The sequence below is a fragment of the Butyricimonas synergistica DSM 23225 genome, assembly GCF_000379665.1.
Classification (GTDB): domain Bacteria; phylum Bacteroidota; class Bacteroidia; order Bacteroidales; family Marinifilaceae; genus Butyricimonas; species Butyricimonas synergistica.
The window spans coordinates 634385-865070 of sequence record NZ_KB903359.1; the positions used below are offsets into that span (position 1 = coordinate 634385).

The 230686-nt window shown below is 46.1% G+C and carries 208 protein-coding genes, 4 tRNA genes, 3 pseudogenes and 1 riboswitch (2 of these 216 cut by a window edge); of the genes and pseudogenes, 90 read left to right on the forward strand and 125 right to left on the reverse strand.

Features of this window, described 5'->3' with window-relative positions:
• From A3CY_RS0102775 to A3CY_RS0102785, 3 genes are all read left to right on the forward strand, one after another.
• Positions 1-289: the end of a TonB-dependent receptor gene (locus A3CY_RS0102775; protein WP_026207230.1), read on the forward strand. The gene continues 1847 nt to the left of window position 1, outside the view; only the last 289 of its 2136 coding nucleotides appear in the window; its start codon lies off the left edge, out of view; it ends in the stop codon at positions 287-289.
• 26 nt (positions 290-315) lie between these two features.
• On the forward strand, positions 316-930 hold the full coding sequence (locus tag A3CY_RS0102780) for a hypothetical protein (RefSeq protein WP_026207231.1): 615 nt from the start codon (positions 316-318) through the stop codon (positions 928-930).
• Positions 931-1237: 307 nt separating this feature from the next.
• Positions 1238-1858 (forward strand): superoxide dismutase, encoded by a 621-nt coding sequence (locus tag A3CY_RS0102785; protein ID WP_051082700.1) that lies wholly within the window; start codon positions 1238-1240, stop codon positions 1856-1858.
• Between the two features lie 77 nt (positions 1859-1935).
• Here the strand turns inward: A3CY_RS0102785 and A3CY_RS0102790 are convergent, their stop codons facing one another.
• The 7 genes from A3CY_RS0102790 to A3CY_RS0102820 all read right to left on the reverse strand — a co-directional run bounded on the left by A3CY_RS0102790 (position 1936) and on the right by A3CY_RS0102820 (position 8809).
• Positions 1936-3066: an AAA family ATPase gene (locus A3CY_RS0102790; RefSeq protein ID WP_018336375.1), complete on the reverse strand. Its 1131-nt coding sequence runs from the start codon at positions 3064-3066 to the stop codon at positions 1936-1938.
• A gap of 126 nt (positions 3067-3192) precedes the next feature.
• Complete coding sequence (locus A3CY_RS0102795) at positions 3193-5364, reverse strand: S46 family peptidase (RefSeq protein WP_018336376.1); 2172 nt, start codon at positions 5362-5364, stop codon at positions 3193-3195.
• Positions 5365-5393: 29 nt separating this feature from the next.
• Positions 5394-5975, reverse strand: coding sequence for a Maf-like protein (locus tag A3CY_RS0102800; RefSeq protein WP_040371243.1), 582 nt, complete (start codon positions 5973-5975; stop codon positions 5394-5396).
• 2 nt (positions 5976-5977) lie between these two features.
• Positions 5978-6922 (reverse strand): geranylgeranylglycerol-phosphate geranylgeranyltransferase, encoded by a 945-nt coding sequence (locus A3CY_RS0102805; protein WP_018336378.1) that lies wholly within the window; start codon positions 6920-6922, stop codon positions 5978-5980.
• A gap of 16 nt (positions 6923-6938) precedes the next feature.
• The gene (locus tag A3CY_RS0102810) at positions 6939-7466 is read right to left on the reverse strand and encodes a KdsC family phosphatase (protein ID WP_018336379.1); all 528 of its coding nucleotides are present in this window, start codon (positions 7464-7466) and stop codon (positions 6939-6941) included.
• A gap of 21 nt (positions 7467-7487) precedes the next feature.
• The gene (locus tag A3CY_RS0102815; RefSeq protein ID WP_018336380.1) at positions 7488-8327 is read right to left on the reverse strand and encodes a Rossmann-like and DUF2520 domain-containing protein; all 840 of its coding nucleotides are present in this window, start codon (positions 8325-8327) and stop codon (positions 7488-7490) included.
• Between the two features lie 2 nt (positions 8328-8329).
• Positions 8330-8809 (reverse strand): hypothetical protein, encoded by a 480-nt coding sequence (locus A3CY_RS0102820; protein WP_018336381.1) that lies wholly within the window; start codon positions 8807-8809, stop codon positions 8330-8332.
• A gap of 154 nt (positions 8810-8963) precedes the next feature.
• Between A3CY_RS0102820 and A3CY_RS0102825 the strand changes: the two genes are divergently transcribed.
• The 5 genes from A3CY_RS0102825 (at position 8964) to A3CY_RS0102845 (ending at position 15073) form a co-directional block, all read left to right on the forward strand.
• Positions 8964-9752: an aminotransferase class IV gene (locus tag A3CY_RS0102825; protein WP_018336382.1), complete on the forward strand. Its 789-nt coding sequence runs from the start codon at positions 8964-8966 to the stop codon at positions 9750-9752.
• 109 nt (positions 9753-9861) lie between these two features.
• Complete coding sequence (locus A3CY_RS20065; RefSeq protein ID WP_018336383.1) at positions 9862-11235, forward strand: serine hydrolase domain-containing protein; 1374 nt, start codon at positions 9862-9864, stop codon at positions 11233-11235.
• Entirely contained in the window at positions 11232-12356 is a 1125-nt protein-coding gene (locus A3CY_RS20070; protein ID WP_018336384.1) for a glycerate kinase, read from the forward strand. The genes A3CY_RS20065 and A3CY_RS20070 overlap by 4 nt, the downstream gene beginning before the upstream one ends.
• 119 nt (positions 12357-12475) lie before the next feature.
• The gene (gene buk / locus A3CY_RS0102840; protein WP_018336385.1) at positions 12476-13549 is read left to right on the forward strand and encodes a butyrate kinase; all 1074 of its coding nucleotides are present in this window, start codon (positions 12476-12478) and stop codon (positions 13547-13549) included.
• Between the two features lie 132 nt (positions 13550-13681).
• Positions 13682-15073: a hypothetical protein gene (locus A3CY_RS0102845; protein WP_018336387.1), complete on the forward strand. Its 1392-nt coding sequence runs from the start codon at positions 13682-13684 to the stop codon at positions 15071-15073.
• 70 nt (positions 15074-15143) lie between these two features.
• Here A3CY_RS0102845 and A3CY_RS0102850 read toward each other — a convergent pair whose 3' ends face one another.
• From A3CY_RS0102850 to A3CY_RS0103035, 38 genes are all read right to left on the reverse strand, one after another.
• A complete protein-coding gene (locus A3CY_RS0102850) occupies positions 15144-16289 on the reverse strand; it encodes a M20 metallopeptidase family protein (RefSeq protein ID WP_018336388.1) in 1146 nt (381 codons plus the stop codon).
• An 88-nt stretch (positions 16290-16377) separates the two neighbouring features.
• The gene (xpt, locus tag A3CY_RS0102855; RefSeq protein ID WP_018336389.1) at positions 16378-16944 is read right to left on the reverse strand and encodes a xanthine phosphoribosyltransferase; all 567 of its coding nucleotides are present in this window, start codon (positions 16942-16944) and stop codon (positions 16378-16380) included.
• Between the two features lie 60 nt (positions 16945-17004).
• Positions 17005-18519 (reverse strand): outer membrane protein assembly factor BamB family protein, encoded by a 1515-nt coding sequence (locus tag A3CY_RS0102860; RefSeq protein WP_026207234.1) that lies wholly within the window; start codon positions 18517-18519, stop codon positions 17005-17007.
• Between the two features lie 139 nt (positions 18520-18658).
• Positions 18659-22354, reverse strand: a complete 3696-nt coding sequence (gene purL, locus A3CY_RS0102865) for a phosphoribosylformylglycinamidine synthase (RefSeq protein ID WP_018336391.1) — start codon at positions 22352-22354, stop codon at positions 18659-18661.
• Between the two features lie 93 nt (positions 22355-22447).
• Complete coding sequence (locus A3CY_RS0102870) at positions 22448-23086, reverse strand: DUF6266 family protein (RefSeq protein ID WP_018336392.1); 639 nt, start codon at positions 23084-23086, stop codon at positions 22448-22450.
• A 30-nt stretch (positions 23087-23116) separates the two neighbouring features.
• Positions 23117-23740, reverse strand: coding sequence for a DUF6266 family protein (locus A3CY_RS0102875; RefSeq protein ID WP_018336393.1), 624 nt, complete (start codon positions 23738-23740; stop codon positions 23117-23119).
• Positions 23741-23757: 17 nt separating this feature from the next.
• Complete coding sequence (locus tag A3CY_RS0102880; RefSeq protein WP_018336394.1) at positions 23758-24342, reverse strand: N-acetylmuramoyl-L-alanine amidase; 585 nt, start codon at positions 24340-24342, stop codon at positions 23758-23760.
• A gap of 32 nt (positions 24343-24374) precedes the next feature.
• Positions 24375-24746 carry a 3TM-type holin gene (locus A3CY_RS0102885; RefSeq protein ID WP_018336395.1) on the reverse strand — a complete coding sequence of 124 codons (372 nt, stop codon included), beginning with the start codon at positions 24744-24746 and terminating at the stop codon, positions 24375-24377.
• 147 nt (positions 24747-24893) lie between these two features.
• Complete coding sequence (locus A3CY_RS20075; RefSeq protein ID WP_018336396.1) at positions 24894-25268, reverse strand: LytR/AlgR family response regulator transcription factor; 375 nt, start codon at positions 25266-25268, stop codon at positions 24894-24896.
• Positions 25269-25467: 199 nt separating this feature from the next.
• On the reverse strand, positions 25468-26526 hold the full coding sequence (locus A3CY_RS0102895) for an MraY family glycosyltransferase (RefSeq protein WP_018336397.1): 1059 nt from the start codon (positions 26524-26526) through the stop codon (positions 25468-25470).
• A 51-nt stretch (positions 26527-26577) separates the two neighbouring features.
• Positions 26578-27789, reverse strand: a complete 1212-nt coding sequence (locus tag A3CY_RS0102900; protein ID WP_018336398.1) for a glycosyltransferase family 4 protein — start codon at positions 27787-27789, stop codon at positions 26578-26580.
• Positions 27790-28302: 513 nt separating this feature from the next.
• Complete coding sequence (locus A3CY_RS0102905) at positions 28303-29478, reverse strand: hypothetical protein (protein ID WP_018336399.1); 1176 nt, start codon at positions 29476-29478, stop codon at positions 28303-28305.
• On the reverse strand, positions 29475-30878 hold the full coding sequence (gene wzy, locus A3CY_RS0102910; protein ID WP_018336400.1) for an O-antigen polysaccharide polymerase Wzy: 1404 nt from the start codon (positions 30876-30878) through the stop codon (positions 29475-29477). The genes A3CY_RS0102905 and wzy overlap by 4 nt, the downstream gene beginning before the upstream one ends.
• The gene (locus tag A3CY_RS0102915) at positions 30875-32131 is read right to left on the reverse strand and encodes an oligosaccharide flippase family protein (RefSeq protein ID WP_018336401.1); all 1257 of its coding nucleotides are present in this window, start codon (positions 32129-32131) and stop codon (positions 30875-30877) included. Before A3CY_RS0102915 ends, wzy begins: the two co-directional genes overlap by 4 nt.
• A gap of 2 nt (positions 32132-32133) precedes the next feature.
• Positions 32134-33342 carry a glycosyltransferase family 4 protein gene (locus tag A3CY_RS21815; RefSeq protein WP_018336402.1) on the reverse strand — a complete coding sequence of 403 codons (1209 nt, stop codon included), beginning with the start codon at positions 33340-33342 and terminating at the stop codon, positions 32134-32136.
• Positions 33343-33364: 22 nt separating this feature from the next.
• Complete coding sequence (locus A3CY_RS0102925) at positions 33365-34405, reverse strand: nucleotidyltransferase family protein (RefSeq protein ID WP_026207235.1); 1041 nt, start codon at positions 34403-34405, stop codon at positions 33365-33367.
• Positions 34406-34464: 59 nt separating this feature from the next.
• Positions 34465-35568 (reverse strand): N-acetyl sugar amidotransferase, encoded by a 1104-nt coding sequence (locus tag A3CY_RS0102930; RefSeq protein ID WP_026207236.1) that lies wholly within the window; start codon positions 35566-35568, stop codon positions 34465-34467.
• A 28-nt stretch (positions 35569-35596) separates the two neighbouring features.
• Positions 35597-36322, reverse strand: a complete 726-nt coding sequence (locus A3CY_RS0102935; RefSeq protein WP_018336405.1) for an acylneuraminate cytidylyltransferase family protein — start codon at positions 36320-36322, stop codon at positions 35597-35599.
• 12 nt (positions 36323-36334) lie between these two features.
• Positions 36335-37282, reverse strand: coding sequence for a Gfo/Idh/MocA family oxidoreductase (locus A3CY_RS0102940; protein ID WP_026207237.1), 948 nt, complete (start codon positions 37280-37282; stop codon positions 36335-36337).
• Positions 37283-37333: 51 nt separating this feature from the next.
• Complete coding sequence (locus A3CY_RS0102945) at positions 37334-38311, reverse strand: Gfo/Idh/MocA family protein (protein ID WP_026207238.1); 978 nt, start codon at positions 38309-38311, stop codon at positions 37334-37336.
• Positions 38308-39465 (reverse strand): UDP-N-acetylglucosamine 2-epimerase, encoded by a 1158-nt coding sequence (gene neuC / locus A3CY_RS0102950; protein WP_018336408.1) that lies wholly within the window; start codon positions 39463-39465, stop codon positions 38308-38310. Before neuC ends, A3CY_RS0102945 begins: the two co-directional genes overlap by 4 nt.
• Entirely contained in the window at positions 39462-40469 is a 1008-nt protein-coding gene (gene neuB / locus A3CY_RS0102955) for an N-acetylneuraminate synthase (RefSeq protein ID WP_018336409.1), read from the reverse strand. Before neuB ends, neuC begins: the two co-directional genes overlap by 4 nt.
• Complete coding sequence (locus A3CY_RS0102960; RefSeq protein WP_018336410.1) at positions 40466-41107, reverse strand: acetyltransferase; 642 nt, start codon at positions 41105-41107, stop codon at positions 40466-40468. Before A3CY_RS0102960 ends, neuB begins: the two co-directional genes overlap by 4 nt.
• A gap of 1 nt (position 41108) precedes the next feature.
• Positions 41109-42323 (reverse strand): LegC family aminotransferase, encoded by a 1215-nt coding sequence (locus tag A3CY_RS0102965; protein ID WP_026207239.1) that lies wholly within the window; start codon positions 42321-42323, stop codon positions 41109-41111.
• A gap of 16 nt (positions 42324-42339) precedes the next feature.
• Entirely contained in the window at positions 42340-43548 is a 1209-nt protein-coding gene (locus tag A3CY_RS0102970) for a polysaccharide biosynthesis protein (RefSeq protein ID WP_018336412.1), read from the reverse strand.
• Positions 43549-43600: 52 nt separating this feature from the next.
• Entirely contained in the window at positions 43601-44782 is a 1182-nt protein-coding gene (locus A3CY_RS0102975; protein ID WP_018336413.1) for a UDP-N-acetyl glucosamine 2-epimerase, read from the reverse strand.
• Positions 44783-44796: 14 nt separating this feature from the next.
• Positions 44797-45999: a capsular polysaccharide biosynthesis protein CapF gene (locus A3CY_RS0102980; protein ID WP_018336414.1), complete on the reverse strand. Its 1203-nt coding sequence runs from the start codon at positions 45997-45999 to the stop codon at positions 44797-44799.
• Positions 46000-46048: 49 nt separating this feature from the next.
• Positions 46049-46372, reverse strand: coding sequence for a type II toxin-antitoxin system RelE/ParE family toxin (locus A3CY_RS0102985; RefSeq protein WP_018336415.1), 324 nt, complete (start codon positions 46370-46372; stop codon positions 46049-46051).
• Positions 46363-46593 carry a hypothetical protein gene (locus tag A3CY_RS0102990; protein ID WP_018336416.1) on the reverse strand — a complete coding sequence of 77 codons (231 nt, stop codon included), beginning with the start codon at positions 46591-46593 and terminating at the stop codon, positions 46363-46365. The genes A3CY_RS0102985 and A3CY_RS0102990 overlap by 10 nt, the downstream gene beginning before the upstream one ends.
• Positions 46594-46638: 45 nt before the next feature.
• The gene (locus A3CY_RS0102995; RefSeq protein ID WP_018336417.1) at positions 46639-47712 is read right to left on the reverse strand and encodes a polysaccharide biosynthesis protein; all 1074 of its coding nucleotides are present in this window, start codon (positions 47710-47712) and stop codon (positions 46639-46641) included.
• A 24-nt stretch (positions 47713-47736) separates the two neighbouring features.
• Positions 47737-48759, reverse strand: coding sequence for an NAD-dependent epimerase (locus A3CY_RS0103000; RefSeq protein WP_018336418.1), 1023 nt, complete (start codon positions 48757-48759; stop codon positions 47737-47739).
• Positions 48760-48774: 15 nt separating this feature from the next.
• Complete coding sequence (locus A3CY_RS0103005; RefSeq protein WP_018336419.1) at positions 48775-50007, reverse strand: nucleotide sugar dehydrogenase; 1233 nt, start codon at positions 50005-50007, stop codon at positions 48775-48777.
• Between the two features lie 42 nt (positions 50008-50049).
• Positions 50050-50790 carry a hypothetical protein gene (locus tag A3CY_RS0103010; RefSeq protein ID WP_018336420.1) on the reverse strand — a complete coding sequence of 247 codons (741 nt, stop codon included), beginning with the start codon at positions 50788-50790 and terminating at the stop codon, positions 50050-50052.
• Between the two features lie 62 nt (positions 50791-50852).
• Complete coding sequence (locus A3CY_RS0103015) at positions 50853-51374, reverse strand: UpxY family transcription antiterminator (protein WP_018336421.1); 522 nt, start codon at positions 51372-51374, stop codon at positions 50853-50855.
• A gap of 379 nt (positions 51375-51753) precedes the next feature.
• Positions 51754-52284 carry a hypothetical protein gene (locus tag A3CY_RS0103020; protein ID WP_018336422.1) on the reverse strand — a complete coding sequence of 177 codons (531 nt, stop codon included), beginning with the start codon at positions 52282-52284 and terminating at the stop codon, positions 51754-51756.
• The gene (locus A3CY_RS22375) at positions 52281-53279 is read right to left on the reverse strand and encodes an AAA family ATPase (RefSeq protein WP_018336423.1); all 999 of its coding nucleotides are present in this window, start codon (positions 53277-53279) and stop codon (positions 52281-52283) included. The genes A3CY_RS0103020 and A3CY_RS22375 overlap by 4 nt, the downstream gene beginning before the upstream one ends.
• Before the next feature lie 267 nt (positions 53280-53546).
• Complete coding sequence (locus tag A3CY_RS0103030; RefSeq protein WP_018336424.1) at positions 53547-54863, reverse strand: MATE family efflux transporter; 1317 nt, start codon at positions 54861-54863, stop codon at positions 53547-53549.
• Positions 54860-58309 (reverse strand): AAA family ATPase, encoded by a 3450-nt coding sequence (locus tag A3CY_RS0103035; RefSeq protein ID WP_018336425.1) that lies wholly within the window; start codon positions 58307-58309, stop codon positions 54860-54862. Before A3CY_RS0103035 ends, A3CY_RS0103030 begins: the two co-directional genes overlap by 4 nt.
• A gap of 124 nt (positions 58310-58433) precedes the next feature.
• On the opposite strand from A3CY_RS0103035, the gene A3CY_RS0103040 reads away from it, so the two are divergent.
• On the forward strand, positions 58434-58736 hold the full coding sequence (locus A3CY_RS0103040) for a Dabb family protein (RefSeq protein WP_018336426.1): 303 nt from the start codon (positions 58434-58436) through the stop codon (positions 58734-58736).
• Positions 58737-58793: 57 nt separating this feature from the next.
• On the opposite strand, the gene A3CY_RS0103045 is transcribed toward A3CY_RS0103040, so the two are convergent.
• The 3 genes from A3CY_RS0103045 to A3CY_RS0103055 all read right to left on the reverse strand — a co-directional run bounded on the left by A3CY_RS0103045 (position 58794) and on the right by A3CY_RS0103055 (position 59514).
• A tRNA-Gly gene (locus A3CY_RS0103045) sits at positions 58794-58866 on the reverse strand.
• Positions 58867-58878: 12 nt separating this feature from the next.
• A tRNA-Gly gene (locus A3CY_RS0103050) sits at positions 58879-58951 on the reverse strand.
• A 131-nt stretch (positions 58952-59082) separates the two neighbouring features.
• Positions 59083-59514, reverse strand: a complete 432-nt coding sequence (locus A3CY_RS0103055) for an Hsp20/alpha crystallin family protein (protein ID WP_026207241.1) — start codon at positions 59512-59514, stop codon at positions 59083-59085.
• Positions 59515-59724: 210 nt separating this feature from the next.
• Here A3CY_RS0103055 and A3CY_RS0103065 point away from each other — a divergent pair, with 210 nt between their 5' ends.
• The 3 genes and pseudogenes from A3CY_RS0103065 to A3CY_RS20085 form a co-directional block, all read left to right on the forward strand.
• On the forward strand, positions 59725-60237 hold the full coding sequence (locus A3CY_RS0103065) for a gamma carbonic anhydrase family protein (RefSeq protein WP_018336429.1): 513 nt from the start codon (positions 59725-59727) through the stop codon (positions 60235-60237).
• A 41-nt stretch (positions 60238-60278) separates the two neighbouring features.
• Positions 60279-60929 (forward strand): ribulose-phosphate 3-epimerase, encoded by a 651-nt coding sequence (gene rpe / locus A3CY_RS0103070; protein ID WP_026207242.1) that lies wholly within the window; start codon positions 60279-60281, stop codon positions 60927-60929.
• A gap of 17 nt (positions 60930-60946) precedes the next feature.
• A pseudogene (locus A3CY_RS20085) lies at positions 60947-61672 on the forward strand (cell division ATP-binding protein FtsE); the annotation flags it as partial.
• A 269-nt stretch (positions 61673-61941) separates the two neighbouring features.
• Here A3CY_RS20085 and A3CY_RS21820 read toward each other — a convergent pair.
• Positions 61942-62397 (reverse strand): SPOR domain-containing protein, encoded by a 456-nt coding sequence (locus A3CY_RS21820; RefSeq protein ID WP_018336432.1) that lies wholly within the window; start codon positions 62395-62397, stop codon positions 61942-61944.
• Positions 62398-62588: 191 nt separating this feature from the next.
• Here A3CY_RS21820 and A3CY_RS0103085 point away from each other — a divergent pair, with 191 nt between their 5' ends.
• The 4 genes from A3CY_RS0103085 (at position 62589) to A3CY_RS0103100 (ending at position 67987) form a co-directional block, all read left to right on the forward strand.
• Positions 62589-65138: a S9 family peptidase gene (locus tag A3CY_RS0103085; RefSeq protein ID WP_026207243.1), complete on the forward strand. Its 2550-nt coding sequence runs from the start codon at positions 62589-62591 to the stop codon at positions 65136-65138.
• A 1-nt stretch (position 65139) separates the two neighbouring features.
• Positions 65140-65607: a CYTH domain-containing protein gene (locus tag A3CY_RS0103090; RefSeq protein WP_018336434.1), complete on the forward strand. Its 468-nt coding sequence runs from the start codon at positions 65140-65142 to the stop codon at positions 65605-65607.
• Between the two features lie 107 nt (positions 65608-65714).
• On the forward strand, positions 65715-67745 hold the full coding sequence (locus A3CY_RS0103095; RefSeq protein ID WP_018336435.1) for a transketolase family protein: 2031 nt from the start codon (positions 65715-65717) through the stop codon (positions 67743-67745).
• A gap of 169 nt (positions 67746-67914) precedes the next feature.
• Positions 67915-67987: transfer RNA gene (locus tag A3CY_RS0103100), tRNA-Met, on the forward strand.
• 36 nt (positions 67988-68023) lie between these two features.
• On the opposite strand, the gene A3CY_RS0103105 is transcribed toward A3CY_RS0103100, so the two are convergent.
• Together A3CY_RS0103105 and A3CY_RS0103110 are read right to left on the reverse strand one after the other, a co-directional pair.
• Positions 68024-68554, reverse strand: coding sequence for a GNAT family N-acetyltransferase (locus A3CY_RS0103105; RefSeq protein WP_026207244.1), 531 nt, complete (start codon positions 68552-68554; stop codon positions 68024-68026).
• Positions 68555-68570: 16 nt separating this feature from the next.
• Positions 68571-68972 (reverse strand): EamA family transporter, encoded by a 402-nt coding sequence (locus A3CY_RS0103110; protein WP_240388113.1) that lies wholly within the window; start codon positions 68970-68972, stop codon positions 68571-68573.
• A gap of 247 nt (positions 68973-69219) precedes the next feature.
• Here A3CY_RS0103110 and A3CY_RS0103115 point away from each other — a divergent pair, with 247 nt between their 5' ends.
• Genes A3CY_RS0103115 through lpxA form a run of 4 tightly spaced genes read left to right on the forward strand, consistent with a single transcriptional unit; the run spans position 69220 to position 75781 of the window.
• Positions 69220-70398 (forward strand): efflux RND transporter periplasmic adaptor subunit, encoded by a 1179-nt coding sequence (locus tag A3CY_RS0103115; protein ID WP_051082670.1) that lies wholly within the window; start codon positions 69220-69222, stop codon positions 70396-70398.
• A gap of 27 nt (positions 70399-70425) precedes the next feature.
• Positions 70426-73593 (forward strand): efflux RND transporter permease subunit, encoded by a 3168-nt coding sequence (locus tag A3CY_RS0103120; RefSeq protein ID WP_018336439.1) that lies wholly within the window; start codon positions 70426-70428, stop codon positions 73591-73593.
• A 7-nt stretch (positions 73594-73600) separates the two neighbouring features.
• Entirely contained in the window at positions 73601-74983 is a 1383-nt protein-coding gene (locus A3CY_RS0103125; protein ID WP_018336440.1) for a TolC family protein, read from the forward strand.
• An 18-nt stretch (positions 74984-75001) separates the two neighbouring features.
• Positions 75002-75781, forward strand: coding sequence for an acyl-ACP--UDP-N-acetylglucosamine O-acyltransferase (gene lpxA / locus A3CY_RS0103130; protein ID WP_018336441.1), 780 nt, complete (start codon positions 75002-75004; stop codon positions 75779-75781).
• Between the two features lie 61 nt (positions 75782-75842).
• On the opposite strand, the gene A3CY_RS0103135 is transcribed toward lpxA, so the two are convergent.
• A tRNA-Met gene (locus A3CY_RS0103135) sits at positions 75843-75915 on the reverse strand.
• Between the two features lie 201 nt (positions 75916-76116).
• Here A3CY_RS0103135 and A3CY_RS0103140 point away from each other — a divergent pair.
• The gene (locus A3CY_RS0103140; RefSeq protein ID WP_018336442.1) at positions 76117-77505 is read left to right on the forward strand and encodes a DUF5723 family protein; all 1389 of its coding nucleotides are present in this window, start codon (positions 76117-76119) and stop codon (positions 77503-77505) included.
• A gap of 453 nt (positions 77506-77958) precedes the next feature.
• Here A3CY_RS0103140 and A3CY_RS0103150 read toward each other — a convergent pair whose 3' ends face one another.
• The 5 genes from A3CY_RS0103150 to A3CY_RS0103175 form a co-directional block, all read right to left on the reverse strand.
• Positions 77959-78492 carry a dihydrofolate reductase family protein gene (locus A3CY_RS0103150; RefSeq protein ID WP_018336443.1) on the reverse strand — a complete coding sequence of 178 codons (534 nt, stop codon included), beginning with the start codon at positions 78490-78492 and terminating at the stop codon, positions 77959-77961.
• Between the two features lie 219 nt (positions 78493-78711).
• On the reverse strand, positions 78712-81936 hold the full coding sequence (locus A3CY_RS0103160) for a UvrD-helicase domain-containing protein (protein WP_018336445.1): 3225 nt from the start codon (positions 81934-81936) through the stop codon (positions 78712-78714).
• A gap of 11 nt (positions 81937-81947) precedes the next feature.
• Positions 81948-83105 (reverse strand): iron-containing alcohol dehydrogenase, encoded by a 1158-nt coding sequence (locus A3CY_RS0103165; protein WP_018336446.1) that lies wholly within the window; start codon positions 83103-83105, stop codon positions 81948-81950.
• Between the two features lie 13 nt (positions 83106-83118).
• On the reverse strand, positions 83119-84102 hold the full coding sequence (locus A3CY_RS0103170; RefSeq protein ID WP_026207245.1) for a tetratricopeptide repeat protein: 984 nt from the start codon (positions 84100-84102) through the stop codon (positions 83119-83121).
• Positions 84103-84242: 140 nt separating this feature from the next.
• Positions 84243-85379 carry an ATP-binding protein gene (locus tag A3CY_RS0103175; RefSeq protein WP_026207246.1) on the reverse strand — a complete coding sequence of 379 codons (1137 nt, stop codon included), beginning with the start codon at positions 85377-85379 and terminating at the stop codon, positions 84243-84245.
• Positions 85380-85600: 221 nt separating this feature from the next.
• On the opposite strand from A3CY_RS0103175, the gene A3CY_RS22380 reads away from it, so the two are divergent.
• Together A3CY_RS22380 and A3CY_RS0103185 are read left to right on the forward strand one after the other, a co-directional pair.
• A complete protein-coding gene (locus A3CY_RS22380; protein WP_018336450.1) occupies positions 85601-85771 on the forward strand; it encodes a DUF3791 domain-containing protein in 171 nt (56 codons plus the stop codon).
• A gap of 87 nt (positions 85772-85858) precedes the next feature.
• A complete protein-coding gene (locus tag A3CY_RS0103185) occupies positions 85859-86083 on the forward strand; it encodes a hypothetical protein (RefSeq protein ID WP_018336451.1) in 225 nt (74 codons plus the stop codon).
• A gap of 267 nt (positions 86084-86350) precedes the next feature.
• Here A3CY_RS0103185 and A3CY_RS0103195 read toward each other — a convergent pair whose 3' ends face one another.
• Genes A3CY_RS0103195 through A3CY_RS23220 form a run of 5 tightly spaced genes read right to left on the reverse strand, consistent with a single transcriptional unit; the run spans position 86351 to position 90563 of the window.
• Positions 86351-87058: a hypothetical protein gene (locus A3CY_RS0103195; protein ID WP_018336453.1), complete on the reverse strand. Its 708-nt coding sequence runs from the start codon at positions 87056-87058 to the stop codon at positions 86351-86353.
• A 15-nt stretch (positions 87059-87073) separates the two neighbouring features.
• Positions 87074-87700 (reverse strand): hypothetical protein, encoded by a 627-nt coding sequence (locus A3CY_RS0103200; RefSeq protein WP_018336454.1) that lies wholly within the window; start codon positions 87698-87700, stop codon positions 87074-87076.
• 25 nt (positions 87701-87725) lie between these two features.
• A complete protein-coding gene (locus tag A3CY_RS0103205) occupies positions 87726-89105 on the reverse strand; it encodes a hypothetical protein (protein ID WP_026207247.1) in 1380 nt (459 codons plus the stop codon).
• 8 nt (positions 89106-89113) lie between these two features.
• On the reverse strand, positions 89114-89371 hold the full coding sequence (locus A3CY_RS0103210; RefSeq protein ID WP_026207248.1) for a hypothetical protein: 258 nt from the start codon (positions 89369-89371) through the stop codon (positions 89114-89116).
• 7 nt (positions 89372-89378) lie between these two features.
• Positions 89379-90563 carry an energy transducer TonB gene (locus A3CY_RS23220; RefSeq protein WP_018336457.1) on the reverse strand — a complete coding sequence of 395 codons (1185 nt, stop codon included), beginning with the start codon at positions 90561-90563 and terminating at the stop codon, positions 89379-89381.
• Between the two features lie 1086 nt (positions 90564-91649).
• Between A3CY_RS23220 and A3CY_RS0103220 the strand changes: the two genes are divergently transcribed.
• Together A3CY_RS0103220 and A3CY_RS0103225 are read left to right on the forward strand one after the other, a co-directional pair.
• A complete protein-coding gene (locus A3CY_RS0103220; protein WP_018336458.1) occupies positions 91650-92291 on the forward strand; it encodes a DUF6266 family protein in 642 nt (213 codons plus the stop codon).
• A 79-nt stretch (positions 92292-92370) separates the two neighbouring features.
• Positions 92371-93018, forward strand: coding sequence for a hypothetical protein (locus tag A3CY_RS0103225; protein WP_018336459.1), 648 nt, complete (start codon positions 92371-92373; stop codon positions 93016-93018).
• Between the two features lie 59 nt (positions 93019-93077).
• Here the strand turns inward: A3CY_RS0103225 and fabG are convergent, their stop codons facing one another.
• The gene (gene fabG / locus A3CY_RS0103230; protein ID WP_018336460.1) at positions 93078-93824 is read right to left on the reverse strand and encodes a 3-oxoacyl-[acyl-carrier-protein] reductase; all 747 of its coding nucleotides are present in this window, start codon (positions 93822-93824) and stop codon (positions 93078-93080) included.
• Positions 93825-94287: 463 nt separating this feature from the next.
• On the opposite strand from fabG, the gene A3CY_RS0103235 reads away from it, so the two are divergent.
• The 7 genes from A3CY_RS0103235 (at position 94288) to A3CY_RS0103265 (ending at position 100653) form a co-directional block, all read left to right on the forward strand.
• The gene (locus A3CY_RS0103235) at positions 94288-94740 is read left to right on the forward strand and encodes an alanyl-tRNA editing protein (RefSeq protein WP_018336461.1); all 453 of its coding nucleotides are present in this window, start codon (positions 94288-94290) and stop codon (positions 94738-94740) included.
• A gap of 153 nt (positions 94741-94893) precedes the next feature.
• Complete coding sequence (gene pta, locus A3CY_RS0103240; RefSeq protein ID WP_018336462.1) at positions 94894-95898, forward strand: phosphate acetyltransferase; 1005 nt, start codon at positions 94894-94896, stop codon at positions 95896-95898.
• Between the two features lie 48 nt (positions 95899-95946).
• Positions 95947-97146: an acetate/propionate family kinase gene (locus A3CY_RS0103245; RefSeq protein WP_026207249.1), complete on the forward strand. Its 1200-nt coding sequence runs from the start codon at positions 95947-95949 to the stop codon at positions 97144-97146.
• Between the two features lie 168 nt (positions 97147-97314).
• Complete coding sequence (locus A3CY_RS0103250; protein WP_018336464.1) at positions 97315-98736, forward strand: MFS transporter; 1422 nt, start codon at positions 97315-97317, stop codon at positions 98734-98736.
• Positions 98737-98819: 83 nt separating this feature from the next.
• On the forward strand, positions 98820-99410 hold the full coding sequence (locus tag A3CY_RS0103255; RefSeq protein WP_018336465.1) for a LemA family protein: 591 nt from the start codon (positions 98820-98822) through the stop codon (positions 99408-99410).
• 12 nt (positions 99411-99422) lie between these two features.
• Positions 99423-99860 (forward strand): TPM domain-containing protein, encoded by a 438-nt coding sequence (locus A3CY_RS0103260; protein ID WP_018336466.1) that lies wholly within the window; start codon positions 99423-99425, stop codon positions 99858-99860.
• A gap of 7 nt (positions 99861-99867) precedes the next feature.
• The gene (locus A3CY_RS0103265) at positions 99868-100653 is read left to right on the forward strand and encodes a TPM domain-containing protein (protein WP_018336467.1); all 786 of its coding nucleotides are present in this window, start codon (positions 99868-99870) and stop codon (positions 100651-100653) included.
• On the opposite strand, the gene A3CY_RS20105 is transcribed toward A3CY_RS0103265, so the two are convergent.
• The 4 genes from A3CY_RS20105 to A3CY_RS0103285 are packed head-to-tail and all read right to left on the reverse strand — an operon-like array spanning position 100618 to position 103704.
• A complete protein-coding gene (locus tag A3CY_RS20105) occupies positions 100618-101541 on the reverse strand; it encodes a FecR domain-containing protein (RefSeq protein WP_018336468.1) in 924 nt (307 codons plus the stop codon). The two genes, A3CY_RS0103265 and A3CY_RS20105, sit on opposite strands and share 36 nt — an antisense overlap.
• Positions 101542-101582: 41 nt before the next feature.
• Positions 101583-102110 carry an RNA polymerase sigma-70 factor gene (locus A3CY_RS0103275; RefSeq protein ID WP_018336469.1) on the reverse strand — a complete coding sequence of 176 codons (528 nt, stop codon included), beginning with the start codon at positions 102108-102110 and terminating at the stop codon, positions 101583-101585.
• Positions 102111-102164: 54 nt separating this feature from the next.
• Positions 102165-102629 (reverse strand): YqaA family protein, encoded by a 465-nt coding sequence (locus tag A3CY_RS0103280; protein WP_018336470.1) that lies wholly within the window; start codon positions 102627-102629, stop codon positions 102165-102167.
• 7 nt (positions 102630-102636) lie between these two features.
• Positions 102637-103704: a hypothetical protein gene (locus tag A3CY_RS0103285; RefSeq protein ID WP_018336471.1), complete on the reverse strand. Its 1068-nt coding sequence runs from the start codon at positions 103702-103704 to the stop codon at positions 102637-102639.
• Positions 103705-103798: 94 nt separating this feature from the next.
• Between A3CY_RS0103285 and A3CY_RS0103290 the strand changes: the two genes are divergently transcribed.
• Positions 103799-104929, forward strand: coding sequence for a M20 metallopeptidase family protein (locus A3CY_RS0103290; RefSeq protein ID WP_018336472.1), 1131 nt, complete (start codon positions 103799-103801; stop codon positions 104927-104929).
• On the opposite strand, the gene A3CY_RS0103295 is transcribed toward A3CY_RS0103290, so the two are convergent.
• The gene (locus A3CY_RS0103295) at positions 104905-106089 is read right to left on the reverse strand and encodes a clostripain-related cysteine peptidase (RefSeq protein WP_018336473.1); all 1185 of its coding nucleotides are present in this window, start codon (positions 106087-106089) and stop codon (positions 104905-104907) included. The two genes, A3CY_RS0103290 and A3CY_RS0103295, sit on opposite strands and share 25 nt — an antisense overlap.
• A gap of 139 nt (positions 106090-106228) precedes the next feature.
• On the reverse strand, positions 106229-106780 hold the full coding sequence (locus tag A3CY_RS0103300) for a Crp/Fnr family transcriptional regulator (protein WP_018336474.1): 552 nt from the start codon (positions 106778-106780) through the stop codon (positions 106229-106231).
• A gap of 132 nt (positions 106781-106912) precedes the next feature.
• Here A3CY_RS0103300 and A3CY_RS0103305 point away from each other — a divergent pair, with 132 nt between their 5' ends.
• The gene (locus A3CY_RS0103305) at positions 106913-107233 is read left to right on the forward strand and encodes a DMT family transporter (RefSeq protein WP_018336475.1); all 321 of its coding nucleotides are present in this window, start codon (positions 106913-106915) and stop codon (positions 107231-107233) included.
• Positions 107234-107238: 5 nt separating this feature from the next.
• Here A3CY_RS0103305 and A3CY_RS0103310 read toward each other — a convergent pair whose 3' ends face one another.
• The 11 genes from A3CY_RS0103310 to A3CY_RS0103360 all read right to left on the reverse strand — a co-directional run bounded on the left by A3CY_RS0103310 (position 107239) and on the right by A3CY_RS0103360 (position 120165).
• On the reverse strand, positions 107239-109047 hold the full coding sequence (locus A3CY_RS0103310; RefSeq protein WP_018336476.1) for a peptidase U32 family protein: 1809 nt from the start codon (positions 109045-109047) through the stop codon (positions 107239-107241).
• Positions 109044-109724, reverse strand: a complete 681-nt coding sequence (gene bioD / locus A3CY_RS0103315) for a dethiobiotin synthase (RefSeq protein WP_018336477.1) — start codon at positions 109722-109724, stop codon at positions 109044-109046. The genes A3CY_RS0103310 and bioD overlap by 4 nt, the downstream gene beginning before the upstream one ends.
• 7 nt (positions 109725-109731) lie before the next feature.
• A complete protein-coding gene (gene bioC, locus A3CY_RS20110; RefSeq protein WP_018336478.1) occupies positions 109732-110544 on the reverse strand; it encodes a malonyl-ACP O-methyltransferase BioC in 813 nt (270 codons plus the stop codon).
• Positions 110545-110548: 4 nt separating this feature from the next.
• A complete protein-coding gene (locus A3CY_RS20115) occupies positions 110549-111193 on the reverse strand; it encodes a DUF452 family protein (RefSeq protein ID WP_018336479.1) in 645 nt (214 codons plus the stop codon).
• Between the two features lie 20 nt (positions 111194-111213).
• Positions 111214-112371, reverse strand: a complete 1158-nt coding sequence (locus A3CY_RS0103330) for an aminotransferase class I/II-fold pyridoxal phosphate-dependent enzyme (protein ID WP_026207252.1) — start codon at positions 112369-112371, stop codon at positions 111214-111216.
• Between the two features lie 128 nt (positions 112372-112499).
• On the reverse strand, positions 112500-113783 hold the full coding sequence (bioA, locus tag A3CY_RS23225; protein WP_018336481.1) for an adenosylmethionine--8-amino-7-oxononanoate transaminase: 1284 nt from the start codon (positions 113781-113783) through the stop codon (positions 112500-112502).
• Positions 113784-113801: 18 nt separating this feature from the next.
• Entirely contained in the window at positions 113802-114770 is a 969-nt protein-coding gene (gene bioB, locus A3CY_RS23230; protein ID WP_018336482.1) for a biotin synthase BioB, read from the reverse strand.
• Between the two features lie 60 nt (positions 114771-114830).
• Positions 114831-115136, reverse strand: coding sequence for a hypothetical protein (locus A3CY_RS0103345; RefSeq protein ID WP_155828165.1), 306 nt, complete (start codon positions 115134-115136; stop codon positions 114831-114833).
• 497 nt (positions 115137-115633) lie between these two features.
• Positions 115634-119143: an nSTAND3 domain-containing NTPase gene (locus tag A3CY_RS0103350; RefSeq protein ID WP_018336484.1), complete on the reverse strand. Its 3510-nt coding sequence runs from the start codon at positions 119141-119143 to the stop codon at positions 115634-115636.
• 156 nt (positions 119144-119299) lie between these two features.
• Positions 119300-119824 (reverse strand): hypothetical protein, encoded by a 525-nt coding sequence (locus A3CY_RS0103355; protein WP_018336485.1) that lies wholly within the window; start codon positions 119822-119824, stop codon positions 119300-119302.
• A 26-nt stretch (positions 119825-119850) separates the two neighbouring features.
• A complete protein-coding gene (locus A3CY_RS0103360) occupies positions 119851-120165 on the reverse strand; it encodes a TIGR04076 family protein (RefSeq protein ID WP_026207255.1) in 315 nt (104 codons plus the stop codon).
• A 581-nt stretch (positions 120166-120746) separates the two neighbouring features.
• Between A3CY_RS0103360 and A3CY_RS0103370 the strand changes: the two genes are divergently transcribed.
• Positions 120747-121055 (forward strand): helix-turn-helix domain-containing protein, encoded by a 309-nt coding sequence (locus A3CY_RS0103370; protein ID WP_013612025.1) that lies wholly within the window; start codon positions 120747-120749, stop codon positions 121053-121055.
• 11 nt (positions 121056-121066) lie between these two features.
• On the forward strand, positions 121067-122557 hold the full coding sequence (locus tag A3CY_RS0103375) for a type II toxin-antitoxin system HipA family toxin (protein ID WP_026207256.1): 1491 nt from the start codon (positions 121067-121069) through the stop codon (positions 122555-122557).
• 236 nt (positions 122558-122793) lie between these two features.
• Here A3CY_RS0103375 and A3CY_RS0103380 read toward each other — a convergent pair whose 3' ends face one another.
• Both A3CY_RS0103380 and A3CY_RS0103385 read right to left on the reverse strand, forming a co-directional pair.
• Entirely contained in the window at positions 122794-123561 is a 768-nt protein-coding gene (locus A3CY_RS0103380; RefSeq protein WP_026207257.1) for a metallophosphoesterase, read from the reverse strand.
• A 1-nt stretch (position 123562) separates the two neighbouring features.
• Positions 123563-124186: a metallophosphoesterase gene (locus A3CY_RS0103385; protein ID WP_051082701.1), complete on the reverse strand. Its 624-nt coding sequence runs from the start codon at positions 124184-124186 to the stop codon at positions 123563-123565.
• Between the two features lie 512 nt (positions 124187-124698).
• Here A3CY_RS0103385 and A3CY_RS0103390 point away from each other — a divergent pair.
• The 13 genes and pseudogenes from A3CY_RS0103390 to A3CY_RS0103450 all read left to right on the forward strand — a co-directional run bounded on the left by A3CY_RS0103390 (position 124699) and on the right by A3CY_RS0103450 (position 140059).
• Positions 124699-126075 carry an ATP-binding protein gene (locus tag A3CY_RS0103390; protein ID WP_018336491.1) on the forward strand — a complete coding sequence of 459 codons (1377 nt, stop codon included), beginning with the start codon at positions 124699-124701 and terminating at the stop codon, positions 126073-126075.
• 67 nt (positions 126076-126142) lie between these two features.
• The gene (locus A3CY_RS0103395; RefSeq protein WP_040371432.1) at positions 126143-127270 is read left to right on the forward strand and encodes a DUF262 domain-containing protein; all 1128 of its coding nucleotides are present in this window, start codon (positions 126143-126145) and stop codon (positions 127268-127270) included.
• Positions 127267-128400 (forward strand): AAA family ATPase, encoded by a 1134-nt coding sequence (locus tag A3CY_RS0103400; RefSeq protein WP_018336493.1) that lies wholly within the window; start codon positions 127267-127269, stop codon positions 128398-128400. Before A3CY_RS0103395 ends, A3CY_RS0103400 begins: the two co-directional genes overlap by 4 nt.
• Before the next feature lies 1 nt (position 128401).
• Positions 128402-129235: a hypothetical protein gene (locus A3CY_RS0103405; RefSeq protein WP_018336494.1), complete on the forward strand. Its 834-nt coding sequence runs from the start codon at positions 128402-128404 to the stop codon at positions 129233-129235.
• 135 nt (positions 129236-129370) lie between these two features.
• Positions 129371-129652, forward strand: coding sequence for a helix-turn-helix domain-containing protein (locus A3CY_RS0103410; protein ID WP_018336495.1), 282 nt, complete (start codon positions 129371-129373; stop codon positions 129650-129652).
• A 23-nt stretch (positions 129653-129675) separates the two neighbouring features.
• Positions 129676-129891 (forward strand): annotated as a pseudogene (locus A3CY_RS0103415) (hypothetical protein); the annotation flags it as partial.
• A 106-nt stretch (positions 129892-129997) separates the two neighbouring features.
• Positions 129998-132073: a DUF2075 domain-containing protein gene (locus A3CY_RS0103420; RefSeq protein WP_018336497.1), complete on the forward strand. Its 2076-nt coding sequence runs from the start codon at positions 129998-130000 to the stop codon at positions 132071-132073.
• 18 nt (positions 132074-132091) lie between these two features.
• The gene (dcm, locus tag A3CY_RS22390; RefSeq protein WP_018336498.1) at positions 132092-133441 is read left to right on the forward strand and encodes a DNA (cytosine-5-)-methyltransferase; all 1350 of its coding nucleotides are present in this window, start codon (positions 132092-132094) and stop codon (positions 133439-133441) included.
• Entirely contained in the window at positions 133438-134988 is a 1551-nt protein-coding gene (locus A3CY_RS0103430) for an ATP-binding protein (protein ID WP_018336499.1), read from the forward strand. Before dcm ends, A3CY_RS0103430 begins: the two co-directional genes overlap by 4 nt.
• Before the next feature lies 1 nt (position 134989).
• Entirely contained in the window at positions 134990-137203 is a 2214-nt protein-coding gene (locus A3CY_RS0103435; protein ID WP_018336500.1) for a Z1 domain-containing protein, read from the forward strand.
• Positions 137196-138179 carry a PD-(D/E)XK motif protein gene (locus tag A3CY_RS0103440; protein WP_018336501.1) on the forward strand — a complete coding sequence of 328 codons (984 nt, stop codon included), beginning with the start codon at positions 137196-137198 and terminating at the stop codon, positions 138177-138179. Before A3CY_RS0103435 ends, A3CY_RS0103440 begins: the two co-directional genes overlap by 8 nt.
• Positions 138176-138973 (forward strand): hypothetical protein, encoded by a 798-nt coding sequence (locus A3CY_RS20125; RefSeq protein ID WP_018336502.1) that lies wholly within the window; start codon positions 138176-138178, stop codon positions 138971-138973. Before A3CY_RS0103440 ends, A3CY_RS20125 begins: the two co-directional genes overlap by 4 nt.
• 63 nt (positions 138974-139036) lie before the next feature.
• The gene (locus tag A3CY_RS0103450) at positions 139037-140059 is read left to right on the forward strand and encodes a virulence RhuM family protein (RefSeq protein WP_018336503.1); all 1023 of its coding nucleotides are present in this window, start codon (positions 139037-139039) and stop codon (positions 140057-140059) included.
• 720 nt (positions 140060-140779) lie between these two features.
• On the opposite strand, the gene A3CY_RS0103455 is transcribed toward A3CY_RS0103450, so the two are convergent.
• The 6 genes from A3CY_RS0103455 to mnmE all read right to left on the reverse strand — a co-directional run bounded on the left by A3CY_RS0103455 (position 140780) and on the right by mnmE (position 147723).
• Positions 140780-141853: an AAA family ATPase gene (locus A3CY_RS0103455; RefSeq protein ID WP_018336504.1), complete on the reverse strand. Its 1074-nt coding sequence runs from the start codon at positions 141851-141853 to the stop codon at positions 140780-140782.
• A gap of 2 nt (positions 141854-141855) precedes the next feature.
• Positions 141856-142230 (reverse strand): helix-turn-helix domain-containing protein, encoded by a 375-nt coding sequence (locus tag A3CY_RS0103460; protein WP_018336505.1) that lies wholly within the window; start codon positions 142228-142230, stop codon positions 141856-141858.
• Positions 142231-142330: 100 nt separating this feature from the next.
• Positions 142331-143089 (reverse strand): hypothetical protein, encoded by a 759-nt coding sequence (locus tag A3CY_RS0103465; protein WP_018336506.1) that lies wholly within the window; start codon positions 143087-143089, stop codon positions 142331-142333.
• A 166-nt stretch (positions 143090-143255) separates the two neighbouring features.
• Positions 143256-144374 (reverse strand): tyrosine-type recombinase/integrase, encoded by a 1119-nt coding sequence (locus A3CY_RS0103470; protein ID WP_026207261.1) that lies wholly within the window; start codon positions 144372-144374, stop codon positions 143256-143258.
• A 107-nt stretch (positions 144375-144481) separates the two neighbouring features.
• Positions 144482-145942, reverse strand: coding sequence for a helix-turn-helix domain-containing protein (locus A3CY_RS0103475; RefSeq protein WP_026207262.1), 1461 nt, complete (start codon positions 145940-145942; stop codon positions 144482-144484).
• A gap of 386 nt (positions 145943-146328) precedes the next feature.
• Positions 146329-147723 carry a tRNA uridine-5-carboxymethylaminomethyl(34) synthesis GTPase MnmE gene (mnmE, locus tag A3CY_RS0103480; RefSeq protein ID WP_018336509.1) on the reverse strand — a complete coding sequence of 465 codons (1395 nt, stop codon included), beginning with the start codon at positions 147721-147723 and terminating at the stop codon, positions 146329-146331.
• A 121-nt stretch (positions 147724-147844) separates the two neighbouring features.
• On the opposite strand from mnmE, the gene A3CY_RS0103485 reads away from it, so the two are divergent.
• The gene (locus A3CY_RS0103485; protein WP_026207263.1) at positions 147845-148342 is read left to right on the forward strand and encodes a YdcF family protein; all 498 of its coding nucleotides are present in this window, start codon (positions 147845-147847) and stop codon (positions 148340-148342) included.
• Positions 148343-148388: 46 nt separating this feature from the next.
• On the opposite strand, the gene A3CY_RS0103490 is transcribed toward A3CY_RS0103485, so the two are convergent.
• On the reverse strand, positions 148389-149297 hold the full coding sequence (locus A3CY_RS0103490; protein WP_018336511.1) for a DUF5996 family protein: 909 nt from the start codon (positions 149295-149297) through the stop codon (positions 148389-148391).
• A gap of 194 nt (positions 149298-149491) precedes the next feature.
• Here A3CY_RS0103490 and A3CY_RS0103495 point away from each other — a divergent pair, with 194 nt between their 5' ends.
• Genes A3CY_RS0103495 through A3CY_RS0103520 form a run of 6 tightly spaced genes read left to right on the forward strand, consistent with a single transcriptional unit; the run spans position 149492 to position 155162 of the window.
• Complete coding sequence (locus A3CY_RS0103495) at positions 149492-150628, forward strand: hypothetical protein (RefSeq protein WP_026207264.1); 1137 nt, start codon at positions 149492-149494, stop codon at positions 150626-150628.
• Positions 150629-150643: 15 nt separating this feature from the next.
• Positions 150644-151285: an ABC transporter permease gene (locus A3CY_RS0103500; protein WP_018336513.1), complete on the forward strand. Its 642-nt coding sequence runs from the start codon at positions 150644-150646 to the stop codon at positions 151283-151285.
• Positions 151282-152196, forward strand: a complete 915-nt coding sequence (locus A3CY_RS0103505; protein ID WP_026207265.1) for a glycine betaine ABC transporter substrate-binding protein — start codon at positions 151282-151284, stop codon at positions 152194-152196. Before A3CY_RS0103500 ends, A3CY_RS0103505 begins: the two co-directional genes overlap by 4 nt.
• Positions 152186-152926: an ATP-binding cassette domain-containing protein gene (locus tag A3CY_RS0103510; RefSeq protein WP_018336515.1), complete on the forward strand. Its 741-nt coding sequence runs from the start codon at positions 152186-152188 to the stop codon at positions 152924-152926. Before A3CY_RS0103505 ends, A3CY_RS0103510 begins: the two co-directional genes overlap by 11 nt.
• 36 nt (positions 152927-152962) lie before the next feature.
• Complete coding sequence (locus tag A3CY_RS0103515; RefSeq protein WP_018336516.1) at positions 152963-154654, forward strand: hypothetical protein; 1692 nt, start codon at positions 152963-152965, stop codon at positions 154652-154654.
• Positions 154655-154664: 10 nt separating this feature from the next.
• Complete coding sequence (locus A3CY_RS0103520) at positions 154665-155162, forward strand: GNAT family N-acetyltransferase (protein ID WP_018336517.1); 498 nt, start codon at positions 154665-154667, stop codon at positions 155160-155162.
• Here A3CY_RS0103520 and A3CY_RS0103525 read toward each other — a convergent pair.
• From A3CY_RS0103525 to A3CY_RS0103540, 4 genes are all read right to left on the reverse strand, one after another.
• The gene (locus tag A3CY_RS0103525; protein WP_018336518.1) at positions 155142-155441 is read right to left on the reverse strand and encodes a hypothetical protein; all 300 of its coding nucleotides are present in this window, start codon (positions 155439-155441) and stop codon (positions 155142-155144) included. The genes A3CY_RS0103520 and A3CY_RS0103525 overlap by 21 nt on opposite strands.
• Complete coding sequence (locus A3CY_RS0103530; protein ID WP_018336519.1) at positions 155410-155823, reverse strand: phage holin family protein; 414 nt, start codon at positions 155821-155823, stop codon at positions 155410-155412. Before A3CY_RS0103530 ends, A3CY_RS0103525 begins: the two co-directional genes overlap by 32 nt.
• Positions 155824-155828: 5 nt before the next feature.
• On the reverse strand, positions 155829-156101 hold the full coding sequence (locus A3CY_RS20130; protein ID WP_018336520.1) for a YtxH domain-containing protein: 273 nt from the start codon (positions 156099-156101) through the stop codon (positions 155829-155831).
• Between the two features lie 86 nt (positions 156102-156187).
• Positions 156188-156982: a nitroreductase family protein gene (locus A3CY_RS0103540; RefSeq protein ID WP_018336521.1), complete on the reverse strand. Its 795-nt coding sequence runs from the start codon at positions 156980-156982 to the stop codon at positions 156188-156190.
• Positions 156983-157221: 239 nt separating this feature from the next.
• Between A3CY_RS0103540 and A3CY_RS0103545 the strand changes: the two genes are divergently transcribed.
• Entirely contained in the window at positions 157222-157758 is a 537-nt protein-coding gene (locus A3CY_RS0103545) for an HD domain-containing protein (protein WP_026207266.1), read from the forward strand.
• A 46-nt stretch (positions 157759-157804) separates the two neighbouring features.
• Here the strand turns inward: A3CY_RS0103545 and A3CY_RS0103550 are convergent, their stop codons facing one another.
• Both A3CY_RS0103550 and A3CY_RS21830 read right to left on the reverse strand, forming a co-directional pair.
• On the reverse strand, positions 157805-158014 hold the full coding sequence (locus tag A3CY_RS0103550; RefSeq protein ID WP_018336524.1) for a hypothetical protein: 210 nt from the start codon (positions 158012-158014) through the stop codon (positions 157805-157807).
• A 3-nt stretch (positions 158015-158017) separates the two neighbouring features.
• A complete protein-coding gene (locus tag A3CY_RS21830; protein WP_018336525.1) occupies positions 158018-158869 on the reverse strand; it encodes a hypothetical protein in 852 nt (283 codons plus the stop codon).
• 370 nt (positions 158870-159239) lie between these two features.
• On the opposite strand from A3CY_RS21830, the gene A3CY_RS0103560 reads away from it, so the two are divergent.
• From A3CY_RS0103560 to A3CY_RS20145, 10 genes are all read left to right on the forward strand, one after another.
• Positions 159240-159905: a hypothetical protein gene (locus tag A3CY_RS0103560; protein ID WP_018336526.1), complete on the forward strand. Its 666-nt coding sequence runs from the start codon at positions 159240-159242 to the stop codon at positions 159903-159905.
• A 476-nt stretch (positions 159906-160381) separates the two neighbouring features.
• A complete protein-coding gene (locus tag A3CY_RS22835) occupies positions 160382-160531 on the forward strand; it encodes a hypothetical protein (protein ID WP_155828167.1) in 150 nt (49 codons plus the stop codon).
• Positions 160531-160878, forward strand: a complete 348-nt coding sequence (locus A3CY_RS0103570; protein WP_018336528.1) for a hypothetical protein — start codon at positions 160531-160533, stop codon at positions 160876-160878. Before A3CY_RS22835 ends, A3CY_RS0103570 begins: the two co-directional genes overlap by 1 nt.
• A 68-nt stretch (positions 160879-160946) precedes the next feature.
• On the forward strand, positions 160947-162350 hold the full coding sequence (locus A3CY_RS0103575) for an alanine/glycine:cation symporter family protein (RefSeq protein ID WP_018336529.1): 1404 nt from the start codon (positions 160947-160949) through the stop codon (positions 162348-162350).
• Positions 162351-162470: 120 nt separating this feature from the next.
• Positions 162471-163700 (forward strand): DEAD/DEAH box helicase, encoded by a 1230-nt coding sequence (locus A3CY_RS20140; protein WP_018336530.1) that lies wholly within the window; start codon positions 162471-162473, stop codon positions 163698-163700.
• 15 nt (positions 163701-163715) lie between these two features.
• Complete coding sequence (locus tag A3CY_RS0103585; protein ID WP_018336531.1) at positions 163716-165215, forward strand: potassium/proton antiporter; 1500 nt, start codon at positions 163716-163718, stop codon at positions 165213-165215.
• Between the two features lie 93 nt (positions 165216-165308).
• Positions 165309-165881, forward strand: a complete 573-nt coding sequence (gene rbr, locus A3CY_RS0103590; RefSeq protein WP_018336532.1) for a rubrerythrin — start codon at positions 165309-165311, stop codon at positions 165879-165881.
• 131 nt (positions 165882-166012) lie between these two features.
• A complete protein-coding gene (locus A3CY_RS0103595) occupies positions 166013-166390 on the forward strand; it encodes a RidA family protein (protein WP_018336533.1) in 378 nt (125 codons plus the stop codon).
• A gap of 87 nt (positions 166391-166477) precedes the next feature.
• The gene (locus A3CY_RS0103600) at positions 166478-167053 is read left to right on the forward strand and encodes a YdeI/OmpD-associated family protein (RefSeq protein ID WP_018336534.1); all 576 of its coding nucleotides are present in this window, start codon (positions 166478-166480) and stop codon (positions 167051-167053) included.
• 68 nt (positions 167054-167121) lie between these two features.
• Positions 167122-167517, forward strand: coding sequence for a DUF6146 family protein (locus A3CY_RS20145; protein WP_018336535.1), 396 nt, complete (start codon positions 167122-167124; stop codon positions 167515-167517).
• Here A3CY_RS20145 and A3CY_RS0103610 read toward each other — a convergent pair.
• The 4 genes from A3CY_RS0103610 to tamL form a co-directional block, all read right to left on the reverse strand.
• On the reverse strand, positions 167510-168220 hold the full coding sequence (locus A3CY_RS0103610; protein WP_026207267.1) for a nucleotidyltransferase family protein: 711 nt from the start codon (positions 168218-168220) through the stop codon (positions 167510-167512). The genes A3CY_RS20145 and A3CY_RS0103610 overlap by 8 nt on opposite strands.
• 7 nt (positions 168221-168227) lie before the next feature.
• Positions 168228-168878, reverse strand: coding sequence for a response regulator transcription factor (locus tag A3CY_RS0103615; RefSeq protein ID WP_018336537.1), 651 nt, complete (start codon positions 168876-168878; stop codon positions 168228-168230).
• Position 168879: 1 nt separating this feature from the next.
• On the reverse strand, positions 168880-169821 hold the full coding sequence (locus tag A3CY_RS0103620) for a sensor histidine kinase (RefSeq protein WP_231932402.1): 942 nt from the start codon (positions 169819-169821) through the stop codon (positions 168880-168882).
• A gap of 86 nt (positions 169822-169907) precedes the next feature.
• Positions 169908-172229, reverse strand: a complete 2322-nt coding sequence (gene tamL, locus A3CY_RS0103625) for a translocation and assembly module lipoprotein TamL (RefSeq protein WP_018336539.1) — start codon at positions 172227-172229, stop codon at positions 169908-169910.
• A 62-nt stretch (positions 172230-172291) separates the two neighbouring features.
• Between tamL and A3CY_RS0103630 the strand changes: the two genes are divergently transcribed.
• Both A3CY_RS0103630 and A3CY_RS0103635 read left to right on the forward strand, forming a co-directional pair.
• Positions 172292-173062 carry a TrmH family RNA methyltransferase gene (locus A3CY_RS0103630; protein ID WP_018336540.1) on the forward strand — a complete coding sequence of 257 codons (771 nt, stop codon included), beginning with the start codon at positions 172292-172294 and terminating at the stop codon, positions 173060-173062.
• Positions 173063-173097: 35 nt separating this feature from the next.
• Positions 173098-173640 carry a porin family protein gene (locus A3CY_RS0103635; protein WP_018336541.1) on the forward strand — a complete coding sequence of 181 codons (543 nt, stop codon included), beginning with the start codon at positions 173098-173100 and terminating at the stop codon, positions 173638-173640.
• 39 nt (positions 173641-173679) lie between these two features.
• Here A3CY_RS0103635 and A3CY_RS0103640 read toward each other — a convergent pair whose 3' ends face one another.
• The 8 genes and pseudogenes from A3CY_RS0103640 to A3CY_RS0103680 all read right to left on the reverse strand — a co-directional run bounded on the left by A3CY_RS0103640 (position 173680) and on the right by A3CY_RS0103680 (position 180681).
• Positions 173680-174924 carry an efflux RND transporter periplasmic adaptor subunit gene (locus A3CY_RS0103640; protein ID WP_018336542.1) on the reverse strand — a complete coding sequence of 415 codons (1245 nt, stop codon included), beginning with the start codon at positions 174922-174924 and terminating at the stop codon, positions 173680-173682.
• A 3-nt stretch (positions 174925-174927) separates the two neighbouring features.
• Positions 174928-176394, reverse strand: coding sequence for a TolC family protein (locus tag A3CY_RS0103645; RefSeq protein WP_051082671.1), 1467 nt, complete (start codon positions 176392-176394; stop codon positions 174928-174930).
• Between the two features lie 19 nt (positions 176395-176413).
• Positions 176414-177592: an ABC transporter permease gene (locus tag A3CY_RS0103650; protein ID WP_018336544.1), complete on the reverse strand. Its 1179-nt coding sequence runs from the start codon at positions 177590-177592 to the stop codon at positions 176414-176416.
• The gene (locus tag A3CY_RS0103655; RefSeq protein ID WP_018336545.1) at positions 177589-178812 is read right to left on the reverse strand and encodes an ABC transporter permease; all 1224 of its coding nucleotides are present in this window, start codon (positions 178810-178812) and stop codon (positions 177589-177591) included. Before A3CY_RS0103655 ends, A3CY_RS0103650 begins: the two co-directional genes overlap by 4 nt.
• Before the next feature lie 29 nt (positions 178813-178841).
• Positions 178842-179507: an ABC transporter ATP-binding protein gene (locus A3CY_RS0103660; protein ID WP_018336546.1), complete on the reverse strand. Its 666-nt coding sequence runs from the start codon at positions 179505-179507 to the stop codon at positions 178842-178844.
• Positions 179508-179618: 111 nt separating this feature from the next.
• Positions 179619-179948 (reverse strand): annotated as a pseudogene (locus A3CY_RS22645) (TonB-dependent receptor); the annotation flags it as partial.
• The gene (locus tag A3CY_RS22840) at positions 179945-180106 is read right to left on the reverse strand and encodes a hypothetical protein (protein WP_155828168.1); all 162 of its coding nucleotides are present in this window, start codon (positions 180104-180106) and stop codon (positions 179945-179947) included. The pseudogene A3CY_RS22645 and the gene A3CY_RS22840, both read right to left, overlap by 4 nt.
• Positions 180107-180288: 182 nt before the next feature.
• A complete protein-coding gene (locus tag A3CY_RS0103680) occupies positions 180289-180681 on the reverse strand; it encodes a VOC family protein (protein ID WP_026207269.1) in 393 nt (130 codons plus the stop codon).
• 243 nt (positions 180682-180924) lie between these two features.
• Between A3CY_RS0103680 and A3CY_RS0103685 the strand changes: the two genes are divergently transcribed.
• From A3CY_RS0103685 to uvrB, 13 genes are all read left to right on the forward strand, one after another.
• On the forward strand, positions 180925-182124 hold the full coding sequence (locus tag A3CY_RS0103685; protein WP_018336551.1) for a sensor histidine kinase: 1200 nt from the start codon (positions 180925-180927) through the stop codon (positions 182122-182124).
• Complete coding sequence (locus A3CY_RS0103690; RefSeq protein ID WP_018336552.1) at positions 182109-182795, forward strand: response regulator transcription factor; 687 nt, start codon at positions 182109-182111, stop codon at positions 182793-182795. Before A3CY_RS0103685 ends, A3CY_RS0103690 begins: the two co-directional genes overlap by 16 nt.
• 294 nt (positions 182796-183089) lie before the next feature.
• Positions 183090-183193, forward strand: a riboswitch (SAM riboswitch).
• Positions 183194-183547: 354 nt separating this feature from the next.
• Entirely contained in the window at positions 183548-184690 is a 1143-nt protein-coding gene (locus A3CY_RS0103695) for a homocysteine biosynthesis protein (RefSeq protein ID WP_018336553.1), read from the forward strand.
• Between the two features lie 43 nt (positions 184691-184733).
• Entirely contained in the window at positions 184734-185153 is a 420-nt protein-coding gene (locus A3CY_RS0103700) for an NIL domain-containing protein (protein WP_018336554.1), read from the forward strand.
• Between the two features lie 22 nt (positions 185154-185175).
• Positions 185176-185925, forward strand: a complete 750-nt coding sequence (locus A3CY_RS0103705; protein WP_018336555.1) for a UPF0280 family protein — start codon at positions 185176-185178, stop codon at positions 185923-185925.
• Positions 185926-185935: 10 nt separating this feature from the next.
• Positions 185936-189373 carry a methionine synthase gene (gene metH / locus A3CY_RS0103710; protein WP_018336556.1) on the forward strand — a complete coding sequence of 1146 codons (3438 nt, stop codon included), beginning with the start codon at positions 185936-185938 and terminating at the stop codon, positions 189371-189373.
• 46 nt (positions 189374-189419) lie between these two features.
• Positions 189420-190373, forward strand: a complete 954-nt coding sequence (metF, locus tag A3CY_RS0103715) for a methylenetetrahydrofolate reductase [NAD(P)H] (RefSeq protein WP_018336557.1) — start codon at positions 189420-189422, stop codon at positions 190371-190373.
• A 2-nt stretch (positions 190374-190375) separates the two neighbouring features.
• Positions 190376-191662 carry a Na+/H+ antiporter NhaC family protein gene (locus tag A3CY_RS0103720; protein ID WP_018336558.1) on the forward strand — a complete coding sequence of 429 codons (1287 nt, stop codon included), beginning with the start codon at positions 190376-190378 and terminating at the stop codon, positions 191660-191662.
• Positions 191663-191721: 59 nt separating this feature from the next.
• The gene (locus A3CY_RS0103725) at positions 191722-192471 is read left to right on the forward strand and encodes a sulfite exporter TauE/SafE family protein (RefSeq protein ID WP_018336559.1); all 750 of its coding nucleotides are present in this window, start codon (positions 191722-191724) and stop codon (positions 192469-192471) included.
• A gap of 237 nt (positions 192472-192708) precedes the next feature.
• Positions 192709-193566, forward strand: coding sequence for a helix-turn-helix domain-containing protein (locus A3CY_RS0103730; protein WP_081619421.1), 858 nt, complete (start codon positions 192709-192711; stop codon positions 193564-193566).
• A gap of 28 nt (positions 193567-193594) precedes the next feature.
• Positions 193595-194236: an NAD(P)-dependent oxidoreductase gene (locus A3CY_RS0103735; protein ID WP_018336561.1), complete on the forward strand. Its 642-nt coding sequence runs from the start codon at positions 193595-193597 to the stop codon at positions 194234-194236.
• A 146-nt stretch (positions 194237-194382) separates the two neighbouring features.
• Positions 194383-194760 (forward strand): thioesterase family protein, encoded by a 378-nt coding sequence (locus A3CY_RS0103740; protein ID WP_018336562.1) that lies wholly within the window; start codon positions 194383-194385, stop codon positions 194758-194760.
• A gap of 4 nt (positions 194761-194764) precedes the next feature.
• The gene (gene uvrB / locus A3CY_RS0103745; RefSeq protein ID WP_018336563.1) at positions 194765-196765 is read left to right on the forward strand and encodes an excinuclease ABC subunit UvrB; all 2001 of its coding nucleotides are present in this window, start codon (positions 194765-194767) and stop codon (positions 196763-196765) included.
• Positions 196766-196768: 3 nt separating this feature from the next.
• On the opposite strand, the gene A3CY_RS0103750 is transcribed toward uvrB, so the two are convergent.
• Both A3CY_RS0103750 and A3CY_RS0103755 read right to left on the reverse strand, forming a co-directional pair.
• Complete coding sequence (locus A3CY_RS0103750) at positions 196769-197188, reverse strand: PaaI family thioesterase (protein WP_018336564.1); 420 nt, start codon at positions 197186-197188, stop codon at positions 196769-196771.
• A 13-nt stretch (positions 197189-197201) separates the two neighbouring features.
• A complete protein-coding gene (locus A3CY_RS0103755; RefSeq protein WP_026207270.1) occupies positions 197202-197525 on the reverse strand; it encodes a DUF4491 family protein in 324 nt (107 codons plus the stop codon).
• A 109-nt stretch (positions 197526-197634) separates the two neighbouring features.
• On the opposite strand from A3CY_RS0103755, the gene bcp reads away from it, so the two are divergent.
• The 5 genes from bcp (at position 197635) to A3CY_RS0103775 (ending at position 204484) form a co-directional block, all read left to right on the forward strand.
• Positions 197635-198099 carry a thioredoxin-dependent thiol peroxidase gene (gene bcp / locus A3CY_RS0103760; RefSeq protein ID WP_018336566.1) on the forward strand — a complete coding sequence of 155 codons (465 nt, stop codon included), beginning with the start codon at positions 197635-197637 and terminating at the stop codon, positions 198097-198099.
• A gap of 36 nt (positions 198100-198135) precedes the next feature.
• Positions 198136-199158, forward strand: a complete 1023-nt coding sequence (gene recA, locus A3CY_RS0103765) for a recombinase RecA (protein WP_018336567.1) — start codon at positions 198136-198138, stop codon at positions 199156-199158.
• 45 nt (positions 199159-199203) lie between these two features.
• The gene (locus A3CY_RS22845) at positions 199204-199341 is read left to right on the forward strand and encodes a hypothetical protein (RefSeq protein ID WP_155828169.1); all 138 of its coding nucleotides are present in this window, start codon (positions 199204-199206) and stop codon (positions 199339-199341) included.
• A gap of 26 nt (positions 199342-199367) precedes the next feature.
• Positions 199368-201443 (forward strand): S9 family peptidase, encoded by a 2076-nt coding sequence (locus A3CY_RS0103770; protein ID WP_018336568.1) that lies wholly within the window; start codon positions 199368-199370, stop codon positions 201441-201443.
• 77 nt (positions 201444-201520) lie between these two features.
• A complete protein-coding gene (locus tag A3CY_RS0103775; protein ID WP_018336569.1) occupies positions 201521-204484 on the forward strand; it encodes a PEP/pyruvate-binding domain-containing protein in 2964 nt (987 codons plus the stop codon).
• A 10-nt stretch (positions 204485-204494) separates the two neighbouring features.
• Here A3CY_RS0103775 and A3CY_RS0103780 read toward each other — a convergent pair whose 3' ends face one another.
• Complete coding sequence (locus A3CY_RS0103780) at positions 204495-205196, reverse strand: hypothetical protein (protein WP_155828170.1); 702 nt, start codon at positions 205194-205196, stop codon at positions 204495-204497.
• 130 nt (positions 205197-205326) lie between these two features.
• Here A3CY_RS0103780 and A3CY_RS23415 point away from each other — a divergent pair, with 130 nt between their 5' ends.
• From A3CY_RS23415 to A3CY_RS0103790, 3 genes are all read left to right on the forward strand, one after another.
• The gene (locus tag A3CY_RS23415) at positions 205327-205458 is read left to right on the forward strand and encodes a hypothetical protein (protein ID WP_262483870.1); all 132 of its coding nucleotides are present in this window, start codon (positions 205327-205329) and stop codon (positions 205456-205458) included.
• Positions 205459-205592: 134 nt separating this feature from the next.
• Entirely contained in the window at positions 205593-206294 is a 702-nt protein-coding gene (locus A3CY_RS21835; RefSeq protein WP_018336571.1) for a hypothetical protein, read from the forward strand.
• 115 nt (positions 206295-206409) lie between these two features.
• Positions 206410-207639, forward strand: a complete 1230-nt coding sequence (locus A3CY_RS0103790) for a mechanosensitive ion channel family protein (protein WP_018336572.1) — start codon at positions 206410-206412, stop codon at positions 207637-207639.
• Positions 207640-207830: 191 nt separating this feature from the next.
• Here A3CY_RS0103790 and A3CY_RS21840 read toward each other — a convergent pair whose 3' ends face one another.
• The 15 genes from A3CY_RS21840 to A3CY_RS21850 all read right to left on the reverse strand — a co-directional run.
• A complete protein-coding gene (locus tag A3CY_RS21840) occupies positions 207831-208859 on the reverse strand; it encodes a YwqG family protein (RefSeq protein ID WP_018336573.1) in 1029 nt (342 codons plus the stop codon).
• Between the two features lie 48 nt (positions 208860-208907).
• Complete coding sequence (locus A3CY_RS0103800; RefSeq protein ID WP_240388115.1) at positions 208908-211577, reverse strand: DEAD/DEAH box helicase family protein; 2670 nt, start codon at positions 211575-211577, stop codon at positions 208908-208910.
• Positions 211578-211611: 34 nt separating this feature from the next.
• Positions 211612-212475, reverse strand: a complete 864-nt coding sequence (locus A3CY_RS23235) for a GNAT family N-acetyltransferase (protein WP_026207271.1) — start codon at positions 212473-212475, stop codon at positions 211612-211614.
• Positions 212475-213596 (reverse strand): VWA domain-containing protein, encoded by a 1122-nt coding sequence (locus A3CY_RS0103810; RefSeq protein WP_018336576.1) that lies wholly within the window; start codon positions 213594-213596, stop codon positions 212475-212477. Before A3CY_RS0103810 ends, A3CY_RS23235 begins: the two co-directional genes overlap by 1 nt.
• A gap of 30 nt (positions 213597-213626) precedes the next feature.
• On the reverse strand, positions 213627-215915 hold the full coding sequence (locus A3CY_RS0103815; RefSeq protein WP_018336577.1) for a DUF5682 family protein: 2289 nt from the start codon (positions 215913-215915) through the stop codon (positions 213627-213629).
• A gap of 16 nt (positions 215916-215931) precedes the next feature.
• Positions 215932-217011 (reverse strand): ATP-binding protein, encoded by a 1080-nt coding sequence (locus tag A3CY_RS0103820; RefSeq protein ID WP_018336578.1) that lies wholly within the window; start codon positions 217009-217011, stop codon positions 215932-215934.
• A gap of 30 nt (positions 217012-217041) precedes the next feature.
• The gene (locus A3CY_RS0103825; RefSeq protein WP_018336579.1) at positions 217042-218526 is read right to left on the reverse strand and encodes a DUF5691 domain-containing protein; all 1485 of its coding nucleotides are present in this window, start codon (positions 218524-218526) and stop codon (positions 217042-217044) included.
• The gene (locus A3CY_RS0103830; RefSeq protein ID WP_018336580.1) at positions 218510-219844 is read right to left on the reverse strand and encodes an SWIM zinc finger family protein; all 1335 of its coding nucleotides are present in this window, start codon (positions 219842-219844) and stop codon (positions 218510-218512) included. The genes A3CY_RS0103825 and A3CY_RS0103830 overlap by 17 nt, the downstream gene beginning before the upstream one ends.
• Positions 219845-219978: 134 nt before the next feature.
• On the reverse strand, positions 219979-221265 hold the full coding sequence (locus tag A3CY_RS21845) for a TlpA family protein disulfide reductase (protein WP_051082672.1): 1287 nt from the start codon (positions 221263-221265) through the stop codon (positions 219979-219981).
• Positions 221266-221352: 87 nt separating this feature from the next.
• Entirely contained in the window at positions 221353-222318 is a 966-nt protein-coding gene (locus A3CY_RS0103840; RefSeq protein ID WP_026207272.1) for a hypothetical protein, read from the reverse strand.
• An 11-nt stretch (positions 222319-222329) separates the two neighbouring features.
• Positions 222330-223898 (reverse strand): RagB/SusD family nutrient uptake outer membrane protein, encoded by a 1569-nt coding sequence (locus A3CY_RS0103845; protein WP_018336583.1) that lies wholly within the window; start codon positions 223896-223898, stop codon positions 222330-222332.
• 12 nt (positions 223899-223910) lie between these two features.
• The gene (locus A3CY_RS0103850) at positions 223911-227579 is read right to left on the reverse strand and encodes a SusC/RagA family TonB-linked outer membrane protein (RefSeq protein ID WP_018336584.1); all 3669 of its coding nucleotides are present in this window, start codon (positions 227577-227579) and stop codon (positions 223911-223913) included.
• An 89-nt stretch (positions 227580-227668) separates the two neighbouring features.
• Entirely contained in the window at positions 227669-228838 is a 1170-nt protein-coding gene (locus A3CY_RS0103855; RefSeq protein ID WP_018336585.1) for a FecR family protein, read from the reverse strand.
• A gap of 41 nt (positions 228839-228879) precedes the next feature.
• Positions 228880-229479 (reverse strand): RNA polymerase sigma-70 factor, encoded by a 600-nt coding sequence (locus A3CY_RS0103860; RefSeq protein ID WP_155828171.1) that lies wholly within the window; start codon positions 229477-229479, stop codon positions 228880-228882.
• A gap of 148 nt (positions 229480-229627) precedes the next feature.
• Positions 229628-230686, reverse strand: the 3' portion of a protein-coding gene (locus A3CY_RS21850) for a thioredoxin family protein (RefSeq protein ID WP_081619423.1). Its footprint extends 312 nt past the window's final position; 1059 of the gene's 1371 nt are visible here — the last part of the coding sequence; its start codon lies beyond the right edge, outside the window; its stop codon occupies positions 229628-229630.

Genomic DNA, 230686 nt, shown 5'->3' on the forward strand with positions numbered 1-230686 from the left:
ATCCTTGTTCAAGTCTTTCATGGCATCCACTTCCGTGACTGGTTTCGGAAAACAGTATTTTGATGAAGCAAATACCTTGAAACAGAATCCTTACTTCCTGTGGAACATGGATTTCGGTGTTTCCGGGAAATACATAGACTTTCACCTGTGGGGGAAAAATATCTTGAATAAAGCCTTTTTCTGCTACATGTTTAACAGTCCGGTAGGCAAAAATCTACCCGAATACCTGAATTCCGGTCAATCCGGAGCTCCTTCTCGATTCGGGGCATCAATAACTATTAAAATTTAAACGACAAATCTTTAATTAATCTAAGTATGAAAAACAAATTAATGTATCTAGTGGCTGTGTTATTTGCGGCGTGTGTAGGGTTCTCATCTTGTGGTGATGACGATGATGATGATATCCCCGTAGAATTTTCAGGAACCTGGAAGTTTGATAAAACTCATTTTGTTTTCGATTATTCTGAAGAAAATATTACAATTCCCAGCATGGATCCTATGACTCCTCAAGAAATAACTAATACGGTTATTCAATTGGGAAATGAAAAAATGGGAGAATATTTCACAGGAATTCGGTTTGATTCTAAAAAGGACCTTACAATCTTGATGAAAATAGATGGAGCAAATAAAGAGTTAAGTGCAACATACGTAGTACAAAAATCGAAGATTGATGTTACACTTAATAAAGATGAACTAAGTGTACTTGTAGGAAAGGATATACCAATGATGCCTGCTATTAGTTTAATATACGAGATGGGAACTACCGATCTAACTCTTTTTATTGATAAAACATATATTCAGACTCTATTGTCTATCGTAGATAACCTTGATTTAGATTTATCAATGCAGGAGCAATTAATTTTTACAGCTGCTAAAGCGATTTTGAATAAAACCACGACACTCGAAATTGGAGCAACTCTTAAGCGCTAATTAATACCTTTCCCCGGCACATCGGTGACCGGGGATTTTTTTTAATTTCTCAACGTACCGTATTGTTTTTATATACTTCTAAGTATTTCTCTCGAAATATTTATTATCTGTTTTTCGTCTTCTCACCCGCTGTTTTCTAGGCTTCTCTCCTATTTTCGTATTTATACCTCCCTAAAAATTTTTCCGAATAATGAAACTTTTTTTATAACTTATCGTTTCTATCTAATAGAATCACTAAATTTAAAAACAGTTTAATTTAAAACATAAGAATATGAAACCAGAAGAATTCAAAGATTTAGACGTGTTGATGTCATCTGATATAATTAATAAAAGAGGTGCAGACAATAAATTTCAATTACCGACCTTACCTTACAAAGAAAACGCTTTAGAACCCTATATCAGCGAGAGAACGATCCAATACCATTATGGTAAACATCTTGCTACCTACATCACGAACATGAACAATTTGATTGCCGGAACGGAATTTGAAAAAATGTGCCTGGAAGGTATCGTGGTCAAGTCCGAGGGCGGAATATTCAACAATGCCGCGCAGACTTACAACCATATATTCTATTTTGAAACCTTCCAACCGCACAATGTCGCAAAGACTACCCCTACCGGTAAAGTGAAAGAATTGATCGATAAATCTTTCGGTAGCTTCGATACTTTTAAAGAAGCTTTCGCGAAAGCAGCCACTACCTTATTCGGTTCAGGATGGGGATGGTTGGTTGTTGGCAAAGACGGGAAACTGGAAATCATGCAGACAAGCAATGCCGACACCCCATTGAAACATGGTAAGAAACCGATACTAACAATCGACGTTTGGGAACACGCTTATTACCTGGATACCCAAAACGCCCGCCCGAAATATATCGAGAACTACTGGAATATCATCAACTGGGACGTTGTCAACAAACGATTGGCATAATACGAATCTATAAAATAACAAGGTCGTAAAATTAATGATAAACATTGATTTTACGACCTTGTTATTTTATAGCCCGTTCAATAATTTGCGTTCAACCAAATGGCAAAAAATTTGTCATACACGGCATATGTCCCGTGCTCGGACGTGATAAAATCTTTTTCCAACAATCCTTTTAGTGCAGCTTGCACGGAACTCGGCGAGGTAAGTTTGTATTTTTTCACAAATGCCCCGGAAGTAATGTTAGTCGCTTTCCCCTCCTTGGAAATGGAAACAAGCAAGCCTTTTTGACGTTCGGGCAATCTGAAGAGAGTTTCCTCGTAGTTGTATCTGTAGCTGCTGATAATACTTTCCTGGGCTATCTCTATCATTTTCTCGCAACATTCCTCACCCTTCTCTGTCAACATGAAAAGAGTGTTGAACATCTTCTGGATATACCACGTGATTCCCTCGAAACGCCTATAAACGGTTTCCACGATTCCATCAGCGATCTTTTTACCCGCTTTCTCGAAATGGCAACGAACGAATGCTGTATATTTATCAATATCAATACATTCCAAATACATCATCGATACGCTTTGATAAAAAGGACGGGACGCACTCAAGAACATATTTCCCATTACGTGCCGTTGACTACCGGCAAAAATGAACCGGGCATTCGTGCAGTGTTGAACGTGCGTTCTCAATAAAGCTTCCACGTTATCTTCCGGGTAAGAAGCTATTTGCTGAAATTCATCAATAGCCACAATACACGGTTTACCTGCTGCTTTCAGATACTTGAAAATCTCGTCCAGCGTGACATCCGAGTCATGTATATCTCCTAACTGCACATTGAAAGAGGGATTACCCGAAACATCGAAAGAAATTCCTGTTTGCAATGTCTTCACGCAACGGATGAAAGTTTCCAGGGCTTTTCTGCCAAAGGGTTTCAATTGCTCTACGATTACTTTACTCAAGGAAAACACGAAATCCCGCAAAGACTTCGTGGCATATATATCCACGAAAAACGTGTAATATTCCTTGCTTATTTCATGCCGGGCAAAACAATGCATAATTAATCCGGTCTTCCCCATTCTTCGAGTCGAAATTAAAGCAAGATTGTTACCGTTAGCCACCTGTCTTACTAATTCCTCGCTTTCAAGCTCCCGATCGCAAAAATATTCCGCTGACACGTATCCTCCTGTCACGAACGGATTGTTTACTTGTACCATAAAACGTAATTTTATTCTCAATACGCAAAGATAATAATTATCTTATAATAATTGAATCCCATCTACACGAAAAAGAGGTCAGAATAACCTGACCTCTCGAATATAAAATACGATCTGAAATATATTCTAATGAATAATCTCCATCTCTTCTATCAAATGTTTTGCTCCCGCGTATTTGTCTATGATAAAAAGCACGTAACGGATATCAACCGCTATATTCCGGCAAATCTCGGGACTGTATTGCATATCTGACATCACCCCTTCCCACGCACGGTCGAAGTTCAGACCGATCAGATTGCCTTCCGCATCCAACACCGGACTACCGGAATTTCCGCCGGTCGTGTGGTTGGTAGCAATAAAGCATACCGGAACCTCCCCGTCCTGCGTGTACGGACCGAAATCACGGTTCTTGTATAGTTCCCGTAATTTCTGCGGAACATCATAGTCATATATATTCGGGTTATCTTTTTCCATAATTCCCTTCAATGTGGTGTAAGGCGTGTAATACACGGCGTCTAGTGCCTTGTAACCAGCCACCTTGCCGTAAGCGATGCGCAACGTGGAGTTGGCATCCGGATAAAAGATTTTGTCAGGCTGCATTTCCATCAGACCTGCCATCCACAGACGGTTCAGACTATTTATCTCCCTTTCGATGCGTCCTAACTCGGGACGGATTTTCTCCATGAACAAGTTTTGGATGCCTTCCATCATCATGTATATCGGGTCTTTCTCGATTTTCTTGATCGTTTTATCGTTCAAATTATTCACGAATGCCAACAGACGATCCTCGTGGGCAAATATCGATTTCTTGAACAGATCTGCCGCATACCGCTCGTAAGCGTTTCCTTTGGCATATTTCGGGGAAAGACGTACAACTTCCGGTATCCATTGATTATCCAAATCCTCGTTGTTATATAATTTAAGCATTTCAACCAGAATGCGTTCATCTGTTGCGACATCGTAATCTTTATAGAAAGATTGGATGTATTCTTTCACCCTTTGTTTAAAAATCTCTTTGTCGTTGGCTTGGTCGTAAACTTCCAGAATCTGTTTTATATTACGTGCTAACTCGATCACTTCCGCACCCCGCAACCCAGCCTCGGTAGCGTAAGCGGCTGCAAGAATATATTCCTGACGAGCATCATACAAATTCTTGTAACGGTCAACCAAGCCGATATATTCCGTTTTCCCGTTCGCTTGTGCCCATTGGTTGAAATTCCGCTCTAGGATTCGTTTGTTGTCAGCAGTGCTGAATCGCTCCAATCCCTTGATCTCTCCCTGCCATTTTTTCCAGGCGTTGGCAACATTGGCTGCTTTAGCCGCGTATTTGATACGTAATAATTCATCCGATTCCATAGCCGCATTAATCACGTCTAACTTTGCCGTTCGAATCTTGATCTTGTGCGGGTCTTCCACGCTAGCGATCTGATCGATAGCATAAGAAGTCAAATACTCGTTCGTCGTTCCGGGATAACCGAAAACCATGGTAAAATCACCTTCTTTTACCCCCCGGGCAGAAACCTTGAAGAATTTAGCCGGTTTGTAAGGGACGTTATTGGGTGAAACGGCAGCGGGTTCATTGTCCGGTCCAGCGTAAATACGAAGTACTGAAAAATCACCCGTGTGGCGAGGCCACGTCCAGTTATCCGTGTCACCCCCGAATTTACCGATAGCCGAGTTAGGCGCTCCGACCAAACGTACATCCCGGTAAATTTTGAAAACAGACATGAAATACTGATTCCCGTTAAAATAGGGTTTAATATTTGCTTGCAAATTCGTGCCTTTGACGGCTTCTGCTTCAAGCTTACGACTAACTTCCTTTATCTTTTTAGCACGCTCTTCCTCTGACATATTGCTATTTAAGGCGGCATTGATCTTCTCCGTCACGTCTTCCATACGCACAAGGATAGAAGCCGTCGTTCCGGGATTGGTCAATTCTTCCTTTTTCGAGTTCGCCCAAAAACCATCACGCAAGTAATTGTGTTCCAAACTAGAGTGAGCTTGTATCATACCGAAAGCACAATGGTGGTTCGTGATCATCAATCCCTCGTCACTCACGATTTCTCCCGTGCAAAAATGCTGAAAAGGCGATCCCTCTCTCCCGAGACCAACCACGGCATCTTTTAACGAAGCCTGGTTAATATCGTAGATGTCTTCCGCCGTTAACTTAAATCCGGCTTTCTGCATATCTTCAATGTTGTATTTCTTCAACAACATCGGTATCCACATCCCTTCATCCGCGAAACCCGGTAAGGCAATCAGTATGAAAGCCAAAAAACATAATGTAATTTTTCTCATTTACTGGTATTTTAGATAGTTATATATATTTAAAATTGTAACATTCGTAAAGTTTCGTACAGTTTCTGCACCGGAAGCCCCATAACATTATAAAAAGACCCCTCGATACGTTCGATACCGATGTAACCGATCCACTCTTGTATGCCATAAGCCCCGGCTTTGTCGAAAGGTTTATATACATCCACGTAATACTCTATTTCTTCGTCAGATAACTCTTTAAAAAATACATTTGTCAATGCCGAGAAAGATATCTGTTTTGTCTTTGTCGTTACGCTCACGCCTGTCACCACCAAATGGCGATTTCCCGACAATTCTTGCAGCATTCCGATTGCTTCTGCCCGGTTGGCGGGTTTCCCGAGTATTTTACCGTGGATACATACCACCGTGTCAGCAGTCACCAGCACTTCATCCGGTTGCAGTTCCTCCCGGAAAGCCTCTGCTTTCACTTTAGAGAGATATTCCGGCACTTTCTCCAAAGGCAAATCCTTCGGGTAGTCCTCCACTATTTTCTTCAATCTTACTTCAAAAGTAAGCCCTGCATCTTTCATCAGTTGCTGCCTGCGGGGAGATGCTGAAGCCAATATGAGTTTGTAATTTTTTATTGAATACATCTTTATGCTTGACAATTAAAGAAGTGATGCAAAAATAAGCTGATACCAATGCACAAGGCCATAATCAAACGAATCAACCTCAACTGGAATTTCATCTTGTCATTTTTCAGCACGGAATACCCGTACACGAGGTATGGAACGATCAGCCCGATCAGAAAATAAACCAACATAACGGCGGAAGATCTGAATTCCATGATAAAAAATACGACCAAAGAGATCAAACATACCGCTACCAACGTGATAATAACTTTACGAGCCACGGGAATACCGCATTTTACCGGGATGGTCATGATGCCTTCTGCCCGGTCGCCATTGACGCTGTACATATCCTTGTTTATCTCGTAAATCAACATATTCAAGAACAAAAAATAAGCGAAACAGGAAGTCCAGTAAAATACGTTGTTAAAATCCATTTGGGTTTTCACGATGACATCTGAATAAGCCTCGTTGAGCAAAGGAATTTCAAAGGTTGCCACCGTGAGGGGAATCAACCCCGCTAGAAAAGCCACGATCAAGTTACCCCACAAAAAGCGTTTCTTGAAACGGGAAGAATAGAACCACAAGATAGCTGAAATTACCAGAAACAGGAACACGATTTCGCTATGATGAACGTTGCGAGCCAGATAATAAGCAATACCGACGGCAACCATGTTCAACAGGGTATGAAGGGTAATTGCAGCACGACGACTGATCGTTTTCCCCACGATCACGGGTCTGCTACCGGAAATCCGGTCTGCCTTCGTGTCAAAATAGTCATTTATGACATAGGCAGCCGATACCAAACAACACACGGCAATGACCAAAAGTGAAAAATCACCCTCGGGCATTTGTAGATCAACCCCCTCTTTATCCAGCAAGGGAAGAATAACCAAAAATCGCATGGCATACATCGTGAATGCCGTGAAAGCGATTGTTCTTAACCGTATTAATCTGAATATTTCCAACATACGTTATCTTTTGTAACTACATACATTTCACGTGGCAATGGGTATCCATCCATTCTCCTTTGGCTTTCAATACCTGGGAAACGACGTCGCGCACGCAACCAAGTCCCCCGGGTGTATCCGAGATATACCGTGAAATAGCTTTGATTTCCTCGCAAGCGTCTGCCGGACACACTGGCATCCCCACGATGGTCATCACATTGTAGTCCGGTATATCATCTCCCATGTACATCACGTTCTCGGCATTCAAGCCGTATTTTTCCAGAAATTCGTTCAACGCTTCCACTTTGTTCGCCACGCCTAAATAGACTTCCTTAACTCCCAGCTTGTTGAAACGTTCTTTTACTCCTGGGGCATAACCGCCGGAAATAATACATACGGGGTATCCTTTCTTCACGCAATACATCATCGCGTAGCCGTCTTTCGTGCAGGATGTCCGCACCAAATCACCCTCCGGGGTTATATTCATCTCGTGACGAGAAAACACACCATCCACATCAAACGCGAAAGCTTCTACTTTTTTCAATTCCTCTTTGAACAGTTTCATGTTATATTGTTTTTATATTATCTACCATAATGTAGGCATATCATTAATCTCTGATGACGACGTCTTGGGCTCATCCGTACTCTCCTTCACCTGTGCTTCCTTGATTCCCTCCGACAGTAACGTGTATATTTTCAATAATTCCTTATCTTGCTTCAACATACTCTTGTGCATATTCATGATACTCTCGTCACCCCGTTTAGCGGGTCCGGTTTGGGCTTCCTCGGGTGTCAGAAGCATCACTTTATGCGCCGTTTCGAAAATCAAGGGGCGTAACATTGCGAATGATAATCCATTTTCTTCAAGCAATTTCCCTGCCACGCCATACAAGTAGTTCGGGAAATTACAAGCAAACACGGCGGCAAGGTGCAATTCTTTGCGTTGCTGTGAATTTATAGCATGAATCTTACTCGATAACTTCTCCGCTAATATTTTGATTCTACCTGAAACACTTGAAGAACAACCCTCTATGCACAAAGGTATCTCGTCGAAGTCCAAATCTCTTTTCTTGGAAAAAGTCTGCACCGGATAGATTACCCCGTAATGCTTCGAGAAAGGTTTCAATACATCCATCGGCAAGCTTCCGGAAGTATGTAACAAGAGTGCTTCCGATTTTATCCTAACCGTCTTCAATAAAGACGATAACGAATCGTCACTTACACAAAATATATAAATATCACCATCCGGGTATATCTCCCCGATTTCCGCCGTGTAGGATATACCTGTTTTTACACCTAACGCACGGGCGGACTCGATCGTGCGGCTATATATCTGGCATAGGTTCTCGCCCGCTTTCAACAAAGCTGAAGCCAAATGATGTGCCACATTTCCCGCACCGATCAATATAATTTTCTCCTGTTCCATAATTAATAAGCAATATTTTTAGGAGGTAAGACACCACTTTTCAAAGCTTCTAGCAAACGCTCGCTCGCCTTGCATATATCCTCGTGAAAATCCTCTGAAATCAATACTAATCTCCCGTTGATCATTTGTAAATGTTTGTATCCCATGCTATTCCCCGATTGGTTCAATAATATTAAATCACTCCCGGGAATAAAGGTATGAGTCATTTGGTTGCGTAGTTTATCATACAAGAAACAATTATCATTTAACATTCGATAACGTCCTCCGAACAATTTCTTCACGGCAAGGGAAAAACGTTTTGCCGATTGCCCTTTTGCTTTCATGGGTTTGTTGTCCAGAAAGCTTCCCAGTACTTCGACCGCCTGCCCCATGATGACAAATTGCATATATGATAGCCCGGCATTCTGCAATTTAGCGATCTCTTTTTCAACCACTTCACGTAAAAAATGCTCGATTCTTTCTATTTGTTCTTCTGTTTCCATACGTTAGTCAAAAGTAATGCGAATAATCGAAAGTTACAAATATTCACGGGGTGTTCCGAAAGGGAGATAAAAGTACATATTATTTTTATGAACTTTTCCGTCCGGATAATCGTTTTAAAGCATAAATTTGCGCTGCAATAAAAGGAGATAAATTATGATGCTATTTAACAACGAACCGATTGACAATAAAGAATATTCCGAGGAAATCTTGAACCACGGATTAAGTCTTTACGAGGTTTGCCGGGTCTTCCGGGGAAAAGTTATATTTCTGCATGACAATATTTTAAGACTTGACAATTCAATTAAAAAATCAGGCCTGAAGATCGATATTGCCGATTTGAATGTAGAAGGGAAATTGAATCGTCTGATAGACCTCGAACACATCAAGGAAGGTAATATAAAATACGTGTTGCACGTTTCCCCCTCGGGCATCGACGAGTATGTCTACCAGATCAAACACTCCTACCCGACGGAAGAAGCCTATCAACATGGAATAGAAACGGTTACTTGCCGTGCCATGCGGGAAAATGCCGAGGTGAAATACATCAATTCCGGTTTGCGGGAAATGACCAACAAGATCATGCAGGAACAAAGAGTTTACGAGGTGCTGCTTATCGATAAAGAGGAATATATCACGGAAGGTTCCCGTTCCAACGTGTTCTTCATCAAAGACAACACCCTGTACACAGCCCCGCTTCCCCACGTACTGCCCGGCACGAGCCGTAAACGTGTATTGACGATCTGCGAGGAAAACAGCATACCCGTTGAAGAAAAAAGAGTGGCTTACAAGGAATTATCCGCTTATGACGCCGCTTTTATCACGGGTACTTCCCCGCTCGTGTTGCCCATCCTGCATATCGACAAAATCACCTTCAACCCGCGCCATCCCTTGCTTGTGAAGGTCATGGAACGCTACTTCGATTTGTTAAGCAAGAATTTTTAAAACTGTTTTACATGGATTTGCTTTGATAAAAAATACATTTTTCTTAATATTGCAAGCGTAATGTTCTTTTCTTCTAGAATGTTACGCTTTGATTTTTTAATAGCATATAATGAAATACACGATAATACTTATATTACTACTTCTCGTACTTGTTATCATTCCCTGGAAATCTCACCCCGAGAAGTTTCAGGACGAGCAGGCTCCCCCTCAAGATACGCTGGTTACAGCCATTCATGATTTATTCACCAACGAATTTTCCGATTTAGACGAAACGAAACGTTTAGATCAAACCATTCAACGATTTATGAATCAATGGGAAATAAAAGGGGCATCATTGGCTATCATGAAAGACGGTAAATTGATTTACAGCAAAGGATACGGGTACGCCGATGAAGAAAACGGAATAAAAACAGACGTGAACCATATCTTCCGTATTGCTTCCGTTTCCAAGTTAATCACCGCGGCAGGCATCATGAAGCTGGTCGAGAACGGTAAATTATCATTGGATGACAAGGTGTTCGGGGAAGACGGCATATTGAACGACACGACGCTTTATTACCCGATCAAGGACAAGAGGACGAAGAATATTACCGTGGAGAATTTACTTCGCCACCAGGGAGGTTTTTCCGCCCGTTACGGCGACCCGATGTTCAAACCCGTGGACATCGCCAAGAAAATGGATGTTCCCGCGCCAGCTGATCTGAATACAATCATAAAATTCGTGTTATCCAGAAGGTTAGGATTCACTCCGGGTACAAGCACGAACTACTCTAACGTGGGTTACGGGATATTGACCAAGGTCATCGAACAGGTTGCCGGGGAAGAATACGAACGTTTCATTCAAGACAGCATATTGATTCCGGCAGGATGCTACGATATGCATCTGGCTCGAAACCTGTACGAAGAACGTTATCTGAATGAAGTGCGTTATTATGAACAAGCGGATGCCGATCTCATTCAGTCGTGTGACGGAAGGGATACTTTGCTCCCGCGCAGTAACGGGGGCAACAACATAGAAGCCCTTTACGGGGCTGGCGGATGGGTCGCCTCTCCTACCGAATTATTGTGCTTCCTGGCTTCCATTGACGGGGATGACACCTATCCGGACATTTTAAGTGGAAGCAGTGTCGAAACGATGGTCAGTTGCCCGGGCTTCTCCCTGCCTATCGGCTGGATGAAAGCGAACAACTGCGGGGATTGGTTACGTTCCGGTACGCTGGCGGGCACCAGTGCCATGCTTAAACGCCAGCATGATGGCTTTTCTTGGGCTTTTATCACGAACACGAGCAACTGGACAGGACCTCATTTCCCACAGAAAATCGAACGCATGATCTATCAAGCAATGAACCGGGTAAAAGAATGGCCGGACCGCAATTTGTTCGACCCGGCATATTGTAAAAACTACCACGACCAAAAGAAATTACTTGCCAACGAGGAAAGTCCAAAATTTGGTCCACCCACGCCAGACAACTTGAAGCTATGAATTTCTTGCATGGACGCCATGTCTTACTCGCACCCAACGCCTTCAAAGGGAGTTTAAGTGCTTTTGACTTCTGTAAAATAGTCGAGGCTGAATTCGAGAAATGCGGCTTGTCCACTCTATCGCTTCCCCTCGGAGATGGTGGAGATGGGACTGCCGAAATCATAGCCTGGTACATGAAAGCCATTCCAGTCGAAACTATCACCAAAGATGCGTTGGGAAGGGAACGCATGTCATTCTATTACAGGCATGAAGATACCGCAATCATAGAACTGGCGGCTGCCTGTGGCTTAAAACATTTGAAACGGGAGGAATACGACATTCTAAACACGAACACTGCCGGATTCGGGGTATTAATTAATCACGCAATTGCACACGGGGCAAAGGAATTAATCCTCTGCGTTGGGGGAAGTGCCAGCGTTGACGGTGGCACGGGAGCCCTTCGGGAAATGGGGTTGACAATTGTAAACGGGGATAGTTTGAATAATAATTATATTACAGATATTAAGGATATTAATATTGATTTTTTACAGGATAAGTTTAAGGATATTCACATCACGATCCTGTGTGATGTAGACAACCTGCTTTGTGGCGCTGAAGGGGCGGCAGCCGTGTTCGGACCACAAAAAGGAGCCTCCCCCAAGCAAGTTGTCATGCTAGACAAGCAATTGCATTATTTTGCGGACTTATTGCACATGAAAACAGGCAAAGAAGTACTTCACTTGAAACACGGGGGCGCAGCCGGAGGCATCACGGCAGCCATGTACGCCCTGTTGGACGCCGATCTTGTATCCGGTTCATCATATTGCCTCTCTCTCGCCCGTTTCCACGAACATTTAGCCGGGGCGGCAGTCGTCATCACCGGAGAGGGAAAAATTGACCTACAATCGCTCTACGGCAAGATTCCGGGTACCGTTGCTTCCCTTTGTAAACAACAAGGAGTACCTGTTTACGCCATCACCGGACTTTCGGACAAACAAGTAACCCCTTATTTTGACCAAATATTCACTTTAATCCACTACGCCCGTTCGGTGAACGACTCCATCACGAATGCTTCCCACTACTTAAAAATAGCGACACAGGCACTTATTGACACCCTGTACACCTCCGCTTATTCGGATTGATTCTCTATAATAAATAAATTATCACTTTTCCTTTGAGTTTTGCTTACAATTTATAAATTTTGCAGCCTCAAAACGTGCGAAAAAGAATAATTATTAATACAAAGATAACATTTAATACTATGTCATTTAAAATTCTCGCGATTAACCCGGGTTCTACATCCACGAAAATCGCTATCTTCGAGGACGAGAACGAGAAGTTTGTAAAGAACATTAAACATTCTGCAGAGGAGATTGCCAAATTCGACAACGTGGCTTCTCAATTCCAATTCCGTAAAGACATCATTCTTTCCGAGTTAAAGAGTGCCGGATTTGATATTAACGAAATCAACGCAATCGTTGGAAGAGGTGGTTTAGTTAAACCTATCGAATCAGGTGTGTACGAGGTAAATGAAGCATTGATTCATGACTTGAATAATCCTCCGATGGGTGAGCACGCTTCTAATTTAGGAGGTCTGATCGCAAACGATATCGCTAAATCGCTTGAAAATGGAGCAAAAGCATATATCGCCGATCCGGTTGTCGTTGATGAATTACAGGACGTGGCACGTATCAGCGGTCACCCTGCATTCAAGAGAGTTTCCATTTTTCACGCTTTAAATCAAAAAGCGATCGCCCGCACTTATGCCAAAGAGATCGGGAAAAAATACGAGGAAACAAACTTGATCGTGGCTCACTTGGGTGGCGGCGTTTCTGTCGGGGCACACTTGCAAGGACGGGTGATTGACGTGAACAACGCTTTAGACGGCGACGGTCCTTTCTCCCCCGAACGTTCGGGTTCGCTTCCCACGGGACAACTCGTGAAACTTTGCTTTAGCGGGACCAAAACGGAAGCAGAAATAAAGAAAATAATTAAAGGCGAGGGTGGTCTGGTAGCTCACTTGGGAACGAATGACGCTTACGAGGTAGAAATGAAAGCAAAGGAAGACCCGAAATATAAACTGATCCAAGACGCCATGTCTTACCAGGTAGGTAAAGCTATCGGGGCAATGGCTGCCGTGCTGAAAGGTAAAGTGGATGGTATCCTGTTGACAGGGGGTATCGCCTACAACCCCTTCCTCGTGGATTACGTGAAAGAAATGGTAGGTTTCATCGCTCCCGTGAAAGCTTACGGCGGCGAAGATGAAATGAGAGCCTTGGCAATGAACGGCTTGATGGTTCTTCGTGGTGAACTCACCGGGAAAATCTACAAATAAATAGTTTTAGGTTAGTATAAAATCGGAAGTCTGGGAGTCTATGGCTCTCGGACTTTCTTCATTTAAGCCTATAAAACCTATATTTATTCAAATTATTTGTAGTTTTGTAGCAATTAAAAAACTCAATAACAAATGAAAATATCGGCTTATTCACTTGGTGTGCTAGGTTTACTATTTGCTTTTATCCTCCCTAGCAACTGTATGGCGCAGGACGTGCCTTTGAAAAAACAGGATCTGAAAACAAAAGCAAAGATAACTGCCTTCTTTTCTGATTATCTCTCCGGTAAAGAGGATTCTTTTGAAAGCAAAACAACGATCAAACCCTCCGATACGAAAAAAATGCAGGCTCTCGTGTGGGCGGCTTGGAAAGAAGCAAACAATAATTTCAGGGAAGAGAAACTTATTAACCTTGAAAAACTGGAATTGGCAAAATCCGGCAAATGGACTCTTCCCAAGACCCTTGAACCCAATGCGATTATGCCTTATTACTGGGGAATCAAAGGGGATGCTATGCCTGAAGGCGGTTACCCGCTGTACTTGTACACGCACGGTTCAGGACACAAAGACAGTGAATGGCAAACCGGACTCTCTATATGTCAGAGATTCGATGATGCCCCCTCCGTGTATTTCATTCCTCAAATCCCCAACATGGGCGATTACTACCGTTGGTGGCAAAAGGCAAAACAATTTGCATGGGAAAAGATGTTGCGTCTGGCTTTTGTTTCCGGGAAAATCAACCCGAATAAAGTATATTTCTTCGGTATTTCGGAAGGCGGATATGGCAGCCAACGGCTTGCCTCGTTCTATGCCGACTATTTAGCCGGAGCCGGTCCTATGGCTGGAGGCGAACCTCTTAAAAATGCCCCCGTGGAAAATTGCAGGAACATCGCTTTTTCATTACGCACGGGAGCAAAAGATGTGGGTTTCTACCGGAATAAACTCACGCAATACACGAAAGATGAATTTGACCGGTTACAAAAATTGAACCCGGGAAGCTTCATTCATAAAATAGAACTCATCCCGGGTATGGGACACGGTATCGATTATCGCCCCACGACCCCGTGGTTAAAAGAATATACCCGCAACCCTTACCCGAAATTTGTAAGCTGGGAGAATTTCGAGATGGACGGATTATATCGTGACGGATTTTACAATCTAGTCGTAAAAGAGCGTTCCAACAATGATGATACCTCCCGCACTTACTACGAAATGAATATCCAAGATAACAGCATCACCCTTAAAGTTGATCTTGTCACGTACAAAGCAACGGAGATCGACCCGCAATGGGGTATTCAGTTGAAATTTGACAAGACTTATCAACCCGCCACGAAAGGTAAAGTAATCATTTATCTATGCGATGAATTGGTAAATCTGGATAAAGAAATCACCTTGACGGTCAACGGGAAAGAAGTTTTCAAAGGTAAAGTCAAACCGGAACTCAAGCATATTGTAAATAGCTGTGCAACATTCTTTGACCCGGCAAGACTATACCCGGCAGCCATAGAAATTGATCTGGCGCAATAAAGATTTTCCCATCGTTCATAAATCCCGGTTTATCTCACGATTGCCGGGATTTATTGTACCCTTCTCCCTGTTAAAATACCCGTAAACAGTTCTCCACCATCAAGGCGATCCCCGTTCTTATGGCATTCTCATCCGGTGACATCTTCGGATTATGCAACGGGGGCAGGCTTTCCTGTTCCGGTGGGCGAACTCCCAGTACCCAAAAGGCTCCGGGAATCTTTTCCAGATAGATAGCGAAATCCTCTCCCAGGGTAAGATGATTCATGGGAATCACATTCTCTTCCCCAAGAAGTTCCCGGGCATTCTGCTCGACAAATTTAGTCAATCGTTCGTCGTTCACGAGTACGGGCAAGCCATTCCAAGTCTTATCCATCGTGAAAGTACACCCGTATAAATCGCAAATCTCTTTGGACTTCTCCTCTATCAACTCGAATATCCGGTAACGCAAAACGTTATCGTGCGTCCGGACCGTCCCCAATACTTCCACCTTATCCGGAATCACGTTATTACACGTCCCGCCGTGCACGGAAGTGATTGAAATCACTGCGGGAATCAATGGATCACGGAATTTCGTGACCAACGTCTGGTAAAATTGTATCAAACAAGCCGTTGCCAGTATCGGGTCAGACCCCATGTGGGGCATTGCCGCATGAGTACCCTTTCCTTCCACGGAAAAAATAATGTTATCGGAAGAGGCAAAAAATGCCCCTGGTCGAATGCCTATTGTTCCTGTCGGGAGATTCGGGAAAACGTGTTGCCCGAATATAGCTTGTGGCACGGGATCTTTCAACAATTCAGGCAGCAGAAGACGAGCCCCTCCCGGTCGTTTTTCCTCGCTGGGCTGGAAAACCACTTTCACGACACCCTGCAATTCCCGCTCCCTTGATTTTAATACAATAGCTGCCCCTAACACCATAGCCATGTGCATATCGTGCCCGCAAGCGTGCATCATCCCCGGCTGGAGAGAACAATAAGGCAACCCGGTTTCTTCCGTCACTTTCAAGGCATCCATATCCGCCCGGATAGCCACGCACTTCTCCCCTTGCCCGATCATCGCGATAATACCGGTTCCAACTGTACAATATCGGATTTCGTACCTATCCAATACACTTACAATATAGCGTTGTGTTTCCACTTCCTGCATCGCGAACTCCGGATGCTGGTGGAAATAACGCCTAAACTCAACGGCTAACGGAAAAATTTCTTCTATACTCATATTAATTATTAAAATAACAACCTAAATAGATTGTTTTTATAGGGATGGCAGAACTCTCCTGTTTATTCATGCTCATGGCTAGCTCGGGTTATCGGATTTTAATCTGGCAGTTATCCAAACTGTCAATAATTGCCAACGACTCGATATGCACGCCTCGCTCCCGCAGCAAGTCCCCCCCATGTTGGAAAGCCTTCTCTATAATGAATCCCATGCCCGCGAGTTCAGCACCCGCCTGTTCTATCAAATCAATAATGCCATTCGCGGCATTCCCGTTCGCCAAAAAATCATCAATAAAAAGAACTCGATCCCCCTCTTTCAAAAAATCCCGGCTGATACAAACATTGTATTCTCTGTCCTTCGTGAAAGACCGGATGGTCGTGGAGATCATGTTTTCCATCGTCTTCGGTTGCTTTTTCTTCGCGAAGACCACCGGCAACTCCAAAAGATAGCCCACCATGATCGCCGGAGCAATACCACTCGCCTCTATCGTCATCACCTTGTTGAAATCCTTATTGGCAAAACGCCTCACGAACTCCACCCCGATGGATTTCATCAGAATCGGGTCCATCTGGTGATTAATAAAACTATCCACTTTCAAAATTCCCCCTTCAAAGCATTTGCCATCCTGTAATATCCTTCTTTTCAGTAATTCCATATATCGAATGATTATTGCACGTTTTCAACTACAGGGGCAAAAGTACAAAATTTTCCTCGTTTACCTTATGATACTTTCTAAATCTACAATCACAATCCGGTTATTTTGAGCGTCAAAAAGTTTATTCCCCACTCGTACAGTCTGTTTTCCCATCCGGAGATGCGCCACAAGTTCTCCCCGGAGATTGACAACTAATGTTTCATCCTCGTTTACCAGAAAATGATAATCTTGATAATCCATGTAACTAACCCAATATTGCCCCGCCTTCAATTTCTCGTAAGACTTCAAATCCGCGTTTATACACAATATCTCCTGCTTGTTCGTGTACACGTAAGTCTTGGTAGAATCAATTTCGAACAAACTTTTGTATAAAGCATTGTCTGGCACAAACACTTTGTCGCTGACCAAATACTTCATGGCATCTTTTTCCTGGTCATATTTAAAACTGAGGGACGAGATCTTCCGAATATCATCTATCGGAAACTGAAGCATATACTTTTCAAATAAAGTGTACAGTTTATCCCCTTTCAAGTGCACGTAATTTATTTTACCGAATTCCCGGGGATAAGCCGAGTACGCGTTTTGCAATCCCGTTTTCTTGTTAAACGAAGCGATATACGCCGCCCCCCACGCGGGATAAAGACTCCCGACCTTACCATAACCCAGGCTAACCATATACAACTTATCGCCATGACCGAATAATAGAGATTGTCCGGTCATTTTGCGAGGAACCCCTTGAAACCACAACACTTTTCCATCCTTGTCCAGACAAAACAGTCGATCGCACGAAGCCACGTAAATTTTGTGATCATCGACATATATATTCGACACAAGACTCTGCATCAATTCTTCTTTTCCCTTCTCGAATTTCAAATCTTTCATGAATATTTCGTGACGCCAGGTCTTTCCGTCCTTCACGTTAATCGAGTACAAGGCATCGGAAATCACGAGCAAAAGGGAATCATCCGTCCCGTTTATTTCCGTCCAACCGTATTTCGAGTACAAAGAATGCTCCCATAATACCTTTCCGGTTTTCACGTCCACTCCCTGCAACTTGGGATGTATCGTTTGTAGGGAAGCTGATTTATACCCTATTGCAACACCCCATTCTTCACTAGCGTGCGAGAAATGGTTTTTAAGTTCCCACAAAATTTTTCCGCTAGTACGATCATAACATTTTGTACGACCACTCACTTCAGACAAAAATATACTTCCAATAGGATTCAATTCCTCGTGCTCGTTATTCACTTTCTGGTACCACAATACTTTCTCGCTATCCGTATCCACGGCTAAAAGTACTCCCGCGTTCAACAGGTTACCCGATTTAGACAATCTGTCCAATTGCACGAAAAGCGAAGATTTCACCGTATCCGGGAACATATGGCGTACAATCCCGTCCAGTATAATTTCACGCCCCTCGATATTAGTTTGACGCTCATAATCCCGTCCCACAATGCGACTCCCTGTTTCTTCGGCATCTACTTTCCGGCGGGACTGTGCACCGACTTCCGGGACAATAGCCAGACCTATTCCTAACAACAGGAAAAAGCGAATCATGTGTAAGATTGCAACCATAAGCGAAGGTATTTGTATCTATATTCTACAAATATAGAATAATAATTTAAAGAAAAAAATAAAACAAGTCCGTAAAGTCGTATGGAATATTCCTTTGACTTTACGGACTTTATAGACCTTACAGATTTTATAGACTTAATTAACGTCCTTTCTGCTTTTCTACCCACAAACGTGCGTTCACGAATGCTTCGATCCAGGGACTAACCTCGTCATTTTCGCGCCCTTCTTGATAGTACGCCCAGTTCCAAGGTTGAAGAGAACGTTCCAAGTGAGGCATCATTGCCAAATGGCGCCCGTCCTTACTGCATATTGCGGCAGTGGCAAACGGCGAACCGTTCGGGTTAGCCGGGTACGTGTCATGTGAATAACGTACCGGGATATTGTATTCCTCCTGACCATAAGGCAAGTAGAATTTCCCTTCTCCATGAGCTACCCAGATTCCCAGACGAGTGCCAGCCAGTGTCTTCAACATCACGGAATCATTTTCCTCGATGTCCACGCTCAAGAATGCCGACTCGAATTTATGAGAATCATTATGCAACATCTTTGCCTTCTCCTTGTGCTCCGGATAAATCAAATCCAACTCTACCATCAATTGGCAACCGTTACAAATCCCCAAACTCAACGTGTCTTCACGCTTGTAGAATTTCTCCAGGGCAACACGTGCCTTCTCGTTATACTTGAATGCACCCGCCCAACCTTTTGCCGAACCAAGCACATCCGAATTGGAGAAACCTCCCACGAACACGATCAAATTCACGTCTTCCAATGTTTCCCGCCCGCTGACCAAGTCCGTCATGTGCACGTCCTTCACGTCGAAACCGGCAAGATGCATTGCCCAAGCCGTTTCCCGCTCGCACTGACATCCCTTTTCCCGGATAATAGCCGCCTTGATGCCCGAAGGCTTCGTGCGGTTGCGATCCAGCCCGTATTGTGCCAATTTTCCCGTGAACGACGGGGCAAACTTGTATTTCAATTCGTGATGTTTATAGTTCTTATATCTTTCAAGTGCCAATTCATTGCCACTCTGGCGACGATCCAACAGGTAAGAAGTCTTGAACCAAAGATCCCGCAATGATGCGATGTCGAGATTCAACGCGGTAGCATCTTTCTTGATATTCAATTTCCCGGCTTTACCCAAACGTCCCAAGAAATTATAAGCGACACCCGCTTCATCCAGAATAGCGGCAACTTTCTTACAATCCTTGATCTGTACCAATACACCCGGATTCTCGGCAAATAATATCTTCACGATATCCTTTTCCGCCAGATAAGAGAAATCAATATCCAATCCCAGGCGATTGTCGGCAAAACACATCTCAAGCAAGGCGGTTACCATACCTCCCGCTGAAATATCATGTCCGGCAAGCACGTATCCCTCGTTCACCAAACGCTGAACGGCAGTAAACGCGTTTCCGAAATAATCGGCATCCTTCACGTCCGGAGTTTCTTTACCCACCTTATTCAAGATCTGGGCAAAACTGGAGCCACCTAACTTCAATTTGTCAAACGAGAAATCGATATACACGATCTCCGTGTCTTTATCAGCTTTCAATACCGGAGAAACAATCTTCTTCACGTCGATCACTTCCCCCACGGTAGAAATAATCACCGTACCCGGGGCATACACCTTGTCTTTGCCATATTTCTGCGTCATAGAAAGCGAATCCTTGCCCGTCGGGATATTGATTCCCAATTCTATCGCGAAATCACTGGCAGCCTGCACGGCTTTATACAACCGGGCATCTTCCCCGGCATTCTTGCAAGGCCACATCCAGTTAGCCGACAGGGAAACTCCCCGCAAACCTTGTTCGATAGGTGCCCAAATCAAGTTGGTCAAAGCCTCCGCGATAGCCAGACGTGAACCGTTAGCCGGATTAGCCAAAGCGGCAACCGGAGCGTGACCGATAGAAGTTGCGATACCTCTCTCCCCGTGATAATCGAGTACCACGGCACCCAAATCGTTCAACGGCAACTGCAACGGTCCGGCACACTGTTGACGAGCCACCCTGCCCGACACGGAGCGGTCAACCTTATTCGTCAACCAGTCTTTACAAGCTACCGCCTCGATCTGCAACACTTGCTCGATATACTCTTCAACCTTATCGGCACTATATTCAATTTCTGCAAAATGTTCTTTTACACTCTTGTCCTCCATGATCGTCTTCGGAGGATTCCCGAACATATCGGTCATCTCCAGATCGATCGGCTTCTCCCCGGTCTTCCCGTCCTCGAACACGAAGCGGTGGTCTCCGGTGGTTTCCCCCACCACGTACATTGGCGCACGCTCACGGTCAGCAACCCGTTGTAAAGTTGCCACGTCCTCGGACTTCATCACGAGTCCCATGCGTTCTTGTGATTCGTTCCCCACGATCTCCTTGTCAGAAAGCGTCGGGTCGCCCACGGGCAATTTATCCAAATGGATCAAACCTCCCGTTTCTTCCACCAACTCGGACAAACAATTCAAGTGTCCCCCGGCACCATGGTCATGGATAGACACGATCGGGTTATTCTCGCTCTCCGCCATGGAACGGATCGCATTACATACCCGGCGTTGCATTTCCGGGTTGGAACGTTGTACGGCATTCAACTCGATAGCGTTGGCGTACACACCCGTGTCAACCGATGAAACGGCACCACCGCCCATACCGATACGGTAATTATCACCACCCAACAACACCACTTCTTCACCTGCTTCCGGAGTACGTTTCGTCGCCTGCTCTTTATTACCGAATCCAATACCCCCGGCTTGCATAATCACTTTATCGTAACCATACGTTTTCTCGTGTTCCTCGTGCTCGAAAGTCAGCACGGAACCCACGATCAACGGTTGCCCGAACTTGTTACCGAAATCAGAAGCTCCGTTAGAAGCCTTAATCAATATATCTTCCGGTGTCTGGTACAACCATTTCCGGGGATCAATCACTTGCTCCCACGGGCGATCGGCATCCAGACGGGGATATGAAGTCATGTAAACAGCCGTTCCCGCTAACGGAAGCGAAGCCTGTCCCCCGGCAATACGGTCGCGGATCTCACCTCCCGTACCTGTCGCGGCCCCGTTGAAAGGCTCTACCGTGGTTGGGAAATTATGCGTTTCCGCTTTCAACGAAATCACCGTGTCAATATCTTTCTGCGTGTAGAAATCCGGCTTATCTTGCGACACCGGGGCAAATTGCACGCTGGCAGGTCCCTCGATAAAAGCGCAGTTATCCTTGTAAGCCGATACAATCCGGTTCGGGTTCGTTTTGGACGTTTTCTTGATCATGGCAAACAGGCTTTCTTCCTGTTCCTCCCCGTCAATAATAAACCTGCCGTTAAAAATCTTGTGGCGGCAATGCTCCGAATTCACTTGCGAGAAACCGAACACCTCCGAATCCGTTAACCGGCGATTCAATTTCTTGCTCAAACCCTCAAGATAGGAAATCTCGTCCTCGTTCAACGCCAACCCTTCCTGTTTATTATATGCCCGGATATCCTCGATATACACTATCGGCTCCGGCTTCTTGTCAATCGTGAATGTATCTTGGTTCAACCCCTTGTAAAATGCTTGAAGCATCGGGTCAAAAGCAGCTTTCTCATCTTCAACGCGAGTAAATTCCTCGATTCTCAATATCCCGGAAATACCCATGTTCTGGGTAATCTCCACGGCATTCGTGCTCCAAGGGGTAATCATTTCCCGACGGGGTCCCACGAAAAAGTTATCCATCACATCATTCTCCACCTTCTTCGCCCCGCTGAACAACCATTCTAACTTACTTACGTCTAAAGGATTTTCCGCTTCTTTATAGTGTACGGCATACACTGTTGCATCTTTTTGATAGAATACTATAGCCATGCGTTTTATTTGTTTATTTTCAACTACACGTGTTCGCACCGCGAATATAATAAAAAATTCCCCGCCAGCCTCTCAACTGGCGGGGAAAAAACTCTATTCCGGTTGAACCACCACGCTATTCGATGCTTTCCGCTTATCTTTCGACAACATGAAAGCGTAAAACACGAGATTTTCTTTGCTCCACCCCTCGTCCATCGCGATCGACGTTGAACCGGCTTCCTGGCGGCTCCGGCAAGGTTCCACGATCATCGTCTTCCCGGTCTTCTCGTAGACCACCACGTGCAACACGTCTGTCGGGTTGGCTACCGCGTTCCATCGGGTTTGTGCCTCTTGCGAAACAATAACCTTGTGACTTTCCTCGTTCACGGTGACCGTCACCTTGCTGTTTTGTAAAGAACCCGCGGCACATTTGAGCTTCTCGTGGTCAACCGTCGGCACGTAATTCTCGTCCACCGTCACTGCCTCCATGTTATTTTGCACGAAGGCGTTATAGAACGTGCGTCCCCCCTTGCGTCCCGGGAAACCGAGTGCTGCAGCCGGGGCAAAATACCGCGAAGTTTCCTCCAGTGCCTTCAGCTTTGCCCGCTGAGTCAACTGCCCGGGAGTCTTCGGGTTACGCACCGTGCTTCTCTTTCCCCGGGCGATGCTATACCCGTTTGCCCCGGCGTACATCGTCACGTTAGCCACTGATTTTCTCACATCTCCTAACAAAAATGATTTAAATAAAGCCATAATACTAAATTTTAAAGGTTAAACATATACTCATAACGTAAAATGCAAATTCTCTGAAAAATCATCTCTTCCCGCCGCCCCGAAAAAACAATACAAATGTACCGTTTCCCTCTCTTCGCTCGCGAGTTCTATCACGGCGGCTTTATCCGCCCGTACAGCCCCGGTTTCTTCCGGTCCGGCAATCCGGAAATTCTTATCCTCCATCATCACCACGCACCACAATTCATCTTCCTTCCGTTCATCGCTCTGCATCTCTTCATTCTTCCACGTCAAGCGAACCTTATCCCCCTCCCGGTACGCTCGAAAATCATGGGGTAACCCCAAACTTCCCGAACTGAAACGCACCAGATCATACAGCAACGACGTCCCGTTAAACGCCCGGATATTAGCCTGCACGAAAAGATTATACGCCGAACGTTTCTTTCTCCGCCCCACCGCCTGCCACACGAGCGCCAACAACGTCTGCCGGACAACCCCGTAAAAAGTAACCGTACCCCGCATTCTCTCCCGGTAATACAATTGCAGCTCCGAACGACAATCCTTCACCTCTCCCGGGGCTCTCCTCGCGTAAAGATTATCCCCCACCTGGTAATAAATAACCTTCCCTATCCGTCCTGAAAAACGATTAAATATTCTAGAATAACAACGAGCCATATCGACCTCCTTTCCGGTTAATTAAATTTCAAACTCTTCTTCAACTCCTCGAAGGGAAATGCGGGTCCCGGATCCACCTTCCGTGAAGTGATATCCGAGTGCCTCACCAGGTATTTGATTTTGTACCTTTTTTGCAGCAACTTGCAAACCTCTTTCAAAATCTTGAACTGCCCCTCGGTAAACAAATGCCAGTACCTCGCTCTCCCTTCTATCTCGATCGTGTACACCTGGTTGGGAGAATATTCCCGCCCGAAACACGAGTAAAACCTGTCGCCCACCCGTTGTAACTCCCCGGCATTATCCAACTCTATACCGATGGAACAATCATTCAAGTTCACCCTGCCGGCATGATAACTCTTCCCCGCGTGCCACGCTTTCACGTCAAAAGGCAGCAACTGAAATATCTCCCCGTCCCTGCCAACCACCACGTGAGCCGATACTCCCGTGTCCGGCCTGCTCAAATAAAGGGCGGACGAAACGGCACTTGCACCTCCCGTGCCATGCAGCACGATCGTGTCCAATCGGGATAACTTCACGTTACATTTGCAACACTGCAAATACTTCACGTTATCTCCAAACAATAAATGGTCTACAATTTCCATAACACGCTAAAATTTAAAATAAAACACCTTTCTTACTTCCGTCTTCGGGTCAACAGGTTGCCGGTGATCGTCTCCCCGCTTCTCCCGATCACGTAGCCGCCTACCCCGATCTCCAGCAAATCCCAAAAGCGGGAACTGTCCGACAACATGGGTGACCCCGTGAACACGCCCAACACCACCAACAAGGTGAGTACCAGCATCACGATCGGGCGCCACGACCGTTGCAACCAGTTTCCCCGCGTCTCTTCGCCCACTGCCGCCGACTGTTCACGTACCAACTCGCTATTGTAACGATACACCAGAGATTGTATCTCTTCCTGTATCTTCTGCTTTTCTCTCGAGGACACCGACAACCGATTCACGATATCCCCGATCTCTCTAATCACGTTCTGTAATACTCCCATAATCTTTTGTAATTTTTAATTGTATCCCCAATATACATCTCGCTTCACCCCTTTGCCAACTAAATTATCTGAGTGAACCGGTTTATTATATGAATGACCGGAAAAATTATCTGAACAGGTCATCTCACAAGAACGATTAATAATTAACTATTCCTCTTCCCTCGTTTTCAAATCCCAAATAACAAAGCACCCGAACACCTCTTCCCGGTAAGGCTTGCTGATAGGGATTATTTTTTCTCCGATGCAAATCGTCTTCCCGATGAAACCATCCACCGCCCGAAGNTTCACGATATAACTTCGATGAACCCGCCGGAACATACTTTNCGGTAAGCGAAGTTCCACCNTTAAAAGAGAATAGGGAATTGATATCCGGGGCTTATCCCGACGGTAAATATAACAATAACAACCCGATGCCTCCACGTACAACACTTCCGAGTAGAAACACCTCTCCATACGTTCTCCCTGGCGTACAAAAAAACAATCTCCCACGAGACGTTGCGATTGATCATTCAATTTTTTCATAACTTTCCAATTTTATATCTCGCGAAATGACCTTTTCATGTACAGGGAAACAATACCCTTAAAAACGACCAGAGGCTGTGTCAAAAAACACAGCCTCTGGTCCAAATCACTAAATCGCCCAATTGTGAATCATAAATTGGTAAATCTCTCGATCGTGAATCATAAATTTACAAATTTATCTCGATTTACTCTTTTCCTACTACACATTCTTCAATGACTCTAGATACTCCTCATGCAAGTGGTAATACGTCCTTTTGAACAACACATACGCCACCGCCAGCAGCAGAAGCACACCAATCAGATACATCCAGTGACACAGCGCCGAATCTGGACACAAATAGATAAATCCCAAACTAACAATCAACTGTAAAAACATATAAATCAAACTAACCACCGGATGCGAAACCTTCAACTCATTCGCCATCAGCTGATACGCATGCTTGCGATGCGCCTGTCCCAAATTCTCGTGCAAAAGAATGCGATGACAGATAGTCAGGCATCCGTCCACACCATAGACCAGCAGGAATATAAGCCAAGTAATATCCTTGGTTCTTACGATAAGCATGCCTATCGAGAAAAGAAGAATGAAAGCCATCCCGACACTACCAACGTCCCCAGCAAAGCACTTCGCCTTACCACGAGGACGGAAATTGAAGAAAGCAAACACCATAACGCTCAGAAGCGCCACAACCAAGAACGAGTCGGCCATAAAACCGACCTTCCGATTCATCAGCAGAAGAGGCAGAAGCACTGCAAAAGAGTATACTGCCGTGATACCATTAATACCATCCATGAAATTGTAAATGTTAGTTGCCCCCACGCAAACAACTAGGGCAACAACAACAAACAGACCATTCACCCAAAGATTGCCGTCAGTAAAAAGCCCCTCTTCCCTTGTCACCAGAAACAACTGCAAGATAAGTAACCCCATCGCTATAAATTGAACCACAAGACGCAAAGTATCAGGCAGCGAACGGATGTCATCGACAAAAGAAATACCTGCGGCCAGTAATACGGCCAACAGGAACCACGGATAAACCTGGTGCAACTCTCCGAAACCACCGCACAAAGCGACAACAGCCCACACCAATATCCCCATTAAGAAGATGATTCCCCCACCTCGCAACACAATCGTCAAGTGGCTCGACCGCTCATTCGGTCTGTCAATGATATTAAACCTGTCGGCAATCCTGAAATATGCCAATTCCAACAAAAGCAAAATCACAAAGATGATTCCATAAGTAATACCAATATTCATATATCTAAGTTTTTTTACTAAAAACAACCACTCTTTATACACAAATAAAAATCAAAAACCCATAATCTCATCAAGCTTCCTGAGACACTTCTCCTTCTCGAAATACTCATTATAAAATTTCAGTCCATTAGCTCCCTTCTCAACCAGAAACTCTTTCTCTGTTGACGAAAGCTCAATCACAAGCTTTGCCAACCCCTCTGCATCTCCAGCTTTTACAATCCATCCGCATTCGGTTTGTTTTACAACCTCACCACCTTCACCATTCAAACACGCAATGATAGGTTTGCTGCTTGCCATATAACTGCTTATCTTGGCAGGAGCATACAGGTTGAACAGGGGCAAGTCCGTAAGCGAAACCAGCATCACATCAGCCTTCTCGAAAAACAAGGGCATTGTTTCAGAAGGGAATCTACCCAAAGTATGAACAGTATCCTCCAATCCATTCGCCTTCACGAAGTTCTGCACCCATTCCAACTTACGACCATCACCCACTATCACCCAATGAATGTCCTTGTGCTCCTTGGTCAGCAATGCAGCCTGCATGTTACACTCCATACCATGAGCCTCACCTACAGCACCGGCAAACATCACCACAAATCCTTCTGGCAGCTCTGGCATCTTGAAATCGGTCGGTGGATTTGTCGTACCATCGCTCCACTGCGGATAATAGATAATCTTATCCCTATAGTTGCCATACTTCAGAATGCTTTGGTCAAAACTCTTAGAACTCGTCAGTATTTTGTCCGAATGCTTATACTCTTTCTTTACAAACCAATCAAAGAATCCCAATACATACTTGTTGTTAATACCACTCACTGCAGTCAGACTTTTTGGCCACAAATCCAGCACCCAAGTATAGAGCGGCACCATCCTTAGCTTCTTATACAGGATAGCAGGAGCCGACATCATCACAGGCGATAGCTGTTGACAAAAAACAATGTCGTACTTATGGCAGATGGCATTCCCAAGCATATAGATACAGCCCACCACGAAATAACTGAAATAGTTCAGCATCAACATAATCTTGTTATCCTCACCACGAGGGAAAATAGGCAGATGCGTCACTTTAACACCTCGAATCACCTCACGACGTTTCTTAAATATTCCATATCCAGGGAAAAACTTACCCGCAGGATAATTAGGTGTACCAGTCACCACATGCACCTCATGCCCTTTCTCGGCAAAATGAAACGCCACATCATTGCCCCTAAATGTCTCTGGATAGAAGTACTGGCACACGAATAGTATTTTTTTATTTTTCATAATTTTGAAATATAATCATACGCCTGACGAAGACGAAGATTCACTTTCGCCTGAGTAGTAAGGAAATCGAAGAATTCTTTGTTTCTAAGTCTCTTTTTACCGCTCGTTTATCAGACTTTCGGTAAATACTCAATTTAGGGATATCTTAAAAGTGCCTTAAATGGAGATGACATACGACAGCCATCTCTACTCCTTATGTTACCACCGAAGTGGAGCAGGCTGTTTTAGTTTTCTGATTATTCTCTTGACGATATTATTATTCTTTCTCTCTATGATACAACTAGGCACTTGGGTGTATCACTTGAATATAAGACGGAATAGCCACTAACTAACATAGCATTACAGGTGTTTGTTCTGTTGATCAAGTTTCGTTTTTTCTTGGGTGAAGATGAGGTGGTTTCTGGAGCTAACATGTCAACAGACTGCATTTTCAGACTATATTTCCACCTGTATACGTACAGTAGGTGAAGAGAGCTCTGAAATCTCCTCGTGAGAGAAGGAAACAACTCTGTATTACTCTGCTACCGGATGACTATCATCTGAAAACGTCACATTTTGTTTTTTTATATCATATACTTGTTTCAGTGTTTTCTCAATATCGAAATTATTTTCCGAAACGAAAATTACTGGAATATCAAATCCTTGATACTCATAAGCTAAAGTTGATTCATACGAAATAACACAATCAACTTTTGGAAATATTGATTCCGTAATAAATTCAAATTTAAATTTGTTTTGTAAATCAACGTACAAACTAATATCTTTTATTAGAGGATGCTTTTTTACGAAAAGATACAGTGAAGAATCAGGAACTATTCTCTCAATTATGGATCTTTCAACATTAAAAAATAAAGGTCCTGTTACCAACAATATTTTGAATTCTGATTTTTCAAAAGTTGTCAATTGAATTGTAGGTTTCAAAAATAAAAGTTTTGGACTACAATCAAGCAAAAATTTGAAAGATGACAGATAAGAACTTTTGTTAATAGAATAAAAAACATCAACATTCTTCAACCTATTAAATGTATTAGGATATGCAATGTCAACACCATGTTGAATTAATACTCGGGTATTCACATTTAGGCTGTCAAATAATAAAGCCCATCGATCACTTTGGTTAGAAAAAAAGATTTTAGCGCTAGGAGGTAATTCATTCAAGCAATATCCAACCTCTAAATACTCAAACAATTTATGAAGTGGAGTCAACGTTTTTTTTCCAAAAATAACTTTGATACAACCGCACAGTGCATCTATAATAATATACCTATAATTGTGTCTTCGATACATAGACCTTATATCTATATATTTAATATTTTCATCAGGTAAATCATTTACCGATAAATTAGGACCAATTATCCACACACCATTTTTATAGTCAATATCACTACATCTAATCCTAGAAGACAGCAAATATGTGAATAGCAAAAAAATATTATCATATCTATTTTCATTTACCTGAGATTTACAAGTAAACAGACTATATATATATTTTCCCAAAAAAAGTATAATACAACAAAGAGCATAACCGGTCATAATAACCGGGGTCAATACTTTAATAGTCTTGACCAACATCTTTTTTCTTATTCCCAGCAATGAACAAAAATAATATGTGTAATCGTAACCTATTGCCTCAATATTTAAAACAATATTCTCGACTGATTTAAAATAGCAATTTAAAAAAGCGCTCATACTCTTCTAGTAAAAAACAATTTATAACTATACAAAATAACCATTACAACTATTGTAAACTTAATCATATAATAAATACTAGGCAGCAAAGAACCTCTTGGAGAAAGAAGAATGAGCGTAAAAAACTCAAACAAAAAGATCAAAGACAAATGAGACTTAAACATTCTATTTTCTACTAAATATATAAAGTATACTAGCATAAACGCTCCTAAAATAACACCGAATATACCAAATTCATACATTTCAGCCACAAAATTAGTACCTAAAGATGCACCCTGTAAATAATAGTCTGGATTCAAATAATACATAAGTTGATGTCCCAAACTTGATCTAACCTGCAAAGTTTCGTACGACTGTCCTGTAGCACCTAATAGACCTCCAATTAATTGGTCTAAAAAATAGGGATAATTATGTGGAATAGATGCACCATTATAAGTAAAGTATAATGCTAATATATTGAAACTTTGCGATTGCTGGAATAAAAATGTTGTGACAAGAAATATGAAAGAAAAAGACTCTACCTCATCACCAACCCTCGTGTAGGCAAGAATCTGAAAAATCAAAACTAGGGATATAGCTAAAACAACAAGCCTTTTAAAATTAGGACGATAGTCATAAACTCTATTGCGATACCATAGTATAAATAGAATTAATGCTGCAATATCTCCACGTTCACCCATTATTAATATCGGGATTTGAGCAACGAAATAGAGAAGAGCATATTTCAAAAATTGTTTCTTTTCGGGCAATGACGCTATGATTAGAAAAAAGCCTGCTTGAAAAACTAAATTACCTAATCTTACAAAAAGAGGAACACCCAAAGCTTCATTTGATCCCAACTGATATAACAACATTCTATTCTGAAACACAAGAGTTAGTTGTAAATAAGAATAATATATTGCAAAAGGAAGCATCAAAAACATTGCGATTCTACCTGCTTTGAAATATGTTTCTTCTTTTCCAAGCTTATACAAACCATGATTATTTAATGTTTTTTTTTCTTTACTTATTTCAATAAAAAATATATGACTAAATCCTAAATATACACAGTAAATAAGTAATATTTTCTGTATGATTTCCTCTTTAAAAACGACAGATGCCCATGGGGAAGAGTAATCTCTAAAATCATAATCTGACGAAACAGCTGACGCCAGCAAACCACCTAACGTGAAGAGGAATATCGTAACATGTAATAAAGAATACAAATGTAGTGGACCCACTTTTTTTAAGATATTTAGATACGATAATGTAAATATCAGTATTATTTGAAACTCATAGATCGTTGTTACACATCTCCCTGTAGAGAAAGCAGAAGATAAGAACTCTATCAGAGCTACCAATGTTAAGAAAAGAATGCAATAATACTTTCCCGAGCGATATAAAACATTATTTTTATTCATTTGATTTTCTTGAATAATTTTCTTGCAGTATATACTCTATACAAAAACTCCGTAAAATACGAAATCAATGCTAAATATATAAAAGAATAAATGCTATTTAAGGAGTTTGTAAAGAATAAAAAAATTAGGGAAAACACGTAAGCAATGGTTGTTATGACTATACTATATAAGACATATTTATTAAAACCAAATGCCACAAATAAATTGGAAGATATCATACTGCTGACAGACAGCATTATTGGAGCAAAGAGAAAAAGTCTTAAAGGAACTAAATCTATGCTTTCGTGTAGAAAGAAGAATGAAATCTTATCGAGAAATATATTTACAAGAATAACCAATACAATAGCAATAAGACATGATAAATAGATAGCCGTTTTTAGTTTTTTTGTATTTCTATTTTTTGCAAATCTTGGAAATAACACCGTGCTAATGATTGTAAGAGGCTTCGAAACCAAGCTATTTAATTTTAGACCTAAATCATACGACACAACATTTTCCATACCAGCACAACTTCCAACAAGCATATAGTTAAACTTGTCTTTAATTGTACAGATAAGTTCTGTCGCAAATATAGCAGAAGAATCTTTGACATAATTCATCATAGTGCCAAAAGATGGTAGAAAAAAATTAATTTCATATTTACAAAATACGATATAAAGCGATATAAGTCCTCCTATCGAGTATCCGATCGTATATAAAATGGGGACAAATAAATAATCTGTTTGCGACTTCACAGCAAAGAAAACAAAAGAGATGAATATTATTTTGGTTGTTATACTAATAGCTGTAATTACTCCCATCTTTTCAATACCCTGAAAAAAGTACTGTGGAAATAGCAAATCATTCAGAGTCAACCCATAAGTCAGTGTAAACAACATAAAATACTCCCTAAAGTTTGGAATCAGAGCAATAATCGCAATGTATATTACAAAGCAAATTATAAACAATACTCCTCTTACACAAAGCACTGAGCACACTATTTCTGAAAGCATGTTTTTATCAGATCTGTTAATCGAAACATGTTTTGCACACACACTATTGGAACCAAAATCAATAATAAGTGTAGCATAACTTGCTAACATTTGTGCTGTTAAAACTACCCCGTACAGTTCCTTGCCTAATACCCTCACTAAGTAGGGGTATGTTATTAGAGGAGCTAACAGCACAAATACTTGAAGTATTGTAATGTATGAAAAGTTAGCAAGAAGATCGTTATGTTTCTTAATAAAAGATACAATTGGTTTGCAGTTCATTACTACCACAATCTATTTAACATGTCAACATAATTTTGTCTCATTCGAAGGAATGTGTATTGAGCTTCAAATTTTTTTCTCGAATTTCTACCCATTTCGTCCCAATCATGTTTTTCCATATCCTTTAGAATATCAACCAGCTTATCTATGTCATGCTCAACAAGGAAGCCGTTAACGCCCTCATCAATTAATTCAGGTATACCAGAAACATTAGTAGCTATAATTGCCATACTACTACGTAAAGCCTCTAAAAGCGCTATCGGTAACCCCTCTATTGCTGACATCAAAACAAAAATATTGGCTTTCGCTAGATATTTATATACCTCTGTGTTTGGCACAGAGCCCTCGAAAGTTACATTATTCTGTAATCCATAATCAGCAACTCTGTTCTCTAAAACAATTTTTTCAGGTCCGTCGCCGATTAAATAAAGATGCATATTGCCCAATATATGTCTGGGAAGTTTATGCATAGCTTCAATAATCATCCATTGCCCCTTCCTTCCATTTATTCCACCAGCGCATGCCAATCTGTATTTGGGTGTAGAGTTTTCTTTCCTTATAGCACGAGACTCATTTAAAACTTCAATAGATAAATCATCAATACCGTTGATAACTTGATGTGTACGACCTTTAATCTGCGGATATTGCATGATAAGGTTTTTTTCCTCAATTTTTGCTATGCATGCATTCATATCTATATGATCCATCACGTATTTCTCTCGTTGCTGTACGGTTTTCTCAATACTAGTACCTTTTGCTTTTGAAAAATACGTAAATAGCATTCGATTAACAAAACCGTCAGAATGTGTAAATTGAATTATTTTTACACCGTCCTTTTTATAATGCATAAAATACTCATAACTATCAAAAGTTGAATGAAATACAATCGCATCGGGGTGTCTATCTAAAGACATATAATAGTCAAGTAAGCGATGCGTTTCAGTGTAGAATAGCTCAATTCTATATTTTGCATATAAATATGAATTCTGGGCGAACCACCTTGCTATTTTAAGTATAGTTTTAACTAAATGACTCTTTTTCTTTTTAACTCTTGCAATTGCCTGAGTAGGAAGACTGCTTTTCGTATAAACGGTAATCTTGTACCCCTCTCCTTCAAAAAAAGACGAATCTCTTATTATTCTCTTTATAGTTTGTACAGGTCCAATAATAGAATCCAAAGATTCCGAGTAAATAACATCTATTTGCTTCATAATGTAATGTTTTGATACTCTCTCATTTCAAATGTTTCACTAATATTCTTGCTTTCTCAAGGTCGGCATACTGACCGATGTCAATCCATGTGCCGTTGAGCGGATAACGGATGACACGCTCTCCTTGAGCGATGAGTTTCTCTATGAGATCGGTTGCATTAAAGACCTCGTCCTTCGGGATGAGATCGAGGGCGTCGCACTTGATGAGGTAGATGCCTCCATTGGCGTAATAGTTGTACTTAGGTTTTTCAAGCAAGCCCTTAATATTGCGACCATCCAAGTCGAGAATGCCAAATGGGATGCTGACGTTATATGGAATGGCGGCCACACTCATCATGGCATCATGCTCCTTAAAATGAAGGTAGAAGTCTTCGAAGTCGATATTGGTGAAGAGGTCTGAATTCATTAGGAGGATGGTGTCGTTGTAGAACTCCTTAACGAACAGGATGCTACCGATAGTACCCAAGAACTTGGGTTCTTCAACAGTTTCCACCTTAATACCATTACGAAGGATGGCAAAATGCTCTTGGAGCTGCTCCTTCAGGTAATTGACCGTTACGTTTATGTGCTTCACACCAAACTCTATCAGACGATCAATGTTATAATCAATGATGCACTTATCTCCCACTTTCACCAATGGCTTTGGAATCTTCTCTGTAAGTGGACGAAGGCGCTCCCCTTTACCACCTGCCATCAAGACTGCATCAATAGGGAGATGTGACTTAAAATTAACAAGGTCGTAGATTTCCCGAATATGATGGTCTTTATCAAGCACAGGAACTCTACGTAAACCTTTATCACGTAAACTTCTGAGAAACCGAACATTATCTATCCATTCACTTTCAATATATGTACAATTTTTATGTGCAGCTTCAATTACTTTATCATAAAGATTTCCTCCCTTAACTAGGTACCTGCGGATGTCTCCATCAGTTAGAGAACCTATAAGACGTGCATCTTGATCAACTACAAAAAGAGTCAACATATTGTCGGTAGACAATTTATCGAGCAAAGATAATGCCTCCAAAATAGTCTTTTCTTGCTTAATCGTATTTACCATCATAAACTTGATAATCAAAAAAAATAGCGTATCTGCTAGCAGATACACCAATTTCATGAATATTACTTCTTAAGAACCCACTTTCCGTATGTGTTCTTTTCAAAAATATCTCTGTTATAAAGTTTGTCAACTATCTCCCAGAACTCACGTTCCGAGTATCCAAGAAACTCGCAAAACTCCCGAACACATCGAGGATCAAGATTACCATCATGTTCTTCGATAAGCTTAAAACCCTCCTCTCGAGTAAGCAAACCGTAACGAATCATACGGGATGCATAATCGGTTGCAGCCTGATGACCGAACTTAGGATACTTCATCCAAGAATGAACCAAATACGCAGGAGAGTCAATCTGATCAAACTGCTCAATGTGATGCGTACGATTCCACTCATGAGTAAGATCGTGAAAACCAAATTTCTTAGCAATTTCATAGTTCTTAAAACTGTTCCATTGTGTAAAATAGGAAATATAAATTGGGTCGAGTGTTTCTATCTGCTCTTTAGTAGGGGGAACAAAAAAGTTAAGATCTTTTTTGCCTATACCTGTAGCTTCTATAATTTCCTCGTCCGGAATACCAGAACCCACACCGTTGAAAATCTGGTCACGAGCAGAATATGTTTCAATGCCATCAGCCCCCCCATATTCCCAACCTACATTCTCACCATAAACAAGAAGAGATGTGTTAAAACGGAGAGCCATCCAAAGAGGAAAAGTATAGATATAACGATCAACAAAATAAGTAGGCTTGCCATACTTCTCAAAGGTGTATTTCATTATTTTCTTCTGAGCCTGAATATTTGGATTCATGATAATGAGATCACAACCAAAGGTTTCAGAAATATTTTTGATGTTATGTTTTCCTGCTTCAGTCATAGGCATATTATCCGCAGCTGAAACTAAAAGCGGATTCATGTGCATCACCTCCTTCATGAGCCAAACTTGGAAATGGCTGTCCTTTCCACCAGATACCGCAATCATACAGTCATAATTATTAGAGCCATTCACTCCACGGTACTTATCGCAAATGGCTTCAAACTCTTTCCATCGTGCATTCCAATCCACAGTAGCACGATGCTCGTAACTACGACAAGCTGAGCAAACTCCTCTCTCGTCGAATGTAATACCAGGACGTGTGCTCGGCATACAACATTTTGTACAGTACTTCATAAATAAAAAAGAATTAAATTCCAATAAATCATTTCAATATCTTAAAATCCAATTTATTATTCCCTAACAAGAATGAGATAATCTCAAAGTCTATTGGATGATCAAGATCGAAGCAAATATGCTTCATAAGATAGATGAGGGAGCGATCAGTGATGGCTCCTTTGTATCCAAGGTCGAAGAACTTGCGACGATAGATGTAGAATGAAGCATTAAGGTCGTAAACCTTTGGAGCAGATTGACGTGTCAGTACTGTTCCTGCATCTTTTACCTTATTATAATAGCCGTTGTCTTTCTGCTCCACCTGATTGAAGTAAGGGCTTCTTCCCGGTTCACTCACAGAGAAGAGGTTGATGGCATTAGGGTCAGCATTAATCAATTCGAAAGCTTCTTCCATATCCTCCAGTGTGCGAAGAGGAGAAGTAACATCCATATCGAGGACATAATCATAATGAATATCCTTAATTTTCTCGGTATAGAGCACTATATCCTTGATAACGTCTATCTTTCCCACAGTATCTCCTCCAAGAGATACAGGACGCTTGTAGTCGGAATGAAGTCCACACTCTTCGGCTACTCGGATGATTTCATCAGAATCTGTTGAGAGGGCTATTTCTACATTTTCATATTTCTCTTGGAAACGCTTTGCAACGTCAATGGTATAGCCGATGAGTGGTTTGCCATTGAGTACCTTGATATTTTTACCTGGGATTCCTTTTGAACCACCTCGGGCACAAATTGTAATGAGTATATTCATAAATTGTACAATTTATATTATCGATTTTGTAAGTTTCAGCATCTTCACTCCATGAGATACATTGCTATCGTTAGTACAACGGTCTTCGGTAATGTCGAAGAAATGCTTGATTTCTGCCATCTGGAAAGCGTTTCGCTCACTATTGAAGTCGAGTGTAAGTCCTTCTTTGAGGTAAGTGGCTGTTCCTGCAATGATGTCACATTGAATGGTATCATCGTACGTGAAAATGTCGAGTATGCGTTGCGTTTTACGACCGAAGTAATCGAGATGCAGTTCGAAAGACATGTGGTCGTTCTTAGCCACATAGAGTGCTGTATCGTTGCTATCTATCTCCAGATTTGAGTATTTACCGACAACTCCAAAACAGGCTGTTGGCATACCAAAAATCCATGTCAAATAGTCCCACTCGTGAATGAGGTCGCTATCTACACCACCACCTAAATCTGCATGGGCGCTATAAGTTTGACGATAGTCTTGTCCTGGGCGCCAATCAGGAAGATAGCTGGAGGAGATAGCCCGAACAGAAACCACCTTCTGAATATCAATGTTCTGCTTGACATACTGCAATACTGGATTATATCGAAGTGGGCAAGCCACATACGAAGGTATCTCATCCAACTTGGCAATCACGTCTTCTGACACCTCAAAGCTGGCAAACACTGGTTTCTCTATGAAGAATGCCTTAGTGTAAGGACGAAACTTGAGAGTAGTTTCCAAGTGCATAGAAGTAGGATTGGTGATGAATACCATATCGTAATCTTTCTGTATAGGCTCGCGACACAGATACTGATTGCTGACCAAGGCTGTTACTTCTGGAGGAAGGGCTTGCGACATGGAGTTTCGGTACAAGTCAATAGTACAAGTATCGTATTGTGACTTGATCAGTTCGCACACATTTCCAAGGTGTCTCTTACCGATGGATCCCATGCCGACGAAAGCTATGTTGTAATGTTTGAACACAATTTGAAATTTAAATGTTTTGAAAAGTCGAAAAGACAAAGAGTTTATGAATTATTTTTCGATAACATCGATCCAATCGAGGACTACCTTATCCTTTTCGAAGTCCCATGCAGGATGGAAGTTTCTATCGACTATCTGCTTGAAATATGCGTTGAGTTCCTCTCTATAAGGATTTTCTGTAATAAAAGTTGCATAGCCCTCCACGTACTCGGAAGCATCTTCAAAAGTGATATTTACTTCTTGCTTATTCTCGATATCATATTCGTTCAATGAGTCTGGTGTACCATTCCAAGAAAGTTGGAGTTGTTCGCCATAGACATCAATGTGTCGATAAGGCTTACGGGCTATCACATCTACAGCAAAAACACCCTTTGTTCCATTCTTGTGTTCTAGCATGATAAGGTAGTTATCGTCATACTGGATATTGAGTTCTGTATTCTTGCTTTTCAGCGCCTTCACATCCTTGATAGGACCGAAAGCGGTCACTATCCAAGGAAGGTCGATAGCCATAATTTCGCGACAGCCGTTCGTCTTGGGGTTGCCAATGAAATAGTTGTTGTAACTTTCCCAAGGATGCCAATCTGGGAGATACTGACCTACATGATAGATGTAGTTGAGCGGACACGTTGCCTCATGCACTTTCTTGATAATGCACTGGGTTTCCTTGCGATAAAGGAAAGTAGAAGAGAGAAACAACACTTTTCCCATTGCTTTAGCAAGAGCGATATTCTCTTTATATCCATCCTGCACAAGGTTAATCTCGGTGAAAACATGAAGATTATACTCCAGACATTCCTTAATAATACTTGCGTGCGAGAGTGGTGAGGTGCTAATGATAGCAGCCTCTATATCTTGTACTTTACATGCTTCGTCAATACTGTTGTAGCATGTAATGCCAAACTTCTCTTTCACTTCAACACAACGAGACTCCTGACGGTCAATACCAAAGAGCTCCACCTCCTTGTGCTCGCTCATCAATCGGATTCTACGTTTCCCCATAGATCCGAGTCCAATAACTATAATTTTCATTGATATATATCGTAGAAATGTTTCTGAATCAAGTTCTCTAATGGATAGGTTTTGATGGTGTTCAAGATAACTTGACAGGTACCTTCCTTGTAATAGGGGTTCGAAAAGTTTGAGGGGTTCGAAAAGTTAACAACCTTTGCAAGACCGTTCTTAATCTCCTTTGCGGAATATCCACAATTAATCACACTATCTGCAGCTATACGTCCCTTCTGGCGGTCACCAATGTTGAGAGTTGGAATACCAAAACTCGGAACCTCAATGATGCCGCTTGAAGAATTGCCCAAAATAGCTGTCATGTATTTGAGGACTGAGAAGTAGCATCTCTGACCCAATGAAGGGATGAACATGCATCGATCGGTATTCTTATCCACATACTCTTGAATGCGCTTGATGATGATCTGCGAATTGGTGTCGGAATTTGAGTAGGTAAAGATGATATGATAATCTTTGTAGTTATCCAATGCCTCAAGCAGATTCAAAACCTGCACCTCAGACGACATATTGGAGAGCGTGACTGGATGGTATGTGCAAAGGAAACACTTGTTTGTCAGCTGGAATTTGAGACTTTGCTCTATCTCTTCCTTGGTCATAAAATCGTTCTTCATAACATTCTCCACACCAAGAGCACCCACATTAAACACTCGTTCCGGCTGCTCCCCCAATTGTATGACACGCTTGCGATAGGCTTCAGTAGAAGTAAAATGAAGATGACTCATCTTTGTGATGGCATGACGAATTGCATCATCAAAAGCACCTTCTGTAATCTCGCCCCCATGAAGATGTGCGATCGGGATTTTATAAACAAGAGCAGTTGAAGCTACTGCAAGCATTTCGTATCTGTCTCCCAATATCAAGAGCATATCTGGCTTAAGAACATCAAAAGCATCTGCAAATCCAGCAACTCCTCGACTTATTGATTTAGCCGTAGAATTTACATTGTCTAGTGCTTCATCATCTGCCATATAGACTTTGTAATCTATGCTCAAACCATCACGCTCAATTTCCCTATAGGTTTCGCCTTGAAGTTTGGACAGATGCTGATTGGTTGCAATAATCAGAAGCGTCAGCTCAGGATCATTCTTGATGGCAGCCATCAAATTTCTAAGGATGCCGTATTCTGCACGACTACCTGTTACTACACATATTTTTCTCATAATACAATCATCTCCTCTTCATCGAAGTCCTTAATAGCTGTTGTTCCCACAACTTCATTCCATCGCATCGGACAGATTCCGTTTCCTGGCCGCTTGACAGTAAGATTCTCTTCAGTCAATATTTCGCCTTTCTTGATAGGACAAGCAGCCACAATACTTTTGCGTGCAATCTCTATGTTCTTGCGTTCTGATTCAGTGATAGTCTTGTGACCAGAACCAAGAGCCTGCTCTATATTGCGAATGGCTGAGACCATCGCTTTCAGTTCGTCTGGCTCGAGCGATGCTTTATGATCAGGTCCTTCCATATTCTTGTCAAGCGTAAAATGCTTCTCAATGACAGTAGCACCCAAAGCAACTGCTGCAATAGGCACTTCGATGCCGTTGGTATGGTCGGAATAGCCAATCTTCACTCCAAACTTCTCTCCTATCTCAAGCATTGCCTTAAGATTAACATCTTGATATGGTGTTGGATATTCGGTATTGCAGTGGAGGACGGTAATCTGCTCCTTCTTGACTCCTTCCTCGATAAGAACTTTAAGTACTGCCTCAATATCAGAAAGTTCACACATTCCCGTAGAGAGAATCACATCCTCATGAAAAGACCCAATCTTTTTGAGATAAGGATAGTTAGTTATTTCGCCAGAAGGTATCTTCCAGAGTCTCATATTGAGAGAATGAAGGAACTCGATGCTCTCCATATCAAAAGCTGTTGACCAGAAACGGATATTGCACTTCTTACAATACTGAATCAACTCCTGATGATCTTTTACAGAAAGCTCCAGTTTCTTGAGCATTGCCAACTGACCTTCGTTCTTCTTGCCTATGTTTTGTTGCTGATATTTAGCTTGTTTTGCAACCTTCGAGACCAATTTCTCGCTCTTGAAGGACTGGAACTTGATAATATCCACTCCAGCCTCAACAGCCTTATCAACAAGTTGTTTTGCGATCTGCATAGAGCCATTGTGATTGACACCTGCTTCTGCTATGATTAATACTTCGCTCATTTAGCTTTGATTTTGAGTACAGCAGGATTGCCGGAATAGATACCTTTTTCTGAGATGGACTTGCGTACAAAAGATCCCGCTCCCACAATAATGTCATCACCTACATTTATTCCATTGGCTAATACCGACTGACTGCCAATAAAACATCTCTCTCCAACCTTGCAGTTACCATTGACCATGGTGCCTGTAGAGATGTGACATTGATTGCCTACTACAGCATCATGCTCTATATTAGTGAAAGTGTTGATGATGCAATTAGTTCCTATCTGAACTCCAGCATTTACAACTGCTTGATGCATGACAACTGTTCCTTCGCCAAGCGTGGAGTAGTTCGATACATGAGCCGTTGAAGCCACAATAGTAGCAAACTTACCACCTGCTTCCTTTACCTTATTACATAGTTTGATGCGGATAGCAGGATTCTTAATGAAGCCAACGGTTATGACAAATTCAGCTATACCAATATACTGAAGGATGTCATAATCCGTACCAATCACTTTGTAGGCTAGCACATTCTTGCCCACATTCTCTGGCATATCGAGCACACCGAGTATGTTGTAGCCCGCTGATTCAGCCACATCAATAACGGACTTGCAATGACCTCCACCACCGAGGAGAATAAGATTCTTCTGCTCCATGTTACAAATCTTCAGAACGTACACTTGAAGGTATATTCACAACACGATCTGCAAACCAAATGGTATTCTGGAGACCATCGTTCTCGCAATTCTTGAACATTGACAGGCGATTCATGAGTTCCCAAATAGGACGTGTCATCACCCCATTATCGTTGGTCTGTTGGAGGAAATCGAGTTGCGATTCCTTGTCCTTAAGCACAACGGCTGAGAGCCAATAGTTAGAAAAAGCGTTCTCGGGTTCAACGAAGAAATCGATGCCATCGACATTCTTGAAGTACTCGATGTATTCGGCTGCCACTTTACGTTTGCTGGCGATACACTTGTCAAGATTCTCCAACTGAGCACAACCAAGGGCCGCATTGATGTTCGGCATACGGTAGTTGAAACCAATATGGTCGTGACAGAACTCCCACCGATGTGGCACCTTGGCCTGCGTGGTAATATGTTTCGCATAGGCTCCAAGCTCCTCATTATTGAAGAGCATCATACCGCCACCACCTGTGGTGATAGTCTTGTTACCATTGAATGAGATGGCTCCAATCTTACCAAACGTACCCGTGTGCTTGCCCTTGTAGGTAGAACCGATCGACTCTGCTGCATCCTCTACAAGCTCTATATGCCACTCTTTGCATAGATCTGCTATTTCCTCTACATGAACAGGATGTCCAAAGGTGTGCATAGGTACACAAGCCTTGATACGACGACCGGTGTTCTTGTTATAGCAAGCGAGTTCATCCTCACAATAAGCGAAGTCTTGACTCTCTGGTAATTCTGCTATTCGAGTATTCTTGCGAATTACTGCATTCTTCTGAAGCCATTCCTTCATAGCATTAGAAGAAAGCCCCATAGTAGTACGATCTACATCAAGGAATACTGGATGTGCGCTAATGTATGATAGTGCATTACAAGTTGCTATAAATGTGAGAGCCTGTGTAAGCACTTCATCATCTTTTTTCACTCCAGCGAGCAGAAGCGACATATGAAGTGCGTTAGTGCCGCTCACGCACACCACTGCACGTTTTGCACCGGTGTACTTTGCCATATCTTCCTCGAAACGATCAACGAACTTACCTACAGATGAAACAAAGGTGGAATCTATACACTCGTTGAGGTATTCTTTTTCCTTTCCTGCAAATACAGGAACGGCAAGAGGCGTAAACTCCTTATTGCCGTATATTAATTTAATAAAATCTATTGTCTTTTTGTAATCTGCCATATCAATAGCTATTATCTTACATTTTTTGGTCCAAATTCTTCCCCTTCTCCTCATGCTCGAAGTTAGGAATGAACTTTTTGATCGATTCTACGACCTCTACCTTGGAGAAATCATCCTTCTGGAAGATACTTTCGAGCTCGGCAAAGAAATCATTCACTTCATTCATGTTTTTGCGAAAAGTCTGTTCAACTACCCCCAAAGCCATGAAGCGGTCCATGTTGACTTTCTCGCCAGGGACGTAGAACTCTTCATAGGCTTTTTCTCCCGTGGTATCAGACTTGAAGTACACAACAGGATAGAAGTCTGACTCGTAGGACATTTTAGCTGCATATTGTTTTGCTTCAGGATCGTTGTTGCATTCAACCTTGGTAAATCCTTCGGCTTTCACGAAATCATCACAAATGGCAGAGAAAGTAAGCATTTGGTCTTCTCCCAACTTCGGGAAGAAGACTTCGCCACCATTGCCAAGTACGCACGCAAGCATACATATCTGACCGCTTTCTTCCGGTGATACGAAATAACGCTTCACATCAGAAGGCGCAGCAAGAGGTTGCTTCTTTTGGAGACGATGAATCCAACCGTCAGGAAGAGAACCATTAGAAAATGCTACATTGGCAAAGCGTGCAGTAGTGACTTTGAAGTATTTGTTATACGCCATTACAAGATCTTCCATGATGCGCTTGCTAGCTCCCATGATATTTACAGGATTTGCTGCTTTATCAGTAGAAACACAGAAAAAGTGCTTTGGAGGATAGGCAGTCAGCAAATCCATCAGTTTCTTTGCCTTGATGTCATTGTTCTCAATGAGTGCTTGAACGGAATACTTGTCCTTCTCTGAACGCACATGCTTGTGAGCAGAGAAGTTTGCTACAATGTCAAAGCCCTTCTCCTCACGGAAGATACGTTCAAAAATAGGGTCAGCAAAGTTGAGGGTGTAGCAGCGGAACTCATCAGGTACAAAAAGGTCTTCAGTTGAGCGCACATCACGAACTAACTCCGCCAGTCCGTTCTCGTTGAGGTCAATGATAACAACAGACTTGGGCTCGAAACGGAGGACTGCCTTGATAAAACTGGAGCCAATAGATCCCGCGCCTCCTATCACACATATTTTCTTACCCTTAATCTCAGCAGTAAGTTTCTCTTTGTTTGCCTCAATATCTGCCTCAAACATACTGACAGGACGAAATGTAACCGAGTCAGCGATGAATTTGTCTAAGTTGAACATATATATATTGTTTATAATATGTGTAATCCATAAAACTTCGATTTCTCGACTTTTATTTCCTCCACACCATTTTATTCACGATATCCACGTAGCTTTGGATGATCTTCACCACCTTGGTGCTCACGTTCTCGTCCACGTAGTCGGGTACCGGAATACCGTGCTGACCGTCCTTGCAAAGTTTCACGGCAATGTCTACAGCCTGGAGCAGGGATTTCGTTTCTATACCGGCAATGATAAAATCACCTTTGTCAATCGCTTCAGGACGCTCGGTGCTGGTACGGATACAGATAGCAGGGAATGGATGCCCGATACTGGTGAAGAAACTACTCTCCTCGGGCAAGGTACCCGAGTCACTCACCACGGCAAAGGCATTCATCTGTAGGCAATTGTAATCGTGAAAGCCTAATGGCTCGTGCTGGATCACTCGCCTATCCAGCTTGAAACCGGAAGCCTGCAACCTGTTCCTGCTCCGGGGATGACAGGAATACAGTACCGGCATATCGTATTTCTCTGCCATCGCGTTAACGGCGTTAAAGAGACTCAAGAAATTTTTCTCCGTGTCGATATTCTCTTCTCGATGGGCGCTCAGTAGAATATACTTTCCCTTCTCCAGCCCGAGTCGCTCGTGAATATTTGATGCTTGAATCTGGACTAAATTCTGGTGCAGGACCTCTGCCATGGGAGAACCGGTGACGTAAGTACGCTCTTTAGGCAAACCACAATCGGCCAAGTAACGACGGGCGTGTTCGGAATACGCCATATTCACGTCTGAGATGATATCCACTATACGGCGGTTCGTCTCCTCCGGTAGACATTCATCCTTGCAACGGTTCCCTGCCTCCATGTGAAATATCGGGATATGCAACCGCTTCGCCCCGATCACCGAAAGGCACGAGTTGGTATCGCCCAGCACGAGCACGGCGTCAGGCTGTAACCGCACCATCAATTTATAACTGGCATTGATGATATTCCCCATCGTTGCCCCCAGGTCCTCCCCGACGGCATCCAGGTACACCTCCGGGTCTGAAAGCTTCAAATCCCGGAAGAACACCCCGTTCAAGTTGTAATCGTAATTCTGCCCCGTGTGGGCGAGGATCGTGTCGAAATACTCGCGACACTTGTTGATCACCGCCGCCAACCGGATGATCTCCGGGCGTGTTCCCACGATGATCAACAATTTCAACCGACCGTCGTTCTTGAACGTCACGGTCGAGTAATCATGCTTTATTTCCATCTGTTACAAAAGATTTATTTCACCGGTTCAAAATAAGTGTCCGGTTTCCCGGGATCGAAAGCCTCGTTCGCCCACATCACCGTCACTAGGTTCTCCGTGGCGCTAAGGTTGATAATATTATGCGTGTACCCCGGTAACATGTGTACCGCCTCAATCTTCTCGCCCGACACCTCGAACTCGATCACCTCGTCCGTACCGATCTTCCGCTCCTGGATCAACCCGTGACCGCTCACCACGATAAAGAACTCCCACTTCGTGTTATGCCAATGTTGACCTTTCGTGATCCCCGGTTTAGATATATTCACGCTCACCTGCCCGTGATTCTCCGTCCGTAAAAGCTCCGTGAAGGAACCGCGCTCGTCCGCGTTCATCTTCAACGGGAACGCCACCTTCCCCGCGGGCAAATAGCTCAAGTAAGTGCTGTACAATTTCTTCGCGAAACTCCCGGGTGCGATATCCGGCATCACCAGTGTCCGGGGCTGTTCCTTGAAGCTACCCAACCAATCGACGATCTCGCCCAGCGTCACCTTGTGCGTCGTTGGCACGGCACAATAACGCCCCTCGGGTTTCAACACCGTTTCCACTCCCTCGAACTCGCAGTGATGTTCCTCACCCCGGAGCGCGGCGATCATCTCGTCCACCAGGTCATCAATATACAACAACTCCAGTTCCGTCGAACGGTCGTTCACCTGGATGGGAAGGTCATTCGCGATATTATGGCAGAAAGTCGCCACCACGCTGTTGTAATTCGGGCGGCACCACTTGCCGAACAAGTTCGGGAAACGGTACACCAGCACCCTCGCCCCCGTTTCCGCCGCGTAACGGAAAAACAACCCCTCGCCCGCTTTTTTCGACTCCCCGTAAGGACTCCCCGCGTAACGCCCCTCCAGCGTCGCCTGTATCGAACTGGCAAGCATCACCGGGCACGTGTTCCCGTGCTTCTTCAACGTGTCCAGCAAAGTGGAGGCGAAACCGAAATTGCCCGCCATGAACTCTCCCGGGTCTGTCGGGCGATTCACACCGGCCAGGTTGAACACGAAATCGCACACCCGGCAAAACTCGTCAAGTTCCCCCGTTCTCGAGTCCACGTCGTACTCGAGAACGGCGTCAACCGCCACGTCTCCGTAACAACGGGCCTTGCCCGACTGTATGTTACGCAATTGGGACACGAGGTTCCGACCCACGAAACCGCGCGCTCCCGTCACAAGTATGTTCATAAGATTTTAATAATACAGGCTAAATCAAACTAACGAGACTCATCCCGTTCTATGGTTTCAAAAAATCACGTATAACCGTTTCTATGGTTTCAACAGAACGACGAGTATCAAAAACTGATATGATAATAATAACGTCTTCTACAATCGTGTAATGAATAATATTTGGGGTACTAACAATATACCGGACTTCCAAGATCTCCGAAGAATAACGTTTATCCAGTATCCCGATTCGAGGGAAAAATGCTAATGAATCAACATGATTATTGATTTTAGTGTATACTTTCTTGGCGACAACATCCCCGAAACTCGTCTGTATATAATCCAAGACCAAGGCCAACGTCTCTTTCGCTAAACGAGACCAAACTATTTCCACCCCATTCGATCCTTGATCCATGAATCCAACCGCGAATGAGACGTGCAACGTCCATGATGGAAATCCTCGAGCGACGAATCTATCAACGAACGCATTGTATTTTCCGGGATAGCATTCAAGTAATCATCCACGCTACAAGCAACAATTCCGTATGTTGCAACCGGTTCGTGAAGAGACTGGGGCTGTTCCTCTGCCTTTTGATATGTTTTTCCCTTTTTCATGCTTCAAATTTTCACAAAGATACGAAAAATTCTTGAGGAACCTATTTATTCTGACTTGATCTCCGTCGTTTTCACCTTCTCCTCCAGTCCCAGGTCCTCCCGGATAAAACGCAACTTCAACAACAGGTTCATCATCCCTTCCACGTCCAGGCGAGCCGTGTTGTGCGAGTGGTAATCCTCTATTCTCGCCATGTCCTCGTTCCCCTCCGTGAAAAACTTGTCGTAATTCAAATCCCGGTTATCGCAAGGAACACGGTAATAATCCCCCATGTCTATCGCCTTCGCCATCTCCTCCCGGGTCACCAGCGTCTCGTACAACTTCTCCCCGTGGCGGGTGCCGATCACCTTCACCTCCGTGTCCGTCTTGTACAACCGCTTCAACGCCGCTGCCAGCACCTCCAGCGTCGCCGCCGGGGCTTTCTGCACGAACAAGTCCCCGTTATGGCCGTGCTCGAAAGCGTACATCACCAGGTCTACCGCATCATCCAGCGTCATCATGAAACGGGTCATGTTCGGGTCCGTCACCGTGATCGGCTTTCCCGACGTGATCTGGTCCACCCACAGCGGGATCACGCTTCCCCGGCTCGCCATCACGTTCCCGTAACGGGTGCAGCAAATCGTCGTCGCGGCACCCTCTCCCAGCGCACGTCCCTTGGCGATCGCCACCTTCTCCATCATCGCCTTCGAGATCCCCATGGCGTTAATCGGGTAAGCCGCCTTGTCCGTCGACAGCACCACCACGTTCTTCACCCCGTGGGCGATCGCCGATTCCAGCACGTTATCCGTCCCGATCACGTTCGTCTGCACCGCCTGCAACGGGAAAAACTCGCAACTCGGCACCTGCTTCAACGCCGCCGCCGCGAACACGTAATCCACCCCCGTCATCGCACCATCCACGGACTGCCGGTCCCGCACGTTGCCGATATAAAACTTCACCTTATGAGCCACATTCTCCCTGTTGGCTTGAAGAAAATGACGCATGTCATCCTGCTTTTTCTCGTCTCGGCTGAATACCCGGATCTCTTTTATATCGGAATTCAAAAATCGCCGCAACACAGCGTTACCGAAAGAACCCGTTCCCCCGGTAATCAAAAGAACCTTATCTTTAAAAATGGACATATTTAACTAATTATATTACTTTTTCTAAGTTAATTCTATCGAGTAGTTTCTCCACCACCCCACGAACTCGCCCACTCCCTTTTCCAACGTCACGCTCGGCTTGTACCCCACTTCCCGTTCCAGTTTAGACGTGTCGGCGTAAGTCCGGTACACGTCACCCGGTTGCATAGGCAAGTAGATCTTCTCCGCTCTCTTGCCAAGGGCGTTTTCCAGGCACTCGATGAAATCCATCAATCTCACCGGCGAGGAACAACCGATGTTGTACACCTCGTGGCGACGATCCCCGTCGCCTCCCGGCACTTTGTCCAGTACCTGGAGCACTCCCTCCACGATATCGTCTATGTACGTGAAATCCCGGCTCAAGTCTCCCCGGTTGAACACCTTGATCGGTTCCCCGTTCACGATCGCTTTAGCGAAAAGCATCGGTGCCATGTCCGGGCGTCCCCACGGGCCGTAAACCGTGAAGAACCGCAATCCCGTGGCGGGTATACCGTAAAGTTTGGAATAACAACTCGCCATCAACTCGTTCGCCTTCTTCGTGGCGGCGTACAGGCTCACGGGATCGTCCACCCGATCCTCTTCCGAGAAAGGCACTTTGTCGTTCGACCCGTACACGCTGCTCGAGGAAGCGTAAACCAGGTGCTGTATGCCGTGATGACGGCAACACTCCAGCACGTTCACGAATCCCACCAGGTTACTGTCCACGTAAGCGAACGGGTTCTCGAGAGAGTAACGCACTCCCGCCTGCGCGGCAAGGTTGACCACCCGGTCGAACTTCTCCCGCGCGAACAGTTCCGGCAATCGCTCCCGGTCCTCTAGGTTCATCCGTGCGAAACGGTACAACGGGTACCTCCCGCCCCGCACCAGCTTCCCGGGTTCAATACCTTCCCACGTGATCCCCGTTTCCGCCAACCGGGCGTACTTCAGGTTCACGTCGTAATAATCGTTGATGTTATCCAACCCGACCACTTCATCGCCACGCTCCAGCAGGCGTTTCACCACGTGGAAACCGATAAAACCCGCCGCTCCCGTTACAAGTATCTTCATTTATCTATTTAATTATCAATCTCTCTTGAAAACATCCCTCGTGTACACCTTCCCCGCCACGTCATCCAGGCAGGCGTCATACCGGTTGGCGATGATCGCCTGGCTCTCCCGCTTGAAACGCTCCAGGTCGTTCACCACCTCGCTGCCGAAGAACGTCGTCCCGTCTTCCAGCGTCGGCTCGTGCACGATCACCCGTGCCCCCTTCGCTTTCACCCGCTTCATCACCCCCTGGATGCTCGATTGTCGAAAATTATCCGAGTTCGACTTCATGGTCAAGCGGTAAACACCGATCGTGCAAACATGCTCCCGGGAGGCGTCGTAAGCGCTGTTCGACTTGTAGTAACCCGCCATCTTCAACACCTGGTCGGCGATGAAATCCTTCCGGGTACGGTTGCTCTCCACGATGGCGCTCATCATGTCCTGCGGCACGTCGGCGTAGTTCGCCAGCAACTGTTTCGTGTCCTTCGGCAGGCAATACCCACCATAACCGAAACTCGGGTTGTTGTAATGGTCACCTATCCGGGGATCAAGGCATACACCCTCGATGATCTGCCGCGTGTCCAATCCCTTCAACTCGGCGTACGTGTCCAGCTCGTTGAAATAGCTTACCCGTAAAGCCAGGTATGTATTGGCAAACAACTTCACCGCCTCCGCCTCCGTGCTGCCCATGTACAGCACCGGCACGTTCTGCTCGATGGCACCACCCTTGATCAACCCGGCAAACAGCCGTGCCTTCGCCTCCAGTTCCTTGTCCGACTGGTCGTACCCCACGATGATCCGCGACGGGTAGAGGTTGTCGTGAAGCGCCTTGCTCTCCCGCAAGAATTCCGGGGCAAAAATGATATTACGCGTGCCGTATTTTTCCCGCGCGCTTCTCGTGTAACCCACGGGAATCGTGCTCTTGATCACCATCACGGCTCCAGGGTTCACTTGTAACACCTTCCCGATCACGTCTTCCACTGCCGACGTGTCAAAAAAATTCTTTTGGCAGTCATAATTCGTCGGGGCGGCGATCACCACGAACTCGGCATCCCGGTACCCCGCTTCCCAGTCCGTCGTGGCTCGAAGATGCAAGGGTTTCGTTGCCAGGTACTCCTCTATATAATCATCCTGAATGGGTGATTTCTTGTTGTTCACCAGTTCAACACGCCCGGGAACAATGTCCACGGCTGTCACCTCGTTATGCTGTGCCAACAAGGTAGCGATGCTTAAACCGACATAACCGGTTCCAGCAACTGATATTTTCATGGTATATTAATTTTATTGAATATCAAAAATGAAGAATCACGATCACTCGTTCATTCCCTTGAACTCCCGTTTCGCTAAGATATAAAAAACATCCGACACCAGACCGAAGTCTGCCTCCTGTCCCGTCTGCCGGAAAAGTGCAACCTTCTTCTCCTCCTCCCGCTCCACGCTCACCCGCAAACGAGCCCGTTCCTCCTCCAGCCGTTTATAATCTTCCCCGGGTAACATCATCGCTCCCACGGCGTCACCGTACAAGCAAATGGAATCCCACCACGCCAGCAACACGCCACGGTCTCCGCCACGAATATATCCCAACGCCTCCGTCACCAAACGACCGGCAAGTTCCCCGCACTCCCCGTCTCCGGCAAAATAGTAACAATTACACAACAAACGACAAATATTAGGCGTCCGGCAAGGCAACAAGATCTTGCCGTTCCCACGTGACGACAGGATCCGGTATGCCGCATCCAGTCCATTTTTCAGGTAATTCAAGTCCGAATACAACTGGTAGACATCCATCTTGTCCGCCGCGTAACCCGCCCGGGTATCCACGGAAATATCATCGCTTTGCAACTGCCCAGGATACAAGTGAACGATCGATTTCGCCCGCTCGTGAATATCACCAGGGGTACCAAAATCACGCTCCAGCCACGGGTACACCCGTACCATCGAGTACACCGTCAGGTATCCGTGCAGCAATCCCGACAAGCTCGCGGGGGAACACGACCGGAGATCAAGATTGTCCAGTTGCCTGTACAAATCGTGAAACAAACCTTTTTCCATCTGTAATTTTTGATTTACAACTTCAGATTTATAATTTCATAAATCTTGAATCTATCCATTCGCTATTCTATTTTTTCAAGGAATGAACCGGGGATGTAAGACGTGGCGATCGATGCCACTCCTTCCAGGCGGATCACCACCCGCTTGTGCCCTCGCAAACGGACCAACTCTCCTTCCAAGCCTTGTAACGGTCCTTTAATCACCCGAACCCGGTCTCCCCGCTTGAGGTCTTTATTCAATATCTCGATACCCTCGGGAGAGAAATCCAGCAGGAACATGAAATCTTCCATCTGCTTGTCGGGAACGATCAAGGAACCGCGTCCTTCTATATCTTTCAGGTAAACCATATTCAGGGAATACTCGTTAAGCAAGGAGAAACTCGTCACCTTGTCCGTGCGGATAAAAATCATACCGTGAATCAAAGGGACACGAATAGTCTTTCGACCAAACGGAGTATCCCGCAGTTGTTCATCTAGCGGAAGAAAATTCTCGATTCCCAGTTCGTCCAGTTTTTTCTTGACTAATAATTCTTGATTTACCCGCGTGTAAGCGACATACCAATGTACTTTCTTATCCTCGATCATGTAAATTTATTCTACCAACCGATCGGACGCGCTTCGCGCACTAACCCTGTTACCGGTCCTGATTTATTGCCATGTGTTCCGCACACCCCACTTAAACAGTGCTATGTATTATAGACGCACGAAAACTGTTGCGATAAACGTATTTTATATCGAAAAACGATCGTTTAATAACATGACAAAAAGGAACGCTCTTGAGTTATTGCCCCAAAAACTAAACATCTAGTTGCGAGAAATAAAAATTATTGTATCAAAGATTTGCGATAAGCAAAAATGATGTATATTTGCATCGCAATAAACGATGGTTTATTAATTCACGAACTAACCAACAATAGATCTGATTACAAAATACATGGGTAAAATTCTTTCCTCTCTGAATTCCTTAATTCAAAGTCATCCTCTTTAATATCTCTACATCACAACGGTATTGATTGCATTTTAAATATTCGAGCCATTTTTTCAAAATAACCATTTCAGAAGACTTCCGCAACACCTTGAACAATTTCTTAAAGTTAGGATCATCCTTGCTGGTTATCGATTTCGTGATTGAAGTAAAACTTTTTAAACAAGAAGAAAAACCGTATTCTTCCACATGAATTTCCAGTTCATCCGCACATTTTAAGATAAAACCATCCATTGCAGGAGAAATCATTATCAAATAATGAAAATTATCCTTATGTTTTTTCAATGATAAAGAATCCGTGTGTGCTATTTCTATGAATTCCGAAACATACCCGACCTGCCGTTTATCATGGTCAATAATTCCGACTGCAAACTTATCTCCGAATCTTCTCTTCATTGTATTGACCACGGTATTACACCCTTTCTGATGATTACACCCTTCTGTTGCAATCAACGTTTCAACTAGATTCGTGTCAATATAGCATTCCGGTATAATAAATAAATCTTTCATCGTTTCAGGTAAGTTTCTAAATTGAAGAACATATCAACACCGCTTTCATACATCTCCTGCAACTCTTCATCCGTGGCTCTTTGCACGAAAGTGTTTCCCATATGCATTCCTGTAAAATAAATCGCCAGTTCCCCATTTAACAACTCCAGTAAAGCATTCGTGATATAAGGGCTATGTGTAGTAATAAAATACTGGTTTTCTACATCATCTATAATACTTTGCACCACATTGGCAATATAAGGCGGATACGTGTGCGCTTCCGGTTCCTCGAATAACAACACGCATTGTTTATTACTTTGTATAGCAGCTTTATAAAATATTAATCGCTGTAATGTATCTGACAAAGAATGAAACGGAACAAGAAATATATTTTGATCGCTATTCTCTTTCATGATCTTTATTTCCTGGCTACCGGTATCAAAAACGTATTTCAACCCATATTCATGGAATATACCCGTAAGTTCGTTTTTCAATAATGGCAATTGAGCAACAACTCCCATCAGATTATCACCCGAAGGAGGCAATAAAAAATCCTGCGAACCAGACTCTTTATTAAAACAAGTCGGGAAAAAATAACCACGGAACATATTTCCCGCCACATCCGGCATATTTTTTTTTGTGTATGCCAATGAACTTGAGAAAGGTAAAACGATCTCTTCCCCAGAAACGGAATAACGCAATCTCACTTCGATTCCATTCTGTGGTACCCATTTAAGCAATACTTCCATTCCATCCGCCAAAACCTGAATATCATCCTCGATAGCACCATTATGAAACAATTCAGACAAATTCTCGACCCTTATAAATTGTTGTAGATCTTTCTTTTTAAGATATTTCAAAAAAGGTAAACAAAACAGCGACAATGCTTCCAATAAATTGCTTTTTCCCACGTTAGGTTTTCCTATTAGCAAATTTATTCGCTTGCAATCGTCCAAACGAACTTCCTTTATCGACTTGAAATTCTTTATATGAATATTTTGAATGAAATGTGACATATCTCCTGTTCTTAGTTATCTACCAAAGGCAAATATAAACTTTTTCAAGCGACTTTTTCATAAAAGCATTAACTTTTTCAAGCGACTTTTCCTCTCCGCCACCCCCAAGTGCCCCCTGCCCTACCTTTGCCCTACCCTAAAAACCATACATGAACCAATCATAAACGAATCATGAACGCAAATCTACACCTATGCTACGTTCATGATTCGTTCATAATTGGTTTATATGGTAGCGTATCGATAGCCTTGGAGCAACGAAAGGAGCAATTAAATATTCTTCATCTTCTGCAAATAATCCTCCGAAAGCACCCGGCGGCTCCATATCGTTTGCATGATTCCCCGTAAAGCCAGATAAACAAGAAACGAGAGCCATAACATATGATTATTCGTGGCACCGGAAAAAGCGTAATAAATAATAAAGAACGCCCCGGAGGCAACCAGCATAGCCCACAACATATATCGAGTAGCCGTGGCTCCGATCAAAATGCCATCCCAGAGGAAGGCGGCAAATCCAGCCAGTGGAATAGCCAGTACCCAATAAAAATAATGGCTCGCCGTCTGAATCACGTTCCCGTCATTCGTCAACAAACCTAAAAATCCCTCGCCACCTAAAACATATAATACAGTAAACACCAGCGATAACCCTACGCCCCAACCGAATAAAGCCCGTACAGCCTGACGCAGGCGACGAAGGTCGCAAGCCCCCACGTATCGTCCGGCAAGTGCTTCCCCGGCATAGGCAAAACCGTCCATGATATAAGAAAACAAGGTAAACAACTGCATCAACAAAGTATTTACCGCCAGAATCACGTCTCCTTGCCGTGCACCCGTGGAAGTAAAAAACGTGGTAACCCCGATCAGGCACAACGTGCGCAAAAATATATCCCTGTTCACGGCAAAAAAACGACGCATGGCAAGCAACTGGAGGCTTCCCCGGAACCTGATATGCGGTCGCAAATCTTTAAAATAAAACCACCACAACCCCATTGCCATAAATACCCCGCAATACTGGGCGATTACCGTTCCCCAGGCAACCCCTTCAACCTTCATGCCGAGCACAAATACAAAACACGAACTACACAATATATTAATCACGTTCATGACAATCGCGATATACATCGGGTAGCGGGAATTCTGCATCCCGATAAACCACCCCGTGAAACCGTACTGCGCCAACACGGCAGGCGCTCCCCAGATACATATCCGGAAATAAGTAACGGCATGCCGCTCCACCTCGGCACTCGTGTCCAGCAACCTGAAAGCCAAGCGCTCGATAGGGTATTGCAGGATCAACATCATCACAGCCGATATAAGCCCCACGCTGACGGCTTGCACGAGCACACGCATCTCGGCATCCCGGTCTTCCCGCCCGTACGCCTGTGAAGTCAACCCGCTGGTACCCATGCGCAGAAAACCGAAATTCCAGTACAAGATATTAAACAACAATCCCCCCACCGCGATAGCACCGATATAGGCGGTAGCCCCCAGGTGCCCCACGATCGTCACGTCCACCAATCCCAGCAAAGGGACGGTGATATTCGACACGATAGAAGGAATAGCAAGACGGAGTATTCTACGATTCATTGCTTGTACCCGATTGTCTGCCGTTCCGAGATCATACTATCCAACATTTGCGGGGTGAACATCTCCACGTCCTGCTTCGTGACGGAATAAGTATGTTCCTTATCGTTCATCTGCCCGTTTTTAGCCAAACGCTGCACCCGGTTGCGAATCATCATTTCCGCCACGAGCTTTATCAGACGTGCGCTGGCATGGCTCCTTTTCTTGTTTGTCACGATATAAGAAATAAATTGAGCCATATGCTGTTGCGCCGTCCGGGTCATGCGGGTATTGTCCGTTGCCAGGTCACGTTTCAGTATCTCCATCAATTCTTCTTCCGTGTAATCCTCGAACACAAGAATATTAATCATATCGGAAACCTTCTCTACCTCGTCGTTGATAATCTGGCGTGGCGGATCCTGTTTGGCGTATATCACGTTATAAGCACCCGGTTGCGTTGCCAGCTGGTTCACGAGTATAGCCCTTACCCGATCACGGAAACCGGAAATCTCGTTCAGGCTGCTGGAATCTTCATCAAAGAAGAACAACCCGCCCTTGGATTGCAACAAAGCCGTACCGATACTTTGCATGGCATCTTCTTCCGTCAACCCGATCAACCGTTCCACCTTGAAACTAACTACCTCACTCTTGTCTATGATACCCATAGCCTTGTAAATACGGGCGATAATACGTGCAACCGTCCCTTTTCCCATTCCCGAATTACCGGTAAAACACCATTGCAACGACAAACGGGTATTCAGCTTGATGCCCTGTTGGTTATAATGGCGAGCCAAGTCGATGAAATCGTGTATCTGCTTTTTGAGTTTTCCCTGCCCCACCATGCGGTCCAAGTCCTTCAAAGCCGAGGCTATCGCTTTCTCGTCAAAAGTATCTTTATAGGAATTCGGGAGTTCCGAAGTGGCAGTGGGAATATCAGCAGCCATCAATGTCGTGATCTCCTTGCGGGTAAGTTCCCGTTCTTTCCTGATCTTCATCGTGCGGGCAGACAGGTTGTGAATCGCTTTATCTACCATCTTCTCGACAAATAAAGCATTCCCGAAATATTTATCATGATCCTGGCATACTTGTGTCACCAAAGCCTTGAAAGCTTCTTTCGCCTTCGGGTGCAAAGTGTAATTCTTCTCGGTTATTTTCTGAACGGCTATTTCCAGCAATTCCTCCGGCGTGTAGTCGGCAAAATGGAAATGATACGGGAAAAGCGACTTCACCCTCGGGTTCCCCGCGAGAGCCTTATCCATTTCTTCCGTATCGCCGCTCATGATTACAATCGTATCCCCGTTATCCGTGGGTGACAATTGCCCGAAAATAACACTCAACGCCGCGGCACCCACGCTATCCTGAAACAACGTGTGGGCATCTTCCAAAAAGAGAATCCCACCCCTCGCCTGTTCAAAAACGTACATCGCGATCTGCTGCGGGGGAATCGAACCGTCACCGATAAGTTCACCCTTGCTCCTAACCGTCACCATGGAAGTTTCCAGCACTCCCGCCGACTCGAATATCTCCCCGAGCATCCGTGCCACCGTCGTTTTTCCGGTTCCCCGGTTTCCGGTAAACAGCATATGCAAAGGCGGAATCGCGTCCGCGTAACCGTGCTTCTGTCTTTCCCGAATAAAATAAATATAATTGATATAGCTAATCAAGCTGTTTTTCAACTCTTTCGACCCGATCATCTCGTTTAATGCATCCACAGATTTAGTCGGGTCCGGTTGCTCCAAAGTTTCAATATCTTCCACTTGAATCAACATCATATCTTCTTTCGAGTGAGTCCCTTTTCGATCCGCCATCAACCGTTTTGCCAACTGTGCGGCAGCATTATCCAAGCGTTCTTCTATAAACTTACCGTTATCGAATCCCGATTCCTTCACGGAACAACAATCCTTCAGCATATCGGAAAATTTATTTTCCGCTTCCGGGGTAAACTTGAATTGCCGTCTTTCCAACATCTGGCGGGTAATCTCCATTAATTCATCCGCCGAATAATCGTCAAAAATAAACTGGTACGGGAAACATTTTTTCATTCCCGGTATACCATCCGCGATCGCTTGTAACGCCACGCCATCTCCCGCCATGACCACAACCAACTCCGGTTGTTCCTGCTCCAAAATTCCCAACAATATCGTGAAAATACGCATAGCCGGGTCATTCGGGTCATTTGTAGGGTACAACTCATCGGCATCCTCGATCAAAAGGATTCCCCCCGTACTCTTCGTGATCGCTTCCCGGATCAACTGCTCTTCAACCGTGTACCCGGGACGTGTGAAATCTTCCCTCTTGTATGGATGTACTTTCCCGTTCGCCAATACTCCCAAATGGTATAGAATCTCTCCCACGATCCCCGCAACCGTGTGTTTTCCGGTTCCCAGGTTCCCCATGAGAATCATATTCAACACGGGAAGTTTATCATTAAAACCGTTTTCCTGGCGCATTTTCACGAATTCCGCCAACTCGTACATCCGGGTGATTTCCTCCTTCACTTTGCGCAACCCCACCAATTGGTACAAACGGGACAAAGCTTCTTCTTTATCCCGCGGCATCGACGGAGCCCCTGCCTCCTCGTGTACCAGCCCGTTGACAGCGGCAATTTCATCCGTGAAATTATAAGGCAAATCTTGATCTCCTATCACGAATTCCAGTTGAATGACCGGTTGGTCAAAACAAATCACTTCCACCCGATACTCCCCTTTTTCCCAGAAATTATCCAGCCCGGCACCCAAGTCCAAGGCAAAACAAAGCAGGCGCTTCCCTTCCCGGTTCGGGATATAATAATTGCCTTTAGCCACCCGGTTCGCCTTTAGCATTCCGCTCCCGTCAAACACGTTTACCATGAATTCATACGTCCACTCGCTCGACAGAAAGTTCTCTGCTACAAGGTAAAAACGTACATCAGCCAAGCCTTCACTCGAAAATGCTTGATACGAATGGGGACGTTGCACGTCGGGAGCCTCGTCCACGCATTTATCAAATCCTATATCCAACAGCTGGAAATAATCCCGGAACAAATCGTGCGGTTCCAGCAGATGAATTTCATCCGACAAACCAGCCTGCCCGTTTATAGCCACTTGCACCCGGTAAACACCCTCCTGAAGTTTAAAATTAGAAAAATCTTCGGCAGAAAAGCCGGTCGAGAATTGAAAAACCGCTTCAGTTTCGGGAATCGTAACCTTCCCCTCTTTTTGTGCCACCAGCACGGGTTGCTCCCCGTTCATGTACACGAGAGCCGCGATGATTTCCGCTTCCCAAGGTTGTTCATCGAATTGCTTATTGATGACTTCCGTGTCCACGTACAGCGTGTCGACCTCATTCAACCGGAAAACCGTACGATAACGTTTATTTCCCGTGAAATCGATCACGTCGCTACAACTCGTGCGAATACTCTTGAATTTGAAATTTATATCGGTAGCAGCCTGTTTTTTCGATGCCTTCGAGCTTCTTGCTTTTTCTGCCATAACTTATTTATTTATATTACTTTTACTTGTACCTTCCCCTACATATTCCTTCCTTCGCTTTCAAAATTAGCTTTATTTTTGATAAAAGACTATTTTTGCATCGTTTTATTTAAAATCAAAAAGTATGCTAAAACATATCGTCATGTGGAAACTCAAAGAGTTTGCCGAAGGAAAAACCAAAGCAGAAAACGCCCGGATCATGAAAGAAAGCCTGGAAAAGTTAGTCGGCATCGTTCCGGAAATCAAATCGCTACAAGTCGGGATTAACGAGAAGGACTCCGAAATGGCATACGACGCCGTTCTCATCTCCACCTTTGAGGATACCGACGCTCTCGCCCGCTACAAAGTACACCCGGAACACGTGAAAGTAAGCAGTTATTGCAAAAAGATACGTGAAAGCCGGGTTTTCGTTGATTTCAACGAGTAACACTTTCCTGAAAAGGAAAAAGGCTGTCAAACATTTTTGACAGCCTTTTTCAAGATGAGCGAAAAACGGGGCTCGAACCCGCGACCCCGACCTTGGGAAGGTCGTGCTCTACCAACTGAGCTACTTTCGCGTTTAAAAAGTGAGCGAAAAACGGGACTCGAACCCGCGACCCTAACCTTGGCAAGGTTATGCTCTACCAACTGAGCTATTTTCGCATTCAAATGATCTAAGAACTCCTGAGGTTGTTCCCTCAATTGCGATGCAAAAGTAACACCTTTTTTCTAAATGCAAAAAAAATGACCGATTTTTTTTTGAGAAATCGGTCAAAACTCCGCGTACTAATTATCTACTTAATCTGAATTGTTTTGCTTATTTTAGCCTTCTCCTCGTTCTTCGGCATTGTAATTTCCAGAATACCATCTTTATACGAAGCTTCGGCTTTGCTCACGTCGTACTTGTCTTCAGGCAACTCTACCGTACGGAGGAAAGAAACGGAAGAAAATTCTTTTCGCAAGAATTTCTGATCTTTGTCTTTTTCTTCTTTTTCCTCTTTCTTCTCGCATGAGATGGTCAAGTAGCCGTCCTTGTAGTCCAGCTTGATGTCGTCTTTGCTCATCCCCGGCACTTGCAGATCCAAGGTCAATGTCTTGTCGTTCTCCTTCACGTTAAGAGCCGGTAATCTCCTCTGTTCCATCGTTTCCCCGTAAGACGAGAAAAAATCATCCAATAAAGACGAGTAAAATGGTCTTAAATCGTTGTTTCTTTTCACAATACTCATAACTATTCCTCCTGTAATTTAGTTTAGAAATTATACCTCATTATACGTTCTTCTCGAAAATCTTGTTCCAAAAAAGAATACTTAATATCCGTTTATCGGCTTGTTTTCTGCCGTATATTTCGTAATTTCGACTCGTCAAAAAAAACATGAACCGCAAAATTGAATATTGATATCATTTTCAATCTTCAGTTTTCAATTTTCAAATAAATTATGGCTATAATCAGAGAATTAAATGGACACACGCCGAAATTCGGTAAAAATTGTTTCTTGGCTGAGAATGCCGCTATCATCGGAGAGGTTGAGATGGGCAACGATTGTAGTATATGGTATGGTGCCGTACTAAGAGGCGACGTACACTATATAAAATTAGGTAATAAAGTAAACGTTCAAGATAACGCGACAATACACGCCACGTACCAGAAATCCCCGACCAATATCGGGAATAACGTATCTATCGCGCACAATGCAGTTGTACACGGGTGTACGATTCACGACAACGTGCTGATTGGCATGGGAGCCATCGTGTTGGACAACGCCGTGATCGAGAGCAACTCCATCGTTGCCGCCGGAAGCGTGGTTACCAAAGGAACCGTGGTAGAATCCGGATGGGTTTATGCCGGTGCTCCCGCTAAAAAACTCAAACAAATGGGACCGGAATTGTTGCGCGGAGAAGTTGAACGTATCGTCAACTCCTACTCCATGTATGCCAGCTGGTACAAGTAATAATTGATTTACTCTAAACTTTAAATTTTAAACTCCGACATATGAGTGTTATAGTTTCTCCCTCACTATTATCTGCAGATTTCTTGCATCTTTCCAAAGATATTGAGATGGTTAATCGAAGTGAAGCAGATTGGTTCCATCTGGATGTTATGGACGGTGTTTTCGTTCCCAATATATCGTACGGACTTCCGGTTGTATCACAAATAAAAAAGGCGGCACAAAAGCCCTTGGACGTACATTTGATGATCGTGCAACCCGAAAGGTATGTCGAGGCATTCCACAAGGCGGGTGCTGATATCCTGACCGTGCATTACGAGGCTTGCACCCATCTTCACCGGACAATCCAACAGATCAAGGCACAAGGCATGAAAGCCGGGGTTTCCCTTAATCCGCATACTCCTGTTATGCTTTTGGAGGATGTTATCCGGGATATTGATGTCGTGCTGTTAATGAGCGTGAACCCGGGATTCGGCGGACAAAGTTTTATCGAGGAAACCATCCATAAGGTCATTAAATTGAAACAATTAATCCGGGAAACGAATGCAAATACCTTGATCGAGATCGATGGCGGGGTGAATTTTGAAACAGGCAAACGTCTGGTTGACGCGGGTGCGGATGCATTGGTTGCCGGCAGTTTCGTGTTCAACTCGCCCGACCCGGAAGCAAACATCAAAGGACTGAAAGAATTGTAAATCATAAATTACTACGCGTGGAAGCAATTATAAAACTGGAAAATGCGGTTATTCGCCAACAACAAAATACCATATTGAAAGAGGTATCGCTAGAGATCGCCGAGGGTGAATTTGTCTACCTGATTGGTAAAGTCGGTAGCGGGAAAACATCCTTGCTGAAAACTCTATACGCAGAACTTCCCTTGAAATATGGCACCGGAGAAGTGGCTGGCTACAAGTTGAACAAGATTAAAAAATCACAAATAGCCTACTTGCGCCGCAAATGCGGTATCGTGTTCCAGGATTTTAAATTACTAACCGACAGAAACGTGTACGCCAATCTGGAATTCGTTTTAAAAGCAACGGGCTGGAAGGACAAGAAAGCTATTCGTGAAAGAATTAACGAGGTGCTGGAAAAAGTCGGATTACCGGAAAAGCGGGATAAATTCCCACACCAGCTATCCGGCGGGGAACAACAACGCATCGTGCTGGCACGGGCTTTATTGAACGCCCCTCCTATCATCCTGGCAGACGAACCGACGGGAAATATCGACCCGGAAACCGCTTATCAACTCGTGGAACTCCTGAAAGATATTTGCGATAGCGGCAAAACCGTCGTCATCGCCACGCATCAATACGAATTAATCAACCGTTTCCCAGGACGTGTATTCCGTTGCGAGAACGGTGCCTTGCAGGAAGACTTCTCCTTCGCGGAAAAACAAGCCGTCAAAAACAAGGCAATCGAAACCGTCGAGCACATCGACCTCACGGAAGAAACGGAAGAGATCGAAGAGTCGATCTCTATTCCTGAAGAAACAACGGAATCCACATTTGAAACTGAAGTGCCGGAAGAAACGATTGTCATTCAGGAAGAAATAACGATCAATGATCCGATTGTTGAAACACAAGTCGAGGAAAACGAGCAGAAAGAAAAGAAGAAAGACGACAATGATCCCGATGTTGTCGGGTTTGAACTAATCTAATAAAAAAAGTCGCTGGGATTCCAGCGACTTTTTTTATATCTGATAATTGCTTATTTCTTGGAAATCAACAACCATGCATCCGAGTATTCCGGATACTTCTCCCGAACCCGCAGCAACTCGGCACGAGCAGGAGCCTCTTCATCAAATCCGGCAATGCTTACCCGGTTCATCCCATTTTCATTGCGCATGATGATGCTGGTATATCCCATCCCGTTCAATTTATTCCGCAAATTGATAGCATTGGTTTCGTTAGAAAAACTCCCCACGATCACGTTATAACGTTTCAAAACATCCCCGTGCGTCATTGTCACCTTCTCTTCTCTTGAAACAACCGGTTTCGTGTTTTCCATTTTTTGTGTTGTTTGGGTCGTGGCTTGCGCGTTCTCCTTTACAACAACCGCTTCAGTTTCTTCTCCTTCCTCAAAAGGCGGTGCGTACACCTTTTTGTTCGTACCGCAACTGATAGCTATAAATGCCAGTAATATTACAGATACAATAATTTTCATTTTTCCCAATTTTAAATGTTATCAATCTTCTATTTCTTGAAGGAACAAAATTAGCGAATATAATAACACCTCCACACGTTTTTAGAATATTTTTTATATCCCGTTTATCTCTCTGAAAAATCTTGTTATGGTTATTAAAATATATTCCATACTTTTGCACGTGTGAGATTAAAATAACCAAATACAATAAAATGAGAAAGCTAATCTTTTTATTCATGATCGTCTGTTCGATCCAGTTGCAGGCACAGACGATCGGGAAATGGATGGGGCTCCCGCCCGTTCCTGTCGAGATGCCTGCATTCGGGAACATGAAGAACGTGGAAGGCAAAACATTCACGTCCGCCCAACTATTGACTTCATCCGTGTTTAATATTGAGAACTTTAACCCGAAAGTAGACACCCGGGAATTGCAATTCCATTCGCTGACATGGCAAAATGCGACCGTGAGCGACGGCATCGTCACCACCGATCACGCGGGAAACACCCCGGCTATCGTCATCAGTGCTGTCTATGCTGCCAATCCCCAGTGGATGAGTGGAAAATTGGAATTCAATTTCTACGGCGATGCCGAAGTGTATGTCGACGGGGAGAAAAAAATCACCTACACGGGACACAACGGTGCGGAAGCCGTTAAACGGGATTGTCCGCTGGAATGGGTACCGGGCAAACACGTGATTATCGTGAAAAGCCTCGCCAACGGGGACAATAACAAACTTTTCTCTGCCAGCTACACTGCCAATGCAGACTTCACCGAAGCTCCCGTCACGTTCACCCTTTCCCCCGAAAGAGGAAAAAATATCCTAGACGTGCTGAACGGCAAACGGGTGGAAAGAATACAAATATCTCCCAGCGGGAACTTCCTGCTTATGGCAGAAGCCGAAATCATCAAGGGAAAAAGCAGCCGCATGACCAACGTGTACCGCCTTGCTGACAAGGAGATCGTCTACACGTTCTACGGGAACGACGCTTCCAACCTGAGTTGGATTCCCGGGCAAGACAAACTTTCCTTTTTGCTGAAAGAAGGAAACGGAAATTCCCTCTATACATACGATATCGAAAATCAAAAACAGGAACGCCTGTTCAAAGCCGACCAGAACATCAGTTCTTACAGCTGGTCGCCAGACCGCACCTATCTGGTGTATTATAAAACAGAAAATTATAGTGACAAGGATTGGGAACTCCGCAAACTGGACGGCATAGAAGACCGCCAGGCGTATTACCGCAACCGCTATTTCCTGTGCAAATACGACCTCGCCACGGGCATACATACCCGTATGACTTGGGGCAACCTGACGACCTCGATGATGGACATCAGCCACAATGGGGACTATATCCTGGTCAGCACGGGAAAACCAGATTATAACGAGTACCCGTATCGCAAACAATCCGTTTACCTGCTGAATGCCCGTACTCTCGAGGTGGATACTCTTTGGGAAAACCGCCTGCAAGGTATACAATGCTCGTTCTCCCCGGATGACAGCAAATTATTGATTAGCGGTTCTGCCGATGCTTTCGGCAAGACCGGGATAAATATCGCCAAAGGACAAATCGTCAATGGGTATGATACCCAACTGTTTATTTACGATCTGAAGACCAAAGAAGTAACCCCTATCACGAGAGATTTCAACCCGAACGTGACCAATTACGTTTGGCACAAAGACGGGAATATCTACATCGTGGCAGAAGACACGGACTACGTCCATCTGTTCCGTTACGGGCAAGACGGCAAGATCACGAGAATAAACTGCCCGGGTGACCTGGTGCAACGGTTGAGCCTTGCCCAAAACGGGAACACGGGCGTGTACACGGCTTCCGACGCCAGCTACCCGACACGGGTTTACACGCTCGACCTGACCGACCTTAAAGCACAAGAATGGGCGAACCCGCAAGGCGAACAATACCAAAACATCGTGTTCGGACAAGTCAAAGACTGGGATTACGTTTACAAGAAAGGCACCACGATCGACGGACGCTATTATCTGCCCGCCGATTTTGACCCGAACAAGAAATACCCGATGATCGTGTATTATTACGGCGGGACTTCCCCCGTGGAAAGAACCTTCGGCGGAAGATGGCCTTTCAACCTGTACGCGGCGAACGGGTATGTCGTGTACGTGATGCAACCCTCTGGTAGCACCGGGTTCGGGCAAGAATTCTCTGCCCGCCACCAAAACAACTGGTGCAAAACAACCGCGGACGAAATCATCGCTTGCACGAAAGCTTTCTTGAAAGCCCATCCTTTTGTCGACCCGAAACGAGTGGGTTGCATGGGTGCTTCCTACGGGGGATTCACCACCATGTACCTGCAAACACGCACGGACATTTTTGCCTGCGCTATCTCGCATGCCGGCATCTCCTCCATCTCCAGTTACTGGGGCGAAGGTTACTGGGGATACAGTTACAGCACGAATGCCTCGGGACATTCCTTCCCGTGGAACCGCAAGGACATTTACGTGGATCAGAGTCCCCTGTTCAATGCCGACAAAGTAAATACCCCTATCCTATTGTTGCACGGTACTGCCGACGTGAACGTACCCACGGGCGAAAGCATCCAGTTCTACACTGCCTTGAAACTCTTGGGCAAAGACGCCGAACTGGTACTTATCAAGAACGCCGACCATGCCGTGGTTGACTACAACCAACGCGTCATCTGGGGCAATACCATCATGGCTTACTTCGCCAAATACCTGAAAGGTGAACCCGCCTGGTGGGAAAATATGTACAAGGATAAAAATTTATAGGATGGCATTGGAAATAGAACGCAAATTCCTGGTGAAAGGCAATTTCAAGACGGAATCACACGTGTCTACCCGTGTCACGCAAGGTTATCTCTCTTCCTCGCCCGAACGCACGGTTCGGGTGAGGATCAAGGGAGAAAAAGGATTTATCACGATCAAGGGGAAAGGAAATGCTTCCGGAACCAGCCGTTACGAGTGGGAAAAGGAGATCCCGGTAGAAGAAGCGCGAGAATTGTTGCAACTCTGCGAACCGGGCATCATCGACAAGACCCGCTATTTGATCCGGCACGAGGGGCATCTGTTCGAGGTGGACGAATTTCACGGGGAAAACGACGGGCTCGTGATTGCTGAAATTGAACTGAAAAATGAAAACGAAAACTTCTCCCGTCCGGCATGGCTAGGCGAGGAAGTGACCGGCGACCGGAAGTACTACAACGCGATGCTTTCCCGAAATCCTTACGTTAACTGGTAAATACCCTCCTAACCAAGAGAAGGTTTTTCAGTTTTTGTCGCTTTGAATTCCCAACGGAAAAACATACCTTTGCCGAAAATTAAAAATTATCATCAAAAAATATAGGCATGGAGAAAATCCTTAATCGAGCAGCGGATAATATCCGTATTCTTTCAGCTTCTATGGTTGAAAAAGCTAAATCTGGTCACCCGGGTGGTGCCATGGGTGGTGCTGATTACATCAACGTGTTGTATTCTCAATTCTTGAACTTCGATCCGGACGATATGACTTGGGCGAACCGTGATAGGTTCTTCCTTGACCCGGGGCATATGTCACCGATGTTGTATTCCATGTTGAGCCTGATCGGCACGTATAGCATGGAAGATCTGAAAAACTTCCGTCAATGGGGAAGCGTTACTCCCGGTCACCCGGAAGTCGATCCCAAAAGAGGCGTGGAGAATACTTCCGGTCCTCTCGGTCAAGGTCATGCCATGGCTGTCGGAGCCGCTATCGCAGAGCGTTTCCTGGTTGCCCGTTTCGGGGAATGGATGGCTCACAAGACTTACGCATTTATCTCTGACGGGGGTATCCAGGAAGAAATATCCCAAGGTGCCGGACGTATTGCCGGAACGCTAGGATTATCCAATCTCATTATGTTTTACGATGCCAACGAAGTGCAATTGTCTACCCGTGTAAACGAAGTAACTCACGAGGATACTGCCGCCAAATACAAGGCTTGGGGATGGAACGTGCTCACGATCAACGGTAACAACGCCGAAGAGATTATCGGTGCCTTGAAAGCCGCAAACGAGGAGAAAGAACGTCCCACGCTGATTATCGGTAAGACCTTGATGGGTAAAGGTGCCATGGGACCGAACGGGGAAGATTTCTCCGATAAAGTGTCTACCCACGGACAACCTTTGACGGGTGCGGGTGCTTCTATCGAGAAGACAATCGAGAACTTGGGTGGCGATCCCCAGAATCCTTTCACGATCTTCCCGGAAGTAGCCGAATTCTACGCCAAGGTACTCGACCAGAAACGGGCTTACGCCAAAGCGAAAAAAGCAGAGCAAGCCGCTTGGGAAAAAGCAAACCCGGAACTGGCAGCCAAATTGCACAAGTTCTTATCCGGGAAAGCTCCCGAGATTGATTATAAAGCAATCCAACACAAGCCGAACATCGCCACACGTGCAGCTTCTGCCGACGTGTTGATGGCTTTGGCTAAGCAAGTAGAAAACATGATCGTTTCTTCTGCCGACTTGAGTAACTCGGACAAGACGGACGGGTTCATCAAAGGTGGTGCCCGTGACCTCGTGAAAGGTGATTTCAGCGGGGCATTCTTCCAAGCCGGTGTTGCCGAATTGACGATGGCTGTTATCTGCAACGGTATCGCCCTTCACGGTGGAATATTCGTGGCGTGCGGAACGTTCTTCGTGTTCTCGGATTACATGAAACCGGCAGTACGTCTGGCGGCATTGATGGAATTACCAGTAAAATACGTTTGGTCACACGACGCTTTCCGTGTTGGTGAAGACGGTCCTACCCACCAACCGATAGAGCACGAGGCTCAATTGCGCTTGATGGAAAAAATGGATAATCATTCCGGCAAGATGAGTTTGTTGGCATTGCGTCCGGCTGACGCTGCCGAAACTTCAGTAGCATGGAAGATGGCTATGGAGAACACCTCCACTCCTACCGCGTTGATCCTTTCCCGCCAGAACATCACCGATCTTCCGGGTACTGACCGTTACGCCGAGGCATTACAAGCCGAGAGAGGCGCTTATGTGGTATGCGCAACTGCCGAGAATCCCGACGTGGTATTGATCGCTTCCGGTTCGGAAGTTGCCACTCTGGTGGAAGGAGCTAAATTACTGCACGAACGCAAAGGCATTACTTCACGTGTCGTTTCCGTGATCTCGGAAGGTTTATTCCGTCACCAAGACAAGGCTTACCAGGAACAAGTGATCCCGGCAAACAAACCGAAATTCGGTCTGACAGCTGGATTGTCCACAACCTTGGAAGGTTTGGTGGGTTGCAACGGTCGCATCCACGGCGTAAACCACTTCGGATACTCAGCCCCGGCTAAAGTACTCGACGAGAAATTCGGGTTTACCGGAGAACACGTGTTCAACGAGATATGTGAAATGTTAGGCAAATAACGCCTAACTCTCTCGATATTAAAAAGGAATAGTCGAAACTATTCCTTTTTTCATGTCTACCCTACCCGCATTAATTTTATTTATTCTAAAAAAAGATGGAAATACTTGCATCTATAAGAAAAACATACTATCTTTGCACACGCAAAACAGAGATAGTTTTGACTAACATTGCGGGATGGAGCAGTTGGTAGCTCGTTGGGCTCATAACCCAAAGGTCGTCTGTTCGAGTCAGGCTCCCGCTACAAAAGAAAGGATCGATAAAATCGATCCTTTTTCTTTTACCTGTAATGATCCCTGTAAATCATATTCTTGATCCGCTCAATATATTCCTGTAAACGATCGGTGGAATGGTTTCCCATGATCCATAAATTACCCGCCTCACTTTCATCCCGGTAGGAAGGTTGTATATAGGTTTTATCGAGGACCTCGTAACCATTCCGGCGATAGTAATTCACCCGACGGATAGTCATCTCGTCATTCGTCGGCTCCACTTCAAGCAAACGCAGACCGCCTAAATGTTCGGCAATGTAGTCCAGCACTTGTTGCCCCACTTTCAAATTGCGCATCTGGGAAAACACGGCAAGATGTTCCAGGTAATAGAAATCACGTAAATCCCAATAGATAAAAAGTCCAGCCAACACACCGTCACATTCGATCGCGTTGAAATACATTTCGGGTTTCTCGAGCATCAACCGTTTCAATTGCCGAATATCTCTTCTTTCACATTCCGGAAAGGCTTCCTCGTAAAGGGGAATCAGTCTTTCCAACCGGGGATCACCGGGTTCTGTTATTCTTATCAAGTTCATCATCATTCTATTCTTAGTTTTACTTTCTAATCCTTATAAATGCCGGAATCAAACGCTTCATGGAGAAATGCCCCGGGGTATTCGCCCAAATAACGATAAATACCGCAACCAACACGATCAGTACACCCAACAACTGGCTGAAACCGAAATATTCTCCCAGGAAAAGGACTCCCATGCTCACGGCTGTCAAGGGCTCCATACACCCTAGAATGGCTGCCGTGGTCGATCCCACGTGCTGTATTGCCAATATTAACGTCAAATCGGAAATCAAGGTTGGAATTAATGCCAACAAAAACAAGTGAACGGTAGCATTGACAGAGGGCATCGCTTCGGGTCCCTGTCCTTCCCCCCGGTTCAAAAGCCAGACGGCTTCGTCCGACAACGGGTACGCTTCTCGTATTTTCTTGATGAATGCTTCCATATAAAACATTTACAAATATAATAATTCCTTATCAAGTCGTAATTTTTTAAACCCGATTTTATGTTACCTCGTATCATCATTGTGTAAAAATATTTAATAGAAACCTTATATGATACTTTTTCTACAAAAATGCAAGAAAAAATCTTTTCACAGTATCGATTTGGTACAGTGTTTGCCTATATAGCTTAAGTCTTGAAATATGCCAACCTATGGTCTTCATCAGATACAATCATTTAAAAGACAATATATGAAAATGCAAAAATCAATGATTATTTTATCTCAACGATTATTTATCATCGCATTGGGGATAACTTTTTTTGCTTGTAGCAATCAACAACAGGGACGTCAAGCCGGAGTTCCCGAGTATGCCGTAATTACAGTAGAACCTAGCGTGTCGAAACTGAATAGCGCTTACCCGGCAAGAATCAAAGGTCGGCAGGACGTGGAGATTCGTCCCAACGTGAGCGGATTCATCACGAAGTTATGCGTGGACGAAGGCGCAGCAGTAAAGAAGGGGGAAACCTTATTCATTATTGACCCCGTTCAATACGAAGAAGCCGTAAACGTGGCACGTGCGGCAGTGAACGTGGCAAAAGCCAACGTGGCAACGGCAGAATTAACCGCGGAGAATAAAGAAAAATTGGCAGAGAAGAACATCATCAGCCAATACGAATTGCAAATGGCGAAAAATACGCTTGCCACCCAGAGAGCGGCATTAGCGCAGGCTGAAGCCCAATTGGTCAACGCGGAGAAAAACCTCTCGTACACGAATGTCACGAGTCCTTCCAACGGTGTCGTGGGAAAAATTCCTTTCCGTGTAGGAAGCCTGGTCAGCCCGAGTTCGGCAACCCCGCTAACCACGGTGTCCGATAACTCGGAAATGTACATCTATTTCTCCATGAATGAAAAAGACATCCTTAAACTGACCCGCGAAAGCAACGGTGCCACGCAAGGCGCCCTGAACCAGATGCCGGCAGTACAATTGCAACTGGTGGACGGCACCATTTACGACGCAAAAGGCAAGATCGAAACTCTTAGCGGCGTGATCGACCAAACAACCGGAGCCGCCAGCGTGAGGGCAACCTTCCCGAACCCGAACGGCATATTGCGTAGCGGGGGCTCGGGAGTCATTCTACTACCGCAAGAGGACGATAACGCCATTGTTATTCCTCAAAAAGCGACCATGGAAATTCAAGACAAAAAATTCGTGTTCGTGGTTAATGACAGTTCCGTCGTAAAAACAACAGAAATAAAGATTCTCCCCGTGAATGACGGGAAAAATTACGTGGTGGCTTCCGGGCTGAAAATAGGTGACCGCATCGTGGTAGAAGGTGTTGGAACTACCGTGAGAGACGGCATTACCATTAAACCCATCACGCCTGCCGAGTCCGCAGCGAAACGTCAACAAGCGACAGCCCGACACTAGATCATGTACTAAAATGAATCAGTAATTATGAAATTAGATAAATTTATAAAACGCCCCGTACTCTCCACGGTTATATCCATCATTATCGTGATCTTGGGTATTCTGGGGCTAGTATCTATCCCCGTAACCCAATACCCGGATATTGCACCACCCACGGTACGCGTGAGTACAACTTACACGGGAGCCAACGCCCAAACCGTGCTGAATAGCGTGATCGCCCCGCTGGAAGAACAAATCAACGGTGTGGAGAACATGATGTACATGACTTCCACCGCGACAAACACGGGGGAAGCCACGATTGAAGTATATTTCAAACAAGGCACAGACCCCGACATGGCAGCCGTGAACGTGCAAAACCGCGTTGCCAAAGCCCAGGGATTTCTGCCCGCCGAAGTCACACAAGTCGGTGTGATCACCAGTAAACGGCAAACCAGTATGTTGCTTGGTTTCACTGTTTTCAGTGCTGACGATAAATTCGACGAAACTTTCATACAAAACTACGTGAAGATTAATCTTATTCCCCAAATCCAACGTGTCCCCGGCGTGGGCGACGCGATGGTGTTGGGTGCGGATTATTCCATGCGTATCTGGTTGAAACCGGATGTTATGGCTCAATACCAGTTGATGCCTTCGGACGTGACGGCAGCCCTGGCGGAACAGAATATCGAAGCCGCCCCGGGACAGTTCGGGGAAAGCGGTGACCAGTCTTTCCAGTATATCATGAAATACAAGGGGCGTTTGCAGACCACGGAGGAATTTGAAGATATCGTGATCCGTGCCACCTCTGACGGCGAAATCCTTCGCCTGAAAGACATTGCCCGCATTGAACTGGGCGGTTTGAGCTACGGTTATGCCACTCGTTCTAACGGACACCCGGGTGTCACGGGTATGATCTTCCAGACAGCCGGTTCTAACGCGACACAGATTATTAAAGATATCGAAGTCCTGTTAAAGGAGGCTTCCAAGGACTTTCCCCCGGGCGTAGAATACAGTATCCTTTTGAACGCGAACGACTTCTTGTACGCCTCTATCCATGAAGTATTGAAGACCTTGATTGAAGCATTCATTCTGGTATTCCTCGTTGTATTTATTTTCTTGCAGGACTTCCGTTCCACGTTGATTCCCGCTATCGCGATTCCCGTGGCATTGGTCGGTACATTCTTCGTGCTGAACCTGATTGGATTCAGTATGAACTTGCTGACCCTTTGCGCGCTTGTTCTGGCTATCGCCATCGTCGTCGACGATGCCATTATTGTTGTCGAAGCCGTGCACGCAAAACTCGACCAAGGTTACAAATCGCCACTGAAGGCTTCTATCGACGCCATGAATGAAATCTCGGGAGCCATCGTGTCCATTACCCTAGTCATGATGTCCGTGTTTATTCCCGTGAGTTTTATGGAAGGAACTTCGGGTACTTTCTACCGCCAGTTCGGCCTGACCATGGCTATCGCCATCGGGTTATCGGCGATCAACGCGTTGACCTTGAGCCCGGCTCTATGCGCGATGTTCCTGAAACCTCATGATAAAGAACAAAAGAAAAAAGGATTCATCAACCGATTCCATGCGGCTTTCAATGCAGCCTATGATGTCACCCTGGAAAAATACAAGAAAGGCGTGAATTTCTTCGTTAAACACAAAATCATAAGTTTTGCCTGCGTTGCAGCCAGTATCGTCGTATTGGTCGGCTTGATGAGAATTACCCCGTCGGGACTCGTTCCAAACGAGGATACCGGGACATTCTTCGCGATCGTTGACCTCCCTCCTGCCACTTCGTTGGAGAGAACACGGGCAGCATTGGCACAGGTGGATAGCCTGATCGCCAGTAATCCTGCCGTTGACGGACGTACCGAAGTTGCCGGATATAGTTTTATCGCCGGGCAAGGTAGTTCATACGGAACATTCATATGCCGCCTGAAACCTTGGGATGAACGGGGCAAGGGTCAAGACATTAATAGTGTCATCGGGCAATTGTATATGCAGACACAGGGTTTGATCAAAGACGCCCGCGTGCTCTTGTTCGCCCCCCCGATGATTCCCGGTTACAGTATCACCAACGGTTTCGAGTTTAACTTGCAAGATAAGACCGGAGGCAGCCTGGACGACTTTTACAGCGTGGCACAAAACTTCCTGGAGAAGTTGAACGCCCGCCCGGAAATCGCTGCCGCCCGTACTTCTTTCAATCCCAATTACCCGCAATATATGGTGGATATCGACGTAGCCAAGTGTAAAGAAGCCGGGCTTACCCCCAACCTCCTATTAACTACTTTACAAGGATACTACGGCGGATTGTACGCGTCAAACTTCAACCGGTTCGGTAAATTATACCGTGTCATGATTCAGGCGGATGCCAATTTCAGGGTAAACCCGGAAACGCTCAACCAGATCATGGTAAGAAACGGAAATGAAATGGCTCCGATCACTCAATTTATCACCCTTCGGAAAATATACGGACCGGATAATATCAAACGGTTCAACATGTTTACCGCCATGAGTGTCAACGGTTCGCCTGCCGACGGGTATAGTTCCGGGCAAGCCATCCAAGCCATCGAGGAAGTTGCCGCGGAAACCCTGCCCACGGGATACAGTTATGAATATTCCGGTATGACCCGCGAGGAACAAAGTACCGGCGGAAGCACCACTGCCATGATCTTCCTGTTGTGTCTGGTATTCGTGTACTTGTTGTTGAGTGCCCAGTACGAGAGTTATATATTGCCCTTGGGAGTTATCCTTTCCGTTCCTTTCGGGTTAATGGGTAGCTTTATTTTCGCCACCTTCATGGGCATTGAAAATAACATCTATATGCAGATCGCGTTAATCATGTTGATCGGATTGTTGGCAAAGAACGCCATCTTGATTACCGAATTCGCGCTTGAACGGCGTCTTTCCGGTATGAGTATCGTTTCCGCTGCCGTGCTTGGAGCCTCTGCCCGTCTTCGCCCGATCTTGATGACCTCTTTGGCAATGGTAATCGGATTGTTGCCGTTGATGTTCGCCAGCGGCGTCGGTGCTAACGGAAACAGTTCTTTGGGAACCGGTGCCATCGGAGGTATGTTAATCGGTATGATCTGCCAGATCTTCACGGTTCCGGCACTATTCGTGGCGTTCCAATACTTACAGGAAAAGATCAAACCGATCGAATGGCATGACACGGATAACACCGAACTCGAATCTGATATTGAACAATACACAAAATAGAGTAAAAATGAAAAGAATAACCATATATACCCTCTGCCTGGGAGCCGTACTTAGCAGTTGCAACGTTTATAAACGTTATAACCGCCCGGAAGTAGACACCCAAGGATTGTATCGCGACCCTGTTTCCATGACGGATACGCTGGCTTCCGACACGACAAACATGGGGAATTTACCGTGGGAAAAGGTATTCACCGACCCGCAATTGCAACAACTTATCCGGTTAGGGCTGGAACGCAACAGCGACCTCCAAACCGCCATACTGAAAGTAAAAGAGGCTGAAGCCGGCTTGATGTCTTCACGCTTGGCCTATTTGCCTTCCCTGGGATTATCTCCCCAGGGAACGGTGAGCAGTTTCGACAAGAGCAAAGCCTCGCAGACTTACAGCCTGCCCGTCGTGTCCAGTTGGGAAATAGACTTATTCGGGAGATTGCTTAACGCCAAACGGGGAGCCAAAGCCACCCTGTTACAAAGCGAAGCGTACAAACAAGCCGTACAGACACAAGTGATCTCTGCCATAGCCAATGCTTATTACACTTTGCTGATGCTGGACAAACAACTGGCTATCACGGAAGAAACTTCATTACTCTGGCAAAAGACCGTGGAAACCATGAAAGCCATGAAAGAAGCCGGAATGGTGAACGAAGCTGCTATCGCCCAAAGTGAAGCAAACAGTTACATGATAGCCGCTTCCATCCCCGATCTAAAGAAAAGTATCCGGGAAACAGAAAATTCCTTATCCTTGTTACTTAAACAGGCACCCCAAAGAATCGAACGGAGTAAACTGGAAAACCAAGACCTCCCGACTTTATTGAACGCGGGAATCCCCGTGCAATTATTATCGAATCGTCCGGACGTGAAAGCCGCGGAAATGGCTCTCGCCTCCACGTTCTACAACACGAACCAAGCACGCTCGTCTTTCTACCCGCAACTGTCGATCAACGGTACTTTAGGTTGGACAAACAATTCCGGATTGGGCATTGTCAATCCCGGCAAGATGATCGCATCTGCCGTGGGCGCCCTCACGCAACCGATCTTTAACAAAGGTGCCCTTACGGCACGGTTAAGAATCGCCAAAGCACAACAGGAAGAAGCCTTGATCAATTTCGAGCAGAGCCTGTTGAACGCGGGAAGCGAGGTCAGCAACGCCTTGACCCAATACCAAACGGCACAGGATAAAATCATCCAACGGGAGAAACAAATACTTTCTTTGGAAAAATCCGTGGATTACACGCGAGAATTACTAACCTTAGGAACGTCCACCTATCTGGAAGTACTTACGGCTCAACAATCCCTGCTAAGCGCACAGCTATCGGGTATTTCCGATGAATTTCAAAGAATGCAGGCAGTCGTGAACTTGTACCACGCTTTGGGTGGCGGACGAACAGAATAAACTTTAAAACATACAAATATGATTAGTCCATTAGCTTATGTCGATCCCAACGCGAAAATAGGAAAGAACGTTACCATTCATCCTTTCGCCTACATTGACAACAATGTAGAGATTGGTGACAATTGCACGATCATGCCCTATGCCAGCGTGTTAAGCGGTACCCGCATGGGTACGAACAACACCATCTATCAAGGCGCCATCATTGGTGCCACCCCCCAGGACTTCAAGTTCAAGGGAGATGATACCATTCTGAAAATCGGCAACAACAACACGATCCGCGAGAAAGTGATCATCAACCGGGGTACGAACACTACAGACTGTACCATCGTGGGGGACGGAAACTTTTTGCTGGAAAGCGTGCACCTGGCACACGACACTCACCTCGGCAATTGCTGCGTGTTGGGAAATGCCGCCAAAACTGCCGGCAATTGCATTGTCGAGGACAATGTTATCCTGGGAAGCGGGGTAATCGTGAAACACGGTTGCCGTATCGGGACTTGGGCTTTTGTCAAGGACGGCTGCCGGGCAAATAAAGACGTTCCTCCTTACATCGTGGCGGCTCATAACCCGATCAGCTATTACGGGATAAACGCCACGGTCTTGAGAAAGGAAGACGCTTTGACGGAAACCGTCATAGACGACATTGCCAAAGCGTATCGGCAAGTGTACCAATGCGGAAGTAGTCTGGAAAGCGCATTGCTCCGGATCAAGGAAACCATATCCGTGGGTACCGAAATAAAGACTATTATTGATTTTCTGGAAAGTTCCACTAAAGGAGTAATCGGGGTTACCATGTAATCCCCTACTCTTCTTGTTTTAGAATAAAAAAAGAGATTGAAAATTCAATCTCTTTTTTTTGTAGCGGGAGCTCGACTCGAACGAACGACCTTTGGGTTATGAGCCCAACGAGCTACCAACTGCTCCATCCCGCAATACAATCAAAACAATTTCCTGTTTTGCGAGTGCAAAGATAGGCTTTATTATTTTTACTTCCAAATAATGAAACAACAAATACGCCCCATTTCCTCTAAAACGTCACAAAAAAACAATAAAAATCCTTGGCTATCCTAAAATAAAACCTCAATTTTGTACCAAGAAATATCAAAATTGTATATTTAAAAGGACACTGATTTATGAAAAAAAGTATCAACTTACTGAAAGCAGCCTGTGTGGTTGGCTTGCTGACAGTTTTAGGGATGACGAATGGGTATGCCCAAGGACTCCGTACCTCTTACTTTATGGACAACGTTCCGGCAAGGCTTAAAATGAATCCGGCTTTACAACCGGCAAGAGGCTATTTTAATATCCCGGCAATTGGAGCATTGGGGTTATCCATCTCTTCCAATAAACTAACCATCGACGATTTCGTCGACATCATTGAAAACAAAAATGGTTTCCTGGAAAGCGACAAATTCATGAACCGCTTGGATAACAAGAACACCATGAATATCGACTTCACGACCGACATTCTCTCTTTCGGTTTTTACAGCGGCAAAGGGTTCTGGACGGTTAACCTGGGGGCAAGAGCAATTATTAGTGCTTCCATCCCAAAAACGATGTTTGAATTTGCCCGTTATGCCGACAAATTTCAGGTCGGGGACAAATATGACATCAAGAACATGGAGCTTCATGCCGATATCTTTTCTGAAATCGGCTTGGGATATTCCCGTCCGGTAACAGACAAGCTGAATATCGGTGGACGTTTCAAAGTATTAGTCGGTATAGGTAACCTCGATGCAAAAATTGACAAAATCTACGTGAATGCAGGCGAAGATATGGAAAAATGGGAAGTCACCACGAAAGGAAAACTGGAAGCATCCATGAAAGGTTTGGAACTCGAATACGATTCGGAACATAATTATATCAACGATATCGATATCGACACTCCGGGTATTTCCGGATTCGGTTTTGGTGTTGATTTAGGGGCAAGTTACAAGATATTAAACAACCTGACTGTTTCGGCAGCTATCATCGATTTAGGTTTCATCAACTGGTCGAAATCACATACCACGATAGCTACAACCGAAGGCTCCCATACCTATGGTGAAATCTTGGGCTCCATTGATCCGGATGATTACGAGAACATCAATCCCGATGATTACGAAAACTATGTTAGTAATACTGACATCTTCGATCTCGATTTGATTCAATTTACACAGGAAGACGCCAAAAGCCGTAAAACGACCCTTCGTTCTACTTTGAACTTGGGAGCAGAGATCACCTTGTTGAACAACAAACTCGGTTTCGGTGTACTATCTTCAACTCAATTCACGCTACCGAAATCATATTCGGAATTAACGGTTTCTGCGAACTACCGCCCGAGAAACTGGTTCGGTGCCACGTTGAGTTATTCATTCCTTCACAGTGAATTCAAAACCGTGGGTATCGGTCTGAAATTAGGTCCTATATTCATCGGTTCCGACTACTTGATGACGAAAGCCCCGGGCGATGCCAACCGTGCTAACGCCTATATCGGATGCAGCATCCCTCTCGGTAAAAAACGAATGGATTACCGCAGATAAAAGCAATAAAAAATGACAACTAAAAGTTGTCATTTTTTATTTTAGCGATTTGCGTAATAAATGGATTCGTTTTAGTATATGTCTAATACAAGTAAGAATACATCCAAAGCTCAGTGTGCATTTATATAGGCTATCAAATGAAGCGACAAAATTCCCCTCAAAAAAGAATTGAAAAGTAATGTCTTTCCCTCCATTATATAAAGACTGCCACAGACAACCTTACGGATCAGATAGAGTTTTTCTGCAACTTTTCCTTCCTTCAAAAGAATTGTTTTGGAAGGAACGGACAAATATTCAGATTTTATCTGTGATTCAATAAAATGATTTAAATGGCTGTTTTCTATCATAATGCGATGTTGTTAGGGAACCCTTTCAAAAACGACGACAATGTTATATTGCTTCAAAGAACAATGGATTGATATAAAAACTATCGCAGAGATGAAAAAATGGAGTTTATCTGCGCTTGTAAACAACCTCAATCACTCCATTATAATTCAATGTATTAACCAAGCTCAAATTTATCATATCATCTGTTTCTTCAAATAACTTTATACCTCCGCCAAGAATGGTAGGTATTATTGAGATATGGAATATGTCTATTAAATCTTCTTTCATCAAATGATTTATAACATCAGCTCCTCCGCAAATCCAAATATTCTTTCCCGTTTCTTCCTTAAGAATATTTACAAGTCGGCATGGATTAGTATTTGTGAATTTTATATCCTTCGTGTCAGTCATCGATGCATCATGAGTAAAAACATAGGTTATAGCTCCGGAATATGGCCATCTATCGGGTGATAACTCCGTTGTTATTTGTTCATAGGTTCTTTTCCCCATGATAACAGTATCTACATTGTTAAAAAAATCCGAATATGTATCCAGCATTTCCACGGAATCATCTTGTCCTTTTATCCAACTCACAGATTTTTTGCAATCTGCGATATATCCATCAAGGCTCATTGCAATATATAATACAACCTTTTTCATACTATCCCAAATGAATGTTTACTTATATTCTTTTATACTTTTTTTGAACTACCGCAAAAATAAAAAAAAAATGATAACCCCAGAACAAGAAAAGCGCCGAACCGCAATACATCATCCCCAGCGCGACAAGCGTAAGTAATTCTTTCTTTGTCACGCTAAAATTCTCCCCTTTCAATTTCATTAACACCGCGATAAAAAGTTCACAACCTGATTTATTAATCAATTAAAAAGCTGCAACTGGATAGGTACTTGATCAGCATTTACGGGAACGATTTTATTCAACGTGACATACCAAATATAACCCGATACGTCGGTATATCCCATTTGCTTCAAGGTTTTGCAATAAAAGCTAACTTGGCGGAGATATGATTTCTCCTCTTTTCGTCCGAACTTGTAGTCCACGATAATCGCTTTTTCCCCGTCCGTCATTACCCGGTCGGGACGAGCCTTGCCACTTCCCCGGAAAAGGATGTCCCGTTCATTGATAATCTTGTATTTACCATCGAACCATTCCGAAGGGATATTGTTTTTTAAATATCCTAGTACCTGCTCCCGGTACGATTCCCGTTCCGTGCCGTTTATCAGTCCGGATCGATACATATCGCCAACAGCCCGGTCGATATCCTCCACCGTTTCGATACGCCGGAAAATCTCGTGCAACATCTTTCCCTCGTCCACGGCGGTAGTTTCCATGCTCTCCGGATCAGTATAGTCTTCATATTTATAACGCACGCTTACCCGGTCGTTCAGATTGTAGATCGGGTATTCCGACAAATTCAACGTGTTATTGCCACTAGTGGTAGCCGCAACGGGTATCGTCTTCTTCTCCCCGATCCGCAGGCATAGATTCTCCCCGTCCCACCCGGGCAGGGCGAGTTGTTCCAGTACCTGATAAAGAAATGCCCCGATATCCGAAGGTTTGCCTTCTTTCGAGACCTTAGGGGCATAGGGCAACACGTGCAACTCCTTTTCCGCCCGCGTCAAGGCCACGTAAAGCAAATTCAAGTTATCCACGTAGGCTTTCATGTGTTCCTCCAGGTAATCCTCCCTGAAATGGCTGTCCGCCAGCTTCGGCGAGTAGTTCAACGGGGCGTATTCCAAATCCCGGAAGCCTTCCTCCCGGTTGTGGCACCATATCCGCCTCCCGTGGCGGGTGTCATCCAGATCCCACGCGCAGAACGGGATAATGACCGATTTAAATTCCAACCCTTTCGATTTATGTATCGTGAGTATCCGCACGGCATCCGTTTCCTCGGAAGTCGACAACACTTTCTTATCTTTCTCTTTCTCCCACCATTCAAGAAATACGGGCAGGCTATTCGTGTTGTTCCGCTCGTAGTCGAACAAGATATCCTGGAAAGCAATCAGGTAGGGCAATTCTTCCGCCCGGTTCTTCAACCCGAAAGCCTCGATGATTTCCTCCGTGATCTCGAACAAAGACCCGGAAGCCAACCGCTCCGGTTCCCGCAAGAAAGGAATACCCAACGTGTCGAGAAAACTCTCCGCTCCTCCCCCTGCCTTGAAAAGCGCATCATCTTCCGCCGTATTTTCCCCTTGCACGAATGTCCGGTAGTTATACAACAACACGGTACGGTTCACGGCATCATACGGTTCGACCATATAGCGCAGCACGTTGATAATCAACTCCACGTAAGGGGACGAAGCAACATACAACGAATCGTTCGATATAAAAGTCACCGGGAAAGGTATTCCTTCCCGCTTGTTATACTCGATCAGGTAATCGGCAACAAAAGCCCCTTCCCTGCCGCTCCGGACAAGAATGACACAATCTTTCAAGCGTCCTCCCCGCCTCACGGTATCCAGAATGATGTCCACAACTTCTTCCATGATGTCGGCATCACTTCCTTCCTCCTGTTTCTCCCCCCCGAAACGAATCTCCACGTACCCGTCACCGGGACGGCTAACCAATTGTTCCGGTCTATTATAAGCCTCAATGATAGAGGAAGAATAAGCATTATCCTCCCCGCACTCGGCATCATACAACGCCTTCAATTGTCCCGCTGCCTGAACGAAAAAACGGTTGTTAAACTCCACGATCTCCCGGCTACTCCGCCAGTTATGCTCCAGCACGATATTATCCGTACCGAAAGCCGTGAAGTCCCGTTCCACGCCCTCCGCCAGCAATCGCCAGTCACCATTCCGCCACCGGTAAATACTTTGTTTCACGTCGCCCACCAACATGGCACGCCCTCCTTCGGCAAGCGTGTTGATAATAAGAGGACGGAAATTCGCCCACTGCATGGTGGATGTATCCTGAAACTCGTCGATCATAACGTGTTTGTAGAAATTACCCGTTTTCTCGAATAAAAAAGAGGTATCGTTACCGGCAATCAGCGTGTTGAGCAGGCGAGTCGTATCACTCAACAACATAAGCCCTTTCTCGTCACAATAATCCCGGACTTCCCCGTACAGGTCGTTCAGAATCCCAAGCTGGTAAAGATTACCCGACAACAGACGAGCCGACACGTAATCCCGGTAATTCTCGTCGTAGAACTCCACGCTCTCCCGCAACCACGTGTTCAAAGTCGTGTAGGCATCCTCCAGTCGGGCACGGGCTGCTGGCTCTGTTTTTTTCGTTATCCAAACGTCAAGATTGTCAATAGCTTTCCGGGTAGTATCGGTAATACTATCCAGGTTTTTCTCCTTCAATTTATAGAAGTGATTGATTACCCCTCGTTTGCCATTCTTGAAATCTTCTACCCGCAGCCCCCGCTCTTCCAGGAAACCACACCCTATTCGCCCGTATTCTTCCAGCCGTTTCTCGAATCTCGTGATAATACCTTGCAGGAAATGTTTGTACACTTTCAGGAAATCCCGATCGTTGAAACGTTCCTGCACATCCTTATCGAAGAGCATATAACTTTCGCCGAAAAGTTCTTTCCCCAACTCGGCAATCTTGGCTTTCACGCTCCACGAACGGGCATCTTCCACGCTGTCACTCATCAATTCGGTAATCCACGCTCCAAGTTCCTTATCCTTGTTCATGCGCTGCATTACCTGATCGACGGCACGTTGCAGCACATAATCGCTATCCAGTTCCACGTTATAGCCGGGAAATATACCAAGTTCCCGGGTAAAAGCCTTGATTACCCGTTGAAAGAAACGGTCGATCGTAGTCACAGCCAGCCGCCCGTAGTCGTGCAGGATCAGCGTGCGTAACACTTCCGCCCGGGCTTGCACCTGCTCGTCCGACAGCCGCAACGTTCGTTTCAACTCCTCCCGGTAATCACTTTTCACCCCTTCCGCGAGTTTGTTCAACTCCCTCACGATACGGGATTTCATCTCTTCCGTCGCCTTATTCGTGAACGTAACCGCCAGAACGTTTTTATACTCCAACGGAGAATTAAAAACGATCTTGAAGAATTCCATCGTTAAAGCAAAAGTCTTCCCCGCACCCGCGGAAGCCCGGTAAACACGAAGCATACAATTGAAAATTAAAGTCTTGACGTCAATATCGCCCTCACGTTATCCACGTTCACGTCGTCGATGCCACCCAAGGCAAACATGCCTCGTTCACGGAAACGCTTCTCGATACGGTCGATCGTGTCGATACCCACCCCGTAATCGGACAAACGTGTTTTCACGCCCAATTCATTGAAAAATTGTTCCGTGCGGGCAATCGCCTGGTCGCAGGCATCGGGTTGAGTCGGGTCAATATTCCACACCCGTGAGGCAAATTGCAACAGTTTTTCCCGGCGTTTCATTTTCGTGGCATTCATCACGCCCGGTAGAACGATTGCCAGGGTAATCCCGTGGTCAAGCCCGTTGAAAGCCGTCAACTCGTGCCCGATATGGTGAGTAGACCAGTCCTCGGTCACCCCGCAGGCTATCAACCCGTTCAATCCCATCGTGGCAGCCCACATGAAATTTGCCCGGTCGTCATAATTCGGCTTCTCGTCATGAATCAGACGGGGACCGATCTCGATCAACGTCTTCAATATCGATTCGGAGAAACGGTCTTGAATCTCGGCATGTTCCGGGAAAGTATAATATTGTTCCATCACGTGCACGAAAGTATCCACGATCCCGTTAGCCACCTGCCGCATCGGCAAGGAATAGGTCACGGTCGGGTCGAGCACGGAGAATTTCGGGAACACGTGTGATGAACGGAATGCCAACTTTTCACGTGTAGACTCGCGGGTTATCACCCCCCCGCAGTTCATTTCCGAACCTGTTGCCGGCAAAGTCAGTACCGTACCGATAGGCAATGCCGCGTTAACCCTGGCGCCCTTGGCAACAATATCCCACGGCTCGTTGCCCTCGAAGCAGGTAGCCGCAGCAATGAATTTCGTCCCGTCGATCACGGAACCTCCACCCACGGGAAGCAGGAATCCCACGTTCTCGCGTTTTGCCATCTCCACGGCACGCATCAACGTTTCGTAATGCGGGTTGGGTTCGATACCGGAGAATTCCACGATATCAAATCCTTGCAAGGCATTCATCACTTGGTCATAAACCCCGTTTTTCTTGATACTTCCGCCCCCGTAAGTCATCATGATCTTCATACCCCTGGGTATCCATTTCCCGATCTCGGCAATTTTCCCTTTCCCGAAAAGTATCTTCACGGGATTGTAATAATCGAAATTTTCCATGCTTTTTAATCGTTTATATCTGTTCCATTATTTTAGTTTCATCCTTTATCCGTCTGTCGAGTACCTCGATATATTCCTTGATATACACGGACACTTTATTGCTGATATTGGCTTTCTGCAGCGTTTTCTCCGCCGCTTCCAGCAGAGCCTTTGCCCCCGAAAAGTTCCCGTCTTTCTCGTAAAGCCAAGCCAGATTTACCGCCGCTTTTGCCGCCACGTTCGGTTTCAGAGCCAAAGCTGCTTCCCATATCCGGCGAGCCTCATTCATATCCCCATTCTGGAAAAAATGGTATCCCACGCTCAACACCCGGTTGTCCGTGTACAGCCTCCGTCTCTCGGGAGTCCACATCGGGGTCAGCCGCTCGGCATAACTCCATCCCTTATCGTAAAAGAAATTGCATATCGTGGCGTAATCGTCTTCCCCCTCGTACGTGCTATGCTTCACCTCCATTTTCTGGCTGTTCATGGAATCCACCACCTGCCCGTTGGCATCGTACAACCGGACAAACAGATTATCATCCAGCACCAAACGTCCCGAGAAGTCCAGGTTGAATTTACAATATTCCACCGCGAGCACGTGCGTCATCCGGGAAGTTTTCTCCAGAGCCTTGATGCCTTCCGGGGATATCGGTTCCGGCTCCATCCCGTCGGTAATATAAGTCGGTTTTAATCCCAATCCCCGAACCAGCAACACCGGGCGTATTCCATTACGCAACCCGTCACGCAGCCCGTCATAGAAGCACGTCACCAGATTATCCCGTCTTAATCGCAAGGAAGAATACAACTGTGGAGCCGCCAAAGAATCCGACACGTGGATGATCTTCCGGTCGATAAACATGATCTGCGCGTCCCCGTTCCCGAGATTGATCCCACCCGGCTTCAACACGTCGATATCCAACTCTTTATAGCTACCGCACGAAACAAGACATCCCAATAACAAACACGCCCCGATTGCTCCTAAGGCAGTCTTCATTTTATATGTTACACTATTTCCCATGAGGTTATTTCTTTAGTTCATACTTGAAACTTGCAAAAACCAGACCATAATATGCCGCAGACATTCCGAAGACGACAGAATTACGGTGTTTTAAAATTAGACATATTCCGGGAAATAACCAAGACTAGCGCGACAAAGTTTTATTTTTCTATAAATTCCAGGTAATTATCTCTGTTCACGACGTGAAATTCCGCATGCGGATACGCTTCTTGAAATGCTTTCGGCACAACAGGCATTTTATTGCCCCATTTAAATTCCAAAGCCGTCAAATGCTCCGAACTCACTTCAACAAGATCGATCTCCTGCTTGTCGTATGTCCGCCAGAAAAAAAATTCCTTATGTTGTCCCTTGTTAAAGTTGACCTTTCGTCTCTCGCCAATGATATAGTTTTCCCACAATGCGCCGACATCCTGCCGGATTGCTAACGGAGAGAATGCCCCGATGATGGCATTACGGATGCCGTTATCGTAAAAATACCATTTCCCGGCTTTCGTAACCTCCTTGCGCAAATTACGGGAATACGCACCCAGGCGATAAACAACAAATACCTTTTCCAACAAATCGAGATACTTCTCAACAGTCGTTTTGCTCATTCCAAGTTGCTTGCCCAATTCTTCATAGGAAACCTCACTTCCCAACTGAAAGGCAATCAGTCGTAACAGATCACGCATCTTACTCGAATTTTTCAGTCCATCGATCGCCAAAATATCCTTTAGCAAATAAGCCCCTACAATATCGCGCAGATAATCCGTTTTACGCTCGAAATTATCCAGCATCACCACCTCCGGATAGGAACCGTAAATCAAGCGGGCTTCCAGATTCTGACGTGTTTCAAGCGCATTTTCCGTTTGTGCGATTTCCTGCTGTGAGAATGGCGTAAGCAGGAATTGCGTCCCGCGTCCGACTAACGGTTCTCCCGTCTTATTGAGCAAGTCAAAAGAAGACGATCCACTTGCCAATACGCTCACACCCGGTATTTCATCAACAATCAATTTCAAAATACTACCGATTTGCGGTATATTTTGCGCCTCGTCGATGGCCAACAGATCAATGCCTTCCAATAGATGTCGATAGTTCGACACTGTCCGGTTCTCCAATAACGCCAATGTATCGTAATCTTCCCCGTTGAGCATCATGGTCCGACCGGAATAGCCATTCACGATTGTGCGCATCAGTACCGTTTTTCCCACGCGTCGCGCACCGAAAATCAAAACGACCTTCCCCGGAGAAATCCGAGCCGTGATTCTATCTCGAAGTATTCTGTTTATTGTTTCCATAGCTAAACTTCCAATCTTTATTTGCAAATATAGTAATTGTTTTCTAAAATGGCGATTTTTACGTAAAAAACATACTCTCAAATGGCGATTTTTACAATATAACTAAAAGCTATTTCATCCACCCAATTTCTTGCACTTGCTTTCTTGCTCGTATTTTCTTATTTTTGCAAACGGATATACAATAATTCGATGTCGCTAAGATCTTCTGAAAAAACTTTAACATGGATAAGAAGGAATTAGATATAGCTTATTTTATTTCATTTTGTATCGAACAATATAAAATGAAATATAATCTTTCAGGCAAAGAAGTGATGAATTTGTTTGAAAAGTACGGGATATCACAATATTTGACTGACAATTTTGAAGTATTACATACCCAAAGCCGGCAATGATTACTAGAAGAAATAGAGAATTATATCACAAAACGAAAGGAAGAAACTCTATGAAATTAACTTTTTTAGAAGCCAAGGAGGTGCTATATGAACAGAAAAATCACAAATAAAAATCTTTACTTGCTGTTACCCTCCAAAGTCAGTCTTTTCGCACAATTATACGTGAAAGAGCATGGAGGTTCAATAATTGATGCGATACGAAAATTCTATTACTCCAAAACTTACCAGAAATTAGAAGACGAGAGTACTAAACTGTGGCATTACGGTCCCGTGGCTTTATACGAGGAATTTATGGAAGAGAACCGCGAATGAACTCCACAAAAAAAACACCTTGAAAAAAATCATAACAAAACATACCTTGAAAAGGGGTTTCTCCCTGGTTCACGGCATTCACCTATTGATCAAGTATTGACCAAGTATTGATCATCTATTGGTTAAAGAATAGGTAATCAATACTTGATCAATAGGTAATCAATACTTGAGAGCCGGGAACCAAGGAGAAACCCCTTGTTTGTTCCCTCTAATGTGTACTCGTAACGATATTCATCCACGTCCCCATCCTCGTCTTTATCGATTGGATCAAGAAAATATCGTTTCAAACATCTTCCGTTTAAGCTCTTGGTCCTCTCCCGTGTTAAACTTGCGATTAAGCGCAGGATGGTGGATGCAATAAGTCGGGATACCATCTATCGTGGTTTCCCGAATCAGGTTCCACCCCTCCACGGGCGTAACCAGCAATGGCTGTAACGGTTTATCAAAATACGTTGTCAAATGATCCCGTGCAGGATTCCCCATCAACAACACGTGACGTGGACGCACTATATCACGTATCAATTCCATCGTTTTCCCCACGCAAAACCGCAAAGCTTCCCTTCCGCCCCGATTCATCCGTTGTTGCAACTCACGAAAAGTCCCCGTGTTGAAATAAACCACGTTTGTCACTACTGCCTCCTCGAACACCGGACGCAACACGGCTCCGGAAAACAAATCGCACAAGCTCCGCATACTTCCCCAACCGTCATTAGCAAGGAATTGATTGCAATCGCAAACGCCAAGATCATCCGCACCCCGGCGTTCCCGTCCCCGTTTCCGGTTCATCTCGGAATACTTTTCATTCCCCCCAGGATTACTTCCGATAATCATTAATTCCGGTTGATAGCTCACCTTGGACTGGAAGGCGTAAAAATCCACGTCCATGTCATAAGCCGGGTTCACGGCTATCTCGTGGCAACCATCCGCCACTTCCCGCAACCAACGATTTAGATTTTGATTGAATAGATCATTCATAGTATAAACAATTAATTATTGATGTTCATGATTTTCAAATCTTCTATTTTCAAAAAAGAACACGAATAAAACACTTAATGAATATATCCACACAATGGTTGTAAATAAAATAAATACTCGTGTTGTACCAACTAACAAAGATTCAACAAGAAAAGTAAAAAAAGGAACTGCATACACAAACATAAAAGCATATCCAACAAAATTTTTGAAGAATGCTAAGTTCGCACGCAATTGAATTCCAAGTACAATTCCCGTAACACTTAACAAAGATGTCAATAATATTATTCCCAACTTTATAGATGGCAGTGCATTTAATAAGACTTCTAGTTTATCTGATACACCTAAAAAATAAACAACCAATTCTCCTATAAATAATACAATATTCAATATTATATACACCCCCAAAGTACGAGTTTCAAATCCATTCATTTTGCAGTATGACCATAATCCACCATTGATAAGTAACCACAATAGGGTTACACACGAAATACCCACTAATCCCATGCTATCCAAGATTTGGGGTAAAAATATACTCGCATTTATACTTTTTCCCCACCCAGAAATACCCAAGATAATAACAAATATCAATGCAAATATGCAATAAAAACATTGATCCCAATTTTGTTGTTCTTTTTCTATCATTTCCTATCTTACTAATTATTAAACATTAACGAATAAACCACGTATGCCTTGCAATTGTTAAAGCGCTATCATATTTTTCTTTATATTTTGCACTGCCGTCATTTTCCAATCTTTCTATATGAAAATTTTCATTCCCGATATAATAACTATGATCCCCATACCATTTATTATTAAGTGTCAATGTGTTGTTTTTCCAGTCATAATATACTTGGTTAAACAATTTTTTGATTTTAGGATCAGTTATTTCATCATGAATAGGTAATTTCTCCACATAAGGAAGATATTTTTCAATTTCTAATGCATACTGTTGCCAGTTTTTCGTGAATTTACTGGAACTATATTCACAATCACGGTAAAATTTATTAGCCATATAACGATATGTTATTTCAGACACAATCCAAAAACGAAAAGCTACTGCATCATAGTCATTTTCATCATTAAATAAGTAATAATTTTCCCCTTTTCCATCCAATACGATTATATACAATCGAGGTCTTCTATAATCATTCTCCAATTCTTCTGGCATGAACAAGACTTTAAAAGTCATTTCAAAAGTTGTAGATTTTTCCGAGGTATATTGTTTATCTTCCAACTTTTCTTGCACTAAAAGATCTTTTGCTTTATCTACTTTCTTCCAAGCTTCCAATAATTCTATATATTCACTATAAGCTTCATTCATATCAAAACTATTTTTTAGGAATCCCAAAAACGTTTCACACACATTTTTCGAGAAAAATATCTCTTGAAGCCTATTAAAGTCCCGTTCAAATGCTATTACAAATTCTTCTTTACTTATTTCAGTTCTACATTTTTCGTCTTCCCGAATATAAGACTCAAGAATAAACATATACAAGCGAGTACAACAAAAATTCTCCCCACGTACAATGGAATCACAAGCTTGCCTCAAAAGCATCGAAATTTCTTCGTATTTTTGAAGCAGCAATTCTTCTTCCAATTTCTTGTAAACTGTTTCACCAAAAAATAAATTCACAACTTTATCTGCTTTTTCTATTTTCTGCTCAAGAATTCCATTCAACCTACCAGGCAATTGAATGAAAAAATCAGAATAATCATTGACCAATCCCTTATTTTCCTGACAAACAGACAGATAATTATCCATCATTTGATGTAGTTGTTTTATTTTATCCCGGTAACTATCAAGAACAGCAGAATTTATTTTTTCGATGACAATCCGGTGTGTATCTACGACCTTATTAAATTTCAATATGGAATCAAAAACAGCAATGCTAGACAATGCCGTAATAGTTCTGACAAAATTTTCCTCTTTTTGGAAAACCTGAAAATAAGAATTTGTTGTTGTCGCTTTTTCATAATCCGGACGTCTCGTGCAAGAGTATAAAAGCAAGATAAAAAGGCACCCTACAAGAACAGACTTATTTTTCATTATTACTTCTAATCATTATTGAATTTCTGTAAATTATCTAACTTTTTCTGCAATTCATTCAATTTATTTGCAAGATCACGATATTGCTGGTCGAAATATCGAAAGTCTTTCCCGGTAAGTCCTCTATCAAGTGAACTAAATATGTTTAAGATTACAAGAAAGGCAAGTAATCCTAATATCCATCCTATAACCTCTCGAAAAGTCAAACCTAAAGGAGGAGTAAGAGCTTCTACTCCTTCTCTTAAATTGTACATTAATTCTTCCATAACATTATTATTGTAATCTAAAATTAAATGGCATCGTATAGCTCTCTCTAACCGGTTCACCTTTTTGTTTCCCGGGTATCCATTTTGGCATAATTTTTACCAAACGGATAACCTCCTTGTCCAAAATCGGATCTACAGATTTAACTATTTTTACATCCGTAATGCTACTATCTTTCTCAATCATGAATTGTACTACCACTGTACCTTGGATATTATTTTCTTGCGCAAAAACCGGATATTTCATATGCTTTGCCAGCCACTTATTAATACAACCAGGAAAGCGAGGCACATCAGTATCAACATCTTCTTTTTCAACATCACGATCATTCCCATCGCCCTCCACGTTCGCTGCCCGATCTTGCCAATCATTAAATTTATGATATTCTCGTGTAAACACGGAAATATATTCTTTACCATCTATTTTATTATCATTTCGAACATAACCTCGGCGAGTAATCCAATTACCATTCTCATCATTTTCATACTCATACATAACTTCTTTTTCTACCTTGGAGTGCACACTCTGAATATAACCTTGAGAATATTTACTCAACTGTTGATTGGAATAATCATAAAGTTCATAATAATACCCTTGCTCTTCAAGAGTGGTAGAGCATAATCCGATAACCCGACCTTGATTATCAAATTTCAATGTTGTATCACCAACTAAATTAACTCGTCCGTTATTATCATATTTGCATACTCTTTTTTGTGCATCTCCATTAGAAGTATATTCTATTATTGTACTTATCTGTTCTTTATCATTATATTGATATTTTATTTTCTTGCATTGAGTTAATCGTCCATTAAAATCTTTCTGGAAAAATATTCTCGGATTATAATCATCTAAACGATACTCGGCAGCTTTTACTAATTTCCCTCTCTCATCATATTCGTAGCAGCGAAGAAGTGAATTTTCATACACACGAAGAATCTGCTTATCCGATCTGTACCATATTATTCTCCTTAATGTTCCTTCTGACAAAAGTAATTCATCAAACTTATAACGGAAATCGTGCTCTTTTTCTATAATTATATCATAATCAGACATAATTGGTTGAATATGATAACTATTTGTTATTATAGACAGATTAGACATCCGTGTATTGATCGTCTGCGCATCAATAGGTAAAACAGGAATACACATCAATATCACATAGAAGAATATTATTCCAATTTTCACACTCTCCATATTAAGTTAGTATTATATATTGCCTTTAATCCCCAGAAAAGCAGTTTATATTGCATAAGAAAAGCGTGGGAACTTTCAGTTTATCCATTTTGAGGTATCGCCAAACACCTGACCCGAAATAAACAGCTACCCCACGCTAAACCATATATAGTGTAGATTTCTATATGGCAAGCATGAACGTTTGTACTGTTGTCCTTCGGGTTTAAAAATTGGCGATTTTCAAAATGAGGACATAACTAAACGCTTCAAATATTTCACATTTTCATTACCCGGGTATTATCCCGAATAATTATACAAATGTAATCAATTTTCAGAATCCAGCAAAACGTTCACTCGGGGTAGCCGTGTAACAAAATTAGCAATTTATTACAAAAGCACTGTCCTAGATGAAGTTTCCGGTACTGTTTATAACGTTTCTAAGTGGGAGGATATAAAGAGAGCGTGAAATTGCTCGCACTCCCGATAAGCAAGGTTCTGGTAAACCTATCATCATAAAAGCGAAAACAATCCACGCCCGAACGGGTGTGGAACGTGATTCGGCTTATTATTCATGATGATTAAAATTTACCAGATTTTGCTTTATCGAATAATATCCTGTCCGTTCAACAATATTTTAATTCAAATGTCTGCTTCTTTCTTCTTGACGTTTTAGTTCGACTTATTTATTAACGATACAATATTAAGGAAAATCTAGAATATCCCCAAATTGGAAGTGATTATATTTCCACGAAAAAGAACGTTTCAATACAAAAAAAATCAACAGATTAATATCCAATCATTTGACTTATCAAAAGGGGTGCCGAGTAAAAAAAATCCTTTTTTTTTCTTGTCTAAATCCTTTTTTGAAGCTATATTTGCATCATAAAGAAAAAAACATTATAACGAATCAGTGATAGAATAACTGATTTTTTACTATTCCGCTATTGAAAGGCAAAGAAATCTAAGCAATAGAATTTAAGGAATAGGGAATATGCCAACAAGCATCGAATCACTTCTTAAAAAGAAATAATTGTATAATTATTTTTACCAAAGAACAGATGTTTATTACAAACATCAAAATTTTATAATTCATTAAAAATTATTATTATGGGAAAGATATACCCTGACCTCGCAGGCGCCTATTTAGGAGCCGTGGGAGGTGCGACATATTACATGCTTTACAGTAATAATATCGTTAGAAGAAAAGGCATTCCCGGGAAAGCCTCGAATTCACCGGAAGCAGTTGAACAACGCTTAAAATTTGCTATGCTCATCATGCTTTCATCGGCTTTGCGATCGGCAATCCGGTTGGGATTTCCACAACGTAAAAGGGGATGGTCCGCGGCAAATGCGTTCCTTTCATTGAACAAAGACATTTGCTCGGTGGAAGCAGAGAACGTGGTCACAGTGGATTACGAGCGCTTGTTTTGCGCGAACGGGTCATTGCTTGTTCCGGATGTAACGGCAAGTTATAACTCTGAAACGCAAAAGTTTATCTTTGAACAGACGCCAACCGAGGAAGAGGTCGACAACAACGCGGATGATGCGGTGTATGCCGTGCTGCTGGAAAGCGTCTTGGGATTTTGCCGGGTGGTAACACTTCGCCAACGAGGTGAAAGTGGTTCTACATCCGTGGCTTTACCCAAGAAATGGAGCAAAGAAAACGTGAAGATTTACACTTTCGCGACAAGCGCGGACAAAAAGAAGGCTTCCAAATCACAGTACTTAACGCTGGAGGAAGGAGCCTGATGGCAAAAACGAGTGAAAGGAGTTCCCGGGAACGGGGACTCCCCCCACTCTATTCAAGAGAAATATAAAATTAATTGATATGAAAATTAAAGATTTTATGAATGGAATCCCTATCGGTAGAATAGGGAACCTTATTTATTACACGCGTGACGGTGAACCCTACATGAGGCGATACGAGATTCCCGGGAAAAAGAAAAAATGGGAAATTGAAGGACGTACGCCCAAACAGCGGGAAGTGACCGCCCGCTTCACTGCCGTGCAGTCGTTTTACAAGGAGTACATGAAACAGGTATCGCCCGATATTTGGCGAACGGCAGCCAAAGCACACGGAAAGATGGCTCCGAACTTGTTCTACACGACCAATTTCCACTGCTTTGACGGGCAAAGCAAGATCGTGGATTTCGAGGGATTCAAGTTTTCCACCGGGAGGCTGGCACTTCCCCGCGACTTGCAAGTAACGCGGGAAGGCAACCGCTTTCACGTGAGCTGGCAAGAAGAACGGGATTGGAGCACGGCAGCAAGAACGGACATGATGCAGGTGGGATTGTTGTACGATAACTTGACACGATCGCCCCGCCTGGCTCTCGAAGTAAAAGGTTGCCGCGGGGATTTACGGGGTGAATTTACCCTAGACGAATCTATCGGGCAATCGGCGCACGTGTACATCTTTTTCGCCGGGGTGAATCAATCAGGCTTCTCCCCCAGTTGGCACGTTCACGTGGAGTAAACGGAGAAACAACGAGAGGTGTGCCGCAACACACCTCTCATCTATAAAATTCATAAAACCTACATATTCATTCCGCCACAAACGTGAATGGTTTGTCCCGTCACGTAAGCAGACAAGTCTGAACCGAGGAACACGCATACCTTGGCGATATCCTCCGGGGTACCTCCCCTTCTTAACGGAATTTTTGCCGCCCATTCTTTCCGCACGTCCTCGGGCAATTGAGCGGTCATGTCCGTGATGATGAATCCCGGGGCCACGGCGTTGGCACGGATGTTGCGAGAGCCTAACTCTTTTGCCACGCTCTTGGTGAAACCGATGATACCGGCTTTGGAAGCGGCATAATTGGCTTGCCCGGCGTTACCGCTGACACCTACCACGGAACTCATGCTGATGATAGAACCCGATTTCTGGCGTAACATAACGGCAGAAACGGCTTTCGTGAAATTGAACACGGATTTAAGGTTCACGTTGATCACGGCGTCCCATTGTTCCTCGCTCATGCGCATTAACAAAGTATCTTTCGTGATCCCGGCATTATTTACAAGTATGTCAACTCGTCCAAATTCTTTAACAATCTCATCCACGGTAGCGGCAGTAGCGGCAAAATCGGCAGCGTTGGAAGCGTACATTTTCGCTTTCACGCCCAAGGCAGCAATTTCTTTCTCGGTTTCTTGCGCGATCTCGTCATACCTCAAGTCGGTAAAAGCGATGTTGGCGCCTTGTCTGGCAAACTCCATTGCCACGGCTTTACCGATGCCTCTTGACGCTCCGGTCACGATGGCTGTTTTTCCTTCTAATAACTTCATAATTACAGTTTTATTTAAACCTAAATTTAAAGCGGGCTCACCCAAAGGTGATTCTCCCCCGCGGAAAGTTTATTCCGCTCGGGAGGCAAAGATAGGCAATAAATTCTATTAATTAACAAGATCATAATCAAAAAAAGAAACCGGGGAAAGCGAGTGGAGGGTTTGGAAGTAATATCAAGGGCCGATATAAGGTCTAAGGCGTATCGATTCGATCATGTTATGAAAGTAAAACTTCCTAGTGTATCTCGCATGTATCCCCGGTATAATTCTCGGTGTAAAGGTAAGCATCTTTTTGATAAATCCAAAAAAGAAATTATTTTTTTCACCGAACTTGTAACCTGCCAACCTGTAACTTGCAACTGATTAATTCTGCCAGGGCAAATTTATTTTATTATATTCGCGATAGAAACATCTCCGTTAAAAACTTATGACATACGACATTAAAAAGTAATAACATTAAATCATGAACATTAACGAACCCAACAAAACTTACAGTTCACCTGCCATGCACACGGCAGAACATATTCTGAATTCGCAAATGGTGAAGTATTTCCATTGCGAACGGGCATTTTCCGCGCACATCGAGAAAAAGAAATCCAAATGTGATTACCATTTCACAACCCCTCCCTCTCCGGAAGATATTGCAACGGTAGAACTGGCCGTGAACGACATCATCCATCAAAACATTAACGTGGAAGCCATCTTCTACCCGATAGACAAACTCCCAGAGGGCATCAATATCGAACGTCTCCCCGACCGGAGTGTCGACACCGTGCGGGTCATCCGCATCGGCAACTACGACCAATGCCCCTGCATCGGTGAACACGTGTCAAACACGGCAGAAATCGGGACATTCAAAATTATCTCGCACGACTTTAACGAGGGAGTGTTACGGTTGAGATTCAAATTGGCATAGACGATAGACAATTTTCAATCGTTTTTGCAACCTCAATCTTACAAAATCAACAAAAATTGCAAACAATAAATAGCAAAAGGCTCGTTATTTAATGAATTATTCCTACTTTCGCGCTAACGATTGCGAATAACACAACTATAAAGAATAATTACAATGAATCTCCTTGAACAAATCAAAGAAAACGCCAAGAAGTACAACAAGAGAATTGTACTTCCGGAGGGAACTGAAGAACGTACGTTAAAAGCCGCGGACATCCTTATTGGGGAAGGCATCGCGCAAATCATCCTGATCGGGGCACCGGGAGAAATCAAGGCTTTGGCAGAAAAATTCGAGTTGAAGAACATCAACAAGGCAACAATTATCGATCCCGAGAACCACGACAAGAAAGAGGCTTACGCCGACTTGCTGGTGGAACTCCGCAAGAGCAAAGGGATGACGAAAGAACAAGCGTTGAAGCTCGTTGTCGATCCTCTTTATTTGGCAACTTTGATGATCAAGAGTGGTGATGCAGACGGAGAAGTAGCCGGAGCAAAGAACGCTACCGGAGATGTATTACGCCCGGCATTGCAGATCGTGAAGACCCTCCCGGGGATGTCTGTCGTGTCTGGAGCATTCCTCCTGCTGACCAACAAACCGGAATACGGGGAAAACGGATTGATCGTATGTGCCGATTGCGCCGTGTTGCCTAATCCTACCGCTGAAGAATTGGCACAGATCGCCGTTGCCACAGCCGGAACAGCTAGAGCTATCGCCAAGATCGAACCGAGAATTGCCATGTTGAGCTTCTCCACGAAAGGATCGGCAAAGAACGAACTGGTAGACAAAGTGGTAAAAGCTACCGAACTCGCCAAACAAATGGCTCCCGACGTGATGATCGACGGTGAGATGCAGGCAGACGCCGCGCTGGTCGCATCCGTGGGTGCAAGCAAAGCCCCGGGCAGCCCCGTGGCTGGAAAAGCCAACGTGCTTATATTCCCGAGCCTCGAGGTGGGTAATATCAGTTACAAACTCGTGCAACGCATCGCCGGTATCGAAGCCGTGGGTCCCGTATTGCAAGGTATGGCTGCCCCGATCAACGACCTGTCAAGAGGTTGCTCCGTGAGTGACATCGTGAACCTCGTGGCTATCACGGTAAACCAGGCTGCAGCAAAGAACTAAAAATTAATCGATAATCTTCAATCACAGAATCATAAATCGTAAATTATAATGAACGTATTAGTATTAAACTGCGGTAGCTCCTCCATAAAATACCAATTACTAAACATGGAAGGAGAACCGACGTTATTGGCAAAAGGGCTAGTTGAAAAAATCGGTTTACCGGTAGGTAGTTTCACCCACAAACCGGAAGGAAAAGACAAATACGTGGTGGAAGAGCCTATCAAGGATCACACCGCCGGTATCGACTTAATCCTGAAAGCACTTGTAAACCCGCAACACGGGGTTATCAACGCTTTGACCGACATCAATGCCGTGGGACACCGCGTGGCTCACGGGGGAGAATTCTTTGCCAAGAGCGTTATCGTGGACGCTGATGCCAAAGAAAAGATTGCCGCTTGCTGCGAATTGGCACCGTTGCACAATCCCGCTAACTTGACGGGAATTGAAACGATGGAAAAACTACTGCCAGGAGTACCGCAAGTAGCCGTGTTCGACACTTCATTCCACCAAACACTGCCGAAGGAAGCATATATCTACGGTCTACCCTACAAGTACTACGAGCAATATCGCGTACGCCGTTACGGATTCCACGGGACATCACACAAATTCGTGGCTCAAAAGGCTTGTAACATCCTAGGCTGGAACATCGAGAATAAAAAGATCATCACTTGCCACCTCGGCAACGGTTCGTCCATTACCGCTATCAACAAAGGGAAATCCGTTGACACGTCCATGGGCTTCACTCCCAACGCCGGAGTTATCATGGGTACTCGTACCGGAGATCTCGATTTAGGTGCACTATTGTTCATCTGTGACAAGGAAGGATTAAACAACGCGCAGGCTAACGACTTGGTAAACAAAAAATCCGGCTTGCAAGGAGTATCGGACGTGTCATCCGATTGCCGCGACTTGCAGGCTGCTGCTGCCGCGGGTAACGAGAAAGCACGCTTGGCTCTCGATATTCTTGCTTACGACGTGAAAAAATACGTGGGTAGCTATGCTGCCGTATTGAACGGTGTAGACCTGATCGTCTTCACGGGCGGAATCGGCGAGAACGACGACGAGGTGCGCGAGCAAGTATGCCGCAACATGGAATACATGGGCATTCATTTCGACACCGCGGCGAACAAAGGCACTCGCGGAAAAGACAAAATATTATCCATGTCCGACTCCAAAGTGATCGTGATGAGCATCACGACCGACGAGGAACTGGTTATTGCCACGGACACGATGAATTTAATCAAGTAATTAATAACTTTCAATCATTATACAGGTTACGCCTTGACTTGCTAATAGTAAAGTCAAGGCGTAATTTTTGGGCTTCCAATTTTTAGTTTTTATCTTTAATATTTGTAACTTGCCAGCCACAAGCGTGCAAGACAAGACGCAAGTTGTAAACCTGTAACTTTTTATGAAATGAGTATTTTTAGCAAATTCCCCCGCACCTTTTGGGTGGCAAACACGATTGAGTTATTTGAACGTTGGGCATGGTATGGATTTTTCATGTTATTTGCCAATTACCTGACAGGGTCGTCCGATGTCGGCGGTCTTGAATTCACGCAAAGCCAAAAAGGAATACTCATGGGCGTGGGAACGGGAATACTTTATTTCTTGCCCGTGTTGACCGGGGCTATCGCTGACCGCTACGGGTACAAAAAAATACTGGCACTTGCTTTCGTGATCTACACTTCGGCATTTATCCTGTTACCTTTATTCTCTACCTTCACGGGGGTATTCCTCATGTATCTATACCTTGCTATCGGTGCGGCTTTATTCAAGCCGGTAATATCAGCAACCATAGCGAAAACCACTACAGACAAGACCGCCTCCATCGGGTTCGGCATCTACTACATGATGGTAAATATCGGGGCATTCTTTGGTCCCATGGTGACATTGCTGTTCAAGGGATCATCGCACCTCGTGTTCTACGTTTCGGCAGGAATGATCGTGTTGAATTTTATCCTTCTCGTGTTCTACAAGGAACCTAACCGGGAAAAGGCGGAACAGACATCCTTGGCAAAGACGCTCTGTGGCATATTCCGAAATATGTTCAGCATCGTGCGGGATCTCAAGTTTTTGGTATTCCTTCTTATCGTGGCGGGATTCTGGACAATGTACAACCAACTGTTTTTCACCCTGCCCGTGTTTATCTCTCAATGGGTAGATACCAGCGTGCTCTACAACTTTTTCCACGAGTACATCCCTTTCATAAGCAATAATTACAGTCCCGCCCCGGGAATACTGGACGCGGAGTTCGTCACGAACTTTGACGCCTTATATATTATTATCTTTCAAATTGCCGTATCGAGCATCGTTATGCGCCTGAAACCGCTGAAATCCATGATGTCCGGTTTTCTCGTGTGTTCCATCGGAATGGCATTGACGCTATTCTCGCAGAACGTGTTATTCACGCTAGTGGCAATACTCGTTTTCTCGATCGGGGAAATGGCAGGCTCTCCCAAGATCACGGAATACATCGGGCGTATCGCTCCTCACGATAAAAAAGCCCTGTACATGGGATATTCCTTTATTCCCGTTTTTATCGGCAACGTATTCGCCGGGATTATCTCCGGCGTGGTGTATCAAGATATGTCCGACAAAGTGGTTATCACCCGTCAATTCGCCGAAACGAAAGGACTCGCGATACCCGAGGGACTGTCCAATAACGCCTACTTCGACAACGTGGCGCAACAACTTCACCTGAACCACAAGGAACTCACCGATCTACTCTGGCAGCAATACTCTCCCTCCAATATCTGGATGGTTATTCTGGCTATCGGGCTGGCGACTACGGTATTGCTCTATATTTACGATCGGGTAATACGGGGAAAAGCATAACATTCTTGCAAATAATTTCGTATCTTTGCGTTAATTGACAAACACAAACAAGTTTATTGTATCACTAAAAATAGAAGCAAAAAATGAAAAAGAGTTATATTGTAATTGGAATAATTGTCATTATCCTAATCGGTATCTTCACGTGGTTTAAAGGAAGTTACAATCAAATGGTGAGTCGTAGTGAAGGAGTTTCCTCGCAATGGTCTAACGTGGAGAACCAGTATCAACGTCGTCTCGACTTGATCCCGAACCTCGTGAACACCGTCAAGGGATACGCCGAGCACGAGCAGAACACGCTGACACAAGTCGTGGAAGCCCGGGCAAAAGCCACCCAGATGAGAATTAATTTCGATCAACTCGACGAGAAAACCATCCAACAATTCAACAGCATGCAGGGTGAACTCTCCTCTGCCCTCTCCCGCCTGATGGCAATCTCGGAGCAATACCCGAACCTGAAGGCTAACGAGAACTTCCGTGATTTGCAGGCACAATTGGAAGGTACGGAAAACCGTATCGCCGTGGAAAGAAGAAAGTTCAACGAGGACGTGAAAACCTACAACGCTTATATCCGTTCGTTCCCGAAGAACATCATCGCCAATATGTTCGGCTTTACCGTGAAACCTTATTTCGAAGCTGCCGCGGGAGCGGAAAAAGCACCGGAAGTGAAATTCTAATCTAAAATAAAAATGTCTCCCGAGAAATCATTCACCAAAGAGCAAAAAGAGGCGATGGTAGCCGCCATACAACAGGCGGAGAAAGATACATCCGGGGAAATCCGGGTGCATATCGAGAATCGCAGTAAAATAAAGGTACTTGACCGGGCGGCGGACGTGTTCGCCGAATTGAAAATGCACAAGACAGCACTCCGCAACGGGGTGTTGATATACGTGGCACTACTCGACCACCAGCTGGCGATTCTCGGCGACGCCGGTATAAACAGCAAGGTACCCGCCGGTTTTTGGGACTCGATAAAAACAAACATGATAGAAAAATTCAAACAGGGACTAATCACGGAAGGTATCTGCGAGGCAGTACTCGCGGCAGGAGAACAGCTGAAGGCTTATTTCCCGTACCAAGACGACGATGTGAACGAACTCCCCGATGATATTTCATTCAGTAACTAAAACAACAATGATAAAAAGATTCATCCTATTTCTTACCCTTGTTTCGGGTATCTGCCTATCCCTGGGGGCACAGGATATACCGGACCCCATGAAGCCCCGTCGTATCGTGAACGACTTCACGGGTCTGTTCAGCAAGCAGGAACAAGCGGCACTGGAAAGAAAATTAAGGGACTTCAACGACAGCACCTCCACGCAGATAGCGGTAGTCACCGTACCCACGCTCGACGGGTATGACATCAATGACTATGCCGCCCGGCTCGGCGAGAAATGGGGCGTGGGGCAAAAAGGAAAAGACAACGGCATCGTCCTGCTTATAAAACCCAAGAACAACCGGGAATCCGGACAAGTGGCGATATCCGTCGGCTACGGGTTGGAAGGCGTGATCCCGGACGTGATCGCCTCCCGCGTCATCCGCAACGAGATCATTCCCGCTTTCCAACAAGGAAACTACTACAAGGGCGTGGACAAAGCCCTCACCGTGCTGACCGACCTCTCGAAAGGCGAATACACGGCTGACGAGTACAAGAAAAAAAGCGAAGGCGGCGGTATATTTGACATCATCATCGGTATCATCATCTTTGCGGTATTGCTGTCCTTTATCTTCCGGCGCCGGGGTGGCGGCGGATATTCCCCCGGACACACTTCCGGAGGAGGATTCTTCATCTTCCCCATGGGCGGCTTTGGCGGAGGCAGCAGCAGTGGTGGCTTCGGTGGCTTTAGCAGCGGCGGAGGCTCCTTTGGCGGCTTTGGTGGCGGGTCATTCGGCGGAGGAGGTTCCAGTGGCAGCTGGTAAGACAAGTTCTATATCCAGCGTCTGGTTGATAATCTCCAACGCTTCCTTCAAAGGAAGTTTATCAAAAGAAACCGTTATTCGCGACGAATCATATTCATCAGGTAAAGCCATCTTTACCTGATAATATAGGTTCAATTCACGGATTACTTCCGCCAGAGGGGTATCCTTAAATCGGAATACACCCGTCTTCCACCCGATTCGGTTGGCATCAAATTCCGGAGAAACCTTTAATTCCGGTTCACTCGTTTTGTACGAAGCAGACATTCCTTTCTGCAAGATACATTCCTGTTTTCCCCGGGTAGTGGTTACCTTCACTCGTCCGCGTTCCACCATCACCTCGGCTGCGGAAGCATCTGCCTGCACTTGGAAGGCGGTTCCCAGTACTTTCACGTTTATCGTGGAAGTCTGCACGATAAACGACTTTTCCAAATCCTTACGCACGGAAAAGAATGCTTTTCCTTTCAGCGATACTTTCCGGAAACGCTTGCCATAGCGAGGCGTGTACACCAATTTGGAAGTTCCGGAAAGCGTCACGACAGAACTGTCCGGAAGATAGAACTCCCGGGTTTCGTCTGCCCGGCATACCAACATCACGTCTTTTCCCGGAGCCTCGTGCAGAAGCAGCCAAAGCCCGGTAACAAGCACGACGACGGCAACAGCAACGTAACGTATCAGGCGTTGCACACGGCGTGACTTACGATGAAATATCCTCGTGTCGGGGACAAAGGTATCGGGACGATAGCGCCGTGCCGCCAGATCAAGCCGCTCGGTCAATTGCTTCAACTCCTCGCCCCGTTCGGGATTCTCGGAAAGCCATTGCTCGACAGCAGCCCTTTCTTCCTCATTCGCCTCGTCAAATATATATTTCGCAAGTATTCGATTGTCCATAACTTCCTTTTTCAATATGAGTCAAAATACACCAAAAACCCCTACTCCAATCGTCCAAAAAAGAACAAATAAATTTTAATTACCTTCGCTCGCAGGGACTGCAACGCCTTCCCCATCTGGTTCTCCACCGTCTTCACGGAAATACCCAATTCCCCGGCAATCTCCTTGTACTTCATTCCCCGCTGTTTAGCCATCAGGAAGATATTCCGCCGTTCCGTCGGCAATTCGTCTATCCAGTTCCACAAACGGGCTTCCCGTTCCGTGCGAAGCACCTCTTCATCGCTGTTATCATCTGCCGCGACTTCCCCGACGTCCTCTATCGGCTGCACGGCTCGTGCCCGCTGGATAAACTTCAATCCCCGGTTCTTCACCGCCGTGTAAAGATAAGACTTCACGTTGACAACCTCCAGTTTCCCCGCCGTTTCCCGTTCCCAAAGTTCCGCGAAAAGCTGTTGCACGATATCCTCGGCATCCTCGTACTTGCCCGTGTAATTCAAGGCAAACAGGCACAAGGGTCTGTACAACTCTTTGAACTTACTTTCCAGAATATCCGAATTTGAGGCAGTCATCTACACGTTTTTTTTATTTTCCGACGTGACAAATGTAAGATTTCTCTACTAATTTCAACTAATCCACTCGATAAAACGATCCGCGTATTTCAAATAAAGGATCACCCACACCACGAAACGGGCAAATCGCCCGACCAACATATAAAAGGCAGACATCTTGGGACGGACACGATAGAATCCCAAGGCGATGGCAAACAAATCCCCCACCAGGGGCAACCACGTGAACAACGCCAGCCACACGCCATAGCGGTCGATATGTCCCTTCTGCTTTTCCAATTGTTCCCGTTTCACCTTGAACCACCGTTCCAGCCAGTCCCAGCGTCCCAGCCAACCGATCCAATACGAGGTAAGCCCTCCCAGCCAATTGCCAATGGTAGCGATAGCCAAACAGCCCCACACGTTGCCCCCCAAAGTCAACACTCCGACCAGCAACACATCGGCACTCATCGGGATAACCGTCGAGGCTAGAAACGAGCCGATAAAAAGTCCCAAGTATCCCAAGCTTACCAGTGTATCCATATACGATTCAATTCGTGTCTTTTTCTATTTTACGACCGTCCCGGGCAAAAAACTCAAGACTCCATATTTTCTCTGCTTTACGTCCCAGTAACCAGAAAGATACAGCCAGGATAAAAAAGAACAACCCCACGTGCATCACGTCCCACAACAGCGAGAAATACAAAGTATATATCCCGAGCAAGAAAAAAGAAATCCCGAATCCCCGAGCCACGACATCGTCCCACCTCAACCCCGCATAAACCGCCGCGACAGATGCCACCAGTATCAAGGTATTCCAGTACCAGAGTTCGATCTGCCTCGTACTATACCAGCTGGAAAAACTGCTTGAATCCCCGAATATGGAAAGCAGCCACAAGGCTATAAAGAAGTAAAGCATCCCGACCACATAAGTAGCGGAACTCACCTCCGCAAACCAGCGTTTCTCCCGTAACAGGAAGCGGCACAACAGGATTGCCACACCGAACACCACGAAGCGAACCGGATAATTCATTCCCAAGAAGTAACGTCCCCAATCCGTCAGATACCCCGTTTCCGCACCAAACCATCCGCCAAAAGAGAGTAGGGCAAACACCCACACCATGGAAGACGAGAACCGAAGCCCCAGAAAACCGTACACGAACGTCGCCAGCAAAAGCAACAGGGAATAATGCCCGCTCCCGGTGTCAATAGCGGCTCCCAAGTAACCGATAGACACTGCGGTCAACACCACACCCAGAAAAAGAATCGTTTCGTTACTGAATATCTTGTACGGCAGCCTCTGCCTTCTCCGCCATCCCCAGTAGTAAGTCAACGCCGCCAACAAGGCAAAGAACCCGCTAGCCAAACTGTAAGAAGAAAGAAACAATTTTTGCAGAAATTCCATGATAAGGCGATCGGCAAGCACCGACCCTACCGCCACTACCGCACAAACAATCGCTATCCAGAACGAGTATTTTGCCAACTCTTTCCACTCGAAAGAACGCACCGTGTAACTTGTTTTCAACCGATTAGCCGTATCCGTTGTGACTGTCCCCTCCGCCTCCCACCGCTCGATCACACCTCGCAGAAAGTTCCCTTGGGTTTTATTCAACTTCATTGCCATCCTATTTTAGATTTTGGGGTAAAGATACTAATATTAGCAGTACAAGGAAAACATTTATCTTTTAACTTCGCGGGACAAAAGAACGATTATGCAAGAAGATACTTTTTACCGCACACGCAGGAAATTGCACCAACACCCTGAATTATCCGGACAGGAGAGCAACACGGCTCGTTTCGTGGAAGAACAATTACAGGCGTTCGCCCCGACTAAAATCATCCGCCACGTGGGCGGACACGGTCTGCTGGCTGAATATTTCTTCTCGGAAGAAGGTCCTACCCTACTTTTTCGGGCGGATATGGATGCCGTGGCAGTACAGGAGCCAAACGATCTTCCCTACCATTCACAGAACCCGGGAGTAGCCCACAAGTGCGGACACGACGGGCACACGACCATACTCTTGCGTTTCGCCAAAATGCTGCATGAACAACCGCTAAAACAAGGAAGGGTACTGTTACTTTTCCAACCGGCAGAAGAAAACGGAAGCGGTTCAAAAGCCGTACTGGATACCCACGTACTTGATTACTACACGATAGACAGAGTTTTCGCCTTGCATAATATTCCCGGCTTTAAATCCTCCGCTATACTCTGCAAGAAAGGCAGTTTCACGTGTGCCGTCATTAGCGTGTCGATCGCCCTCACGGGCAAAACCTCACACGCCGCAGAACCCCAAAAAGGGATCAGCCCCATTCCCGCCACTTTACGCATCGTAGAGGAACTCCTGCAATGGAACAACACGGATATTCAATCCGATGACTATTTTCTTGCGACTATCGTGGAGATTCACGCAGGAGAAGAAGCCTATGGCGTATCTGCCGGAAAAGGTGTCATCCGGGCAACACTACGGGCTAAGACCAATCATCAGTTGCACGAGTACGCTGAAAAATTAAAAAAACTGATTGCCTCCGCAAGTGAAAACACCCCGGGCTTACAACACGAGATCACGTGGCTGGAACCTTTCTTCGCCAATGAAAATGACGAGCAGACGGTCGGTATGATTAAAAATATTGCCCTTCGCGAAGGTTTTGATTACGTGGAAATAGAAACCCCCTTTAGCTGGGGCGAAGACTTCGGGCTGTTCACCCAACAATACAAGGGAGCCATGTTCGGTCTGGGTGCTGGGGAAAATTGTGCCCCGCTTCACTCCCCGCAATACGATTTCCCGGATGAACTTATCGAAACCGGAGCAAAAATATTCTACTCCGTGGCATCCCGCTCGTAAACTCCCGCCCACGGGAAATCCCAGTAAGCAGTGGTTTCGCTGTGCCAAAAATTCCGGGGGATATAGGTAGCTATACCACTGAATTTTTCTTCCGGAATGGTTATATAGTAAAAAGGATTCGTCACGGCTTTATACAAAACGACCTTTTCTAACTGTTTCTTGTAAGCCGTATATAGAGAAGGTCTATCTTGAGTCATATATTTGATATACTCCCTTAAATCAAAAAAACGATCATACTTGGAATATCCCACTTTCGGGTAATTATATACCACCGAAGCCTCTATTTTGGCTGCATCTGAAGCCTTCCCGCTTAATACTTCCCGTGTCAGATCATATAGATTTTCCAACTCTGCCATATTAATCAAGGCAACCGAACCAAAACGATTTGCCGAACTATATGTATTATAAAACTCGTAATAGATCTTACATATATTTTCCAACTCTCCCTCTAATTGCATTTCATTTCCCCAGAAATAAGACATTATATCACCATAAGGATACCCGACTATCGGCGTTTCCGTCGGGGAGGCAATAATATACTTCACTTTATCCCGGAACTCGTATAATGCCTCGACAGAGGACATCAGGCAGGCATCGAACAAGATAAAATCTAACCCGGAAGGCAATGCCTTCGCCATATCACGTATATCCATGCTCGAAGTAGAGGCATCCGCAAAACTTCTGCTAATTGAATTTTCCCAAAAAGAGGGGGACCTTGCCGCCCGTCCCGACAAAACCGGAGGAATCCACCCCGAAGCGTGCCCCCCGAAAATCATCCCGTAAGAGCGTGCCGGAAACAACGCCTGCATTTCTTGCACCACCTGCTTCAATGTTTCCGGGGATGCTGAATTCAAATCATCATCATATGTTTTAAGCACTTCTTGCTCCGCCACCCCATTCTTCACTTTAAACGTCAGTAATTGAGGAGCGGCATTGTTAGCATCATAAAAAATAACAATATTACCATCATAACCTTTTTTCCACCCCCCAGCCATATCCCGGATATTATTTTTCAGATAGCTGGAAATATTGCCATCCCCCTGTCCCACGAGGTAAACCATCAATGTTCTCTCCTTCTCCGACTCTTCTTCATCTTTCTCACAAGACACCATGAAAAAGAATACAAAACACAAAATATATAGAATACGACTGTTTTTCATTGTCATTACAAATTAACCTTATTCATAAAGTATCGCAAGATACTAAAATTCTATCAAAAAACATACGCTTAAAACCACCTTATTGTTACAGTTGCAATAATATACACGCCATGACTCCGATTGTTTCATTTATAGAAAATCACAAAACCATTTTTCCCCTGATCCGACTTAAATGCTCGGAGGTAATCCCAAGATAAGAAGCGATATACTGCAACTGCACCCGTTGGATGATACCGGGTTTCTCTTGCATCAAGTGCAAATAGCGTTCCGTGGCAGTCTCGGACAAATGGGAAATCAACCGTTGTTCTGTTCGCACGAACTCCCGTTCCAACAACTGCCTAGCCCAATTACATACCTCTATATCATGGCGGTAAAGTTCAAAGAGCCCCTGCCATTCCATCCGGTACAACACGGAATCTTCCAACAATTCCATCGTCTCATAGCCCTTTTCCCCGTAAACATACCCCCGGGCGGAAATAATAACATCGCCTTCCTGCCCGAACCAAATCGTCACGTCATTTCCATCCCCCTCCGTGTAAGCACGTGCAATGCCTTGACCGAGGATATAAATATTCCTTTCCGGTTTATCCCGGTTAAACAATATATGCCCCCTAGGGTAACGCACCTCTGTCACGAGAGGCAGCAACTGTTTGAGGATATTCCCCGGGAGAAAATGTTCAATTCCTGTCATCACGCTTACTTGTTTTATCGTTTCCACAAAGATACACGAATGAATCGATACGACCTCATTAATTGATAAATATCAACTATAAACGCCTTCCCCCGCCGTACCTTTGTTCCAATAACACTAACAACAACGATTATGCCTTGGATTTTATTAGTTTGTGCCGGGCTATTGGAAATAGGCTGGCCTCTCGGTTTTAAATTAGCGGGTGTTTACGAGAAACACTTTTACTTGTTCATAGCGCTTGCCGTGGTTTCCATGGGATTCAGCGGATACCTGTTGTACCTGGCTCAAAAAAGTATCCCCATAGGCACGGCATACGTGGTCTGGACAGGCATCGGAGCCGTGGGTACCGTATTACTCGGGATATTATTTTTCCACGACTCTGCAAGTATCCTGCGCCTTCTGTTCGTCACGTTAATCCTCACGGGTGTCGTGGGCTTGAAATTAGTACACTAAACCCGTTACAACGAGATCACCTTCATAAAACAACGTTCACAATCAAACTCGAGCCGGAATCTGCCCAAGTTGTTGGAGAGGTACAGGGGAAACCTCAAAGCCTTATCCTTACCCGACTTGCGGCACATTCCCAACTCGAACAACAAGCAGTAGCGTGTCGTCATCACCTCTTTGCCCGAACGGTTTTTCCCTACCTCAAAACCATCCTCCGGCGTGTCAGTCCCATGCTCCCGGTAAAATTCCGAGGAAAGTTGGTTGACCACGTTCAATCGCCAATCCGGTTGTCCGACGTACAAAGCGTCCCCGTTCAAAGGAGATTGCACCCAGCGTTCCCGCTGCTTCTCCCGTTCTTCGGTCAGTAAATCCAACAAACGCCCCCGATACGTGTTTACTACTGAGGACGGGACAAAAAGTATCGTATCCCCGAGATATTCTACCGGGCAACAATCATAATGCGTATTCCCGCTCTTGCCTAATTGCCCGACAACGCGTTCCGCTTGATTCGGGTTGGTCGCTTCCTCGAACGACTCCTCACTTTTCAGTGTCACGGAAATACCCGCCTCGTCTGTCGCCACAAATACAAGATGATTATTCTTCGTGTACACATCAATTTTCACTTTAATATTACGGGCAGAAACAGCTTTAGACAAACGAGTTACAAACTCGTGATCGTAATTCCTGTACAAGATAGTACCCGGTGCGACATTCACCTTTTCATTACACGTCAACCGACCACCTTCCGCCGTGTTCACCTTTATTCCCCGCAATTCTCTCCCATCAAAATAACACAACCCGTCAGCGTTGTGTATCGTTTCCAAAGGTTCTACCGATAGCACATTCCCCCGAACTTGTTTCACCACGGCTACCTTTTTCCCCATGGATTTCGGGCTATCCATGTTCACCATTCCGGCCTTCCGCCCTTTGACAAAATAATCCGTGTACCCCCGGTTGAAACTCCTTTCCGGGTCAGCCTCAAATCCCACTCTCGAATACCCGTTACCCACACGGGACATCCCCTCCCGACGGGCTACAATCTCGTCCAAACGGGAAGAATAATAATTCGTGACATTCGCCACATAATCCGCCTCTTTCAAGCGCCCCTCTATCTTAAACGAATCGATTCCAATATCCACTAAATCACTCAGATAAGCGGATAAATTTAAATCTTTCAATGAAAGCACATACTTATCCTTCACCAACACTTTCCCATCACTGTCTTCCACCGTCCACCGCATCCGGCAAGCTTGGGCACACTCGCCCCGGTTAGCAGACCTTCCTGTCAGATAACAAGACATATAACATTGTCCGCTTAAACTAACACACAAGGCGCCATGCACAAAATATTCCAACTCCGCCTTCACCTCTCGCCGAATCGTTTTCAACTGTTCCAACGAAAGCTCCCTTGCCAACACGATACGCTGGAATCCCAACCGATCGAGAAACTTGATTCTTTCCAAATCGTAATTATGCATTTGCGTGCTGGCGTGCAAGGCAATAGGCGGTATATCCAGTTTCAGTATTGCCGGATCTTGCACGATGATAGCATCCACCTCTATCCGGTACAGATCACGAATCAAACGTTCCACTTCCGCCAGCTCGTTATCATAGAGTATCGTGTTCAACGTCACGAACACCCTGCAATAGAAACGATGAGCGTACCGTACCACCCGTTCTATCTCTTCCAAAGAATTGCCAACCGCTTGCCGTGCTCCAAAAGCAGGTCCGCCGATATACACGGCATCCGCCCCGTTATTGATCGCGGCAATCGCCACGTCGGCATTTTTCGCCGGAGAAAGTAGTTCCAATTTTCTCATTTTCTTCCCTCCAAGACACTAACATCCACGTCCGGGTAATCCGTCCCATGTACCACGGGAACTTCAATCAATGCCGTCATCGGAAAATGCTCTTTCAAATATTGCCTGAATATCGTGATCGAATCATTCGTGATCCATTCGCTGTCATTCGGGAAACGATTGTACACCAGACAAGCCAACTCAATTCCCCGTGCCCGACACAATTCAAGACTCATCAATGTATGATTAATACTCCCTAATTTAGAAGAAGTTACCAATATCAACGGAAGTTTTTGTTCACACACGTAATCTATCGTGAAATAGTCACGGGTCACGGGTACGTACAATCCCCCAGCACCCTCCAACAACACGACATCATACATCATTTCCAACTTCCTAGAGGCTCCTGTGATCCGCCTCATATCGAGTGTCACCTTATCAATCTCTGCCGCCAAATGCGGAGAAGCCGGATAAGTCATCACGTAAGGACAAGTCGTCCCGTCCTCGTCTACCACCCGCGGCTCGATCCCCATGATCTCCCGATGTTTCAATATATCTTCCGATATACCCCGGCATCCAGTCTGAATAAACTTTTGGGTAATCACGTTTACCCCTTTCCGCTTCAAAGAGCGAGCCAGTAACCCGGTTACCACCGACTTCCCGGCATCTGTATCTATTCCACTAACAAAATAAACCATTCTAATTTTAGATTTCAATTTTAGATTTCTCCCCACTTGCCAATGCTTCTTTTATTTTCAATTGTTTCCTCCTGCACACGAAATAAAGCGGATGATACGTTAAAGGTACTTTACCTCCTGTTGCAAAACGGGCATTATAGTCGCCAATAAAAGCATTTACCCGTCCTTTCGTCCACACGGAATGATCTGCCGACACATTCACGCCCGTTCTCTTCAAGTGCTGCAATACCAACAAAGGATTATCAAATTCCAACACGTGGAATTCTTCTTCCATCCACTCCACATCAAAACAAGAATTCAACAACTCCCGCAACTCCTCTTTCGTGCGATACGCCAAACCGCCACCAGTAGTTTCTCGAATTTCACGTAAATTATGCTTCCCAAAAGAACTAAATACCATGCAACCATCTTCATTCAAGCTATCCGCGAACTTTCTAAAAGTTGCAACCGGATCAGTAAACCACTGGAAGGTTGAAGCCGAAACCACAAGATCATATCTCCCGGGAAGTTCAACCCGTTCTATATCGCCCGCGAAACAACATTCCTTCGGAATCCCGTTGGCAACAGCCGCCCTATAACACAAATCCTCCACCAAATCATTCACGTGCAACTCACTATCCGGGAAAGCCTTCCTCAACAATGCGGTCAACAATCCCGTTCCGCATCCCACTTCCAAAATCTTCCGGGGCTTATGCCTCAACGCCTTCGTCGCCATAGGGCACAATCGCTCGACAACAACCTTCTGTACCCGGGCATTCTCATCATAACTCCCCATGCTCCGCCGGAAATGCTTCCGTACTTTCTCCTTGTTTATCTCCATAATTCTATATTATCTCCCAGTTATCCAACACGTAAAACGGATAATGCCCCCCTTCCAGATTCACCACCTCACATCTTCCATTCCACCAGTTTCGTTGGTTTTCCGCCGGAAAAATGACATCTCCGGCAAACACGTAAGCTTTATTCCACCGTATTTCCGGTCTTATAAGCCCCGATTGTTCCCGGATAACCCGTAACTCCTCCACCTGCTCGTTCAACTCTCTACGAGGCTTATTTGCCTCGAATTTCACCATTTCTTCTTTCCCGGCAAGCATCCGTGCAAAAAACTTATTCCTTCCCCGCTCATCCATACCCCGTTCCGTCAGTAGATAAACCTTCAGTTGAATCCCGTAACACTCGTCCACGGGACGTTCCGTTCCATTAATCGCTACCCGGTAATCCACGTGAAGCGCCCAACGGCTCAATAACACCGATGCCGCCCATACTCCCATAGACCATGCCACCACCCGCACTTCCTCGTATCCCTCTGTTCGTGGAGCTTCTTCCCCCGCTATATCCCGATAATCATAGAACATCAACACGTCACCCGTTCCTGCCAAATGTTGCACGGCACGTTCGTCCATACCCCACCCGTTGAAAAATAAAGTCAAGCACCGTCCCCCTTCTTTGGCAATCCACTCTCTTCGCATAATTTTTGCCTTTAGCAAATTTATAAACTCACTTCTATCAACTCCATCAAACAATCGTAATCTTCTTCCGGTATCGCGGCATTTAACGAGAAACGGATACGCGCCTCGTTCTTGGGCACCGTCGGGTATCTCACGGGAAGTACAAAGAAACCATTATCCTGAAACAATTCAGACATATAAACACTATTCTCGTTCGACCCGCACAGGAAAGGCACTATATGCGAGTTTCCCCGTGTTTCGAATCCCCGTTCCTTCAATGTAGCCCGCAAACGCTCTGCAATTTCAGTCAATTTCAAACGGAAAGGGAAAAAGTCCGGCATCCGGTTCAGCACAAAACGTGTCCATGCCACATTCACCGGGGGCAATGCCGTTGTGAAAATCAAACTCCGCTGCGTGTTGACCAGGTAATCCCGGAAAAGTTCGTCACAAACCACGAAAGCTCCATAAGAGGCGAACGCTTTCCCGAAAGTACCCACGATAAAATCAATATCATCAACACATCCTTGTTCCTCGCAACACCCCAATCCATTCGTGCCCCGCACTCCCACGGCATGAGCCTCGTCGACATACAGGAAAGCATCGTACTCCTTCTTCAAGTCGCACAACTCCTGCAAATCCGCCACGTCTCCATCCATGCTGAATATCGATTCCGTCACGATAAACACGTTCTCGTATTCTTCCCGGTGATTGAACAGAATCTCCCGCAAGTGATCGTAATCCAAGTGGCGGTAACGCAACATCTCTGCCTCACTCAAACGCAAACCGTCGATAATACTCGCGTGCACCAATTTATCCGCCACGATCAAATCCCGCTTCCCTGCCAACGCCGGCAGTATCCCGATATTCGCGTGATACCCCGAATTGAGCACTAACGCGGCCTCCTTTCCGTACAAATCCTTCAAATCATCCTCCAACAGCGTGTAATACTCGTGATTTCCCGACAACAACCGGGAAGACACGGCACTGAAACTTAATAATTTCATATCCGTTTCCTTCCGGAATTCCTCGTATAATGTCGGATTGGAAGACAATCCCAGGTAATCATTCGACGAAAGATTCAACATCTCCCGATCGTTATAATGAATCAGAAAACCGTTATGCTGCACCTCCCGCAACATCCGGTAATTCCCAAATTCCTTGATTTTATCTAACTTATTACTATATCGTTCTCTATTCATGTTTTTCGCCTTTAGCAAAATTACCAAGCTAAAATACTCACCACCTTTGGCAAGAGTCTTCTGCATCTCCTCTGTTTATAGAGGAGGTGTCAGCAAAGCTGATGGAGAAATTCATTTTCAATTGTAAATTACTTGAAGTAAGAAATCACGTGCAGCAATGCAGACGTCAACTTCGTCAACTCCTCCTCCCGGATTATAAACGGTGGCATCACGTACACCAACCGTCCGAAAGGACGAATCCATACCCCCTCTCTCACGAAAGCCGCCTGCATCACTCCCATATTCACGGGTTCCTTTAACTCAACAACTCCAATAGCCCCAAGTACACGTACATCCGCCACGTTCGCAAATTCCAGTGCAGGCAATAATTCCTGCCGTAATTGACTCTCGATCCGCCCGATCATCCCGGCAAGATCGTACCCCCGGATCAAATCCAACGAAGCATTCGCCACGGCACACGCCATCGGGTTACCCATGAACGTGGGACCGTGCATGAACACGCCCGGGTCTTTCGAGCATATTTGAGTCGCAACTTTTTCCGTCGTCATCGTGGCGGCAAAACTCATGTACCCACCCGTGATCGCCTTACCGACACACATGATGTCCGGCACAATCCCCGCATGGTCTACCCCCCACATCTTTCCCGTCCGCCCAAAACCGGTCGCAATCTCATCACAGACGAGCAACACATCATAATCATTACACAACTCCCGCACCTGACGCAGATAATCCGCCGAGTAGAACCACATTCCCCCGGCACCCTGTACAACCGGTTCCAGTATCACGGCTGCAATACGGTTATGATTATTACGAAGGCATTGCTTGAATTCCTCTATATGTTCCGGCAAACACACCTCCCCATAACGCACTTCCGGGCGATGTACAAAATACTGCATGGGCAATGTACCCCGGAAAATACTATGCATCCCCGTCACCGGGTCGCACACGGACATGGCATTCCACGTGTCACCGTGATATCCCTTCATGATCGTCAGAAAGTTACGCTTCTCCTCTCTCCCGGCAGCATACCAGTATTGCAAAGCCATTTTCATGGCAACCTCCACGGCAACTGAACCGGAATCACAATAGAATATTTTGTCGATCCCCGCCGGGGTCATTTCCACCAGCTTCTCCGCCAACTCCACCGCCGGACGATGCGTCAATCCCCCGAACATCACGTGAGACATATTCTTCAACTGTCCCTCCATAGCCGCGTTCAATGCCGGATGATTATACCCGTGTACGGCACACCACCATGACGACATCCCGTCAATCAGCCGTGTACCGTCCTCCAGCTCGATATAGACACCTTCCGCCCTTTTCACCGGATACACCGGAAGCGGGTTTACCGTCGAAGTGTAAGGATGCCACAAATGCTCCTTGTCAAATTCCAATAATTCTGCCGTATTCACCTTTATAAAATTAAAAGTTTATTTCTCAATTGTAAATCCCATTCTCTTCACCTTCTCCATATCCTCCATCACTTTTGAGCCCACCGTAGTCAGCATATCACCCAGTATCGCTGAATTTATCCCGGCTCGTATAGCCTCTTCCTCGATATGGGCGATCAGTACACGTCCCCCGGCAAACCGCAAAAAGGCATCAGGATTAATAAAACGGAAGACCGCAACCGTTGTCAATACTTCTTCATCTGCCAGTGGATCCGTACTCTCGAGAGGCGTACCCGGTATCGGGTTCAACACGTTCATCGGTATCGACTTCACGCCTAATTCACGTACCGCCAAAGCAAGGTCCACCCGGTCTTCCATCGTTTCGCCCATACCGATAATTCCCCCGGAGCAAACTTCCATCCCGAGCTCTTGCGCGTAACGGATCGTCTGAATCTTTTCGTCTATCGTGTGTGACGAACACAACGTGGCAAAGAATCTGCGGGATGACTCCAAATTACAATGGTAGCGTGTTATACCTGCTTCTTTTAACTTACGCAATTGTTCTTTATTCAACAACCCCATGGAGGCACACAAGTTAATCTCCATCTCCCCCTTGATTCTCCTCGCGTACCTGCACAAACGATCGATATTCTTATCCGACAACGAACGCCCGCTCGTCACGAACGAGAACTTGTTCACCTTGTACTTCGCGTTCAACCAGGCAAGCTCCACGCAACTCTCCTCATCAATCAACTCGTACTCCTGCACGTGTGTTTTAAACACCGCCGACTGCGCGCACCATTTACAATTCTCCGAACACCGTCCCGACCGTGCATTCACGATCGAACACGTGTCAAAATACCGTCCCGCAAAACGATCCCGAATCTCCCCCGCAGCCCCGTACAACGCCTGCTTATCCGCCACGTTCGCCAAAGCCATTGCCTCTTCCCTCGTGATCTGTCCTCCCTCGAAAACCTTTCGTTTCAATTCCTCGATCAATCCCGTCATTTTCAATTCTCCATTTCAATTAAAAAAGGTATCTCCATTCAAAAAACGGACATACCTTTCCTATACATTAATATTCAAATACCTATTTATACAACCTGCATCCACCCGACTCGGCGACGACACGCGACACGCCTGTACCACTTTCTCCTCGTATCCCTCGAACAACCTGACAAGCCGCTCGAACACTTCCGACAAGTTCACGATCACGCCCTTCCTCGATGATTTCTGCAATGACATCTCGCAAATATGAATTGCCAACGTACCAATCCGCACCTCCCGTCCCAGCGAGGCAAAAATAGCATACCCCTTTCTGTTCCAACGAGAAAAGTGCAACTTACTACCGAATTGAACAATACGTTTACTCATAAGCACGAGAAATAACATCATTTCACTAAAACGTCGCAAGTTAATAAAATTCTCCGTACAAGTAGGATTCCATACAGATAAAATTAGCAAGAACAGATAAATTCCAGAAGGCATGGCACACCAGGTGCCACAGGTTCACCGAAAGCGGTTACCAGCAGGGAAACGGGTGTACTTATGAACCATACCATAACGATCCCCCCCAAAGAAACACATCGTTGATATTTGTATTCCGACAAAACTTCTTTAAAAGAGGAAAACTACCATCATCCCAAAGTAATCCCACGGTAAAACTACCTCATGACAATTATACCCCAGAATCAACCCACTTACCTCCCCCATTCCCAACCTTGCTGTAGCGGTCGTGTAAGTAGGTTGTAAGCGACAAGAGATAGTATTACTTTGGGATTACTAGGAAATTAAGGTGGTCTTTATCTATTCATGAAAAAAAAATCATACTATTACCCACATAATTAAGTCTATTGATTCAAAATCACCATCTACAAGAGATCTTTATGATCGTTTGCATCTAAAAAAGCATTAAATTTTTGCTTTATACGAGCATACAAATTTAAAATAAAATCTTCCATCCCCACATTTTGTAATAAGCGGTAATTTCCTTTTTCATTAGCAAATTTATAGATATTCAACTTGAAAATTTTATCCGTACTCTTTACAGGTATACCTTTATCATTCAACAAACCTAACGTCTGCAAAAGTTTTTGATACAGTTCCGGGTATCCATTCTTATACATTTTGCATTTTTCTGAATCTGGATTCCAATAAATTTCTCCATAGAAAAAAGAATCCACCTCCCATTCACATGCTTCAGAGATAATCCCTAACAGACAAAATAATTCTTGTATAAAACACTCTTTACTAGCTCCTCCCTCTTTCTCAAACGATTTTTGCTTTTTCTTCCAAACAAAATTAATAGACGGATTAAAGAAACGCAAAAAAGACAGAACCAAAGCACGTGGAGATTTCAAATTCAGGGCGTTAAAAAAACGCTCCATTTCAGGTTTTAATATTTTCTCTCGAAAACGGTCTGCATCTGCTTCTTGAATAAAGGTCCCCAAAAGTCGTTCTCCATTAGAACAAATATCTACAATGGTTTCTTTATACTCGCTTTCGTCTTTCTCCTGCTTTAAGGCAAGTGAAAGAAAATAAATGATTAAATCAAAATTCAAAAAAGTGTACCAACTTTTTTCAGGAATAATCAATGGATAAAGTATATCTGGATCAGGTACCTCCATACCAAAACGCTTTAAACGCTCTTTAATCTGAATATCTGTATAATACATATTTTCACGAGAATGTATATTTTCATAATAACACTCTAATAGCATTCTCGGAAGTACTTTTTGAATCGTTCTCCAATCAATATTGTATTTTTCACTACAATATTCAACAAAACGCTCGAAAAAAGTATATCTCGAAATGTTCTCAAACTCTACATTTGCATTACAAACAAAATCGATCATCTCAATCATTGAAGGAGTATTATCAACAAAACTAGATATAAATGAATCCTCCTTTTTTATTTCCAGAAGTAATCTATTCTTTATCTGTTTATTCTGACAATAAGTTTTAATCAATTTTTCAGGCGACACGCCTGATTCATATTTATCTCCCAAGTAAGTAGAAATCATTTTATCCGAAAATGAAGGAACATATCTTTCTTGTTTTATATTTTGTTTGCGAGATTTATACCTTCCTCTTTTTTCTTTGCGTTCATCAAAATAACCAGGCATTTCCAATGCCTCTTCCATTTTCTGAATAAATTCACTGTTCAATCTAATTCCATACTGCTTCTTGAATCCATCTATGCAATATAATAAATCATCCAATTCTTCTCCTATACCCTCGTCATCATAATAATATTCTATATCATCTAGAATTAGTACCCGGAGATGCTTTCTAATCATCTTAATATGTTCATGGTAATAGTGCTCAAACTCTTCCGGAAAAATATCTCTAAACTCGTAAAAATAATTGTACTCCATCGCAAAAGTGATACTATGATGATATATCGCAAGAACATCGTATGGATTTAACTTCAGAAAAGGTTTTAAATCTTTAATAACACAAGGGAAACGCGACATCGAATCTTTACACACAACTTTTCGCGTTCCATCAAAACCTATGATATCTTTACGTACCCGTTCCAAAACGAAATCCAGCACCTCATTATTATCCACCTCTTCTATATCAAACAACCTCATCAAGATCAAATATTTCATGTATTCTGTTTCTGCACTATTATGAGCACGTGTAAACGTATCTGCCACTTCACTGAAATCATTTGTACTAAAATTAAGATGGTCAAATTCTGACAATATTTTATTTTTTAAGATCTTCTGCAAATCAGTTGGCAAAATAATTTTTTCCCCAAATAAACATATATCTGCCGAGGTATCATCAATGTTATCCTCGTAGGTACTAAACACATAATACAACTGATTAAAAAATTCCGCCCCCTTTATTAGAACTTCACCCCAAGATTCTATATTTTTTCTCAGGTATTCTAACAAGTAATCCTTGATTCCTGGACTTCGGAATGACAACCAAATTTCTCCTGTATAAGGATCTTGATTAGTTATAATAAATAATTCTTCCAAAACCTTTATCTGTTCATCGAATTCTAAAAGTTCTGTATTTAAATTAAGTTCCGAACGAGTTAATTTCTCTGTTCTTTTAAAAGCTTTTCTTAAATCTCCTATTTCGATCGGATCACTAGAAATAAGCATTAACAATAATATTAACCGTGCATCACTAGTTTGAAGACGAAATATTTCTTCCCAATAATCATAAGGTTTGTCCAAATAATGTTGAAATTCCTTGTAAAACGCATAACAACTATCAACTTTTATATTATACACGTAATTCATAAAATATTCGATATGCCTTGGAGAATAATTGGGATGACTTAATAATCTATTTAACAAATCATTATACCGCAGATATTCAAGGTATTCACGTCCACAATTATAAAACAACAAATGATTCAAAAATATCTTTGCCCTATCCTCCAAACTATATTCCTCTATTGATAATGTATAATTTCTCAACCTTAAAAGTTCTTTAAGGTCAATCTCCGCCTTATTCAATATCGAATCAATGATATATGTCCGAGAGGTTAAGATCAAATAATGATTGGGACTTTTCCGTATCCTTTCTATAATTCGTACGAAACGTTTCAAATCATCACGATTCCAAATTTGCTTATCAAATTGAGATCCCCAAAAATCATCAATAAAGAATAATTGTTTCTTATTACAATCCATCACTTCATCAATATCAAATGCATGATATAAAGCAAATATATTATCCCATTTTTCTGGCAACAGCTGTTGTATTATCATCCTAGCTGTCGTCGATTTACCCACTCCCGGATTACCTGTTAATATGACAATTCTCTCCTCTTTAACTTTTTTTAGAGCCTGACAATACTGCCCTGTATTATAGTAAAGACTACGATAATCCTTGATAAAATCCAACTCTTCTTTTGTTTTATTATAAAATCTTCGATTTATAATATTTTCAATAATATTTTCCACGTAAGTTAGATCAGGAACTAACAAGCTAGAATAAGTTCTTTTTAGCCTAGCATATTCAGGTTTATCAAGATATTTATTCAATTTTTCTCTGTCAATAATATCTTCTTCATTTTTAATATACCCGCCAAACATATCTAATATCTCTGTAGCTTTATCAGGACTCAAACTCATACTGATTGCCAAAATGTATCGATCCGGATTACGTTGTTTACATTTAACAACCTCCTTTTTTAATTCTGTTTTTAGCCTATTATAATTACGAGGATCTAAAAGTTTAGTTTGCCCTATAATGTTCAAATCGGAATTCGTACATCTAATATCGATCCCCCCATCTTTACCTGGTCCATAGGTTGTAAACGTTAATCCTTTCTCTCGAATTTCAAGGACATCACAAATCAGACGTTGAAACTGCTTCCAATCCAACAAATTATGAAAATCAAAATTTAACATGGCAAAACTTTTAATTTGATATTCACAAATATAACTCTTTTTAATCGACTTACAACAGACACAACTGTCCACCTCCCCTTATAGTAGGTTTATTTAGAGAATAAGATATTAATATATAATCTCCCGCTATCTGAATCCTCGACAAGAAACACTCGTTTATAATTTTTTCTCTTTACTTATAGCTTTCAGAATATTCTTTCGGACAGTTCTCATAGATGGCTCGCAATCTGGTTCCATTATTTCAAGCACCATTTTCAACTCTTGCATCAATTCAGGAATAGGACGGCATAATTCATAAGCTAATTTCAAGCAAAGAGACCTCACGCCCGGCAATTCTTGACGAGATATCATCTTTTCCAAACAAAAATCAAGAAAATCAACCCTTGGCGGATTAGCCTGCGGCTGTTTATAAAGCAAATTAAGAATTACCCTCCGCTTTCCCCCGTGCTTGCAGCTCAGCACTTCATCTATCAGTTCATCCTGCTTGACATACAACCACTCGTTACTTTTTGAGGAAACATGAGTAAAAATCCAAGCCGCATGATAGCCTATTGTCTCGTCATCCCCGATAACCAAATCATATAGCCTTTGCTTTTGACGATCATCATGCTCGACAAGCAGGACTATTTCATGAATATCGTCCATACCGATGCGTTGGGACAGTTTTGTTTCAAAATCCATTTATAAATATTTTTACAGGAAAAAACTCAATCAGCCTCTTCCTCCAATGCCTCAATAAAAAAACTAACAGGACGAAAACCGTCATTGCACGATATCATGGCAGACTTCTCATTTTTCATCCACCCATTATAAAAATTACCACCACCATGCGCTAAAGCCATTACAAAGGAAGACATACTCTCCCAAGCACTATCGCACATACTTTCAGGTTTCTTCCACCCATTAGCTATAAAAATTTGGCCTTCTTTCATATCACAAGCGTGTTCCATGGGATTCTCATACTTCGCCATCAAATCTGGATAACAAGCTATCCTCATAACGGTGATTCTACATTTTTTCATAACTATAATATTTATGGTAATCGTTGATAGAATGGATTTACTTCCCGATGCAGCATATTAGACTAATTGATTACCAATAGTTTGAAACTTAAATGGTATAAAAGTCTGATTTTGCTCCTTTTTCTGCGCTGAACTTTTGCAAAGATAATGCGTTTTTCCGGTACAAGAAAACAAATGAGAAGACTTTGATAAAAAAGGTGATTTTTGGGTGTAATTTTGTAAGTCTTTCAATGATATTTACGAAAGATGTTGTAAGGTGTTTCATCTGTTATTATGTTGTGATTATACCGCAGATTATTTCTCCAAGATTGAATACGAAGTGACTTATACCGATTGCTGGCGAAAAGAAAAATCAGTCGGGTAAATCTTCCTTTTCCCTCTGTTTGACTTGACTTTATTGCCCGTGTATATAAAACGGTCATTAAAGTCAAGTTGAGTATCTTTTTCTTTTGGCAAGCCAATAATTATGCGCATTCGTTGGCTATTTCAAAACATATTACTACTTTTGTATTGTAAATATCAATATAGTGAATATAATATCAATATATAGTATTTAATCATCAGTATAGTGATATATAAATATGAAAGATTTGTTTGAATACTCCACTCCCGAACTGGTACGCATGTTGGGTACTCGTTTTAAGGAATATAGAATGCGGTGCAATCTGACACAAAAAGAAGTGTCGGAACTTTCAGGTGTCGGGCTTACTACCATACACAAGTTTGAAAATGGCACGGCAGGCAACCTTTCATTGTCAACATTTATTCTCTTGTTGAAGGTCGTCGGTCAGATTAATTCTTTAGACGATATTTTGCCGGAATTGCCCGAATCGCCTTATCTTATGCGTGAAAATGAGAAAAAAGCGCAACGAATCAGACACTCTAAATAAGACATACAGATATGATGAAGTCGTTAAAAATAATACTTTGGGAAGAAGAAATTGGTCGTTTGGCTTGGGATGAACGCCGACATCTTTCTTATTTCACATATAATCCCGATTTTATCAGAAAAGGATTGAATATATCCCCTTTGGTTGCACCTGTTGATGGTACCAGAGGGCTGTTGCCTGTTTGGGGTGAAGATGCCAAGATTTACCAGAAGCTTCCGGCATTTGTCGCAGATTCATTGCCTGATGCCTGGGGTAACCAATTGTTTGATTTATGGCGGCAGCAGCAAAAAATATCCAATTCAGAGATAAATCCGTTGGATAAGCTCTCGTTTATAGGCAGACGAGGAATGGGAGCGTTAGAATTTATTCCGGAAACTAACAGGGAGCGCCGAATAGAAAAGATAGATGTCAAGTCGTTGGCAGATTTGGCAAAACGCATTTTCGTAGAAAGGGAGAATGCCCGTATTATGCCGGAGGAGTCCATAACCATGCAATCTTTGTTGACTGTAGGTACATCCGCTGGGGGACGTCAGCCGAAAGCGATTATCGCAATAAACAGAGAAACAGGAGAGATACGAAGCGGTCAAATTGCAGCTTTGGAAGGATATGACTATTATCTTCTCAAATTTGGTAACTCCGAATATTGTTCGGCAGAATTAGAAATGACTTATTATAAGTTGGCAACTATGGCAGGTATCAATATGATGCCCTCAAAGTTATATTCAGTGGATGGAAACAATCATTTTTTAACCAGACGGTTTGATCGTAATGGTGGAAAAAAGATTCATACACAGACTTTGGCTGCCATATATCCCGATGCAGAGAGTTATGAGCAATTGATATCTGTTTGCCGTAAGCTCCGTCTGCCTGATGCGGATTGTCAGGAAGTATTTCGAAGAATGGTCTTCAATATTCTGTCGAATAACACAGACGACCATAACAAGAACTTTTCATTTATTATGAATGAAGATGGTGCCTGGCGTCTTGCTCCTGCATACGATATTACCTACATCATTGACAGGGGCGGTTATTTGCCGAACAAGGAGCATTGCATGTATATTCGAGCCAAACTGTATGACATCACACGCTCGGATGTTATTGAATTTGCCCGTAATAACGGAATTCGTCGCCCCGATGCTATCATCAAAGATGTTGTTTCTTCATTGAAGCAATTCCGTACAATAGCAGTTGAAAATGGGGTATCGGAGTCGTGGATAGGCAGAGTTGAGTCAACTATCGCCAACCACCTGAAAGCATGGGACGAATGGGAATGCGAAGCCGAAGATGCTGCAATGGAAATCGATGAACACACCATCAGCAATATGCGTGTTGAGCAAACTTATAAAGGGAATTACCATCTGCTGGCAAGCATTGATGGCGTAGAAAGGAAATTTGTGATAAATAAAAAGAATGCAGACTTTGCCTATATAGAACAAATTGGTTTGGCAAATCTTACGACTGAGTATTTGAAAACTCTGGTGGAAAAATGTTTTAATCTGTAAGGTTAAGTTATGCTGACCAAAAGAAAACCCCTTTACAATGAGGATGCTGGGTGATTATTACGATGTTTGCGTTATGATAATTATGTAATGGTAAAAATCAGTATTTTCAGTTATTCGAAAAATTCGAATAACTGAAAATACTTACCACAACATATCATATAATATGCAAAACCGAACTATTTGTTTACTATATGATACATTGAGGTCTTAAAGCATATCAACCAAGCCGATATTTGCTACAAAACAAAGAACTTGCCCGGCTCAAAACCGTTGGCGATATGTTCATTTTGGAAAACATACCCCATCTGATTGCAAACTACCTTTGTTCCGTTTATCTCAGCATCAATGTTGGTATGCGAATGACCATAAATCCACGCATCAATACGATTGTCAGCTATAAGCTGGCCTAACTCGGTCGCAAAAGCACTATTCAGCACAGAACCCTTATGATGAGGGGCGACCACCTCCAATGTGGGAAGATGATGCGTTACCACCACAATATGTTCTGCGGTACTCTCAATCAAACTTCGCTTAATGAAATTCAAGCAGAAAGTATGCATCTGATTGAATTCCTCTGTCTGGAGCAATTTGCCATTATATATTATCTGCCGAAAGTCGTTCATGCCCTTCCACACAAAATACTCGTCAGATGGAGAAATCTTAGACCATAAAGTGCTCATGATAAAGTCGGTATCATCAATCCGCACTACCTGATTCTGATAATATCCTACATTCTTCTTGAACATCCAATTCCATTGCAATCCCTTATCCATCACATCACAATAATTGTAATACTCATGGTTTCCGGGTACAATGAGCACCTGACGATAATTCTCAGATGCCCATTTCCATAAATTAGCCAAAGGCGCAACTTCGTTTTTCAGATAGAATATATCTCCGGCAAGCACCAGAATATCGCCTGTTACAGGCAATTCATTATGTTTTAGCCACCTGCTGTTATCACTGAACTCCAAATGCAGGTCGCTCATATATTGTATTTTCATTTTACAGTCCTCCTTTTTCTATTTGTTTGGTTATTATCCTTTTGACCTGTTCAAATGATACAGGTGTAAAATTGTTGTTATCAACTCCGACATCGTATTGTGTCGGATAGAGATATTGAAGCCGGGCAGCGTCAATTCCGGTGTTGTTCTTTCTTGTGTGAACATGTCCGAATAGTTGCCACACATCCTTGTATCCACCATCAAAGCATAAAAAGGGATAATGATTCAGATATATCCTCTGCTTTCCGATTTCTATGTGCATCTGCATTGCCACATGTTCAAATCTGTCAATGTAACCTTGGCGTATATTCTTCAAATCATGGTTGCCCATAATCAGATATATCTTTCCGTTCAACCTGTCAAGGATTTTACTCCATTCGGCCGAACCGCCAAGACAAAAATCTCCCAAGTGAAAAACTATATCATCCTGTCCGATTGTATTATTCCAATTGGAGATGATAGTTTCATTCATCATCTCTACATCCTTGAACGGTCTGTTACAGAAACGAATGATATTCCCATGATAAAAATGGGTGTCAGATGTAAAAAACACCTTGCTGCCGTCAAATTTGTAGTTTGCTTTCGCACAGCTTTTTTCCGCCTCACCAATTGAAACGAGTTTCATTGGATTCGGCTTAGTCAAAAGGTTCATTTCTTCTCAATTTATGTGCATCACTGCACGTTAATAATCCGGTTACTAACAGCCCATCAGACGGAAATGGCAGAAGAGCATCACAAAGGCAACTGTCACAAATGGGCATAAAACACAATAGTTGGAAAGTTTGGTAAGGACTCTCCAACTATTCAATTTCTATTCTCTCAAAGTACAATAATGTACTCGTTATGTTCGCTGGAAAGTATTTACTCTACGAGGTTCAATGCGTGAAACATGAACACTCGACACAGAATCAGTGCGTTTATTGCTCTGAATTGCGGTTGTGATTGATAATATGTTCATTCTGTTTCTTTGCATTATTAATGTTTATATTGTCTCAAAAGCGATGCAAAATTAGTAAATAAATCCCAATCACACATTATTTTACATCAAATTCTTTTGCCATGCAGAAAATACTTGGTTCAAAATTTTGTGTTATGCTAAAAAAACATTATGTTTGCATTGCATAATGAATGAGGCATATGAAATTCGTTGATAGAATAGATGAAACTGCACGACTGAAAGATGCTCTTGCGAGAGAGAAGTCCTCGTTAGTCGTGATGTACGGTCGCAGACGATTGGGCAAGTCAACGCTTATCAAAAGGGTGTTGTCGGACAGGGATGTTTATTTCCTCGCCGACCGTTCTGAAGGCCAATACCAGAGGATATTGCTTGCAAAAGTAATCGCACAAGTGCTTCCGGATTTTGATAAGCTGACATATCCGGATTGGGAATCTATATTTCGTGCGGTCAATTATCGGACAGGCAAACGTTTTACTCTATGTTTGGATGAATTTCCGTATCTTGTAGAGCAATCTCCTGAGCTGCCGTCTGTGTTGCAGAAACTTGTTGATGAGAAAGAGTTGAAGTATAATCTTGTGCTTTGCGGTTCATCGCAAAATATGATGTATGGGCTCTTCCTTGATTCTACTGCACCCCTCTATGGTCGTGCTGATGAGATAATGAGACTTACGCCGATACGTTTACCGTATATTCAGGAGGCTTTGAACCTTGATGCGATGAGTGCCATTGAAGAGTATGCCGTGTGGGGTGGTGTACCTCGTTATTGGGAACTGAGGGAAAACAGAAACTCGCTTGATGATGCCTTGTGGCGCAATATCCTTTCTGTAAATGGGACTCTTTATGAGGAGCCGATAAAACTGTTTCAAGATGATGTCAAGGATATTGTCAAGACTTCGACAATAATGTCTTATATAGGTACTGGGGCAAATCGGCTTTCCGAGATTGCTGCACGATGCAATGAGCCGGCAACCAATCTGTCGCGTCCGTTGAAGAAACTTATCGATCTCGGATTCTTGGAAAAAGATGTTCCGTTCGGTATTGATGAGAAGAATGCGAAAAAGAGCCTCTACAAGATAGCCGATCCGTTTATGGCATTCTACTATCAATTTGTTGTTCCTAATCGCTCGTTTATCGAGCTTGGACGTCGTTTGCCCATAGAACAGGCTTTGACTGCTCATTTCTCTGAGTATGTGAGTATGCAGTGGGAAAAACTGTGTCGGGATGCTGTGACAGGAAATCTTGTCAATGGAGTGGTTTATGGCAAGGCAAAACGCTGGTGGGGTTCTGTTCTCAATGAGGATAAGAAGCCAGAACAGGTCGAGTTCGATATTATAGCCGAATCGCTTGACAAAAAGTATCTGCTGGTTGGCGAATGCAAGTGGATAACTCAAGAGAATGGCAAACAACTGACAACTGAACTTCTTCGCAAAGCCAATTTGTTACCGTTTGCTAAGAACTATACTATTATTCCAGTGCTGTTTCTTAAGAATGTTCCGAAAGATGGCATTGGGAGTGTTATGTTGTTGCCAGAAAATATTATTAACCTGACTAAATAGAAATGAAATAATTAAGGTTAAATGAACTGATATTGAATCTTTCTGAAAAATTAAATAATTTATGACTATGGTAGATATCGACAATAAGGAAATTGCAGTGGAAGAAGAGAATCTTGATGGTGATAATTCTTCGGAAGCAATAACCAAACCGTTTAATCCGAATGAAATTGATGTGGATATATCCACGGTTAATTTGGGGTCACTAATAGAGCAGTTGGAAAATGATGAGATAGATTTGCAGCCTGATTTTCAGCGTGCAGCTGATGTATGGAATAACATAAAAAAGAGTAGGCTGATTGAGTCTATTCTGCTGGGACTTCCTTTGCCGTCTTTCTATTTTAGCGAAGATCCCGTAAGTCAAAAACTTTCTATTATAGATGGGTTGCAGCGGATCTGTGCAATAAGGGATTTTGTATTGAAGGAGGAAGAACCTCTGAAACTGGAAGGACTACAGTTTCTAAAAAATTTTGAAGGGGTAACTTTCTCCCAATTGGCACGTCCTGAAGTGAAACGTATCAAATCACTTAAAATTACCATGAATACATTGCGTAAAGGGACTCCATTAGATGTAAAATATATAATATTCCAACGTGTAAATACTGCTGGAGAACCTTTAACTCCACAAGAGATGCGCCATGCTTTGAACCAGGGACCTGCAGCGATATTTCTGAAAGAGTTGGCAAATATGGAGTCTTTTAGAAAAGCTACCAATTATTCTGTAAAGAGTAAGCGAATGCAAGATAGAGATTTTGTAAACCGATTTGTAGCGTTCTTTATTGGTTATCAGGATTATATTGGTGATTTAGATATGTTTCTAAATGATAAGATGGGAGAACTGAATAAAATGACTCGTGCGCAAAGGGATGACATACGCATTGCTTTTGACAAATCAATGAAATGTTGTTATCAGATATTTCAAGATGATACATTTCGAAAAAGATACAATGTTTCCGAAAGAAGAAAGCCTATATCAAAATCAGTATATGATACTTTGAGTGTAAACATAGCTTGGTTGAGTGATGAAGAACAAATGTTGTTATTGAAAAATGCAGGAGCATTTAAAGACGGAATGATTCGTTTGTTTAATGATGAAAAATTTAATTTCTCCATATCAACCGGTACAGGGCAGAAATATAATGTAGAACAGCGTTTTACTATGGTAAACTCTTTAATAAAAGAAATAATAAATTTATGATTACTCATTTAAGTATAAATAATTTGAAGCTTCATAATCATACAAATTTGAAGCTAAATGGACTGACAATTCTTACTGGTATGAACGGTATGGGAAAATCTACTGTCATACAGTCATTGATATTATTACGACAGTCCTTTATGATGAACGACCTGGATTCTGGCTTAAATCTAAAAGGCGATTTATGTGATGCAGGAATGTCCGGAGAGTTAGCCTGTCAGACTTCAACGGAACATTCGTTGAATATTAACATGAAGTTTGTTGAACAAGATGATTTGACTTTCTCATTTGAATATCCTGACAATATCATGGATACGATGCTGCCTGGAGCTAAAAGTAATGAAACATCAAAAGTTGTATTGTCGAAATATTCATTGTTTAATGAGAATTTTCAGTACTTGAGTGCATTTCGTTTTGGTCCGCAAAAAAGTTACAACCGTGATACATCCTTGGTTGTGACCAAAAAACAAATATCTAAAATCATGGGTCAATGTGAATATGCAGTACATTTTCTTGAACAGTATAAAAATACAAATATTCCTATAAAAGAACTTGCGATCATCGAAGATGATGATATAACTCCGGACTATAGACTTACCGTGCAAGTAGAACGTTGGCTACGTCTTGTTTCGCCTAATATCAAAATCAATATAGAACCTGCGGGAGAGGATTTTAAGTTGAAATATAAATTTAGTCGTGAGGAAAATACTATTACGGAAGACATTACAGCCTTGAATACTGGATTTGGAATCACTTATGTATTGCCTATATTAATAGCCGTATTAAGTGCAAGTAAAGATGCCATTGTGCTCATTGAGAATCCGGAAGCGCATTTGCATCCGAAAGGACAAGCTGTATTGATGGAACTGATTTCAAAAGCTGTAGCTTGTGGGGTACAGATTGTGATGGAATCTCATAGTGATCATATTATAAATGGTAGTTTGGTGGCAGTAAATAAAAAGTGGATTAATCCTGATTTACTATCCATATACTATTTTGAAAGGGAAGAACATGAGCATATAGCTTTGTCGCATCAATTACAGATTTCAGAAACCGGACGCATAACTCACCCACCTAAGGGATTTTTTGATCAGATAGATATTGATTTGAAGACATTAACTGGTTTTTGATATGGAACACAGCGAACTTTTTTTATTGCTGCCAAAATATGAGGAAGTTGTAGGGCAACCAGATTATATTAAGTCTAAAAACATCATGACTGAAGATGAAATTTTAAAAGTTATAAAAAATATAGACGAAATATGCTGTTTTATAGCGAATGAAAATTATAAAGGCTATTATGATGCAGATAATGTATATGCATTTCTGTATCCCGTAAGAATTGCAGAAGATTGCTATCCCAATATTATGACCTGTATGCGTATAGTGCTGAGTAAATGGGGAGAGAATTGGCGAATACAAAAAGCACAAAAGGACACAGAAGACTATATGTATTATTGTTTACCGATAAAGGATGATACTTTGTGTGAAATGACGGAGCGAAAATATGTTTCTGTAGACGCAAGTACATTCCTATTAGTTAATTTTAATGCTTTTACTTGTTCTACAGAAATCATACGTACAAAACGTAATCAGAATGAAATAGAACTTGATGTAAGAAACTTCGATATAAAATCACTTTCAAAATGGTATGAGGTAAACCGTAAACCCCAAAGAATATTTAATCTTAATCCTAAGCACGGAGAAAATGGCAAAGGAGCACATCCAAGTAATAATGGTCATAAAGTATCAATATTGATGTGCTGTAAAGAAGAAGCTAGACGATTGTTAGATAAAGCGATAGGTGAGGATCTGAAAACGTTGTATTATTTTGACAAGCAGTGTAGCCAATATATAGAATTTAAGCGTGAAAGTGAAAATATATACCATGGATTTCATTTGGATGCAGAAGATGAGAGAAGAGTGCCAAGATATATAAAAACAATTATAGATAAATTATGTTAACCATAAAACGCTGGCTTTATTAATTAAAATTATATATGGGGCAAACATGAATCAACAACCAGAAAGTTGTGCCATCTCGATTATTTATACTACCTTTGCCTACAGAGTAAGACAAAGGTATTTTTTATATACACAATGGCTGAAGAACAGATAGACACGGTTTTAGGATTGGACGTAGAAGCGGTGGAGAATAAAGGTGAAAAGTGGATGTACTATTCGCAAACTATAGCTGCAACCATGTCAAACCGAATAGAGGAACTTGGCATGACACAACGAGCGTTAGCTGAGAGAATGAACTGTACCCAGCAATATGTCTCCAAGGTGTTGAAAGGTCGCGAGAATCTGTCATTGGAAACTTTGTGCAAAATTGAAAATGCATTAGGTATCAAAATACTACAAGTTGGAATAAATAAGTAATAACACCATAGCAGGGAAAGGATATGTCAATACAGAGCGAAGCGGCATTGGAAGCCGGACTAATAGCCACTCTTAAGCAAATGGACTATGAATATGTCCAAATTGCGGAAGAGGATAATTTGTATGCCAATTTCAAAAGCCAGTTGGAAATCCACAACCGTAAAAGGTTGGAGGAACATGGGCGTACTGAGTTTACAACAGAGAAGTTTGGGAAAATTCTTATCTACCTTGAAGAAGGACTATCTGCAAATTCGTATAGCGGAGATATATGCCGGGCGAGTTGATTGTATGATTAGTGGCGATGATAGATATTGTCATAAAAGAAAAAATTGACTTAGAGAAATAATGGCAGCAACAAGATATTATTATTCGGATACGATTTCGATGTTTCTAGACAGGAGCACTGATGAAATTATTGGTAAACTGGCTCTTGCAAGCCAACATGACATCAACGACGAAACCTCCAACTCATGGTTAGAGGAGATTGAGTCGTTGAGAAATGTTCTTGTGCCGTATAAAAACAAAGGTAGTATCTATTTTGAGTACAATATTCCTCGAATGGGAAAACGTGCAGATGTAATTCTTGTTATCAATGAACTTATTTTCATTCTCGAATATAAGACTGCAGATAGTAAGTTTACTCACGATGCTATTACTCAGGTATGGGATTATGCTCTTGATTTGAAAAATTTCCAAGAAGGCAGTTTGGAACGAATCATCGTGCCTATTCTGCTTGCACCATCAGAAAAAGATAAAAATTGTATATTAGTTCTTCATAATTATGGGGATGATGTTTATGAACCATTGTTGGCAAATGCAAATCATCTTGATGAAGCCATTTCTATTCCGTTGTCACAAATTCCCCATAGTGTTATAGAACACTCTGCAGAACGTGATGAGCGATGGGCAAAGAGTGGCTATGAACCAACTCCAACCATAATAGAGGCAGCCGTTGCACTATACGAAGAAAATACTGTAGAAGATATTACGAAACATGGTGGAGATATTGATAAGGCTTCCGCTGAACTTAGACGAATCATAGACTATTGCCGTGAGAATAGTCGCAAAGCTATCTGCTTTATTACCGGTGTTCCTGGTGCAGGCAAAACGCTCATTGGGCTAAATACGGCCATCGACCAATTCAATCGTGGTGAAAAAGCCGTTTATCTATCGGGTAACTTTCCTCTCGTAGAAGTATTACAAGAAGCGCTTACTCGTGACTTTATTCGTCGTGAGAAGATTAAAGCAAAGTTGGAAGGTCGTAAATCATGCACAAAAAAAGAAGCCAAGAGTAAAGTTAAGGCTTTTATCCAAATGATTCACCACTATCGTGACCTCTATCTCGAAGGTACAGAAGTTATCGGTAATGAAATACGACCAAAAGAAGGCTACTTCATCGATCATAAAGATAAGGCTTATATTCCAGCAGAGCATGTTGCCATATTCGACGAAGCTCAACGGGCGTGGACTGGAGAAGAACTTAAACGCTTTATGCGAGAAAAGAAGAATGTCAAAGATTTTCCTTATAGTGAGCCTGAATATCTTATATCCTGCATGGATCGTCAGATAGATTGGGGAGTTGTCGTTTGTCTTGTTGGAAACGGGCAAGCCATAAATAAAGGCGAAGCAGGATTGAAGGAATGGATTGCGTCCATAAATCGCCGTTATCAAGATTGGGATGTCTTCATGTCAGAGTTTCTTGTCGAATCAGGGGATATAGATAAAGAAGAACTGGCATTGATTCATAAACAATTGAAGCCTTGTGAGGACCTTCACTTAAAGATGTCAATGCGTTCATTTCGTTCCGAAAAAGTGAGCATCTTCGTTAATCAACTCATAGCTCTTCAAAAAAATGACGCTGCCGCCACCCTAAAAGAATTAGGTAATTATCCTATAGTGCTGACTCGCTCGTTAGAAACAGCAAAGCAGTGGTTACGAAAGCATGCGCGAGGAAGTGAACGTTACGGACTTCTTGCCAGTAGCAAGGCAGAGCGTCTGAAAGCCATTAGTATAAATGTGCGTTATCAACCCGACTTCGTTCATTGGTTCCTCGAAGATGACTCTGATATTCGCTCATCAAATGCTCTTGAAGACACACTTACGGAATTCAAAGTACAAGGTCTTGAAATCGACTGGGCATGTGTGGCTTGGGATGCAGACTTACGTCTTAACAAGGATCATACGTCATGGCAACATTACCAACTTCGTTCAGGCACTATGTGGCAGAACATCAACAAGCCTATCAACCAAGAGTACCAAATTAATGCCTATCGAGTACTACTTACCCGAGCTCGTCAAGGTATGGTAATCGTTGTACCGAATGGTGATAATGGCGTACCTCCTGATGAAACAAGAAAACCAGAATGGTACGATGAGACTTATAATTACCTCAAGGAAATAGGTATTAATGAAATCAAATGATAACAGTTAAACGATAATATGCCACTTAAGTTTATAGATTTGTTTGCAGGATTAGGTGGATTTCACCTTGCGCTTGAACAACTTGGTTGCGAATGCGTATTTGCGAGTGAGATTAACCCGGATCTTAGGCAATTATATGAAAGAAATCATGGAATACCATGTGCTGGAGATATTACTAAGGTAGATATTAAAAATGAAATTCCTGCACATGACATCTTATGTGCAGGTTTTCCATGTCAACCATTTTCTAAAGCTGGGATGCAAGGCGGATTTGAAGATGAACAAGGACGTGGTAATCTTTTCTATAGGATTATGGACATTCTTAATGAACATAAACCAGAATATGTGTTTCTTGAAAATGTCCCTAATCTTAAGTCGCATGATGGAGGTAATACATATAAGGTAATATCTGAACAGTTAAGTACACTCTATGATATTGCTGATGATATAATTTCTCCACATCATTTCGGTATTCCTCAGCATAGGACTAGAATTTACATTGTAGGGCGTCTTAAATCTCTTGGAGGATTACGTAACTTTAGTTTTCCATCTCACGAGGAGAAAATTGAGTGTAATATTCAGTCTATTTTAATTCCGGAAGATGAAGATTACATGTCAATGCGTCCAGCAACAAGACGTCATATTGCTGTATGGCAACACTTTCTAGATATTCTTGCAGAGAATAATGTTCCTATTCCAACTTTCCCTATATGGGCAATGGAGTTTGGTGCTACATATGACTATAAAGGGCGTGCTCCATATTTTCAAACACGTAAACAACTCGAAGGGAAACGAGGTAATTTTGGGCAACCTATACGTGGAAATAGTAAAGATGACTATTTATTTTGTCTTCCTATATATGCGCAGGACAATCCATGTAAAAGACTCAGTGATCAAGATCGTAAATTTTCATTTCCTGATTGGAAAATTCAATATATTACACAAAACAGAAAATTTTATCAAGACCATCAGAATATCCTTCAAGAATGGATGCAGGAAATTCAGCAATCAGGCTTTGAGAACAGTCATCAAAAATTTGAATGGAATTGTGGCTTTGAAGAGCATCCAGACATATATACGAAAATCATTCAGTTTCGAGCATCGGGAATAAGAGTTAAATTACCAACATATTCTCCAGCTCTCGTACTAAATACAACACAGATTCCAATAATTCCTTGGATTGTTACACCAAAAGGCGAACGTGGTAGATATATGACTCGACGAGAAGCAGCAAAACTTCAATGTATGGATGATCTTCATGAAATACCTGATACTATAGCTAAGGCATTCCGGGCATTTGGTAATGCAGTTAACGTAGAGGTCGTCAAAAGAATTGCTGATAATTTAATCCCGGAGGATAAAAGATGAAACAAATAAACACAGTATCTATTGCACTTAAACCAAATGTTTATAGTACATTCAGGAACTTAAATAATACAGTCTCCAATACTCTAGGAGAGTATGTTGACAATGCGGTTCAGAGTTATCTCAACAATCGTGAATTGCTTTTATCTGTAGAGCCCGATTATAGATTAAGAATAACTATAGCTGTAAATTGGGAACGGAAATCAATTGTAATTGAGGATAATGCTGCTGGTATTGATACGGATAATTACGAACGGGCTTTTGAACCTGCTCATGTGCCTATTGATGATACTGGACTCAATGAATTCGGTATGGGTATGAAAACTGCGTCTGTATGGCTTGCTAATAAATGGCGAGTTTATACCAAAGCTCTTGGTGAATCAATGCAGAGATATACCGAATTTGATTTGCATAAGGTTACAACGGAAGGTAGAGAGGAACTCTTAGTAACGGAAACACCGATGCCAATTGAGGCTCATTTTACCCGTATAGAACTAACAGAATTGTCTAACCATGCACCGACAAGCAATCAGATGGATAAAGTACGTCGTCATTTATCAAGCATTTATAGAAAATTCTTGCGTAGTGGTGAGGTGGAAATTAAAGTCAATGATGTAAAACTGGAAGCACCTTGTTTTGACATTCTTAATGTTCCTTATTATAAAACGCCAAAAGGCAATAGTATACTCTGGAAAAAGGATGTTAATTTCGAAGCGGGTGAATATAAAGCTCGAGGGTTTATTGCAATTCTTGATAAAATTCAAAACAATGCTAATGGTCTTGTCCTAATGCGTAGAGGTCGAGTAATTGTTGGTGGAGGTGATGAACGTTATTTTCCTCAAGTTATATTCGGCTCGCCAGGTAATTTCCGTTATAAAAGGCTTTTTGGTGAACTTGAACTGGAAGGTTTTGAGGTTACGTTTAATAAAAATGGATTTCGTGATGAAGAAGATCTTTATGCTTTTATGGAAGCATTGCGAGATGAACTTAGAAATGATGGATTCAATCTTCTTGGTCAAGCCGATAATTACCGTCAACGCGATCGTGAACAGCATAGTGATATTGCAAAGAATGTCACGAAAGCCCTTAACAAAGAAAGTAAACCGAAACAATTAACTCGATTAGTACAAGAAACCGAGAATAAGATTAACGACCAGCAGCATATTATGCAGTCTGAACAACTTATTCAGCAGGCCGAACGTCTTGGTGGTAATTCGGAATCTTTTACTCTTGGGAAGGAACTTTATACGCTTAATATTGAACTTGTATCTGAAAATGATAGTGATTCAATTTATTCCGTAACAATGGGAGATGTAGACTCTAATGAAAAGACTTTGTTTGATGCAATGGAATCTAAATTAGTTACTTGTAAGATTAACATTGCACATCCTTTTTTTACTCGATTCGATCAATTTAAAAAAGGTAACGACTATATGCCAATTATATCGGTCTTCAAGGCCCTTACACTTGCGGAGTTAATGGCTCCAAATTATGGAGTGCAGTCTGCTTCTAAACTTAGACTTTTGTTCAATCAAAATCTTATGCAATAAAATGGAAATACAGATATTGAATCCTCAAAATACTAACGATTTTACTCCGATTATTGGAGATCGTACAATTGAACTTCTTGACCGTTTTGCCACTAAACTCGACATGGACGAACTTAATACTACAAGAGACGAGACTGTTGACATTTTGTCTTATTGTATTAACCCTAAGCAAAGTGTCCCACAGTCAATTACAAATCTTGTGGTTGGATATGTGCAAAGTGGTAAGACCATGTCTTTTACTTTGTTATCTGCGCTTGCACATGATAATGGTTTTAGAGTCATAATTTATTTTGCCGGAACCAAAAATAATCTTCTTGAGCAAACAACAAAGCGCCTTCGCAAAGACCTTATAAATGGCAATGAAAATGCTGCATATTATAAACTGCATGAAAATCCTACTTTGGATGATGTGCAGAGAATTAGTAATGAGTTTAGGATTACCACTAAGCCAACAATACTCATAACTGTTCTGAAGAAAGACATCCACATAGATCACCTTACGGAGATTTTTCAAAATGTATCAATTAGGAATGTTCTGAAAAATCAAGGAGTAATGATTATTGATGACGAAGCAGATCAGGCAAGTCTTAATGGATACGCTTTCAAAAACAGTAAATCAACTGATTGGGGCGAAGATGAATTTACTGCAACTTATAAGAGCATTCTTGCTTTAAAGTCTGTATTGCCAAATCATTCGTATATTCAATATACTGCAACGCCACAAGGACCATTACTAATTAGCATTCTTGACCTTCTTTCTCCGAAACATCACAAAGTTCTTACACCAGGCAAAAAGTATACTGGAGGCAAAACTTTCTTCAAAGATGAACCTGGTTTAATCCTGACTATCCAAGATAATGAGGTTTACCATAGTAAAAGGAATAATCTGCCATGCTGCCCTCAATCTCTGAAAGATGCACTTATTCTTCATATAATGAGTGTAGCGATTATAGTCAAAATTAAAAAGCGTGAGCCATTTCTTTCAATGATGGTTCATGCAGATAAGGAACAAGATGCTAGTGAGAAATTTCATGGGTGGATTAAAAATATTGTAGGCGTTTGGACTGATATGCTTAATGCAGGTTCTCAAGACTTGGCATATACAGATTTTATTAAGGAATTTAAATCAATGTATCCAGAAGCGATACGTGAGTATCAGAGCCATGGTGAGGACTATCCAACATTCGAAGAGATAATGCAGCACGTTCCGGACATCATCTATGAGACTAATCTAATGTTGATTATTAGCCGTAATAAAAAGAAAGGACAGACATCGGAGATAGATTGGGATAGTAGTATTTCTCATATTCTTGTTGGTGCGGATATGCTCAACAGAGGTTTTACTGTTGAGAGGTTGGCTGTTACATATATGCCTCGTCACAGCGTAAGTAAATCTACTGCTGACACGATTCAGCAGCGATGCCGTTTTTTTGGTTATAAACGCAACTATCTTTATTCTTGTCGAGTATATCTTCCAGAAGATACAGCTCTCGAATATAGTGAATATGTAGATCATGAAGAAGAAATGCGCGACTGGCTTAAGAAGAATACAGATCTTCGTAAGGTTGAAAAACTTCTTCTTATATCTCCAAGCCTTAATGCTACACGTAAAAACATTCTGTCAAAGGATACAGTTTACTGTAAATTAAATGGTTGGAGAAAAATGAATGCCTTTCAGAATATAGAAGAAAATACTAAATTCGTGGAAGATTTTCTGGGAACGGTATCGTTCAAATCTTATCAACCATATGGAACTGATGACAGGGATCACAGATATGTAAAACTTTCTATAGAACAAGCAATTGATTTTCTTACTAATTTCAACTTTCAATGTGCGCCTGATGCTGCGAGAAAACAGGCGACATTAAGATATATTCAGTATCTTGCCTCGCAAGAAAATAATCCAATGCAATATGTATATTTCATTCATATGGCATATAGGAATACAATGGGACGTGAGCGTGCCTTTAATTTGGAGAAAAAGACTGTTAATAATATTCACGCAGGTCATGATCCTAAAGGATATCATATATATCCGGGTGATTCAGAAATTAAATTTGAAGATGCTATTTGCATACAATTGCATAAGGTAAGATTGAAGTGTGCAGACTATAAGTGGAGCGGCAAGGCGGCATATACTCTTGCTATTTATTATCCCGAAGACTTTGCAGTTAGTTATGTTGAACCCCGAAATTCAGTCAAAAAATATGAATGATGTTCATCAAGTGTTCAAATCCCTCTTAAACAAACCAGTTGAAGAAGGATGCTATGCGGCTGATTCTATACCGTTTGCTTGTCAACATAAAATAGGAATTTCGCCAGAGGGTTATCCTATGTTTTTTATTCAGACGTTGGGTAAAGAGAAAACTCTTGACATTACAATGGAGTTTATAAAAGTTATGTTTAATCGATCCTGCAGCATTATAGAGAATAATGAAATACGGAGAACTCATGAGTACACAATTGTCTCCTTGAATGCTGGGAATGTTGATTATCAGAAGTATTTTATAGATGTGGTTTGTATTCTTTTGCATGGACTTTCTGATAATGTTACAATCAAGACCCTCAAAATTGAATTAATGAAAATCGCTGACTTGTTCAGTAATTTGAGTAAACCATCAAAGAAAACCTTACAAGGTCTTTGGGCGGAACTATTAGTTATCGAACGATCTAAAAGTCCTGCGTATCTTCTCCAGTCATGGCATGTATCCCCAAATGATAAATTTGATTTTAATGATGGTATAGATAAAATTGAGGTTAAGAGTACTAGAAATGCAAGACGAATTCATACATTTTCTTTAGAACAACTTCATCCTAATGTTAACGCAAATCTTCTTATTGCCTCTGTGTTTGTAATTGAGACGGGACATGGGAGAACTATTTTTGATTTAAAGAATTCTATTTGCAAGAAAGTTTCTGACCTCAAACTTCAATATCGTCTTAATGAAATAATTGTGCAGACTCTTGGTCGTGATTTTGATAAGGTAAATGATGTCAGTTTCGATTATCAACAAGCACTTGACACCATTGCGTTCTATGATTATCAAGATATACCATCAATAGCAATTGAGAATATACCAAAATCACTTTCTAATATTCATTTTGATTGCGACTTGTCGACAGTTAAAACTATACAGGATAAGAACTTAGAAATAAATGAAAGTTCACTTTTTAAAAGTATACAGATATGAGCAAGATTAACCCAGATACATTGAGGGATTTGTTTCTTGCCGTAATGACAGGTAATCCTGATTTTGAATATGTCAACGGAGAACAACCATTTGTGATTAAGTACAAAGGCCAACGTTATCATATATATATGATTAAACTTACGTCAGCCTATTTTAAATCACGCCCAGACACTACACGCGCGCAACTTAATAGACGTGTTTGTTTTGATGAAATAAAGAAGTCTTCAGATCCTTTCATATTTCTCGGATATGATAGTGACAATGACGTCCTTGTGTGCTGGAATAATAAGATTGCTAAGGCAAGACTTAATGAAAAGAGTACAGTTTCTTTTTATTCTCGCAAGATATATCAAGACCAGATAATTCTTGGTGAACCGAAGCATTTTAAATTAAAAAATGGGGATCAACCATATTTTTTTAAGAGAAAGGACCTTCCGCTCTTTTTGGATAAGGTTAATACGTTGTTTCCTGATATTGCCGAGATTCCAAAACAAAGCGAACGAAGAGAAAAGGATCTGTATTCTACTCCAAATAATAATGCTGAAAATCATCTGAATGATGTAGAACTTTTAGCTTTGTTAAAACCAATGCTTGTCGGTCCAGCTAAACGTACTCTTGAAGCCGTACAAACCATGATGAATTATTTACGTGATAGATATGGCATTCATATTTCAATGCGTGAATGTACAACGTTTCTGAAAACGTTACATTTTGACATTGTTGACGGTTATGTTTCACATCAGGAAAACCTCCATAATGTAGCCGAAGGGATTAATAATACATCTAAAAAATAAATGAACATTAACTTTAAAATGATAAAGTGAAAATCTAGAGTAAGACGGAGTAGCTATTAAATTATGGCAAAGAATATAGAAATACGAAATAGTACGGCTGAGTTTCTCATCTTCATGCTTGAGGGTAAGGAGGATGGGATCCAAGTGATGTATAAGAATGAGACCATTTGGGCGACACAAAAGGCTATGGCGCAGCTTTTTGATGTGGGAGTACCTGCAATCAGCAAGCATCTTAAAAACATCTTTGAGAGTGGAGAGTTGGTTGAAAATTCAGTTATTTCCAAAATGGAAACAACTGCTTCGGATGGCAAGAACTATAACACGACATTCTATAATCTCGATGCCATTATCAGTGTCGGATATAGAGTCAATTCTGTTCGTGCCACTCAGTTCCGGCAGTGGTGTACGTTTGTACTCCGCCAGTTTGCTATTCGCGGATATGTGCTTGATCATAAGCGAATGGAGAACGGGGCTTTCTTAGGTGTGGATTACTTTGAGCATTTGCTTGCCGAAATAAGGGAGATAAGACTGAGTGAACGTCGTTTTTATCAGAAACTCACGGATATCTATGCTACGGCAATAGACTATAACAAGGATGCTCCGACAACCCGTCTTTTCTTCAAGAAGGTACAGAACAAAATGCACTATGCTGTGCATGGACATACCGCTGCGGAGTTGATAGTTGAACGAGCCGATGCGAATAAGGAACACATGGGATTGACCACATGGGAGAATGCTCCGAATGGAAAAATTGTCAAAACTGACGTGTCTGTAGCAAAGAACTATTTGCGAGAAAAAGAATTGGAAGAAATGGGCAGGATAGTCAATGCGTCCCTTGATATGGCAGAAAGTATGGCTATGCGTCATATACCTATGACAATGGAAGATTGGGCAAAGCGAATAGACAAATTCATCAATTTATTTGATAGTCCTATATTACAGGATAGCGGAAAGGTTTCTGCTGAATTTGCTAAAGAGTTTGCTGAATCAGAGTTTGAAAAGTACAGGATCATTCAAGACCGCCTTTTCCAATCTGACTTTGATAGATTTGAGGATAATAGCCTTCCTTCATTGGATGTGGAATAATTATGATGCCATTAGGAGGTTGGCTAAATCAGCCTAAGGAATATGGCAGATTCATGTAGTTAAATTAGCAAGCGTTCGTACAATAGTTCTGTGTTCATCATCTAATATCTGCATTTATGGTGGCCGACATTACTCCGGAATACTGGCATTGGAACTTGAATTATGAAAAATGATTCCTAAAAGAGTTCGTAAAAGAACTACTGAAATACGCTTGTCTATGGTAGCTGTCAAACAGAGCCTACAAAGATGTTGGACGACACTCCAAAATACGATGCACATGGAGTGAAAACGAACTCCATAGTTGCTATAAAGTTCAATCCTGCTTGCTGGAGATTGGCAACATCTCACGAGCGATTTATCGCTTGGGGTATTGAGTTACCCTAACTCAATAAATGTTGTATAATGGGCAAGCCCAGACGCAATTTAACTGGCAAATTTCGCTTTTGGGCGAGAAAGACGAGGAGAAATGCTGGCGAAAAGAAAAAATGCCCAAATAACGCCTTTTTCTCATCAATCAGCTTGCTGAAGGATTTGGCAATCTCAAACGACCGATTGGTTGCTTGGGGGGATTATGCTACCCATATAAGATAATGTCCGTACAACGGGCAAGCCCAGTCAATGGCAACGACCGATTCCGTGAATCAGCATGAAACCAGTCGTTGCGCTTAAACTTTGGCTTATATACGAATGGACACTTTTAGAATAAAGTCAAGTGGAGAGTCAATAATGGTAATCCGGCATGAACCGATAAATGCCACGGCTTTCCTGAACCACCATCCGTTTGTTCGTGAGAAACTTAATCAGCTCTACAATCTTGTTGTGATTCAATTTCGTTCCTGCCAGTTCGTAGGCGGTGGTCAGTTCTTCTTCTAAAGCCTTATATCCCGAAATAGTCTCTTTACCGTCAAAAGCCAGTTCGAGAGCCTTGCGATGGATGGCTTCGTGGATATCCTTATAAGGGGAGAACGGTTCCTGTTTGGGACGACCTGCGCTCTTCTTTGTCGGCACATAGTCCGGCAGAAGTTCGGGCAGTGATTGGTCATTGATGCAAAATGCGAATGGCAGGAAGTCTTTGGAACGGGTATGCACACTTTCCACTTTGCTGATGTTGCTGTTGTCCTTGTCTTTTTCGATTTGGATGACAGTCTCAGCCTTGTTGTTGATTTCCGTGCCGATGTGCCCACGGGCATTTTCATCGCTTTTGTTCTGGTGAAGGATGGTGTGAAGATGAATCTGGTATTCGTCAGTCCACTGCATAAGTTTGGATATTACACATGTGGCTTCACTTGGTGAATTGATGTCATAAACCAGGTCGCGTATTCCGTCAATCACCACGAAGCCGAGACCCTCAATCTGACTGATGGCATCGTCTATGATAGCCAAACGCTCCTTGGGATTGAACTTGCGTAGAGCGAGAAAATAGAAACGGCCGCAATCCTCATTGGCCGGCAACTCTGCCAGTTTCATGATACGATGCATCACAATCATACAATGGTTCTGACTCTGTTCTGTGTCAATGTAAAGGATGCGGTTCTTTCCTTCTGGGAAATCCGTTGTGTAGTTAAGGACTTCCTTTCCGGACAAAGCAGCTGCCACCATAGCGGAAACATTGAAAGTCTTTTTGCTTTTAGCCTTGCCAATGGATGCACTGAAATTTCCCAATGTCCCGACAGGCACTCCGCCTATTTTCAGAACTTCCGGCTCCTGTTTGTACTCCTTTCCCAAACTGAGCATGGTATCTTGCCATCTTGTAGCGACCTGAGCAAGATCTTCAATGGGTGTTGCTGTTTCCATACTCACCAGTTTTTAGGGTTAGGCTTGCGACGATGTGAGGCATACATCGCTTCGTTTTCTTCCTCATAGGTGAGAGGTACTGACGTTTTGCGTGATGCTTCCAGCCATTTGTCGAGTTCGTCACGATAGATATAGAGGTGCTTTCCTTGCTTGATTACAGGAATGCTGTCCTTCTTTATCTTGTAATAAAAGGTGGAGACCGGCATTTTCAGATAAGCACAGGCTTCCTGTACCGTCATAGGTACATGCAGATTCTCCTTTGGTTCACTTTGACGGTTAAGATTGTCCCTAAGCAAATTTTCCATACTTGCGATTCGCTCGCATAGTTCGCCTACCACTTTCGGCAGGTCGTTAAAAGTTAACTCAGTTGCAGTCATATTATCAATAATTTAAATTAATATGCTGCAAACCAACAGAATGAAATCTTGCAGAAATTCGTCAGCCGGAAGAATGATTACCGTCTGCACGGTTTAATTCTCAAGTGTTGTTATGAAAGCGGAAATCTCTTTTGTCCGGCACGTCAATAGGAATGTCGCATGGGGCATTAACACGCAAATTGGCTTCCAGATATTCTATATCAGCGTTACGCAATTCGTATGGGAAAGATGATTTGATGAATACCGCCCTGTCGCGACGGGAGACTCCAAGCCGTTCGCCGATATTCCAAGCCAAATGTCTTAAAGAGGGAGAACTGAGCTTTGCTTCTTTCGTTGAATGGATTGGCTGGCAGTCTGTCACCCGATTTTCGGCAAGACACTCGATATTGTGGAATAACGTGCTGATATTCTCCTTTGACAGATATTTTGAGGCCTTTTCCACCACATATTCACGGATGGCTATCATGGTATCCCTTTTCCGCTTCACCTCTTTCAGCTGCTCTTCCACGAGAATGCTCTCGTATTTTTCCAAACTGTCCGGCATTTGTTCCAGTATAACCGGTTGAGTCTCTGTTATAGAATTATCTGAGCTAACCTCTTGCGAACAATTACTTTGTACTCGCTTATTTATAGCACTATTGTTAATACTCTTATAAAGCCCTGCCATTACTTTGCGGAATACGGCAAAGGTCACAATGAGCATTACCAAAGAAATAATAAAAATGGTGACATCAAACAGAATGTAGTGATTGAACTTTTCTCCAAGATTGTATGCGGTGAGTGCCGAGAGTGAAACGATTACCACGCATACCAGACTACTGATGTCCGCGGTTTTCTGAACTTGTACATTATTCTCCATATAGTTGTGATTGTTTACAATTCTATGCCACAAAGTTCTGCACTAATTTCCATATAACCATAAATACTAATGGTTGTTGGACAGATATTTATAAATAATTATGGTTAGAATATGAATCATACTCAGAAATCATACTCTAACCATATAAAAACGGTGTTTATGTCCGTTAGCTCTTACGAATCAGGGAGATTTTATTGCTGGCTTTTCGCTTGTTGCTATCCACTACTTTCATGTATCGTTGGGTAGTGGTGATGCTTTTGTGCGCCATGATACTTTGAATGGTCCGGATGTCCGTTCCGGCAGCAGCCTGCAAGGTGGCGAATGTTCTCCGGTACGAGTGGAACGTGATGTTTTTGGTGATACCGGCAGTTCGAATCCACTCTTTCATGGGGTACTGTGTCCAGCATCTTTTCAGTCCCTTGAATACCAGTCCTGTCTTTTCCGGGGAATAACCGATTAATTGCAAGGCCTCATCACTGATGGGGATAATATCTTCTGTCTTTGTCTTTTGAGTGACAGTATATACGCATTTTCCTCCGGCTGCAAAGTCAACGATTTCTTCCCACCGCAATGTGAGAATATCGCTGATTCTCAAACTTGTCAGGCAAGAGAACAACGAGGCGGTTTTCAGAACCGGTATCTTGCAGGGCGTTTCTGCCAATCTGTACAGTTCTTCTACGCTGAGATAGTCTTTGACCACATCTTCCGGCTCTATTTTCTCCAAGAAATCGTTTACATTGGAATGAATCAGTTTATTGCGATAGAGTATTTTGAGGAATCCTCTGAATGTGGACCAATAGCCCACGGCTGAATTGCGTGATATGGGACGCTCCGGACGTCTCAGTTGCTTCGCATTGAGCAGATACTCCCTGAACTTGTTGCATAAGTCCACGTCAATCTCCTCGAATGAGCATTTACCGCCCACGAAATTGCAGAAATGCAGATAGACGAACTCCCATTTTTGGTCGTGTTTGCGGAGTGTCTTCTTATAATAGGCAAGGAAATCTCCTTTCATCTTGCTCTTGTCAAAGAAATCATACCGTTCATTGACGATGGATTCAAAACGTCGGCATCGGATAGCTTCCGCCTTTTCCGACATGACGGCATTGAAGTTCTGTTCCCGTTGGTTCTTTGGATTGGCATAGATATAGATGCCCAAAGATTCATGACGGATTACCTTCATACTCTCTTTGTCGCGATAACCGGGATAATAATCCAGATAGAATGACAACATGTTTTTCTTTAGAGGTCTTGTCCTCAATGTTACAGTTTTACATTCGTGCATAATGATAAATATTATAATTGGTGAATAATCTGTTGCAAACCAATACAATGAAACAATGCTGAGGACTGCCATTACTGAAAATGATTCTTGTCTGTGCAGAATAATTCTCAGATGCCGGATTTTTCAGCCATAACCTTGTCAAAATCCTCTTTCAGCAGGAACATCGACTTGCCGTGATGCATCTTCCGTATGCTGTTGTACCTCGCATAATTATAAACATCATCCCTGCGAATGCCGTATTTTTCCATCGCTTCGGCTACACTGTAATACCTTTCCCGTTGGTCGAAGCCACCGTTTTTGATGATGTCGATATGGTCTTTGGAATACTGGACTTTGCCATAAACAACACGGGAGGGGATTTTATGGCGATGCACAAACGAACATCGGGCATCTTTGCTCATGCCGTAGATTTCTTCCATTTGCTCCGCACCAATCCATTCCTTGATATTGTCAGCCGCTTTGTACTTGGCAAAGAATCGGTCAACTGACAGTTGTTCGTAATAGTTGAACCCACCATGACTGATTTTAGGAATGTCGTTTTCACGGCACAGCCTGCAAATGGTTTTCCTGTTCATCTGATAGGTTGTCGCAATTTGTTCGGATGAGTAATAGCCTTCGGGGATTACAAAGGTCTCTTTCGGCATGTCGTATTTCTTTTCCCGTTTCTTGGGTGTATATGTTCCATCGCGATGCTCAATATAGACTTTGTCAAACTCCGAACGCAGCACCATTGTCCGGCTTCCTTGCCTGAACCGCTTGATGTCGTACTTGTTGACATAGTAGCTGATATTAATCTTGGTAAGTCCGTATTTCTCTGTGATTTCATCGTAGGTATAATAGTCGGGATTCAGCTTCTCCTGCTTTTCCTTAATCGCGTCTATATGGGCACGGGAATAATACACCTCGTGGTGGCGGTTGATTCGGGGGATATTGTGCCGCAAGGCAAATGTGATTACCGCATTACGGCTCATATTATATTTCTCCATAACCTGCTCCGGCGTATAGTAGCTTGCTGGATTGATATCCTCGGCAAGGTCAGCGAAGTATTTGTCTATAAGACTACGGTTGTAGAACACCCGATTGCCCTCCTCAATCTTCGGGATGTTATACAGCTTGCATCTACGGTAGAGGGTTTTCTTTTGGATTTGGTACTTCTCCAAGATCTCATTCGTGGTGTAATAGAGTGCGGTCTGTTTCCTTCCATAATTACGTTTCTTGTAATCAGGTGCGTTGTCGAACATCTTTTCAATGTCCGACTTGCGGATAATGGTACGCCCACGAAGTTGTAAAGCCCGGATGATTCCGACAGCCATGTGGCGATAGATGGTCGCCCGGCTGATACCTAAAAGGGTAGCGGCTTCGGCAGGGGAGAGATACAACTTGCTCCCCACGATACCGACTTCCTGCATGGGCTGCTCATTTTGCCGTTCCTCGTAAGCCTGCAATCGTTGCTTCCGCTTCTTCTCTTTGTACGCTTTTTCATTGCACAATTTGCTGCAATAGCGTGTTACCATCGTGTGTGCTATAAATGGTTTGCCGCACCACTGGCATTTTCTCTGGATTTCCATATATTTGCTTTTTGCACATATATGCCTTGGTCTCGGCATACAATCAACACGAGGTTGTTGTCTGCACTCGACTTTCGGCAATATTCGTCGCCTTTAATTTCGTCGATTCTGTCTCAACGCGTCTCACAATTTCTCACAGCGTCTCACACTGTGTCTTCTATAGCGGTTTGGCTCATTCTCATTGCGTCTCACATCGTGCCTAAGATGTCGCTATGATGAGTGCGAAGTGTCCGCTTATTTGTTCGGCGGTAGAATTATGGTACAAAATGATGCTGGAAATCCGCAACCAGTCAGATTTGACTGGAAACCACATAAAAAGAAAAGCCGCTGGCTATCAGCGACTTTCTTCTAGTTGGCTATGGTTGTTTACGACTGTTTACAAACCGTCATTTCCCGATGCAAAAATTCTTGAATATATTCCCCAGTACTTCATCCGTAGTGATCTGCCCGGTGATTTCGCCAAGATAGTGGAGGCATTCGCGGATATCCTGGGAGATGAATTCACCGCTGAGGTGGGTGTCCAGACCGGAGATGACACGTTCGATGGCAGAGCGGGCGTGGGATAAGGCTTCGTAGTGGCGGGCGTTGCTGACGATGACGTCACCGGAAGAAAGGGCGGAAAGGTTGACGGTGGAGATGAGATGCTCCACTAGGTTAGGGATGTTATGCCCCGTCTTCGCGGAGATCGGGAGGATAATTTCACCGAGGGAGAGAGTGGCAATTTCTGAAACAAGGGAGTCCGGGCTTTCGGATTGATCGATCTTGTTGGGCAGGATAATCAGGCGGGCATCCGGGGCTAGGCGTTCTTTGACACGGGTATAGTATGGGGTAAAGTTTGAAATATCTCTGGTTGCATCGACCAAGAGCAAGACGATACGTGCTTGTTCAATCTTGGAGAAAGTACGTTCGATTCCCATGCTTTCCACTTTGTCATCGGTGTGGCGGATGCCGGCGGTGTCAATAAAGCGGAAGGTGATGCCTTGCAGGTTGATGGTATCCTCGATGACGTCACGGGTAGTACCCTCTATGTCGGAAACGATAGCACGGTCTTCCCGGAGAAGAGCGTTCAGCAGGGTACTTTTTCCCACGTTAGTATTCCCGACAATAGCAACCGGGATACCGTTTTTAATCACGTTGCCCAAAGAAAAAGAATCACACAACCGGGAGATCAGGGTATCAATCCCCACGGCAATGGAACGCAGTTCGGAACGATCGGCAAACTCGACATCCTCTTCCGAGAAATCGAGTTCCAACTCGAGTAACGAGGTGATACGCAAAAGTTCCAGGCGCAACTTCATCAACTCCTCGGAGAAACCTCCCCGCATTTGGCTCAATGCCATTTTATGGGCAGCAGATGAGGACGAGGCAATCAGGTCGGCAACGGCTTCCGCCTGAGAAAGATCCATTTTGCCGTTCAGGAAAGCCCGTTGCGTGAATTCCCCAGGGGTAGCCAAACGGGCACCGGAAGCAATCAATAATTGCAACAAACGTTGCTGGATATAGACGGAACCGTGGCAGGACACCTCGACAGAGTCCTCACCCGTGAAAGAGTGCGGGGCGTGGAAAACGGTCACCAGTACTTCGTCAACCATCTCCTCCCCGTCCATGATCTTTCCGAAATGCACCGTGTTCGGGCGCACCGTTGCCAATCGTTTTCCCGAGGGAGAAACAAACAGCCGGTCACAAAGTTCGACACAGCCTTTCCCGGAGAGCCGGATCACGGCTAATGCCCCCATGCCGGGAGCGGTTGCGATTGCACATATCACGGATTGATCTATCATAAACGTACCTTTTCCGCGAAGGTAAACTTTTAATCCGGAACAAACAAAATCTATCTTTTCTCGTTACAAGAAACAATTCCCACGGGAAAAGAACTATTTTTGAACTTTAAATGATAAAACGATGAACCACATAATAATGACACTCGGGGGACCGAACGATGACCGGGGACATTTAAGCCGAATTGCTTTAGACCGCCTGGAATGTACCTATTCCCTCTACACGAACAATAACAACACCCGCGTCCTCTGCACGGGTGGTTTCGGGGACAGTTTTAACCGAACCCCTCACCCGCACGCCTATTACGCGAAACAATACCTCATGCAAAGAGGCGTGAAAGAAGAAGACTTCCTGCAATTCACGTTATCTACCAACACGGTAGAGGACTTCAGGATATCGAAAGCGATAATCGAGAGGGAACAACCAGACATCTTGTTGGTAGTGACTTCCGACTTCCACATGAGGCGGGCGAAGGTGTTTCACGACATCATTATGAAATACCCTTCTACCGTTTTCGTGCCTGCCAAATCAAGCTTGACCCCGTCGGAGTTAGCCCCTCTCCTCGCCCACGAGAAACAGGCAATCGAGATGCTGAAGAAAAATAATTTCATCCTATACTAAAATCATAAAATAGAAAGGCTGCCCTAAAGCAGCCTCTCCTCGTTTGCTAATTAGCGTATGTTAGTGGTGTAGTTATCCAGTCCAAATGCTGCCACGGGCGCACTTTCTGCATAATATCGAAACTCGATTGCAGGAATTGCCGGACTGCATCAAAAGGATCGTCATAAGCAAAGGCATCTTCAAGCGTCAGGAAGAATTCCTTCTTTTCCGGCTTGAATATTGCCATGGTCGGACGAATCAAATGGTCATTACCTTTCAGGTCACTGATAAACGGGTAAGGTAAACCGTAAAAAGCGGGACGGGGATAATTCGGGTCTCCAGGCCAAAAGCCGCACTCGAAATAACGCTCGTCGAAAGCGGGATCGGAAATCGCCTTTTTCATCCCGAAAGGTGCAGATTCTCCGCTGTACACGATACCCGTGAGATCCATCGTCCCGAAATAATATGCCGGACCATCCACTTTCCCCCGGAAGCGGGAAAGGAATCCCCGTAAAGCCTCGTGAGCGAAAAGGTGGTTCCGGTGCCACAACTGCACCGCCTCCTTATCGTAATGACGATGCTTCGTGTCCTTGTCGAAATCTATCGGGTCGTAGAACTCCTGCGCCCTCACGTTAATGGTGGTCGGGGAACCGATCTCTTCCAGCGACTTCATAAAGTGCCCGTAAAACTCTGCCACGGAAAGCCCGTCATGCAGTGCAAAACTCACCTCTTCCCCGTTGCCGTTGCGAAAGATAATCATGTGTTTCATAAAATTAGCCTGTATCTCGAAAGGCGAATCGTCACCGGGAATGATACCCGTGGAAAGCCCTTCTATCGTGAGGTACAAACGCACATGCGCCCACTCCGGACGCTGGTGGCAACGCACGAGCTTCACCTTCCCCAGCATCTGCAAATACATATGCATCGTGTCGGCAGTCTGTTGCCAATCCGTATAGTTCAAAAATTTCTTATCCATAATATCCTATTTCAAATTCATGTCACGAGTGAAAAATCTCTCCTCGTGTTATTCCTTTAACGGGAAGACCCTTAAAATAGTTTTACTTTTTAGCTATTTAGTTATATCCACACGGATTCTGCAAACAAAATATAATTTTAGGCAAACCCAAATCTCTTAACTTCCGTTATACATAGAAAACAAAAGATTGGTGTATGAAAAATAAACAACTATTATTAGCCATATGGATGCTATTTATCACGGCATCCCTTCCCGCTCAGGAAAGAGAGAGGGAACTCCCGAAATTCAGGCTAGGCGGAGCGCTTCGTTTCAATTATAACTTCTGTGACTGGAAAGCGGGACATCGTGACCGGAGCGGTGACTTCGGGTTCGACGTCTTGTATTTCAAACTGACGGGATCATACCGCAACATCATATTGAGCGCAGACTATCGTTTTTATAGCAAGGACTTCGGCGGTCTCATGCTGAAATACGGGTGGATAGGCTACCAGTTCAACGAGAAAAACCAACTGCAAGTCGGTCTGACAGGCGTACCTTTCGGGATACAACCCGTGGCTTCTCACAATTTCTTTTTACAGATAGCCTATTACGTCGGCTTGGAAGACGACTCCGACATGGGAATCAAGTACCTCCACACGGGTGACCGCTGGGATTATGCCTTCGCCTTCTTCAAGAACGCGGACGAGTTACTCTTCGGGTCGGACGACGAAACTTCCGATGACCGTTATGGTTACGACGTTGCCGGGCGCAACAAGGAAATCAACCAATTCAACGGGCAGGCTTTCTATAAGTTCGGCGAACGCTCCCGGCAACGGTTGGGAGCCTCGGCAGAGTTCGGGCAACTCTACAACCTCGATACCCGGAATAACGGCACGCGTTACGCCTTTGCCCTGCACTACGAACTCCCGTGGAACCGCGTGAGCCTGAAAGCACAGGCAGCCACCTATGCCATGCATCCTAAAAATGCCGCGGATGATGACGACGAGGTGGTGTCCATGACCGCCTACGGAGCCCCCTATCTCGTGGCAGCCAAGGCGAATCTCTACATGCTGAGTGCCGGGTATACTTTCCCCGTGAACCGCAAGTTACTAAAGAGCGTACAAGTGTACAATGACTTCGGGTGCCTTGACAAGCAAAACAACGACTTCAAGAACAGCTACCAAAACGTCACCGGCTGTATGCTCGATTGCAGTCCCGTCCTCGTGTACGTCGACTATGCCATGGGGAAAAACCACGGTTGGCTGGATCCCGACTGGAACAGCTTCGGTACCGGTGGCGAGAGCAATTCATGGCACGCCCGCTTCAACGTGAACGTGGGTTATTATTTTTAATTAAAATCGAACAAGATGATAAAAGAAATTTACTCGCTATACGTCGATCGCTGGCGTTTCTTCCTGAGCCTCACGGGGGAACATCTCCAGATATCGTTAATATCCATCGTGGTTGCCGCCGTTATCGGTCTGGGGTTAGGTATCCTGATCAGCCTCTACCGGAAAAGCTCCTCCACGGTGCTCGGGCTCACGAACTTTATCTACACGATACCGTCCATCGCCCTCTTCGGCTTCCTGATCCCCTTCTCGGGCATCGGCAACACGACCGCCATCATTGCCCTCTCGATATACGCCCTCCTGCCCATGGTGCACAACACCTACACGGGCATCGCGGGTATCGACCGGGAGATCATCGAGGCGGCACGAGGCATGGGAAGCACCACCTTCCAGATCCTTTACAAGATACAGATACCGCTGGCATTTCCGGTGATCCTGTCGGGCATCCGCAACATGGTGGTCATGACCATTGCCCTCACCGGTATCGCCGCCTTTATCGGCGCGGGAGGACTGGGTGTTGCCATCTACCGGGGTATCACGACCAACAATTCGGCGATGACCATTGCCGGCAGCTTGCTCATCGCCGTGCTCGCCTTGCTGGCGGACTGGGGCGTGGGACGCTACGAGAACTACATAAAAAGAAAACGTAAACTAATATGAGAAGATGTATGAAATATTATTCACTTACAGCGCTCATCGGGCTCGTGTTGCTGTGGGGGTGCAATTCCGGAAAGGACACCATCCATATCGCCACCAAGCCCATGACCGAACAATTTATTCTAGGAGAAATGCTCTCCTTGCTCATCGAAGAGAACTCCGACCTCCACGTGAAGATCACCAAGGGCGTGGGTGGAGGCACGAGCAACATACACCCGGCAATGGTCAAGGGCGACTTCGACCTCTACCCGGAATACACGGGCACGGGCTGGCTCGTGATCTTGAAAAAAGACACCCTGTTACCGCCCGACGAGCTTTACGCCGAACTGCAAAAAGAATACTCTCGGGAGTACGGGCTCAAGTGGGTGGCTCCCTACGGTTTCAACAACGCTTACAGCCTCGCGGTCAACAACGCCGCGGCGGAGAAATATCACTTGAAGACCTTCTCCGATCTGGCACGCTATCCCGACCGGTTTATTTTCGGTGCAGAATACGACTTCTACGAGATCAACGACGGTTACTCCGACCTCTGCGCGTTCTATGACTTCAAGTTCAAGAAAAACCTAGACATGGACATCGGCTTGAAACACGAGGCGATCAAGTCGGGCAACATCGACGTGATGAACATCTTCACGACCGACGGTCAACTCAGTGGAGCTGACCTCACCGTGCTCGACGACGACAAACACTTCTTCCCCTCCTACTACTGTGCCACGGTGGTGCGGGAAGAAACCCTCGCGGCACACCCCGAACTGGAAGCGATACTCGCGAAGATGCAAGGTATATTGACCGACTCGGAAATGGCAAACCTCAACCACGAGGTGGACGTGAAACACCGCCTCGAGCGTGAAGTGGCTGCCGAATTCCTGCAAAAGAAAGGTCTTTTAAAACAAGAATACGACCATGGGAAATGATATAGCTATCCGTTTTGAACACGTCACGAAATCGTACGGCGAACGGGAAATACTCAATGACTTCAATCTTGAAATCCGCCGGGGCGAGTTCCTCACCATCATCGGGAGTTCCGGTTCCGGCAAGACCACGGTACTGAAACTTATCAACGGGCTCATCGCCCCCACTTTCGGGATGATATACGTGGACGGGAAAGACATCTCGAGAGAGAACCAAACCCTGCTGCGCCGCAACATCGGTTACGTCATACAAGGCATCGGGCTTTTCCCCCACATGACCGTCCGCAAGAATATTGCCTACGTCCCCAGCCTGCTCAACCACCGGGATAAGGAAAGAACCCGCCGCGCCGTGGAGCGCCTGATCGGGGTCGTGGGACTCGAACCCGATATGCTCGACCGTTATCCGGCGGAACTCTCCGGCGGGCAACGCCAACGCATAGGCATCGCCCGAGCCCTTGCCGCCAACCCGGACATCCTGCTGATGGACGAACCTTTTGGCGCCGTCGATGAAATCACCCGCAAGATGCTGCAAAACGAGATCATCCGCATACACGAGCAACTGGGGGTAACCATCGTGTTTATCACCCATGACATCAAAGAAGCGCTAAAACTCGGGACACGGGTTATGGTCATGAACAAAGGGCACGTCGAACAACTCGACACACCCGACCGTATCCGGAATTCCCCGGCAACCCCGTTCGTGAAGGAACTGGTACAAAGTTGTATTTTTTAATAGAAAATCGTTACATTTGCACGAAACCTGTAGCCTATGAAAAACTATAACCAGTGTGAATGTGGTCTGGTATACAATGAATTTTCCATTATATTGATACAGACTTTTACCTCCCCCGGGATAGAGATTCCCGACTTGGAGAAGCCTGAATTCAAGCCCTTCATCAAGAGGGACTGTGACGGGAACTTCGACGATCAACTGTTTACCAACACTTGCCCCGAACATCCTTGGGACGAGTCGGCTTTCCGGCACAAGCACGAGCGCAAGGAACCCCACACGGGTCCCCGCATTGAACGCTACCGCCTGAAAGGTTTTGACATCTGCATCGACATCGGGGGACTAACCCCTGCCCGCCTGTGGGGGCGGGTACACGTGCGGGCTACCGTCTTTTTCAACAAAACGGTAGAAATATCCTACCGTATCATCGTGACAAAAACAGGCAAGATCAACAACACCCGGTTCTGCCAGACGGATGTTCCCTTCAACACGGACCAACTGATTGCCGTGGCAGGCATCGTGCAGCACGTGGAGCATTGGGTGTACAACAGGAAACTGAAAGGACAAGAGATAGACGGTTCCCTGAAAATAGTCACCATCGGCGACCTGCACCTTGACGAGCGATCCACGTTCCACCCCACCGAGGTAAAAACCAAAGGCATCACCTTCGAGGAAGTGCAGAAACGCTACCGTTACTTCTTCGACAGGCAGCCCCTCCGGGATTACCCGAAACCACAAGAAGAGAAAGAATTTGAATACGGCGACCACAATTACATCTTCCTCGACATCTGGGAATCGGTCAGTCATGCCGGTCGTGTCCGTTTCGACGAACTGAGCGAGGACAAGGTGATCGAGCACATCGAGCAATGCCACAAGGCAGAACTCGTGGGGCTGATGACGCTCTACCCCGAGGAATGGCCTTACCGCATGGATTCCAGCTTCGAGGACATCTGCGGCAAGAACATCGCCATCGACACGGACGACCTCGTGCTGGCGAATGAGAACATGAGCCTCGTGGTCGGCACCTACGGCAACCGGGGCAAAGAAGCTCCCACCGACTGGAAAAAGCACCTCGCGCGCCGGGACCGCTACCACGTCAGCTGGCCTGAATACCTCGTGCTAGTCGAAATCCTACTGGCGAAAAAGCACACCATCAACTACGTGCTCAACAAATATATCTTCAACTCCCGCCGGGCGATCAAGGAAAACAGCAAAGCGGACTCGAGGGACGGGCAACCCGGTTTCACCATCATTAACGACAAGATACTGGATATGATCGAGCAGAACGCCCGGTTGAGCATCGCCCTCTCGGACGTTATCCTGCAACTCGATTCGGTACGCTACCTCCGGTACATGTCGCACAAACACATGTACCACGAAACCAGCCGCCGCCTGCGCATCGAGGACGACGAACGGCAATTGAAGGAAATCACCGAACGGGTGGACAAATCCCTTACCAATGCCAACAACATCGCCGACCTGAAGGAAGCGAACAGCACGAAGAACATCCTTCTGTTCATCTCCATCGCCTCCCTCTTCGGGGTACTGCTGGAAGGCAACGGGGAAGCGCCCGTCTTTTCGATGATCTCCAGGGAATTAGGCGTGTTCACCGCCGTCCTGCTCGTTATCATCACCTCCGTCGGCATCTATTTCAGCATGAAAGTACTCGTCCGGGTAATCATCCATTATTTGAAGAAAAAACGTACAAGAAAAAAATCACGTGTAATTTAATAAACCCAATATGATAAAAACATACACAACAGAGTATAGAACACTCCTTTGCGAGTTTTTCTCCCGCGTCATCGAGAGCCACAAGGCTTACATCTCGCACGGGGAGCTACAAATGGGCATTGCCCTCGACAGCGATGAACTAGCCCCGAACTACAAGGAAATGTGGTTGCAATACCTCGACCGCCAAGTGGCAGACCCGAACAACACCCTGCTACTTTACCTCGAGGGCGACGACATCGTCGGTTTCGTCCTGTTCGGCATCACGGATGACGGGGCTCTCCCCTACGGCGTGATCTTCGACCTCAGCGTCGATCCCGCCTACCGGGGCAAACGTATCGGGCAACAACTCCTGCAACAAGCCACCGAAAGCTTCAAGGCAAAAGGCATCCGGGATTGTTACCTCGAATCGGGCGTCAACAACCATTCCGCCCATCGCTTCTTCGAGCACCACGGGTTCCGGCAGGTTTCCGATATATTCAGGCTGAAACTACCCCCGCTTTCCAAATAACCTGCCGATCCGCCCCACGCCCCAGCGCAACACGATGGGCACAGCCACTTCCATCAATATGGGCGAAAGGTCTTTAAATATGGCACCCAGCATGGGTGCCCCGCGCCCTTCCGTGTCCTCGTTCGGGGTATCGTCCTTCTTGTTGGAAAAAAACAATGATGATATACCGGAAAATAGTAATTTCCCGGAATGGCGGTGGATAAACCGAAAATCCTCGTTCAGTCGTTCTTCCTGCAAACGGCAACTCTCACGCACCCGTTTCTGTTCCGCCTTCAGCATCTCCAGTGGGGTCGGCGGTTTGTTCGTCCTCTTTTTCATCTTTACTCATCATTGCGGTTATAATCTCGTTCATCACCTTCGCGCTGATCTTCTCCCGGAACCACAAGATGGCACAAAACAACAACAGGTACATCCCCACCACCAGTAAAAATCCAAGCGCCATGCTGTTTAACATCTCACCGAGGAAAAATCCAAGGGCGAGGAACAAGAAAAGAATAGCGAAGAAACCCAGCAACACCAAAACAATACCGTACGAGAAGACCGCCACAGTCTTGGCAACCCTCTCGTACGTGTTCAGTTTTAGTAGCTCAAGCCTCGTTTCCACGTAAGTTGAAACATCGTTTTTCAACCCGGAGAAAGTCTTCTCGGCAAAGTTCTCCATACGCCTTACTTCGTTTCGGCAGCCGCTCTTTCAGCCTTCCCCGCTACTTTTTCAGCCACCTCGTGTACATTTTCAGTCACGTGTTCACGTGCTTCCTCCGCTTTTGATTTTGCTTTTGAATAAGCACTCTTCACCTCGTCCTTCACTTTGGAAACGGCGTGATCAAACTCTTCAGCCAATTTCTTCCGGTTGTCGGCAACCATCAGGTACCCGACAGCCACTCCAACTACGGCGCCTATACCCAGACCCAGCAGTAAATTTGTAGTTTCGTGTTTCATGTTCGTCTAATTTTTAATATATATACCCTTTTAACGGATAGAAACTACAAAAAGTTTGCCTTTTTCTGTTATTTTCAAGAATAATTTTAACGACTTATAAAATGTATTTTCAACGGGTCATAACGCTCCGCGACAGAATCCGTTTCCCCGGCTGCTTTCCCGAGTGCCACCACGGCAAAAGGCACGAACTCCGACGACAAGTGCAATGCTTTCTTCACCTCGTGCACGAGATGCATCCTCGGGTACACCCCGATCCACGTCGTGCCCAACCCCTCGCCGTAAGCCTGCAACAGCATATTCTGCACGCAAGCCCCCAGCTCCTGTGGCCAGTTGCCGCCGTCCAACCCCGCCAACCGGGTGTTGCAACAGACGAGTATCGCCACCGGCGCGGTCCGCAACGCCCCGGCACCCGGCAACATCTCCGCCAGCTCGTGCAAGTGCTTCCCGTCCTCCATCACGAAAAATTCCCACGGGCGGCGATCCTTCACCGAGGGCGCGTACATCCCGGCTCTCGCGACCCGCTCGACCACTTCCGTGCACACCTTGTCCGGCGTGTACTCCCGTGCCGTGCGGCGTCCCGTCACCGCCTCGTCCACGGCAGCCATCGTCGTGAACTTCCGGCTCGTCATCTCCCTTGCCAGTTCCCGCACCCGGGGGATAATCCGCGTGAAATGCTCGCTCTCCTTGTGCACCGCCAGCACCGCCTCGTTCTCCCACGTTTCCACGATCATCAACGTGTCGTCCAGACGGCAATTTTGCAATATCTCGTACCCGATACAGCCTCGCTCTCCCCTTGAAAGCTCCGCCATCTCGGTCAATAAACTCGTGACCTCGGCACGTACCCCGGCATCAACCAATAGATTAACATTAATTCTGATCATATCTTGTTCACTTGGAAATTCAACATTCTCCCCCCGCGCGCTCCCGCGTCAAAAAACAGACAAAATTATAAAAGTTCACCGACTATTACACAACCAAAAAGAACTTTTATTCGTACATAACTCTAAAAGAAAACAAAATAAAAGGATCAGTTTATAAAGTAAAGAAACTTTATGAACTTTACCAACTGAATGAATCTTATAAACATCTATATTTGTCCCCTCAAAAAAATGAACAAATGATACAACCGTTAGACATTATACGCGAATATTACACTTTAAACTCCCTAGCGGGTCAAAGCCTTCTGATACACAGCCAACTCGTCAGGGATAAGGCGCTCGCCATTGCCATACGCCACCCGGAAATGGACTTGGACATCACCTTTATCAAGGAAGCCGCCATGCTGCATGACATCGGGATATTTCTCACGAATGCTCCCGACATCGGGTGCTTTGGCGAACATCCCTATATCTGCCACGGCTACCTCGGTGCCGACCTGCTCCGGGAGAAAGGCTTGCCCCGCCATGCCCTCGTGTGCGAACGCCACACGGGCACCGGCCTTACCATTGATATGATCGAAGAGAAACACCTGCCCCTGCCCCTCCGGGATATGCAACCCGTCACGCTGGAAGAGAAATTAATTGCCTTTGCCGATAAATTCTACTCGAAAAGCAATCTCACCCGGGAAAAGAAAATCAGCAAGATCCGGGCGGAAATGCTCTTCCACGGTAAGGACTCCGCCGACCGTTTCGATGAATGGTGCCGGCTGTTCCTGTGATTTAAAATTAAAAAGAGATTGAATCATCAATCTCTTTTCATCCGCTTTACTTTTTCTTTTTCGTTTCTTCCTTCCGCTTGTCGTGGCGCCGCTTGAGGGCGTGGATTTTCTTCCCGAGGATTTCCATGCGCTCGGCGAACATGGCGGCACGGGCTTCCCGGGCAGAAGCCGTTTCGATGGAATCGGCGAACAACTCGTCGAGTAATTTTTCCTCGTCATCGGCATCATCTTCCGCGGCGGGATTCTCCGCTAACATTTTCTACCGGGCTTCCAGCTCCTCTTGTTGCTTCTTCTCCCACGCGGCATTCCTCCGCCCGATTTCCTTGTCGACGAGGATATTGAATTTGTCAACCGACTTGTCGAGATCGACCTCCAGCTCCATGTCCTTGGCGATACGGGCGACGGCCACTTTATTCGTGGGGTCGTGTAGCAAGCACGCCGAGTTGGAAGTCGGCTTACCGCCAGCACGGCACGTGAACGCATAAACGACCACCGCACCGAGGTCCACACCCGCGGGCAGCGCGATGGAGGTCGAGCCGGATTCCGAGCGGTCGCGCAGCCGCGTCACGATACACGTTTTACTCATGGGGTCATACACCACTGCCTGCGCGTAATCATCCGCGAGGCGGTCCGAACCGGTCAGCTCCTCCCCCTCCTGCTCGCAAATCACCTTGCGCGTCTCCTCGTTCAGCGTGGCGGTCACCGGGATAGGCGGCACTTTGCCTTGGGCGAGGATCAAGCTCGGGTAATCGATCAGGCACGTGAACTGCAACTCGAGTTTCACCTTGGGATCGTACGCCTTCGTCGGGTCGATCTTCACCGCCGTCGCCACCCGGGCAAGGGCGTTGACCCCCACGAAGCGGGAATGCCCGAAAACTTCCGCCTTCCCCGTGGGGGGAAATCCCAGCCGCGTGGCGGGCAACAGATAGCCGCCCTCGCTTCCCAGGCCACCGAAAGCGACGTCGTTCATCGCCACGTTCTCGTCCAGTTTCTTCTTTTTATCGGAGAGCGAGCGCGACACGATGGTCCGCACCTCGAACTGGTGGGGGTAGTACACCTTGTCCCCGTGCGTGCCTCGCATGGAGGCACAACCGTAAAATTTCTCTTTCATAATCCTTCTTTTTCGTTAATAATATTCAAACGCCTGCCAACAAGGTAGGTTTCTCCAACACAAGTTACGACATTAATACCCGGCGAAAAAGACACCGGATGTTAATGTTTTGTATTTTTTAACAATAACCGGGGCATCCCGCGGCTCCCGACGAAAGAATTAACAATACACGATAATAATCAACGAATTACCACCGCGCGCTTGCCACGTCCAACGGTATTCCCACCCCCTTACTTATTAATAACTTATCTATAACTTATTAATAACTTATCTACAATTATCGTTAAGTGTTGGAAATCCCGATAATATTTTTTAACTTTATAGCGTGTAGGAGTAGCGTGGGAATAGTTACACGTAAAATTCAAAAGCCATGGAAGACGATGACATAAAACGAGAGTCGCCGCGCAAATATCACCGCGACGGGATAACACATTACTATCGCATGGGGAAACCCTGCCGCATGAGCAGCACGCGGGACAAGGCGGACACCCCGCCGACGGACAATCAAATCAAGTACCGGGAGGCTCTCGAGAGTGCCGTCCAGTTTTCCGTCAACTTTTTCCTCGCGTGCCCGGCGCTCGTGCCGGCATGGAACCTGTACGGGGCGCAAATGGGGAAAGACCGCCTGCGGGCGTTCAACAAGGAGAACAATCCCGTGATCGACGCCACGAGCAAGGGCGTCAACTATTTCCCGGATTTCCGCTTCAGCCGTGGCGACCTCGTGCCCCCGCGCGAGGCGCGGGTCAGCCGCATCGGGTGGAAGCTGTTCATCGAGTGGGAAATCCCCGCCTGCCCCACCGGGCGTGCCGCCCCGGATGACGAACTGCTGGTGGGCTACTTCTACGAGTCCCGCCCGGATTCCCCACAACTGGTTGCCTCCACCGGGTTCACGAGGCAGGAACGCAAAGCCCAAGTCATCCTCCCTTCCAAGCGGTTTCCCGTCGTGGAAGACGTGCACGTGTTCCTCCTTTTTCGCCGTGCCGACTACCAGAGCTTCTCGGAGAGCCGCTACGTCGGGCTGATCCGGAGCGAGTGACAATTTCACGCGATATTTTCATCTTTAACTTCAAATTATTAAAAATTTTTATATCTTTGCATCGAGGATCACGCGGAAAGCCGCTAGTAAAAGTCCTCTCGTGATGTTGTCCATTTTTTGAAGTCACGTTCAAGATAGAAATATCCGAAAAAATGGGATTGCAACACTCGCGCTGTTTACTCGTATATTCTTTTTAGAATAATACCGTAACGGCGTGGGATTGCTTTTTCATGCGGATAGAACGTGACTTCCATGATTGAGCCGTCCCCGCCGTTATATTATAACTCCCGGGGTGACTTATCAGCCCGGGAGTATTTATTTCTGGTTATTTTCCGTGACAAATTAGAATCACGAGGGAGTGGGGTTTCTATAACTCTTACACGCGACCATATGCTATCCCCGCTCCCGGAAAGGGGGGAATGGACTACACCCCCTTTCCTTTCACGTTGCTAACTTTATAATACAAAGATATGAACATGGAAACAAACATAAACATGGAAAACGGCACGAGGCAAATCCTCGTCGAGTTCCCGCCGGTAGTGGAAAAACTGGACGTGTGGTACCTGGACGAGGTAGCCATCGAACCGATAGAAGTCCTTCTCGCTCACCCCATTTGCCCGAACTGATGAACTTCGACGAGGAAAGAGAACGGCGAGCCAACAGGATTTTCGCCACGCACGCCGCCGGAACATTCGGGTGGTGGATCACGCTATTCTACGCCCTCTTCTTCGCCCGGCTCGATTTCGACACGTACTTCCTCACCGCCTTCCTGCTCCCCGTCGCCTCGCTCGTGCTATTCAGCGTGCGCCTGCTTTTCGGCTTCTCGCCCACCGACTTCGACGACCGCTTCAGCAAGGTGCACGCCGCCTGCTCGTTCCTAGGCATCGTGCTCGCCCTGCTAATCCTCGCCCGTTACGCCCTTGAATGCTATTTTAACTTTTTCCCCCTCTTTAACTTTTTCCCTCTCCCGTGAAACACGTTCAGAAAGTTTAACGTAAAAACCAAACAATTGAAAATGGAAAATAAAAGAACTTCTCCACGATGGAAACACTGAACAACTGGATTATATCTGTCAACGACTTTATCTACACCTACATACTGATCGCCGCGTTGATCGTCATCGGGCTATATTTCACGTTCAAGAGCAAATTCGTGCAATTCCGCGACATCCGCGAGATGTTCCGCCTGCTCGGCGACGGCATCGCCGGCGGCAAGAGCCACAAGAACTCGGTCACCTCCTTTCAGGCTTTCTGCATCGCGACGGCTTCCCGCGTGGGAACGGGCAACCTAGCGGGCGTGGCGACGGCACTCGCCCTTGGCGGGCCCGGCGCCATCTTCTGGATGTGGCTCATCGCGCTGGTCGGCTCGGCGTCCGCCTTCGTCGAATCGACGCTGGCACAGGTGTACAAGACGAAAGGCGAGCGCACCTTCATCGGCGGTCCCGCCTTCTACATGGAACGGGGATTGCGGCGGCGATGGATGGGCATCCTCTTCGCCGTCATCATCACCATCACGTTCGGGCTGGTATTCAACTCCGTGCAGGCGAACACGGTGACGTTCGCCTTCAACGAGGTATTCGGCACGAGCCGGGTATGGTTCGGGGCAATCCTCACGGCGTTCACCTTCCTCGTCATATTCGGGGGCATCCACCGCATCGCCGTCATCTCGGGGATACTCGTACCCTTGATGGCTATCGCCTACATCCTGCTCGCCGTGTACATCCTCGGCACCCGTGCCGGGATGCTGCCGGGCGTGATGGGCAGCATATTCTCCAACGCCCTCGGGTTCGAGCAATTCGCCGGCGGCGGGCTGGGGGTCATCGTCATGCAGGGCATACGCCGCGGGCTGTTCTCCAACGAGGCGGGCATGGGTTCCGCCCCGAACGCCGCCGCCACCGCGGACGTCAGCCACCCGGCGAAACAGGGATTGATACAAGCGTTAAGCGTGTTCACCGACACGCTCATCATTTGCAGCTGCACCGCCTTCATCATCCTGCTCTCCGGCGTGCCGCTGGACGGTTCGGTGAAAGGCATCCAGCTCACGCAGATGGCGCTCACCCGCGAGATCGGCAGCACGGGCGGGCAATTCATCGCCGTCGCCATACTGCTCTTCGCCTTCAGCTCCATCGTCGGCAACTACTCGTACTGCGAAACGAACCTGCTCTTCATCTCGAAGAACAAAACCTACTTGCAGGTGTACCGCGTCGCCGTGGGCGCGATGGTCATGTTCGGCTCCGTCGCGGCGCTCGACCTCGTGTGGAACCTCGCCGACCTCGCCATGGCAGTCATGACCGTCATCAACCTCGTGGCTATCGTGCTGCTCGGCAAAATCGCCTTGAAAGTCTTGCAGGATTACCAGCGGCAAAGGCGAACGAGCAAGAAAAACATCATTTTCAAGGCATCCTCCATACCCGAACTGAAAGATTCGACAAGTGAATGGGAATAAAAACAATTTTTTTCTTAACTTTGCATCAACAAGACGGGAACCTTAAACATGAAATCCCGCCACACGCGGACTCCCGGGGGACACGGGAGCGGGCTTAAAAACATAGAAAGACTTATAAAGATGAGATTTGACGAGCTGGAACTAGAGCAAGAAGTATTGCAAGGATTGGATGCAATGAACTTTCAAGAAACAACCCCTATACAAGAATTAACGATACCCGTCATACTCGAGGGAAAAGACCTCATCGCCTGCGCGCAGACAGGCACGGGAAAAACTGCCGCTTACACCCTCCCCATCCTCAACCGGCTGGTCAAGGAAGACGAAAAAACGGACAGCGTGAAAGCCGTCATCATGGCGCCCACGCGGGAACTGGCACAGCAAATAGACGTGCAATTCGAGGGATTCTCGTACTTCCTGCCCGTATCCACGGTAGTCGTCTACGGCGGGGGCGACGGGGCGTTGTGGGATCAACAGAAACGAGCGCTGCGCCTCGGGGCGGACGTGGCTATCGCCACACCGGGACGATTGATCGCCCACCTGCAACACAGCGATGTAGACCTGTCACAGGTCAAGTACTTCGTCCTCGACGAGGCAGACCGGATGCTCGACATGGGATTCTTCGACGACATCATGCAGATCGTCGCCAAGCTGCCCAAGGACAGGCAAACCATCCTCTTCTCCGCCACCATGCCCCCGAAGATCAGGCAACTGGCACAGAACGTGCTGCGTGACCCCGTGGAAATCAACGTCGCCGTGTCGAAACCCAACGAGGCAATCATGCAAGCCGCCTACATCTGTCACGAGAAACAGAAAATGGGAATCATCGAGGAACTGTTCAACAAACCGACCGTCCACAAGACGCTCATCTTCGCTTCCTCCAAGCAAAAAGTAAAAGACCTCGCCTTCACCCTGAAACGTAAAAAATACAACGTGGCGGCTATGCACTCCGATCTCGAACAATCGGAACGGGAGGAAGTCATGATGAACTTTAAAAATAACAAAATAGATATCCTCGTTGCCACCGACATCGTGTCGCGTGGCATAGATATTGATAATATAGGATTGGTTATCAACTTCGACGTGCCGCATGACCCGGAAGATTACATCCACCGGATCGGGCGTACCGCGCGGGCTGATGCCGAGGGAGTTGCCATCACCTTCGTTTCCGAGGCGGAACAAGGAAAATTCTACCGGATAGAGCAATTCATAGGAGAAGAAGTCTACAAGATTCCTATCCCCGCCTCTCTCGGGACCGCACCGGTGTACAACCCCAAGGCATTCGACCACGGCTCGCCAAGAGGGGGACGCCGCCCCGGTAACCGCTCCTTCGGGAAAAAGAAAAGAAATTAACAAAAAGAAACGCTTATGACCCTAGACGCCGGAAACATCTTACTTATTGGATCTATTCTATTATTTGTCAGTATTGTCGTGGGAAAAGCCGGTTTCCGGTTCGGGGTACCGGCGTTATTGCTCTTCCTTGGAGTCGGAATGCTCTTCGGGACAGACGGGCTCGGGATCGAGTTCAACAACCCCCAAACGGCACAATTCATCGGCGTTATCGCGCTAAGTATCATCCTATTCTCCGGCGGTATGGACACCAGCGCCTCGGAAATCAAACCCGTTCTCGGGCAAGGGATCGTGCTTGCCACCGTCGGGGTCATGTTCACCGCCCTGCTCACGGGATATTTTATCTATTACATCACCAACCTCGAAAACAGCTTCGTCCAGCTCACCTTTATCGAATCGCTCCTGCTCGCCTCGGTGATGTCGTCCACGGACTCGGCTTCCGTGTTCTCCATACTCCGCTCGAAACGGCAGGGATTGAAAGAAAACCTGCGCCCCATGCTGGAACTGGAAAGTGGTAGTAATGACCCCATGGCATACATGCTGACCATCCTGCTCATCCAGATCATCCAATCCGGCGAAAGCAGCCTCGCGAACACCGCCCTCCAATTCATCATGCAAATGAGCATCGGCGCCGTGGCGGGATTCCTGCTCGGGCGGCTGGCAGTGTACTGTATCAACAAACTGAACATCAACCAATCCCTCTACCCCGTCCTCTTGCTCGCCTTCGTGTTCTTCATATTCTCCTTCACCGACCTGGTGAAAGGTAACGGCTACCTCGCCGTCTATATTGCAGGACTCGTGGTCGGCAACCGGAAAGTGGTACACAAAAAGAGCCTCGCCACCTTCTTCGACGGAATCACGTGGCTGTTCCAGATCGTCATGTTCCTCACGCTGGGCTTGCTTGTCAACCCGTCAGAACTGCTGCCGATCGCCTCGCTCGGGATTTTTGTAGGAGTCTTCATGATTATACTCGCCCGTCCCGTCAGCGTATTCCTCTGCCTGCTTCCTTTCCGGAAGATGACCACCAAAGCGCGCACGTACGTGTCGTGGGTCGGCTTGCGCGGCGCGGTCCCTATCATTTTTGCCACATACCCCCTCATCGCCAACATACAGCACGCCTCGTTGATATTTAACGTCGTGTTCTTCATCACGATTCTATCCCTCGTCGTGCAGGGTACAACCGTAAGCTACATGGCAAAACTACTCGGCCTTTCCACACCGGAAACACGACAAAACGTCTTCAACGTGGAACTCCCCGAGGAAATCAAGACCGCCATGTCCGAGATCGAGGTCATCCCCTCCATGCTCGCCAAAGGCGACCGCCTCATGGATCTGGTACTACCGGACAACACGCTGGTCGCGCTCATCAAAAAGAACGACTCCTACTGCGTCCCAAAAGGCAAAACCAAACTACACACGGGCGACAAACTCCTCGTTATCACCGACGACGACGAAGCCCTCAAAAAGACATACGAGAGCCTGGGAATCACGAATTACTCGATTCACAAGAACGCATAACAGGTTTATAAACTTCATATACTTGTTTGCTTCCGCTATTTGTTGTAATATTGTAACACGAAAAATGAAAACAACAGCTAATATACATTTACTATGAGTATCAAAGGAACAAAAACAGAACAGAACTTATTGAAATCATTTGCTGGCGAATCACAAGCCAGAAGTCGCTACACTTTCTTTGCAAGCGTGGCTAAAAAAGAAGGCTTCGAGCAGATCGCCGGAGTATTCATGGAAACCGCGGAACAAGAAAAAGAACACGCCAAAAGATTCTTCAAGTTCCTGGAAGGCGGAATGGTTGAAATCACGGCATCCTACCCCGCTGGTATTATCGGGACTACTGCCGAGAACTTGAAAGCTGCCGCTGAAGGCGAAAACGAGGAGTGGGCTGACCTCTACCCGGAATTCGCAAAAGTAGCCGAGGAAGAAGGATTTACCGCCATCGCGGCAGTGTTCCGCAATATCGCGAAAGTAGAGGCAGAACACGAGGCTCGTTACAGAACCCTCCTCGCCAGAGTGGAAGAAGGCAAAGTATTCGAGAGAGATGAAGAAATCCTGTGGCAATGCCGCAACTGCGGTTACGTGCACAAGGGCAAAACAGCGCCGAAAGCTTGCCCGGCATGCGCTCACCCGCAAGCATACTTCGAGGAAAAGAAAAACAACTACTAGCAGGGATTAAAGTAAAAAACGAAAGCCGAGGATCATTTCTCGGCTTTTAGTTTTTAGCTTTTATCTTTTAGTTTTCCTATCTTTGCCCTGCGAAACGTGAATCATATATTAATTAATAAAATAAAGTGATTATGAAAAAAGTTATCAACTCACCGAAAGCACCGAAAGCCATCGGTCCTTACAGCCAAGCCATTGAAGCGAACGGAACGCTTTACATCAGCGGTCAACTCCCTATCGACGTGAACACCGGCAAATTCGTGGAAGGCGGCGTGAAGGAACAAACCGAACAATGCTTGAAGAACATCGGTTATATCCTGGAAGAAGCCGGATATACCTTCGACAACGTGGTAAAATCAACCTGCCTGCTCGGTGATATGTCTTATTTCGGCGATATGAACGAAGTGTACGCTAAATATTACAAGAGCGACTGCCCGGCACGTGCCGCTTTCGCCGTGAAAGCACTCCCCATGGGCGCCATGGTTGAAATCGAAACCATCGCCGTGAAATAAGTCTGGAAAAGATAAAAGTAAAAAGCCGGGGAAAACATCCCCGGCTTTTTACTAGAAGCAAACTCCACAAGAAACACGGTAAAGCAAATGAGAGAGGTAGAGAATTTAAAAACACAGTATTTTACAAATAGAAAAGATTGGAGAAAATGGCTCGAAAATAACTTTGAGTCAGAGCAAGAAATCTGGTTTATTTTCCCGCTTAGATCAACAGACAAACCTTGTATATCGTATAATGATGCAGTGGAAGAAGCCCTGTGTTTCGGATGGATTGATAGCACGGTAAAAAAACTTGACGACGAACATAAAATCCAACGCTTTTTGCCTCGAAAGAATAAAACATACTACTCTCAGCCGAATAAAGAACGGTTGAAATGGCTCTTGGAACATAATTTGATCCACCCTAAAGTAAAAAAAGACGTGGAAAAGATTTTACAGGAAAGATTTCATTTCCCGCAAGACATTATTGACAGATTGAAACAAGATGAAACCGTGTGGAGAAATTATCAAAAATTGTCGGAATCGTACAAAAGAATCCGCGTGGGATACATTGAAGCGGCAAGAAACCGTCCCGATGAATTCGAGAAAAGATTATCCAATTTCATGAACAAAACAAGAGAGGATAAAATAATTGCCGGGTATGGCGGTATTGATAAATATTATTAGACCGCCTTGTTTTTCTCCTCTTTTTTTCGTATCTTAGACTCACTTATAAACAAATAAAAACAGTGATTATGAGATTATTCGGATTACTCCTTGTATTTGCACTCTTTTTCTCTTGCGCCTCACAGAAAGATGTCGCTCAGAATAAGAAGGGACGTTGCGCGATCAAAGATTCAGCGCAATATGAATTGATCGTTTTCGATCCCGGATTCGACTACTGGCTGGCAACTCACCAATCCGTGGCAAACCAACACAGCAATGAATATTACCAAAGCATGAACCTGCAATATTCTATCGAATGGAACAGGCGCTATGCCATGGGCGACCCGAGAATAAATAGTTATATCGATTACAGCATGAATAAAAACTATGGATTCGATTTTAACTACAAGCTGTACATGTATTTCAAGTTCTTCGAGGACACGAACAGGATCAAACTCATCCCGGGAAGCAGAAGAATTATTTAAATTGGCTCGCTTTCCTGATCGCTTCCGGTGTACCGAGATCGAGGACAAAGCCGTCGTGTTGAAAAAGCTCGACGGGATGGTCTTTCGCTTGGGTCAGATGCTCGTCTATGATTGAAAAAACTCCTTTAAGCACGATATTTTCCAGATAATCGGGGCTTAGTACTTGTATGCCGCAATAATTATATTCTGTCGCCTTGTAAAAACCTTCGTCCACGATCTTCTGTTCACCCGTCCGCTTGTTCTCCCAGCCCTTCAGTATGCCGTGATTGAACTTCAACACCCGATCTGCCAGACAGGGTTTAACGACCAAAGTAGCATACGCGCGGCGTTCCTCGTGTTGCCGGATCAAAGCATTCAAATCCAAATCGGTCAATATATCCACGTTATGGATCAGTACCGGCTGACCGGGAATAAACAGGTCACGGGCTTTCAGTACCCCTCCCCCCGTGTCGAGCAATTCACCCCTCTCTTCGGAGAGAACAATATCCATCCCGAAATTATCGTGTTCCCGCAAGAAGGTTTTCACTTGATCGGCAAAATGGTGAATGTTTATCACCAAACGCTCCACCCCGACCTCCTTCATCCTACCGATCACCCGCTCCAGCAACGTTTTCCCGTTCAATTCCACCAAAGCCTTAGGTCTGTCGTTCGTCAACGGTCTTAACCGTGTCCCCAGCCCGGCGGCGAAAATCATTCCATTCATCAACTAATTAAATCTCTATTATGTTATTCTTTATCGCGTACATCACCAGCGCGGCCGTGTTGCGGCATCCTGTCTTGCTGAGCAGGTTGGCGCGGTGCTTGTCGACCGTGCGCTTGCTGATAAACAATTCGTCGGCAATCTCTTGGTTGGAAAGTCCCCGGCAAACGTGGTACAGTATTTCCAGTTCCCGTTCCGAAATATCATTATCCGCGATTTCAGGTGCCTCGTTCTTGTTATCCCGCATATTGTTCAGAATATTCACCAGCAATTCTTCCGAGAAGAAGCTCTCCCCTTCCGCCACTTTCTGTATCGCGGTGACCACTTTATCGATGCCGGAGTTCTTTAGCAAGAATCCTTTCGCTCCCGCGTCGATCATCTTGTAATAGTATTGCTCGTCACCGTACATGGAAAGCACGATGATCTTCAGACCGGGCTTCATCTTCATCGCCTCTATCGTCGCATCGATACCGTTCATCCCGGGCATCTCGATGTCCATGAGTACCACGTCACAATCCACGAACGACAGGTTCTCGATAAACTCCCGCCCACTGGAAGCCTCGTAGATATGACGCACGAAATCCTGTGTCGAAAGCAACAATTTCAAGCCCTCGCGAAATAACTTGTGGTCATCGACCAGATATATTCTCAGTTTATCCATATTACTTACATTTTATAAAAGCCCGGGCAATCATACCCTTGCCTCGTTCACTCAATATCTTAATATCCCCGTTACCGGAGTTCAGGCGATACTGCATATTGCTCAATCCCATCCCCCCGTCGCTCTCCGCCAGCTTCACGTCAAATCCCATGCCGTTGTCCTCGTACTCGAGATATAAAATACCGCCCTGCAACTGCAAATCGATACTGATCTTGCTCGCTTCGGCATGGCGCAACGTGTTATTGAGCAACTCGCAAACCACCCGGTACATGATAACCTCGACATTGTAAGCGAAACGATTATTCTCGAGATTTGTTTTAAAAACAATATCAATTCCCTCGGCAGGACGCAATTTCTTGATAAATGACTCCACGGCATCCTTCAAGCCGAAATTATTCAATATATGGGGACTGATATTTGCCGATATTTCCCGCACACCCACGATAGCTTCGTCGACCGCTTGCTTGAGGTTCCCCTTGATCTTCTCGTTCACCTCCGGGGTGTTGCCCTGGTTAAAGCCGGAAAGCAGCATCTTGATGACACTCAACAAGGGTCCCAAGCCATCGTGTAATTCCTTGGCAAAACGTTGCCGCTCCTGTTCCTCCGTGCGGATTACCGCCGACAGTACCCTTTTCTCGGTTTCACTCCGAATCCCGTCCAAACGACGCAGGAATTGAAACACTTTCCGTATATAAAACGCCCCGATAGCAAACGCCAGGGAAATCACGAATGACAACCACACCTTCGTCTGGTACAATTCTTCCGATTCCCCCCGGTGCATCGACGGCACCAACTCTATCGCCCGATAAATCGCCATGAGAAAGAAGCCCGTGGAAATCAATATCCACGCCGCATTGAACTTTGTCCGCTTGAACAGGCTGATTGCAAACCCCATCGCCACGATCTGCAACAACAACGATAAATATACAACGATCTGTGTCACCAAGAGATATGTAAGTTAAAAGTTAAAAATTAAAAGATAAAAGTTATCACCCAAATATCGGTATAATTTACAAATTTACCAAACCCCTAGAACGGATACCCGATTGCCACGTTAAATACCGAGCGGCGGAATCCCCCGTTGGAATTAAAGAGAACAAAACGCTGTCCTGCCGGAAGTGAAGGGTCTTTCAGTTTTATACCCAAATCGAAACGCAAGAGGAAGAAATTGGCATTCAAACGCAAGCCGGCTCCCGTGCCTACCGCTATTTGATTAAAGAAATTGTAATTCAATATTGCCCCATTCCGGTCTTCTTTTGGGTTGATATTCCACACGTTACCCGCATCCACGAATAAAGCGCCCTCCAACAACCAAAGCAACTTAAAGCGATACTCGATATTCGCCGCCAACTTAAAGTCCCCCACGCTATTCGGGTATTTCTCTACAGCCAGATACGCACCCGGTCCTAACGTTCTTGCCTGCCAGGCTCGCATATCATTAGCCCCTCCCGCATAGAAAGCCTCCTCGAAAGGCAACACTTTCATGTTTCCGTAGGGATAACCGCAACCGACAAAGAAACGTCCTACCAAAGAGTTCGCCCGATTGATATACCAATTGTAACGGTACTCGGCATCCGACTTGACAAACTGCGCGTAACGTACCCCCAAGAGCTTATAATATTTCTCGTCCAGCGTTTCCCCCTTTTTCTTGCTTCCGGCAAGGTGGTCTATCACGTTCAACACGTTGCCGGAAGTTTCCACGTTCACCCGAAAGTAATTGTAATTCATTGTTTTCACGTTCACGAGTTGATCGGTGAACGTTGCCGAGAACACTGCCGAGAGGATCATGTGATCCGTGTACGCGTTCTTGATATACTCGTTCTTCAACCCGTCGATGAAATTCTTGTCCACATCCTTCATCAACACGTAGTTCAGGTCGATTAGATCAAAATTGTACCACCATTTCTTGTCCGCCTTTCGCCACAGGTAACCGAACCGGGCGTTGGCAATCGAGCGGGTATAGTAAGGCGTATACTCGTAACTGTAAGAGAAGGAGATAGACGTCTTCGGGGCATAATTCCGCCGGAAGTCCTTCATCTGCAAGAAAGGCATCCAAAACTGCGGCGTCACGAGTTTCAATTCCGCCCCAATCTCCGAGGTATTGAATATCTTCCCCTCGCCGTTCACCTGTTCCTTACGCAGGCTTCCCCACACGCTGGCAGAGATATTCTCCCCTGCCCGGAACACGTTGCGATGGTTATACGTGAAATTACCCCCGACTCCCAAGTTACCCGAATTGTGGGTTCCTTCCAGAAACACGTTATACGATTGCCTCTTCACGGGCGACAATTGTATCACGCAGTCTAGCGCCTTCACATCCCCGTCGGATGCCACCTCCTTGAAATCGATATTCACCAGCTTGAAAAGATTCAAAGCTTGCAACCGCACGTAAGTATCGATCACACGTTGCGCGTTGTACAACTCCATTTGTTGCAACTGGATCGTTTCGATAATCATTTTCGGTTTGATCTTCAACTTATCCTTATATAGTATCGTGTACCCGTTGTAAAGCAACGAACTATATGTGGCATTCACTTGCTCCGGGCTAACCAGCGGGTCATAATCGAAGTTCACGCTGATATTCCGCACGAAATAACGCTTGTAGGCGTTGCTGTCCACGGCATTCTCGACAATATGTACGAAGACCTTTGCCATGTTCTCTTTCTTCACGGAAGAAGTATCCGCCATAAAACGGATAAAATTCTTCGAGAAATTGAAATACCCCTTCTCCCGGAGCATCTTCGTGATTCTCTCCCGCTCGTCGTCCAACACGTCCAAATCGAGGGGTGTATTCTTCTCCAACAGGGTGTTCACCGTATCCCTCCGGTAATTCGCCATCAGACCACTTTCCTCCGCTATCCGGTTACCCGGGCGTCCCTCCGGTTCGTCAAACTTCACGCTCTCGATCGTAGTGACGGGACCGACCTTCACCGCATACTCGACGTTTGCCCTCTTTTTCTTGTAATAAACCGTATCCCGTACTTGTGCCTGATAAAAACCTTTATTATGAAGGTACAACTCTATTTGCTCGACACTCCGCTTCGTCAGGAATGGATCGTAAACCACGGGAGCCTCCCCGATACGGCGCAACCACTGGTTGAAATTCTTTTTTTCATTCCGCCCACTCAAATTATATAACCCGAGGTGGAAGCGCACCGTACCCAATATCCGGGTATTCGGTTTCTGCCGTATATTTCGCTTCAAATCACTTCTATTCAGCTTATAATCATCTACCTTCACCTTCACGTGATCCAACAAATATTCATCCTTCCCGACGTATTTCGCCGGGGAACACGAATACAGAAAACAGAATACAAAAAGAATAAAACTTACCTTGTACGCTCCACGCATGCTCAAAAATCTCAAAAAAATACTATGTTTGTGTTTTATTTTAATCAGCAAACCCGAAAAGAATGCTTAGCAAACACCTAACAAATGTAATCCAAAACCTTGAAAAAAAGAAATTCAGGGAAAAATATAATTTGTTTAAAGTAGAAGGAGAAAAACTCGTGCAGGAATTACTCCTCTCCGACATGACGATAGACACGTTGCTCGCCCGTCCCTCGTGGATTGAACGCAACATAAAAAACATCCGGCAATATAACTCGATAGAGGTAAACGAGATTGAAATGGGACGGATTTCCAACTTCAAATCCCTGCCCGAAGTCATCGCCCTAGCACAAATCCCGGTGAAAGAACACTCCCCGGAAGAAATAAAAAATGAACTGAATGTCGTGCTCAACGGCGTACAAGATCCCGGCAATATCGGCACGATCCTCCGCCTAAGCGACTGGTTCGGCATTCGCAATATATTTTGTGACCACGATTGTGCGAACATTTTTAATCCAAAATCCGTTCAAGCCAGTATGGGTGCAATTTTCAGGGTGAACGTGTTCTACTTGGATCTTGTTGAATTTATCCCGCGGTTCGTGGATCAGGATTTCCCCTGCTACGGGGCGTTCCTGGAAGGTGAAAACATCTACCGTACAGATCTTCGGACAAAAGGATTCATCGTGATGGGAAACGAGGGAAACGGTATCAGCCCCGAAATCGAAAGGTTTGTTACCCGAAAAATAACCATCCCGAGCTTTGCACTCAGCCCCTATTCGACGGAATCCTTGAACGTGAGCGTTGCCACGGGCATCATCCTCTCGGAATTCAAGAGAATAGAGTATAATAAATAGCAACAATTTTATTTAATCACACAAAAAAGAACAGTATGAAAAAGATTGTAATTTTAGCGTTCTTCAGCCTTATCGGCTTAACCACGATGGCACAATCTCTCCCGATAAACTTGGGTATCCACGGGGGATGGAACGACACGAAGATCAACGCGAAGAAACAAAAAGTAGAATCTCATGGCGGTTACATGATCGGTGCTTTCGCCAGAATTAACTTTGGAAGTCTTTACCTTGAACCGGCTTTCAACTTCGCTCACAAGGAAAGTAAAATTACCGCCGGAAACATCGGAAAATTCAAATATAGTTCTATCGACATCCCGGTAATGGTGGGTTATCATATTCTGGAACTCCCGATCTTTAAACTCCGCGGATTCGTCGGTCCCGTGGCTTCTTTCGTGACCAAGAACTTGAAAAAAGACTTCAAGTCCGACAAAATGATGTGGAATGGTAAAGTCGGTGCCGGTGTAGACGTTTGGAAACTCACTTTCGACATTGACTACGAATTCGGTCTAAAGAAATTCGGTGACAGCATCAAAGCCCCGAAATCATGGAACTTGACACTCGGTTTCAAGATTATCTAATAGGCTAAAAGCTAAAAGAAGGTGTGTCAAAACACACCTTCATTTTATATGTAATACCTCCTTATCCCGGTATCTCCCCATATCCGAGAGGATTACTTTTTCGCCGGTAGCCAATCCCTGCACGACCTCCACGTGTTCGAAGCCACTCTCGCCCAACACGACTTTCCGTTTCTCGGCACGGTCGCCGTTTACTACCCACATATCATAATCGCCTTTCCCCATGTAGTAAGCCCCCGTGGGAATCCGCAGCACGGCGTCTTTCATGGCGTGGGTAACGTGTACATCCACCTTCAACCCCGAACGCAAACGGGTATTGGACTGATCTTCCAGAAACACGACGAACTTGATAATCCCGTTATTTACCGAGGGCGTAACATTCCCCACCGAGCCAGAAAGCTTTTCGCTCCCGATCACCACGTTCACCCGGTTGCCAGTGGTGATCTTATCCGCGTAACTATCGGCTATCTCGCCCTCCACCTTGAAACTCGACAAATCGGACAGTATCGCCAAATTGCTTCCCTGCAACACGGAAGCCCCTACCTGATCGTTAATCCAAGTCAGCGTGGCAGAACGGGGAGCCATGATCTGAGCCTCCCCCAACGTCTTGTACAACAAATCGATATTCCTCTTCGCTATCTTGTAATCCAATTCCAACGACCGGATTTCCGACTCGGAAGCACTCTGCTTGTTCTCGAACTTGCGTTTCAATTGTTCAAACTGCATTTGCTTCACCGTGTAATTCAACTCCGCCTCCCTCACCTTCTCTTTCGTGCTCGCCCCGATGCTATCTAGGTAACGCTCGTTATTCAACGACACCAGCGTGCGTTTCAGCGTCATCTCGTCAATATCGATCTGCATCTTCATCTCCGCCAAATCGCTCGCTATCGTCTTCCGCTGCAAATCCAGCTTGCTCAACTGCATTTCCAACGATTCTTTCTTGGTTTCATAGTCCGTCCGTATCGTTTCCAGATCCAATTGCAACAGCGGCTCCCCCTTCTCCACCCGGTCGCCCGACTTCTTGTACACCTCCAACACCTTCGACGACACCGGGGAAGCAATGATCTCCTCGGCGAAAGGCACTATCTTTCCCGTAGCGTACACGGATACTTCCACGGCTCCCTCGTCCACCATCCCGAAGTTCACCTCCGCCCCTCGGATTTTAGGTTGAAACACGCCTACCAAAAACCAAAACACCACCATGCACAGCGCCACGGTAACAACGACCTTTATTATCAATTTCCTTTTACGCCGTTTTTTCATCTCCGGAGAAATAGCCAGATCCATAACTTAATATTTTTCTTGTTCGTAAATAATATCCTCTTTTTTCTCGAAATCATACAAGGTCAACTTGCGCAAAGTGTAAAAATACACCCACGACGAGTATAACTGGCTGATATACGTCCGCCGGGCATTGTCCTGCTCGGTCTGTGCCGTGTTCAAATCAAGCACGCTGATCTGTCCCAGCACGAAAGTTTCGTAAGCCGTCTTGTACCGTTTCTGTGCCACCGTGTCAGCCAACCGAACGATCTCGTTCAGCCGATTCTGTTCCTGGTACTGTTTCACCGCCGTCAACACCTCCTGCTCGAAATTCAATGTTTCCTTCTCCATTTGCACTCTCGTGATCTCCTCCCGCGAACGGGCAAGTTCCACCTGTCCCCTTCCTTTCCCCCAATTCAATATCGGGATACTGATTCCTAGGCTCACCGATTCCCGGTTACGCAGATTACGGTACGTGTGCTTGAAATCCCGGTCGCTTCCCGTGTAACCGATGGAAGCGTAGACATCCGCTTGAAACCCCCAGTTCGCTTTCGCCTGCGCCACCTGCTGCTGCGCTTGCAACATACGGCACACCACATCATACCGGAAAGGATTGTTCCTGCTTGCCAACTCCATCACGTGCTTAAACGTCACCTCTATCTCCGGGCATTCCCCTGGTATATCCGGCACAATCACCACCTGGTCGTTATACCCGAGGTAATTCCTCAAGGCAAACATCTTCTGATCGTACGCCTGCTCCGTCTGTATCAAGGAAGAAGAAGCATTCAGGTAATTCAGTTTCAACTGCAACAAATCATTATCGGAAATCAATCCCCGTTCCCGCTTCCCTTGGGCTATCTGCATCAGTTTCTCCGAACTCGCCAGATTTTGCTTATCAATATTCACGTTAATCATCGCCAGCAACAAATCGAAATAGTACGATATAGCCTGTATCGCCACGTTCTCCATGCTCACGGCAAACTGTTGCTGAGCCTCCTTGTACTTCTCCGGCTCGATCTTCATGCTCCACTTCAAGGGATTCGCCGTGATCAACGGTTGCGAGAGCACCACGTTAAACGGCACGCTCATGTACTCCGTCGCCCGCTCCCCATCCAACTGATCTACCCGTTCCAATTGCGACTGCAACGACAACTGCCCTCCCGTCAACGGGATATTCTGCGTTACCGACAATGACAATTGCTCCGAAATCGAGTTACTCGAAACATACTTGTACGTCCCGTCCTCCTTCAAGTAACTCGACAGCGTCCGGTTGAAACTCGGCAACGTCCCCGTCAACTTCACGTTCGGCAACAAATCCGCCTTGTAATTCCTGTACTGCCAATACGACGCCCGCAACTGGCTCTTCGCCACCATCGCATCCAACGACTGCTCCTGTGCCAACCGTATCGCCTCCCCCAGCGAAACCACCTTCTGCTCCTGCTGCCCGAAAGCCGACAACACAGATAACAACCAACCTATCATCAAAACTATTTTCATACAACTTCCACTTTACAAATTATTCCACCCTCATTGCCTCCACCGGATTCACCCTCGATACCTGATAAGCCGGATACCAAGCGCTAAACACCGAGAACAACATCATCACCCCGACAGCCGCTCCCAACGCCGTCAAATTCACTGCCGAAAACGAATACACCCAGCAAAATAGAATACATCCCGGCACTAAAGCCAACAAAGTCAACAAAACACTCTCAAAAATCACAAACCGAAACAATCTCACACACGTCGACCCCACCACTAATCGCAATGCAAACTCTTTCCGTCGCTTGGACGAGTAAAGCCAAAACAAACCGAATGTTCCGATAAAAGCAAACACTAACAAAAAAATCGTAGGCACCCCAATAGCAAGCAACGTAATAAAAGTGTCTTGCATATCATTAACTTTCCACTTCGTAACATCCCCAATCCACAACATCACATTATCTTTTCCCATCGTCTTATCTACCTCTTTTTGTACCAAATCCCGAAAAGCGTCTTCTTCTCCTTGCTTAACTCGAACCGCATATTCCGATCTATACCAATTTTGATACGGCACATACATTGGCATAATCAACACCGGAGGAGAAGGAAGCAATACCTCCTGTTTAATCCCAGCAACAATTCCCACCACGGTAAACTTCATTCCTCTAAAATATATTTTTCTCCCCATCCCTATTGTCCAACCAACCTCATCTACCAATTGCCGAGTAACCACCACGGGAAAACTTCCATCCTCCAAGTGCATATCATCAGTTAACCACTCTCCTTCTTCCATCTTTGGAGAAAAAACTTTTTGCATATGCCCATCCACTTTTTTTATAAAGACTTTCATTCGTTTCCCCTCTACTCGAATAGAATCCCAAGGATTCATTTCTTCCGGTCGGGAATAGGGAGTCAAACACAGACTTTTTCCTATAGCCTCCACGCAAGAAGCATTCCGTATATCAGCTACAATTCTATCCATCTTTCGCTCTACCTCCTCTGCAGACCAAGATTCTGTCGGTGACAATGGAAATAAAGCCAACTTTAACGTATTATCAGTATCCAACATCCCGGGAGAATAATACTGACTCATATTTTTTCCCACGGTAGTAAAACAAAATAATAATACTATAAACACGAATACTTGTTCTAAAAGCATTCCCCCGTACATTCTTTTCTGATTCAACATTAATGTAAAAATATGTCTTATCATTTCTCACCTCCTTTCAACATTTCCATTATAGAGTGTTTAATGGCTAACCAAGCTGGAATACCACCGGACAATAACGAAAACAACAACATCAAAGGCAACGCACTAATAAAAAAAAGCGTCCAATCCAATTCTGGTAATAACGTCACCTCTCCAACCGAATTATTCAATGAACCCCATTTATCAATCCACCCACAAATAGGAAAAGTTAATAAAATCCCCCCTAACGTTCCAAGCACTACCAACAACAAATTCTCCATTAAAATGAACATAAACGCCTCCTTTTGAGTTGCTCCCAACGCCCGCTGTAAACCTATTTCACTATTTCGAAGACTGGCATTAGCCATACTCAATAAAATAATATTCAATATCGGTATAAGCAATAATATAACTAAAATCGCACCTACCCCCGTCAATAACAAATCCCCGCCATATCTTCTTAACATCATCTGTTCCACCGTACAAATTGCTTTCACAGAACTTCGTTCTACATTACAATACACTTTTCCATATAACTGGAAAGCATCAGTTATGCTTTTCATCATCGCATCTACACTCATCTTCTCTGGGTAAAGAACATACGAACTCACGTAATCATTACCTGTCGGAATATATTTATTAAATTTTTCAGGAACCCACAAAGAAATAGCCCCTCCTTGAGCAATGAAGGAAACATCTGCCACCACACCTGTGATCTTGTAAGTTTCTCCTTGAAATTGAATCTCCTGCCCGATAGCCTTACCCTCTCTAAAAAACTTTTTTGCCCAACGCTCGCTCACTATCATACAAGGCATTTGCATCTCTCCATCAGTAAACGAATGACCTTGAATAAATTCAAATTGAAACACATCCCAATAAGCCTTATCTATAAACAGAACGCCATAATCATAATTCCGCCCATTCACCTTAACACTCGTAGCTTGATACTGATAACACGTGTAACACTCATAACCTTTGGCATTATTCATCAAAGTTCGAATGTCAGAGCTATTCAATCCTTTTACCGGAATATCAAACTCGTTTCTTAAAACCTCCGGAAGACTCACAGTCCGCTCTTTTGCAACGTTTGTGACAGAATTCCCCACAATCACATTCGTCACCTGCAACAATATCGTGATAAACACGAACGTCAACATCGTCCCGAACACGCAAAACCCGGCGTATGCCTTGTGGTGCATGATATTGTACCAAATCGGTTTGAAATAAATTCTTAACTTTCCCATAACTAAAACTTATCAGAGAATCAACCTTCTCATAACACCAGCTTTCCGTCAAACAAGCGGAGGATTCGTCCCGTTTCCTGAGCCAATTTCTCGTCATGGGTGACCATCACGATCGTCGTTCCTTCCCGGTTTAAGCGAATCAAAATATCCATGATCTCCGCTCCCATCTTGCTGTCGAGGTTACCCGTCGGCTCGTCGGCAAGAATTACTTTCGGTTCCCCGATCAACGCTCTCGCTATCGCCACACGTTGGCACTGACCGCCGGACAATTGCGAGGGAAAATGCTTCAACCGATGCGTCAGCCCCACCTTTTCCAGAATCTCCAACGCCCTTTTCTTGTTCTCCGAATGGGAACTTCCTCGGCGGTACAACATCGGCAACAACACGTTATCCAACACGTTCAACGATGGGATCAAATGGAAACTCTGGAAGATAAAACCCAACTTCTGGTTCCGTATCCGAGCCATATCCTTATCGTACAGCAAATCCGCCCGCACGTCATCAATAATCACCCAACCATCCGTCGGTTTATCCAACAGCCCCATAATATTCAACATCGTACTCTTCCCACACCCGGAAGGTCCCATGATGGCTACAAACTCTCCTTTTTCCACGGTCAGGTTGATATTCTCCAACGCCCGTGTTTCCACCTCTTTCGTGTAAAACGTCTTATTAATATTCTCCAAGGTTATCATACGCTCTTCGTTTTAAGTTATCTTTTCCGATACAAACATAGATAACCTCTTCCTAAAGAAGCCCCGGAAATTATTGTAAAAGTATTGTAATTTTCAGCCGTGCTATTACATTCACATACCGAATCGTGACGTATCCACCCGCTTGTTTTCCTTCTTTGTATATCCACCGAAGCGATACGAGAAATGCACGGTGAACACCAGTGAATAAAAAGCATTATCCATATTCAAATTCTTATGCACCTTGAACGTGTTATCAAGTCCCCCGCAGAACAACCATTTCTTTCGGTTGAAAGGTATATCAAAGAAATCATCACAGCGTCAACGCGTCTGCATCCCCGTCAAGGTCAAACGGGAATCCAACCACTCCCCAACCTTGAAAGGCAACACGGCATTCATTCCCCATGCCTGCATATAATCCCAATTCAGATTCTTATAGATTAACACAGTACAATAACCCCGGCATCTTTCCCCGCGCCTTCCTGCTGTTTGGTTTTATACAACAGGTGTTGAATAATCAAGTGATAGCGTTCCGGCTGGTGATCCAATAAAAACACCCCATCCGCGTTTGATATGGAAGCCCCGATATAAACAGAATCCATCGTCTGCAACACGACAGTTGCCCCGTCTATGGGTTATTGCTTGCTATCCAAGATCTTACCTGTTATTGTTTGGGCTTTTATCGTAACAATAGTAATAAATATACATGAAATTGAAAGAATCAATCTTTTCGTCATCGCCTATTCCTTTAGAAATTTAATTCCCCAAACCATCCTCATCCCTGTTACTCCGTCAAACACAATTCAGACCAATTATCTGAATACAACCCCACCCGGTTTCCCTCGCAGTCCGTGAAAACTGAGAAATATCCCATCCCTTCGGCTTCTATCTTTGTTTTCGGAAGAACGACCTTTCCCCCTCGTTTACCAATGATTGCCAGTGTTGATTCCATATTCTCAACCCGCAAACTGATAAGTACTCCCTGTACGGACGGATTAAAGCCCGTAGCCCACGAAATAGCACCCGGACACTTTCCCCCTTCTTCGGGGAAAAACGCCATCTTCTCTGTTTCACACTCCATCGCATTAAGTTTCAACCCGAAGACCTCTTCATAGAATTTTACAGCTCTGCCAAAATCCACGGCAGGAATCTCAAAAAATGCCACTAAGTTTTTAATCATCTCTCACTTTTTTAGTAAAACGAATTATTTCCTATCGATCGACACGGCAAAAATAAAGACTATTATTTCCCGAAAATTGTAAAAAACGGACATTCTCCAATTGTTGAAGAAAAGAACATGCAATAATACAACACCTTGCAAAATCAACCTAAAATAATTACTTTTACCCCGTCGTTGAAACAGCATACGTTCGCCAGCCGTTTATTGTAAACTTGTTGGAGCGACGCAGTGAAGGTGTATATGAAACATGATTTAAGGATAATAGGATATATTACATCTGCGATATTTATATTATTGTGGATCAACCAATTATTTTCCGGAATCAAACTATACGAGAACGAGAAAACACAGTGGAAAATACACGTGGACTCCATTATTGACAATAATATCAAGGCATTGTCACTATCGGACATTCATTCCGCCCCCGTCCCCACTTTTCTACAACTGGACAGCCTGCTACGCGGAAGCACACACTACCCCGTTCATTTCGTTATTCAACAAGTAGACAGCAGTGGCCTGGAACTCTTTCACTATTCCCGCAACAGGGAAAACACGGCGAAAATGATTCACGCTAAAGCCTACCCGATAGCAGACCCCCCTGGCGAAATACTGCTTGTTCACTACAATTTCCCGTTCGCGTACCTGCTGGAAAAATCATGGCAAGATATGCTTGCCATCGTGGCACTGACCTTGTTGCTCGTGTTCGGGTTACTATACTTGTCGCACGCCCAGCAACACCTGTCCCGCTTACAGGAACAAATGATAAAACAGGTAGTACACGACTGGAAAACCCCGCTTAGCAGCATCTCCACGCTTGCCGAACTGGTGGAAAGAAAATCTATTGCCCCCGACGATGAACAAGGTCTAAAGAAAATACACTTGATCGAGGAAGAAGCAAACCGTCTAAAAATCAGTTCCCAACAATTACTGAAAACCCTTAGCGGACTCGCTCATCTTCAAATCAGCAGAAGCGAATTCAACTTGAAAGACGAATTACTCACGCTTTTAGAAAACCAACGCTTGGCAAACCATGGGCAGAAAGACCTCCGGCTACAATTACGCTATCTGGTGGAATCGGAAAACGCCTACGTTTCCCATTTCTACCTGTTGGGAGCCATCCAAAACCTGCTGGACAACGCTGTAAAGTACAGCGGAACCGCCCCCGAGGTCACCGTGATCTGTTATCAAAAGAGAGGAACGCTCGTCATCGAGATCAGGGACAACGGCGTGGGAATCCCAAAGAAAAAACAAAAACACATATTCAACAAATACTATCAAGTCAATAAAGAAGATCCCGCCCCAGGAAAAAAAGGCTACGGTCTTGGTCTGAACTACGTCTACAACGTGGTGAAAGCCCACAAAGGAAGAATCACGGTAAACAGCACCCCGGGAAAAGGATCGACATTCACCATATACATAAGAAAATGGAAGAAAAAATAAAAATACTCTACGCTGAAGACAACACCACGGCAGCCATGATATACACTGAAATACTGGAAGAAGCCGGTTTCGACCTGACCATCGCCAAGGACGGCAACGAGGCATGGCAGAAATACGAGGCGGGAACATGGGATCTCTTGCTGCTCGACATGGATCTTCCCGGGAAAGACGGACACGAACTCATTCGCCTCGTCCGGGAAAAAGGCGACCAACTGCCGATCGTCATCCTTAGTTCCGTCAACCACAATCACGCCCTATACGAGGGAGCCGACGACTATCTCGTGAAAGGTTGCAGCGTGGACGACGTGAAAGCACGTCTGGATAAAGCCATCGCCCGTACCCATCGCCTGAACAAGGAAAAAGAACAGGGACTTTTCCATCTTTCCCCCTCCACCACCTTCAACAAAAACAACCGCCTACTCGTCATTTCCGGCAAAAAAGAAGAACTGAAAGGCATGGAAGCCAAAATACTATGGTTATTCTGCCTGCGGATCAACGAAGTCATCTCCACGGTAGAAATGTGCGAAAACCTGTGGAACCTCTACTCCACGGACAAAGAAAAAGCACTCACCCGCTACGTATGCCTATTGAACAAAAAACTGAAAGCCGACAAAACACTAGCCATACAAAACGAATTTGCCACGGGCTACAAACTAGTGAATGGATTATAACAACAATACTAATTCTCTTCTTCACCCCCGATCTACCGTTACGCTACCCCATGAACCAACCATGAACCAATCATGAACGTATCATAAACGTAAACGAGCGTTCATGATACGTCTATGTTACGAGATTACTAGCTTTTTGGGGGCGACCAAGGGTAGACTATAGATTACCCTAGTATAATGAAGAGCCATATTGAAAAATAAAATCCATGAACGCAAAAAATGAGAAAAACATTTGCATTATTCATTTATTCTTTCTTCCTTTGTCCCGATCAATTCAATCTGCGAGGATTGTTTGAATTATAAAGAGGAGTCGAGAGAACAGGCTCATAGAAGCTCCGACAACCTGCAAAAGTTTGCAAGGTGCCAAAACCTGACCTGAGAACCAGGAGTTATAATTTAAGCTGAAGAAAAATGAAAAAAGAAACCGAAAAACAGACTAGCATTTATTGCACCGCCAATTGTAGCAATCTTTTCATCCTCTCTATTTCTATGTCCATGTGTATGCGCTGCATGCGCTAGAATATTTTTTACCCCGGAACTTATTTATTTTAGATTTTTTTAATTGTAAATTTCTGATTGGATAATTGTATCATGATTTTCAGAATTTATTGAAACGGTTATATCGTGAACCGTACAGGAAACTCGTGAACTCTCTTTTCAACGGAACACTAGCAATCAGGTAGTTGCAAGGCAGCCGCCATGTAAAAAATCATCACTTAAACCATTCGTGTATCAAGAAATTAGAAAAGATTATGGCAAAGACATACGCAGAAATAAACGACAAAATAAAAAAAGGAACGGCAGTAGTGTTAACCGCCGAAGAAGTTTCTGAACTGGCAAAGACGCTATCGCCCAAAGAGATCGCCGAAAAAGTAGATGTAGTGACGACAGCCACCTTCGGGGCTATGTGCTCCTCGGGAGCTTTCCTGAATTTCGGGCACGCCAATCCCCCGATTCGCATGGAAAAGATCGAATTGAACGGGATACGTGTCAGCGGGGGACTCGCCGCCGTCGACACGTACGTGGGAGCCACGGACTGCAACCCGGAAAACCCGGCATACGGGGGAGCGCACATCATCGAAGACCTCGTCGCGGGCAAAGAAATCACCCTGGAAGCCTGGGGAAAAGGAACGGATTGTTACCCCCGCAAACACATCAAAACACGTATCACGAAAGACACCATCAACGAGGCAATCCTCTACAACCCGAGAAACGCGTACCAAAACTACAACGTGGCAACCAACTCCACGGACAAAATCAAATACACCTACATGGGAACGCTGCTTCCCAAGCTGCGCAACGCCTCGTACAGCACGGCGGGTGAACTCTCTCCCCTGCTCAACGACCCGGAATGCCGCACGATAGGACTGGGAACCCGCATTTTCCTCTGCGGCACGGAAGGCTACGTCACCTGGAACGGGACGCAATTCCACTCGACCAAAGAGGTCAACGAGTACGGTATCCCCACCAGCAACGCCCGCACGATAGCGGTAATCGGCGACTTGAAAAACATGAGCACCGACTTCCTGCGGGGCGTGTACTACGAGAAATACGGGGTAAGCCTGTTCGTCGGCATCGGTATCCCCATCCCGATTCTGGATGAGGATTTAGCCCGCAGGGTATCCATCCGCAACGAACAAATTGAAACTACCGTCGTGGACTACGGGGACGGGAACAAGATCCTGGGAAAAACGAACTATGCCGCCCTGCAATCCGGGGAGATCGAGGTCAACGGTCACAAGATCAGAACGACTCCCGTGGCAAGTCTAGCGAAAGCCCGGCAGATAGCCGATATACTGAAATCATGGATACAGAAAGGCGATTTCCTGCTCACGGAACCCGTTCGCCCGATGCCCACGGGAACCAAACTCAAAAATTTAGAGATTGTCGATTAAATCATTCAATCACAGAATTTATCAACTTAAAATTATTCCGGTTATGAACAAAAAAGTAATATTAACCTTCCCGGTTGACGCAACAGACAGACCTTTAACGTACGAACTGATTCGTATTTACGATATAAAAATAAACATCCTAAAAGGAGAGATACAACCCGGAAGAACCGGTTCTTTGCTCATCGAGATGGATGCCGACGAACTACGTATCGAGCAAGCCATCGCTTTCCTAAATGACAATGGCGTGACCGTGAGTCCCGTTTCCAGCAAGATCTCCTACGACGAAACCCGTTGTATCAATTGCGGGAACTGCGCTTCCGCTTGTTTTTCCCACGCGCTGACCATCGAAGCCCCGGACTGGAAATTGCGATTCAATCCTGAAAAATGTATCGCCTGCAAGCTCTGCCTCAAAGCCTGCCCGTTGAAACTCTTCAAGATCGAATTCAGTGATTCACTGAATTAGTTTATAAACTTTAAGAACTCAAATGGAATACAAAGATCGCACATACAGGGAACATCTACAGGGAGAACGCTGGCATTCTTTCACGGTCGCGTTCAAGGAAACAGACTTGTGGATAGGGGTTGACAAAGCCTCGTTCCAAGCGGGGATCCCGGCTTTCGCCGAGTCCCGGGTCCGTTCGTTGCGGGAGAGCATGGATGCCTATGTTGCCCAAGACCCGGGATACCTCAAAGCATTAACCCCGCGCAAGACTCTACCGACAGCACCGGCTATCTTCCGGGAGATGGCGGAAGTGGCTGCACGTTCGGGCATCGGTCCCATGAGTGCCGTTGCCGGGGCTGTTGCCCGCGAGATCGGCGAGGAAATCAAGGAAAAGTTCGGGACACGGGAAATCATCGTGGAGAATGGCGGGGACATATACGCCGATATCCGGGAGAACATAGACATCGCCGTGTTTGCCGGACAATCGCCGTTATCCGAAAAAGTCGGTTTCACGATCGACGCCGGGCACGCCCCGCTGGGAATATGCACCTCGTCGGGAACAGTGGGTCCCTCCCTCAGTTTCGGACGGGCGGATGCCGTGATGATTATCTGCAGGGATTGCGCCCTCGCCGACACGTACGCCACGGCTTTCGCCAACGAGATCCAGACCGCGGAGGATATTGCCCCCTGCATCGAGAAGATCGGGAATGTGGAAGAAATACTGGGTGCCATTTGTATCAAAGACGATAAAATCGGAATCCACGGGATATTTGATTTGAAGATTTGGAAATAAAGAACTAGAGATGAAAACAAACAAAGATATATTATCCAAAAGCATACTCATCCTGGACGGAGCCACGGGAACAGCCCTGCAACAATTCGGGTTAACGGAAGCGGACTTCCGGGGCGAAGAATTTGCCGGACACCCCGTTCCCCTGAAAGGGAACAACGACGTGCTGAACATCACCCGCCCCGACATCATCCGCCGGGTACACCAAAACTACATTGAAGCGGGAGCCGACATCATCGAAACCAACACGTTCAACGCCAACGCCATTTCCCAGTCCGAATACGGGTGCACGGGATGGATTGACCGTATAAACCGGGAAGGCGCACGAATAGCCAAAGAAGCGGCTTCCGCCTGCAAAGAGCGGGTGGTACACGTGGCGGGAAGCATCGGTCCCACGGACAAATCCCTGACCCTTGCCCCCGACCCGGAACAACCCGCCTACCGGAACGTGGACTTCGACGCGATGGTTGCGGCTTACACCACCCAAGTAACGGCTCTCGTGGAGGGAGGCGTCGATCTCCTGCTCGTGGAAACGATCTATGACGGGCTAAACGCCAAAGCCGCCCTGTACGCCATATCCAAGGTACAGAAAGAACACGGCACGCGGCTCCCCGTGATGCTCTCCGCCACGGTCAACGACAAAAGCGGGCGCACGCTGACGGGACAATCGCTGGACGCCTTGTTCACGAGCCTGTCCCACTACCCTATCTTAAGTTTCGGGTTGAATTGTTCCTTCGGGGCAAAAGAACTGCACCAGTTCATCCGTGAACTGGCGCCGCACGTGCCTTGCGGGATAAATATCTACCCGAATGCCGGGTTGCCGAACGAAATGGGTGAATACGACGAGTCGCCCGAATTCACGGCACAATGCCTGCAAGACATGGCACGAGAAGGACTAATCAACATCGCCGGAGGATGTTGCGGCACGACACCCGCTCATATACGGGCCATCGCCAACGCCCTGAAAAACATCCCTCCCCGTCAAATTCCCACCCCGGAACACTGCCTGAAAGTAAGCGGACTGGACACCGTGGTCGTTGATAAAGAACAAAGTAACTTCATCAACATCGGGGAGCGTACCAACGTGGCAGGCTCCGCCAAATTCGCCCGGCTGATACGGGAAAAGAACTACGCGGAAGCGGCAATCATCGCCCGCAAACAAATCGAAGCGGGCGCCTCGATCATCGACATCAACATGGACGACGCCATGCTGGACGGCACGGCGGAAATGGAACGCTTTGTCCGCATCATCAGCAACGAACCGGACATCGCCAAAGCTGCCCTCATGATCGATTCGTCGAAATGGGAAACCATCCTGGCAGGGTTGAAAAACTCGCCGGGCAAATGTATCGTGAACTCCATCAGCCTCAAGGAAGGAGAAGAAGAATTCCTGCGCCGGGCAAAAGAGATACAACGCCTCGGGGCGGCAGTCGTGGTGATGGCTTTCGACGAGGAAGGACAAGCAACCACCTTCCGGCGGAAAATAGACATCTGTCAACGGGCTTACCGCCTGCTGACCACCCGTGCCGGATTCACCCCGGAAAACATTGTTTTCGACGTGAATATCCTGGCTATCGGAACGGGTATCGAGGAACACAACAACTACGCCGTGGACTTTATCGAAGCCGTGCGGTGGATCAAGCAAAACCTGAAAGGTTGCCGCACCTCGGGCGGGGTATCCAACCTGTCGTTCTCCTTCCGGGGCAACAACACCGTGCGGGAAGCCATGCACTCCGTTTTCCTCTACCACGCCATCCGTGCCGGACTGGACATGGCTATCGTCAACCCCGCCATGTTACAGATATACGACGAAATAGCCCCCGAACTCCTGAAAGCCGTGGAGGACGTGGTACTGAACCGCACCCCCGGGGCGACGGAAACCCTGGTTGCCCTGGCTGAAAAGTACAAGGAAACAAAAGGGGAAAACAAAAACGCGCGAGGCGAAGAATGGCGCACCCTCCCGCTGAAAGGACGATTGGGGCACGCTCTCGTGAAAGGCATCACGGACTATCTCCCGGCAGACATCGGGGAAGCCCTCCGCCAATACCCCAACCCCGTAGAGATCATCGAGGGACCGCTCATGAAGGGCATGGAACGGGTAGGCGAACTCTTCGGGGAAGGCAAAATGTTTCTCCCCCAAGTGGTAAAATCCGCAAAAGTAATGAAGGAAGCCGTGCACCTCCTGCAACCCGAGATCGGACGCCACAATGCCGGGGGACAGGACGTGAAACGCCGCCCGAGAATAATTCTCGCCACGGTAAAAGGCGACGTGCACGACATCGGTAAAAACATCGTGAACATCGTGCTTACCTGCAACAACCTGGACGTGGTAGACCTTGGTGTCATGGTAGACAACCAAAGGATTATCGAGGCGATCAAGCAACACGAGGCAGACATTGTCGGGGTCAGCGGGTTAATCACCCCCTCGCTGGGCGAAATGGAAAACCTGTGCGAACTACTGCAAAAAGAGCAACTGCACGTGCCGCTCATCGTGGGAGGTGCCACTACCTCCTCCGTCCACACCGCCGTCAAACTGGCTCCCAAATACGACTATTGCGTCGTGCCGGGAGGCGACGCGTCCCGCACCGTGGGAATCATCAAGCGCCTGCTCAACGACCGCGAGAACTACACCCGGGAAATCAAACAAGAACAGGAGGAAATCCGCGCGCACTACTATCACCGGCAACAAAAACAAATATCCCTCGACGAAGCCCGCCGGAGGGCGCCACGTTACGATTGGGATAACGTTCAACCGACCACGTTCGGGGAACACAACCTGCTGGTGAAACACCTCAACATCGAAGACCTCGTGGAAAAGATCGACTGGACTCCCTTTTTCCACTTCTGGGGCTTCAAGGGAAAATACCCGGAGATCGTCTACACGAACGACGAGGCGGACCGCACGTACCAGGCGGCACTCGACATGCTGGGGAAAGTGATTGCCGGCAACGAATTCGACGCCTCCATCGTGGTGCGCTTCTTTGATGCTTACTCGGAAAACGACGACATCGTGCTGGACGGGCAATACCGCTTCCCGATGCCCCGGCAACAGGCCGACCTGCCCGAATGCCTCTCGCTGGCTGACTTCGTGCCCCCCCGTGACAAAGGGTTCGGGAGCGTCGGGCTGTTCTGCCTGAAAGTATCCGACAACCACAAGTGCAACGACTGCCGCGACTTCGAGCACCTGCTACGGGAAAGCCTCTGCGCCCGCCTGACGGAAGCCTGCGCGGAATGGATGCAAGAACGGGTAAACGAGGGCACCCGCGTCATTCGTCCCGCGTTCGGCTACCCCTCCTGCCCCGACCACGCGTTAAAAAAGACGGCTTTCGAGGCACTGGACGCTCCCGCGCGAATCGGCGTCCGACTCACGGAAGGATACTCCATCTATCCCTCCACGAGCCTCTGCGGCATGCTCATCTCGCACCCCAAAGCCAAATACTTCAGCGTGTAAAAGCCAACCTCATGCAACAGGAATCATAAACCACAAATCGGAAATCATGAAAGTCATCGACATACTAAACAAATCAGACAAAGCCATCTTCTCCTTCGAGCTGGTGCCGCCGTTGAGAGGGGGAGATATTAATAAAATCTACGAGGCGATAGAACCGCTGATCGCCCTCGCCCCCCCGTTCATTAATATCACCTTCCACCGGGATGAAGTAGAATACCGGGAATTACCCGACGGAACGATCAAAAAGGTTACCGTCACCAAACGCCCGGGAACGGTTGCCCTGGCGGCTGCCATCATGAGAAGGTACAACGTGGACATGGTCCCGCACATCGTGTGCGGGGGAGCCACCCGCCACAAAATCGAGAACGAACTCATCGACTTGAACTTTCTCGATATCGAAAACGTGATGGCACTCCGGGGCGACCCCATCCCGGGACAGCGTTTCTTCACCCCCGACGAAGACGGTCATAAATATAGTTGCGACTTAGTCGAACAAATATCCCGCATGAACCGCGGGCAATACCTCGACGACACGCTGACGGACACCGTGCCGACCAACTTCTGTATCGGCGTGGCGGGTTACCCGGAGAAACACTACGAGGCACCCAACCAAGCCTGCGACATCGAGAACTTGAAACGCAAAGTGGACGCCGGGGCAAACTACATCGTCACGCAAATGTTCTTCGACAACGCCCGCTTCTTCCGCTTCGTCGAGAAATGCCGGGAACAGGGAATCACGGTTCCGATCGTTCCGGGATTGAAACCCATCTCCACCCTCAAACATTTGGAGATGCTACCCCGTACGTTCAGCATCGACATCCCCCAGGAACTGGTGAAAGCCATCCGCTCGTGCAAAAACAACAAGGAAATCAACCAAGTAGGCATCGAATGGTGCGTGGCACAAAGCAAAGACCTAATCGCGCATGGCGTACCCGCCGTTCACTACTACACCATGGGAAGATCGGAAAATATACAGGAAATCGTCAAACAAGTATTTTAAAAATGAACCAAGAACCCCAACCCCGTTTTTTAGCGTTAATACCGCTGGTCGTCTTTTTGCTTATTTACCTCGTCGCCTCGGTCATCATGGGCGACTTCTACAAGATGCCCATCACCGTGGCATTCCTCGTGTCGTCCGTTGTTGCCGTGGCAATCTCCCCGGGCGGTAAATTGCACAAACGGGTAGACCTCTTTTGCAAGGGGGCAGCGAACAGCAATATCATGCTCATGGTATTGATATTCATCCTTGCCGGGGCATTCGCCCAAACCGCGAAGGCAGTAGGGGCAGTCGATGCCACGGTGAACCTCGCTCTAGCCGTTCTCCCGGACAGCCTGCTGCTGGCGGGGATGTTCATCGCGGCTTGTTTCATATCGCTATCCATGGGAACCTCCGTGGGGACGATCGTGGCCCTCACCCCTGTTGCCGTGGGTATTGCCACGCAAACAAGCGTAGAACTCCCCTACATGGTGGCTATCGTCGTCGGGGGCGCCATGTTCGGGGACAACCTCTCCTTTATCTCGGACACGACCATCGTGGCAACCCGCACGCAAGGATGCAACATGAAAGACAAATTTCGGGTCAACAGCCTCATTGTCATCCCGGTTGCCGTGATTATCGCGCTCGTCTACCTGTTTCAGGGAACGGAAATATCCACGCGCCCCGTCACCCGTGAAATCGAGTGGTTGAAAGTCATCCCTTACGTTCTGGTACTTGCCACCGCTCTAGCCGGGGTCAACGTCATGCTGGTACTGTTACTGGGAATCCTGTGCTGCGGCGTGATAGGTATTATTGCCGGAAGCACCCCATTCTGGGAATGGATTTCCGCCATGGGAACAGGCATATCCGGCATGGGCGAACTCATCATCATCACCCTGCTCGCCGGGGGAATGCTGGAAATGATCCGCCATAACGGGGGAATCGCTTATATCATCCAAAAACTGACAACCCGTGTCAACTCGAAGAAAAGAGCGGAATTAAGTATCGCCGCCCTCGTGAGTTTTGCCAACCTCTGCACGGCAAACAACACGATAGCCCTCATCATGGCAGGTCCCATAGCGAAAGACATCGCCACCCGGTTCGGGGTCGACCCGCGCAAGTCAGCCAGCCTGTTAGACACCTTCTCCTGCTTCGTGCAAGGGATTATCCCTTACGGGGCACAGCTTCTCATGGCTGCCGGACTGGCAAACATCACCCCCCTCGCCATCATGCAATACCTCTACTACCCGTACCTGATGGGAATAGCCGCCCTTTTGGCTATATTCTTCCGCTACCCGAGAAAATACTCCTAACAATGGAAAATTAAAAGACTAAAACTAGAAATTAACCCGTTTTAATATAATTTTGTGCCATGACAATAACAGAAGCACTCGTTACCATATTGCTCGGCACGGCGGCCGGGTTTATCAACACGGTTGGCGGAGGAGGTTCCATGCTAGTAGTACCCTTCCTGATCTTTATCGGTCTTCCGGCAAATGTAGCTAATGCCACGAACCGCGTTGCCATCCTGCTGCAAAACGTGGTTTCTGTCAGTAGCTTCAAGCAAAAGAAGATACTCGATTTCAAAACCGACTACAAACTGCTGCTCCCCGTCGCCCTCGGGAGCATCGTGGGCGCTCTCATCGCCGTTGACATCGACGAGGCGGTCTTCAAAAAGGTCATCGCCGGGCTCTTGCTTGTCATGTTTTTCATGTTGCTTCTCAACCCCGACGCGTGGGTAAAAGCCAACGCGGACAAGGCGAAAATGAAACAACCGTGGCTACGGAACCTGATCTTCTTCTTTATCGGCATTTACGGCGGATTCATTCAAATCGGCATCGGTTTCTTCCTGCTCGCCGGATTAGTTTTGGGCTGTGGCTATGACTTGCTGAAAGCCAACGCCGTGAAACTACTCATCGTCCTTTTCTACACGGTCATCGCGCTGGCAATCTTCATCTACAACGATCTGGTCAACTTCAAGGTAGGACTCGTCCTCGCCTGCGGCAATATGCTCGGGGCATGGCTTGGCGTGCGTTTCAGCGTGAAATGGGGAGCGAAATATATTCGTTACATCCTGCTCGTGATCCTCGTCGTCGTCGCCGCCCGCCTCTATTTCAGCTAACTCCCCCCAATCATAAATCTCAAAATCTTCTTAAAAGAGCGGTACTTATAGGATATTTTGGTAATTCTGGAAGACTTTTATAACCTCTTTATTTATAGGTTTTCATGGGATCATCCTATTCAATTTTAATGGAAGATTGTGCAATTTACCAAATGAAGCTAAATTAACGTACTTTGTTTAATAATACTTTGTGATATATTCTCTAATTTTACCCTTGCAAATTATACAAAATTCAAAATGATGCTATCATATAAACGACCTTTGAAAATAGATGATCTTAATGCCAATCATTACATGGTGTCGGTTCATAAATACGGTTTCTTTCTTTGCAGGGAAGGTACAGCGCGGATATTATTAGGTTCGAATACTTATCAAATATCCCGTAACTACCTATGTATTTATGCTCCTAACACGTTTTTCCAAATACTTGAAAAAAGTCCGGATTTGAAAGGCATTCTGGAGGAAGACGATGTGAAAACATATCATCCGGTTCTCAGTCCGATAGACATACGGAAACGGTTGCAGGTGCGCAATTCTCCTTGTGTAAAAATATCGGAAATGCAGGCTGATGAAATGATACGCCTATATAATATGGTACGGGAAAACGGGCAATCCACAACCGCGAAAGATAATTTGCCAGCTAAACACAAGGAACTTACAGAAACGACCCGTGCGGATTGTATGCGCTATCTGCGTTATGCCCTTTGCCTGAAAGTGCTTGAAGTCTATTTCTGCAACACGCCAGTGGAGGCAATGCCACAGACCAAAGAAGACACAATACTCAACCGCTTTCTTGTTTCGGTATACGAGAATTGCCATAGGCAACGCATGGTGCAGTATTACGCCAATGAGCAGCATCTTTCACCTTACTATTTCTCGTCCATCATCAGGGAAAGGAGCGGACAAAGTGCTTTGCAGTGGATAGGTAACGTTACCATGACTTTTTCCAGGCAATATTTGAAATGCTCGGAAATGAGTATAAAGGAGATTGCAGATCGTCTGAATTTCCCCGACCAGTCCACTTTCGGACGTTATTTCAAGCACCATGAAGGCTGCTCGCCGTCGGAATTTCGGGAGAGAAGATTACAGGATTGACTTATAAATCATTAAAACGAATATATTTATGAAAATTGTAGTATTTGGCGCGACAGGTATCGTAGGGAATGCTGTCGTTAATGAAGCATTAAAAAAAGGTCATGAGGTTACAATACTGACACGCGATGCGAGAAAAGTTACCACCCGACATGAACACCTGCACGTTGTGGAAGGCAATGTAACAGACAAGAATGTTGTCCGTACCGTACTGAAAGGTCAGGAGGCTGTAATCCAAACGTTGGGAATCGGAGGTAAAGGCGATGGTAAGCCGACGAGCATTGTCTCAGAAGCCAACAAAATCATTATGACAGAAATGGAGCAAATGAATGTAAAACGTTTGGTTGCCATTAGTGTTATCGGAGCCGGAAACAGCTTGACCTTTCTTCCTTGGATATATCGGAAACTTGTATTGCCGTTGTTCATGAAATGGTTTCAGGCTATCATTGACGACAAGAATCGCATGGAACCGATGATTAAAACAAGCGGGCTTGACTGGACTATTGTGCGTTGTACCACCGTCAAAGAACGTCCGGCTACAGGAAAAGTAAATGCCACACAGGATGGAAAAGGACTGAAATTCAGCATTTCTGCGGCAGACATGGCTGTATTCATAGTAAATCAATTGACGGACAGCAGTTTCTTGAAACAGATTCCGACTATTAGTAATTAAAATATCAATAACCTAAAAAAACAAGTTATACAAAAGAATATAATTAGACCATGTAAACCAAACGAAGCCATTCAGTGTATTTCCTCTCTTTTCCTGCGGTATTTCTAGAGATTTTCAGTAACTTTGTAAATCAAATTTACATCACCATGGAAATAAAAATAGGACACTCGTACACGCAAGAAATAATAGTACAACATAAGGACACCGCCGCCGTTTACGGCTCGGGAAAACTGGAAGTATTCGCCACCCCGGCAATGGTCGGTTTGATGGAAAACACGGCGATCAAATGTCTGGAAGGAATGCTCGATGCCGACAGCGACACCGTGGGCATCGAGATCAACACGAAACACGTCAAAGCCACTGCCGTCGGCAAGAAAGTAGGCTGCAAAGCCACGATCACCGGGGTAGACGGTCGCCGTATCCGCTTCGAAATAGAAGCATGGGACGAAACCGCCCCCATCGGCTCTGCCGTCCACGACCGCTTCGTGATCAACCCGGAGAAATTCATGAACAAACTTCAATAATTGCATGTTCAAACTCACCTCAGAATTCCAACCCACCGGGGACCAGCCGGAAGCGATAAAACAATTAACACGGGGACTTGAAGAAGATACCCCGGGACAGGTATTGCTGGGTGTCACGGGTTCGGGGAAGACATTCACGATTGCTAACGTCATCAACCAAGTACAACGCTCTACCCTCATATTAAGCCACAACAAGACACTAGCCGCCCAGTTGTACTCCGAGTTCAAGTCGTTCTTCCCGGAAAATGCGGTGGAATACTTTGTTTCTTACTATGACTATTACCAGCCGGAAGCCTACCTTCCGACCACGAATACATATATAGAGAAAGACCTCGCCATAAACGACGAGATCGACAAGCTACGGCTACGGGCTACCGCCTCCCTCCTTTCCGGGCGGCGGGACGTGATCGTGGTTTCGTCCGTGTCCTGCCTCTACGGCATGGCAGACCCGACCGCTTTCGGGTCGAATATCATCCTCCTGCGCCGGGGACAGAAGATTGGCCGCAACCAACTGCTGCGCCGACTGGTGGATGCCCTTTACGTGAACAACGAACTGGAGTTCAAGCGGGGAAGTTTCCGGGCAAAAGGGGAAACGATCGACATCTTCCCCTCCATCGAAACCTTCGAGGGCATCGCCTACCGGATAGAATTCTGGGACGACGAAATCGACCGCATCACCTCGTTCAGCCCCCAAACCGGGAAAACCGTGGACGAGATGGAAAACCTGAACATTTACCCGGCGAACCTATTCGTCACGGACAAAACCACCTTGGAAAAGGCTATCCACGACATCGGTCATGACCTCACCGTGCAAGTAGAGTTTCTCAACTCTGTTGGGAAACACCTGGAAGCAAAGCGATTGGAAGAACGGGTGAACTACGATCTCGAAATGATTCGGGAACTGGGATACTGTTCCGGCATCGAAAACTACTCCCGTTACTTGGACGGGCGTGCCGCGGGTGTACGTCCCTTCTGCCTGCTGGACTACTTCCCGCGGGACTTCCTCCTCGTCGTCGACGAATCGCACGTGACCCTGCCGCAAGTCAGAGCCATGTACGGCGGCGACCGTTCCCGGAAACAAACGCTCGTGGAATACGGCTTCCGCCTTCCCGCCGCTTTTGACAACCGCCCCCTCACCTTCGAGGAATTCGAGGCAAACACGGGGCAAACCATATACGTCAGTGCCACCCCTGCCGATTACGAACTGGCAAAATGCGAGGGCGTCGTCGTGGAACAGATCATCCGACCGACCGGAATCCTTGACCCGGAGATAGAGATTGTTCCCAGCAAAAGCCAGATCGACCACCTTGTCAACGAGATACAGCAACGCATCGAGATCGGGGAACGCGTACTCGTTACCACCCTCACGAAGCGTATGGCGGAGGAGTTAAGCAAATATTTAGACCGTATTCGCATCAAATGCCAGTACATCCACTCCGACGTCGACACGCTCGAACGGGTGCAGATCATCGAGAACCTGCGGAAAGGCGTCATCGACGTCATCGTCGGGGTCAACCTCTTGCGCGAAGGACTCGATATGCCGGAAGTTTCCCTCGTGGCTATCCTCGACGCCGACAAAGAAGGATTCCTGCGCTCGGCACGTTCCCTGATACAGACATCCGGTCGTGCCGCCCGCAACCTGAACGGGAAGGTGATCATGTACGCCGACACCATCACCCGCTCCATGCAGGAAACCATCGACGAAACCAACTACCGCCGGGAAAAACAAATGGAGTACAACCGCCAACACAACATCACTCCCACCCAAATCCGCAAATCAACGGAATCCGTACTAAAAGAAACCTCACGGGCTTACGTCGAAGAAGAGCATATCAATATGGCAGCCGACCCCGTCACCGCCTACATGAGCAAACCCGAACTGGAAAAGATGTTGCAAAAAACCAAAGCCGCCATGCAGAAAGCCGCCAAAGAAATGGACTTCCTCGAAGCCGCCCGCCTGCGTGACGAAATGTTCAAGCTCGAAGCCGCGATAAAGGGTTTATAAACCTTACCCCCCCTTCGGCAAAACCACGTTCGTGATCCTACACACGGAAGCCAAATTACCGAACTCGTCCGTCACGTTAACCGACACGACATGGGTACGTTGCCCCTTGTGGATAAACTCTGCCCGCCCCACCACGTAATCACCTTGCGCCTTGCGGATATGATTGCCGTTAATCTCGATCCCGAACACGTGGTTTTCTTCCCGCAATACCCCGATATACGTCAGTCCGCTTCCCACCGTTTCCACGAGAGCCATGATCGCTCCACCGTGCAACAATCTTCCGGGACGCATCGTCCGTTCATCAATCGGCATCCGTGCCTCCAACCAATTCTCGCCAACCCCGGTAAACTCGATACCTAATGCTTCCATCAACGTACCCCGGCATTCCCGGTTCATCTGTTCCAAAACTGCTAAACTATCCATTCATTTTCAATTTTCAATTCTCAACTTTCAATTGTTTTTTCTTCTTCGGATTGGCGGGAAACCATCCTTTCCGCACGCGTTCCTCCTGCTCGAAAAGCTCCTTGATCGTCCAGAAAGAAGAGAAGGCAAATACCCCGAGCAACGACGACCACAACACGTCGGTCACCCACAACGCCGCCACCGTCCCCGCGATACCCAACACGAGGAAAATCCACCAGCACCCCGTGCCCCAGTAATATTCCGCTTTCACCACCACGGGGTGAAATATCCCGATAATCAGGAATGTACAAATCCCGATAATCAACCCGGTCAAATTGTATGTATCAACAAATTCCATAAACATTTTTTAGACTCCCGCGAATGTACAAATATTCACGAACACTACCTTAATTCTCCAAAATATTCCTACTTTTGTGAGGGACAACGGGAATTAACTTTAAACGATTATGACAACATTGAAAGAAGGAGAAAAAGCCCCTTATTTCGAGGGAATAAACCAAGACGGAAAAAAGATCACGTCCGACGATTTCAAAGGGAAAAAACTAATACTGTACTTCTACCCGAAAGACAACACATCGGGATGCACGGCAGAAGCTTGCAGCCTGAACGACGGGTATTCCTCCCTCGCGGGCAAAGGGTTCGAGGTCGTGGGAGTCAGCCCCGACTCGGCAAGCTCCCACGCGAAATTCATCGCGAAATACAACCTCTCGTTCAACCTCATCGCCGACACCGACAAAAAGATACTGGAAACCTACGGCGTGTGGGCAGAGAAAAAGATGTACGGCAGGACTTACATGGGCGTCGTGCGCACCACCTTCATCATCGACGGGGACGGAACCATCCGGAAAATCATCACGAAAGTGAACACCAAGGATCACGCGCAACAAATCCTTGACATCTTGAATCACTAAATCACAGAATCAATTAAATCTAAAATAAATAAATTTATGGCAAATGCAGAAACCAACCAAGACAAGTTAAAAGCACTTCAACTTACCCTCGACAAGATAGAGAAAAACTTCGGCAAGGGAAGTGTCATGAAACTTGGAGATAATGTAGTAGAAGACGTGGCGGCTATCCCCTCCGGCTCCATCGGGCTGGACAGGGCGCTGGGCGTCGGCGGGTACCCGCGGGGGCGTGTCATCGAGATATTCGGACCCGAGTCCTCCGGTAAAACCACCCTCGCCATCCACGCCATCGCCGAGGCGCAGAAAGCGGGTGGTATCGCCGCCATCATCGACGCCGAACACGCTTTCGACCGCACCTACGCCGAGAAACTGGGCGTTGACGTGAACAACCTGTTCATCTCGCAACCCGACAACGGGGAACAAGCCCTCGAGATCGCCGAGCAACTCATCCGCTCCTCCGCCATCGACATCATCGTCATCGACTCCGTCGCCGCGCTCACGCCGAAAGCCGAGATCGAGGGCGACATGGGCGACAGCGTGATGGGATTGCAGGCTCGCCTCATGTCACAAGCCCTGCGCAAACTGACGGGAACCATCAGCAAGACCAACACCTGCTGCATCTTCATCAACCAGCTGCGCGACAAAATCGGCGTCATGTTCGGCAACCCCGAGACGACCACCGGGGGTAACGCCTTGAAATTCTACGCTTCCGTGCGCCTTGACATCCGCCGCATCGGTCAGATCAAAGACGGCGAGGAAATATTCGGTAACCACACCCGCGTCAAGGTCATCAAGAACAAAGTAGCCCCTCCATTCAAAAAGGCAGAGTTCGACATCATGTACGGCGAGGGCATCTCCCGTTCCGGCGAGATCGTTGACCTTGGCGTGGAATACAACGTCATCAAGAAAAGCGGCAGCTGGTTCTCTTACGGGGAAAGCAAACTGGGACAAGGACGGGAAACCGTGAAACAACTTGTCATGGACAACCCGGAACTTGCCGAGGAACTCACCGCCAAAATCGTCGAGGCAATGAAAAGCGGCGTGCAACCGGCCACGAAATAAGTCCATGAGTCTGAAAGTCCATAAAGTCCATAAAGTCAAAGGTCCATGGACCCTGCGGGCGCTTTGTCCACGGCAGCAACGCTGCCGGTAAACTCTGTCCGAAGGACACTCGGGACCTTACAGACCTTCGGACCTTATGGACCTTACGGACCTTCGACCAGAACCGAAGGTCCGACCTTATAAACCCTTATTAAACAGCTAAAAAGACAATGAAAAACAGTTTATTCTCCGCCCTCATCCTGCTATCCGTCGTGTCGTGCGATAGCCCGAAAGAAGCGGTAAAACCAAGTTATAAAACACCGGATATGAAACTGACATCCGACGTGATGACACCCGAGGTATTATGGTCATTCGGTAGAATCGGCGGGATGAGCGTATCTCCCGACCGGAAATCGCTCGTCTACGAGGTCACCTACTTCAACAAAGAAGAAGACCGCTCGTACACCGACCTCTACATCATGAACCTTGCCGACGGCACCACCAAACAATTGACAAACACGGATTACAAAGAATTCGGCTCCACCTGGACATCAGACAACAAAATTGCCTTCATGTGCGGGAAATCCGGCTCCGTCCAGCTATGGGAAATGAACCCGGACGGCAGCGACCTCCGGCAGCTCACCAACGTGGAAGGCGGCATCGGCGGATTCCTCTTTTCCCCGGACAAATCCAAACTCCTCTACTTGAAGGACGTGAAACTCGAGAAAGACGTGCATGACCTGCACCCCGACCTCCCGAAGGCAAACGCCCGCCTCATCAACGACCAGTTCTACCGCCACTGGAACGACTGGGTTGAGGCGTACACCCACCCGTTCGTTGCCGACTACATCGCGGGGCAAATGGTCACCACCGGCAAGGACATCATGGAAGGCGAGCACTGGGAATCCCCCGTCCGCCCGTGGGGAGGCATCGAGCAACTGGCATGGACGCCGGACAGCCGGAGCGTCATCTACATGGCACGCAAGAAAGAAGGCATAGCGTACGCCTTCTCCACCAACACGGATTTATACCGCTATGACGTGAACACGGGCAAAACCGCCAACCTCACCGAAGGCATGATGGGATACGACCAAAACCAAGTGATTTCACCCAACGGCGAACTCATGGCATGGGAAAGCATGGAACGTGACGGGTACGAGGCTGACAAAATCCGCCTCTTCGTCATGAACCTCAAAACCGGGGAGAAAAAGGAATACACCCGCGACTTCGACCAGAACGTCGGCTCGCTCGCCTGGGCGGACAACAACACGCTCTACTTCATCTCCGACCACCACGCCACGGACGAGATCTACCGCCTGACCCTCAACGACGGCGCCATCACCAAGCTCACCTCCGGCGTGCACAACTACACCTCCGTCCTCCCCGTCGACGGCTACCTCATCGCCACGAAAGTATCCATGAGCAAACCCGCCGAAATCTACAAGGTAGACCCCGCCACGGGCAAAGACACGGAACTCTCGTTCGTCAACAAACCGATACTCGACCAGCTCACCATGGGCAAAGTGGAATCCCGCTGGATCCGCACCACCGACGGCAAACAAATGCTCACGTGGATCATCTACCCGCCCCACTTCGACCCTGCCAAAAAATATCCCGCCATCCTCTACTGCGAGGGCGGACCCCAGAGCACCGTCAGCCAATTCTGGAGCTACCGCTGGAACTTCCAGATGATGGCGGCAAACGGCTACATCATCGTTGCCCCCAACCGCCGCGGCCTCCCGGGATTCGGCCAGGAATGGAACGAGCAGATCAGCGGTGACTATTCCGGCCAGAACATCCGCGACTACCTCTCCGCCATCGACGAGATGAAAAAAGAACCCTACATCGACGCTGACCGCCTCGGGTGCGTCGGGGCCTCCTACGGCGGCTACTCCGTCTTCTACCTCGCCGGGCATCATGACAAACGCTTCAAGGCATTCATCGCCCACTGCGGCATCTTCAACATGGAAATGCAATACTTCAACACCGAAGAGATGTGGTTCGCCCAATGGGATATGGGCGGCGCACCGTGGGACAAGGCGAACAAGACAGCGCAACGCACCTTCGACAACTCCCCGCACAAATTCGTCGGCGAGTGGGATACCCCTATCTTGGTTATCCACGGGCAGAAGGACTTCCGCATCGACGCCTCGCAAGGCATGGGCGCCTTCAACGCCGCCCGCATGCGCGGCATACCCGCCCAATACCTCTACTTCCCGGAGGAATGCCACTGGGTACTCGGTTGCCAGAACGGCATCCTCTGGCAACGCACCTTTGCCGCCTGGTTAGACAAGTGGCTGAAATAAAACTGTAAAAAACGAGGTTCAATTGAACCTCGTTTTTTACAACCATTCCCCGCGTAATACCGTAAACACGAACTACTATGAAAAATATAGACCTGAACAGAATATACAAGCGCAAGAAAAGCGACCGCGACATCTTCGAGGAACTCATGCCCTTCAAAGTAAAGGAGATACTGTTAATCGCCAACTACTACGACGCCTACACCATCGAGCGCGAGGGACAATTCTCCGACAAGATATTCGGCGAGTACCTGCAACTGAACCTCTATACCGCCCCCCGCTTCACCTCCGTGGCGAACGAGGAAGCGGCGTTGCAGCAGCTGGCTCGCAAACATTTCGACCTCATTATCATCATGGCGGGGCTCGACAAAGAGATGCCCATCACCACGAGCCGCGGCATCAAGCGGCTGTACCCCGACATTCACCAGTTAATGCTCGTCAACAACAACGCCGACCTCGCCCATTTCCGGCGGATGGAAGCGGAAGTGCGGGAATCCATCGAGCGCGTGTTCGTGTGGAACGGCTCCACGAAAGTATTCCTCGCCATGGCGAAATACCTCGAGGACAAAATCAACCTCGACGCCGACACGCGGCTCGGCGACGTGCGGGTAATCCTCGTCGTCGAAGACTCCGTGAAATACTATTCCCGCTACCTGCCCCTCCTCTACACCGAGATCATGACACAGACACAGGCGATCATCGACGAGGAACCGTCCAACGACGAGATGGGGCTTATCCTCAAGATGCGGGTACGCCCGAAACTGGCACTGGCAAGCACCTTCGAGGATGCCATGGAGATCATCGACCGCTACCGCGACAACATCATCGGCGTCATCTCCGACGTGCGCTATCCCCGCCACGGCATAGAGGACGAGAACGCGGGCGTCGACCTCATCCGCCACGTGCAATCGCTCGACAACCGCATTCCCTGCCTGCTGCAAAGCCACGAGCGGGAGAACGAACACCGCGCAAAGGAAGTAAACGCGACCTTCATAGACAAGAATTCGTTAACGCTGGCAAGAGAAATTCGCAATTTCATCAAAAAGAACCTCGGCTTCGGCGACTTTATCTTCCGGGACGCCAACGGGCTCCCCATCGATAAGGCGACGTGCATCGAGGAATTCCGCCAGAAACTGATGACCATCCCGGACGAGTCGCTGGAATACCACGCCGTCCGGAATGGCATCTCCACGTGGCTCATGGCAAGGGCGGAAATCAACCTCGCCAAAAAACTGCGGCGTTACAGCTTCAGTTACTTCAAGGATGCCGGGGAAACACGGCGGTTCATCGCCAACGTCTTCGAGGCATCCAAATTGAAAAAACTACGGGGACGCATCATCAACTTCAACCCCGCGCTAGTCGACTCCAACCGCTACATCACCCGCCTCGGCAAAGGATCGCTCGGCGGCAAGGGGCGCGGGCTGGCGTTCCTCTCCAACTTCATCGAGAACGTCTACCTCAAGAAACTCATCCCCGACCTGCGGGTGGCTATACCCAAAACGGCGGTGATCGGCGTCGACGAGTTCGACAACTTCATCGAGAGCAACGACCTTTACGACGTCATCTACGCCGACAAACAATACGACCACGTGCTCGGCGCCTTCCGGGCGGCACGCCTGTCCGACAAACTGCGGGGCACACTGCGTGAATACCTGCGGGTGATGACCAAACCGCTGGCGGTACACTCCTCCGGGTTGTTCGAGGACTCGCTCAACCAGCCCTTCGCGGGCGTGTACTCCACCTACCTCGTGCCCAACAACCACCCCGACTTCGAACGGCGCGTGCGGGACGTCGAGGACGCCATCAAGCTGGTGTACGCCTCCATCTTCTCGCCCGAATCGCGGGCGTACTTCAACGCCATCGACTACATGATCGAGGAAGAGAAAATGGCGGTTATCCTGCAAGAAGTCATCGGCAACGAGCACAACGGGCGCTACTACCCCGAGATCAGCGGCGTGGCGCAATCGTACAACTTCTACCCCTTCTCCTACATCCAGCCGGAGGACGGGTTCGCCGTCACCGCCATCGGGCTCGGCGCCTACGTCGTGGGCGGCGAACGGACGCACCGTTTCAGTCCCGCCTACCCGAAACTCCAACTGGCATCGACACAGGACAAGATAAAGTCGTCACAACGCTATTTCTACGCCATCGACCTCGAGCGGCAGGATTACGACCTCTACAACGACGGCGAGAACGCCGCCATAAAAGCCTACGACGTGGCGGAAGCCGAACGGGACGGCACGCTTGAATACACCGCCTCCGTCTACGACTTCATGAACGACCGCGTCACCTACGACTTCTCCACGCGTGGACCCCGCGTCATCGACTTCTCCAAGATACTGCAATACGACTATTTCCCGCTGGCTCCCACGCTGGAAACCCTGCTCGACATCTTCTCGCGAGCCCTCGGGTCGCCCGTGGAACTCGAGTTTTCCGTCAACTTCGAGAACGGCAAACCCGTGTTCTACCTCCTGCAAATCAAACCGCTCATCAAAAACGAGTATAACATAGACATCGAAACCGCTTCCATCGACGCCGAACACGTCCTCTTGCGTGCCGACAAGGGCATGGGCAACGGCAAACTGCAATACATTCGCGACGTCGTGTACGTCGACCCTGCCAAGTTCGACCGCCTGCGCACGGAAGAAATCGCCGAAGAAATCAAGCGCCACAACGCCACGGTCGCCCTCGAGGGCGAGAAATACCTGCTTATCGGTCCCGGTCGCTGGGGAACCCGCGACCCGCTGACGGGCATCCCCGTGCAATGGTCGGACATCGCCAACGCCAAAGTCATCGTCGAACAGGGACTGCCCGACTTTCCCCTCGACGCCTCGCTCGGTTCGCACTTCTTCCACAACGTCACGTCGATGAACGTCGGCTACTTCGCCATCCCCTTCCAGGACGGGAACGCCTTCATCAACTTCGACGTCCTCGCCCGGCAGGAAGTCATCGAGGAATTCAAGTACTCCCGCCACGTGCGTTTCAAAGCCCCCCTCACCGTGTGGATGGACGGCAAGAAACAAACGTCGGTAATCACGTATTAATTGAAAATTATTACACCTCCTCGTCCATCCCCTCGCGGGCGCGGAAATAAAGGGAGCGTGAAGAATCCGACCTGTCGGGGCGCGTGAAAAACGGGTAAATATGCACCACCTCGTCCCCGGGCAACGCCTCCCCGTCAAACCCCTTGCCGGGGAGCGTGAACTCCACCCGTCCGTCGGCGCGCGTGGCGCCCGTGTCCACGATCACCTGCGGCGCGTTGGCGTACGAGTGGTAAAAATACCCGATCATCAACCGGTCTGTCCCGCGGTTCGCCCGCCGGTGACACCTGTCCTCCCACTCCAGCATCACCGTCCACCCCTGCCGCGACAAGCGCGTGTACAACGGGTTCGCCAGCCATCCCAGGCTGAACACGAACGCCCGGAAGTTCCTCACCCCGTTCACGTCGCAGCACGAGTTATTGAGCTTGTTGCAAAGAATCCAGCCCGTGATCGTCAATTTACGGGCGAAACTGTTCCACGTCTCCCACTCCCCCAGTTGCCGGAACAACGCCTTCAGCGTGAACACCACGGTGGTGAACAGCGCCTCCTGTTCCTTGTGCTCGTCCGTTTCCCGTTCCTTAGCCTCGGCTTTCTCTTGCGCCGACCTCGGGCGTTTGCTCGCGCAACGGCATTCCACGCCGTTTTTCAAGTAACGGGTTTCCCCGTTGATCGAGTACTTGTTCCTCGGTTTTTTACCGGATTCCAAATCTTCCATGACACCTTCTTTTAAATTAAACATACGGGGCTCCGTCCTCCCCGCCATCACGGTCCGCCCCACCTTCACTCCAGATCCAAAGTAAATTTACAAAATTATTCTTATATTCCATAATATATCCCTACCCTTAATGGGGAACTTATGGGGAAGTTATGGGGAAGTTGCACGGGGAATACCGAATACACCCCCCGGCTACACCGCCGCTACCCCGCGTGAACAAAGGGAAACGCCCCGTTCGGGAAGTGGTAGCGGGAGAGTGTAGTTAAAGTTATTAAAATAATCTTAAAAATAATCTTAGTTTTATTTTGTTTTCATGAATAAAGGTCATACCTTTGTTGAAGCCTCCCACGGAGAGTGACGGGAGGTCTTCGGATTTACTAACTAAAACCTATCATTATGCCGAAACTGAGATACACGGGAATGATCAAGAAAAGCGGGAGCTCGGCAAACGAGACTTTCGCCACGATCTCCAGCGGGGAGATCATCTCTAAAGCCAAAAGCCAGAAAAAACCGGTGCTGAATGCCGAGCAAAAAGCGAACGTCTCGGGCTTCACGGAACTCGTGCCGCTCACGCGCGACCTCAAGCGGGTGTTCCGCGAGAGCTTCCCGCCGGACAGCAAGGGCACCAAGTGGAGCAACCGCTTCACGAGCCTGAACAAGAAAAGCAAGGAAGTGGTCACCACCACGAAGAACGATCCCGACGTGGAGGTCGACCCACGGAAACACGCCCCCGAGGAATTCACCAGCGTCATCGCATGGGAGAAGCTCATCATGGCGGAAGGCCCGCTCTGGACGCCCACCGTGGCGGTAGAGCGCTTGACAACGGAAGGCGAGACGTACAAGCTGGTTTTTAGCCAAGAATCGAACATCTTCGAGGGCGCGTACGCCTACTCGAACGACAAGGTGTTCGCCATCGTCTACCACCCGGAAACGCATTTCAACCTGCTCGTCAAATTGAGGAACAGGGGCGAGTCGGGCAGCACGACCACGGTAATCCCCGGAATCATCCCCGCAGAAGAACTGAAAATCTACTCTTTCGCGAAGACCGCCGACGGGAAAACCACCTCCAACTCCACCTTCCTCGCGATCGGGAATTAAAAATTGAACCGAAGGTTCTGGTCAAAGGTCCGAACCTTCGGTTCGGACTTTTCCGATTATCAATTATTTCCGTATCTTTGTCGGCGTGCGCGAAACCAACTAAAAACAATTCACCATGACAATTAAAAACTACATCGACGCCGGGTTGCAACATTTCGGTATCCTATCGGAAGGATTGGCTGACCTGATCTATTTCCTAGCACTGGTTGCCATTATCGGCATTATCACGTGGATCATCCACCTGCTGACACGCCGCTGGCTGGCACGTGTCGTGCTGAAACTGACGCGACGGACAGCCACGAACTGGGATGACCTGATGTTCGACCAGCATTTCTTCAACTGCCTCGGGATGCTGATCTCCCCCATCGCCATACAGGTTATATTCAAGGAATGCGAGTGGACGGAATTTGCTTTCCTCATGAAAATGCTCAACGTCTGGATCGTGATTTCCGCACTGCTCATCGTGTCGAGCGTGCTGGACGGTATCAACCGGATATACGAGAGCTATCCCGTGTCGAAGAACCGCCCGATCAAGGTGTTTATACAAGTCATCAAGATATTCTTCTACTGTGCCGTTATTATCATCGTGATCAGTATCCTGATCGACAAAGACCCACTGGCGCTGCTCGCCGGGCTGGGAGCCGTGTCGGCGGTGCTGATGCTGGTGTTCAAGGACTCCATCCTCGGGTTTGTCGCCGGGATACAGCTGATGTCCAACCGGATGGTGAATATCGGCGACTGGATCGTGATGCCCAGCAGCAATGCCGACGGCGACGTGATCGAGATCAACCTCACCACGGTGAAGGTGCAGAACTGGGACAAGACGATCTCCACGATCCCCACGTACAAGCTGGTGTCCGAGTCGTTCACCAACTGGCGGGGAATGCAGGAATCCGGCGGACGGCGCATCAAACGCTCCGTGAATATCGACATCTATTCCGTGCATTACCTCACGGACGAGGACGTGGAGAACCTGAAACAATCGTCCCTCCTGAAAGCTTATATTGAGAACAAGCAGCAAGAGATACGGGAATACAATGCCAACGTGGAGAACCCGCTCGACAAACGCCGGCTGACGAACCTCGGCACGTTCCGCGAATACATGGAAGCGTGGCTTGCCGCCAACCCGAATATCAATCTCGAGATGACGCATATGGTGCGCCAGCTGCAACCCACCCCGACGGGCATCCCGCTGGAAATATACTGTTTCTCGGCAAATAAACAATGGGTGAGTTACGAGCGGATACAATCCGATATCTTCGACCACCTGTTCGCCATCCTCCCGCTTTTTAAACTAAAGGTGTTCCAGTACCCGACGAATATGGAGTGGATGGAAGGGAGGTAGAACCGAAGGTTCTGGTCGAAGGTCTGTAAAGTCGAACCTTCGGTTCTAGTCGAAAGTCCGTAAGGTCCGTAAAGTCCAAAGGTCCATGGACCCTGCGGGCGCTTTATCTATGGCAGCTGGAGCTGCCGGTAAACTCTGTCCGAAGGACACCCGGGACTTTCGACCTTACGGACTTTACGGACCTTACGGACCTAATAGCAATCCCAATTATACAACACCCCGCTAAAGTCGCGGGCGGCGAGATCGTCGGGGCGGATGAAGAAGTTGCACACGCCACGGTCGCCCCACATGATGCCGTTCTCGTCGTCGGAGTCGAGCTGGAAAAGCAGGACGGTATGCTCCTGAAAGTTCTGGTCGTACTCGCGGGGGTCGAGTTGCGTGAAGGAGGGGTAGCCGCCCACGCGGTGGCCTTCCACCTCGGTGTGGGCATACACGCCGTCGAGCACCGACTCGTCTACCCGGTCGAGGTTGGGAACCGTGGCGTCCGGGTGGGTCTGGTTGTAGATGTCCAACAGTAACTTCTCGAAACGGAAATCCCAAAGGGTCATTGGCATGGAATCCTTCTCGAAGGTCAGCTTTCTTTCCCCGGACACGGGGAAACTGTCGCCCGGGACGGTTTCGGGCACGTCGGGGAGCAGGGCGGACGGGTCCTCCGTCACGCGCTCGTGGTAAATGACCCGGAATCCTTTCTGGTCGGCACGGTTCTCGAAGTTCAAACCGTAGGTGTCATCGCCACTGACGTAGAATTGCAATATGCCTTCGCGGGGAAAACCCTCGAGGGCGGGCATCTCGGCAAAGTTCAACTGGGCGAGGAAGCGCAACGGTTTCTTCTCCCGCGCTTCGGGAGCCTCCCCGGGAGCCGGGACATCGGACCGGGAGCCGCTGCCGGTAGCCACTTCCGGGTTTTCCACCGACGGTTGTCCGGAACCCGCGAGCAGCACATCCAGCGCCGCCACCGGCTGTTGCACGGGCGCCGCGGCGGCGGCTTCCGGCGTTGCCGCCAGCCGGGTTTCGTCACAAGGATACTCGAAGCCCCGCGGCATGTAAGGGAGCCCCCCTATCTTGCTGTTCCAAGGCATCGTCTTTTCTTCCACGGGGATGACCCGCGCGTAGTCTGTCGTTGTTCGCTCGCAAATGACTTTCAGCATCTTGTCCGCCGAAGTTTCTTTCTTCTCGCCGTCATTACTGCCACCACCGAATATTTTTGATAAAAATCCCATAATCACGTTTTTATTTAATTACACGTCAAAAGTACGAAATTAATTGGATTATCTCCAAATATTCACGCGCGTGACCTTATCGGACAGGCGAGCCGCGAGGGAATTCATACGGCAGTGTAGCAGGAACTCGCGCCCGTCCAGCGTGCGGGTGAAGACGAGGCGGCAATGCCCTACCCGGTGTTCCCATTTCCGGCGGAAGTTCTCGGCGCTTGATTTCTTCTTTCCCAGTATTTCCGGCACGGCGTGGAAGTCCTCCTGTTTGATCCGTCCCCGTAGCAGGCTTTGGCGCACGATCACGTAACGGGGGTTGTCGACGGGGGCGACGATTTCCTGCAAGGCGTTCACGAACACGGACTTCTCGTAGGTCGATCCTCCCCGCAAGTGGCAATATACCGCCCCGTCGTCGTCGCTGGAAGCCACCGCGACAGCCTCTCCCGAGGTAATGATGCCTTCCTCCCGCAACGCATCGAGCAGGGCTGTCCCGATCTGTTGCATATCCTTCGATATATCCCGGTATTTCAAGTAAAGGCGAAGGGCTTTCAATCCCTTGTACCCGAAAGCGAAGAAAGCAAGCACGGAAAGCGCCAGTAAAAAGTATAACCAATCATTTGCCGTGCGGAGATTGCGGAATTGACCGCGTCCCAGAGCTTGCAGCAAAGCGTTGCCGAAGATGGATGCCGCGCAAGCGACCTCGGCAAACAGGCAGGCAAGCGTGCGGCGCAGGTAGAGTTTCCGCGAGGGCTGGTACGCCCGTTCCTCGCCGAAGGGAACCTTGATTTCCTCCACCAGGTTCACGCCTTGCCGCAAACCGTCCTCCCAGCGCCGGCGGAGCGTGCCGCGGGCTGCCGCTTCTTCAAAGGTTTGGAGGTTTTTCCGCTCTATGGTTTCCCGGTCGTGTAGCGACGGCGGGATGTTCAGGCGCCCCACGCCGTTTTGGATAGTCCCGTCGGCAAGGTTCGAGATGCCGATAAATCCCCGGAAACGGCGTTCCAGCAGCTCCAGGTCGTCGCCTCCCGAGGGGGAAGTCGGGTCGACGCAGACCAAGTGCCAGATATTTCCCGTCTTCCCGTCGTTCCCTTTCTCCACGCGGATCGCCCGCCCGCGCATCTGGTTGGACGACACGAACGAGCCCACGAAGCTGGCAAGTACCAGGGTATTGAGGCACGGGGCGTCCCATCCCTCGCCGAGCAACGCTTTCGTGCCCACGAGAACGCGGATCGCCCCTTCCTCGAACACGCGGGTGATGACGCGGACGATCTCGTCCTTTAGCGTCCCCGTGGCAGCGATCTCCACGTAAGTATCGTCGTAAGGCAACACGCGCGACACCACGCACGATACCCCTATCTCCCGCGCCACCCGCTCCACCGCGGGCAATGCTGCCACGGGGACGACGACGAGGGAACCCGTCAGTACTCCCACCCGGCCCGTCCCGACGTGTTCCCGACGCAATTTCTCGAACACGGGAACCGCTCCCAGGCGGTCGAGAGGCAAATCGTTCACCGGGGTAGTCGTCATGTACTCTTTCCGGATATAATCCGTCAGGATTACCGCGCGCAGGCGGTCTTGCAGGTGTCCCGACTCGAAACGGATGATCTCGGCGATGCCGTTCAGCTTGCTCACGCTTGCCGTCAAGGTCTTCATCAGCCGGCTGTTGTAGCGGAGGTGCACCTGCTTGTTCTCCGTGGCTCCCCGCCGGACCAGCTTGTTTTCCAACGCCTCCCGGTGCCCGGCGTAGGCGGGAAAGAAGGAGGTGTGAAGGTAGAAGTCGAGCAATATTTCCATCCACGCGTAATCTAACGGGGGTATCTTGATCTTCTTGCTCCCGATCACTTTGAAGTGTAGCGGGGGTATCTCCTTCCCCGCGTCGTGCAGGAAGACGAGCATGGAGGTGTAGAATGGCATATTCCCGTATATCCACTCGAGGTGTTTCAAGGGGTCGGTCCAGACGGAATTGGTGGAGATGGCTTCCGTGAAAACGGCATCTTCGCGGATCTCCCGGAAGAGATGGTCGATGTCGGCACGGAAGGTACTGATGCGGTCGTACTCCTCGGGCGAGGGCAGCGACAGGTAAACGTAATCCTGGTGCGGGCAAAGGTCGCCCTCGAGGATTAGCTCGGGGACGGTGATCTCCGTGTCGACCGTGCCGTTCAACTCGATGTAGCGTTGCCACTCGGCAAGCGTCACGTCGTAGGGCGGCGTGGCTGTCAATCCCACGATGGTGGGTGATAGTTGCCGTTTCAACCTATCGAGGGAGACGCACCACTCGTTTTTCAGGTGGTGCGCCTCGTCTAGAATAACGGTCTTCACCCCCAGCCGCTTCAGCTCGCGGGTTATCGCCCGGGGGGAGGCGCCTTCCCCGTCGTCCAAGTTATTGCAAGCCGCGTGTAGTCCCTGGTAAGTGCACACGGTCATGAAGGCGGGCTTCCTGACATCGCACGATATCCACGCGGGGACGCGGTTGACCTGTAGGAATAACTCCCGGAAACGGTCGATCCATTGATCCCGGATAGCCAGCGACGGCGCCAGTATCAAGGTCGGGCGGTTCAAGCGGAGCATGACTTCCAATCCCAGCACGGTTTTCCCCGAACCGGGGGGCGCCACGACGTGGAGCGAACCGTTGGACAAGTAGTTATCCAATTCCTTTAATACCCGGGACTGGTATTTCCTCCACTCGTATTTGAATTTGATTTCCGGCGGGAATTTCGTCATGATTTCCATATGCCGCGTCTGTTAGTTTGCAAATATGTTACCGTTAGATTTGTCGTTTCAAGTAGATCATGTCGACGCAGGGACGACCGTTGTCGATGATGGGTTCGGGGTAATTGTCGGTGAAGAAGTTTTTGACCACGTGATCCCGCTCGAAGCCGCAACGTTCGTAATACGCCACCCGCGAGTCGGAGGTTCCTACCCACAGGCAGTCGAAGTGTCCGCGGTAGTGTTTCGCGAGCGAAGAGAGTATGTATGTCCCGTAGCCCTGCCCCTGGCAGGCGGGAGCCACGGCAAGGTTCTTGATTTCACCCCGGGCGTCGACGACCGCCTCGCCAATGACTTCGCCGTCCCGCTCGAGCACGAACATCTCGCTCGCCGAGAGGTAACGGCCGATCATTTCCTCGGAAGGGTCGGCATCCAGCAAGAGTGGCAGGTAACGCTTCTTGTCGCCCGTGACTTTTACCAGCCGCAGGCGGGGATTCTTTAAACGCAGGTGCAGGAGCGGGTAAGGATCGCCGAAACCGTCGACGGCGCTCCGGCTCGCGACCTCGAACCCCAAGCGGAGGTAGAAGCCTACCGCCTGTTCGTTCTGCTCGTTGACGGTGACGGTTTCGGCGTGGTACTCGTCGACCGCCCACTCCACCAAGTCGCGCCCGATGCCCATGCCCCGGTAATCGGGATGCACGAATAGCATTTCGATGGAGGTGTCGTCCAACCCCAGGAACGCCACGACTTCGTCGCCCTCGTAATGCAGGAGGAGAGGCAGCGCGCGGCAATTCTCCCGCACGAAAGGACGGTAGAAGTCGATAGCCCCTTCTGCGAGGAAGTGGTGGGTAGCCCGCACGGAGGCTTCCCATATTTCGACGCAACGCTCGACGAGCGCGGCACTTTTCTTCGTTTGTTTCATCATTTGTTTTTTGATAACCATACGCTAATATCTTGTTTCGCGAGGGCGGTTGCCATCAAGTCCGGGAATTTATCCGGCGTGCAGGCAAAAGCCGGGACTCCCAGCTCGGCTAGGAATTGGGCGTTCTCCTTGTCGTAGAAAGGCGCCCCGTCGTCGTTCAACGCCAGCAGCACGATAAGTTGCACGCCGCTCTGCACGAGGGCGACCATCTTCTCGCGCATTCCTTTCTCGTTGCCGCCCTCGTAAAGGTCGGTGACGAGCACCAGCACCGTGTCGGCGGGACGGGTTATGACGGTTTGGCAATAGCCTAAAGCCCGGTCGATGTCCGTGCCCCCGCCTAACTGTACACCGAACAACAAATCCACGGGGTCTTGCAGGTCGTCGGTCAGGTCGACAACCGAAGTGTCGAAGACCACCATGCGGGTTTGCACGGAGGGAATGGAAGCCAGCACGGAACCGAATATGCCCGAGTAGACGACCGACGAGCCCATGGAACCGCTCTGGTCGAGGCAAAGGACAATGTCCTTCAGCGCCCGCCGTTTGCGCCCGTAGCCGACGCGCACTTCCGGGATAATGGTTTTGTATTCCGGCTGGTAGTTGCGCAGGTTTTTCTCGATGGTGGTTTTCCAGTCGATCTCGTTGTAACGGGGGTTGCGCCGCCTGCTGGAGCGATTCAACGCCCCGGCTACCGCCTGTTGCATGGGCGCGGAGAGTTTCTTCATCAGTTCGTCCACCACTTTGCGCACGACTTCGCGGGCGATCGCCTTGTTCTTTTCCGGGATAACCCGGCTCAAGGACATCAACGTCGCCACCAGGTGCACGTCGGGGACGATTGACTGGAGCATTTCTTTCTCGGTGAGCAAAGAGGTGAGGTTTAAGCGTTTTATGGCGTCTTTCTGGATCACCTGTACCACCGATCGCGGGAAGAATTCCCGAATATCACCCAGCCAACGGCTTACTTTGGGAGCCGAACCTCCCAGCCCGCCCCGCCGGTCACTGTCGTACAAGGCACGCAAAGCGTCGTCGACACGGGATTCCTCGGGAGTTAACGTTATCCCCGTGCCGTCCGCCTCATCGCCCCCGAGTATCAACCGCCATCTCTTTAAAAGAGCTTCATGCATAAATGTCTGTTTTAATCATTGAATATATCGTTATTTTATTCCCACGAGTTGCCAAATTAAAGGAATGACTTTCCGGGCATCTTCCGCGTTGAAAGCCTCGCTCCCGGCGTGCAGGCGTTTCACGCCGGAGGTTCCCTTGGCTTTCTCGCCCAGTTTCCGCCGTTCCGGCACGCTGTACTCGCTGAAGGTGCGCCTTAATATGGGCAGGAGTTCTAGGAAGGTGCCGTCGTCGAGAGAAGCCAGCCAACCGTTCACGAGTTCCCACAATTGTTCGTCCAGGAGAAGGATGGTTCCCGATGATTTCAGGAATCCCTCGAACCAGAAAGCCGTTTCGGAGGCGGCGTTGCCGCGGGAAGTGTAATATTGCAGGGTTTGAGCGGTTTCCTCGTGCCCGAGTATATTCTTGTCGCGCAGCAGACGGGTGGCATAGCCCGATAACAGGGGATGGGTGCCGCGGGACTCACGCACTTTCCGCACGAGTTCCGTCCACATGGAGATTAGTTCCGGCTGGTTTGCCGTTGCCACGGCGTAATCGACCGCGATAAACTTCTCCATCAGGTCGGCTGCCGCGTCCTCGTCGATATTGGCACACGCCAACACTCCCCCCGCCAGTACGCGCGCCATCATGGTGTAAAGCATATCGTTGACTTTCGCGTAGTCGAGGTTCCGCACGCTGCCGTAACGCACCACGGTTACCAAGCCGGGGATGGCTTTCATCATTTCCAACACGTCGGTCGTGGAGGCGGCGAGGGCATCCAGACGCCGCGTCATTTGCTCCACCAAGCCGGGCAAGTCGGCAGGAATTACCTGTTGCAATAAATCGACGAGCGCGGAGATGGAGGGTATATCTTCGGCCTGACGCACGTTGTAGGCAACGACCGCTTCCGCCAAGGTATTTCCCCAAACGGCTTTCTCGATGATAGAGAGCGTCTGTTCCGGCTCGTAGTACACGGACCAGGACTCTTTGAAAGTTCCCTTCCCGTCGCTTCCCAAGGGGCGTGCCAGGCGTATCCCGAGCAAGTTCAAACGATGGAAAACGATACTCCGTTCCAAGTCGTTCGGCTTGCGCAAGTCCAAGTTGTATTCCTTTATCCCGGTGGTTAAGGGCAAACGTAAACGCTTCAACAGTTTCTCCACGTCCACGAGCAAGGGCACTTTGGGGACATCGCCGGGGACGGCTCCCATGCGGTCGCTGATGACCAGTGCCTCCCGGATGATTTGCAGGACGACGGGGTCGCCGAAGCCCATCACCGTGGTGACGGCATCGTTGTATTCCTCGAGCGAGGGGCGGGATAATCCCCGCAGGGCCGCCGTCACTTGTGCCAAGCGTACCGTTTCGATCACGTGTGCCACGGATATGTCCATTCCCCGGGCACGGAATAGGGCTGCCACTTTACTCATCCAGCGGGTACCGTCGTCATCGGGGTAATCCCACACGTGGTCGTACCATCCCGGGGAGATGATTCCCGCCCCGTAGCCGCTGCGGTAGGACAAACGGTCGTAAGTCCACGGTATCCACGTGCATTCGACCTTTACTTTGGGCAAGCCTTTCAATAGTTCGTTATCTTCTTTTCGCGCGGGCATTTTCTCCAACCCGGGCACGTGCCAAGCCCCGCAGATGACGGCGATACGTTGGCAGCCTTCTTTTTGTGCCGCCCGGATCATCTTCCGCATCCAGGCTTCGCGCAGGGAGGTTTCCCGGTCGATCGCGGGGTATGCCTCCCGCAAGGCGGTGACGGCTTCGCGCACGGCAAGGAATATTTCTTCGTTGTTCCGGCGATTCTCGAAGTTCATTTCCCACCAAAGTTCCGGGTCGTCGTACCCTGCCGCTTTCGCGAGAGCGGCGAAAGGATCGACGTGCACCGGTTCCGGCGGCACGGGTGAGGCTTCCGCCTCCGGTTGGTTTCCCGGGGCGGATGGCATCCCCTCTTCTTCCGTGTCGTGCGCCTCTTCGCTAGCTTTTTGCAGCTCCGCTTGTTCTTCCCGCTCTTTCCATAACGCCAAATGATGTACCAGCGGCAAGTCGAAGAAACGGAGCGGTATCCCCCGCTTCACGGCATAACACATCGCCTGCCACTCCGGGGAGAACCCGGCGAAAGGATAGAAAACCGCCCGCTTGGGTTCGTCGGGCTGGTAAGCGAGCAAAGCCACGGGGGGCTTCATTTGCTCGTGAAGTACGCCCGGCAGCAAGGGTTCTGCCTCGGGCGGTCCCTCCAATAATATCATATCCGGTTCCAGTTCTTCCAAGTAGGCTTTCACGTTTTTAGCCGAACCGGGACCGTGATGTCGTATACCTAAAAAATGTATTCCGTCTGACATGGCATGAACTATTCTGTTATAGCATTTCGCGGGACGCGCGATAGATGTCCTTCCACCCGTCGCGTCCTTTCACGACGGTTTCGAGGTATTCCTGCCAGACGACGCGGTCTTGCACGGGGTCTTTGACGACAGCACCGATGATACCGGACACGAGGTCGACGGCATTCAGGCGCCCGTCGCCGAAATACCCGGACATGGCAAGCCCGTTATTCACGACGGATATGGCTTCGGCGGTGCTCAAGGTTCCGGAAGGGGTTTTCAGTTTCGTTTTCCCGTCCTCGGTTGCCCCACCCCGCAATTCGCGGAAGATGGTTACCACGCGGCGAATCTCTTCCAGTGCCGGTTTCTCGGCAGGGATGTCCATCACGGTGGAGAATCCTTCCACGCGGCGGCGCACGATGTCGATTTCTTCCTCGATGGTGTCGGGCAAAGGCAGGATCACGGTGTTGAAACGACGCTTCAAGGCACTCGAGAGTTCGTTGACTCCTTTATCCCTATTGTTGGCGGTAGCGATCACGTTGAAGCCCCGGATAGCCTGTATCTCCTTATCCAGTTCGGGAACGGGGAGGGTTTTCTCGGAGAGGATGGTGATTAACGTGTCCTGCACGTCCGAACCCACGCGGGTCAATTCCTCGATACGAGCCAGCTTGCCGTCCCGCATCGCCCGCATCACGGGAGTCTGCACTAAAGCCCCCTCGCTGGGTCCTTCCGCCAATAACTTGGCATAGTTCCAACCGTAGCGGATAGCTTCCTCGCCCGTTCCGGCTGTTCCCTGCACGATCAGCGTGGAATCACCGGATATGGCTGCCGCCAAATGTTCGCTTACCCAGCTCTTTGCCGTTCCCGGCAGACCGTATAACAATAAAGCCCGATCGGTGACCAAGGTTGCCACGGCGATCTCGATCAGCCGACGGTTCCCGATATATTTTGGACTAATTTGAAAACCATTCTTTAGTGTTCCCCCCATCAGATAGGTCACGACCGATTGCGGGGATAGTTGCCAGTTCTCCGGAACCTTGTTGGTTTCGTTTTTCTTTAACTCGTGCAGTTCTTCCTCGAACTGTTGCTCCGCGTGTTGTCTTAGTAATAAACCCATATTGTAAGTTGTTTAATTTAAAGACGGTATTTACACATCCGCTGTAAATCCTTCTTGTATATCCTTTTTTATTTGTATTAATTGCTGCATACGCACGGTGAATTCCCAATGGCTTCCGCTATTCTCTTTTGCTGCTCCTAGTTCCCCGATATAGCCAAGCAGCGATACCGGAAGGCGTAATGCCAGTTGCTCGCAGGTGGGGCGGTCGTAATAACAATAGGTCATGCTGTAAATCATTTTCAGAACGCCGCGGGAGAAGTTCTCGCCCCATTCCTCATCGTTGTCGTCCAGCCATTGCATCACGTAGAAGTTTTGTTGCGCTTTCCCTTCCAGGTTCAATTCCTCCCGCTGCCCGACGGATAGCATGGGCACAAGGGGGAGCAATTCCGGGTGTTGCAATACCCGCTCGCCTTTCAGCCAGTAGTACGCCCATTGGCGGTCGTTGAAGTTGAAAATGGCGTTTTCTAAATGAATATACTTGGAAAAAGGCGGGGATTTACGCATGCGCCGCGCCGCCGTTTCAAGGTCGCATTCCAAGATTTCACTCCAGAAGGACAAGGGTACGCACTCTGCCATTTGTCTTAATATGTAATCGCTGTCGCTCTCTCCTTTATTGCTACTGACCTCGTTGATACCCGCTTTTTTGAACTCGTCCGAGTAAGCCACGGGGTCGACAGACCAACCGAGCAGGCGGCGATAGTGCAAGTGCTGCTTTAATGTCCGGGCGTATAATCCGACGATAGCGGAATCGGGTATCCTCCGCAACAGGTCGAGGGCGGTATCCCTTACCGTGCTGCTACGATCGCCGGCACGCACGCTTTCCAAGAATTCTTCGTCCGATTTGGACAAACCGGTCTTCAAACACTCCAGCAATTCCGCCCGATGTTGTGCCGGCTCGTTCTTCCATTCCGTGCGCAAGAGTTCGATCCCCCGGGGAGGATCGCTTTCCCTTACCCGGGACAGGATGCTTTTCCGGTCGGCGTGTGTTGCCGTTTCCCAATCCTCGTTTCCTTCTTCCTGCATGGGCGGGTAGTTCATCAAGGGCAGCAACCACCGTCCCCGGTTGCCGATCAGGGAAGCCAACAGGCGTTTCTCGCACTTTGCCGTCTGGCTACCTGGCAAGAATGCCCTTTCCAACACGTCCAGCAGGTATTCCGCGGGGATCAAATAGCCCCGTTCCGCGGCCGTCTTGTACCACAAGAGTAGCATATGCACATACTTTTCGCCTAACAGCATTCCCAATAATGCCGCCGCTTTTTTCCCGGGGTAAGGCATCGTTTCCGGCTCCGCGACCGTGACCGGAATGGGGTCTTTCAAGTTCAAAGGTTCTAACCCGGAACGGTAATAAGCGAAGAAGGCTGCCGCTATCTTGTAAAAGAGGTCCTCCCCGTCCGCCGCGGTTTCCTTTATTTTCGACAAGGTATCGCCCAAGTCTTCCGGCAGGTCCTCGGCGGATAGTTCCCGGTTAGCCGTCCCCAGCAGGGCTGTATTGATTACGTTATCCGTTATGCTCATTGTTCAACGTGTAATATTTATCATCTATCCATAATGACAAGGCTCTCCACACGCGTTCTCCCGCCATGAAGAAGCCCGTGAATTCCCGACCGCCGGTCACGGCGAGCCCTTTCAGACGGGCGGATTCTCCCGCGCCCAACGCCACGAAACGCCAGTCCCTGTCCCGCAACCAAAACTGCCCCTCGTGTACCGCGAAACGCACCCCGCTCACGATGACCGGCACTTCGTGGAGAAAAGGGTTTACCGTGAGTTTCTCCCGAAAATACCGCATCGCTTCCGACAAGCCCGCGTATCCCGCACTCCCGTCCGTCACCGGGAATATTTCCCCCGGTCCCCGCTGCTCGCGCACCAAGACCCGGGTCGGGTCGATCCCCCGGTAAAAGGTTAAGTCTGCCCGGACGACGTTGCCGGGCATAAAGGCGATCTCCGGCAATGCCCCCGCCATGATAAACTGCAAGAATAGGGCGTATTTCTTACTTTGTCGCCCGTACAACCAATTGTACTCGACGGTCAGGCGGTCTTGTTGTAAAGACTCCGTACCTACCACGTACCAGTCATCGGTCACCGTCTGACCTTTCGCGAGTACTTCCTCCTTCGATTGGGGGTATCCCACGAGGGTACGAATCTCATCCTGCCATTCCCCGGGCAGTCGGCCCAGGTGTTTATAACTTTCCGCCACGAGATAGGCTTTGCTTAATAAGGCGGTCAACAGGTATTTCCAGTCTTCCCCGAAATAGTTGATTTCCTGCAACTGACGCATCATGCCCGCCAATCCCGGAGCCTGCGCGTCCACCATACGTTTCGCGATTCCCTCGAACAGCTCCCGCGCCCGTTCCGGTACGTTCAACAAACCGTTACGCGCTAGATCCCTGAGCCAGCCTTGTAAGTCCTCGGCTCCTCCCAGCACCTTTCGATGTCGTGCTTCCAGGCGTTTCGCCTGAGCCTCGGCATCTACCGGTTTGTCGCTTTTCTCTTTCTTTTCCGCCGCTTTATTCACCCGTTTATCCAACCACTCGACGACCCACGCGGGTTCTTCCCCGGTAGAAAACAGGTCCGGTTGTGACGCGTATAGAAATAGTAATCCCAAACTATGTTTACAAGGAAATTTACGACTCGGGCAAGAACATTTGAAAGCTATATTCTGCAAATCCACCTGTGTCTGGTAAGGATTCGCCCCGCTTCCCTGGCAATGTCCCCACAATGCCCGTCCGCTAGCCCCCCGCAATACCCATTTCGCCGCCGAGGCCAAGCCCTTCCCGGCTTTCACGGATGCCGCATCAGGAGCTAACTTAATAATCTGCTCTTCTGATAATTGCATGTATCCACATTTTCAATATTCAATGTCGGCAAATTTAAGGGTAAATATGAGATATCAAAACGTCCATCAACGAAATTCATGTTGATGGACGCAATATATTTAGGATTTTCTGTAATAAATACGGTATAAAAGAACTATTCCCAACAGATCTTATCAAGCAAAGTAGCTAACTCTTTCATTCCCGGTCTATACGCGAAAGCCATACGTATTTTAAAATTCTTATCGATTAATATAAAACGGGGGATACCGCTAATACGGTAGGCTTCTTGGAACTTTTTATTGACAGCATGCCACTCGAGAACGTTTCCCGCATGCGGATGAGCATTTAAATAACTCTTCCATGGTGCGGCTTTTTTGTCTATGGACACGGCTACAAACTTGATGTTCTTTCCCTCGTATTGCCGTGCCAATTCATGAAAGACGGGCGCTAGGGCTTTGCAAGGATTGCACCACGTTGCCCATACATCTATAAACATAGGGGTTCCTTTGTAATCCGACAATTTATGCAAGTTACCGCCCGCGTCTTCAAACTCGAAATCCATCGCTTCCATTCCGGCCAAAAGATTGCGTTTATCCGCCACGTGTTCCTCAACCACCCGCGACACGACGGGATCTTTGACCCGTTCCCGGAATTCCAAAAGCTCGAGGCTATAGAGACGTGTCACGTCGTTCAATACCTGCATCAACGCGTATTCTTCTTCAAAAAGCGTGTAACCGATTTGTTTCGCAAAATCGGGTTCTATATCATGAACTATATTCGCGAGCAGCCGACTAACCTGAATGTATTGAAGTACATCTTGTTCTTTGTAACGCTTGTACAATTTACGGGCATTTTTTAAAAATTCCCGTGAAAAAGAAGTATTCTTGAACCCGGCATGCCACGCTTCAAAATCCGCGGGAGAGTATTCACTTTGTCTTCTCTGCACGAGGTTTTGATAGTAATTTAACAAAGTATGAACAGCCATGAAATCAACGCGAAGGCAGCAATCGTTCACGAACTTTCCCGGATGAAATGTATTTTTCACGACTCGTTTCAAGGAATCGGCATTAAAATACACTTGACGCCGGTATTCTTTGTAGGTGGTTTCGGGGGTAAATTGCCCCGGGTAAAGCATGCCGTATCCCAAGAACCAATCTTGATTGAGCCACGCGTTCTCTTCCGCCAAATCACCCGAGAATGTTGATTTTTCCCGTTCCCGGTTATTGTAATCAATGATAATCACACTACCCGGTTTCACGAAGATGTTGAGCGCACCCCAACCGTATAGTTTATAATATTCGCCTTCCGGGTCGGTTACCGGTAACGAAAAGGCGAGAGAATCCCCCGGGAGTAGCCGCTCGGACCGGATCATGTCATATTTTGTTTCTTTAATCAATTCTGCCGGGTAACGTTGGAACACGGGATGTGGTTTGAATATCACCGTTGCGTTTTGAGCAAAAGAGGTTAATGTACATAGTATACAGAGAACCCCTAGAAGAAGTGATTTATTAGATCTTCCCATCACGTGCTATTTTAATTCAAAACCTATTGATTTCACAACCTCGCGCATGATCCGGAACTTTTCGATTACCATGGGATATTCCGCATATTCCGCCTCGAAGGCTTGGCTACTGTACGAAATCACCGCCATGACGTAATCCTCGATATCAGCATTTTCATCCCCCAGCGTGTAATACCACTTCGTCACGTCCGGGTCCGAGACATAGTGATATTTCGAGCGGTCAAAATCCAAGAAGCCGTACACTTCCCAGCGAGCCGGGGACAAACACACGTACCCCGGGTAACGAGGAACACGTACTTCCATCTTGTAATAGCTCCGTTGAGTCGCGGGGTCGTAGCTGACCCGCTTGAATGTTTCCAAACCGGCAGAGGGGGTTTTCGCCAAGTAATTTATAGCCAAGTAGACGAGGATCTCGTTAGCCCGATACGCCTTCTCCTCGACGGACATTCCCGCGATAACGGGTATGTCGGCTATCGCCAAGGTTTCCATCGCCTGGTGTACTTTTTTCATGTCTTTCGCTCCTCCCGCGTATTGTTGCTCGTATATCGAGTCCAGCAAAAGGATGGACTGGATATGGAAGATGTCCGGCACAAGGGGCAAAAACACTTTGTCGATAAATTCTATCCCTGCCAGCTTATCGGCTTCGTCTTGTATTAAAGCGATACGTTTAGCCACGATGCTGTACACGTTAGCCGGATTATTGAGGTTGTAGTTTAAATCCAACACTTTGTGATAGACGATGGGCTGCCCGTTATGGTCTATGCCCCGTTCCTGTTGCCCGATGGTATCGTTAAGGAAGACGGGTATGCCCCAGCTGGAGTAGACCCCGTAGGCGGCGTGCTGCACCGCGTCATCCGGGTTGTCTTGTATCATGAACCATTCCGCGTCCACGTACGAGGGTGTCAAATCATCTTCCTTGCTACATCCCACGGCAAAGAACAATATCGTTAAAAGTAATATATGGTATTTCATTTGCGTTAATATTAAAAGCGTTTAAACATTTCTCTCTGGGGACGAGCGGTATTATCCACCATGTTCCCCTTGTTGAATTCGATTACCGACCGTGGGATCGGGATCACGTAAGCGGGTTCCGAGGCGTACTCGTTCAACCGGTAACTACCCAGATACTCAAGCTGCCAAGTCGTGTTGTTATAAAAATACTGGTCATGAATGATGGGCTTGGAATACGGGTAGCGGGAATGAACGGCATAGCGGCGCAAATCGAACCAGCGATGCCCCTCGAAGCAAAGTTCCCGGCGGCGTTCGTCACGAATCAACTCGACCAACTTTTCGCCAGCCCGCTTGTCGAGGGCGACATAAGTACCCTGTTTCACCCGTTTGACGCGCAGTTCCTCGATCAGGTCCCGTGCCTCATCTTCCCGGGAGAGCATAGCCAGGGCTTCCGCTTTGTTCAGCAAGACCTCGGGCAACCGGAGCAAACACTCGGACGAAACCATGCCATCACGCGTGTCGACTAACTTTTTCACTAAATAAAGCGGGTTATACGGGTCTTTATATATCCCTAACCACGACCCGAATCGCAGGTCATTCCCCGGTTCCCGGCTATACATGCCGATCAAGTCATCGGAGACGTTAAAATTACTCATATCCATAACAGACATATTATATTGCCCCGCAAAACAATACCCTCCCTGGGAAAATATCGTTTCGGGGGAATCCTTGTACGTCACGCTGACGCCATCCCGTATGTTCCCGTACTGGTCCGGGACCACCAGTGCCAAACGCTGGTTGTAATCCAAAAGGGTGTAGCCTCCTTGCAACACCGTGTCGGCCGAGGCGAGCACCTTCTCGTACTCTTCCATGTACAAGTAGACGCGGCTCAGTAAAGCGTGTGCCGCATAGAAGCCAGCGCGATAGACGGTCTTGTGCTCTTTACCTTTCAACAAACGGGTAGCCTCGGTAAGGTCCTCGATGACACGGGCGTAGGTTTCTTGCAGCGTGTTGCGCTTGAAGTAAACGTCCTCTATATATTCCGTGGTCTTCACGGGGACACCCAAGTCGGTTGCCGCCGAGGCTTTCGCGTAAGGTTTGGCGTAAATATTCGCCAAATAGAAATAGTACATTCCCCGCAAGAAGTAACATTCGCCCTTGATGCGTTCCAATTTTTCCGGTTGGTCGTGCATCTCTTCCGTTTTGGAGAGTATAACATTTACCGCACTGATGTGCTTGTACAACCGTTTCCAGTCGGAATCTTCCACCTCTTCTCCCTCGCGCGTGTAAGGATATTCCGACCAAAGATAAAAATTGGCAAACTCGGTAAATACAGTACCGATCCACGTCCCCCCGGTGTTAATTTGAGTGATATCATCATCCATCACGTGCAACCAGGGGAAATAATACCCGTCACTGCTCCCCAAACCGATACCGGCATTATTTTCCGGCACCTTCATGTACCCGTCCCCGATCAATATCTCGTCCAAATCCGCCGCTGTTTTCGCGTAAGTCAGATCCTGGGAATACTCTTCCAAGAAAGAGTCACACGAGCTAAAGAAGAAAAGAAGCGGGATTAAATAACTTATATAACTTTTCATAGCTTCTATCGATTAAAAAGTGATACCTAAATTAACGGAATACGAGGGACGAATAGACAAATTCAATTTATCGGTTGTCCCCGACTGGGAAGGATCCTGCCCTTTCAGTTTTGAACTGCAAATCGTGAACAGGTTACTCCCGGAAATCCCGATATATGCCGTTTTCAATAACAATTTCTTACAGAATTCCTCCGGCAACGTGTAGTTAAACACGAAAGATTGCAACTTCAAATAATTCCCGCTCACGGTACGGATATCGGAATTATCATACATTTGCCAGATGTTGTCGGCAAACTTAATCGAGTTATAATCTGATCTACCCCACCAAGGACTCAACGTTCTGCTATATTCGGCATTTGATAACAATCCCGGGATATTCGTGTGCTTCTCGTCACCCGGACGTTGCCAACGTTTCACGAATTCCCGACGCACGTTCCTTTCCGGAAGAGGAGCTACCGTTGTTCCATTTTGATTCGCCCCGTACAATTGCATCAACCGGATTTTAGAACCAAACGAGTAAGAGAGATTAAAACTCAATGACATCCGTTTGTAGGAAAAAGTATTCGACACGCCACCTTGCAGTACCGGCACCCGCGTACCAGACACCTTCATCACCCGGCGGAAGACGTCCTCCCGCTCCATTTTCAGGTATTCATCTTTAAGTTCTTCCTCCACGTCATAAAACATCGGGCGTCCGTCCTCGGGCGACAACCCTTTAAACTTGTAGGAGAAGAAAGTATTCAGAGGCTCTCCTTCAATCAACGCCGAGCCATCCAGGTAATTCGTGTAGAATATCTCATCCTGTTCTCTCTCGAAACTATTATTATTGACCGCTTTCGTCAACAACGTGTTCAATACTTGTCCTATTTGCGGGTCAATATCCCAACGGAAACCACCGATGTTAGCACCCGCTTTGATAGGGGTAAAATTGAAACTCATCTCGAACCCCTTGTTTTCCACAGTTCCGGAATTAATCACGTAGGTTTCCACTCCATTAATATCCGCCACGGTTTTGCTCAAAAAGGCGTCTTTGGTCTTCTTGTAAAAATAGGAGAAAGTTCCACGGATACGGTTATTGAACAAGGCAAAGTCCACGGAACCGTTGAACGCCCCGGTTTTTTCCCATCGCAAATCGGGGTTGGGGTAATGTTGTATATTCGACTCGTACTCGCCGAAATAATCGTTCATATTCCCTTTCTTGATAATCAACTCGGGTGTCTGTTCGCTCAACATATTTCCCTGGTACCCGAAAGAACTTCTCACGGATAACCCGTTAACCCAATTTACATCCCGCAATATATTCGCTTTCATATCCCAACTCGCGGAAACCGACCATACCGGCAATATCTTTTCGTTACTGCGATCCCCGAACTTGTTGGAAGCATCCGCACGTGTGTTAAAATTAAACGAATAAGCATTATTCAACGTATAGGTCAATGTCAAATAAGCCGACATCTCGTTTTGAATGTTATCCGTGAGTACCCCTCTCGCATCTTCCTGTTCCATTTGCCATTTAGCAAAAGCAGGATAGACGTCAGGATCCAGCGTCGCGATCATCTTTCCCCGCTCGGGCAAGTACCCCCGGTGAACCTGACGTTTCCCGTCATATTTTGAAGACGACAACTCGAAACCCACGGCAGCATTAATCAAATGTTTTTGCTCACTATCCAAGAATTTCGTGAAATCAAATTGCAGACGGGTAGTATAATTGTCATTCCGGGTAAAATCCTCGCGATATTCTCCCCCCACGGGCAATAAACTGACAGCCTTTTGATCGGGAGTTAATTCCACCCCGTAATTCGTACCCCGGAGATTTGACGCGTAGAAAGAATTCTCGCCGATAAAAGTTTCCTGCATCGTGTTATTGATACTGTATGAAAATATGAATTGAGTTTTCAACCAATCGTTGAAACGATAGTTCAGATTCATATTCAAGGTTATCCCAGAGCTATTGTACTCGTCACGGTAATTTTCCATCTCGTGCAAAGCATTAAATGCTAACGGGATATTGGAACTCGCGATTGAAGAACCTTTCACATCGTAAAAATAAAGGCTCCCGTCTTCGTTGAATGCCGGAATAGCACGCGATGTATTATAGGCGTAATCCAGAATATTCACCTCGCTGTTCACGTATTCCCGCACTCCTTTGTTTGCCAACATTCCGAACGAAAACGAGAATTTATTGAAACTCCCGTTTATGTTCACACTCGTGGAATAACGATCATTTTTCTCTCCCTTGATTACTCCTTTCTCGTTGGAATATCCTAAAGAAGCGTAATAACGGATATTCGAACTACCTCCCGACAGGCTCAACGTGTGGCTATTGGAAAACACATCCTCTGTGATCAAATCGAACCAATCGGTGTTCACTGTTTCCAATCTTGATACCTCATCCGTGAATTGTTGATAAGTATAGATTCCATTATTATACTTATCAAGAGCTCCTTCATAACCGACCCAATTATTGATAGTCGGGTACGATAGTCCTTTCTCGATGATCTCCCTGGAATACGCTATACGCTCTTTGGAGTTCATCAAATAAATATTCTTGTCCGAATAACGAGGTCTTGCCGTGAACTTGCCATTCAAACTGTACGTCACGGAAGGCGGACCCGTTTTTCCCTTCTTCGTGGTGATATTGATTACCCCATTTGCCGCCTTCGCCCCGTATAAAGCCGTGGCGGAAGCATCCTTTAAAATATCAATACGTTCGATGTCTTCAGGATTGATCCCGGAAATTGCATTTCCCACCAGATTAACAAAATCCAGATTATTAATTAAAGTCGGGATCACGTTCACCGGATCACGCAACACGATACCATCTAATACCCACACGGGCTCTTGGTTTCCGAGTATCGTGGAAGTTCCCCGGATTCGCAATTTCGGTGCAGCTCCCACTTGTCCCGAATTTTGCATAAAGATCATGCCCGGCACGTGTGATTCAAGCAATTGATCTATAGTTTGTACCCCGGGCACCTTGATTTTGTCCATTTCTATAGACTGGATAGCACTCGTGTTCTTCCGGCGATCAATCGTCTGGTATCCGGTAACGACGACCTCGGACAACTCGGACTGTTCTTCTTTCATCACCACGTTGATCGTGTCCTGTCCAGTACATTTCACTTCTGCCGTTTCCATCCCGATAAAGGAGAATATCAATGCCATATTCTCTATCGCAGGTAATGTTAAAGCATATCTACCGTTAGCATCAGTAGCCGTCCCGATCGTCAATCCTTTCACCACTACTGTCACGCCAGGCAACGGGATCTTTTGTTGATCCGTAACCAACCCCGTGATTCGGACATTTTTCTGCCTTGTATCTTCCATTTTTTTATCCGTGATCACAATTTGTTCTCCCACAATCTGAAACGTGTAAGCAGAATTCTCGAATACTCGTTTCAATACATTTTCCACGGTTTCATTTGTCACGGAAATCGAGATCTTCCCAACATTTTTCTCTTGCGTGTCATTATAGAAAAATTTGTAAGAAGTCTGTTTTTTAATCTCGTTAAACAGCACGGAAAGAGATACCCCTTTCAAATTCAAAGTTACCTTTCGGGGCTGCCCGGCATCGGCACCTCGAACCGGACTACAACAAATACCACCCCATATCAGCGTCAGTAAAACTATTCTTTTGAGAAATAATACTGACAACGACAAAAAATGTTGTTTTTTTTCCATAGATTTGTCATGTAAGTTTTAAATGATTATATAAAGCTTAATTTAAAAGGAGTATTCCAAGTGTTGGTAGCACGGATCGGAACTCCTTTTTATTTTTGTAAAATAATACTGTCTTTATTCATTCTGTATCGAATACCTAAATTCACGCATATCGTTTCAATAGCCGCCCGAACATCCTCCCGGTCAAATTCTCCGCTAAAAAGCTGGGAGAATGATTTTTCTGTTTCATTAATAATAGTCACACCATACCAACGCTCCAGTTTCCAGACAACATTATCAAATCGCTCGTTATCTATCACGAGTACTCCATCTTTCCATCTTACCATGTTGGCTGCATCCACCTTTATAATTTCCACGTCCCCACTCTTCGTGTTGAACACGATTTGTTCATCGGGCTTCATTACAACAGCATGTTTCCCCACCAAAACCCTCACCTTTCCTTCTACCAAAGTAGCACTGGTTTCATCCCCATCCCCATACAGATTTACTTCAAAAGAAGTACCCAGCACTTCTGTCACCAGTTCCCTTCCCCAAACAACAAACGGACGGCTAGTATCACGTGTCACTTCAAAATACACGTTTCCCCGCACTTCTACTTCCCGCCTCCCTTTGCCGAAACGTACCGGGTAACGTAATGAACTCTCCGAGTTTATCCAAACTTTAGTCCCATCTGACAACCGTAGAGAGAAACGCTCACCCGCGGGTACGATGATTTCGTTATATGCTAGTTGAAAATCCCCGACCTCCGCTAAAGAATCCTTTACTTCGTAAACGATTTCCCGTTCATTGGTCTTACTTATCTTTATATCATCTTTCGCCCCATCGGGCAACACCAAAAAATCGGAAAGTACATTTACTTTCTTGCCATCAGAAAGAGTCAATAATATTCCTTTGCTATGGCTAATTTCTTTCTCCGCGGGGACAATGTTCTTTTCCGGTTCATACAAACGCAGCAAAGCAAAAACACCAAGTATCACTACGGCAGCAGCCGAGATCATTCTCCATACCCGCTTTATATTATGTTTCGGACTTAAAGATCGGCGCATAAACTGTCGATAGTCCTCCAGTCCCGCCTCAACCATTTTCTGATCTGCATGTCTTCCCGAAGAAAGATTCCAAACTTTCCTGAACTTATCGAAATAGAGTTTATTCCGCTCGTTCTCTATCCATTTCGAGAAATACACAATTTCCTTTTGATCTGCCTGATTCGACAAAATTCGAATCAATAATTCATTTATATTGAAGGTTTCCATTTCCATCTTTTCTGCCTTTTATACACTAAAGACAGATAAAACAAGTTTTACCCCCAATGAGATACCGAAAAAAATAAAATAATTTGCAACAACCAATCCAATTCTTCTCGCAACTTACTCAAAGCTATAGTTATATGACGTTCTACCGTTTTTTCGGAAATATTCAATTTTTCTGCAATCTCCCGATTTTTCAACCCCTCCACCTTACTTAAAACAAATACTTCCCTACATTTTTCAGGCAACGAGGCTATTGCTTCATCCAATGCTTTGGCGATATCTGCTTGCCACAACTCCATTTCAGCCTCGGGTGATTGAATAACATTTGAAAAATAAAGGTCAGCCAATTGTTCTTGTTCATATTTTTGAATATTCTTTTTATGAACCAGTGTATTTAAACACCCGTGGTAAACCGATTTAAAAAGATAAGCTTTGACTGAAAGAGAAATATTCAGGAGTTCACGCCCTTCCCATATTTTATAATACATTTGTTGGACTACATCCCGGGCGGTTTCCAAATCATTTAATATCCGGTCGGCATAATTCAACAAAGAATCATAATATGTGGTATAAATATACTCGAAAGCTGATATCTCGCCACATTTTAATACTTCCAACAATTCTTTATCATCTGAATAATTCACGACCATCAACATTAATAACTATGCAAATATAGAATTTCTCCTTCAAATCATTCTATTTCATTCCATAAAAAAAACTTGCCCAAATATCTAAAGACAATAAATATTGGACAAGTAAACAGTATAAATATAATGATATTCCCCTATCACCTCTTTTTCATTCGACAAATATCGATTTCAATTCTTCCACATCATGAATATCTTCCACTCTTTGACGAACAGAACCATCTGGAAGCATGACAATAAAAGTCGGGAATGTATTTACACCGAACTGTTTAACCAATTCAAGTCCCTTTTCTTTTTTCACATCGTATTCCAAACAAAGGAAGTTTCTGTTCAACAAGTCACAGACATTCTCTTGTTCAAGTATTGCAACTTCGTTATTCATAAAACAAATGAATAGTTTACGACCTTGACGCTTCGCTTTCACCAAAGCTTCCTCGTAACTCAGATTCTGAAAATAAACGCCCACGCTTGCCGCTATTTTAAGCGACTCAAAGTAATTCGCTACATAATCGGTACTATTTCCAGCGATATTCATGTATTTATCCTCCAAGCGAATAAGCCGATTCAAATCCTCTTTCGTTGCTTTCTCCCGAATAGCATTAATCGCATTCATAGTAGCCCACAATTCTCCGTTTTCGTTTGTCTCGACCTCTCCGGCCAAAACAATCACTTTTTCAACATCACGCTCTGCACTAGCCAGCCTCAATTCCAAATCACGGGTTAAAAGTTCTTTATTCGACAGATCAAGTTTGGCTAGTTCTCCTCGCATTTTTCTTAGTAATTCCACGGAATCCGCTGAAAAACGCAATTGATTCGTGAATGTATTAACCAGATATTGTTCCACTTTTTCTTTACCTATATTCTTATAAAAAGTCAAAACGTGATCTAAAACAAGCTGATAATCTGCAGTTCCATATACACTCTTCTCTAGAATTGGCCAATACTCTTTTTTCATTTTATCTTTCCGCGTCAATAGGGCATTCAATTTCTCTCCCACCTCTGCACTCTTTTCCTTTTCAAATGCCTCGTTCAGCGCGATCTGGTATGCCATCAATTGCTTTTTATTCATTTTCCCTTGTTGATGTATCTTTTCCAAATAATCAAGAGAAGTCTTCGTGTTCAATCCTCGTTCCACTCTCGCGATAATTTTGTCGACATCCCCGCCACCCACGATTTTGTGTTGCACGGTGCCATCGGGACGAATGATAAA

What these genes read in the sequence shown, in the direction of transcription:
- A3CY_RS0102780 (WP_026207231.1), top strand. Translation starts at nt 316, where the DNA reads ATGAAAAACAAATTAATGTATCTAGTGGCTGTGTTATTTGCGGCGTGT.
- A3CY_RS0102785 (WP_051082700.1), top strand. Translation starts at nt 1,238, where the DNA reads ATGTCATCTGATATAATTAATAAAAGAGGTGCAGACAATAAATTTCAA.
- A3CY_RS0102790 (WP_018336375.1), bottom strand. Translation starts at nt 3,066, where the DNA reads ATGGTACAAGTAAACAATCCGTTCGTGACAGGAGGATACGTGTCAGCG.
- A3CY_RS0102795 (WP_018336376.1), bottom strand. Translation starts at nt 5,364, where the DNA reads ATGAGAAAAATTACATTATGTTTTTTGGCTTTCATACTGATTGCCTTA.
- A3CY_RS0102800 (WP_040371243.1), bottom strand. Translation starts at nt 5,975, where the DNA reads ATGTATTCAATAAAAAATTACAAACTCATATTGGCTTCAGCATCTCCC.
- A3CY_RS0102805 (WP_018336378.1), bottom strand. Translation starts at nt 6,922, where the DNA reads ATGTTGGAAATATTCAGATTAATACGGTTAAGAACAATCGCTTTCACG.
- A3CY_RS0102810 (WP_018336379.1), bottom strand. Translation starts at nt 7,466, where the DNA reads ATGAAACTGTTCAAAGAGGAATTGAAAAAAGTAGAAGCTTTCGCGTTT.
- A3CY_RS0102815 (WP_018336380.1), bottom strand. Translation starts at nt 8,327, where the DNA reads ATGGAACAGGAGAAAATTATATTGATCGGTGCGGGAAATGTGGCACAT.
- A3CY_RS0102820 (WP_018336381.1), bottom strand. Translation starts at nt 8,809, where the DNA reads ATGGAAACAGAAGAACAAATAGAAAGAATCGAGCATTTTTTACGTGAA.
- A3CY_RS0102825 (WP_018336382.1), top strand. Translation starts at nt 8,964, where the DNA reads ATGATGCTATTTAACAACGAACCGATTGACAATAAAGAATATTCCGAG.
- A3CY_RS20065 (WP_018336383.1), top strand. Translation starts at nt 9,862, where the DNA reads ATGAAATACACGATAATACTTATATTACTACTTCTCGTACTTGTTATC.
- A3CY_RS20070 (WP_018336384.1), top strand. Translation starts at nt 11,232, where the DNA reads ATGAATTTCTTGCATGGACGCCATGTCTTACTCGCACCCAACGCCTTC.
- buk (WP_018336385.1), top strand. Translation starts at nt 12,476, where the DNA reads ATGTCATTTAAAATTCTCGCGATTAACCCGGGTTCTACATCCACGAAA.
- A3CY_RS0102845 (WP_018336387.1), top strand. Translation starts at nt 13,682, where the DNA reads ATGAAAATATCGGCTTATTCACTTGGTGTGCTAGGTTTACTATTTGCT.
- A3CY_RS0102850 (WP_018336388.1), bottom strand. Translation starts at nt 16,289, where the DNA reads ATGAGTATAGAAGAAATTTTTCCGTTAGCCGTTGAGTTTAGGCGTTAT.
- xpt (WP_018336389.1), bottom strand. Translation starts at nt 16,944, where the DNA reads ATGGAATTACTGAAAAGAAGGATATTACAGGATGGCAAATGCTTTGAA.
- A3CY_RS0102860 (WP_026207234.1), bottom strand. Translation starts at nt 18,519, where the DNA reads ATGGTTGCAATCTTACACATGATTCGCTTTTTCCTGTTGTTAGGAATA.
- purL (WP_018336391.1), bottom strand. Translation starts at nt 22,354, where the DNA reads ATGGCTATAGTATTCTATCAAAAAGATGCAACAGTGTATGCCGTACAC.
- A3CY_RS0102870 (WP_018336392.1), bottom strand. Translation starts at nt 23,086, where the DNA reads ATGGCTTTATTTAAATCATTTTTGTTAGGAGATGTGAGAAAATCAGTG.
- A3CY_RS0102875 (WP_018336393.1), bottom strand. Translation starts at nt 23,740, where the DNA reads ATGGCTCGTTGTTATTCTAGAATATTTAATCGTTTTTCAGGACGGATA.
- A3CY_RS0102880 (WP_018336394.1), bottom strand. Translation starts at nt 24,342, where the DNA reads ATGGAAATTGTAGACCATTTATTGTTTGGAGATAACGTGAAGTATTTG.
- A3CY_RS0102885 (WP_018336395.1), bottom strand. Translation starts at nt 24,746, where the DNA reads ATGGGAGTATTACAGAACGTGATTAGAGAGATCGGGGATATCGTGAAT.
- A3CY_RS0102895 (WP_018336397.1), bottom strand. Translation starts at nt 26,526, where the DNA reads ATGAATATTGGTATTACTTATGGAATCATCTTTGTGATTTTGCTTTTG.
- A3CY_RS0102900 (WP_018336398.1), bottom strand. Translation starts at nt 27,789, where the DNA reads ATGAAAAATAAAAAAATACTATTCGTGTGCCAGTACTTCTATCCAGAG.
- A3CY_RS0102905 (WP_018336399.1), bottom strand. Translation starts at nt 29,478, where the DNA reads ATGAGCGCTTTTTTAAATTGCTATTTTAAATCAGTCGAGAATATTGTT.
- wzy (WP_018336400.1), bottom strand. Translation starts at nt 30,878, where the DNA reads ATGAATAAAAATAATGTTTTATATCGCTCGGGAAAGTATTATTGCATT.
- A3CY_RS0102915 (WP_018336401.1), bottom strand. Translation starts at nt 32,131, where the DNA reads ATGAACTGCAAACCAATTGTATCTTTTATTAAGAAACATAACGATCTT.
- A3CY_RS21815 (WP_018336402.1), bottom strand. Translation starts at nt 33,342, where the DNA reads ATGAAGCAAATAGATGTTATTTACTCGGAATCTTTGGATTCTATTATT.
- A3CY_RS0102925 (WP_026207235.1), bottom strand. Translation starts at nt 34,405, where the DNA reads ATGATGGTAAATACGATTAAGCAAGAAAAGACTATTTTGGAGGCATTA.
- A3CY_RS0102930 (WP_026207236.1), bottom strand. Translation starts at nt 35,568, where the DNA reads ATGAAGTACTGTACAAAATGTTGTATGCCGAGCACACGTCCTGGTATT.
- A3CY_RS0102935 (WP_018336405.1), bottom strand. Translation starts at nt 36,322, where the DNA reads ATGAATATACTCATTACAATTTGTGCCCGAGGTGGTTCAAAAGGAATC.
- A3CY_RS0102945 (WP_026207238.1), bottom strand. Translation starts at nt 38,311, where the DNA reads ATGAAAATTATAGTTATTGGACTCGGATCTATGGGGAAACGTAGAATC.
- neuC (WP_018336408.1), bottom strand. Translation starts at nt 39,465, where the DNA reads ATGAGAAAAATATGTGTAGTAACAGGTAGTCGTGCAGAATACGGCATC.
- neuB (WP_018336409.1), bottom strand. Translation starts at nt 40,469, where the DNA reads ATGAGCGAAGTATTAATCATAGCAGAAGCAGGTGTCAATCACAATGGC.
- A3CY_RS0102960 (WP_018336410.1), bottom strand. Translation starts at nt 41,107, where the DNA reads ATGGAGCAGAAGAATCTTATTCTCCTCGGTGGTGGAGGTCATTGCAAG.
- A3CY_RS0102965 (WP_026207239.1), bottom strand. Translation starts at nt 42,323, where the DNA reads ATGGCAGATTACAAAAAGACAATAGATTTTATTAAATTAATATACGGC.
- A3CY_RS0102970 (WP_018336412.1), bottom strand. Translation starts at nt 43,548, where the DNA reads ATGTTCAACTTAGACAAATTCATCGCTGACTCGGTTACATTTCGTCCT.
- A3CY_RS0102975 (WP_018336413.1), bottom strand. Translation starts at nt 44,782, where the DNA reads ATGGAAATAAAGCATGATTACTCGACCGTGACGTTCAAGAACGACGGT.
- A3CY_RS0102980 (WP_018336414.1), bottom strand. Translation starts at nt 45,999, where the DNA reads ATGAACATACTTGTGACGGGAGCGCGCGGTTTCGTGGGTCGGAACCTC.
- A3CY_RS0102990 (WP_018336416.1), bottom strand. Translation starts at nt 46,593, where the DNA reads ATGAAAAAGGGAAAAACATATCAAAAGGCAGAGGAACAGCCCCAGTCT.
- A3CY_RS0102995 (WP_018336417.1), bottom strand. Translation starts at nt 47,712, where the DNA reads ATGTCCATTTTTAAAGATAAGGTTCTTTTGATTACCGGGGGAACGGGT.
- A3CY_RS0103000 (WP_018336418.1), bottom strand. Translation starts at nt 48,759, where the DNA reads ATGAAGATACTTGTAACGGGAGCGGCGGGTTTTATCGGTTTCCACGTG.
- A3CY_RS0103005 (WP_018336419.1), bottom strand. Translation starts at nt 50,007, where the DNA reads ATGAAAATATCAGTTGCTGGAACCGGTTATGTCGGTTTAAGCATCGCT.
- A3CY_RS0103010 (WP_018336420.1), bottom strand. Translation starts at nt 50,790, where the DNA reads ATGGAAAAAGGTTTGTTTCACGATTTGTACAGGCAACTGGACAATCTT.
- A3CY_RS0103015 (WP_018336421.1), bottom strand. Translation starts at nt 51,374, where the DNA reads ATGATCGAGGATAAGAAAGTACATTGGTATGTCGCTTACACGCGGGTA.
- A3CY_RS0103020 (WP_018336422.1), bottom strand. Translation starts at nt 52,284, where the DNA reads ATGAAAGATTTATTTATTATACCGGAATGCTATATTGACACGAATCTA.
- A3CY_RS22375 (WP_018336423.1), bottom strand. Translation starts at nt 53,279, where the DNA reads ATGTCACATTTCATTCAAAATATTCATATAAAGAATTTCAAGTCGATA.
- A3CY_RS0103030 (WP_018336424.1), bottom strand. Translation starts at nt 54,863, where the DNA reads ATGAATCGTAGAATACTCCGTCTTGCTATTCCTTCTATCGTGTCGAAT.
- A3CY_RS0103035 (WP_018336425.1), bottom strand. Translation starts at nt 58,309, where the DNA reads ATGGCAGAAAAAGCAAGAAGCTCGAAGGCATCGAAAAAACAGGCTGCT.
- A3CY_RS0103040 (WP_018336426.1), top strand. Translation starts at nt 58,434, where the DNA reads ATGCTAAAACATATCGTCATGTGGAAACTCAAAGAGTTTGCCGAAGGA.
- A3CY_RS0103055 (WP_026207241.1), bottom strand. Translation starts at nt 59,514, where the DNA reads ATGAGTATTGTGAAAAGAAACAACGATTTAAGACCATTTTACTCGTCT.
- A3CY_RS0103065 (WP_018336429.1), top strand. Translation starts at nt 59,725, where the DNA reads ATGGCTATAATCAGAGAATTAAATGGACACACGCCGAAATTCGGTAAA.
- rpe (WP_026207242.1), top strand. Translation starts at nt 60,279, where the DNA reads ATGAGTGTTATAGTTTCTCCCTCACTATTATCTGCAGATTTCTTGCAT.
- A3CY_RS21820 (WP_018336432.1), bottom strand. Translation starts at nt 62,397, where the DNA reads ATGAAAATTATTGTATCTGTAATATTACTGGCATTTATAGCTATCAGT.
- A3CY_RS0103085 (WP_026207243.1), top strand. Translation starts at nt 62,589, where the DNA reads ATGAGAAAGCTAATCTTTTTATTCATGATCGTCTGTTCGATCCAGTTG.
- A3CY_RS0103090 (WP_018336434.1), top strand. Translation starts at nt 65,140, where the DNA reads ATGGCATTGGAAATAGAACGCAAATTCCTGGTGAAAGGCAATTTCAAG.
- A3CY_RS0103095 (WP_018336435.1), top strand. Translation starts at nt 65,715, where the DNA reads ATGGAGAAAATCCTTAATCGAGCAGCGGATAATATCCGTATTCTTTCA.
- A3CY_RS0103105 (WP_026207244.1), bottom strand. Translation starts at nt 68,554, where the DNA reads ATGATGAACTTGATAAGAATAACAGAACCCGGTGATCCCCGGTTGGAA.
- A3CY_RS0103110 (WP_240388113.1), bottom strand. Translation starts at nt 68,972, where the DNA reads ATGGAAGCATTCATCAAGAAAATACGAGAAGCGTACCCGTTGTCGGAC.
- A3CY_RS0103115 (WP_051082670.1), top strand. Translation starts at nt 69,220, where the DNA reads ATGAAAATGCAAAAATCAATGATTATTTTATCTCAACGATTATTTATC.
- A3CY_RS0103120 (WP_018336439.1), top strand. Translation starts at nt 70,426, where the DNA reads ATGAAATTAGATAAATTTATAAAACGCCCCGTACTCTCCACGGTTATA.
- A3CY_RS0103125 (WP_018336440.1), top strand. Translation starts at nt 73,601, where the DNA reads ATGAAAAGAATAACCATATATACCCTCTGCCTGGGAGCCGTACTTAGC.
- lpxA (WP_018336441.1), top strand. Translation starts at nt 75,002, where the DNA reads ATGATTAGTCCATTAGCTTATGTCGATCCCAACGCGAAAATAGGAAAG.
- A3CY_RS0103140 (WP_018336442.1), top strand. Translation starts at nt 76,117, where the DNA reads ATGAAAAAAAGTATCAACTTACTGAAAGCAGCCTGTGTGGTTGGCTTG.
- A3CY_RS0103150 (WP_018336443.1), bottom strand. Translation starts at nt 78,492, where the DNA reads ATGAAAAAGGTTGTATTATATATTGCAATGAGCCTTGATGGATATATC.
- A3CY_RS0103160 (WP_018336445.1), bottom strand. Translation starts at nt 81,936, where the DNA reads ATGCTTCGTGTTTACCGGGCTTCCGCGGGTGCGGGGAAGACTTTTGCT.
- A3CY_RS0103165 (WP_018336446.1), bottom strand. Translation starts at nt 83,105, where the DNA reads ATGGAAAATTTCGATTATTACAATCCCGTGAAGATACTTTTCGGGAAA.
- A3CY_RS0103170 (WP_026207245.1), bottom strand. Translation starts at nt 84,102, where the DNA reads ATGGGAAATAGTGTAACATATAAAATGAAGACTGCCTTAGGAGCAATC.
- A3CY_RS0103175 (WP_026207246.1), bottom strand. Translation starts at nt 85,379, where the DNA reads ATGGAAACAATAAACAGAATACTTCGAGATAGAATCACGGCTCGGATT.
- A3CY_RS22380 (WP_018336450.1), top strand. Translation starts at nt 85,601, where the DNA reads ATGGATAAGAAGGAATTAGATATAGCTTATTTTATTTCATTTTGTATC.
- A3CY_RS0103185 (WP_018336451.1), top strand. Translation starts at nt 85,859, where the DNA reads ATGAACAGAAAAATCACAAATAAAAATCTTTACTTGCTGTTACCCTCC.
- A3CY_RS0103195 (WP_018336453.1), bottom strand. Translation starts at nt 87,058, where the DNA reads ATGAATGATCTATTCAATCAAAATCTAAATCGTTGGTTGCGGGAAGTG.
- A3CY_RS0103200 (WP_018336454.1), bottom strand. Translation starts at nt 87,700, where the DNA reads ATGATAGAAAAAGAACAACAAAATTGGGATCAATGTTTTTATTGCATA.
- A3CY_RS0103205 (WP_026207247.1), bottom strand. Translation starts at nt 89,105, where the DNA reads ATGAAAAATAAGTCTGTTCTTGTAGGGTGCCTTTTTATCTTGCTTTTA.
- A3CY_RS0103210 (WP_026207248.1), bottom strand. Translation starts at nt 89,371, where the DNA reads ATGGAAGAATTAATGTACAATTTAAGAGAAGGAGTAGAAGCTCTTACT.
- A3CY_RS23220 (WP_018336457.1), bottom strand. Translation starts at nt 90,563, where the DNA reads ATGGAGAGTGTGAAAATTGGAATAATATTCTTCTATGTGATATTGATG.
- A3CY_RS0103220 (WP_018336458.1), top strand. Translation starts at nt 91,650, where the DNA reads ATGGGAAAGATATACCCTGACCTCGCAGGCGCCTATTTAGGAGCCGTG.
- A3CY_RS0103225 (WP_018336459.1), top strand. Translation starts at nt 92,371, where the DNA reads ATGAAAATTAAAGATTTTATGAATGGAATCCCTATCGGTAGAATAGGG.
- fabG (WP_018336460.1), bottom strand. Translation starts at nt 93,824, where the DNA reads ATGAAGTTATTAGAAGGAAAAACAGCCATCGTGACCGGAGCGTCAAGA.
- A3CY_RS0103235 (WP_018336461.1), top strand. Translation starts at nt 94,288, where the DNA reads ATGAACATTAACGAACCCAACAAAACTTACAGTTCACCTGCCATGCAC.
- pta (WP_018336462.1), top strand. Translation starts at nt 94,894, where the DNA reads ATGAATCTCCTTGAACAAATCAAAGAAAACGCCAAGAAGTACAACAAG.
- A3CY_RS0103245 (WP_026207249.1), top strand. Translation starts at nt 95,947, where the DNA reads ATGAACGTATTAGTATTAAACTGCGGTAGCTCCTCCATAAAATACCAA.
- A3CY_RS0103250 (WP_018336464.1), top strand. Translation starts at nt 97,315, where the DNA reads ATGAGTATTTTTAGCAAATTCCCCCGCACCTTTTGGGTGGCAAACACG.
- A3CY_RS0103255 (WP_018336465.1), top strand. Translation starts at nt 98,820, where the DNA reads ATGAAAAAGAGTTATATTGTAATTGGAATAATTGTCATTATCCTAATC.
- A3CY_RS0103260 (WP_018336466.1), top strand. Translation starts at nt 99,423, where the DNA reads ATGTCTCCCGAGAAATCATTCACCAAAGAGCAAAAAGAGGCGATGGTA.
- A3CY_RS0103265 (WP_018336467.1), top strand. Translation starts at nt 99,868, where the DNA reads ATGATAAAAAGATTCATCCTATTTCTTACCCTTGTTTCGGGTATCTGC.
- A3CY_RS20105 (WP_018336468.1), bottom strand. Translation starts at nt 101,541, where the DNA reads ATGGACAATCGAATACTTGCGAAATATATATTTGACGAGGCGAATGAG.
- A3CY_RS0103275 (WP_018336469.1), bottom strand. Translation starts at nt 102,110, where the DNA reads ATGACTGCCTCAAATTCGGATATTCTGGAAAGTAAGTTCAAAGAGTTG.
- A3CY_RS0103280 (WP_018336470.1), bottom strand. Translation starts at nt 102,629, where the DNA reads ATGGATACACTGGTAAGCTTGGGATACTTGGGACTTTTTATCGGCTCG.
- A3CY_RS0103285 (WP_018336471.1), bottom strand. Translation starts at nt 103,704, where the DNA reads ATGAAGTTGAATAAAACCCAAGGGAACTTTCTGCGAGGTGTGATCGAG.
- A3CY_RS0103290 (WP_018336472.1), top strand. Translation starts at nt 103,799, where the DNA reads ATGCAAGAAGATACTTTTTACCGCACACGCAGGAAATTGCACCAACAC.
- A3CY_RS0103295 (WP_018336473.1), bottom strand. Translation starts at nt 106,089, where the DNA reads ATGAAAAACAGTCGTATTCTATATATTTTGTGTTTTGTATTCTTTTTC.
- A3CY_RS0103300 (WP_018336474.1), bottom strand. Translation starts at nt 106,780, where the DNA reads ATGACAGGAATTGAACATTTTCTCCCGGGGAATATCCTCAAACAGTTG.
- A3CY_RS0103305 (WP_018336475.1), top strand. Translation starts at nt 106,913, where the DNA reads ATGCCTTGGATTTTATTAGTTTGTGCCGGGCTATTGGAAATAGGCTGG.
- A3CY_RS0103310 (WP_018336476.1), bottom strand. Translation starts at nt 109,047, where the DNA reads ATGAGAAAATTGGAACTACTTTCTCCGGCGAAAAATGCCGACGTGGCG.
- bioD (WP_018336477.1), bottom strand. Translation starts at nt 109,724, where the DNA reads ATGGTTTATTTTGTTAGTGGAATAGATACAGATGCCGGGAAGTCGGTG.
- bioC (WP_018336478.1), bottom strand. Translation starts at nt 110,544, where the DNA reads ATGGAGATAAACAAGGAGAAAGTACGGAAGCATTTCCGGCGGAGCATG.
- A3CY_RS20115 (WP_018336479.1), bottom strand. Translation starts at nt 111,193, where the DNA reads ATGCGAAGAGAGTGGATTGCCAAAGAAGGGGGACGGTGCTTGACTTTA.
- A3CY_RS0103330 (WP_026207252.1), bottom strand. Translation starts at nt 112,371, where the DNA reads ATGAATAGAGAACGATATAGTAATAAGTTAGATAAAATCAAGGAATTT.
- bioB (WP_018336482.1), bottom strand. Translation starts at nt 114,770, where the DNA reads ATGACGGGATTGATCGAGGAATTGAAACGAAAGGTTTTCGAGGGAGGA.
- A3CY_RS0103345 (WP_155828165.1), bottom strand. Translation starts at nt 115,136, where the DNA reads ATGAGTAAACGTATTGTTCAATTCGGTAGTAAGTTGCACTTTTCTCGT.
- A3CY_RS0103350 (WP_018336484.1), bottom strand. Translation starts at nt 119,143, where the DNA reads ATGTTAAATTTTGATTTTCATAATTTGTTGGATTGGAAGCAGTTTCAA.
- A3CY_RS0103355 (WP_018336485.1), bottom strand. Translation starts at nt 119,824, where the DNA reads ATGGATTTTGAAACAAAACTGTCCCAACGCATCGGTATGGACGATATT.
- A3CY_RS0103360 (WP_026207255.1), bottom strand. Translation starts at nt 120,165, where the DNA reads ATGAAAAAATGTAGAATCACCGTTATGAGGATAGCTTGTTATCCAGAT.
- A3CY_RS0103370 (WP_013612025.1), top strand. Translation starts at nt 120,747, where the DNA reads ATGAAAGATTTGTTTGAATACTCCACTCCCGAACTGGTACGCATGTTG.
- A3CY_RS0103375 (WP_026207256.1), top strand. Translation starts at nt 121,067, where the DNA reads ATGATGAAGTCGTTAAAAATAATACTTTGGGAAGAAGAAATTGGTCGT.
- A3CY_RS0103380 (WP_026207257.1), bottom strand. Translation starts at nt 123,561, where the DNA reads ATGAAAATACAATATATGAGCGACCTGCATTTGGAGTTCAGTGATAAC.
- A3CY_RS0103385 (WP_051082701.1), bottom strand. Translation starts at nt 124,186, where the DNA reads ATGAAACTCGTTTCAATTGGTGAGGCGGAAAAAAGCTGTGCGAAAGCA.
- A3CY_RS0103390 (WP_018336491.1), top strand. Translation starts at nt 124,699, where the DNA reads ATGAAATTCGTTGATAGAATAGATGAAACTGCACGACTGAAAGATGCT.
- A3CY_RS0103395 (WP_040371432.1), top strand. Translation starts at nt 126,143, where the DNA reads ATGGTAGATATCGACAATAAGGAAATTGCAGTGGAAGAAGAGAATCTT.
- A3CY_RS0103400 (WP_018336493.1), top strand. Translation starts at nt 127,267, where the DNA reads ATGATTACTCATTTAAGTATAAATAATTTGAAGCTTCATAATCATACA.
- A3CY_RS0103405 (WP_018336494.1), top strand. Translation starts at nt 128,402, where the DNA reads ATGGAACACAGCGAACTTTTTTTATTGCTGCCAAAATATGAGGAAGTT.
- A3CY_RS0103410 (WP_018336495.1), top strand. Translation starts at nt 129,371, where the DNA reads ATGGCTGAAGAACAGATAGACACGGTTTTAGGATTGGACGTAGAAGCG.
- A3CY_RS0103420 (WP_018336497.1), top strand. Translation starts at nt 129,998, where the DNA reads ATGGCAGCAACAAGATATTATTATTCGGATACGATTTCGATGTTTCTA.
- dcm (WP_018336498.1), top strand. Translation starts at nt 132,092, where the DNA reads ATGCCACTTAAGTTTATAGATTTGTTTGCAGGATTAGGTGGATTTCAC.
- A3CY_RS0103430 (WP_018336499.1), top strand. Translation starts at nt 133,438, where the DNA reads ATGAAACAAATAAACACAGTATCTATTGCACTTAAACCAAATGTTTAT.
- A3CY_RS0103435 (WP_018336500.1), top strand. Translation starts at nt 134,990, where the DNA reads ATGGAAATACAGATATTGAATCCTCAAAATACTAACGATTTTACTCCG.
- A3CY_RS0103440 (WP_018336501.1), top strand. Translation starts at nt 137,196, where the DNA reads ATGAATGATGTTCATCAAGTGTTCAAATCCCTCTTAAACAAACCAGTT.
- A3CY_RS20125 (WP_018336502.1), top strand. Translation starts at nt 138,176, where the DNA reads ATGAGCAAGATTAACCCAGATACATTGAGGGATTTGTTTCTTGCCGTA.
- A3CY_RS0103450 (WP_018336503.1), top strand. Translation starts at nt 139,037, where the DNA reads ATGGCAAAGAATATAGAAATACGAAATAGTACGGCTGAGTTTCTCATC.
- A3CY_RS0103455 (WP_018336504.1), bottom strand. Translation starts at nt 141,853, where the DNA reads ATGGAAACAGCAACACCCATTGAAGATCTTGCTCAGGTCGCTACAAGA.
- A3CY_RS0103460 (WP_018336505.1), bottom strand. Translation starts at nt 142,230, where the DNA reads ATGACTGCAACTGAGTTAACTTTTAACGACCTGCCGAAAGTGGTAGGC.
- A3CY_RS0103465 (WP_018336506.1), bottom strand. Translation starts at nt 143,089, where the DNA reads ATGGAGAATAATGTACAAGTTCAGAAAACCGCGGACATCAGTAGTCTG.
- A3CY_RS0103470 (WP_026207261.1), bottom strand. Translation starts at nt 144,374, where the DNA reads ATGCACGAATGTAAAACTGTAACATTGAGGACAAGACCTCTAAAGAAA.
- A3CY_RS0103475 (WP_026207262.1), bottom strand. Translation starts at nt 145,942, where the DNA reads ATGGAAATCCAGAGAAAATGCCAGTGGTGCGGCAAACCATTTATAGCA.
- mnmE (WP_018336509.1), bottom strand. Translation starts at nt 147,723, where the DNA reads ATGATAGATCAATCCGTGATATGTGCAATCGCAACCGCTCCCGGCATG.
- A3CY_RS0103485 (WP_026207263.1), top strand. Translation starts at nt 147,845, where the DNA reads ATGAACCACATAATAATGACACTCGGGGGACCGAACGATGACCGGGGA.
- A3CY_RS0103490 (WP_018336511.1), bottom strand. Translation starts at nt 149,297, where the DNA reads ATGGATAAGAAATTTTTGAACTATACGGATTGGCAACAGACTGCCGAC.
- A3CY_RS0103495 (WP_026207264.1), top strand. Translation starts at nt 149,492, where the DNA reads ATGAAAAATAAACAACTATTATTAGCCATATGGATGCTATTTATCACG.
- A3CY_RS0103500 (WP_018336513.1), top strand. Translation starts at nt 150,644, where the DNA reads ATGATAAAAGAAATTTACTCGCTATACGTCGATCGCTGGCGTTTCTTC.
- A3CY_RS0103505 (WP_026207265.1), top strand. Translation starts at nt 151,282, where the DNA reads ATGAGAAGATGTATGAAATATTATTCACTTACAGCGCTCATCGGGCTC.
- A3CY_RS0103510 (WP_018336515.1), top strand. Translation starts at nt 152,186, where the DNA reads ATGGGAAATGATATAGCTATCCGTTTTGAACACGTCACGAAATCGTAC.
- A3CY_RS0103515 (WP_018336516.1), top strand. Translation starts at nt 152,963, where the DNA reads ATGAAAAACTATAACCAGTGTGAATGTGGTCTGGTATACAATGAATTT.
- A3CY_RS0103520 (WP_018336517.1), top strand. Translation starts at nt 154,665, where the DNA reads ATGATAAAAACATACACAACAGAGTATAGAACACTCCTTTGCGAGTTT.
- A3CY_RS0103525 (WP_018336518.1), bottom strand. Translation starts at nt 155,441, where the DNA reads ATGCTGAAGGCGGAACAGAAACGGGTGCGTGAGAGTTGCCGTTTGCAG.
- A3CY_RS0103530 (WP_018336519.1), bottom strand. Translation starts at nt 155,823, where the DNA reads ATGGAGAACTTTGCCGAGAAGACTTTCTCCGGGTTGAAAAACGATGTT.
- A3CY_RS20130 (WP_018336520.1), bottom strand. Translation starts at nt 156,101, where the DNA reads ATGAAACACGAAACTACAAATTTACTGCTGGGTCTGGGTATAGGCGCC.
- A3CY_RS0103540 (WP_018336521.1), bottom strand. Translation starts at nt 156,982, where the DNA reads ATGATCAGAATTAATGTTAATCTATTGGTTGATGCCGGGGTACGTGCC.
- A3CY_RS0103550 (WP_018336524.1), bottom strand. Translation starts at nt 158,014, where the DNA reads ATGTTAGCGGAGAATCCCGCCGCGGAAGATGATGCCGATGACGAGGAA.
- A3CY_RS21830 (WP_018336525.1), bottom strand. Translation starts at nt 158,869, where the DNA reads ATGAAAGAGAAATTTTACGGTTGTGCCTCCATGCGAGGCACGCACGGG.
- A3CY_RS0103560 (WP_018336526.1), top strand. Translation starts at nt 159,240, where the DNA reads ATGGAAGACGATGACATAAAACGAGAGTCGCCGCGCAAATATCACCGC.
- A3CY_RS22835 (WP_155828167.1), top strand. Translation starts at nt 160,382, where the DNA reads ATGGAAACAAACATAAACATGGAAAACGGCACGAGGCAAATCCTCGTC.
- A3CY_RS0103570 (WP_018336528.1), top strand. Translation starts at nt 160,531, where the DNA reads ATGAACTTCGACGAGGAAAGAGAACGGCGAGCCAACAGGATTTTCGCC.
- A3CY_RS0103575 (WP_018336529.1), top strand. Translation starts at nt 160,947, where the DNA reads ATGGAAACACTGAACAACTGGATTATATCTGTCAACGACTTTATCTAC.
- A3CY_RS20140 (WP_018336530.1), top strand. Translation starts at nt 162,471, where the DNA reads ATGAGATTTGACGAGCTGGAACTAGAGCAAGAAGTATTGCAAGGATTG.
- A3CY_RS0103585 (WP_018336531.1), top strand. Translation starts at nt 163,716, where the DNA reads ATGACCCTAGACGCCGGAAACATCTTACTTATTGGATCTATTCTATTA.
- rbr (WP_018336532.1), top strand. Translation starts at nt 165,309, where the DNA reads ATGAGTATCAAAGGAACAAAAACAGAACAGAACTTATTGAAATCATTT.
- A3CY_RS0103595 (WP_018336533.1), top strand. Translation starts at nt 166,013, where the DNA reads ATGAAAAAAGTTATCAACTCACCGAAAGCACCGAAAGCCATCGGTCCT.
- A3CY_RS0103600 (WP_018336534.1), top strand. Translation starts at nt 166,478, where the DNA reads ATGAGAGAGGTAGAGAATTTAAAAACACAGTATTTTACAAATAGAAAA.
- A3CY_RS20145 (WP_018336535.1), top strand. Translation starts at nt 167,122, where the DNA reads ATGAGATTATTCGGATTACTCCTTGTATTTGCACTCTTTTTCTCTTGC.
- A3CY_RS0103610 (WP_026207267.1), bottom strand. Translation starts at nt 168,220, where the DNA reads ATGAATGGAATGATTTTCGCCGCCGGGCTGGGGACACGGTTAAGACCG.
- A3CY_RS0103615 (WP_018336537.1), bottom strand. Translation starts at nt 168,878, where the DNA reads ATGGATAAACTGAGAATATATCTGGTCGATGACCACAAGTTATTTCGC.
- tamL (WP_018336539.1), bottom strand. Translation starts at nt 172,229, where the DNA reads ATGCGTGGAGCGTACAAGGTAAGTTTTATTCTTTTTGTATTCTGTTTT.
- A3CY_RS0103630 (WP_018336540.1), top strand. Translation starts at nt 172,292, where the DNA reads ATGCTTAGCAAACACCTAACAAATGTAATCCAAAACCTTGAAAAAAAG.
- A3CY_RS0103635 (WP_018336541.1), top strand. Translation starts at nt 173,098, where the DNA reads ATGAAAAAGATTGTAATTTTAGCGTTCTTCAGCCTTATCGGCTTAACC.
- A3CY_RS0103640 (WP_018336542.1), bottom strand. Translation starts at nt 174,924, where the DNA reads ATGGATCTGGCTATTTCTCCGGAGATGAAAAAACGGCGTAAAAGGAAA.
- A3CY_RS0103645 (WP_051082671.1), bottom strand. Translation starts at nt 176,394, where the DNA reads ATGAAAATAGTTTTGATGATAGGTTGGTTGTTATCTGTGTTGTCGGCT.
- A3CY_RS0103650 (WP_018336544.1), bottom strand. Translation starts at nt 177,592, where the DNA reads ATGATAAGACATATTTTTACATTAATGTTGAATCAGAAAAGAATGTAC.
- A3CY_RS0103655 (WP_018336545.1), bottom strand. Translation starts at nt 178,812, where the DNA reads ATGGGAAAGTTAAGAATTTATTTCAAACCGATTTGGTACAATATCATG.
- A3CY_RS0103660 (WP_018336546.1), bottom strand. Translation starts at nt 179,507, where the DNA reads ATGATAACCTTGGAGAATATTAATAAGACGTTTTACACGAAAGAGGTG.
- A3CY_RS22840 (WP_155828168.1), bottom strand. Translation starts at nt 180,106, where the DNA reads ATGGATTCTGTTTATATCGGGGCTTCCATATCAAACGCGGATGGGGTG.
- A3CY_RS0103685 (WP_018336551.1), top strand. Translation starts at nt 180,925, where the DNA reads ATGAAACATGATTTAAGGATAATAGGATATATTACATCTGCGATATTT.
- A3CY_RS0103690 (WP_018336552.1), top strand. Translation starts at nt 182,109, where the DNA reads ATGGAAGAAAAAATAAAAATACTCTACGCTGAAGACAACACCACGGCA.
- A3CY_RS0103695 (WP_018336553.1), top strand. Translation starts at nt 183,548, where the DNA reads ATGGCAAAGACATACGCAGAAATAAACGACAAAATAAAAAAAGGAACG.
- A3CY_RS0103700 (WP_018336554.1), top strand. Translation starts at nt 184,734, where the DNA reads ATGAACAAAAAAGTAATATTAACCTTCCCGGTTGACGCAACAGACAGA.
- A3CY_RS0103705 (WP_018336555.1), top strand. Translation starts at nt 185,176, where the DNA reads ATGGAATACAAAGATCGCACATACAGGGAACATCTACAGGGAGAACGC.
- metH (WP_018336556.1), top strand. Translation starts at nt 185,936, where the DNA reads ATGAAAACAAACAAAGATATATTATCCAAAAGCATACTCATCCTGGAC.
- metF (WP_018336557.1), top strand. Translation starts at nt 189,420, where the DNA reads ATGAAAGTCATCGACATACTAAACAAATCAGACAAAGCCATCTTCTCC.
- A3CY_RS0103720 (WP_018336558.1), top strand. Translation starts at nt 190,376, where the DNA reads ATGAACCAAGAACCCCAACCCCGTTTTTTAGCGTTAATACCGCTGGTC.
- A3CY_RS0103725 (WP_018336559.1), top strand. Translation starts at nt 191,722, where the DNA reads ATGACAATAACAGAAGCACTCGTTACCATATTGCTCGGCACGGCGGCC.
- A3CY_RS0103730 (WP_081619421.1), top strand. Translation starts at nt 192,709, where the DNA reads ATGATGCTATCATATAAACGACCTTTGAAAATAGATGATCTTAATGCC.
- A3CY_RS0103735 (WP_018336561.1), top strand. Translation starts at nt 193,595, where the DNA reads ATGAAAATTGTAGTATTTGGCGCGACAGGTATCGTAGGGAATGCTGTC.
- A3CY_RS0103740 (WP_018336562.1), top strand. Translation starts at nt 194,383, where the DNA reads ATGGAAATAAAAATAGGACACTCGTACACGCAAGAAATAATAGTACAA.
- uvrB (WP_018336563.1), top strand. Translation starts at nt 194,765, where the DNA reads ATGTTCAAACTCACCTCAGAATTCCAACCCACCGGGGACCAGCCGGAA.
- A3CY_RS0103750 (WP_018336564.1), bottom strand. Translation starts at nt 197,188, where the DNA reads ATGGATAGTTTAGCAGTTTTGGAACAGATGAACCGGGAATGCCGGGGT.
- A3CY_RS0103755 (WP_026207270.1), bottom strand. Translation starts at nt 197,525, where the DNA reads ATGGAATTTGTTGATACATACAATTTGACCGGGTTGATTATCGGGATT.
- bcp (WP_018336566.1), top strand. Translation starts at nt 197,635, where the DNA reads ATGACAACATTGAAAGAAGGAGAAAAAGCCCCTTATTTCGAGGGAATA.
- recA (WP_018336567.1), top strand. Translation starts at nt 198,136, where the DNA reads ATGGCAAATGCAGAAACCAACCAAGACAAGTTAAAAGCACTTCAACTT.
- A3CY_RS22845 (WP_155828169.1), top strand. Translation starts at nt 199,204, where the DNA reads ATGGACCCTGCGGGCGCTTTGTCCACGGCAGCAACGCTGCCGGTAAAC.
- A3CY_RS0103770 (WP_018336568.1), top strand. Translation starts at nt 199,368, where the DNA reads ATGAAAAACAGTTTATTCTCCGCCCTCATCCTGCTATCCGTCGTGTCG.
- A3CY_RS0103775 (WP_018336569.1), top strand. Translation starts at nt 201,521, where the DNA reads ATGAAAAATATAGACCTGAACAGAATATACAAGCGCAAGAAAAGCGAC.
- A3CY_RS0103780 (WP_155828170.1), bottom strand. Translation starts at nt 205,196, where the DNA reads ATGGAAGATTTGGAATCCGGTAAAAAACCGAGGAACAAGTACTCGATC.
- A3CY_RS23415 (WP_262483870.1), top strand. Translation starts at nt 205,327, where the DNA reads ATGGGGAACTTATGGGGAAGTTATGGGGAAGTTGCACGGGGAATACCG.
- A3CY_RS21835 (WP_018336571.1), top strand. Translation starts at nt 205,593, where the DNA reads ATGCCGAAACTGAGATACACGGGAATGATCAAGAAAAGCGGGAGCTCG.
- A3CY_RS0103790 (WP_018336572.1), top strand. Translation starts at nt 206,410, where the DNA reads ATGACAATTAAAAACTACATCGACGCCGGGTTGCAACATTTCGGTATC.
- A3CY_RS21840 (WP_018336573.1), bottom strand. Translation starts at nt 208,859, where the DNA reads ATGGGATTTTTATCAAAAATATTCGGTGGTGGCAGTAATGACGGCGAG.
- A3CY_RS0103800 (WP_240388115.1), bottom strand. Translation starts at nt 211,577, where the DNA reads ATGGAAATCATGACGAAATTCCCGCCGGAAATCAAATTCAAATACGAG.
- A3CY_RS23235 (WP_026207271.1), bottom strand. Translation starts at nt 212,475, where the DNA reads ATGAAACAAACGAAGAAAAGTGCCGCGCTCGTCGAGCGTTGCGTCGAA.
- A3CY_RS0103810 (WP_018336576.1), bottom strand. Translation starts at nt 213,596, where the DNA reads ATGCATGAAGCTCTTTTAAAGAGATGGCGGTTGATACTCGGGGGCGAT.
- A3CY_RS0103815 (WP_018336577.1), bottom strand. Translation starts at nt 215,915, where the DNA reads ATGTCAGACGGAATACATTTTTTAGGTATACGACATCACGGTCCCGGT.
- A3CY_RS0103820 (WP_018336578.1), bottom strand. Translation starts at nt 217,011, where the DNA reads ATGGGTTTATTACTAAGACAACACGCGGAGCAACAGTTCGAGGAAGAA.
- A3CY_RS0103825 (WP_018336579.1), bottom strand. Translation starts at nt 218,526, where the DNA reads ATGAGCATAACGGATAACGTAATCAATACAGCCCTGCTGGGGACGGCT.
- A3CY_RS0103830 (WP_018336580.1), bottom strand. Translation starts at nt 219,844, where the DNA reads ATGCAATTATCAGAAGAGCAGATTATTAAGTTAGCTCCTGATGCGGCA.
- A3CY_RS0103840 (WP_026207272.1), bottom strand. Translation starts at nt 222,318, where the DNA reads ATGAAATACCATATATTACTTTTAACGATATTGTTCTTTGCCGTGGGA.
- A3CY_RS0103845 (WP_018336583.1), bottom strand. Translation starts at nt 223,898, where the DNA reads ATGAAAAGTTATATAAGTTATTTAATCCCGCTTCTTTTCTTCTTTAGC.
- A3CY_RS0103850 (WP_018336584.1), bottom strand. Translation starts at nt 227,579, where the DNA reads ATGGAAAAAAAACAACATTTTTTGTCGTTGTCAGTATTATTTCTCAAA.
- A3CY_RS0103855 (WP_018336585.1), bottom strand. Translation starts at nt 228,838, where the DNA reads ATGGAAATGGAAACCTTCAATATAAATGAATTATTGATTCGAATTTTG.
- A3CY_RS0103860 (WP_155828171.1), bottom strand. Translation starts at nt 229,479, where the DNA reads ATGGTCGTGAATTATTCAGATGATAAAGAATTGTTGGAAGTATTAAAA.